Origin of the sequence: Roseibium limicola, from assembly GCF_017313085.1 — a bacterium.
In the GTDB taxonomy this organism is placed as follows: domain Bacteria; phylum Pseudomonadota; class Alphaproteobacteria; order Rhizobiales; family Stappiaceae; genus Roseibium; species Roseibium limicola.
The window spans coordinates 1-230,686 of the sequence record NZ_JAFLNF010000006.1 but is presented as its reverse complement, the minus strand read 5'-3'; the positions used below and the strand labels follow the sequence as shown (position 1 = coordinate 230,686).

198 protein-coding genes, 2 tRNA genes and 1 other RNA gene (1 of these 201 cut by a window edge) are annotated in these 230,686 nt (G+C 58.1%); 83 read left to right on the top strand and 118 right to left on the bottom strand.

The window, feature by feature from the left end; all coding sequences use genetic code 11:
• Both J0X15_RS14740 and J0X15_RS14735 read left to right on the top strand, forming a co-directional pair.
• Positions 1-1,170 carry the 3' portion of an NTP transferase domain-containing protein gene (locus J0X15_RS14740; protein WP_206942290.1) on the top strand. The gene continues 450 nt to the left of window position 1, outside the view, so the window shows 1,170 of its 1,620 coding nt (coding positions 451-1,620); the start codon falls outside the window, past its left edge; the stop codon is at positions 1,168-1,170.
• A gap of 803 nt (positions 1,171-1,973) precedes the next feature.
• Complete coding sequence (locus J0X15_RS14735) at positions 1,974-4,583, top strand: PAS-domain containing protein (RefSeq protein ID WP_206942288.1); 2,610 nt, start codon at positions 1,974-1,976, stop codon at positions 4,581-4,583.
• Positions 4,584-4,678: 95 nt separating this feature from the next.
• On the opposite strand, the gene J0X15_RS14730 is transcribed toward J0X15_RS14735, so the two are convergent.
• The 7 genes from J0X15_RS14730 to J0X15_RS14700 form a co-directional block, all read right to left on the bottom strand.
• Entirely contained in the window at positions 4,679-6,673 is a 1,995-nt protein-coding gene (locus tag J0X15_RS14730) for a methyl-accepting chemotaxis protein (protein ID WP_206942280.1), read from the bottom strand.
• A 188-nt stretch (positions 6,674-6,861) separates the two neighbouring features.
• Positions 6,862-7,272, bottom strand: coding sequence for a F0F1 ATP synthase subunit epsilon (locus J0X15_RS14725; protein WP_206942279.1), 411 nt, complete (start codon positions 7,270-7,272; stop codon positions 6,862-6,864).
• A gap of 99 nt (positions 7,273-7,371) precedes the next feature.
• Complete coding sequence (atpD, locus tag J0X15_RS14720) at positions 7,372-8,796, bottom strand: F0F1 ATP synthase subunit beta (protein WP_206942278.1); 1,425 nt, start codon at positions 8,794-8,796, stop codon at positions 7,372-7,374.
• A gap of 28 nt (positions 8,797-8,824) precedes the next feature.
• Entirely contained in the window at positions 8,825-9,712 is an 888-nt protein-coding gene (locus J0X15_RS14715) for a F0F1 ATP synthase subunit gamma (RefSeq protein ID WP_206942277.1), read from the bottom strand.
• A gap of 30 nt (positions 9,713-9,742) precedes the next feature.
• Entirely contained in the window at positions 9,743-11,272 is a 1,530-nt protein-coding gene (gene atpA / locus J0X15_RS14710; protein WP_206942276.1) for a F0F1 ATP synthase subunit alpha, read from the bottom strand.
• On the bottom strand, positions 11,272-11,874 hold the full coding sequence (locus tag J0X15_RS14705; RefSeq protein ID WP_206942275.1) for a F0F1 ATP synthase subunit delta: 603 nt from the start codon (positions 11,872-11,874) through the stop codon (positions 11,272-11,274). The genes atpA and J0X15_RS14705 overlap by 1 nt, the downstream gene beginning before the upstream one ends.
• A 328-nt stretch (positions 11,875-12,202) precedes the next feature.
• On the bottom strand, positions 12,203-14,410 hold the full coding sequence (locus J0X15_RS14700; RefSeq protein WP_331461925.1) for a primosomal protein N': 2,208 nt from the start codon (positions 14,408-14,410) through the stop codon (positions 12,203-12,205).
• 245 nt (positions 14,411-14,655) lie between these two features.
• Between J0X15_RS14700 and fsa the strand changes: the two genes are divergently transcribed.
• The 5 genes from fsa (at position 14,656) to J0X15_RS14675 (ending at position 19,155) form a co-directional block, all read left to right on the top strand.
• Complete coding sequence (gene fsa / locus J0X15_RS14695; RefSeq protein ID WP_206942274.1) at positions 14,656-15,309, top strand: fructose-6-phosphate aldolase; 654 nt, start codon at positions 14,656-14,658, stop codon at positions 15,307-15,309.
• Positions 15,310-15,626: 317 nt separating this feature from the next.
• On the top strand, positions 15,627-16,931 hold the full coding sequence (locus J0X15_RS14690) for a DUF1835 domain-containing protein (protein WP_206942273.1): 1,305 nt from the start codon (positions 15,627-15,629) through the stop codon (positions 16,929-16,931).
• A 51-nt stretch (positions 16,932-16,982) separates the two neighbouring features.
• Positions 16,983-17,951: a tyrosine recombinase XerC gene (locus J0X15_RS14685; protein WP_206942272.1), complete on the top strand. Its 969-nt coding sequence runs from the start codon at positions 16,983-16,985 to the stop codon at positions 17,949-17,951.
• Between the two features lie 186 nt (positions 17,952-18,137).
• Positions 18,138-18,362: a 30S ribosomal protein S21 gene (rpsU, locus tag J0X15_RS14680; protein WP_206942270.1), complete on the top strand. Its 225-nt coding sequence runs from the start codon at positions 18,138-18,140 to the stop codon at positions 18,360-18,362.
• Positions 18,363-18,723: 361 nt separating this feature from the next.
• Positions 18,724-19,155, top strand: a complete 432-nt coding sequence (locus J0X15_RS14675) for a hypothetical protein (RefSeq protein WP_209015356.1) — start codon at positions 18,724-18,726, stop codon at positions 19,153-19,155.
• A 6-nt stretch (positions 19,156-19,161) separates the two neighbouring features.
• Here J0X15_RS14675 and J0X15_RS14670 read toward each other — a convergent pair whose 3' ends face one another.
• Complete coding sequence (locus J0X15_RS14670; RefSeq protein ID WP_206942261.1) at positions 19,162-19,863, bottom strand: cation transporter; 702 nt, start codon at positions 19,861-19,863, stop codon at positions 19,162-19,164.
• Positions 19,864-19,942: 79 nt separating this feature from the next.
• Between J0X15_RS14670 and J0X15_RS14665 the strand changes: the two genes are divergently transcribed.
• Entirely contained in the window at positions 19,943-20,362 is a 420-nt protein-coding gene (locus tag J0X15_RS14665; protein WP_206942258.1) for a MerR family transcriptional regulator, read from the top strand.
• Positions 20,363-20,373: 11 nt separating this feature from the next.
• Here J0X15_RS14665 and J0X15_RS14660 read toward each other — a convergent pair whose 3' ends face one another.
• The 11 genes from J0X15_RS14660 to J0X15_RS14610 form a co-directional block, all read right to left on the bottom strand.
• Positions 20,374-21,006: a ferric reductase-like transmembrane domain-containing protein gene (locus J0X15_RS14660; RefSeq protein WP_231710429.1), complete on the bottom strand. Its 633-nt coding sequence runs from the start codon at positions 21,004-21,006 to the stop codon at positions 20,374-20,376.
• 5 nt (positions 21,007-21,011) lie between these two features.
• On the bottom strand, positions 21,012-21,500 hold the full coding sequence (locus J0X15_RS14655; protein ID WP_206942256.1) for a peptidase associated/transthyretin-like domain-containing protein: 489 nt from the start codon (positions 21,498-21,500) through the stop codon (positions 21,012-21,014).
• Positions 21,501-21,781: 281 nt separating this feature from the next.
• A complete protein-coding gene (gene lpdA / locus J0X15_RS14650; RefSeq protein WP_206942254.1) occupies positions 21,782-23,185 on the bottom strand; it encodes a dihydrolipoyl dehydrogenase in 1,404 nt (467 codons plus the stop codon).
• Positions 23,186-23,332: 147 nt separating this feature from the next.
• Positions 23,333-24,847 carry a 2-oxoglutarate dehydrogenase complex dihydrolipoyllysine-residue succinyltransferase gene (gene odhB / locus J0X15_RS14645; protein ID WP_206942252.1) on the bottom strand — a complete coding sequence of 505 codons (1,515 nt, stop codon included), beginning with the start codon at positions 24,845-24,847 and terminating at the stop codon, positions 23,333-23,335.
• Between the two features lie 70 nt (positions 24,848-24,917).
• Positions 24,918-27,899: a 2-oxoglutarate dehydrogenase E1 component gene (locus tag J0X15_RS14640; protein WP_206942250.1), complete on the bottom strand. Its 2,982-nt coding sequence runs from the start codon at positions 27,897-27,899 to the stop codon at positions 24,918-24,920.
• A 212-nt stretch (positions 27,900-28,111) separates the two neighbouring features.
• Positions 28,112-29,020 (bottom strand): succinate--CoA ligase subunit alpha, encoded by a 909-nt coding sequence (sucD, locus tag J0X15_RS14635; protein WP_206942248.1) that lies wholly within the window; start codon positions 29,018-29,020, stop codon positions 28,112-28,114.
• Positions 29,020-30,219, bottom strand: coding sequence for an ADP-forming succinate--CoA ligase subunit beta (sucC, locus tag J0X15_RS14630; protein WP_206942246.1), 1,200 nt, complete (start codon positions 30,217-30,219; stop codon positions 29,020-29,022). Before sucC ends, sucD begins: the two co-directional genes overlap by 1 nt.
• 79 nt (positions 30,220-30,298) lie before the next feature.
• Positions 30,299-31,261 (bottom strand): malate dehydrogenase, encoded by a 963-nt coding sequence (gene mdh / locus J0X15_RS14625; protein ID WP_206942238.1) that lies wholly within the window; start codon positions 31,259-31,261, stop codon positions 30,299-30,301.
• A 173-nt stretch (positions 31,262-31,434) separates the two neighbouring features.
• Positions 31,435-32,634, bottom strand: coding sequence for a cell division protein ZapE (zapE, locus tag J0X15_RS14620; protein WP_206942237.1), 1,200 nt, complete (start codon positions 32,632-32,634; stop codon positions 31,435-31,437).
• A 262-nt stretch (positions 32,635-32,896) separates the two neighbouring features.
• A complete protein-coding gene (locus tag J0X15_RS14615; RefSeq protein ID WP_206942235.1) occupies positions 32,897-33,664 on the bottom strand; it encodes a DUF7662 domain-containing protein in 768 nt (255 codons plus the stop codon).
• A 73-nt stretch (positions 33,665-33,737) separates the two neighbouring features.
• Positions 33,738-34,259: a protease inhibitor Inh/omp19 family protein gene (locus tag J0X15_RS14610; RefSeq protein ID WP_206942234.1), complete on the bottom strand. Its 522-nt coding sequence runs from the start codon at positions 34,257-34,259 to the stop codon at positions 33,738-33,740.
• Between the two features lie 181 nt (positions 34,260-34,440).
• On the opposite strand from J0X15_RS14610, the gene J0X15_RS14605 reads away from it, so the two are divergent.
• Positions 34,441-35,142, top strand: coding sequence for a GNAT family N-acetyltransferase (locus J0X15_RS14605; protein WP_206942233.1), 702 nt, complete (start codon positions 34,441-34,443; stop codon positions 35,140-35,142).
• A 45-nt stretch (positions 35,143-35,187) separates the two neighbouring features.
• Here the strand turns inward: J0X15_RS14605 and J0X15_RS14600 are convergent, their stop codons facing one another.
• Positions 35,188-35,640: an arsenate-mycothiol transferase ArsC gene (locus J0X15_RS14600; RefSeq protein WP_209015355.1), complete on the bottom strand. Its 453-nt coding sequence runs from the start codon at positions 35,638-35,640 to the stop codon at positions 35,188-35,190.
• A 291-nt stretch (positions 35,641-35,931) separates the two neighbouring features.
• Here J0X15_RS14600 and J0X15_RS14595 point away from each other — a divergent pair, with 291 nt between their 5' ends.
• From J0X15_RS14595 to recQ, 3 genes are all read left to right on the top strand, one after another.
• Positions 35,932-36,312, top strand: coding sequence for an MAPEG family protein (locus J0X15_RS14595; RefSeq protein WP_206942431.1), 381 nt, complete (start codon positions 35,932-35,934; stop codon positions 36,310-36,312).
• A gap of 148 nt (positions 36,313-36,460) precedes the next feature.
• The gene (locus J0X15_RS14590; protein ID WP_209015353.1) at positions 36,461-37,354 is read left to right on the top strand and encodes a 1-acyl-sn-glycerol-3-phosphate acyltransferase; all 894 of its coding nucleotides are present in this window, start codon (positions 36,461-36,463) and stop codon (positions 37,352-37,354) included.
• A 113-nt stretch (positions 37,355-37,467) separates the two neighbouring features.
• Positions 37,468-39,330: a DNA helicase RecQ gene (gene recQ, locus J0X15_RS14585; protein ID WP_206942232.1), complete on the top strand. Its 1,863-nt coding sequence runs from the start codon at positions 37,468-37,470 to the stop codon at positions 39,328-39,330.
• Positions 39,331-39,340: 10 nt separating this feature from the next.
• Here recQ and J0X15_RS14580 read toward each other — a convergent pair whose 3' ends face one another.
• Positions 39,341-39,862 carry a hypothetical protein gene (locus tag J0X15_RS14580; protein WP_206942231.1) on the bottom strand — a complete coding sequence of 174 codons (522 nt, stop codon included), beginning with the start codon at positions 39,860-39,862 and terminating at the stop codon, positions 39,341-39,343.
• 80 nt (positions 39,863-39,942) lie between these two features.
• Between J0X15_RS14580 and J0X15_RS14575 the strand changes: the two genes are divergently transcribed.
• Positions 39,943-40,773, top strand: a complete 831-nt coding sequence (locus J0X15_RS14575; RefSeq protein WP_206942230.1) for a LytTR family DNA-binding domain-containing protein — start codon at positions 39,943-39,945, stop codon at positions 40,771-40,773.
• A gap of 10 nt (positions 40,774-40,783) precedes the next feature.
• Here the strand turns inward: J0X15_RS14575 and msrA are convergent, their stop codons facing one another.
• A complete protein-coding gene (gene msrA, locus J0X15_RS14570; RefSeq protein ID WP_206942229.1) occupies positions 40,784-41,428 on the bottom strand; it encodes a peptide-methionine (S)-S-oxide reductase MsrA in 645 nt (214 codons plus the stop codon).
• 295 nt (positions 41,429-41,723) lie between these two features.
• Here msrA and J0X15_RS14565 point away from each other — a divergent pair, with 295 nt between their 5' ends.
• The gene (locus J0X15_RS14565; RefSeq protein WP_206942228.1) at positions 41,724-42,554 is read left to right on the top strand and encodes an aldo/keto reductase; all 831 of its coding nucleotides are present in this window, start codon (positions 41,724-41,726) and stop codon (positions 42,552-42,554) included.
• Between the two features lie 269 nt (positions 42,555-42,823).
• On the opposite strand, the gene J0X15_RS14560 is transcribed toward J0X15_RS14565, so the two are convergent.
• The 6 genes from J0X15_RS14560 to J0X15_RS14535 all read right to left on the bottom strand — a co-directional run bounded on the left by J0X15_RS14560 (position 42,824) and on the right by J0X15_RS14535 (position 48,373).
• Entirely contained in the window at positions 42,824-43,606 is a 783-nt protein-coding gene (locus J0X15_RS14560) for a succinate dehydrogenase iron-sulfur subunit (protein ID WP_206942227.1), read from the bottom strand.
• A gap of 60 nt (positions 43,607-43,666) precedes the next feature.
• The gene (locus J0X15_RS14555) at positions 43,667-44,524 is read right to left on the bottom strand and encodes an FkbM family methyltransferase (RefSeq protein WP_209015352.1); all 858 of its coding nucleotides are present in this window, start codon (positions 44,522-44,524) and stop codon (positions 43,667-43,669) included.
• 15 nt (positions 44,525-44,539) lie between these two features.
• Positions 44,540-46,366, bottom strand: coding sequence for a succinate dehydrogenase flavoprotein subunit (sdhA, locus tag J0X15_RS14550; protein WP_206942226.1), 1,827 nt, complete (start codon positions 46,364-46,366; stop codon positions 44,540-44,542).
• Between the two features lie 5 nt (positions 46,367-46,371).
• Positions 46,372-46,755 carry a succinate dehydrogenase, hydrophobic membrane anchor protein gene (gene sdhD / locus J0X15_RS14545; RefSeq protein ID WP_206942225.1) on the bottom strand — a complete coding sequence of 128 codons (384 nt, stop codon included), beginning with the start codon at positions 46,753-46,755 and terminating at the stop codon, positions 46,372-46,374.
• 11 nt (positions 46,756-46,766) lie between these two features.
• Positions 46,767-47,165 (bottom strand): succinate dehydrogenase, cytochrome b556 subunit, encoded by a 399-nt coding sequence (sdhC, locus tag J0X15_RS14540; RefSeq protein ID WP_206942222.1) that lies wholly within the window; start codon positions 47,163-47,165, stop codon positions 46,767-46,769.
• A 302-nt stretch (positions 47,166-47,467) separates the two neighbouring features.
• A complete protein-coding gene (locus J0X15_RS14535) occupies positions 47,468-48,373 on the bottom strand; it encodes a glutaminase (protein WP_206942220.1) in 906 nt (301 codons plus the stop codon).
• A gap of 141 nt (positions 48,374-48,514) precedes the next feature.
• On the opposite strand from J0X15_RS14535, the gene J0X15_RS14530 reads away from it, so the two are divergent.
• Positions 48,515-49,066, top strand: coding sequence for a hypothetical protein (locus J0X15_RS14530; protein ID WP_206942218.1), 552 nt, complete (start codon positions 48,515-48,517; stop codon positions 49,064-49,066).
• 24 nt (positions 49,067-49,090) lie between these two features.
• Here J0X15_RS14530 and J0X15_RS14525 read toward each other — a convergent pair whose 3' ends face one another.
• The 5 genes from J0X15_RS14525 to ffs form a co-directional block, all read right to left on the bottom strand.
• On the bottom strand, positions 49,091-49,759 hold the full coding sequence (locus J0X15_RS14525) for a sulfate transporter family protein (protein WP_206942216.1): 669 nt from the start codon (positions 49,757-49,759) through the stop codon (positions 49,091-49,093).
• A 188-nt stretch (positions 49,760-49,947) separates the two neighbouring features.
• Positions 49,948-50,556: a recombination mediator RecR gene (recR, locus tag J0X15_RS14520; protein ID WP_206942214.1), complete on the bottom strand. Its 609-nt coding sequence runs from the start codon at positions 50,554-50,556 to the stop codon at positions 49,948-49,950.
• Positions 50,557-50,580: 24 nt separating this feature from the next.
• Entirely contained in the window at positions 50,581-50,901 is a 321-nt protein-coding gene (locus J0X15_RS14515; RefSeq protein ID WP_206942212.1) for a YbaB/EbfC family nucleoid-associated protein, read from the bottom strand.
• A 118-nt stretch (positions 50,902-51,019) separates the two neighbouring features.
• Positions 51,020-52,948, bottom strand: coding sequence for a DNA polymerase III subunit gamma/tau (locus tag J0X15_RS14510; protein WP_206942210.1), 1,929 nt, complete (start codon positions 52,946-52,948; stop codon positions 51,020-51,022).
• A gap of 171 nt (positions 52,949-53,119) precedes the next feature.
• Positions 53,120-53,217: signal recognition particle sRNA small type (gene ffs, locus J0X15_RS14505), an RNA gene on the bottom strand.
• A gap of 132 nt (positions 53,218-53,349) precedes the next feature.
• Here ffs and J0X15_RS14500 point away from each other — a divergent pair.
• The 5 genes from J0X15_RS14500 to J0X15_RS14480 all read left to right on the top strand — a co-directional run bounded on the left by J0X15_RS14500 (position 53,350) and on the right by J0X15_RS14480 (position 57,651).
• On the top strand, positions 53,350-54,225 hold the full coding sequence (locus J0X15_RS14500; protein WP_206942207.1) for an ornithine carbamoyltransferase: 876 nt from the start codon (positions 53,350-53,352) through the stop codon (positions 54,223-54,225).
• 117 nt (positions 54,226-54,342) lie between these two features.
• Positions 54,343-54,756 carry an HIT domain-containing protein gene (locus J0X15_RS14495; RefSeq protein WP_206942205.1) on the top strand — a complete coding sequence of 138 codons (414 nt, stop codon included), beginning with the start codon at positions 54,343-54,345 and terminating at the stop codon, positions 54,754-54,756.
• Positions 54,757-54,846: 90 nt separating this feature from the next.
• The gene (gene nudC, locus J0X15_RS14490) at positions 54,847-55,791 is read left to right on the top strand and encodes an NAD(+) diphosphatase (protein ID WP_209015351.1); all 945 of its coding nucleotides are present in this window, start codon (positions 54,847-54,849) and stop codon (positions 55,789-55,791) included.
• Positions 55,788-56,366, top strand: coding sequence for a histidine phosphatase family protein (locus tag J0X15_RS14485; protein WP_206942203.1), 579 nt, complete (start codon positions 55,788-55,790; stop codon positions 56,364-56,366). The genes nudC and J0X15_RS14485 overlap by 4 nt, the downstream gene beginning before the upstream one ends.
• Before the next feature lie 82 nt (positions 56,367-56,448).
• Positions 56,449-57,651 (top strand): lytic murein transglycosylase, encoded by a 1,203-nt coding sequence (locus J0X15_RS14480; RefSeq protein WP_331461924.1) that lies wholly within the window; start codon positions 56,449-56,451, stop codon positions 57,649-57,651.
• Between the two features lie 49 nt (positions 57,652-57,700).
• Here the strand turns inward: J0X15_RS14480 and J0X15_RS14475 are convergent, their stop codons facing one another.
• The 8 genes from J0X15_RS14475 to J0X15_RS14440 form a co-directional block, all read right to left on the bottom strand.
• A complete protein-coding gene (locus tag J0X15_RS14475; protein WP_206942421.1) occupies positions 57,701-59,335 on the bottom strand; it encodes an ABC transporter ATP-binding protein in 1,635 nt (544 codons plus the stop codon).
• Between the two features lie 18 nt (positions 59,336-59,353).
• Entirely contained in the window at positions 59,354-60,511 is a 1,158-nt protein-coding gene (locus J0X15_RS14470) for an ABC transporter permease (protein WP_231710428.1), read from the bottom strand.
• Positions 60,511-61,626 carry a microcin C ABC transporter permease YejB gene (locus J0X15_RS14465; RefSeq protein ID WP_206942201.1) on the bottom strand — a complete coding sequence of 372 codons (1,116 nt, stop codon included), beginning with the start codon at positions 61,624-61,626 and terminating at the stop codon, positions 60,511-60,513. Before J0X15_RS14465 ends, J0X15_RS14470 begins: the two co-directional genes overlap by 1 nt.
• 31 nt (positions 61,627-61,657) lie before the next feature.
• The gene (locus J0X15_RS14460; protein WP_206942199.1) at positions 61,658-63,559 is read right to left on the bottom strand and encodes an extracellular solute-binding protein; all 1,902 of its coding nucleotides are present in this window, start codon (positions 63,557-63,559) and stop codon (positions 61,658-61,660) included.
• Positions 63,556-65,400, bottom strand: a complete 1,845-nt coding sequence (locus J0X15_RS14455; protein WP_206942197.1) for an extracellular solute-binding protein — start codon at positions 65,398-65,400, stop codon at positions 63,556-63,558. The genes J0X15_RS14460 and J0X15_RS14455 overlap by 4 nt, the downstream gene beginning before the upstream one ends.
• 208 nt (positions 65,401-65,608) lie before the next feature.
• On the bottom strand, positions 65,609-67,069 hold the full coding sequence (locus J0X15_RS14450; protein WP_206942195.1) for a sensor domain-containing diguanylate cyclase: 1,461 nt from the start codon (positions 67,067-67,069) through the stop codon (positions 65,609-65,611).
• Positions 67,070-67,480: 411 nt separating this feature from the next.
• Positions 67,481-68,920, bottom strand: a complete 1,440-nt coding sequence (locus tag J0X15_RS14445) for a diguanylate cyclase domain-containing protein (RefSeq protein ID WP_206942194.1) — start codon at positions 68,918-68,920, stop codon at positions 67,481-67,483.
• 145 nt (positions 68,921-69,065) lie between these two features.
• The gene (locus J0X15_RS14440; protein ID WP_206942193.1) at positions 69,066-69,767 is read right to left on the bottom strand and encodes a c-type cytochrome; all 702 of its coding nucleotides are present in this window, start codon (positions 69,765-69,767) and stop codon (positions 69,066-69,068) included.
• 188 nt (positions 69,768-69,955) lie between these two features.
• On the opposite strand from J0X15_RS14440, the gene J0X15_RS14435 reads away from it, so the two are divergent.
• Genes J0X15_RS14435 through J0X15_RS14425 form a run of 3 tightly spaced genes read left to right on the top strand, consistent with a single transcriptional unit; the run spans position 69,956 to position 72,665 of the window.
• Positions 69,956-70,690, top strand: coding sequence for a 3-deoxy-manno-octulosonate cytidylyltransferase (locus J0X15_RS14435; RefSeq protein WP_206942192.1), 735 nt, complete (start codon positions 69,956-69,958; stop codon positions 70,688-70,690).
• 54 nt (positions 70,691-70,744) lie between these two features.
• A complete protein-coding gene (locus tag J0X15_RS14430; RefSeq protein ID WP_206942191.1) occupies positions 70,745-71,635 on the top strand; it encodes a prephenate dehydratase in 891 nt (296 codons plus the stop codon).
• A gap of 28 nt (positions 71,636-71,663) precedes the next feature.
• On the top strand, positions 71,664-72,665 hold the full coding sequence (locus tag J0X15_RS14425) for an adenosine kinase (RefSeq protein WP_206942190.1): 1,002 nt from the start codon (positions 71,664-71,666) through the stop codon (positions 72,663-72,665).
• Positions 72,666-72,731: 66 nt separating this feature from the next.
• On the opposite strand, the gene J0X15_RS14420 is transcribed toward J0X15_RS14425, so the two are convergent.
• The 31 genes from J0X15_RS14420 to dnaK all read right to left on the bottom strand — a co-directional run bounded on the left by J0X15_RS14420 (position 72,732) and on the right by dnaK (position 105,486).
• A complete protein-coding gene (locus J0X15_RS14420; RefSeq protein WP_206942189.1) occupies positions 72,732-73,352 on the bottom strand; it encodes a 2,3-bisphosphoglycerate-dependent phosphoglycerate mutase in 621 nt (206 codons plus the stop codon).
• Positions 73,353-73,376: 24 nt separating this feature from the next.
• Complete coding sequence (gene dapB, locus J0X15_RS14415) at positions 73,377-74,189, bottom strand: 4-hydroxy-tetrahydrodipicolinate reductase (protein WP_206942188.1); 813 nt, start codon at positions 74,187-74,189, stop codon at positions 73,377-73,379.
• 146 nt (positions 74,190-74,335) lie between these two features.
• Positions 74,336-76,456 (bottom strand): polyribonucleotide nucleotidyltransferase, encoded by a 2,121-nt coding sequence (gene pnp / locus J0X15_RS14410; RefSeq protein WP_206942186.1) that lies wholly within the window; start codon positions 76,454-76,456, stop codon positions 74,336-74,338.
• A 254-nt stretch (positions 76,457-76,710) separates the two neighbouring features.
• Positions 76,711-76,980 carry a 30S ribosomal protein S15 gene (gene rpsO / locus J0X15_RS14405; protein ID WP_206942184.1) on the bottom strand — a complete coding sequence of 90 codons (270 nt, stop codon included), beginning with the start codon at positions 76,978-76,980 and terminating at the stop codon, positions 76,711-76,713.
• Between the two features lie 224 nt (positions 76,981-77,204).
• Positions 77,205-78,149 (bottom strand): tRNA pseudouridine(55) synthase TruB, encoded by a 945-nt coding sequence (truB, locus tag J0X15_RS14400; RefSeq protein ID WP_206942176.1) that lies wholly within the window; start codon positions 78,147-78,149, stop codon positions 77,205-77,207.
• A 57-nt stretch (positions 78,150-78,206) separates the two neighbouring features.
• A complete protein-coding gene (gene rbfA, locus J0X15_RS14395) occupies positions 78,207-78,626 on the bottom strand; it encodes a 30S ribosome-binding factor RbfA (protein ID WP_206942174.1) in 420 nt (139 codons plus the stop codon).
• Positions 78,627-78,749: 123 nt separating this feature from the next.
• Entirely contained in the window at positions 78,750-81,407 is a 2,658-nt protein-coding gene (gene infB / locus J0X15_RS14390) for a translation initiation factor IF-2 (RefSeq protein WP_206942172.1), read from the bottom strand.
• A 7-nt stretch (positions 81,408-81,414) separates the two neighbouring features.
• Positions 81,415-82,068 carry an RNA-binding protein gene (locus J0X15_RS14385; RefSeq protein ID WP_206942170.1) on the bottom strand — a complete coding sequence of 218 codons (654 nt, stop codon included), beginning with the start codon at positions 82,066-82,068 and terminating at the stop codon, positions 81,415-81,417.
• 59 nt (positions 82,069-82,127) lie between these two features.
• Positions 82,128-83,792, bottom strand: coding sequence for a transcription termination factor NusA (nusA, locus tag J0X15_RS14380; RefSeq protein WP_206942168.1), 1,665 nt, complete (start codon positions 83,790-83,792; stop codon positions 82,128-82,130).
• A 71-nt stretch (positions 83,793-83,863) separates the two neighbouring features.
• A complete protein-coding gene (gene rimP / locus J0X15_RS14375; RefSeq protein WP_206942166.1) occupies positions 83,864-84,451 on the bottom strand; it encodes a ribosome maturation factor RimP in 588 nt (195 codons plus the stop codon).
• A gap of 277 nt (positions 84,452-84,728) precedes the next feature.
• Complete coding sequence (gene trmB / locus J0X15_RS14370; RefSeq protein WP_206942164.1) at positions 84,729-85,415, bottom strand: tRNA (guanine(46)-N(7))-methyltransferase TrmB; 687 nt, start codon at positions 85,413-85,415, stop codon at positions 84,729-84,731.
• 81 nt (positions 85,416-85,496) lie between these two features.
• Positions 85,497-86,669: a methionine adenosyltransferase gene (metK, locus tag J0X15_RS14365; RefSeq protein ID WP_206942162.1), complete on the bottom strand. Its 1,173-nt coding sequence runs from the start codon at positions 86,667-86,669 to the stop codon at positions 85,497-85,499.
• Between the two features lie 120 nt (positions 86,670-86,789).
• Positions 86,790-87,194: a helix-turn-helix domain-containing protein gene (locus J0X15_RS14360; RefSeq protein WP_206942160.1), complete on the bottom strand. Its 405-nt coding sequence runs from the start codon at positions 87,192-87,194 to the stop codon at positions 86,790-86,792.
• A gap of 185 nt (positions 87,195-87,379) precedes the next feature.
• Positions 87,380-88,993: an apolipoprotein N-acyltransferase gene (lnt, locus tag J0X15_RS14355; protein WP_206942158.1), complete on the bottom strand. Its 1,614-nt coding sequence runs from the start codon at positions 88,991-88,993 to the stop codon at positions 87,380-87,382.
• 132 nt (positions 88,994-89,125) lie between these two features.
• On the bottom strand, positions 89,126-90,151 hold the full coding sequence (locus tag J0X15_RS14350; RefSeq protein WP_331461923.1) for a CBS domain-containing protein: 1,026 nt from the start codon (positions 90,149-90,151) through the stop codon (positions 89,126-89,128).
• Positions 90,152-90,325: 174 nt separating this feature from the next.
• On the bottom strand, positions 90,326-90,862 hold the full coding sequence (gene ybeY / locus J0X15_RS14345; protein ID WP_206942156.1) for an rRNA maturation RNase YbeY: 537 nt from the start codon (positions 90,860-90,862) through the stop codon (positions 90,326-90,328).
• A 4-nt stretch (positions 90,863-90,866) separates the two neighbouring features.
• Positions 90,867-91,946, bottom strand: coding sequence for a PhoH family protein (locus tag J0X15_RS14340; RefSeq protein WP_331461922.1), 1,080 nt, complete (start codon positions 91,944-91,946; stop codon positions 90,867-90,869).
• A 25-nt stretch (positions 91,947-91,971) separates the two neighbouring features.
• Positions 91,972-93,438: a tRNA (N6-isopentenyl adenosine(37)-C2)-methylthiotransferase MiaB gene (miaB, locus tag J0X15_RS14335; RefSeq protein ID WP_209015346.1), complete on the bottom strand. Its 1,467-nt coding sequence runs from the start codon at positions 93,436-93,438 to the stop codon at positions 91,972-91,974.
• Positions 93,439-93,605: 167 nt separating this feature from the next.
• Positions 93,606-94,481, bottom strand: coding sequence for a lysophospholipid acyltransferase family protein (locus J0X15_RS14330; RefSeq protein WP_206942145.1), 876 nt, complete (start codon positions 94,479-94,481; stop codon positions 93,606-93,608).
• Positions 94,468-94,962 carry a Fur family transcriptional regulator gene (locus tag J0X15_RS14325; protein ID WP_206942144.1) on the bottom strand — a complete coding sequence of 165 codons (495 nt, stop codon included), beginning with the start codon at positions 94,960-94,962 and terminating at the stop codon, positions 94,468-94,470. Before J0X15_RS14325 ends, J0X15_RS14330 begins: the two co-directional genes overlap by 14 nt.
• A gap of 60 nt (positions 94,963-95,022) precedes the next feature.
• Positions 95,023-95,511, bottom strand: a complete 489-nt coding sequence (gene rimI, locus J0X15_RS14320) for a ribosomal protein S18-alanine N-acetyltransferase (RefSeq protein WP_206942142.1) — start codon at positions 95,509-95,511, stop codon at positions 95,023-95,025.
• Positions 95,508-96,185: a tRNA (adenosine(37)-N6)-threonylcarbamoyltransferase complex dimerization subunit type 1 TsaB gene (gene tsaB, locus J0X15_RS14315; protein WP_206942133.1), complete on the bottom strand. Its 678-nt coding sequence runs from the start codon at positions 96,183-96,185 to the stop codon at positions 95,508-95,510. The genes rimI and tsaB overlap by 4 nt, the downstream gene beginning before the upstream one ends.
• A 151-nt stretch (positions 96,186-96,336) precedes the next feature.
• Complete coding sequence (locus J0X15_RS14310; RefSeq protein WP_206942124.1) at positions 96,337-96,894, bottom strand: NifU family protein; 558 nt, start codon at positions 96,892-96,894, stop codon at positions 96,337-96,339.
• 203 nt (positions 96,895-97,097) lie between these two features.
• On the bottom strand, positions 97,098-97,592 hold the full coding sequence (locus J0X15_RS14305; protein WP_206942122.1) for a universal stress protein: 495 nt from the start codon (positions 97,590-97,592) through the stop codon (positions 97,098-97,100).
• Between the two features lie 63 nt (positions 97,593-97,655).
• Entirely contained in the window at positions 97,656-98,960 is a 1,305-nt protein-coding gene (gene hslU, locus J0X15_RS14300) for an ATP-dependent protease ATPase subunit HslU (RefSeq protein WP_206942120.1), read from the bottom strand.
• Between the two features lie 41 nt (positions 98,961-99,001).
• Positions 99,002-100,108: a hypothetical protein gene (locus tag J0X15_RS14295; RefSeq protein WP_206942118.1), complete on the bottom strand. Its 1,107-nt coding sequence runs from the start codon at positions 100,106-100,108 to the stop codon at positions 99,002-99,004.
• The gene (hslV, locus tag J0X15_RS14290) at positions 100,105-100,665 is read right to left on the bottom strand and encodes an ATP-dependent protease subunit HslV (RefSeq protein ID WP_206942116.1); all 561 of its coding nucleotides are present in this window, start codon (positions 100,663-100,665) and stop codon (positions 100,105-100,107) included. The genes J0X15_RS14295 and hslV overlap by 4 nt, the downstream gene beginning before the upstream one ends.
• Before the next feature lie 113 nt (positions 100,666-100,778).
• The gene (locus J0X15_RS14285; RefSeq protein ID WP_206942114.1) at positions 100,779-101,366 is read right to left on the bottom strand and encodes an NADPH-dependent FMN reductase; all 588 of its coding nucleotides are present in this window, start codon (positions 101,364-101,366) and stop codon (positions 100,779-100,781) included.
• A gap of 83 nt (positions 101,367-101,449) precedes the next feature.
• Positions 101,450-102,088: a class I SAM-dependent methyltransferase gene (locus J0X15_RS14280; RefSeq protein ID WP_206942112.1), complete on the bottom strand. Its 639-nt coding sequence runs from the start codon at positions 102,086-102,088 to the stop codon at positions 101,450-101,452.
• 101 nt (positions 102,089-102,189) lie between these two features.
• Entirely contained in the window at positions 102,190-103,329 is a 1,140-nt protein-coding gene (gene dnaJ / locus J0X15_RS14275) for a molecular chaperone DnaJ (RefSeq protein WP_206942110.1), read from the bottom strand.
• 231 nt (positions 103,330-103,560) lie between these two features.
• Entirely contained in the window at positions 103,561-105,486 is a 1,926-nt protein-coding gene (gene dnaK, locus J0X15_RS14270; RefSeq protein ID WP_206942108.1) for a molecular chaperone DnaK, read from the bottom strand.
• A 244-nt stretch (positions 105,487-105,730) separates the two neighbouring features.
• Between dnaK and J0X15_RS14265 the strand changes: the two genes are divergently transcribed.
• Entirely contained in the window at positions 105,731-106,354 is a 624-nt protein-coding gene (locus tag J0X15_RS14265; RefSeq protein WP_206942098.1) for an alpha-ketoglutarate-dependent dioxygenase AlkB family protein, read from the top strand.
• Between the two features lie 23 nt (positions 106,355-106,377).
• Here J0X15_RS14265 and ubiB read toward each other — a convergent pair whose 3' ends face one another.
• Complete coding sequence (ubiB, locus tag J0X15_RS14260; protein WP_206942096.1) at positions 106,378-107,961, bottom strand: 2-polyprenylphenol 6-hydroxylase; 1,584 nt, start codon at positions 107,959-107,961, stop codon at positions 106,378-106,380.
• A gap of 3 nt (positions 107,962-107,964) precedes the next feature.
• The gene (ubiE, locus tag J0X15_RS14255) at positions 107,965-108,768 is read right to left on the bottom strand and encodes a bifunctional demethylmenaquinone methyltransferase/2-methoxy-6-polyprenyl-1,4-benzoquinol methylase UbiE (protein ID WP_206942085.1); all 804 of its coding nucleotides are present in this window, start codon (positions 108,766-108,768) and stop codon (positions 107,965-107,967) included.
• A gap of 216 nt (positions 108,769-108,984) precedes the next feature.
• On the opposite strand from ubiE, the gene mutM reads away from it, so the two are divergent.
• From mutM to gyrB, 7 genes are all read left to right on the top strand, one after another.
• On the top strand, positions 108,985-109,881 hold the full coding sequence (gene mutM, locus J0X15_RS14250; protein ID WP_206942083.1) for a bifunctional DNA-formamidopyrimidine glycosylase/DNA-(apurinic or apyrimidinic site) lyase: 897 nt from the start codon (positions 108,985-108,987) through the stop codon (positions 109,879-109,881).
• A gap of 95 nt (positions 109,882-109,976) precedes the next feature.
• The gene (locus J0X15_RS14245; RefSeq protein ID WP_206942081.1) at positions 109,977-110,750 is read left to right on the top strand and encodes an enoyl-CoA hydratase; all 774 of its coding nucleotides are present in this window, start codon (positions 109,977-109,979) and stop codon (positions 110,748-110,750) included.
• 182 nt (positions 110,751-110,932) lie between these two features.
• A complete protein-coding gene (gene rpsT / locus J0X15_RS14240) occupies positions 110,933-111,199 on the top strand; it encodes a 30S ribosomal protein S20 (RefSeq protein ID WP_206942079.1) in 267 nt (88 codons plus the stop codon).
• A gap of 1,261 nt (positions 111,200-112,460) precedes the next feature.
• Positions 112,461-113,945 carry a chromosomal replication initiator protein DnaA gene (gene dnaA / locus J0X15_RS14235; protein ID WP_206942077.1) on the top strand — a complete coding sequence of 495 codons (1,485 nt, stop codon included), beginning with the start codon at positions 112,461-112,463 and terminating at the stop codon, positions 113,943-113,945.
• 162 nt (positions 113,946-114,107) lie between these two features.
• Positions 114,108-115,226, top strand: coding sequence for a DNA polymerase III subunit beta (gene dnaN, locus J0X15_RS14230; RefSeq protein ID WP_206942075.1), 1,119 nt, complete (start codon positions 114,108-114,110; stop codon positions 115,224-115,226).
• Between the two features lie 73 nt (positions 115,227-115,299).
• On the top strand, positions 115,300-116,421 hold the full coding sequence (gene recF, locus J0X15_RS14225; protein WP_206942073.1) for a DNA replication/repair protein RecF: 1,122 nt from the start codon (positions 115,300-115,302) through the stop codon (positions 116,419-116,421).
• Positions 116,422-116,576: 155 nt separating this feature from the next.
• Entirely contained in the window at positions 116,577-119,030 is a 2,454-nt protein-coding gene (gyrB, locus tag J0X15_RS14220; protein ID WP_206942072.1) for a DNA topoisomerase (ATP-hydrolyzing) subunit B, read from the top strand.
• 85 nt (positions 119,031-119,115) lie between these two features.
• On the opposite strand, the gene J0X15_RS14215 is transcribed toward gyrB, so the two are convergent.
• Positions 119,116-121,125, bottom strand: coding sequence for a GGDEF domain-containing phosphodiesterase (locus J0X15_RS14215; protein ID WP_206942063.1), 2,010 nt, complete (start codon positions 121,123-121,125; stop codon positions 119,116-119,118).
• Between the two features lie 994 nt (positions 121,126-122,119).
• On the opposite strand from J0X15_RS14215, the gene J0X15_RS14210 reads away from it, so the two are divergent.
• The 4 genes from J0X15_RS14210 (at position 122,120) to J0X15_RS14195 (ending at position 124,741) form a co-directional block, all read left to right on the top strand.
• Positions 122,120-122,196: transfer RNA gene (locus J0X15_RS14210), tRNA-Arg, on the top strand.
• 164 nt (positions 122,197-122,360) lie between these two features.
• Positions 122,361-122,561 carry a hypothetical protein gene (locus J0X15_RS14205; protein WP_206942055.1) on the top strand — a complete coding sequence of 67 codons (201 nt, stop codon included), beginning with the start codon at positions 122,361-122,363 and terminating at the stop codon, positions 122,559-122,561.
• A gap of 98 nt (positions 122,562-122,659) precedes the next feature.
• Positions 122,660-123,745 (top strand): glycosyltransferase family 4 protein, encoded by a 1,086-nt coding sequence (locus J0X15_RS14200; RefSeq protein ID WP_206942051.1) that lies wholly within the window; start codon positions 122,660-122,662, stop codon positions 123,743-123,745.
• A 45-nt stretch (positions 123,746-123,790) separates the two neighbouring features.
• A complete protein-coding gene (locus J0X15_RS14195) occupies positions 123,791-124,741 on the top strand; it encodes a glycosyltransferase family 2 protein (protein ID WP_206942049.1) in 951 nt (316 codons plus the stop codon).
• A gap of 16 nt (positions 124,742-124,757) precedes the next feature.
• Here the strand turns inward: J0X15_RS14195 and J0X15_RS14190 are convergent, their stop codons facing one another.
• The 5 genes from J0X15_RS14190 to J0X15_RS14170 form a co-directional block, all read right to left on the bottom strand.
• The gene (locus J0X15_RS14190; protein ID WP_206942047.1) at positions 124,758-125,660 is read right to left on the bottom strand and encodes an alpha-1,2-fucosyltransferase; all 903 of its coding nucleotides are present in this window, start codon (positions 125,658-125,660) and stop codon (positions 124,758-124,760) included.
• Position 125,661: 1 nt separating this feature from the next.
• Positions 125,662-126,747, bottom strand: a complete 1,086-nt coding sequence (locus J0X15_RS14185; protein ID WP_209015344.1) for a glycosyltransferase family 61 protein — start codon at positions 126,745-126,747, stop codon at positions 125,662-125,664.
• A gap of 54 nt (positions 126,748-126,801) precedes the next feature.
• A complete protein-coding gene (locus J0X15_RS14180) occupies positions 126,802-128,550 on the bottom strand; it encodes a thiamine pyrophosphate-requiring protein (RefSeq protein ID WP_206942045.1) in 1,749 nt (582 codons plus the stop codon).
• 143 nt (positions 128,551-128,693) lie between these two features.
• On the bottom strand, positions 128,694-129,614 hold the full coding sequence (gene yegS, locus J0X15_RS14175) for a lipid kinase YegS (RefSeq protein ID WP_206942043.1): 921 nt from the start codon (positions 129,612-129,614) through the stop codon (positions 128,694-128,696).
• A 29-nt stretch (positions 129,615-129,643) separates the two neighbouring features.
• The gene (locus J0X15_RS14170; RefSeq protein ID WP_206942041.1) at positions 129,644-130,567 is read right to left on the bottom strand and encodes a LysR substrate-binding domain-containing protein; all 924 of its coding nucleotides are present in this window, start codon (positions 130,565-130,567) and stop codon (positions 129,644-129,646) included.
• A gap of 168 nt (positions 130,568-130,735) precedes the next feature.
• Here J0X15_RS14170 and J0X15_RS14165 point away from each other — a divergent pair, with 168 nt between their 5' ends.
• Together J0X15_RS14165 and J0X15_RS14160 are read left to right on the top strand one after the other, a co-directional pair.
• The gene (locus J0X15_RS14165; RefSeq protein ID WP_206942039.1) at positions 130,736-131,947 is read left to right on the top strand and encodes an acyl-CoA dehydrogenase; all 1,212 of its coding nucleotides are present in this window, start codon (positions 130,736-130,738) and stop codon (positions 131,945-131,947) included.
• Positions 131,948-132,024: 77 nt separating this feature from the next.
• Positions 132,025-133,215, top strand: coding sequence for an NAD(P)/FAD-dependent oxidoreductase (locus tag J0X15_RS14160; protein ID WP_206942037.1), 1,191 nt, complete (start codon positions 132,025-132,027; stop codon positions 133,213-133,215).
• A 30-nt stretch (positions 133,216-133,245) separates the two neighbouring features.
• Here the strand turns inward: J0X15_RS14160 and J0X15_RS14155 are convergent, their stop codons facing one another.
• On the bottom strand, positions 133,246-134,268 hold the full coding sequence (locus tag J0X15_RS14155) for an N-formylglutamate amidohydrolase (RefSeq protein ID WP_206942035.1): 1,023 nt from the start codon (positions 134,266-134,268) through the stop codon (positions 133,246-133,248).
• A 496-nt stretch (positions 134,269-134,764) separates the two neighbouring features.
• Here J0X15_RS14155 and J0X15_RS14150 point away from each other — a divergent pair, with 496 nt between their 5' ends.
• Positions 134,765-135,952 carry a pyridoxal-phosphate-dependent aminotransferase family protein gene (locus J0X15_RS14150; RefSeq protein WP_206942034.1) on the top strand — a complete coding sequence of 396 codons (1,188 nt, stop codon included), beginning with the start codon at positions 134,765-134,767 and terminating at the stop codon, positions 135,950-135,952.
• Positions 135,953-135,990: 38 nt separating this feature from the next.
• Here the strand turns inward: J0X15_RS14150 and pap are convergent, their stop codons facing one another.
• Complete coding sequence (gene pap, locus J0X15_RS14145; RefSeq protein ID WP_206942031.1) at positions 135,991-137,457, bottom strand: polyphosphate:AMP phosphotransferase; 1,467 nt, start codon at positions 137,455-137,457, stop codon at positions 135,991-135,993.
• A 336-nt stretch (positions 137,458-137,793) separates the two neighbouring features.
• On the opposite strand from pap, the gene J0X15_RS14140 reads away from it, so the two are divergent.
• The 4 genes from J0X15_RS14140 to J0X15_RS14125 all read left to right on the top strand — a co-directional run bounded on the left by J0X15_RS14140 (position 137,794) and on the right by J0X15_RS14125 (position 142,065).
• Positions 137,794-139,821, top strand: coding sequence for a bifunctional DedA family/phosphatase PAP2 family protein (locus J0X15_RS14140; protein WP_206942030.1), 2,028 nt, complete (start codon positions 137,794-137,796; stop codon positions 139,819-139,821).
• 116 nt (positions 139,822-139,937) lie between these two features.
• The gene (locus J0X15_RS14135) at positions 139,938-140,351 is read left to right on the top strand and encodes a TIGR01244 family sulfur transferase (protein ID WP_206942028.1); all 414 of its coding nucleotides are present in this window, start codon (positions 139,938-139,940) and stop codon (positions 140,349-140,351) included.
• A 30-nt stretch (positions 140,352-140,381) separates the two neighbouring features.
• Positions 140,382-141,428: an alpha/beta hydrolase gene (locus J0X15_RS14130; protein ID WP_206942018.1), complete on the top strand. Its 1,047-nt coding sequence runs from the start codon at positions 140,382-140,384 to the stop codon at positions 141,426-141,428.
• 127 nt (positions 141,429-141,555) lie between these two features.
• On the top strand, positions 141,556-142,065 hold the full coding sequence (locus tag J0X15_RS14125; protein ID WP_206942016.1) for an MmcB family DNA repair protein: 510 nt from the start codon (positions 141,556-141,558) through the stop codon (positions 142,063-142,065).
• Between the two features lie 25 nt (positions 142,066-142,090).
• Here the strand turns inward: J0X15_RS14125 and J0X15_RS14120 are convergent, their stop codons facing one another.
• From J0X15_RS14120 to xylF, 8 genes are all read right to left on the bottom strand, one after another.
• Positions 142,091-143,467, bottom strand: coding sequence for an alpha,alpha-trehalose-phosphate synthase (UDP-forming) (locus tag J0X15_RS14120; RefSeq protein WP_206942014.1), 1,377 nt, complete (start codon positions 143,465-143,467; stop codon positions 142,091-142,093).
• Between the two features lie 98 nt (positions 143,468-143,565).
• Entirely contained in the window at positions 143,566-145,374 is a 1,809-nt protein-coding gene (locus tag J0X15_RS14115) for a glycoside hydrolase family 15 protein (RefSeq protein ID WP_206942012.1), read from the bottom strand.
• Between the two features lie 20 nt (positions 145,375-145,394).
• On the bottom strand, positions 145,395-146,129 hold the full coding sequence (otsB, locus tag J0X15_RS14110) for a trehalose-phosphatase (protein ID WP_206942009.1): 735 nt from the start codon (positions 146,127-146,129) through the stop codon (positions 145,395-145,397).
• A gap of 155 nt (positions 146,130-146,284) precedes the next feature.
• Complete coding sequence (gene xylA / locus J0X15_RS14105) at positions 146,285-147,598, bottom strand: xylose isomerase (RefSeq protein ID WP_206942000.1); 1,314 nt, start codon at positions 147,596-147,598, stop codon at positions 146,285-146,287.
• Between the two features lie 12 nt (positions 147,599-147,610).
• Positions 147,611-149,062 carry a xylulokinase gene (gene xylB, locus J0X15_RS14100; protein WP_206941997.1) on the bottom strand — a complete coding sequence of 484 codons (1,452 nt, stop codon included), beginning with the start codon at positions 149,060-149,062 and terminating at the stop codon, positions 147,611-147,613.
• A gap of 120 nt (positions 149,063-149,182) precedes the next feature.
• Positions 149,183-149,947, bottom strand: a complete 765-nt coding sequence (locus J0X15_RS14095; protein WP_206942409.1) for an ATP-binding cassette domain-containing protein — start codon at positions 149,945-149,947, stop codon at positions 149,183-149,185.
• A 25-nt stretch (positions 149,948-149,972) separates the two neighbouring features.
• Complete coding sequence (locus J0X15_RS14090; protein ID WP_206941995.1) at positions 149,973-151,298, bottom strand: sugar ABC transporter permease; 1,326 nt, start codon at positions 151,296-151,298, stop codon at positions 149,973-149,975.
• A gap of 143 nt (positions 151,299-151,441) precedes the next feature.
• Positions 151,442-152,473 (bottom strand): D-xylose ABC transporter substrate-binding protein, encoded by a 1,032-nt coding sequence (xylF, locus tag J0X15_RS14085; protein WP_206941993.1) that lies wholly within the window; start codon positions 152,471-152,473, stop codon positions 151,442-151,444.
• A gap of 258 nt (positions 152,474-152,731) precedes the next feature.
• On the opposite strand from xylF, the gene J0X15_RS14080 reads away from it, so the two are divergent.
• From J0X15_RS14080 to preA, 5 genes are all read left to right on the top strand, one after another.
• Entirely contained in the window at positions 152,732-153,997 is a 1,266-nt protein-coding gene (locus tag J0X15_RS14080) for an ROK family transcriptional regulator (protein WP_206941991.1), read from the top strand.
• On the top strand, positions 153,997-155,427 hold the full coding sequence (locus J0X15_RS14075; RefSeq protein WP_206941988.1) for a di-heme oxidoredictase family protein: 1,431 nt from the start codon (positions 153,997-153,999) through the stop codon (positions 155,425-155,427). The genes J0X15_RS14080 and J0X15_RS14075 overlap by 1 nt, the downstream gene beginning before the upstream one ends.
• Entirely contained in the window at positions 155,424-157,106 is a 1,683-nt protein-coding gene (locus tag J0X15_RS14070) for a CRTAC1 family protein (protein ID WP_231710425.1), read from the top strand. Before J0X15_RS14075 ends, J0X15_RS14070 begins: the two co-directional genes overlap by 4 nt.
• Before the next feature lie 430 nt (positions 157,107-157,536).
• On the top strand, positions 157,537-158,895 hold the full coding sequence (locus J0X15_RS14065; protein WP_206941986.1) for an NAD(P)-dependent oxidoreductase: 1,359 nt from the start codon (positions 157,537-157,539) through the stop codon (positions 158,893-158,895).
• Between the two features lie 24 nt (positions 158,896-158,919).
• Positions 158,920-160,233, top strand: coding sequence for an NAD-dependent dihydropyrimidine dehydrogenase subunit PreA (preA, locus tag J0X15_RS14060; RefSeq protein WP_206941984.1), 1,314 nt, complete (start codon positions 158,920-158,922; stop codon positions 160,231-160,233).
• Positions 160,234-160,299: 66 nt separating this feature from the next.
• Here preA and J0X15_RS14055 read toward each other — a convergent pair whose 3' ends face one another.
• Both J0X15_RS14055 and J0X15_RS14050 read right to left on the bottom strand, forming a co-directional pair.
• The gene (locus tag J0X15_RS14055) at positions 160,300-162,513 is read right to left on the bottom strand and encodes a bifunctional diguanylate cyclase/phosphodiesterase (RefSeq protein WP_206941981.1); all 2,214 of its coding nucleotides are present in this window, start codon (positions 162,511-162,513) and stop codon (positions 160,300-160,302) included.
• Positions 162,514-162,771: 258 nt separating this feature from the next.
• Positions 162,772-163,725, bottom strand: a complete 954-nt coding sequence (locus tag J0X15_RS14050; RefSeq protein WP_408015348.1) for an ABC transporter substrate-binding protein — start codon at positions 163,723-163,725, stop codon at positions 162,772-162,774.
• Between the two features lie 230 nt (positions 163,726-163,955).
• Here J0X15_RS14050 and J0X15_RS14045 point away from each other — a divergent pair, with 230 nt between their 5' ends.
• Both J0X15_RS14045 and J0X15_RS14040 read left to right on the top strand, forming a co-directional pair.
• Complete coding sequence (locus tag J0X15_RS14045) at positions 163,956-164,174, top strand: hypothetical protein (RefSeq protein WP_206941977.1); 219 nt, start codon at positions 163,956-163,958, stop codon at positions 164,172-164,174.
• On the top strand, positions 164,175-164,552 hold the full coding sequence (locus J0X15_RS14040) for a response regulator (RefSeq protein WP_206941975.1): 378 nt from the start codon (positions 164,175-164,177) through the stop codon (positions 164,550-164,552). It abuts the gene before it with no gap.
• Between the two features lie 12 nt (positions 164,553-164,564).
• On the opposite strand, the gene J0X15_RS14035 is transcribed toward J0X15_RS14040, so the two are convergent.
• The 13 genes from J0X15_RS14035 to J0X15_RS13975 form a co-directional block, all read right to left on the bottom strand.
• Positions 164,565-167,270, bottom strand: a complete 2,706-nt coding sequence (locus tag J0X15_RS14035) for an ATP-binding response regulator (RefSeq protein ID WP_206941973.1) — start codon at positions 167,268-167,270, stop codon at positions 164,565-164,567.
• A gap of 138 nt (positions 167,271-167,408) precedes the next feature.
• The gene (gene fghA, locus J0X15_RS14030; RefSeq protein WP_206941971.1) at positions 167,409-168,248 is read right to left on the bottom strand and encodes an S-formylglutathione hydrolase; all 840 of its coding nucleotides are present in this window, start codon (positions 168,246-168,248) and stop codon (positions 167,409-167,411) included.
• The gene (locus J0X15_RS14025) at positions 168,248-169,357 is read right to left on the bottom strand and encodes an S-(hydroxymethyl)glutathione dehydrogenase/class III alcohol dehydrogenase (protein ID WP_206941969.1); all 1,110 of its coding nucleotides are present in this window, start codon (positions 169,355-169,357) and stop codon (positions 168,248-168,250) included. The genes fghA and J0X15_RS14025 overlap by 1 nt, the downstream gene beginning before the upstream one ends.
• Positions 169,358-169,639: 282 nt before the next feature.
• Complete coding sequence (locus tag J0X15_RS14020; RefSeq protein ID WP_206941967.1) at positions 169,640-170,392, bottom strand: ABC transporter ATP-binding protein; 753 nt, start codon at positions 170,390-170,392, stop codon at positions 169,640-169,642.
• 29 nt (positions 170,393-170,421) lie between these two features.
• Complete coding sequence (gene cysW / locus J0X15_RS14015) at positions 170,422-171,285, bottom strand: sulfate ABC transporter permease subunit CysW (RefSeq protein WP_206941957.1); 864 nt, start codon at positions 171,283-171,285, stop codon at positions 170,422-170,424.
• Position 171,286: 1 nt separating this feature from the next.
• Positions 171,287-172,162, bottom strand: coding sequence for a sulfate ABC transporter permease subunit CysT (cysT, locus tag J0X15_RS14010; RefSeq protein WP_206941955.1), 876 nt, complete (start codon positions 172,160-172,162; stop codon positions 171,287-171,289).
• An 80-nt stretch (positions 172,163-172,242) separates the two neighbouring features.
• Complete coding sequence (gene cysP, locus J0X15_RS14005) at positions 172,243-173,250, bottom strand: thiosulfate ABC transporter substrate-binding protein CysP (protein WP_206941953.1); 1,008 nt, start codon at positions 173,248-173,250, stop codon at positions 172,243-172,245.
• Positions 173,251-173,671: 421 nt separating this feature from the next.
• Positions 173,672-174,631 carry a dihydrodipicolinate synthase family protein gene (locus J0X15_RS14000; protein ID WP_206941951.1) on the bottom strand — a complete coding sequence of 320 codons (960 nt, stop codon included), beginning with the start codon at positions 174,629-174,631 and terminating at the stop codon, positions 173,672-173,674.
• 102 nt (positions 174,632-174,733) lie between these two features.
• Positions 174,734-176,047, bottom strand: coding sequence for a TRAP transporter large permease (locus tag J0X15_RS13995; RefSeq protein WP_206941949.1), 1,314 nt, complete (start codon positions 176,045-176,047; stop codon positions 174,734-174,736).
• Between the two features lie 4 nt (positions 176,048-176,051).
• Positions 176,052-176,567, bottom strand: a complete 516-nt coding sequence (locus tag J0X15_RS13990; RefSeq protein WP_206941946.1) for a TRAP transporter small permease subunit — start codon at positions 176,565-176,567, stop codon at positions 176,052-176,054.
• Positions 176,568-176,589: 22 nt separating this feature from the next.
• Positions 176,590-177,651 carry a TRAP transporter substrate-binding protein DctP gene (gene dctP / locus J0X15_RS13985; protein WP_206941944.1) on the bottom strand — a complete coding sequence of 354 codons (1,062 nt, stop codon included), beginning with the start codon at positions 177,649-177,651 and terminating at the stop codon, positions 176,590-176,592.
• A gap of 260 nt (positions 177,652-177,911) precedes the next feature.
• On the bottom strand, positions 177,912-178,631 hold the full coding sequence (locus J0X15_RS13980; RefSeq protein WP_206941942.1) for a GntR family transcriptional regulator: 720 nt from the start codon (positions 178,629-178,631) through the stop codon (positions 177,912-177,914).
• Positions 178,632-178,759: 128 nt separating this feature from the next.
• Positions 178,760-179,320 carry a tautomerase family protein gene (locus tag J0X15_RS13975; protein WP_206941940.1) on the bottom strand — a complete coding sequence of 187 codons (561 nt, stop codon included), beginning with the start codon at positions 179,318-179,320 and terminating at the stop codon, positions 178,760-178,762.
• Positions 179,321-179,407: 87 nt separating this feature from the next.
• Between J0X15_RS13975 and J0X15_RS13970 the strand changes: the two genes are divergently transcribed.
• The 15 genes from J0X15_RS13970 to J0X15_RS13900 all read left to right on the top strand — a co-directional run bounded on the left by J0X15_RS13970 (position 179,408) and on the right by J0X15_RS13900 (position 195,385).
• On the top strand, positions 179,408-180,253 hold the full coding sequence (locus J0X15_RS13970) for a GntR family transcriptional regulator (protein WP_206941938.1): 846 nt from the start codon (positions 179,408-179,410) through the stop codon (positions 180,251-180,253).
• A 66-nt stretch (positions 180,254-180,319) separates the two neighbouring features.
• Positions 180,320-181,555, top strand: a complete 1,236-nt coding sequence (locus J0X15_RS13965) for an ABC transporter substrate-binding protein (protein WP_206941936.1) — start codon at positions 180,320-180,322, stop codon at positions 181,553-181,555.
• Between the two features lie 70 nt (positions 181,556-181,625).
• The gene (locus J0X15_RS13960; protein ID WP_206941934.1) at positions 181,626-182,498 is read left to right on the top strand and encodes a branched-chain amino acid ABC transporter permease; all 873 of its coding nucleotides are present in this window, start codon (positions 181,626-181,628) and stop codon (positions 182,496-182,498) included.
• Between the two features lie 3 nt (positions 182,499-182,501).
• A complete protein-coding gene (locus tag J0X15_RS13955; RefSeq protein ID WP_206941932.1) occupies positions 182,502-183,479 on the top strand; it encodes a branched-chain amino acid ABC transporter permease in 978 nt (325 codons plus the stop codon).
• Positions 183,472-184,278, top strand: coding sequence for an ABC transporter ATP-binding protein (locus tag J0X15_RS13950; protein ID WP_231710424.1), 807 nt, complete (start codon positions 183,472-183,474; stop codon positions 184,276-184,278). The genes J0X15_RS13955 and J0X15_RS13950 overlap by 8 nt, the downstream gene beginning before the upstream one ends.
• Positions 184,271-184,975, top strand: coding sequence for an ABC transporter ATP-binding protein (locus J0X15_RS13945; protein ID WP_206941930.1), 705 nt, complete (start codon positions 184,271-184,273; stop codon positions 184,973-184,975). Before J0X15_RS13950 ends, J0X15_RS13945 begins: the two co-directional genes overlap by 8 nt.
• Complete coding sequence (locus J0X15_RS13940; protein ID WP_206941928.1) at positions 184,972-186,258, top strand: 3-isopropylmalate dehydratase large subunit; 1,287 nt, start codon at positions 184,972-184,974, stop codon at positions 186,256-186,258. Before J0X15_RS13945 ends, J0X15_RS13940 begins: the two co-directional genes overlap by 4 nt.
• Positions 186,255-186,767: a LeuD/DmdB family oxidoreductase small subunit gene (locus J0X15_RS13935; RefSeq protein WP_206941926.1), complete on the top strand. Its 513-nt coding sequence runs from the start codon at positions 186,255-186,257 to the stop codon at positions 186,765-186,767. The genes J0X15_RS13940 and J0X15_RS13935 overlap by 4 nt, the downstream gene beginning before the upstream one ends.
• Positions 186,758-187,624: an isocitrate lyase/PEP mutase family protein gene (locus J0X15_RS13930; RefSeq protein ID WP_206941924.1), complete on the top strand. Its 867-nt coding sequence runs from the start codon at positions 186,758-186,760 to the stop codon at positions 187,622-187,624. Before J0X15_RS13935 ends, J0X15_RS13930 begins: the two co-directional genes overlap by 10 nt.
• Complete coding sequence (locus J0X15_RS13925; RefSeq protein WP_209015366.1) at positions 187,621-189,360, top strand: hydantoinase B/oxoprolinase family protein; 1,740 nt, start codon at positions 187,621-187,623, stop codon at positions 189,358-189,360. Before J0X15_RS13930 ends, J0X15_RS13925 begins: the two co-directional genes overlap by 4 nt.
• A complete protein-coding gene (locus J0X15_RS13920; RefSeq protein WP_206941919.1) occupies positions 189,357-191,408 on the top strand; it encodes a hydantoinase/oxoprolinase family protein in 2,052 nt (683 codons plus the stop codon). Before J0X15_RS13925 ends, J0X15_RS13920 begins: the two co-directional genes overlap by 4 nt.
• A gap of 4 nt (positions 191,409-191,412) precedes the next feature.
• Positions 191,413-192,027, top strand: a complete 615-nt coding sequence (locus J0X15_RS13915) for a cysteine hydrolase family protein (protein ID WP_206941917.1) — start codon at positions 191,413-191,415, stop codon at positions 192,025-192,027.
• Between the two features lies 1 nt (position 192,028).
• The gene (locus J0X15_RS13910; RefSeq protein ID WP_206941915.1) at positions 192,029-193,453 is read left to right on the top strand and encodes an FAD-dependent oxidoreductase; all 1,425 of its coding nucleotides are present in this window, start codon (positions 192,029-192,031) and stop codon (positions 193,451-193,453) included.
• Between the two features lie 116 nt (positions 193,454-193,569).
• Positions 193,570-194,631 carry a four-carbon acid sugar kinase family protein gene (locus J0X15_RS13905; RefSeq protein ID WP_206941905.1) on the top strand — a complete coding sequence of 354 codons (1,062 nt, stop codon included), beginning with the start codon at positions 193,570-193,572 and terminating at the stop codon, positions 194,629-194,631.
• Positions 194,632-194,641: 10 nt separating this feature from the next.
• The gene (locus J0X15_RS13900) at positions 194,642-195,385 is read left to right on the top strand and encodes a FadR/GntR family transcriptional regulator (RefSeq protein ID WP_206941903.1); all 744 of its coding nucleotides are present in this window, start codon (positions 194,642-194,644) and stop codon (positions 195,383-195,385) included.
• 50 nt (positions 195,386-195,435) lie between these two features.
• Here J0X15_RS13900 and pdxA read toward each other — a convergent pair whose 3' ends face one another.
• The 6 genes from pdxA to J0X15_RS13870 all read right to left on the bottom strand — a co-directional run bounded on the left by pdxA (position 195,436) and on the right by J0X15_RS13870 (position 201,359).
• Entirely contained in the window at positions 195,436-196,416 is a 981-nt protein-coding gene (pdxA, locus tag J0X15_RS13895; RefSeq protein WP_206941901.1) for a 4-hydroxythreonine-4-phosphate dehydrogenase PdxA, read from the bottom strand.
• Positions 196,417-196,465: 49 nt separating this feature from the next.
• On the bottom strand, positions 196,466-197,440 hold the full coding sequence (locus J0X15_RS13890) for a phosphoglycerate dehydrogenase (protein WP_206941900.1): 975 nt from the start codon (positions 197,438-197,440) through the stop codon (positions 196,466-196,468).
• Positions 197,437-198,321, bottom strand: coding sequence for a dihydrodipicolinate synthase family protein (locus J0X15_RS13885; RefSeq protein WP_206941898.1), 885 nt, complete (start codon positions 198,319-198,321; stop codon positions 197,437-197,439). The genes J0X15_RS13890 and J0X15_RS13885 overlap by 4 nt, the downstream gene beginning before the upstream one ends.
• 3 nt (positions 198,322-198,324) lie before the next feature.
• Entirely contained in the window at positions 198,325-199,818 is a 1,494-nt protein-coding gene (locus J0X15_RS13880; RefSeq protein WP_206941895.1) for a tripartite tricarboxylate transporter permease, read from the bottom strand.
• A gap of 90 nt (positions 199,819-199,908) precedes the next feature.
• A complete protein-coding gene (locus J0X15_RS13875; protein WP_209015341.1) occupies positions 199,909-200,865 on the bottom strand; it encodes a Bug family tripartite tricarboxylate transporter substrate binding protein in 957 nt (318 codons plus the stop codon).
• A 29-nt stretch (positions 200,866-200,894) separates the two neighbouring features.
• Positions 200,895-201,359, bottom strand: a complete 465-nt coding sequence (locus J0X15_RS13870) for a tripartite tricarboxylate transporter TctB family protein (RefSeq protein ID WP_206941892.1) — start codon at positions 201,357-201,359, stop codon at positions 200,895-200,897.
• Positions 201,360-201,695: 336 nt separating this feature from the next.
• On the opposite strand from J0X15_RS13870, the gene J0X15_RS13865 reads away from it, so the two are divergent.
• Positions 201,696-202,814 carry an iron-containing alcohol dehydrogenase gene (locus tag J0X15_RS13865; protein WP_206941890.1) on the top strand — a complete coding sequence of 373 codons (1,119 nt, stop codon included), beginning with the start codon at positions 201,696-201,698 and terminating at the stop codon, positions 202,812-202,814.
• A gap of 92 nt (positions 202,815-202,906) precedes the next feature.
• On the opposite strand, the gene J0X15_RS13860 is transcribed toward J0X15_RS13865, so the two are convergent.
• Positions 202,907-203,914, bottom strand: a complete 1,008-nt coding sequence (locus J0X15_RS13860; RefSeq protein WP_206941888.1) for a LacI family DNA-binding transcriptional regulator — start codon at positions 203,912-203,914, stop codon at positions 202,907-202,909.
• A 168-nt stretch (positions 203,915-204,082) separates the two neighbouring features.
• On the opposite strand from J0X15_RS13860, the gene J0X15_RS13855 reads away from it, so the two are divergent.
• The 9 genes from J0X15_RS13855 to J0X15_RS13815 all read left to right on the top strand — a co-directional run bounded on the left by J0X15_RS13855 (position 204,083) and on the right by J0X15_RS13815 (position 213,256).
• The gene (locus J0X15_RS13855; protein WP_206941886.1) at positions 204,083-205,165 is read left to right on the top strand and encodes a sugar ABC transporter substrate-binding protein; all 1,083 of its coding nucleotides are present in this window, start codon (positions 204,083-204,085) and stop codon (positions 205,163-205,165) included.
• 137 nt (positions 205,166-205,302) lie between these two features.
• Positions 205,303-206,856 carry a sugar ABC transporter ATP-binding protein gene (locus J0X15_RS13850; protein WP_206941884.1) on the top strand — a complete coding sequence of 518 codons (1,554 nt, stop codon included), beginning with the start codon at positions 205,303-205,305 and terminating at the stop codon, positions 206,854-206,856.
• Positions 206,849-207,814, top strand: a complete 966-nt coding sequence (locus tag J0X15_RS13845) for an ABC transporter permease (protein WP_206941882.1) — start codon at positions 206,849-206,851, stop codon at positions 207,812-207,814. The genes J0X15_RS13850 and J0X15_RS13845 overlap by 8 nt, the downstream gene beginning before the upstream one ends.
• Positions 207,811-208,770 carry an ABC transporter permease gene (locus tag J0X15_RS13840; protein ID WP_206941880.1) on the top strand — a complete coding sequence of 320 codons (960 nt, stop codon included), beginning with the start codon at positions 207,811-207,813 and terminating at the stop codon, positions 208,768-208,770. Before J0X15_RS13845 ends, J0X15_RS13840 begins: the two co-directional genes overlap by 4 nt.
• Complete coding sequence (locus tag J0X15_RS13835) at positions 208,767-209,711, top strand: SMP-30/gluconolactonase/LRE family protein (protein ID WP_206941878.1); 945 nt, start codon at positions 208,767-208,769, stop codon at positions 209,709-209,711. Before J0X15_RS13840 ends, J0X15_RS13835 begins: the two co-directional genes overlap by 4 nt.
• Complete coding sequence (gene ltnD, locus J0X15_RS13830) at positions 209,708-210,628, top strand: L-threonate dehydrogenase (protein WP_206941876.1); 921 nt, start codon at positions 209,708-209,710, stop codon at positions 210,626-210,628. Before J0X15_RS13835 ends, ltnD begins: the two co-directional genes overlap by 4 nt.
• Positions 210,625-211,866, top strand: a complete 1,242-nt coding sequence (gene otnK / locus J0X15_RS13825) for a 3-oxo-tetronate kinase (protein WP_206941874.1) — start codon at positions 210,625-210,627, stop codon at positions 211,864-211,866. Before ltnD ends, otnK begins: the two co-directional genes overlap by 4 nt.
• Complete coding sequence (otnC, locus tag J0X15_RS13820; RefSeq protein WP_206941872.1) at positions 211,863-212,510, top strand: 3-oxo-tetronate 4-phosphate decarboxylase; 648 nt, start codon at positions 211,863-211,865, stop codon at positions 212,508-212,510. The genes otnK and otnC overlap by 4 nt, the downstream gene beginning before the upstream one ends.
• The gene (locus J0X15_RS13815) at positions 212,510-213,256 is read left to right on the top strand and encodes a TIM barrel protein (RefSeq protein ID WP_206941870.1); all 747 of its coding nucleotides are present in this window, start codon (positions 212,510-212,512) and stop codon (positions 213,254-213,256) included. The genes otnC and J0X15_RS13815 overlap by 1 nt, the downstream gene beginning before the upstream one ends.
• A gap of 73 nt (positions 213,257-213,329) precedes the next feature.
• Here the strand turns inward: J0X15_RS13815 and J0X15_RS13810 are convergent, their stop codons facing one another.
• The 5 genes from J0X15_RS13810 to J0X15_RS13790 all read right to left on the bottom strand — a co-directional run bounded on the left by J0X15_RS13810 (position 213,330) and on the right by J0X15_RS13790 (position 219,234).
• Positions 213,330-214,487 carry a Gfo/Idh/MocA family protein gene (locus J0X15_RS13810; protein WP_206941868.1) on the bottom strand — a complete coding sequence of 386 codons (1,158 nt, stop codon included), beginning with the start codon at positions 214,485-214,487 and terminating at the stop codon, positions 213,330-213,332.
• A 9-nt stretch (positions 214,488-214,496) separates the two neighbouring features.
• Positions 214,497-215,552: a sugar phosphate isomerase/epimerase family protein gene (locus J0X15_RS13805; RefSeq protein ID WP_206941866.1), complete on the bottom strand. Its 1,056-nt coding sequence runs from the start codon at positions 215,550-215,552 to the stop codon at positions 214,497-214,499.
• A 77-nt stretch (positions 215,553-215,629) separates the two neighbouring features.
• The gene (locus J0X15_RS13800; RefSeq protein ID WP_206941864.1) at positions 215,630-216,586 is read right to left on the bottom strand and encodes a substrate-binding domain-containing protein; all 957 of its coding nucleotides are present in this window, start codon (positions 216,584-216,586) and stop codon (positions 215,630-215,632) included.
• Between the two features lie 99 nt (positions 216,587-216,685).
• Positions 216,686-217,708, bottom strand: coding sequence for an ABC transporter permease (locus J0X15_RS13795; protein WP_206941863.1), 1,023 nt, complete (start codon positions 217,706-217,708; stop codon positions 216,686-216,688).
• 2 nt (positions 217,709-217,710) lie between these two features.
• Positions 217,711-219,234, bottom strand: a complete 1,524-nt coding sequence (locus J0X15_RS13790; RefSeq protein ID WP_206941861.1) for a sugar ABC transporter ATP-binding protein — start codon at positions 219,232-219,234, stop codon at positions 217,711-217,713.
• 201 nt (positions 219,235-219,435) lie between these two features.
• On the opposite strand from J0X15_RS13790, the gene J0X15_RS13785 reads away from it, so the two are divergent.
• The 9 genes from J0X15_RS13785 to J0X15_RS13745 all read left to right on the top strand — a co-directional run bounded on the left by J0X15_RS13785 (position 219,436) and on the right by J0X15_RS13745 (position 230,462).
• Positions 219,436-220,470: a LacI family DNA-binding transcriptional regulator gene (locus tag J0X15_RS13785; RefSeq protein WP_206941859.1), complete on the top strand. Its 1,035-nt coding sequence runs from the start codon at positions 219,436-219,438 to the stop codon at positions 220,468-220,470.
• Positions 220,471-220,714: 244 nt separating this feature from the next.
• A complete protein-coding gene (locus J0X15_RS13780) occupies positions 220,715-221,734 on the top strand; it encodes a substrate-binding domain-containing protein (protein WP_206941857.1) in 1,020 nt (339 codons plus the stop codon).
• Positions 221,735-221,816: 82 nt separating this feature from the next.
• Positions 221,817-223,337 (top strand): sugar ABC transporter ATP-binding protein, encoded by a 1,521-nt coding sequence (locus J0X15_RS13775; RefSeq protein WP_206941856.1) that lies wholly within the window; start codon positions 221,817-221,819, stop codon positions 223,335-223,337.
• A gap of 24 nt (positions 223,338-223,361) precedes the next feature.
• Entirely contained in the window at positions 223,362-224,348 is a 987-nt protein-coding gene (locus tag J0X15_RS13770; RefSeq protein ID WP_206941854.1) for an ABC transporter permease, read from the top strand.
• A gap of 15 nt (positions 224,349-224,363) precedes the next feature.
• The gene (locus tag J0X15_RS13765) at positions 224,364-225,344 is read left to right on the top strand and encodes a sugar-binding transcriptional regulator (protein ID WP_206941851.1); all 981 of its coding nucleotides are present in this window, start codon (positions 224,364-224,366) and stop codon (positions 225,342-225,344) included.
• Positions 225,334-226,329 (top strand): aldo/keto reductase, encoded by a 996-nt coding sequence (locus J0X15_RS13760; protein WP_206941849.1) that lies wholly within the window; start codon positions 225,334-225,336, stop codon positions 226,327-226,329. The genes J0X15_RS13765 and J0X15_RS13760 overlap by 11 nt, the downstream gene beginning before the upstream one ends.
• Before the next feature lie 59 nt (positions 226,330-226,388).
• A complete protein-coding gene (locus J0X15_RS13755) occupies positions 226,389-228,131 on the top strand; it encodes a glycerol-3-phosphate dehydrogenase/oxidase (RefSeq protein WP_206941847.1) in 1,743 nt (580 codons plus the stop codon).
• Entirely contained in the window at positions 228,122-228,964 is an 843-nt protein-coding gene (locus J0X15_RS13750; protein ID WP_206941846.1) for a class I fructose-bisphosphate aldolase, read from the top strand. The genes J0X15_RS13755 and J0X15_RS13750 overlap by 10 nt, the downstream gene beginning before the upstream one ends.
• Entirely contained in the window at positions 228,957-230,462 is a 1,506-nt protein-coding gene (locus J0X15_RS13745; protein WP_206941845.1) for an FGGY-family carbohydrate kinase, read from the top strand. The genes J0X15_RS13750 and J0X15_RS13745 overlap by 8 nt, the downstream gene beginning before the upstream one ends.
• Before the next feature lie 147 nt (positions 230,463-230,609).
• Here the strand turns inward: J0X15_RS13745 and J0X15_RS13740 are convergent.
• Positions 230,610-230,686 (bottom strand) — tRNA-Met (locus J0X15_RS13740).

The window sequence follows — 230,686 nt, the reverse complement described above, 5'->3', positions numbered from 1 at the left end:
GAAGCCGTTACGACCAGCCTGCAGGTTCACCCCTTCACCGCCCGTCGCATCGGCCTGATTGCCACGCGCCTGCCTCACCTTAAAGAAAGCACGATGGACAAGACCCGCCGGGTCCTGGATCAACGGCTGGACGGAACCGGCAGCAAGATCACTTCAGAAATTCGCATCCCGCATACGGTCGAGGACACCGCTGCCGCCTTGCGGCAGGCGCATCAGCATGGCTGCGAGATGTTCATCCTTTTCGGCGCCTCCGCTGTGGTCGACCGCGATGACGTCCTGCCCGCCGCCGTGCGCCATGCCGGAGGAGAAATCCAGCGTTTCGGTCTTCCGGTCGATCCCGGCAATCTGCTCTTGCTCGGAAGCTATGGCGGCTTCCCCCTCATCGGGGCGCCCGGCTGCGCCCGCAGCCCCAAGGAGAACGGCTTCGACTGGGTATTGGAACGCACCCTGGCAGGCGTTGCACCGTCCGTTGAGGAAACAACCGGTTGGGGCGTCGGTGGCCTGCTGATGGAGATCCACACCCGCCCTCACCCACGAGAACTAATGCCGCAAGCCCAACAGCCCCCGCAAAAGGTACCGGTTTCGGCGGTGGTTCTGGCGGCCGGTCTCTCCAGCCGAATGGGGCCGAACAACAAGCTTCTGGCAACGATCAACGGAGAACCGCTCATACGTCGAGTGGTGAAGGCGGCCATTGCCAGCCCCTGCGACCCCGTGATCGTTGTCAGCGGTCATCAGGCAGACGGTATCGCTGCAGCACTCGAGGGGCTCGACGTCATCCACGTCCACAATCCGGACTATGTCGAAGGCATGGGAACCTCGCTGCGCGCTGGCGTTCGCGCGCTGCCGGAAGACGCGGTGGGGGCATTGATCCTGCTGGGCGACATGCCAGAGATCGGGGCCTTGCAAATACAGCAGCTCGTCGACCGATTTGTGTCCTCACAGGCGCACAGCATCGTGGCCGCCGGCACAAATGGCCGCCGGGCTAACCCGGTCTTGTGGCCGAGTTGCTTTTTCCCCCGGCTCAGCGAGCTGTCCGGTGATATCGGCGCGCGCGCGGTTCTGGAAGACAATCGAGAGCTATTGGAAATCGTCGAGATCGGCGAAGCGGCCCGCCTTGACCTCGACACCCCTGAAACGCTGCGTTCTTACCTTGGGTCATCAAGTGATTAACAAGGATTAACTTTTTCGTCTACTAACGCGCATCTTCATCTTTCTGCATGTTTCTCCAGATCGACTTAACTAGAATTCCGGATATGCATGAAAAGCAATGCCGCCATGCAGCTTTATATATTGCAATCTTGTGACAGTCAGACTACCTAATTCTTCGCGTTCGCTGTCGAGCGGTTCCGCACGGCCCATTGGTTTGGTTGAACGCAACTCCATCAGCAAAACACCGTTTTCTGTTCGGATCCTCCTCCCTGGATGCTCGAACGAAGGATGTTTTGTTCAAAAAGACAAAAAGGAAACGACCAATGGATAAACTAAGCTTGCCCCGTCCGGGTTGCTGCAAGTGGGCTGAAGGTGATTCTGGAAGCTACACATTCCCGTGTGATGCTCGTATCGAACCGGGTGTCTCTTATTGTGACGACCACGCCGCAATCGTTTATATTCCGCCGGAAGAACGCCGCCGGAGCCGTTCGAGCGGAAGTGGCATGAGCCTGTCTTATCGTCGCGCCGCCTGATCAGAAGCCAATATGCAGTTGTTTTAAACCCGGCCTTCGAGCCGGGTTTTTCTTTATGCGCGGACCGTAGCATTCATTTCGCTCAAAAAATTGTGAGACACCATAGCACTACACAATCTCACTTACATAACTACTTAGTTTTGAGTAGAAAGGCCTCCATAATTGGTAATCTTACTTAGATAAAAGCAGAAATATTGGACAAATTACGAGTTGTTCATAACTTAAATCCTATTCTACCTATGTAATTTGTCAGCGTCCCTATCCGTTATCGCTTTGGAGAGTGCACCTGAAATGGCTGCGAGAATACCAAACAACGAGACTGAGCGACTACAGGCGTTGAGAGAACTCAACATTGTTGGATCCGATCCGACCCCGGAGTTCGAGGCAGTAATCGAGGCTGTGCGAGCAATTTTCCAGGCCCCAATCGCCCTCGTCAGCCTGGTTGAAGACGACTACCAGTGGTTCAAGGCAAAGTGCGGCCTGGACGCTGATTCGACACCCCGTGATGTCTCATTTTGCGCACATGCCATTCATGGTAACGACATCTTCCTGGTACCCGATGCGACGCTGGATGACCGCTTCAAAGACAACGCCCTGGTGGTTGGCGGCCCTCAAATCCGGTTTTATGCCGGCTACCCTTTGGCGGTCGACGGTGTCAATCGACTGGGCGCATTGTGCGTTATCGACACGGTACCGCGGCAGCCGACAGTTGAGCAGTTGGCACAGCTTCGACGACTTGGCGTTGTCGTCGAAGGCTTGATCAAAGCCCATCGGAGTCAAGAAGAGCTCTCCGCTTCGCTGGAACTCATCCGGACAGAGAAAAAGATAGCCGTTTCTAACGGTCAATTGCTGGAAAAGGTCGCCGATGTCTCAGGTGTCGGTGGGTGGGAGCTGGATCTCCAAACCAGCGAACTGACCTGGACCAGACGCACCCATGAAATTCACGACGTGCCCTATGATTTCATCCCAACCCTGGATGAAGCTCTGGAATTTTACCCTCCACGCGCCCGCCCAGTCATTACCGAAGCCGTCAGCAAGGCCATTGAAAGCGGCGGAAGCTGGGATCTTGAGCTTCCCTTTTTGACAGCCCAAGGCAGGCATATCTGGGTTCACGCCGTCGGTAGTACACTGTTGGAAGATGGTAAAGCGGTCCGGCTGGTTGGCGCGTTCGAGGACATTACCGACCGCAAGCTTGCTGAAGAGGGCCTGCGGAACGCTGAAGCCGTTCAGCGCACGACATTGGAGACCCTGAGTGAAGGGATCTTGCTGATTGATCACGATGGCCTGATTCAATCGTGCAATGCCTCCGCTGCGGAGATGTTCGGCCTCGACCGGCAAGCCCTCATAGGGTGTAATGTCGCGGAAATCGACGTTGATATCATGACGCTCAACGACGATGACGACTCAATATCCAATCCTCTGGTCATGGCCAGCATGTTCCCGGAAAAGGTGCAGCAACAAGAAGCGCGCCTGATAAAGGGACCTGAAGGTCATCGCACCTGGCTTCGCGTGAATGCATCTTCGGTAGATGATAATAACGAGCTTGGCCTTGAAGGCGTCGTTGTTTCGCTGATGGACATCACCGAGAGCCGGCGTCAGGCCAATACGGTCTCAGCCCTGTTCGACAATTTCCCAGGCGGCCTCGTCTACTGGGACGAGGACATGCACCTTCAGGTGTGCAATCAAGAGTTTTCGGATCTCATGAAGATTCCGCAGGAGATGATCGACCAGAAGCTTCATCTGCTGGAATACATGACCTACAACGCCGAGCGTGGGCAATATGGCGAGGGCGAACCCTCCAAGCTCGCCAAGGGCCGGTTTGACGCTCTGGAAGTCGACAAACCTTACATGTTCGAAAGGGAAACGCCGGAAGGTAGGGTGCACGAGGTTCGCGGATCGCCTCTGCCCGATGGCGGATTGATTGCCAGTTTCTTTGATGTCACAGATCGCAAAAAGCTTGAAGCAGAGATCCTGGCGAATGAGCGGATCGCGCGTCGACGTTCCAGCGAACTTGAGACAATTCTTGCCAACATGCGTCAGGGTGTCAGCGTTTTTGATGCTGATGGCAAATTGCAGCTGTGGAATGAGCTTTACGTCGAGATCTTCAACAAGCCGGAAGGCGAAGTGAAGGTTGGCGCAAGCCTTGAGGAGCTGCTTTTGGCCGAACAGGCCCGAGGAGAGTTCCAAGGGGATGTTGATGAACATGTCCGCGAACTCAAAGCCCAGCTTGCGAAAGCCGAAGTCGTTCGCTCCACCTTCAAGCACCCGTCAGGCCGGATCATCAGTGCTGTGCATGCTCCCATGCCGCAGGGCGGATGGATCGGCACGCATGAAGACGTCACCGTACGTGAGTTGGCTCAGGAAAAGATCACCTATGCCGCCTCTCATGACACGCTGACCGGCCTAGCCAATCGGCTGCTCTTCAACACCGAGCTGGAAAAAGCCCTTGAACGGGCCCAGAAGAACGGAACCGAGAGCACGCTTATTCTGGTCGATCTCGACCATTTCAAGCCGATCAACGACACTTATGGCCACGACGCTGGCGACGCAGTGCTCAAGGAAGTGAGCGTGCGCTTTCAAGACAGTGTGAGAAGCTCAGACATCGTGGCTCGGCTGGGCGGCGATGAGTTCGCCATCATTCTGTCGAATGCCAGCCCTACCCTTCCCGCAACAACGGAAGTCATCGAACGGTTGGTGAAGAAGATCGCCGCGCCAATTCGCATTCCAGGAAACTGCGTCACGGTTGGGGCAAGCATTGGGGTTGCGACAGTGTCGGACCAATGTGCCAGCATCAATACACCGATCAAACAGGCCGATCTAGCTCTGTATGAAGTCAAGCGTAGTGGCCGCAACGGCTACCGGTTCTACACTCAGGAAGTGAGCGACAAGCTGCACGCCTGAGCCAATATCTTACGTTGCAGACCCCAAAAACGCGGCCCTTTTTCAAGGAGCCGCGTTTTTTATCTTCAACCGTCTTGGCTTAAGCCTTTTGCACGTCAGGCCGCCTTCACCTCGCCAAGGAAGTCTTCCACAACGTGGCGCATGCGAGACGACTGGGCGCCTACGTCACGGGCAGCGTCCACAACGGATCTCGCAGCGGTATCAGTTTCGGCTGCCGCATTCGAGACCTTCACGATGTTCTCACTTACGTCCTGCGTCCCACGGGAAGCCTGCTCCACGCTTCCGGCAATCTCATTGGTCGCGGCAGACTGTTCTTCGACTGCCGAAGCGATTGCCGAAGCCACACGGTTCATCTCCTCGATGATTGAGGAGATCGAATGGATCCCTTCAACGGCTTCCTTGGTTTCCGACTGGATCGCACTGATCTTCTCCGAGATTTCCTCGGTTGCGCGTCCGGTCTGGCTTGCCAGCTCTTTCACTTCAGCCGCAACGACCGCAAAGCCCTTGCCCGCTTCACCGGCGCGCGCAGCTTCAATCGTCGCGTTCAATGCAAGCAGATTGGTTTGTTCTGCGATTGACTGAATGAGAGCGATCACCTGACCGATGTCATCGGCGACGGTTGCCAGATTGGAAATCTGGTCATTGGTCTTCTGGGCTTCGGTTGAAGCCCGGCCAGCAATACCAGCCGAATGCGAAACCTGAGTGCTCACTTCACGCAGCGAGGCAGAGAGTTCTTCCGCAGCGCTGGCAACCGTCTGAACATTGGTTGTCGCCTCCTCGGAGGCACTGGCAACATTGGTTGCCTGCATGCTAGTATCCTGGGCTGTCCGGGTCATGCGCGTCGCTGTGCCTTCCAGCTCACTTGCTGATGTTGAGACACTGGAGAGCATCGCATTGACCTCCTGGTCGAAGGTCGCCAGAGCCACTGCAATCCTCTGACTACGTCTCTCACGCTGCTCCTGTTCAGCCGCCTGTTCTGCCTCCAGACGCTGACGATCCAGCACGCCATCACGGAAGCCGGCGATCGAGCGGGCAACATCACCAAGCTCATCATTGCGTGAGGCTTCCTTGAACGCCACTGAGGTGTCGCCTGCGGCCAGATTTTCCGCATCGCGAACAAGGCGGGAGATGGGGCGGGAAATGCCGAGTGAGATAATGGAAGCGAGTGTAACAGCCAGCAAGAAGGCGATGGCGGTCGCCACACCCAATTCGATCTCGCTGCTGATCACATTCGAACGCGTCTCTTCACCAAGCCTCACAGCGTCTTTGGCTGCACTGTCCTTGAGGTTCCGCGCCGCGTCTGAGATCTGCTGGCCAAGGACGGACAGTTGCTCATCACGAATGCTGTTACGTTCGTTGATAAGCTGGCCCAGTTCACCAGCTGCCTTGACGTATTCATCAACAGCAAGCCCAACTTTTTCGGTCAGGCTGACGGCTTCCATATTGATGAGGCTTTCACTCAAGACCGCCAGGCGTTCGAGGAGGATCTTTTCCTCTTTCTTGATGATATCGAGCTCACTCTGGCTATTGGTATTCAGGAACTTCTGAAAGTTCAAACGAATGGCCAGAAAATGCTCCTGAACTTCCGCTGTCAGATTGGCAGACTGATAGTCAGCGTCAACCGTCGCCAGTTGATGGATCTTGGAAAGCTGCTCACGTGCCGTCGGCCCCAAGACATCGATGCTTTCTTGAACCATTTTATCCCGGCGCTGATACAGCGCGACCACCTCAGCCAGATAAGTCTCGAATTTGCCGATGTTGTCGGCGATCAGATCGCGCATCACCACACGGCTCGGCGCGTTTATTTCCCCTTTGGCGATTTCCACGCCCTCCTTGACTTCGCCAATATACTGGTGAGCCAAGGTAAGATCCGCAGTATCCCGTGAGCGCATGTAGCGGTTCGCATTCAGAAGCGCCTTGGCCATGTCGGCGTTGAGCTCCGACGCCAGGAGTGCGTCCCCATTCATATCCTCAAGAGCGAGGATATCCTTGCTTGTTGCGTTAAAGTTGTAGAGTGACCAAGCAGCTACTGCCAACATTAACAGTGCAAGTGATCCGAAACCCGCGATTATTTTAGTTTTTACGTTCATGGAAGCACTCCAAGGGCTTAATTGATCATGGAATACTTGATTTTAGTTAATTAGTCATAAATCGGAACTAAACCTGAGGACGAAATTTCCGCCGCGGTATGCGTCAAATAATTGATTAACAACAAAAAACGCGGCCCCCAAAGGGAACCGCGTTTTCGATACAGTCAGAGGCGTATGTCTCCTGGCAGTTATGCCGGGATGATAGCGTTCTGCACGTCATTGAGTTGGGAAAGAAGATCCGAAGCCTTCAGACGGCTGTCGTCGTCCTTGGCATCCTTCAGATCCTCTTCAGCATTCTTGATCTGCTGAGCAAGTTCGTCACGATCCAGATCGGCTACTGGAATGGCCTGCTCGGCCAAAACGGTAAGACCACCCGGAGCAACATCGGCAAACCCACCGCGCACGAAGTATTCCGTCAAAGCGCCACCGTCCTGAGCACGGACCTTCAACAGGCCGGGCTTGATGGTGGACATGAACGGGCTATGGTTCTTCAGAACGCCAAACTCGCCTTCGGTGCCCGGTACGATCACTTCCACGACCTGTTCGGACAGGAGCTGGCGCTCCGGCGAGACCAACTCAAACTGGAACAATTCAGCCATTTGGCGTCTTCCTTGTCAGTCGGGTTGAAGGCGGGGTACCCCGCCTTTCACGCCAGTACGGGTGCCCTTGTCTTGAAAGGCACCCGACTGAAGAGAGCTTTAAGCGGCTTCAGCAGCCAGCTTCTGAGCTTTTTCGATGGCTTCATCAATGGAGCCGACCATGTAGAAGGCCGCTTCCGGAAGATGATCGTATTCACCGTCGATCAGGCCCTTGAAGCCCTTGATGGTGTCTTCCAAAGGCACAAGCTTGCCTGGGGAACCGGTAAAGACTTCAGCCACGAAGAACGGCTGGGACAGGAAACGTTCGATCTTACGAGCGCGCGCAACACTGAGCTTATCTTCTTCAGACAGTTCGTCCATGCCGAGAATCGCGATGATGTCCTGAAGCGCCTTGTAGCGCTGCAGTGTTACCTGCACCGCACGGGCGGTTTCGTAATGTTCATCACCAATGATGTGAGCGCTCAGCATCCGCGATGTGGAATCCAGCGGATCCACAGCCGGGTAGATGCCCTTTTCCGCGATCGAGCGGTTCAGAACCGTCGTTGCATCCAAGTGAGCAAAAGTTGAAGCAGGTGCCGGATCGGTCAAATCATCGGCAGGCACGTAAACGGCCTGAACGGATGTGATCGAACCCTTGTGTGTCGTCGTGATCCGCTCCTGCATGGCGCCCATATCGGTTGCCAAGGTCGGCTGATAGCCCACAGCGGACGGAATACGACCCAGGAGGGCGGATACTTCGGAACCAGCCTGCGTAAAGCGGAAGATGTTGTCCACGAAGAACAGAACGTCCTGCCCCTTGTCGCGGAAATCTTCAGCGATGGTCAGACCGGTCAGCGCAACACGGGCACGGGCTCCGGGAGGCTCGTTCATCTGTCCGTAAACAAGCGCTGCTTTGGAGCCTTCTCCGCCGCCTTCCTTGTTCACGTTGGATTCGATCATTTCCCAGTAAAGATCGTTACCTTCACGGGTACGCTCGCCAACACCGGCGAATACGGAGTAACCACCGTGCGCCTTAGCGATGTTGTTGATCAGTTCCATGATCAGAACGGTCTTGCCAACGCCGGCGCCGCCGAACAGACCGATCTTACCACCCTTGGCATACGGTGCGAGAAGGTCAACGACCTTGATGCCCGTTACCAGGATTTCAGCTTCGGTGGACTGCTCGATGAAATCCGGTGCTTCCTGGTGGATCGCGCGCTTCTTGTCGTGCTGGATCGGGCCAGCTTCATCAACAGGCTCGCCAATCACGTTCATGATGCGGCCCAGAGTGCCTTCGCCCACCGGAACCTCAATCGCGGAACCCGTGTCGACAACTTCCTGACCGCGAACCAGACCCTCGGTGGCATCCATCGCGATTGTGCGCACTGTGTTTTCGCCCAGATGCTGAGCAACTTCGAGCACAAGACGTGTGCCGTGGTTGTCAGTTTCAAGAGCGTTCAGGATCAGCGGCAGGTGGTCATCGAACTTGACGTCGACAACGGCGCCGATGACCTGGGTGACCCGTCCGACTATTTTGTCAGCCATAATCCCTAAATCCTCGTCTCGATCCGGTTCAAAGCGCTTCCGCGCCCGAAATAATTTCAATCAGTTCCGTCGTGATCTGAGCCTGACGCTGGCGGTTGTACTTGATCGTCAACTTGTCGATCATGTCGCCTGCATTGCGCGTCGCATTGTCCATTGCGGACATACGAGCACCCTGTTCGGAGGCCGCGTTTTCCAGAAGAGCCCGGAAAACCTGGACGGAGATGTTGCGTGGCAAAAGATCTTCAAGGATCTCTGCTTCACCCGGCTCATATTCGTAGACAGCGCTCGCAGACGCGGCTTCCGAAGCTTCTTCCGCGACCGGAAGATCAGCAGGAATGAGCTGCTGCGCAGTCGGGATCTGTGCGATCACAGACTGGAAGCGTGAGTAGAAGAGCGTGCAGACATCGAACTCACCGGCGCCATACATGGAAAGGAGTTCCTCTCCAATGGTATGCGCGTCGCTGAATGCAAGTCGCTTGACGTTGCGAAGCTCGATCACCTTGACGACGTGGCTGCCAAACTCGCGCTTGATGACATCGTAGCCCTTCTTGCCGACGCAGATGATTTTCACCGTCTTGCCGTCTGCGAGCAGGCTGCGAGCATGGTCGCGCGCGAGCTTTGCAATGTTTGAGTTGAAGCCGCCACAAAGCCCACGTTCGGCGGTGGCGACGACCAGGAGATGGACCTGGTCGCTGCCCGTGCCGGACATCAGCTTCGGAGCGTCATCACGGCCATCAAAGGCGACCGCGAGGTTTGCCAACACCTCACCCATGCGCTCGGCATAGGGACGTGCGGCTTCCGCTGCTTCCTGAGCACGACGCAGTTTCGCCGCGGCCACCATTTGCATGGCCTTGGTGATTTTCTGCGTCGCTTTCACGGAAGCGATACGGTTTCGTAAGTCCTTCAGGCTCGGCATGGCCGCCCCTGCTCCTTATCCCGACTGCGTTTAGGCGAAGTTCTTGGCGAATGTGTCGAGCGCAGCTTTGAGCTTGCCCGTCAGATCCGCATCGAGAGCCTTCTTTTCCCAGATCGTGTCCAGGAGTTCCTTGTGCTCACCGCGCAAGAACAGAAGAAGACCTTCTTCAAATTCACGCACCTTGGAAACCGGCTGCGCATCAAGATAGCCGTTCACACCGGCATAAATGACTGCGACCTGCTCTTCGGTCTTCAGCGGAGAGAACTGCGGCTGCTTCAGAAGTTCCGTCAGACGTGCACCACGGTTCAGCAGACGCTGAGTGGTGGCATCCAGATCGGACCCGAACTGAGCAAACGCTGCCATTTCGCGATACTGAGCCAGCTCACCCTTAATCGGGCCCGCAACCTGCTTCATGGCCTTGATCTGCGCCGACGAACCCACACGGGACACGGACAGACCAACGTTCACGGCCGGGCGGATACCTTGATAGAACAGATCGGTTTCCAGGAAGATCTGACCATCAGTGATCGAAATCACGTTTGTCGGAATAAACGCGGAAACGTCGTTGCCCTGGGTTTCAATGACCGGAAGAGCAGTCAAAGAGCCGAGGCCATTTTCTTCATTCAGCTTGGCTGAGCGCTCCAGAAGACGGGAGTGCAGGTAGAAAACATCACCTGGGAAAGCTTCACGTCCTGGCGGGCGACGCAGAAGCAGAGACATCTGACGGTAGGACACGGCCTGCTTGGTCAAATCGTCATAGCCGATCACTGCGTGCATCGAGTTGTCACGGAAGTACTCGCCCATCGCACAACCGGCGAAAGGAGCCAGATACTGCAGCGGAGCCGCATCGGATGCGGTCGCGGCAACAACGATGGAATATTCCAACGCGCCGGCGTCTTCCAGTGTCTTCACAAACTGAGCGACTGTGGAACGCTTCTGGCCGATTGCAACATAGATGCAATACAGCTTGGCGTTTTCGTCGTCACCAGAGTGCAGAGCCTTCTGGTTGAGGAATGTGTCGAGGAGAATGGCGGTCTTACCGGTCTGACGGTCACCAATCACCAGCTCACGCTGACCACGACCAACCGGGATGAGGGCATCAATCGCCTTCAAGCCAGTGGACATCGGCTCATGAACAGACTTACGCGGCAGAATGCCCGGAGCCTTCACGTCAACGCGACGCTTTTCAGTGGCTTCGATCGGACCCTTGCCGTCCAGCGGGTTGCCGAGCGGATCGACAACACGACCGAGCAGGCCTTTCCCAACCGGCACTTCAACGATGGCGCCGGTCCGCTTGACCGTATCACCTTCCTTGATGGTGCGGTCGGACCCGAAAATAACGACACCAACGTTGTCGCTTTCCAGGTTCAAGGCCATGCCCTGGATACCACCAGGGAACTCGACCATTTCACCTGCCTGAACATTGTCCAGACCGTAAACACGGGCGATACCGTCACCGACGGACAGCACCTGACCAACTTCAGAAACCTCGGCTTCCTCGCCGAAGTTCTTGATCTGGTCCTTGAGGATGGCGGAAATTTCCGCGGCCCGAATATCCATCAGCCGACCTCTTTCATCGCGAACTTAAGTGAATTGAGCTTGGTACGCAGCGACGTGTCGATCATGCGCGATCCCATCTTGACCACAAGGCCACCGATGAGTGCAGGATCCACCTTAACTGCGAGATTTACGGTTTTGCCCCGGGAAGCTTCGAGCGCTTCCTTCAAGGCAGCGACTTGATCGTCGGACAGCTCAGCTGCCGCCGTGACTTCCGCCGTTTCCACACCACGCTTTTCAGCGAGCAGGGCACGGAAAGCCGTGATCATGCCGGGAAGAACGAAGAGGCGCCGATTTTTGGCGACCAACTTCACAAAGTTTGCTGCAAGGCCAGAAATCTGAGCCTTGTTGAGCAGCGCAGTGAGCGCATCAAGCTGCTCTTCCGCGCTGAACGCCGGGCTATAAACGAGACGCTTGAGATCCGCGCTTTCTTCGAGGAAGCCCTCGAAAGTAGCCAGATCCCGTTCCACGTCGGCAATCACACCAGTTTCCTCGGCAAGGCCGAGAAGGGCGGACGCGTACCGTTTAGCCACGCCGGATACAAGAGATACGTTGTCAGTCACCAGGTCCGAGCTTTCTGACGCATTCCAGCGCCCCGCGTACATAAGCGCAGCAAGGCGTTGAAAAAATTAATGAATTCAGGGTCATAAGGCAAGACGGCAGAACCGTTCCCCCAAAGCCGCGCCTCAATTAGCACAGGGTTTCACCATGTGCAACTTCGCCTAAAGGCGGTAAAGCGCCATTTCTTGCTGTTTTTTCTAACATTGGCACAAAAAAGCAGGGTCGACAGTCCTTGCCATTGCCCCAGATCACGCAGCGCTCAAGGGCGGAATCCCGTAGACTCGCCTAGGTTGCCGCCCTTCCCGCACCCTATGGATATCTAACCAGAAGAGCAATCTAGAAACACCGCGAAAAAAACTGCACCAAGCTGGCTTATAAAAAATGTTGCGGGTCAATATCGAGCTGCACCCGCAATCCCCGGTTCGGTTTCGGACCAACATCCAGCCAATGGCGCAAATACGCCTGCAGATCAAACTGACGCGGCGCGATCAGCAACAGTCGGTAGCGGTGTCGACCCCGGACCATGGCAAGGGCTGCCTCCGCCGGCCCCAGAACGGTGACAGCGCGATCCGGCGGCGCCACCCTGGCCAAAGCGCGAGCGAAGCCTTCTGCCGAAGGTTTATCCGGCCCCGAGATAATGAGAGCTGCCATCCGGCCGAAGGGCGGGAGCCCGGCAACCTGGCGCGCTTCGATCTCTGCCTTGTAGAAAGCATCCTGATCCTGATCCATCAACGCTTTTAGAACCGGGTGTTCCGGGGCGTATGTCTGCAGAAACCCAAGGCCTCCACCGGTAACACGGCCGGCACGACCGGTGACCTGCGCCAGAAGCTGGAAGGTTTTTTCCGAGGCGCGCGGATCGCCATGGGCCAGCCCCAGATCCGCATCAACGACACCGACGAGGCGCATCTTGGGAAAATTATGTCCCTTGGCGACAAGCTGTGTGCCGATGACGATATCTGCCTCGCCTTCCTCGACCAGCTTCATTTCCCGCTTCATCCGCTCGGCACCGCCGGGCAGATCAGACGAGAGAATCAGCGTGCGTGCCTCGGGAATCAGGCTCTGCACCTCTTCTGCAATGCGCTCGACGCCAGGCCCGCAAGCCACCAAAGACTGCGTGGATGAGCATGTCGGGCAGGTTTCGGGCATTTTTTCGAAGTGACCGCAGTGATGGCAGACCAACCGGCCCTGGAACCGGTGTTCAACCAGCCATGCACTGCAATGCCGGCACTGGAAGCGATGTCCGCAGGTGCGGCACAGGGTCAGTGGCGCATAACCGCGACGGTTGAGGAACAGCAACGACTGCGCCCCATCTGCCAGGGCTGTCTTCATCGCCTCCAGCAGACCAGGCGCCAGCCACCGCCCGCGCTCTGGCCCCTCACGACGCATGTCGATGGCGCGAATCTGCGGCATTTCCGCGCCGCTGGCCCGCTCGGGCAGCAGATACCGAGCGTAACGGCCGTATTCCGCGTTGACCCGGCTTTCCACTGAAGGTGTCGCGGAGGCAAGAATCACTGGAAACCGTGAAATATGTCCGCGCACGACCGCCATATCGCGAGCTGAGTAAGGTACGCGGTCATCTTGCTTGAAGGCCGCATCATGCTCTTCGTCAACGATGATCAGACCGAGGTCGTCGAAGGGAAGGAATAGCGCGGAGCGGGCGCCGATCACCACCCGCACGTCGCCGGAAGCCACGCCGCGCCAGACCCGCCCGCGCTTCTTGGGGGTGATTTCGGAATGCCATTCGGCCGGCAAAGTGCCGAAACGCTGCTCGAAGCGGCGCAAGAACTGCGCCGTCAGGGCAATCTCTGGCAAAAGAATCAAGGCTTGTTTGCCGCGTTCCAGAGCTTCGGCAATCGCCTCGAAATAGACTTCGGTCTTGCCAGAACCGGTCACCCCGTCGATCAACGATACGCTCGTTCCCTTGTCAAAGGCCGCCCGCAAACCATCAGAAACCTCTTTCTGGGTCAGGGTCAGTTGGACCTTGGCAAAATTCGGATCGGGTTTCGCTGCTGGCGGCACCGCTGGCAATTGTACCTGCTGCAGCACGTCCTGCTGCAGCAGGCCGTCGATCACCGAGACACTGACGCCAGCCGCCTGGGCAAGACCGGACTTGGGCCAAGCCATTCCGTCCTCGACCAGAGCCAGAACTTTCTTGCGGGCCGGCGTCTGACGATCAGGTTGACGCCCCTCTGCCCAGCGCACTCCGGTAATCGGCGGCTCGTCTTCCAGCGCCTCTTCAGAGCGCAGAACCATGCGCAGAACCATGCCGGGCGGCGCCAGCGTCCAATTGGCGACCCATTCGACAAAGCGCCGGAGATCCGGTTGAAGTGGACGCGCCTGCTCAAAAACGCGAGTGATGGTTTTCAGTTTTTTCGGGTTAATTGCAGCGTCCGGTTCGCCGTCCCATACAGCGCCCAACACCTGGCGTGGGCCAAGTGGAACCTGAACGATTGTGCCCGGTTCGACATGCAGACCTGCCGGAACCTTGTAAGTGTAGGCCATTGGCACGGCGACCGGCACAAGAACGCTGACAATGGTCTCACGCTGATTTTCCGAAGTTGGAAACAGGTCCTCAAACACCGAAACAGACTTTCTTTTCTTCAGGCACTTCTTCAAGCTTTTCCGCGGGGCGGAGAGATGCCGGGACGGCGAGCTGCTCGTGAGGTACGTACCCCAAAATACCAGCCTTGCACGAATCGGGGGTTCTTCTGCGGCGCATCCTACGGTAAAGAGACCTCGACTTGGAATTCAATCGGGTGCCCGTCCCCTGAGGATGGCCACCCGGATCGCGCCACATATCGGGTGCATATTAGGGAGCACAACCCATGAAGTTTTTCGTCGACACTGCCGACACCGCAGAAATCCGTGAGCTGGAAGACGCAGGTCTCCTCGACGGCGTGACCACCAACCCGTCGCTGATTGCCAAGTCGGGCCGTGATTTCAAGGAAGTCATCGCTGAAATCTGCGGCATCACCAAGGGCGATGTTTCCGCCGAAGTGGCCGCGACAGACTTCGACGGCATGATGAAAGAAGCTGCCGAACTGGCGAAGATCGCTGACAACGTCGTCATCAAGCTGCCGTTGACACTTGAAGGCCTGAAGGCTTGTAAAGCTCTGACCGACAAGGGCCACAAGACCAATGTGACGCTCTGCTTCTCGGCCAACCAGGCGCTTCTGGCTGCCAAGGCCGGCGCAACCTACATCTCGCCGTTCATCGGTCGTCTCGACGACATGAACATCGACGGCCTGGAGCTGATTCGTGAAATCCGCGTGATCTATGACAACTACGGTTTCGGCACCGAGATCCTGGCTGCGTCCATCCGAACCGCCAACCACGTCAGCGAATGTGCGCTGATCGGCGCTGATGTTGTCACCGTGCCGCCAGCAACCCTTAAGGGCCTGGTCAAGCACCCGCTGACAGACAAAGGCCTGGCCGCGTTCCTGGCAGACTGGGAAAAGACCGGTCAGAAGATCGTCTAAGGCACAGCGCCTTAGTGGTCTTGCCGGATCCGATCAGGGCATGACCATGGAAACCTGAAAGAATGAAGCCCGGCCTCTTCGAGCGCCGGGCTTTCTTTTTCAAGACCCATGTCTCCCTCATGCTTGCCACAGTTTCCTGTGTCACCTAGACTTGCTCGCAAGGCCCTGGGCGGGGCCTCCGGTCCGCGGAAAGACGTTTCACGCCTTTGATTGACTTGCCGGTGCCAGAGCAGCCTTCGCTGCAGGCACCAGGACATCCGATTCCCGCTCGATCCGGAGAGGCGGACACTGGACGACAACCGAGCCCGGGGGTCCCCATGACTGACAACTTGCGTTCGACGCAGGATATGCCGCTGCTTTCCGAAGCCGATCTGTCGCTTTCCCTGCACCGCCAGCGTAAACGTGCCAAGGAGCTGCGGGATGCCGTATGCTCCGGCGCACCAGAGGCCCTGGCACGCCTTAAGAAGCATCACCCACACCCCGACCGACCCGATCCAGCCCGTTTCAAGCTGTCGGATGCCCAGTGTATCGTGGCGCGGGAGGCCGGAGTGTCGAGCTGGCCGGCGCTGAAAACCCATGTCACCCAGTTGGAACAAGCAAAAGCCGCCATCGAATCGGGTGAAACGCTTCCCGACGATGACCTTCCCACTTTGCACATTCGCTGCGGCAACGACATCGAGCGCCCATTGCGCCGAGCGGGTTTTTCCGGCGACTTTCTGATGATTGCCGATCCGATTTGTCAGGGTCCTGTCTCCGCCGGATTGGGCGCATTGGAAACCCGCGCGCGTTTCCTCAGCAGCGATTATCCAGGCCAGGACTTCGACGATTCCCTGACCAAACTTCAAGCTTCAGAAGACAGGCTCAACCGAGCGCATGAATTCGCCCGCGTCGCGCTTTGGTTCGAGCATGATTGCTACGATCAGTTGCTGTTGTGCAAGGTGCTGACGAGCCTGCGCGCTTCCGGCGCCGATCGTCGGCGGGTGGAAATCATTACCCTCGACAAGTTCCCCGGCCATCGGAAGTTCATCGGTATCGGTCAACTCTCTCCAGCCGCCCTGCGGCATATGTACGCTCGTCGCATAGTCGTTCCCGAAGAGGCTTATGGCATCGCCAGTCGGGTCTGGGAGGCGCTTAGCGCGCCTTCGCCTGAATGGCTCGGTGCTTTGGCGCTGAGTGAAAACAAGACCCTGCCGTTTCTCGCGAGGGCGCTTCAACGTTATCTCGCCGACCTTCCCGGAGTGGGCGATGGGCTGTCCTTCACCGAGCGCGCAGCCTTAGGCGTCCTGACAGAGGGCCCCCTGCCGTGGGCCGAAATCTTCCGCAAGTTCATGCGCGAGCTTGATCCGCTTCCCTTCCACGGAGACCTGATGTTCTACGCTGATCTGCTTCGGCTAAGCGGCGCCGGCGACCCTCCCCTTCTCGCCGTGCCCGCCGACACCGACCTCGCTTGGGGAAAACAGGTTTTCCAACTCACAGACACTGGCCAGCAACTGCTTGCCGGACAGAAGGACTTCAAGAGTTGCAGGCCCCTGCCGCGTTATCAAGGCGGCGTCACCTGCTTTGCCGCGCCGGACTGGCGCTGGGATGCCAATCTGCAAAAACCTGTGGCCTTGCCGCTTTAGAGTTCGCAGCAATTAACGAAAAACTGGGAGATCTCGTGGCACGACAGAGGCATGGCATCTTCCGCTTCCACCTCCGCCGATACACTTCTGATCATCGCCCAACCGGACCTGAACCAGCGTCTTGGTCTGTGGCTCGATCATCTGGGTGACGAACGCCGCCTCGCCGACAAGACACTTGTCGCCTATGAGCGCGATATCCGCCAGTTTCTGCGGTTTTTGACCGATCATCTGGGTGGTGCGCCTGCGGTCAAGGATCTGGCAGATCTGAGGCCAGCGGACTTTCGTGCCTATATGGCCCGCCGCCGCCAAGGCGGTGCTCAGAGCCGGTCTCTTGCTCGTGGGTTGGCTGGAATACGCTCGTTCCTGTCGTTTCTGGAAAGGCGCGGTGAGGTAAATGCTGCCGCGTCCTCCGCTGTCCGTCCTCCGCGACAGGGGAAATCCCTGCCCAAACCCGTGTCAGCACCCGAAGCAATGGACCTCATCAGCGGCGATCTGGCGCTTGAGTCCGAGCCCTGGATCGAAACGCGGAATGCGGCCGTGATGACACTGCTTTATGGCTGCGGCTTGCGCATTTCCGAGGCACTGTCTCTTACTGTGGCTCAGGCCCCGACCCCAGATGCCAGAACTCTCAGAATCAAGGGTAAGGGCGGAAAAGAACGGCTGGTTCCTCTTTTACCCGCTGTCGGTGAGGCCGTGAGTACCTATCTCAAGCTTTGCCCGCATCCCTTGTCCGGCTCAGATCCGCTGTTCGTCGGCGTACGGGGTGGCCCCCTGAGCCCGCGCATTGTTCAGAAGGCGATGGAAAAACTGCGCAGCGCGATGGGCTTGCCGAAGTCGGCGACCCCTCACGCCTTGCGGCATTCCTTTGCCACGCACTTGCTGGCAGGGGGAGGAGATTTAAGGACCATTCAGGAACTGCTCGGACACGCCTCGCTTTCCAGCACGCAGATCTATACAGAGATTGATAGTACCCGCCTGCTTGAGGCATATGACAAGGCGCACCCTCGCCACCGTGGCTGACTCTGGACAACCCAGCGAGAAAGCAGACTGAAACCGCGAATTTTTGCGTTTTTCGCGGGAAAGGGGGTGCATTCTGAAAAAAAGCTGATAGGGTCGCGCGCTCATGGGCCGGCCCCGTTTCATGCTGTGTAAATGTGGTGTTCAGCGCCCCCCCGATTAACCCGAATTCATGCCAAAGGAGACAACTTGCAAGTTCTCGTCCGTGACAACAACGTCGACCAAGCCCTTCGCGTTCTCAAGAAGAAGCTGCAGCGTGAAGGCGTTTTCCGTGAAATGAAGACCCGCCGCGCCTACGAGAAGCCGTCTGAAAAGCGCGCTCGTGAAAAAGGTGAAGCTGTTCGTCGCGCCCGCAAGGCAGCGCGTAAGCTGGCTCAGCGCGAAGGTCTGATCGCAGGCGCTCGCAAGCGCTAAGTGGTTTGGGGCAGTCGTCCTGACTGCCCGTCTGGCCCCGATTTCGAGATCCCTGTTCAAGCTTTGAACCATCTCACTCCGGGCCCCGCGGGATATCCCGCCGCTTTCTAACAAAAGCGAAATGACAATGACGCCGCGGCTTTTTTTGCCGTCGCGGTGACTGGAGCTGATGCCAAGGCGTGGAATAAAGTCCCGCCTTGGCCTCCCCCTCCCCTTGCTGCCGAATGCCGCTCGCACGGCCGCCCAACGCTTTCCCCACATCGCCAAGATACTAACCCGGCCTCGCATCACTAAAATGCTTACCGGAGTGTTAACGCTTCCTTCACTGGAGGTTGGCACTGTTTACGCACGGAGCATCTCCATGCGAAATTTCTGCCTGCTTGTCCTATCTGCCCTGCTCACCATGTCCGTCCTTCCGGGCCTGACGCCCTCGTCTGCTGTGGCTCAAGGACGGATCTATTGCCCGCTGCCGGAAGATGGCACCTGGGTCAACAAAACCGCCGCCCCGAAGCAACTGACCCGGCTTGAAGTTGAAACCCGCTGTGAGAACGACAAGGTTCTCGCTCGCATTCGCGCCTTCACGTCCTGTGTGCCGCGTGACTGCAAGTGGGGATGGACGAAAGCGGAAATTCGTGAAGGCGGTGGATTCCGGGTGCTTCTGATCGGCTTTCTCAGCGCCAAGCTGATTGATATCCGGGCCATGGGAGACAGCCTCGATGCCTATGTCACCGAAATTTCCCACGACCCGGCCCTTCCCGACGACGTAAAAAGCTACACGCTGCAACGGCAGTAGATGCAGCTAGCGGATCGTGTCCGCCTCGGCGTGGTCTTCATGCTCCGTATGCCTCTCATCGTCATCACTGTGCTCATGCGGGGAATGCGCCGTTTGCTGACGCACCTCGACCAATGACTGCCGCAGAATCTGCCAGGCAGAGGACAGGAACAGTGACGCCATAAGGCCGGCGACGATCAGATCCGGCCAGCCGGTGCTGGTGCCCCAGACGCCCAGTGCTGCCAGCATCACCGCCACATTACCGATGGCATCATTGCGCGAGCACAGCCAGACGGAGCGCACATTGGCATCGCCGTCCTTGTAGCGCATCAGGATCAGCACGCTGGCCAGATTCGCCGCCAAGGCCATAGCCCCAACGATGCCCATCACCTGAGCCCCCGGCACGCCAACATAGAAGACCTGATACAGCGTGCTTCCTGCCACCCACAGCCCCATGGCGAGCAGGCTGACGCCTTTTGCCAACGCCGCAGTGGCCCGCACCTTCAGACTGGCACCGATAACCGCGAGCGAGATGCCATAGGTCAGCGCATCGCCAAAGAAATCGAGAGCATCTGCCTGCAGTGCCTTCGACCCAGCCGCCTGACCGGCGACCATCTCGACAACGAACATCGCCGCATTGATGACGATCACCGCCCACAGGCGGCGTTTGTAGTCCGCCGAAACACCTTCAAAAACTGCATTGTGATCATGGCCGCAACCCGCACCCATCTTCGCCTCCTTGAACATCTGAATTTATCACTTAAATGCAAGATAGGTGCTCTAGCCACTAGAGGTTCAAGGGGTTCGCATGCATTTTTCCATCGGAGAGTTGTCCAAAAAGACGGGCGTGAAGGTTCCCACCATCCGCTATTATGAGCAGGAGGGGCTAATCGCACCGCCGATCCGGACGGACGGCAACCAGCGGCGCTATCAGGACAGGGACCGGGAACGGCTGGCATTCATTCGCCATTCCCGCGACCTTGGCCTGACGATGGAAGCTATTCGCGATCTGCTCAACCTGTCTGCCCACCCGCAAGCCCCTTGCGAGAATGTCGACCGGATCGCCGCGGATCAGCTGGAGGCCGTACGGGAGCGAATTGCCCGACTGCAGCGTCTCGAAACGGAATTGGCGCGCATCGTCCGCAGCTGCGACGGCCATCATCCGATTGCCGAATGCAACGTCATGGCAGCGTTTTCAGATCATGGAAAATGCGATGGCGACCATTGAGCGCGATTGCGCTATCGCCGTCTGATCATGTGCGATTGACGTCCCCACCGCCGACGTTTGACCAGGATCACCAGCAATGCAATGACTACTGCGAGGCAAAGCAGGCTCTTGGTAATCATCTCCATGGTGCCGACGATCAGCAGGGCATGAACCACGCTGCCGATGACGATCACCACCGCAAGGCCGGTATGGATCTGTTGCCAGCCCCACAGCGCAAAGCTCAGGCGTGTGCGTAACGTCACCAGCAAGGCGGAGGCAAAGACAGCCCACATGGCGATGACGCCGAAATAGGAAAACACGGTTGGCGAGCGAAAGAGCAGCGCATCGACTACATCCGGCGGGCTGGTTACCCACAAACCGCCGACATGAACGATCACCAGGACGACCAGGCTGCAGCCAATCCAGCGATGCAGGCGACGTGCCTGCGCGCTGGACACGCCGGGCAAGTAGCCGCCGGCCAGGAGGGGCTGCAACAGCAAGAGCGACATGGCCGCGACACCACTGAACCCGGCCAGGATGTAGATGCCAACGCGCCATTGCAGCAGCGGGCTGCCGGCAGCGAATCCAATCGGCACCACAAGAAGAAGCGCGAGCACGGCCCAGATCGCGACGCACAGAAACGGATGTTTGGGCCAATCTGCCAAGTGGATCAGGCCGCCTGCAGAACGAATTGCGCTTCCAGACTGGTATCTCCGGGGCTCCGCATGACCGGCCTCAGAAAGACCGTTTCGAAGTCGCCGCTGTCATAGGCCAGATGGGCATGCGGCTGGCCGAAGGTGGGCACGATCTGCGGCATTTCCAACCGGAAGACACCATCGGCATCCGTGAGCGTCGCGCCATGTGAGCGCGCATCACGCTCGCGGCCTTCGGTGGTGTGTGCCCAGATCTGGATGCGCTGGCCTGCCAGCGGCGCTCCGTCCCCGGCCCTGCGAACCGTACCCGACATCCAGAAGCCGCCGTTGCCGATCCTCTGCACGATGGGCGCGCCAGGACGATAGTTGTTCGCCCCACCCCGCATGGAGCGCGTCGGCGCAACACCCGCCGCCTGTGCGGGCACCATCAACCCGGTCGCCGAGGTGACCAGAGCGGCAGCACCTGTGACAAGAAGATTTCGGCGGGTGATCAACTCGCGGGTCATGCTTTGTCTCCTGTCGGTCTCTTCGCCCTCTCACCCGCCTAATCTCCTGTTCCCTTCAGCGGAAAGCAGATACCCGGGGTATGGGCGGTTTTTCAGCATACACCTAAGCTAGGGTGGACAGTGCCTCTCTCAAAGGGACTTCACCGCTTCGTGATAGATGAGCCCCTCACCATGCCCATCCCTTCGATTTTCGGGTTCCAGTGGAGCCGGATGGTAGGTTCAAACAAAAAAGGCCGAAGCATCACTGCTCCGGCCTTTAAACTGCGATCCTGAAAAATCGATCAGGAGTGAATCGGCTTGCCTGCGGTCGCCATGGCGGCTTCCTTGACGGCTTCCGACATGGTCGGGTGCGCATGACAGGTGCGGCCGAGATCTTCCGAAGACCCGCCGAATTCCATCAGAACGGCTGCTTCGTGAATCATCTCGCCTGCACCGAAGCCGATGATGTGAACACCGAGGACCCGGTCGGTCTCGGCATCGGCCAGAACCTTGACGAAACCGTCGGTCTTGTTCATTGCACGAGCACGACCATTGGCGTTGAAGGTGAACTTGCCGGTCTTGTAGGAAACGCCGGCGCTCTTCAGCTCTTCTTCGGACTTGCCGACGGACGCAACTTCCGGCTGGGTGTAGACCACGCCCGGGATCACGTCGTAATTCACGTGTCCAGCCTGGCCTGATAGCATTTCGGCAAGTGCAACGCCTTCATCTTCAGCCTTGTGCGCCAGCATCGGGCCAACGATCACGTCGCCGATGGCGTAGATGCCGTCAACGCTGGTCTTGTAGTGACCATCGGTCTTGACGCGGCCACGCTCGTCCAGTGCCACGCCAGCCTCTTCCAGGCCTAGGCCTTCGGTGTAAGGCTTGCGACCGATCGCAACGAGTACGACATCGGCTTCGATTGTCTGCGCATCGCCGCCCTTGGCAGGCTCAATGGTGACTTCCAGGCCCTTGCCCTTCTTCTCGACGCCAGTGACCTTGGTCGACAGCTTGAAGTCCACGCCTTGCTTCTTCAGCATGCGCTGGAAGGTCTTGGACACGTCTGCGTCCATCGGACCAAGGATCTTGTCCATGAACTCGACCACGGTAACTTCCGATCCCAGGCGTCCCCAGACGGATCCAAGTTCCAAACCGATGACACCACCGCCAACGACCACCAGCTTGCCCGGAACCTTTTCCAGTTCCAGCGCGCCAGTGGAGGAGACGATCTGCTTTTCGTCGATCTCGACACCCGGAAGCGGCATCACGTCGGAGCCGGTGGCAATGACGATGTTCTTTGCTTCAACCGTGGACTTCGATCCGTCCTCGGCGGTGACTTCAACCTTGCCGGCAGAGAGGATCTTGCCGGTGCCGTGAATGGCTTCGATCTTGTTCTTCTTCAGCAGAAAACCGACGCCGTTCACGTTGGCATCGATCACGTCCTGCTTGTGCTTCATCATCGTTTCGAGATCGAGCTTCGGCTTGGAAACCTTGATGCCGAGCTGTTCAAAACCGTGCCCGGCTTCTTCGAACATTTCGGAGGCATGCAGCAGTGCCTTGGACGGGATACAGCCGACGTTCAGGCAGGTGCCACCATGGGTCTTGCGCTTTTCGATGACGGCAGTCTTCAGCCCGAGCTGCGCTGCCTTGATAGCGCACACATAGCCACCAGGGCCGGATCCGATGACGACAAGATCATATTGGGACATTTCGGTCGCCTTTTGCCTTTTTAATCAATGTGCCGAGCCGCCTTGACGAAACGGCCGGGGAACCCTGTCCCCCGCAAATACTCGCGGACATGTCCCGGAACGCGGAGAGATCGCTCTCCGCGTTCCGGGACATCAGTTTCACGTCACTCAGAGATCCAGAACCAGACGCTGCGGATCTTCCAGGCTTTCCTTGATGCGAACCAGGAAGGTTACGGCTTCCTTGCCGTCCACGACGCGGTGGTCGTAGGACAGAGCCAGATACATCATCGGACGGATGACAACCTGACCATTGACCGCCATCGGGCGTTCCTGGATCTTGTGCATGCCGAGAATGCCGGATTGCGGTGCGTTCAGGATCGGCGAGGACATCAGCGAGCCATAGACACCACCGTTGGAGATGGTGAAGGTGCCGCCGGTCATGTCGGCCATGCCGAGCTTGCCGTCACGCGCCTTGCGGCCGAGGTTGCCGATTTCCTGTTCGATTTCAGCAATCGACATCTGATCAGCATCGCGAACGACCGGTACGACAAGGCCCTTGTCTGTGCCGACGGCAACGCCGACATGACAGAAGTTCTTGTAGATCAGGTCCGTGCCGTCGATCTCGGAGTTGACTGCCGGGATTTCCTTCAGCGCATGGCAAACAGCCTTGGTGAAGAAGCCCATGAAGCCGAGTTTGACGCCGTGCTTCTTCTCGAACAGCTCCTTGTACTGCTTGCGCAACTCCATGATCGGGCCCATGTCCACCTCGTTGTAGGTGGTCAGCATGGCGGCCGTATTCTGGGCGTCCTTCAGGCGGCGCGCGATGGTCTGGCGCAGCTTGGTCATACGAACGCGTTCTTCACGGCTCTCGTCATCAGCGTTGATCGGGCCGCGTGGAGCGGCCTTGGACGCGGCCGGAGCGGAGGTCACGCCAGCCGCTGCGGCTGCGATAACATCGCCCTTGAGGACCTGTCCGCGCTTGCCGGAACCGGCAACCTGCTCGGCAGAGATGTTCTTTTCAGCCATCATCTTGGAAGCGCTAGGAGCAGGCGGCATGGAAGAGCCGCCTGCAGCTGGTGCTGCAGCCTTAGCCGGGGCAGAAGCTTCTGCAGCCGGAGCAGCTGCTGCGTTCCCCGATGGATCAATCTGACACAGAAGAACACCAGGCTCGACAGTGTCACCGGTCTGAACTGCAATCTTGATCACTGTACCAGCAACGGGCGCCGGAACTTCCTGGGCGGCCTTGTCGGTTTCCAGCTCAACGAGCGTATCGTCAGCCTTGACCACATCGCCAACCTTGACGCTCCACTCACCGACTTCGGCTTCCGTCACGCTTTCACCAGCGCTCGGGGTCACGACGTCGACCAGTTCGGCCTTCTTGTCGCCGGTCGTCTCAGACGCGGCTGCCGGAGCTGCTTCCTTCGCTGCAGGAGCTGCTGCGCCTGCACCTTCGGCGATCAGGCCGAGCAGAGCGCCAACTTCGACGGTATCGCCTTCGTTGACGACAATGCTTTCCAGCGTACCAGATGCCGGAGCAGGCACTTCCACAGTCACTTTGTCGGTTTCAAGCTCAACAATCGGCTCATCCACCTTGATGGCGTCACCGGGCTTCTTGAACCACTGTGCAATAGTGGCTTCGGATACGGATTCACCCAGCGTGGGGACGCGAATTTCGGTTGCCATGGTCGCCTTCTCTTAAGTTTTCCTGGCCATTTCCGGTCATGACGGTGGCCGCTAAGCAGCCCCCTCACACTTATTTACCAAACGCCTCGTCGAGGAACGCCTGAAGCTGCGCAAGGTGCGCGGACATCAAGCCCGTCGCCGTTGAGGCCATTGCGTTACGGCCCGCATAGACAGGGCGTTTCACCTTGGCACCAATCTGCTCCAGAACCCATTCGATGTAGGGCTCTACGAAGAACCAGGATCCCATGTTCTTGGGCTCTTCCTGACACCAGACCATATCGGCGTTCTTGAAGCGGTTCAGCTCATGCGCCAAAGCCTTCTTCGGGAACGGATAGAGCTGTTCAACACGCAGCAGGTAGACATCATCGATGCCGCGCTTTTCACGCTCATCCAGCAGGTCAAAGTAGACCTTGCCCGAGCACATGACGACGCGACGGATCTTGTCATCCGCCACCAGCTTGGTTTCGGATGATCCCATTTCGGCATCGTCCCACAGCAGGCGGTGGAAGGTGCTGTCCTGGTTCATCTCGCTCAGCTTGGAGACAGCTCGCTTGTGACGCAGAAGCGACTTCGGCGTCATCAGGATCAATGGCTTGCGGATATCACGGCGGATCTGACGGCGCAGGATATGGAAGTAGTTTGCCGGCGTCGTGCAGTTCGCGACCTGCATGTTGTCTTCTGCACACATCTGGAGGAAACGCTCCAGACGGGCTGATGAATGCTCTGGTCCCTGCCCTTCATAGCCATGCGGCAGAAGACAGACGAGACCGGACATGCGCAGCCACTTGCGCTCACCCGAGGAGATGAACTGATCGAACAGAACCTGGGCGCCGTTGGCAAAATCGCCGAACTGCGCTTCCCACAGGGTCAGTGCATTCGGTTCAGCCAGCGAATAGCCATACTCAAAACCAAGCACGGCTTCTTCGGAAAGCATCGAGTTGATGACTTCGTAGCGGGCCTGATCGCTGGTGATGTTGTTCAGCGGAATGAAGCGGCCTTCATTTTCCTGGTCATACAGAACCGAATGACGCTGGGAGAATGTTCCACGCTCACAATCCTGACCAGACAGGCGAACCGCATGGCCTTCTTTCAGGAGACCTGCAAAAGCCATGGCTTCTGCTGTCGCCCAATCAAAACCCTCACCGGTTTCGAACATCTTCTTCCGGTTATTTAGGAACCGGTTGATGGTGCGGTGGACGTTGAAGCCGTCTGGAACAGTGGTCAGGCCCTTGCCGATGACCTGAAGCTCATCATCAGTCAGACCGGTGGACCCACGGCGTGGATCTTCTTCATCAGCGGCACGCTTCATGCCAGACCATTTGCCGTCGAGCCAATCAGCCTTGTTCGGCTTGAAGGCATTACCAGCTTCGAACTCGCCGTCCAGATGCGTCCGCCAGGCGGCTTTCATCTTGTCGACTTCCTCGGCGCTGACGACGCCTTCTGCAACCATGCGATCCGAGTAGAGCTGCAGTGTCGTCGCGTGCTTGCGGATCTTTCGGTACATGATCGGCTGTGTGAACGCAGGCTCGTCGCCTTCGTTATGGCCGAAGCGACGGTAGCAGATCATGTCGATCACGACCGGACGTCCGAAGAGCTGGCGATATTCGATGGCGATCTTTGCAGCAAAGGTCACAGCTTCCGGATCATCCGCATTGACGTGGAAGATCGGTGCTTCGATAACCTTGGCCATATCGGATGGATACGGCGAGGACCGCGAAAAGCGCGGATTCGTCGTAAAGCCGATCTGGTTGTTGATGATGACATGCAGCGAGCCGCCTGTGCGGTGGCCACGCAGGGCCGACAGACCAAAACACTCGGCAACCACACCCTGTCCGGCAAACGCCGCATCGCCATGCAACAGCAGCGGTAAAACCTTGGAGCGATCGACTTCCGTCGTATCGACCCATTGGCCATCAACTGCCGACAGCTGGTCCTGCTTGGCGCGAGACTTGCCGAGAACGACCGGGTTGACGATTTCCAGGTGCGACGGGTTGGCGGTCAGCGACAAGTGAACATCATTGCCGTCGAATGTGCGGTCGGAGGAAGCCCCGAGGTGATACTTCACATCGCCAGACCCTTCGACGTCATCCGGGGCGGCAGAACCACCCTTGAATTCGTGGAAGATCGCCCGGTGTGGCTTGCCCATGACCTGGGAAAGCACGTTCAGGCGGCCACGGTGGGCCATGCCAAAGACGATTTCCTTCAGGCCCAGCTGTCCGCCGCGCTTGATGATCTGTTCCAGAGCCGGGATCAGCGATTCACCGCCATCCAGTCCGAAGCGCTTGGTGCCGGTGTACTTCACATCCAAGAACTTCTCGAAACCTTCGGCTTCGATCAGCTTGTTCAGGATGGCTTTCTTGCCTTCCTTCGTGAAGGCAACCTGCTTGTCCGGCCCTTCGATCCGCTCCTGCAGCCAGGATTTGGCCGCCGGGTCGGAAATATGCATGAACTCGACGCCGAGCGTCGAGCAATAGGTCCGCTTCAGGATGTCCATCATTTCGCGCAGGGTGGCGTATTCCAGACCCAACACGTTGTCGATGAAGATCTTGCGGTCCCAATCGGCATCTACGAAGCCGTAGGAAGAAGGGTGCAACTCTTCGTGATCACCCGGAGCTGACAGCTTCAGCGGATCAAGATCGGCATGAAGGTGACCACGCATGCGATAGGCGCGGATCATCATCAGCGCGCGAACGCTGTCGCGCGTCGCCTGGTGCACTTCAGCATCCGACAGCGAGGCGCCCGCGACGTCCGCTTTTTTCTTCAGCTTGTCGTTGAGCTTTTTCTCTACGGGTGCCCAATTGCCATCAAAGGCATTGATCAGATCGCCGTCAGCAGCAAGGGGCCAATCCTTGCGCTTCCACGGAGCTCCACGCGCCTCGCGCAGGACGTCTTCTTTCTCGTCCTGGAAAGCATTAAAGAAATCCTGCCACTCGGCGTCAACCGACGAGGGGTTCTCTTTGAACTGAGCATAGAGATCTTCGATATAGGCTGCGTTGGCGCCGTAAAGCAACGACGTCAGTGCGAATACGTTGTTCGCGTCCTGCCGTGCCATGTCCATCCAGCGGAGACAAATTCTCCGCCCTTGTTTTGAAGGCCGAACCCAAAAAGCCGGTTCGCCCTTTTCGGTTTGGTGTTTGAGACCGACGCTGTTGCCCGGTCCCTCGAAAAGCCGGTCGAGGCGCAATGACTGCGTCTCGACCTGATCGTGGCATCATGCCTAGCGAAACGTAAAGAAATTACGTCGCGCAAGTGGCATTAAATGCATTAGCCCTTGAGAACTTCAAGAAGCGTCTCGCCAAGCTTCGCAGGAGAAGGCGACACCTTGATGCCAGCTTCTTCCATGGCTGCGATCTTGTCTTCCGCGCCGCCCTTGCCGCCGGAGATCACAGCACCGGCGTGACCCATGGTGCGGCCAGGAGGAGCGGTACGTCCGGCAATGAAGCCAGCCATCGGCTTTTTACGGCCCTTCTTGGCTTCGTCCATCAGGAACTGAGCTGCTTCTTCTTCTGCAGAACCACCGATTTCACCGATCATGATGATCGACTTGGTTTCATCGTCGGCCAGGAACATTTCCAGGATGTCGATGAACTCCGTGCCCTTCACCGGATCGCCGCCGATGCCGACAGCCGTGGTCTGGCCGAGACCTGCGTTGGAGGTCTGGAAGACCGCCTCGTAGGTCAGCGTGCCGGAGCGCGAGACGACGCCAACGGAGCCCTTCTTGAAGATGGAGCCCGGCATGATGCCGATCTTGCATTCTTCAGGGGTCAGGATACCAGGGCAGTTGGGCCCAAGCAGACGAGACTTGGACTTCTCCAGCTTCGCCTTCACCTTGATCATGTCGGCGACCGGGATACCCTCGGTGATGCAGACGATGAACGGAACTTCCGCATCGATGGCTTCGATGATCGCAGCGCCAGCGCCTGCCGGCGGGACATAGATCACGGAAGCATCTGCGCCGGTGGCTTCCTTGGCTTCGCCAACGCTGGCAAAGATCGGAAGTTCAGCCGAAGCATCAACCCCACTGGACCAGGTGGATCCGCCCTTTTTAGGGTGTACACCACCGACCATCTTGGTGCCGTAGTACTGCAGAGCCTGTTCGGTGTGGAACGTGCCGGTTTTGCCGGTCAGGCCCTGAACGATGATTTTCGTGTCTTTATTGACGAGGATGGACATTATGCGCCCCCCTTCACGGCCTTGACAATCTTCTGGGCGGCGTCGTCGAGGTCATCGGCTGCGATCACGTTCATTCCGCTTTCAGAAATGATCTTCTTGCCGAGTTCAACGTTGGTGCCTTCGAGGCGGACAACCAGGGGCACCTGGAGACCGACTTCGGTGACAGCAGCCAGAACACCTTCCGCGATCACATCACAGCGCATGATGCCACCGAAGATGTTGACGAGGATGCCCTTAACGTTCGGATCGGAGGTGATGATCTTGAACGCTGCTGTGACCTTTTCCTTGGTGGCGCCGCCACCAACATCAAGGAAGTTCGCCGGCTCGGAGCCGTAGAGCTTGATGATGTCCATAGTGGCCATGGCGAGGCCGGCCCCATTGACCATGCAGCCGATGTCACCATCGAGTGCCACATAGGCCAGGTCGTACTTGGAAGCCTCGATTTCCTTGGCGTCTTCTTCGGACTCGTCGCGCAGGGCGAAGATGTCGTCATGACGGAACAGGGCGTTGCCATCGAAGGAGACCTTGGCGTCGAGAACGCGCAGGTGGCCATCTTTCATGACGATCAGCGGGTTCACTTCCAGCAGCGCCATGTCCTTTTCCACGAAGGCCGTGTAGAGGATCGGGAACAGCTTCATGCCGTCTTCGCGAGCAGCGCCGGTCAGTTCCAGCCAATCGCAAAGCTTGCCAGCATCTGCGTCCGTTACACCCGTATCCGGGCTGATCGGCAGATTGTGGATCTTTTCAGGTGTCTCTTCAGCAACAGCCTCAATGTCCATGCCGCCTTCTGTGGAGACCACGAAAGCAACCTGGCCGCAGGTACGGTCCACGAGGATGGAGAGATAAAGCTCGCGCTCAATGTCGGCACCGTCTTCAATATAGAGACGGTTGACGACTTTGCCGGCATCACCGGTCTGCGCGGTCACCAGGGTGTTTCCGAGCATGTCCTTGGCGTGTGCCGTCACTTCCTCAAGAGAGAAAGCAAGGCGAACACCGCCCTTGGCATCGGGGCCGAGTTCCTTGAACTTGCCCTTGCCGCGGCCACCCGCATGGATCTGGGACTTGACGACCCAGAGCGGTCCGGGAAGCTTCTTGGCAGCAGCTTCTGCCTCATCGGCTGAGTAGATGGCGATGCCTTCAGCAACCGGCGCGCCAAATTCCTTCAGAACCGCTTTGGCCTGATATTCATGGATATTCATAGGTTTCCCCCGTTGTCGGAGGACCGCCGCGAGGGGACGCGGCGATCACTTTTAAGTACGAGCGGACGCGTTAAAGCCGTTAGGCCAGCGCCGGCTGGATCTTTTTACAAGCCTCGACCAGCCCTGCGACGGATGCAATGGACTTGTCGAACATGGCTTTTTCATCGGCAGTCATGTCGATTTCGATGACACGCTCTACGCCGCCTGCACCAATAACCACAGGGACACCAACGTAGGTGTCTTTCAGGCCATACTGACCGTCAAGGGCAGCAGCGCAAGGAACAACCCGCTTCTTGTCCTTGAGGTAGCTTTCCGCCATCGAGATGGCAGCCGATGCAGGTGCATAGAATGCGGAGCCGGTCTTCAGCAGACCGACGATTTCAGCACCGCCGTCACGTGTGCGCTGGACGATTTCTTCCAGACGCTCAGCCGTGCACCAGCCCATCTTGACAAGATCGGTCAGCGGAATGCCCGCCACTGTTGAGTAACGGGTCAGCGGAACCATGGTGTCGCCGTGGCCGCCAAGAACGAAGGCCGTCACGTCTTCGACGGAGACCTTGAACTCATCCGCCAGGAAGTAGCGGAAGCGGGCACTGTCGAGCACACCAGCCATGCCGACCACCTTGTTCGCCGGCAGGCCGGAGAACTTCTGCAGCGCCCAAACCATGGCGTCGAGCGGGTTGGTGATGCAGATGACAAAAGCGTCGGGGGCATACTTGGCAATGCCAGACCCGACCTGCTCCATAACCTTCAGGTTGATTTCCAGCAGGTCGTCACGGCTCATGCCCGGCTTGCGCGGCACGCCGGCAGTCACGATGACAACGTCGGAGCCTGAAATGGCTTCGTAGTCGTTGGCACCTGCCAGTTTCGCGTCAAATCCGTCAACCGGGGATGATTCCGCCAGGTCGAGCGCTTTGCCCTGCGGGACACCTTCCGCGATGTCGAAGAGAACAATGTCTCCGAGTTCCTTGAGGCCAGCGAGATGAGCGAGTGTTCCGCCGATCTGTCCAGAGCCGATCAAAGCAATCTTGTTCCGCGCCATGTCCGAAAGTTTCCCTTTACGTAAGATGGAACCTTATGCCATCCGGTGATGACTGCGGATGGCACTACTCTCTTTAACGAACCCACGCAACCTTACCACAAGGATATTGCGCAGAATCCGCGTTTGCTTCGCCTTTATTCCATTTCCCATAGTTGACCTATTGGGAATGCAACTTAAGCGTTTTGCTGCCTGACATTACCTGCCAGGTAAGCTTCCGACCGCATTTCGATCAATCGAGAGATCGTGCGATCGAATTCGAATGACTCCGTTCCCCCTTCGCCAACATACAGGCTCGTGGGCTCCGCCTCAGCAGAAATGACGAGTTTGATACCATTGTCGTAGAGGGCGTCGATGAGATTGATAAAACGCTTCGCCTCATTGCGACGCGCCTTGGACATCACCGGGACATCCTCCAGAAACACAGTACCATAGGCATGGGCGATGCGCAGATAGTCGGCCGCACCCAACGGTCGGGCGCACAGTTCCTCGAAACTGAAGCGTGCCGCGCCGGCGGCCGCAACTGCCACCGGGATCTTGCGCCCCTTGGCTTCAAGCTCTTCCGGCCTGGCCTTCACGCCATGGGTAAGCTTGCGCCACAATTCGTTCATGCGCTCCTGAGCATCGCCACCAAGTGGGCTGATGTAGATCGGCGCGCCAGCCAGCTTCTCCAACCGGTAATCAGTCGGGCTGTCCAGCATCACCACATCAACGTTCTGCTGCAGAAGTTCGACGAAAGGAAGGAAGAGCTGTCGATTGAGGCCATCTCTATAAAGATCCTTCGGATCGACGTTGGATGTGGCCACGACCACCACCCCCAATGCAAACAGCTGAGTGAACAGACGCCCCAGGATCATGGCATCCGCAATATCGTTGACGGAGAATTCATCGAAGCAGAGAAGCCGTGTCTCTTCCGCCAGCTGGGCGGCGACAGGAGCAATCGGGTCATCGCCCTTGACCTCCCCGCGTTTCAAAGCCTGGCGATAGGCGTGGATACGCTCATGCACATCGGCCATGAACTCATGGAAATGCGCTCGGCGCTTGCGTCGCACAACAGCCACTTCCATGAACAAGTCCATGATCATGGTCTTGCCGCGACCGACACCGCCCCAGAGATAAAGCCCCTGGACGTGCTCCGGTGTCTGCCGGTTGCGCTTGAAAAGCCAGCCCAAGGAGCTTTTCTTCGTCGCCAGACGTAATTGGGAAAGGTCAGTGTTCAGCTGATCGAGGCGGCGGACAATGTCCAGCTGGATCGGATCCTCGGAGATTTCTCCCGCGGAAACGAGGGCCTCATACTTATGCTGCAGGGCCCGGCTGACCGGCAAATCGACTTTCAAAGCTGACGCTCCGTGGTTGAGCGGACGTCCGAGATCCATGGGGTCAGACTCAGGACAATCAATCGCTCATCGTGGGCGGCATAGGACTAATCGACACGTTATGCAAGGACTTGCCCGCCGAGACTGACCGGGAAAATCGCCGTGAACCCTTTTAAATTGGTTTAAAAGCTCACGACTTTCGTCAGATCACGGGTGACGGTGCCCAACGAAGCAGCCGACAGCAGCCCCACCGCCCTTCCAACGAACCTGACGGGTAGACACCCAAGCCATCCACCGGAACACATGCTTTCAGCAGAACCGTTCAGAGCGACAAGAGCTTCTGACCTCGGCCGCTCTGGCGTTCTTGCAGCAATAAAAGCTGGGCAACCATACGACGTTCCTCAGCGAGGGCGAGATCGGCCTTCCGGCTCTGGCCATCCGCCAGAAGCCAGGCATTGCCCGGTTGCAGCATATGCACTTCCATCGCACTGCCAGTTGCGGCAGGAATACCCGAGAACAGCTTCTTTTGCCCCGCCGTACTGGCAGCCAGACTGCGCAGCGCTCCGATCGCCTGCCGCAACCGACCACAGCTGATCAACACGGATGCCGGATCATTCTTTTGAAATGCCACCATCCGCAAAACGGTCGCCTCATCATTGATCCAGTCAGCCGCATCGGACAGCTCATCCAGAATGCCGACCATAGTCCATTGCGCCCGCAACGTGACAGTCACGGGCTGTTCGAGGAGTTCATGCTGTCTGGAAAGATCAGGTGCAGCTTTCGAACGTCTGGCGGTTGTATCCTGCGCGATGGGCTCAGGAGAACGGGAAGTCACCACCCCACGCACATGAGCTCGTCGAAACATGACGGCCCCGCGCGCAAGATCCGCTTTATCGACCCGCCAGCCAGCCTCCAGCCAGGCATTCTGATGGACCAGATTACCGCCCGAGTTTGCCCACCATGTGCGGTGACGAACTGCACTGTTGGGGAGCCTGGACCCCAAGATCGATTCAATCTCGACGAGCTTGGCTGTCCAGGTCAGTCCCTCCAATTGCACGAGGTGAGCGCGCAAAGGTTCATATTTTGCCATTGTAAGTACCCCCTAAGGCACAATAGCAATTCCCTCTTTGCGCGCAATACGTGCAATCATTTATTTAAAGTTGCTATCGGTTCAATGAAACCGGAGCGCCTGTGGCCGTCTGGCCGTTGAATTGAACATCCGATGCCGCATAGAGCGTCGCGACAGCCTGACCGTCGGCGTTCTTGAGAATCACCTGCTTGCCGGAAATGTTCCACGCCGAAATGCTCGACAATTCGACGCTATTGCAACCACGGGTGTTGGCGCGATAACCGCCCGACCAGGACGTCAGTGCCATGAAGGCCATGCAGCTGTCGTTGCTTGAGACCAGCTTCCAACCGCCTGCCATGTCGGACCGGCTGACATCCTTGGCGCCTGTCGGTTCAATCGCTGCCACCTGCGTTTCACCGGGCAACGGCTCCTGGCTGACCTGACCGACACCTGGGGTAGCGAGCGGATCAAGTGGTTGCAGTGCGCCCTGGCCAACCGGGGTCGTCGGCGTCGCCGGAAGAGGCGCCGCGTAATTCCGGTTTGAAGAGAAGCGCTGACAGGCTGTCACCGACAAGGCCAAGCCCAGCGCTACCGTCAACGTAATCATCTGTTTCATCTGTCGTCCCATCCCTATACCGCCGCAAAACTGTTTCAACTCATACCGCAGGCTTCACAGGAAAAGCAAAAGCCCAGGAACAGCGATACATAGTTATTGAATTAATTTGTCGAATTTGCGTATAGTTTCGCAGCTTGGAGGAGCAACGGGAGGATCTGTTCTAGAATCTGGAGCACGTCACGTGTCCTTGCCTCGTTTCCCTCTCCCGGATTTCTCGTCGGTGTACCGTCGATTGTCTTCCGTCGTGACCTTCCTGACCAACAAACTCGCAAAGAATTTGCCGCATGTTGACCTGTGCTGGTTGTCGCCCGACGCGTCTGGCCAGGTGCATCAGGATCTGCATACGGCTTTCCACGACGTCCGCATTCGAAGACTGACCAGCGCCGATAAATCCGAATTTCTTGGACATCTCCTCAGGCTCGACCCGGAAGCCCGCCGCAATCGCTTCGCCATGATCGCCAGCGATGCCTTTCTGCAAACTTATGCAGAAACAGCCTTCTCGCTCGACTCCGTGATCTTCGCCTATGAAGAAGAGGGAGCCATTCGCGCTGCCGGAGAACTGCGTGGTCTGCTGGCCCAGGACAACGGCTTGCATCAGTCAGAAGCCGCCTTTAGCGTCGAAGCCGATTGGCGGCGAAAGGGCATCGGCACCCGACTGATGGAACTGACCTTGCTGGAGGCCGAAGCCCTCAACGTGCGCCTGATGTATGTCAACTGCCTCTCGACCAACCGCAGAATGCAGGCGCTGGCGAAGAAATTCGGAGCCAATCTGAGTTTCGAGCGCGGCGATGTCATCGGATTGCTGAGCCCGAACGCATCTTCCGGATTTCGGCGTGTTAGAGACGAAACGCGTGAGGTCATTCGGATCTGTGCCGCCGTCTAGTCACAAACGAAGTCTACTGGCGCCAAACAGTATCCAGACCAAAGGTCAGGCGACGCGGGTGGACGGATAAGTCTCTCGCGGCCCGGGCTCCAGCACCCGATCTACTGCGTTGCGGATCCGGCGGAAATATTCTGCTGCAGCGGAATAGGAGCGGGGATATCCAACCCCTGCGGCCACGCACCAGTTATGAACCGGAACCTCCCCCTGCCACGGTTTTGGCAATTCCGGCAAAAAGCACCCGTCCAGCACGATCAACCGGTCCGGCAACGGAGCGTGGGCCATTGTAAAGACTTCAAAGCTTTTCGGCCCGAGCCCATCGACCGACATTCCACGCGCGCACAGGAGTCTTGTCACATTGCTGTCGAGTTCATCGACCGGATCAACGCCAGCTGAAAAGGAGCGGACGAGACCACCGCCCTGCCGATTAAAATAGGCCTCGGCGAGCGGACCCAACAACGCATTGTCCCTGCAAAGGAACAGGACCGTGGTTTTCGACACGTCGATTTCTCCAAGTGAGGATGCCGATCGATTCGACTGCGGGTTTTGTACCTGCAGGAGTCGGCACACATATGACAGGCAGGTCTCAAACGCAGCTCACATGCAAAAGATCCCAGGAGATGGGAAATTCAGCGGATGACGCATTGACCTCAGTTACTTGCGGGCCGCATCGCATTCAGACCGCCTCTCCCAAGCGGCTGCGACTTGTCTTTGACATGAAGGCAAGGCAGCCTTGTGGCAGACGCCTGAAGTCCCCTGTGAACAATGCCAACTCTGGATTACGCCGTGACCATGCCCATCGCCATCTGGTGCCTCCTCGCCGCTGCCATTCTGCCCATGGCCACCCTTTTTCCGGCAAAACTCAATCGGGAATTCAGCAACCGCACACCACGGGACCCCGACTATTGGAAATCCGGATTCCGATCCCGCGCCCTTGCAGCGCATGCCAATGGCTTTGAGGTTTTTCCATTTTTCGCCGTCTCGGTGATCGTAGGTCTGTGGCAAGGTGGTAATCCCGACTGGATCGATAAGCTTGCCATGCTGTTTCTATTGCTGCGGTTGATTTACATCGGCTGCTATTATGCTGACCGCCCGACACCGCGTTCACTTGCGTGGACCGCCGGATACATCAGTGCGGTGGCCATTTTCACATCGCCGCTCTGGAGCGTATAGAAGGGACGCGGGTGATCAAAAGACCAAGCACCGCCTGAGCCGATCAACCTGTAACTGTCCAGCTGTCCTCCTGGCGATAATTGCAAGTCTGCCCTGACTGGGCTAACGATCTGTCTGACGTGTGGCAGGCAAACATAAAGGACCTCGAGTGGCCCTCTCCACCTCTTCTGCGGCAAGCATCAGACACAAGGGCCGCACCAAACCGGCCACAAACGCGCAAGAGACCGTCGATACGCTAATCTATGAGCGTGGGCAGAACGTCATGCACCAGCCCTGGTGGCCGCTTTTGCGCCCGCTGGCGTTCAAGGTGCTGCGCTACCGGGAGGCCGTCGATATGGCCGGGGCGATTGAAGCGCTCCCCGCGCAGGAGGTGTTTGAATACCTTAGTGCCTTACTGCAACTTAACCTGACTGTGCGCGGACTGGAAAATGTCCCGGAGACCGGCCCAGTTGTTCTGGTTTGCAACCACCCCACAGGTATCGCCGACGGTATAGCCCTTTTCGATGCCATCAAAGCCCGCCGCAAGGATCTCTCCATCTTTGCCAATCGGGATGCCATCCGCATCAATCCGCGTCTCTCTGACATGATTGTTCCGGTCGAATGGCGCGACGAATTCAAGAGCCGGCAGAAAACCCGTGAGACCCTGTCGCTGACTGCCCGAGCTTTCACCGAGGAACGGGTCGTGGTGCTCTTCCCCTCTGGTCGTCTGGCCTATTGGAACGAAGGCAAACTCACAGAGCGCCCCTGGATGACATCGGCCATTGCGTTGGCGCGCAAAAATGGCGCGCCGATCATTCCAATGCATATGGGCGGGCGCAATTCCGGCCTGTTCTACTTTCTCTCTCGCCTTTCGACAGACCTGCGTGACATGACGGTTTTCAACGAGCTGTTAAACAAGAAGCAGGCGAAGTTCCTGGTGCACTTCGGCAGACCGATCGAAGCCACGGACCTTCAGGGCAACATCAACACGCTGGCGGACAGTCTGCGCGTCCATTGTGCCGAAACGCTGGGCAATGATGCAAATGCTGTCTACCGGCCCTGAAGCTGATAGATATCCCCGTTTGCATGGGGGCGAAGCTCTGACATCCATAGGCTAAGATTGCCCTTCTCGTGCAAATCATGAAAGGTGGCGAGAGCTCAAGGGATCAGCCACACATGCCAGCCTCGCAGCCGCTTGCCGCGGACGCCGTTTTCGATTCGACCTCTAAAGACCCGTGCGACGTGTTGCGCACCGTGTTCGGCTATCCTGAATTTCGAGGGCGCCAACGTGAAGTGATTGACACCCTGATTGGGGGTGGCGATGCCGTGGTGTTGTTTCCGACCGGCGCGGGCAAGTCTCTCTGCTTCCAGATCCCTGCGTTGTGTCGCCCGGGCATCGGCATCGTCATCTCGCCGCTGATTGCCTTGATGAAAGATCAGGTCGGCGCCCTGGAAGCGGCCGGCGTGGCTGCAGCAGCTCTGAACTCGAGCCTCACTCCCCAAGAGCAGGATGACGTGCGGGCCAGGGCGCAAGACGGAAGTCTGAAGCTGCTCTATGTGACACCCGAGCGGCTTTCCAATGAAGGTTTTCGCCGCTTCCTGGACACATTGAACATTGCCCTTTTCGCGATCGATGAGGCTCATTGCGTCAGCCAATGGGGCCACGACTTCCGCCCCGAATATCTCTCACTGGCCACACTGGGCGCGCGCTATCCCGGCGTTCCCCGCGTGGCTCTGACTGCGACCGCCGATCCGCACACCCGCGACGACCTGATCGAGCGTCTGCAGCTCAACACGGCCGACATCTACACCACAAGTTTCGACCGCCCGAACATCCGCTATGAGATCGTCGAACGGCAGAACCAGCGTCAGCAATTGCTCGATTTTCTGAAGCGGCACACGGACAAGAGCGGCATCGTCTATTGCCTGTCTCGCGCCAAGGTCGAGGACATTGCCGAATGGCTGAAGGCCAAGGGCTTCAAGGCCCTTCCCTATCATGCCGGCCTGCCGCCGGAAGTGCGCGCCGCCAATCAGGATGCCTTTCTGCTTGAAGAAGGCCTGTGTCTGGTGGCAACAGTGGCTTTCGGCATGGGTATCGACAAGCCTGATGTGCGCTTCGTAGCCCATCTGGATCTGCCGTCTTCCATTGAGGCATATTATCAGGAAACTGGCCGCGCGGGCCGCGACGGCGCGCCATCAGAGGCCTGGATGTCCTATGGCATGGCTGATGTGGTGCAGCGCCGACGAATGATTTCGGAAGGCGATGCCCCCGAGGAGGTCAAGCGAGCTGAGAACGGCAAGCTGAACGCTTTGTTGGGTATTTGCGAGACGGTCGGATGTCGTCGCCAGTCCCTCCTCGCCCATTTCGGCGAGACCTATCCGAAGCCCTGTGGCAACTGCGACACTTGCCTGTCACCGGTGGAGACCTGGGACGGAACGGAAGCTGCGCAGAAGTTCATGTCGGCTGTCTACCGCACCGGTCAGCGCTTCGGAACCGGACATGTCGTCGATGTTCTGCTCGGCAAAGAGACCGAAAAGATCGCTCGGTTCAGCCACTCAGACCTGAGTGTCTATGGCATCGGCAAGGAACGCTCTCCGAAGATGTGGCAGTCGGTGGCACGCCAGCTCGTCGCTGCCGGTCTGATGGATGTGGACCACGCCAACTTCGGCGCTCTGATCCTGACAGAGGGGGCCCGGGCTGTTTTACGCGGCGAGGAAACCGTGCGTCTTCGTAAGGACCGTGCAGCCTCCAGTCTCAAGCAATCCCGTGGCGAGCGCTCCGCCGGCCTGGCCGACGAACTCGATCAGGACGACCGGCTGTTGTTTGAGCGCCTGCGCCGGATGAGAACGCAGATTGCCCGCGAAAATGAAGTGCCGCCCTATGTGGTGTTCCCCGATGCCACGCTGGCCGGCATCGCCAAGGCCCGGCCGACCAACGACGACGCCCTGCTTGGAGTATCCGGCGTTGGCCAATCAAAGCTGGAGAAATACGGCCGCGAATTTATCGAACTGGTCGAGGCGTTCGAAGCCGGCGTCTGAGTATCCGCCTTCAACTCACGGCCGGTTCAATCGCGTCGGTCCTCACGACTGACTGAGCTTTGTTGCGCAGATATCCAGCCGCTCTCGTGCCCATATAGGTCGCAGGCAAGGTGATCAGAACTGCCATCATGAATTGCGCCTGCGAAGTCAGCAAGGCCCCCGGTTCCAGCGCCTGGAGCACACCAGTGATATAATGCCCGATGAATGTCATGGGGATCAAAAGGGCCGCAAAAAAGTCACGCCCTGTCTGTAGCCGCCCATTTCTCAAATGCTGAGACACCGGGCGGGTCATCAACAATGCACTCCACGCCAGCACGAGCCCGGTGAAACACCCAAGCCAGAATATCGGCGCGTGACTGCCCTGAAGTCCCCGAGCCACGGCAAGACAACCGAAGATGGCTGGGACTATCAGCACCGTCAGTGGCCGGACCTGCCGCACCCTCAGTTGCGATATTGCGGCATAGAGGCAATAGACCAGCAAGAGCCAGACACCTGAGGGGGTATGTCGGATAATTTCGACATAGAAAGTCATATTGCAATTCCAATGGCTGAGAATGTTACGCTATTTCTAGGCCAAGGAAGGCAGTCTTTGAGCAGACCGGGCAACGCGACATGAATGAAACACACCAGAACTTCGCAGATGGCAGACCATTGCAACTGGCGCTTCGTGAAATGCACGGGCTGCTGAGTGATCGGCGAACCTATGCCATTGTGGGAGGAGTCATCTGCATATTGACGCTGTCGGGCCCCTTCGGCACATCGGACGACATGACGCTGCTGCCCAGACTGCTGTTTTGGAGTTTGATCGTCGCAAGTGGTTTTGGGATCGGCAACTTGACGGGTTCAATGGTCGGGCACACGCTGAGGCTCGCCGGTCTCGCCCGACCGCTCTGCTACGCTCTTGCCGGGTTTGCTGCCGGGTTGGCGGTATTGCCTGCCATCCTCATTCTAAACCTGATCTTCTTTCAGGCGGACCTGACAAATACGGGCTACCTGCTCCGACAATTCCTGAACTGTCTCATCATTGGCGGAGTGGTGGCCCTCAATCTGGCCATTTTTTCTCGTAACTCGCGGACATCGCCTGACCCTCAGAACAGCTCTGCGGAGGCATCATCGGTGCTCGACAGGCTGCAACGAAGGTTGCCCGTGGAAAAGAGATCGCCGCTGCGTTGGCTTTCCGTCAGTGACCATTACGTCGAAGTTGCCACCGTGAAGGGACGGGAGCTTCTGCTGCTGCGATTGAAGGACGCGATCGAGGAAATCGATCAGACAGACGGGCTGCAAATCCACCGGTCTCACTGGGTTGCGAAAAATGCCATCGAAAAAGTAAGCCGCGAGAATGGCAAGACGCTCATTCACACAAGCGACGGCCCTATCCTTCCCGTCAGCCGGACCTATCTGCCTGAGCTGAAAGCGCGCGGACTGTTGCCTTCCAGCCGCTAAGGTCTGTTGATTAGGAGCCGTGTTTGGCAACGCCCTTGAAGGCTTCTTCACCCCAGACTTTCTTCACCCGCTCATCGCGTCCGCAGGCCTTGCGATAGCCCTTGTAGGCAGTGGCACGAGTGACATAACCAAAGCGGGTTAGGGTTCGCGCATCGGATTTGTAATAGCCTTGGTGATAGGCCTCCGCTGGCCAAAACAAAACGCTGCCTTCCACCGGCGTGATGATCTTGTCACCCAGCACCTTCTCAGCATCGGCTACCGCTGCCCGAGCAGTATTAGCCTGGGCATCGGTCAGAGGGTAAATCGCCGAGGAATAGGCATGCCCGCGATCGCAGAACTGGCCTTTGGCATCTGTGACATCAATGGTGCGCAGGAAAATATCAACCAGCTGACGGTAGCTCAGCTTGCCCTCGTCAAAGTCCACCTGAACCACTTCCCTATGGCCGCCGTCTTCATAAGTCTTGTAGGTCGGGTTCTGGCTCATCCCACCCGCGTAGCCCGAAACGACATCGCGAACCCCTGCGACCGTTTCAAGGTCAGATTCAACACACCAGAAACAGCCCCCCGCCAGGATCGCGGTTTCAGCCTGGGCCGCAGGTGTGACCGCCAGGGATGAGGTCAGCAAAAGCGCGGTTGCGACGACGTGTTTCAACATGAGTGCCTCCAAAGTTAGCTTGGAAACTAAGAGCCCCCCGCCGAAAGGCAACTCAAGTCGCTACACAAAATCGAGATTCCGGCGTCACGAGAGGTTTCTTGAACCGCAGTCAATGCTGAGAAGACCGAGAACTGGGCCTGGGCCTGAACCGAAGTGAAACACCCGGATACCCCTTCTCCTTGATTTTGTCGCTGTGGCGACCACGTAGAGGACAGCCGCGCAAGACAGTTCTCCCAGAACCCACCTTCAGGGCAGTACATTTGCCCGCTAAGATTTCCAGCAAGGAGCTTTGACAATGGTTGAGCAACCAATGATCACCTTTTCAGATGGCAACGCCATTCCTCAGGTTGGGCTCGGAGTCTATCAGACGCCGAATGACGGCGCTTCAGCTGCAGTGCAGGCCGCGCTGAATGCCGGATACCGACATATCGACACGGCTGCGATCTACGGCAACGAGGAGGGCGTCGGCAAGGGAGTTCAAACCTCGAACGTCGCGCGGGAAGATATCTTTCTGACCACCAAACTCTGGAATGACGCCCAGGGATATGAAGCGACGTTGATGGCCTTCGAGGAGAGCTTGAAGCGGTTGGGCACCGACTATGTCGACCTCTACCTGATCCATTGGCCCGCGCCGAAAATGGACCTCTACGTCGAGACATGGAAAGCCTTCATCCAGCTTCAGAAGGAAAAGCGGATCAAATCCATCGGTGTCTCGAATTTCAATCCGGACCATATCGACCGGCTGGTGTCGGAAACCGGCGTGAAGCCGGTCATCAATCAGATCGAGCTGCACCCGGACTTTCAGCAAACAGAGTTCCGTGCCTTTCACGACAGCCAGAACATTGTCACTGAAAGCTGGAGCCCGCTTGGGCAGGGCAAGCTGATGGACAATGGCGTGCTTGTCGAGATTGCCACGAAGCACGGTAAAACACCGGCTCAAGTGCTCATCCGCTGGCATATCGACATGGGGTTGGTGACCATCCCGAAGTCCTCCAACCCGGAGCGGATCAAGGCGAATTTCGACGTCTTCGATTTCAAGCTGGATCAGGACGACCTGGCGGCATTGGCCAAGCTCGACGATACCAAGAACCGACTCGGGCCAGATCCCCTGACGGCGGATTTCTGATTTTCGGTGTTTCCGACTTCGCGCGTCATACGAAGCGGTGTGCGTCATTGCCGGACTCGATCCGGCAATCCATGCCGTAAACCCACTTCATCGACACCTTAGGCTGTCGAGATGCAACAGCATGGATGCCATGGTCGAGCTATGGCATGACGCGGCAGGGTGATACTTTTTGTAACTTTGAACCAGCAAGCTGAGCCGAGACCAGACTTCAAACAAAAAAGCCGCCTTTTTGGGGCGGCTTTTCTAATTTCAATTTCCATCTCGAAAAATCAGACGCGACGTTCGACCAACATCTTCTTGATCTCGGCGATTGCCTTGGCAGGGTTCAGACCCTTCGGGCACGCCTGAGTACAGTTCATGATGGTGTGGCAGCGGTAGAGGCGGAATGGATCTTCAAGATCATCGAGACGCTCACCGGTTGCCTCATCGCGCGAGTCGATCAACCAACGGTAAGCCTGAAGCAAGATGGCCGGGCCGAGGTAGCGGTCGCCATTCCACCAGTAGCTCGGGCAGGAAGTCGAGCAGCAAGCGCAGAGAATGCACTCATAAAGGCCGTCGAGCTTCTGCCTGTCTTCGTGTGACTGGCGCCATTCCTTCTCAGGCTGTGGCGTCGTCGTCTTCAGCCATGGCTCGATGGAGCGGTGCTGAGCATAAAAGCGCGTCAAATCCGGGATCAGATCCTTCACCACCGGCATATGCGGCAGCGGATAGATCTTCACAACATCACCAGCAACCTCATCCGTACCTTTGGTACAAGCCAGGGTGTTGGTTCCGTCGATGTTCATCGCGCAGGAGCCACAGATGCCTTCGCGGCAGGACCGGCGGAAGGTCAGGGTCGGGTCGACCTTGTTCTTGATGTAGATCAGGCCGTCGAGAACCATCGGGCCGCAGTCATCCGTATCGACGAAGTAGGTGTCGACACGCGGATTGCGTCCATCATCCGGGTTCCAGCGGTAGATCCGGTATTCCCGCAAGTTGGTCGCACCGGCAGGTTTGTCCCAAACCTTGCCTTCCGTCACCTGAGAGTTCCGGGGAAGCGTCAGCTGAACCATTTTTCATCGCTCCGCGTTTGGGCCCTGGGTTCGCGTCCGGGCCGCTAAAATCACCGATCCCTAAGAGCCGAGCTCGAAGACGGTGTTGTCTGTTGTCGATCCGGCAGCGCGGTACCCGAGGATTTCCAGTTCGGAAGTACAATCCTCGACCCAATGCGGCCGGCAGTTGGTTTCAAGCATGATGACACGAGGCCACAAGACCCGGTCAGCGGTGCGCAAGAAAGGAAGAACCACACGATCCTCGAAGCCTTCCACGTCCACCTTCAAAACGTCGATACGCTTCAGCCCCTTGTCCGCCACCACATCGGCAAGCGGGCGGACAGTGACCTCTTTCGGTGTCCAGTCACCCGCCCATTCGCCGGTGGTCAGATCCTCAACCAGCGTGGCAAAGCCGCAATTCGACGGCTCTGTCCAAAGAGACAGCGTTCCTGCCTTGTCGCCAATCGCCACTTCCGCCAACTGCACCCTGCAGACGTCAGTGGCAAGACCGTTGGCCTGAAGGTTGAACCGCAGCTTGGCAGCCGTTTCCGGATTGGCCTCGACCGCCAGAACCTCAGCCCCGCAGCTGGCCGCAAAGAGCGTGTAGCTGCCGATATTGGCTCCGACATCGACGAAGACCGAACCAGAGATCAGAAAAGGCTTGAGAAGCTTGTGCTCCGCCCGTTCCGGCAGTCGACCTTTGGCCAGAATCTTGCGGTCATCATAGTTCTGGCCCGGATAAATCCGGAACCGGAGACCGTCGACTTCCGTGTCATACGGCCCCTTGAAGACCCGCGACACCAGAGCACGGATCCGCTTGCGCAGAGAAACGGACAGATCATGACGATCCGCCAGCTGCCAGGCATAGCGGACCAGTCCCTCGGCCTTGTAGGTGCCGAAGGGACTGACCGTGTCCATGAGGGTCGCAGATACGCTCAAGGGTCTTTCCGTTCCTTAGTAGACGCGCGCTTTTGGCGCGATCTTCTTCATGTCGATGCCGCCGTCCTCGAACTTGGTCAAAGGCTCGGTGACAACCGCACGGTAATCCAGCTTGACGTCGCCGGCGTCATTCACCCAGGCCAGGGTGTGCTTGCGCCATTCGTCATCATTCCGGCCACCGAGCGGGCCATCCTTGTAGTCCTCACGTGCATGGGCGCCACGGCTTTCCTTGCGGGCTTCCGCGCCATAAACCGTCGTGATGGCGTTGGCCATCAGGTTTTCCAGCTCGAGAGTTTCGACAAGGTCGGAGTTCCAGATCATTGAGCGGTCGGTGACCTTCAGATCCTTCATCTCTCCCCAGATCGCGCTCATGCGCTTGCAACCCTGCTCCAGGCTTTCCTGGGTCCGGAAGACGGCAGCGTCTTCCTGCATGGTGCGTTGCATCTTGTCGCGCAGATCTGCTGTCGGCGTGGAACCATTGGCGTTCCGCATATTGTCGAAACGATCCATGATCTTTTCGCAGGATGCGGCGTTGGCAGTCGGGACAGCGGTCTTCGGATCCACGACTTCACCGGCACGGATGGCTGCAGCACGCCCGAAGACCACAAGGTCGATCAGCGAGTTGGAACCAAGGCGGTTGGCACCATGCACGGAGGCACAGCCGGCTTCACCGACGGCCATCAGCCCCGGTACGATCCGGTTGGGATCATCCTTGGTCGGGCTGACGACTTCGCCCCAGTAGTTGGTCGGAATGCCGCCCATGTTGTAGTGAACCGTCGGCAGAACCGGGATCGGCTCCTTGGTCAGGTCGACACCGGCAAAGATCTTCGCCGATTCCGAAATGCCCGGAAGGCGCTCATGCAGCAAGGCTGGATCAAGGTGATCCAGATGCAGGAAGATATGATCCTTGTCCTTGCCGACGCCACGGCCTTCACGGATTTCCATGGTCATGCAGCGCGAGACAACGTCACGCGACGCCAGATCCTTGGCCGATGGCGCATAGCGCTCCATGAAGCGTTCGCCTTCGGAGTTGACCAGATAGCCACCTTCGCCGCGCGCGCCTTCGGTAATCAGACAGCCGGAGCCGTAGATGCCGGTCGGGTGGAACTGAACGAATTCCATATCCTGCAGAGGCAGCCCTGCGCGGGCAACCATGCCGCCGCCATCACCGGTACAGGTGTGAGCAGAGGTCGCAGAGAAGTAGGCACGGCCGTAACCGCCCGTCGCCAGAACCACGGACTTGGCCGTGAAGCGATGGATTGTTCCGTCGTCGAGGTTCCAGGCAATCACGCCCTGACACACGCCGTCGTCGGACATGATCAGATCAAGCGCGAAATACTCGATGTAAAACTCGGCGTTGTTGCGCAGGGACTGACCATAAAGCGTATGCAGAATGGCGTGGCCCGTCCGGTCGGCAGCGGCACAGGTACGCTGAACGGGGGGACCTTCACCGAAGTTCTGCATGTGGCCGCCGAAAGGACGCTGATAAATGCGCCCGTCTTCCGTCCGCGAGAAGGGCACACCATAGTGCTCCAGCTCGTAGACTGCTTTCGGGGCCTCACGGGCCAGATATTCCATGGCGTCGGTGTCTCCGAGCCAATCGGAGCCCTTCACCGTGTCATACATGTGCCATTCCCAGCTGTCGGGCGTCATGTTCTTCAAGGAGGCAGCGATGCCACCCTGAGCCGCGACGGTGTGGGAGCGGGTCGGAAATACCTTGGTGATGCAGGCGGTGCGCAGGCCCTGCTCGGCCATGCCGAGGGTCGCACGCAAACCTGCGCCACCAGCGCCAACCACCACTACATCGTAGTTGTGATCGACAAACTCATAAGTCTTGGCCATTCGGGTCAGCCTCCAAAGCCAATTTTCAGCACGGCAAAGATGCAGCCGAGCCCAACGCTAACGCAGAAGAATGTATTCGCCATCAAGGTCAAGAACTTGAGGCTTTCGCCGTGAACGTAATCCTCGATGATCACCTGCATGCCGAGCTTCATGTGGAAGATTCCGGAGAGGATCACCAGCAACAGCAAGATGGACACCAGCGGATTTTCAAGCGTCGCAAGGACGCCTTCATAGCTGTCGCCCTGCATGGAAATCACGAGGATCACGAAGAAGGAGATCAGGAACACGTTGGCAAATGCCGTGACGTGCTGTTTCCAGAAGTGATCTGTGCCTTCCTTCGCCGAACCAAGGCCGCGTACCCTGGAGAGCGGAGTGCGTAAATCGGACATGACGTTTCCCCTCAACGAACCAGATAGCCGATGATCCAAAGAAGGATCGTCAGTGAAACGGAGCTGATGATGGTGATGCGCGCCATCCACTCGGCGAACTTGAGTTCAAACCCCTTGCCCAGCGACCAGATCAGGTGGCGAACACCACTCAGCATGTGATGCACCAGGGCCCAGGTGAATCCAAACAGGATCAGTTGGCCGATGATCGAGCCGTAGATCGCGTTCACGAACTCAAAGTACTCCGGGCCAGCTGCGGCTGCGATCAGCCACCAGGCCAAAAGAATCGTTCCAAAGTAAAGGGCGGCACCGGTGATGCGGTGGACGATCGACACCACCATCGTGAGGATGGGCTTGTAGATCTGAAGATGGGGCGACAGGGGGCGATTGCCCCTCAGGTCGGCATTCGACATGGATTTCTCTCCCGTCCGACGCCAGTCTTACGTTAACGTAAGCGTAAGCAATACAAGGCGTTGTCTAGAAGCGTTCTAGCGCCAACGCTTCGGTTCGTCAAAGCATCCTAGTGGCGAAATCTAAACGAGTTCTCCGATTAGCAGTGAATTTTTGCCGCACTGCATCGTAAAATCCAGTCAATTGCGCCCTTTAATTCGATTAGATCGCAGCATGGCGCCTAGTGTCGCAAAATTTCAAGAAACCCACCCAAAGGCTAATCCTTGAAAAATTAACTGCCACGACTGCGGATCCAGTCTCGCCGTCAGGCAAAGACAGACCATCCGGTTTCCCGTACCAACAGTTCAATGGCCTCGGTTCCTAGTTTGGAATTGCCGTATTCATTTAAACCGGGAGACCAGACCGCAATCGATGCACGGCCAGGCGCAAACGCCAAGATACCGCCACCGACGCCGCTCTTGCCTGGTAAACCCGCCCGGAATGCAAAATCGCCGGACCCGTCGTAATGACCGCAAGTCATCATCAGAGCCGCCATACGCCGCCTTCGCTCACTGGAAATCAGGCGCGGCATTCCGGGCCCGTTGATCAGGAAACGCCCGGCCAGGGCAAGCTGCCTGCAATTCATTTCCACGGCACACTGATGCGAGTAGGTACCGATAACCTTCTCCACCTCGGCATGCAGATTTCCGAAGGAGGCCAGGTAATGCGCCAGTGCGCGGTTTCTGTGGCAGGTCGCCACCTCAGACGCGGCAACTTCATCATTGATATGAATAGTATCATCGTCTGCGGCGGAACGGATGAAGCGCAGTAACTGACCCAGCGCCTCCCGCGGTGACGACTCGCCCAGATAGGTATCTGTGGCGACCAGTGCCCCGGCATTGATGAAGGGATTGCGCGGGATGCCATTCTCCCGCTCCAGCAACAGCAACGAGTTGAAGGACAGCCCAGAAGGCTCCCGCCCCACCCGCTTCCACAAGGCGTCTCCGACCTTTCCAAGCGCAAGCGCGAGGGCGAAGACCTTGGAAACAGACTGAATGGAAAACAGCACATCCGCATGACCGGCGGTAAAGACCTGGCCATCCACGGTCGCCACGGCAATTCCGAAGTGCCCCGGATCAACCTTGGCCAATTCGGGAATGTAGGTCGCGACGTTGCCACGATCCGGAGATCCGCCAAGTGCTGTGTGAATTTGGTCGAGAAGGTCTTTCATAACTCCCTATGTGCCACATCTGGAGGCCTCGACGGAAGGGACACCTTCATGTCTCTGGTCTGCCGGCACTCAGATCCTCCTGCGAGACAAAACGGCATGACACTTGCTTAAATTTTCTCCCTGACCATTGAAGGAACCCAGATGATGGCGATCACCGGAACGGGCCTCGGGCGGTTTGCTTCACAAGCCCAGGAAAACAGCCAATCTTCTCCTACAAACGGTTCGTCCAGGAGCTGGATAGCTGAGTTGGAGAAGGCGGTAAAAACATTCGCACACCGGGAAAATGCTACCACCCCCGACGTAAGCTCATCATCCGCTTTGTCGGAGATCATGTCGCGATACGACCTCAACAACATTTCACCCAGGGAGATCGATCAGCTTGCTGATGAGCTTTCAGAGGCCGGCGGCGTCAGTTTTGATGGATTGGGCCTGCTTGTAACACGCGGTGAGAAATTCCGCATGCACATGATTGAGAGCCTTGGAGGAGATCCAAGCACCTTCGACCCGACGAGGCGGTCCGACCTTGCCGGATCCATGGCAGAACAAAGAGACTTCGCCGCAAAGCGGGGCGATCCCCTAGAATGGTACGACCAGACGCTTGCCCTGTTCGACAGACTGCAGGAAGCCAGACAAGAAAATGCCACGCGGCAGCCCGCCGACACGATGGCCCTTCTCGACCTTCAGTCGATCTAGACCTGACTGTCCGGGACGCTGTCTTTAGACGGCCTGCCCTGCCCGGACACGTTTGAACAGGTGGATCATGAAGATGGTGGCGAAGATCGGCGTGATCAGGTTGAGGATCGGCACCGCCAGCATACCGGCAATGACCAGTCCCCCCATGAAGACCGTTCCGTTGCGCGACTTGCGCAAGGCACGCGCCTCTTCGACCGGCATGAAGCGCGACGCCGCGAATTCAAAGAATTCCCGCCCCAGCAAGTAGCCATTGACCAGAAAAAAGGCGACCAGATTGATGCCTGGGATCAGCAAGAGAAGCAGTGCGAAGATGTTCCCCAGGATGACCACACCGGTGAACTTGATGGTCATCAGGATCGACGGGAAAAACGGTATCGCCCGTCCCTGCGCTTCGTGGGGGTAGTCCCGCGCCTCGACCAGTTCGGCGATCTGATCCTGAAACAACCCGGCCAGCAGCGCCGAAACCGGGGCAATCAAAAACCCGAGCACGAAGATGGCACCAACACCGGTGAGAATGGAAAGCGCTGTCTCCATCCATGGGTAGGGCAGTTCGAGAAATCCGGCCAGCACCGCCTGCAGCCCTACCCAGATTGCCAGCAATATGCCAAGTGTCAGCCCCAGCATCTTGAGAAAGATCGCCCGAAACGGCGGCTCGAAAGCTTCAGAGATGGCACGGGAGGCGGCAGAGAACATTCAGAGCCCTAGCGTTTCAGGTTTCATATGGTTTTGAGATAGGCGGCAGAGCCGTTCACTGCAAGGCCCCCGTCCTCCGCTCTCCGTCACCGCCTGACCTGATCCGCGCTCTCTTTGAGGCGAGGGATCGGCATGGATGCCATGATCAGGTCATGGCATGACGGCGGAGCTTGAGGTCACCGCAGAGCTTAAAACTGCGTCCGGGCCTTGAGGGCCTGGGCCAATGTGCCCTCATCGAGGTAATCGAGCTCGCCGCCAACGGGTACACCGTGGGCCAGGCGGGTGACGTTGACTTCGATACCGGCGAGGCGGTCCATGATGTAGTGCGCTGTTGTCTGGCCTTCGACTGTAGCGTTAATTGCCAGAATGACCTCGGAAATATCGCCAAGACGACAGCGCTCGATCAGGCTGTCGATGTTCAGGTCTTCCGGCCCGATCCCATCGAGCGGTGACAAGTTCCCGCCGAGAACGTGATAGCGTGCATTGACCGCAGCGGCCCGTTCCAGAGCCCAGAGATCGGCAACATCTTCGACCACGATCAGCATCGATTGGTCGCGCCTCGGGTCGGTGCAGATGGCACAGGGGTTGGTGGTATCCACCGTGCCACAGGTTTCGCAGACGCCGATTTTTTCCACGGCCACGCCCATGGCCTCGGCCAGCGGCACCAGCAACTGCTCTTTCTTCTTGATCATCTGCAGTGCTGCCCGACGCGCCGAGCGCGGACCCAAGCCCGGCAGACGCGCGAGCAGCTGGATCAAACGCTCAATCTCGGGACCGGCGACTTTCGAATTGGCCATGAAAAGGTAGCTATCCGGTTTGGCTCAGAAGGGCAACTTCATGCCGTCAGGCAGGCCCATGCCGCCCATCAATTCCTGAGTCTTTTCCTGCATCTGGGCTTCCGCCTTGGTGCGGGCCTCCGTATGAGCCGCGATGATCAGATCTTCGAGGATCTCGACATCGTCTTCCTTGAAGAGCGAGGGATCGATCTTGAGTGCACGCAGTTCACCCTTGCCTGCAATCGTCACCTTGACCAGACCACCGCCTGCGGCACCCTCGGTCTCGATATCGGCAAAGGCTTGCTGCAGGTCGCCCATCTTTTCCTGCATCTGCTTGGCCTGTTTCATCATCTTGAGGAAATCCATAGCCCACAACTCCATTTACGCCTGAGGCTTCGGCACTCCCGAAGCCTTTGTGTTCTGCCTTAGTGCAGAGCTGCACAGCTGACAATCCAATACTCGTCCGGCTTAATATCGGTACGATTTACAGATCTTCCAGATCGTCCTCGCCCAAAGCTTCCGCCAGCAGAGGATCAATGAGGCCTGCATCGTTGCCTTCGTCTTCCTGCACCCGGATATCAACGATCTTCGCGCCGGGAAATTGCGCCAGCAAGGCGGCAACAGTCGGGTGGGCCTTGGCATCGGAAAGAAGCTGTTGCTGATTGGCCTCTTCCTCTTCATGCAAGGTCGGGCGGCCGGGAGACTGGCTGACGACCACGACCCAGCGCGTGCCGGTCCATTCGGTCAGCTTGCGGCCAAATTCGCCGGCAATGTCAGGCTGAGCGTCTTCGGTGGTCTGGATCTCGATGCGACCCGGCTCGAACTTGACCAACCGCATCTGACGGTTGATGGCGACCTTCATCATGATGTCGCGCTTTTCAGACGCAAGCGCCGCGCAATCGCGCAGGCCGTTCAGCTGAAAGGCCGGCGCATGAGCTGGTTGAGGGGCCGGACGGCTCGCCGTTTGGGGAACGCCGCCCTGAATGGTGGAAAGCTGTGGTCTCGGCTCAGCCTGAGCGCCGACAGCCATCGCGCGGGGCCCGCCAGTTCCCCCGCCAGACGGAATGCCATGCGTGCCGTAGGCCTGAGCACCGCCAGACGGACCTGATGACCCGGAGCTGCCACCCTGCCCGGGTGCGCCAGGACCAGAAGCCCCACCTTGGCCTGAACTAGCAGGTGTCCCGCCGCCCATGGGCAGAGTGCCGTTTCGCAGTTGCGCCAGAACTTCACCGGGATCCGGCAAGTCAGCAGCATAAGACAAGCGCACCAGCACCATGTCGGCAGCAGCCAAAGGCTTTGGTGCCGACTGGACTTCCTGAATGCCCTTCAAAAGGATCTGCCAGGCGCGTGACAGCAGACGCATGGACAGCTTTTCGGCGAATTCCTTGCCGCGCACGCGCTCGGTCTCCGTGACGGAGACTTCATCACCGGCCTGAGGTACGACTTTCATGCGGGTGACCAGATGGGTAAATTCCGCCAGATCCGTGAGCACCACCGCCGGATCGGCACCGACGGCATATTGTGCCGCCAACTCATCCATCGCCCCAGCCAGATTGCCGGAGATCAAATGTTCGAAGAGATCGATGACCCTGGCGCGATCGGCAAGCCCGAGCATGAGACGCACATTTTCGGCCTCAATCGCACCCTGACCATGAGCCATGGCCTGGTCTAGCAATGAGAGGCTGTCACGTGCAGAGCCTTCACCGGCACGCGAAATGAGGGTCAATGCCTCATCGGTAATTTCAATGTTTTCCGCGTCAGAGATCCGGCGCAGTAGTCCGACCAGCTTGGGCTGATCGATCCGGCGCAGATCGAAACGCTGACAGCGCGAGAGCACCGTGACCGGCACCTTACGGATTTCCGTTGTGGCAAAGATGAACTTCACATGCTCCGGCGGCTCTTCCAGAGTCTTCAGAAGACCGTTGAAAGCCGCATTCGACAGCATGTGCACTTCATCGATGATGTAGACTTTGTAGCGTGCCGTCGCAGGGCGATACCTGGCAGCGTCGGTGATCTCGCGAATGTCGTTGATACCGGTGTGGGAGGCCGCATCCATCTCGATCACGTCGACATGGCGACCTTCCATGATGGCGCCACAATGAACGCCTTCCTGTTCCAGGCGAACCGTTGGCTTGTCGGCCACTCCGGGCACTTCATAATTCAGGCCACGCGCCAGGATACGAGCTGTCGTCGTCTTGCCGACGCCGCGCACCCCGGTCAACATCCAGGCCTGAGCTATCCGCCCCGTATCAAAGGCATTTTCCAGGGTCTGGACCATCGGCTCCTGGCCAACGAGGTCCACGAATGTCTGGGGGCGGTATTTGCGCGCAAGAACCCGATAGGCGCTGTCCGTCTTCGGCGTTTCAGCAGCACTTTGGGAGGGTTCATTCGGGCTGAAGGTCATCTCGTCCATAGCCGTACCTTACTTGCTTTTTCCCGACCATGCGCGCTTGGGACGCAAAAAAATCGGCTCATCCAAGGCGGAATCGCCGCTTGTCACAAACGATGATCGACCTGATGCAGAACATCATGACGAATGCCCCAGAAAGGGGATGCCAACAAGCGGGAAATGCAAGGAGAGTGGGTGGAAGGCTGGCACGATGACCCGTGCCGGATCTCGTTAGGGCTGCTTCCTTCCGGACCTGACCCGATTGGCGAGTGGCTCGTCCACCACCAACCTTCCGAGGCCCTTATATCAGCAAGAGGTGGGGTCTTGGCAAGAGGTAACCCGAAGAATGTTTGCCGGTTGGCAAGGAACGCCCGTGTATGAAGATTGTCCGACCTTCTCGACGCCCCGAAACCGACAGGACCAGCATGACGCGCCACCTCTTGAGCCTCGACCGCCTGACATCAGACGAATTGCTGCAACTTGCCGACCGGGCCAAAACCCTCTCCGATCTTTGGGCAGAAAACCGCTCACCGCAGTCTCTGACCTCAAAGAAGGTCGCATTGATCGAGGACGACAGTGGGTGGCGCAATCCCAGCGCCCTCGACCTGGGTGTCCATGCCCTCGGTGGACTGTGCACGCGTGTACCCGTGTCCCTGATGGGAGGCGAGGCAACCGAAGATCTGGCGGCCTATCTGGCCAACTGGTTCGATCTCATCGCGATCAGAACACCACAAATACGTCACCTGCAGAAACTGGCTGATCACTCTTCCATTCCCGTCTTGAACCTGAGGACCCGGACCAACCACCCTTGTGAAACGCTTGGTGATCTGAGCTATCTGCGAGGGGCTCGGGGATCTTGGGAGGGGCTGACCATTGTCGCCGTGGCCCCGGTCGGGAATATCCTCAACTCCTGGATTGAGGCCGCACGGGTGCTGCCGATCAAGGTCATCCAGGTCTATGATTATGATTATCTGTTGGAGCCGTCCTCGCTGATCGAGGACCAGATCGAGGCCACCGACAGCATGTCCGCCATCGCCGAAGCCGATGTGCTGATTACCGATTGCTGGCCGAAGGATGGAAACGCCGAGTTGCTGCGGCGCTATCAGGTCAGTGCAGCACGTCTGGACGAGGCAAAGCCTGGATGCACCTTCATCCCCTGCCCGCCTGTGACCCGCGGACAAGAGGTGAAGGCCGACGCAATGCTTCATCCAGCCTATCAAAGCCCGGCTGCAAAGGCCTATCTGCTGCACGCCCAGAATGCCTATCTGGAGTGGGCCTTGGGCGACCAGACGGCCGATTGAGAAGGCCCGACCTGAACACTTGTCTGACCGAGGAAACATTTTGGCCAGCGGCCGGGATGGAATTGACCTGAACTGGCTCTATAGTCTGGCACTCAGACTTTCGGTACAGGATATTCCATGTCTTCGTTTTCCATGACACCGCGGCTCGAGGGCGACAGCCTGGCGATCGCCGACCTGCCATTGTGCGCCCTGCGCCTGATGAAGGATGCCAATTATCCCTGGGTGATGATGGTGCCAAAACGCAACGACATGATCGAGATCACCGACCTCAGCGAGCCTGACCGACAGCAACTGATACGAGAAATCTGCCAGGTAAGCGACGCGCTGAAGGCCGTCACCACCTGTGACAAGCTGAATGTGGGCGCGCTCGGCAACATGGTTCCGCAACTGCATGTACATGTGATCGCCCGGTTTCAGAAGGACCCGGCCTGGCCAGGCCCTGTCTGGGGCGCTGTCCCGGCCAAACCCTACACCGATGAAGACGCTGACCGCCTGATCGGGCGTTTGCGCGAAGCCCTTGCCATCACATAATCAGGATTTCCCGGCCGCACGCCCCATGCGACGCGCCAAGCGAGCCTGCCCGCACCAACATACGCCCAGCCAAATGCCACGGATGTATTCATGACCGCCCAAGATTTCTCCCTGATGCCAACCATGCGTTTTTGCGACAACCTGCTGGACCGCTGCTCCGACAAGCGGAGTGATGATGCGTGGATCGAAAGCCGGATGGCTGCGGAAGATGCCGCTGTCGTCCTTTGCACCTCTTCGCAAATGTTGTTGCGCGGCCGGCAGACGCCCGGTGTTCGCCATACGTTCGCGCAAGCTGAAGACCTCGGAGCCCTGCGCCGGCAGATGGTCTTCCTCGGTCAAACGATGGATGGCAAGCAGCCGCTTTTCGCCGCCCCGCTGGAACTCACTGACGAAGAGACGGCGGAGCTGGATGATGTCACTGCCATCGATCTGCGGACGCTATCCATCCAGAACCTCGTCTCAGCGGCGGACCTGAGCGCCTTGTCGCAAGCTCGGGCAATGTTGCATTGGCACCGCAGCCACCTTTTCTGCGCCCGATGCGGAACCAAATCAGACATGCGAGAGGCCGGCTATCGACGCGAATGTCCATCGTGTGGCGGACAGCATTTTCCACGCACCGACCCGGTGGTGATCATGCTTGTGACCGACGGCGACCGCGCACTCCTTGGGCGCCCTCCGCGCCTCGCCGAAGGCATCTTCACAACGCTCGCCGGCTTCATGGAGCCGGGGGAAACGATTGAGCAAGCTGTTCGCCGCGAAACGATGGAAGAAGCCGGCATCTCCGTTGGAGAGGTCAGGCTTCTGGCCAATCAACCATGGCCTTTCCCCGCCAATCTGATGCTCGGTTGCCTAGGCTATGCGACCTCCGGCGAGATCGTCATGGACGACAAGGAACTTGAAGCCTGCCGTTGGTGTGATCGCGACGAAGTTCGCCAGATGATCGACGGGACACACCCGAACGGCGACAAGGTGCCCCCGTCCATCTCCATCGCCCACCATCTGATCACCGGCTGGATGGACGGACGCTATTCATGAGCTTCTGCATCTATTTGACCCACCCGCATGTCCAGATCGAGCCTTCCGTTCCAATTCCGCACTGGGGGTTGTCAGACAAGGGCCGAGCCCATGCCGAAACCGCTACAGACCAATCCTGGGCCGGGGCTATCCGGCACGTCATCTCCAGCCATGAGCGCAAGGCGATCGAGACCGCAGAGGTCTTTGCCGATGCCCAAGGCTTGAGCGTGCGGCAGGTGACTGCTCAGCACGAAAATGACCGCTCCGCCACAGGCTATCTCCCGATGGAGGAGTTCGAGGCTGTCGCCAATCAATTCTTTGCCTCGCCCGACACCAGCATTCGCGGGTGGGAGACGGCAAGAGCTGCCCAGCAGCGGATTGTTGCCAGCGTGAGCGACGTCCTGGGCACAATTCCAGCTGATGATGCGGTGCTTTTCTGTGGTCATGGCGCCGTCGGCACCCTGCTGAAGTGCCACCTGATGAACACACCTATCGACCGGTGCCATGATCAGAGTTGCGGCGGAAACTGGTATCGTTTCGAACGCAAGGACTTGGAGGAGCAGGCCAGCCCGCCTCTCCCTTGGACCCTTCTCTAGCAAAGGCTTCAAAGTTCAACGGCCGATGGCTTCGTGTTAGACTGAACAGATGATTTGCTTTCACGAACTCTGGATCTCTTCCTTGCCTAGACTTCTTCACCGCCTCGCTGTTTCCCTCCTTGCCGGCATGGTGTGCCTGCTTGCGCCTCTCTTGTCAGCGGCACAAGCTCGCGACTTTCAAAGCTTCCTTCAGAACGACATCATTCCCGCCGGAAAGGCGGCTGGCATCAGCGATCGCACCCTGCAAAGAGAGCTCTCCGGACTGACCCCGGACACCAAACTCCCGGGACTGACAGGCTCGAAAACCCCGCAGATCAACTTTCAGGCAGAGTTCCGCAAACCGGCTGGCTATTTTCGAGACAGCCAGTTCAATGGCTTGGTCGCAGCCGGTCGCCAACAGTCGCAAAAGCATGTTGTCGCCCTGCGCAAGATCGAAGCGCGGTTTGGTGTTCCGAGCCGCATATTGCTGGCGATCTGGGCGCGAGAATCCGGTTATGGCAAAGCAAAGATCCCGCATGATGCCATCAGGGTTCTGGCCACGCGCGCCTATATGGGGCAACGCCCGGATTTCTTCAAAGCCGAGCTGATAGCCGCCTTGAGAATCCTGCAAAATGGCGACATCAACCGGGCCGGGATGAAAAGCTCCTGGGGTGGCGCAATGGGGCAGCCCCAATTCATGCCATCAAGCTTTGAAAAATACGCCGTGGATTTTGACGGCGATGGACGGCGCAACATCTGGACTTCAGAAGTGGACACGCTCGCCTCGATCGCCAACTATCTGGACAAGCATGGCTGGAGGCCAGGGCGTGACTGGGGCTATGAGGTCTTCGTGCCCGACACAATTTCTTGCGCCCTCGAAGGCCCCGACAATCGGCAAGCCATCTCACAATGGGTTCAGGCCGGGATCAAACGAGTCAGCGCCCGCCCCTTTCCTTCCAATGAGCTGAGCCAACCGGGAAATATTCTGATGCCTGCAGGGCGCTACGGCCCTGCCTTCATTGCAACAGAAAACTTCTACGTCCTGAAAGAATACAACGAAAGCGACACCTACGCCCTGTTCGTTGGGCACCTCGCCGACCGCTACAACTCCAACAAGGGATTTGTCCAGGCCTGGAAGCCGACACGCGACACATCCCGGGGCGCTGTGAGGACACTACAGAAGCGGCTGGAGGCCGAAGGGCATGATGTGGGCGGCTCCGATGGACTGATTGGCTACAAGACCCGCCGGTCCATCGGCAAGGATCAGGAAGCCAACGGATATCACCCGACCTGCTGGGTGGGGTGATATCCTGCTCACTGAGCTTGCAGGTATCCTGGTGCCCGGGCCGACTGCCCTACTCTCCCACCACACCCACCGGCGCGGCTTCCATGTTGAATGCTGCGGCCATCAGGGCCTTGGTGTAATCGGTTCGGGGTGCATCGAAAATATCGACGGCACGGCCCTGCTCGACCACTTTGCCGGACTTCATCACCACGACATCATTCGCCAGAGCCCGAACGACCTTCAGATCATGCGAGATAAAGAGATAGGCCAGGCCGTGTTTCTTCTGCAGAGCCCGCAGCAGGTCAACCACCTGCGCCTGAACGCTCATGTCCAACGCTGACGTCGGCTCGTCGAGCATCACGAACTTCGGCTCCAGCACCATCGCGCGCGCAATAGAAATACGTTGACGCTGACCACCGGAGAACTCATGCGGATAGCGGAACCGTGTCGAGGCATCGAGGCCGACTTCCTCAAGCGCCGCTGCGACCTTGGCATCGCGTTGTTGAAGGGTGAGGTCGGGAAAATGCACTTCCAGGCCCTCACCGACGATGTCTGACACCGACATGCGCGGACTGAGAGATCCGAATGGATCTTGAAACACGACCTGCATGTCGCGGCGCAAGGGCCGCATGTCATGCCAGCGATGGTTCTGGATTTCCTTCCCCTCGAAACTGATTTTTCCGGTTGAGGAAATCATGCGCAGGATCGCCAAGCCAAGCGTCGTCTTGCCGGAACCGCTTTCCCCAACGATGCCAAGCGTCTGGCCTTGGCGAACCGTAATGTCGATGCCGTCGACGGCTTTAATGTGATCGACCGTCTTGCGCAGGAAACCGCGCTTGACGGGAAACCAGACCTTGAGATCGTCGGCGTGCAGCACAATCGGCGCGCTGTCGTCGTGTACCGGCGGCTGGCCTTTCGGTTCTGCAGCCAGAAGATGCTGGGTGTAGGAATGCTGCGGGTTGTCGAAAATTTCGGCAACTGGACCGGATTCGACGATTTCGCCCTTGGTCATCACACAGACCCGGTCGGCGAACTTGCGAACGATGCCAAGGTCGTGGGTAATGAAGAGCATCGCCATGCCCTCTTCTCTCTGAAGTTCCTTCAGCAGCTTAAGGATCTGTGCCTGCACGGTCACATCAAGAGCTGTTGTCGGCTCATCGGCAATCAGCAGGTCCGGTTCGTTGGCCAAAGCCATGGCGATCATCACGCGCTGACGTTGTCCACCGGACAGCTGGTGCGGATAGGATGCAAGGCGGGTTTCCGGCTCCGGAATGCCGACCTTCGTCAACAGGTCCAGGACGCGCTCTCGGGCCTGCCTCTCCCCCATGCCGCGGTGCAGTTTCAGCACCTCGGAAATCTGCCGTTCGACGCTGTGCAGCGGATTGAGCGACGTCATCGGCTCCTGGAAGATCATCGAGATCTTGTTGCCGCGCACCTTGCGGATCGTCTTGTCATCGGCTGCGAGCAGATCTTCGCCCTTAAACAAAATCCGGCCTGTTGGATGTGACGCTGGTGGATAAGGCAACAACTTGAGAACCGACATGGCGGAGACAGACTTGCCCGAGCCGCTTTCGCCCACCAGAGCCAGTGTCTCGCCCTTGCGGATAGCAAAGGAAATCCGGTCGACAGCCAGATTGGCCTTTTCGCCACTGCTGAAAGCAACGGACAGGTCCTGAACGTCGAGGAGGGGCTGATCTTGGGTCATGTCACTCATTGGTCAGCCTCACTGAAAGCTCTTGCGCGGATCAAAGGCATCGCGCACCGCTTCACCGACAAAAATCAGCAGCGACAGCATCAGGGAGATCACGATGAAACCGGTAATCCCCAGCCATGGCGCTTGAAGATTGTTTTTTCCCTGAGCCAGCAGCTCGCCAAGAGAGGCCGAGCCGGGCGGCAGACCGAAGCCAAGAAAATCCAGCGCCGTCAGGGTGGAAATCGAGCCATTCAGAATGAACGGCATGAAGGTCAGCGTCGCGACCATCGCATTGGGTAGCAGATGCCGCCACATGATCGTTCGGTTTGAAACGCCCAGCGCCCGTGCAGCCGAGATATATTCGAAATTTCGCCCGCGCAGGAATTCGGCCCGGACGACGCCGACGAGTGCCACCCAGGAGAATGCCAACAGAATGGTGAAAAGCGTCCAGAACCCGGGGATCAGCACCGACGATACGATGAGGATCAGGTAAAGCGTCGGAATGGCCGTCCAGATCTCGATAAAGCGCTGGAACAGAAGATCCACCCAACCGCCGTAGTAGCCCTGAACCGCCCCTGCCGCGATGCCGATGATTGAAGAAGCAAGTGTCAAAGCCAAGCCGAAGAGAACCGAAATGCGGAAGCCGTAGACAAGCCGCGCCAGCACATCGCGTCCCTGATCGTCCGTGCCGAGCCAGTTCCAGTTTCCGACAACGCAATTGAGATCATCCGCACCATCCGTGTATTGCGAGCAACGGGTTTCCTTGTCCAGCATCCAGGATGGCGGCGCCGGGGCCGGAACCGGGATCTCGTTGTTCACCGTGCGATAGGAATAGCGTACCGGCGGCCAGAGCATCCAGCCATTGGCATTGACCTCTTCCTGAATGAAGGGATCACGATAATCCGTGACAGCCAGAAAGCCGCCGAACTTCTCTTCCGGATAATCGACGAAAATCGGCGTCAGGATTTCGCCCTTGTAATTGACCAGGATCGGTTTGTCGCTGACAAGGAATTCCGCCAGCATGCTGAGGACGAAAAGCAGCAGAAAGATCCAGAGTGCCCAGAAGCCGCGCCGGTTCGCCTTGAAATTGGCAAGACGGCGCTGATTGATCGGCGACAATCGCCCTCTAGGCAGCGGGCTGGCCTGATAGGCGGTTTGGTCGGTGTGAGCGAGTGTGGTGTCCATCATCAGACCTCCCTGCTCTCGAAATCGATGCGAGGATCGATCCACGTGTAAGTCAGGTCGGACAGCAAGTTCACCAAGAGGCCCATCAGCGAGAAAATGTAGAGTGTCGCAAAGACCACTGCGTAGTCCCGGTTGATCACAGATTCAAAGCCCAGCAGACCCAGTCCGTCGAGAGAGAAGATTGTTTCAATCAACAGCGAGCCGGCAAAGAACGATGAGATGAACGCTCCGGGGAACCCGGCGACGACGATCAGCATGGCATTGCGGAAGACGTGGCTGTATAGAACCTTGCGTTCGCTCAGTCCTTTGGATCTTGCGGTGACCACATATTGCTTGCGGATCTCATCCAGGAAAGAATTCTTGGTCAGCAGAGTTGTGGTAGCAAAAGCCGACAGCACCATCGCAGCCAGTGGCAAGGCAAGATGCCAGAAGTAATCCAGGATACGCGCAGGCCAGGACAGGCTTTCCCAATTCTCTGAAGTCAGACCGCGCAGGGGGAAAAGATCGAGGAACGAACCGCCGGCAAACAACACGATGAGCAGGACAGCGAATAGAAAGCCGGGAATTGCATAGGCAATAACAATCACCCCGGACGTCCAGACATCAAATGTCGAGCCATCGGAGACCGCCTTGCGGATCCCCAGAGGGATCGAGACCGCATATGAAATCAGCGTCATCCAAAGCCCCAGCGAGATGGAGACCGGCATTTTTTCGGCGATCAGATCGATGATCCGGATGTCGCGAAAGTAACTCTCGCCGAAATCGAAACGGGCGTAGTCCCACAACATTCCGAGAAAGCGTTCCACGGGAGGTTTGTCGAAGCCGAACTGCGCCTCAAGCTCCTTGATGAATTCCGGGTCCAGGCCCTGCGCCCCACGATACTTGGAGCCGGCGCTGTCCATGCCGCCACCGGAGGCGTCATGGACAGCGCCGGGCGCCATGTCGCTACTGCCACCACTGATGCGCGCCGTCGCCGACACGTCGTTGCCCTGCAACTGCGCAATCACCCGTTCCACCGGACCACCGGGAGCGAACTGAATGATGAAGAAGTTGACAGCCATGATACCGACGAGCGTCGGGATCATCAGGAGAAGACGTCGAAGAATATAGGCGCCCATGGAGCTTCCGTTTTTGCCTCTTGTCGTGCGCTTAGCCGGCCATGCCGAGCTTTTTCGCCTTTTCCGCGTCGGACCACCAGGTGCTTTCCACCGGGAAGACATCATAAGACGCCTGCTTGTCGGGATACCCGAAGATATCCCAAAGCGCGACTGTATGAACCGACTTCGTCCACTGCGGAACCCAATAGTGCCCGGCTCTCAACACCCTATCGAGGGCGCGCGCAGCAATTGTCATGTCTTCTCGCGTTTCAGCGGCCAGGATCTTCGCAATCAGCTCATCCACCACCGGGTCTGCGATGCCAGCCAAATTGTTCGATCCCGGCACTGCCGCTGCTTCTGAGCCCCAGAGCTGCTTGATGTCGTCTCCCAATGTCGCAGAGAGCGCGAAACGTCTGCTACAGACGTCGAAGTCGAAATCATTCAGCCGCGCCTGATACTGCGTCGGATCCACAAGTCGAAAACTTGCAGAAATCCCCAGTCGTTCCAAATTCTTTATGTAGGGAAGGACAATGCGTTCAAATCCCGGAGAGTTGTTCAGAAACTCAATCGTCAACGGCGCACCGCTTGCATCGACCAACTTGCTTCCGAACCGCTCAAACCCGGCTTCGGTGAGAAGATCCAGCGCCTTGGCAAGAAGCTTCCGATCAAAGCCAGACCCGTCGGTGACCGGCTGCAGCTTTACCTCGCCAAAGACCTCTTCCGGCAGATCAGCTCGATGCGGCTCCAACAATGACAGTTCTGGTGCCGAAGGAGAACCTTTCGCCGCCATGTCAGAGTTTTGGAAAAACGACTGAGTTCTCTCGTACATGTCGAAGAACAACGACTTGTTCGCCCATTCGAAGTCAAAAGCCAGGCTGATCGCCTGACGCACCCTCGGATCCCGGAACTTCTCGCGACGAGAGTTGAAGAACCAGCCTTGCGCGCCGGCAGGCCGATCGTCAGGGAACTCCTTGCGCAAAACCTTGCCATCGCTCAGAGCTGGAAAATCATAGTCCGTCGCCCATATCTTGGAGCTGAACTCCTCGTGAAAGGTCACCGCACCTTTCTTGAAAGCCTCGAAGGCAACCTGATACTCGCGGAAAAAGTCGAGCCGGATCGTGTCGAAATTGTTGTGGCCTGCCATCACCGGCAGATCCTTGGCCCAATAGTCCTTCACACGTGCATATTCGATATAGCGCCCCACCGCATGATCACTGACCTTATAGGGACCGGACGACAGCGGCGCTGTCAGGGTGGTTTGCTGAAAGTCATAGGCGGTATAGTAGCGCTTCGACAGGATTGGCAGCACAACGGCTAACAGCGGTGCCTGTCGGGTCTGCTTGCCAGTGAAGACCAGCACCACGCGGGTTTCATTGAGCACCACTGCGTCTCGCAGCTCCGCCAGAATCTGGCGGATAAACGGATGGGCTTTTTCCTTGAGCAAAAGCATGGAAAAGGCGACGTCTTCGGCGGTCAGCTTCGAACCGTCGTGAAACCTGGCTTCATTGCGCAAATTGAAGGTGTAGTAGTTGCCATCCTCCGAGACTTCGACAGTCTCGGCCACCAACCCATAGACCGCATCAGGTTCGTCATAGGCGCGCACCATCAGGCTATCAAAACACATCTCCATACGCGGCGGCGCATCGCCCTTGAGGATCAACGTGTTGAGTGTGTTGAAGGTCTGCGGATTCTGATTGTAGTTCCAGCTTGGCGGTCGAAATTTCAGCGCGCCTCCCTTGGGAGCGCCTGCATTGGCATAGGAAAATCCACTGAAGTCCTTGGCGTGCTTCAATTCGCCGAAGACCGAAAGTCCATGAAGAGGGCCAGTCCCCCCCGCCAAGGCAGGTCCGGGCGCCAACCCGGGAACAAGCCCAGAGCACATCGCAGCCACGCCGGAAAGCTTCAAAACCATGCGGCGGCTCAGACCGAGTTTCGGCGTGCCAGAGCTGCTCATTCTGCTGCTCCAGTCTTTGCGGCCTTTGCTTCATCGTACCACCAGACCGTCGGGAAGCCGTGGGTGTACTCGGGAATGGTGTCTGGATGGCCGAAACGATCCCAGCGAGCCGTGCGGTCATAGTCCAGATACCACTGCGGGATAAGATAGTGATGATGGATCAAAACCCGGTCGAGGGCACGGGTTGCCGCCACCAGGGTTTCTCGATCTTCGGCAAATATGATCTTGTCGATCAAAGCATCGACGCCTGCATCAGCAATACCTGCATAGTTCTGCGACTGGGGCTGGTCGGCCGAGCCTGCCCCCCAATAATTACGCTGCTCGTTCCCCGGCGACAGGCTTTGCCCCCAGAGCAGAGTTGCCATATCGAAATCACGGGATCGAATGCGATTGACGTATTGCGGCGTATCGAGAATGCGCAGGTTCAACTCGATACCGATCAGTCGCAGGTTGTCGGCAAACGGCAGAACTGTCCGTTCAGCGCTCGGGTCGGATGCCAGATATTCGATCACAAATGGCTCGCCGGTCTTTTCGTTGACGAGCTTCTTGCCCTCCAGCTTCCATCCGGCTTCCCCCAGGAGCTTCAGCGCCTTGCGGAGATTGCTGCGAAGCTGCTTCGGTGATCCACCGACCGGATTTTCATATTCTTCCGTGAAGACGCTTGCAGGAACAAGATCCCGGACGCTTTCCAGGATCTCCAGTTCCTTGCCTGTCGGCAGACCCTTGTGCGCCAACTCCGTCCCGGCAAAAAAGGAGTTGATCCGCTTGTACTGCCCGAAGAACGCCGTGCGGTTCAGGCTTTCGAAATCGAAGGCATAGTTGAGAGCTTCGCGGACGCGTGGGTCCTGGAACTTTTCGCGACGCAAGTTCGGGATGTAGGCCTGCATGATGCCTGACCCGTGGTCCGGGAACGTCTCCAAAATGATCCGTTTGTCGGTTACTGCGGGGATGTCATAGGCCGTTGCCCAGTTCTTGGCGACGTTCTCCGTCCGCCAATCAAACTGGTCGCCCTTGAAGGCCTCCAGAACCACCGCCGCATCGCGATAAGAATCATAGCGCAGCTCGTCGAAATTGTCGGCGCCGACCTTTACCGGTAGATCGCGACCCCAATAGTCCTTGACCCGCTCATAGGTAATGCTGCGATTGAACTCGAAATTCTTAATCCGATATGGCCCGGATCCGAGGGGAATTTCCTGAAGTCCGGCGGAGATGTCGCGTTTCTCTCCCTTGGCATTGGTGCCTTCCCACCAATGCTTCGGCAGTATCATCAGCTGTCCCAGGATATGCGGCAGCTCACGATTGTTCTTGATGTCGAATTCGAAGCGAACAACCCCTTCCGTCGGCGACGTCGCCGCAGTGACATTCTGATAATAGAACTTGTCCCGTGGACTGATCTCGGTGGCCTTTTCGAAGGACCAGATCACATCTTCAGTCGTTATCGGCTCGCCATCATGCCAGCGCGCTTCAGGATTGAGGCGATACTCCACCCACGAGAAGTCCTCCGGGTATCTCATCTCTTTGGCAATCAGCCCGTACATGGCGCTGATGTCCAGCTCGTCCAAGGATGACTCCATCAACGTGTCGTAGATCAAGCTCAACCCCGGAACGACGTTGCCTTTTGGCAGGATCGGATTGAACGTGTCAAAGCCACCGGTCGTGGAAAGCCGGACCAGCCCGCCCTTCGGCGCATCCGGATTGACGTAGTCGAAGTGTTGGTCATCGGCTTCGTACTTCGGAGTTCCGGTTAAAGCCGTCGAAATATGCCACTCCGGCTCGTCAGCGGCTCGGGCTGGGGCGGGCACGGCCAAAGCTGCGGCAAAAACGACCGCGCAAGACGCCATGATGAGTTTCTGGCCCAAGCCCCCAATGCTTTTGGCTCGCCCAATAGAAAATGAGAAGCGATCGGTCAGGACTTGAACCATGCAAGAGCCTCCAGGCGTTGGCAATCAATAGACACCTCCCGCTTCACGACTCAAAGCGGGACTTACAGCTAAACACTATGGAGGAACTGGATGGCCGTCACCCCGCTGGCGACGATATGACAGAAATTTAACCTGCCGATGGTCTTTCAGTCGACCTTCTGTTGGCTTGACCGATGAGGGGCATGACCTTTTCAGCAGCCGACTTGGTGCGCTGAGGCACGGCCGTGCGTTTATGGCGCCCACCCTTCATTTCATACATTCGGCGGTCCGCCGAGCGCAGGACCTCCTGAGCGGTCTGACCGTCTTCAGGAAAGGTCGATACTCCGACGCTGACGTCAACGGAGATCGTACGGCTGGCCGCTGCGATGGGAGCGCGCACAGCGTTCCGCAGCCGTTCCATGAAAGCTTGGCGATGCGCATCGTCCATCGTGTTGCTTGTCAGGATGACAAATTCGTCGCCGCCCATCCGTGCTGCCGTATCAGCGGTCCGGATTTCCCCCTTCAATCGCCGGGCAACTTCTTTCAGCACCAGATCGCCAGTCTCGTGTCCATAGGTATCATTGATCGGTTTGAAGCCGTCGAGATCGAGCCAAAACAGGTGATAACCCCGGTCTTCACGCTCAGCGATACGGCTGAGATGATTGATGCGATCTTCCAGAAGGCGGCGGTTTGCCAATCCGGTCAAAGTGTCCTGAAGGGCCAACCCCCGCACCTGGAACACCTCGTGGATCAAAAAGAAGCTCAGCACCGAAATCACCAGGGTCGCAGCGATTCCAAAGATGTGGGAGAGCATCGCTCCAAGCGCGATCTGGCCTGGTTCCAGCTTGTTGCGGTAATATACGATTTCCCAAGCTTCAAGCGTTGGCAGGCTGACTGGCAGTCGGGCCTCTTCGACGATCCACCTCCTGTCCTCCAGAGGCTCACCTGCCACATACGCGTCTGACGAGGGCGCTGCGGAATGGGTCGCCATCTCCAGATGCAAGCTGTAATCCTTTGAGTCTTCTGAAAGGCCAGCTCCGTGAAACAGGGTGACCTTATCCAGGGCAAGGCTGGCCACGCCCCAATATTGCAATCTGGTATTATCCGGGCTGCCAATATTGCTCCCCCCTTCGGTCTCGGCGCGCGCCGCAGACTTCGTATAGATGGGGACCCTGACCACGAGTGCCTCGCGGCCTGAATTGAGGACAGCAGGTTCCGAGACGAGAATTTGCCGACTGCCCATCGCTTCTCGAACGGTTGGCCACTGCTTTGGATCGGCATCCAGCTTCTTGCCGAGGATGTCGCTATACTCGCGGTGTGGGTAAACGTATTTGATCTCGTTGTCCGGAGCGAGACTGACTGCGCGTATCTCGCCATGCCCTTCAATCAGTCGAGCGCTGAACGTGGCGAACTCTTCGTCTGAAAGGGCCGGGTGGAGAGCAACATAGGCCTGCAGACCCTTGCCAAGAGAAATCGCCTCACGGATCCGCCCCTGGAAGCGCGCCTCAACTTCCTTGACGCGCTGCTCTACGGAGTTCCGATCTCTGTCAGCCTCGGATTCCTCGACGAGGCTGCCGACATAGCTGGTGATCCAAAGCCCGCAAACCAAACAGAAAAAAGCCGCCAGGGTCGCAGGAAAGACCCCGTTGCTAATATCTCCTCGCCCTGGTCTGAAACGACCTTGCACTGTCGGAACCCTTTGCTGAATTGGCCTTGATACCGAACAGAATATCGACTTTTACTATTTAAAATCTGGTATAAATTTAATTCAACCAAATCGGTTATTTAAATATCGGAAAAATTGATTAAATAAAATTCCATACGCAATTGATGCATGGATAAATTTACTAAGTATTCTAGGATTAAATTAAAACCCGACCTTTCCGATACATGAGAAAACTGGTCTGCCTATACCTTCAACGATAACAACCTTGAAAAAGGAAAGACTGGAAAGCTGCAAGGTTGGCTGAAACAGCACCGCGTGTGGCCGCACAATTGGGCGCCGGCCAGTCGACGGGGATTACACGGCGATACCGAGCGTCCTCGTTTTTCTGTCAGGGGTTGCCAGATCACGCTTTCGGGTTTTTTCCATGTACATGCGCGTATCAGCAACACGTCGCAGCTCCGAAATTGTTTCCGCGTCGTCCGGATAGCTCGCGTGCCCCACGCTTGCCCGCACGACCAAGGAAATGCCAGATACCTCGATGACGTCATCCAGGTAAGCATCAAGGCTGGTGCAATAGGCCTTTCGCGCGTCCTCCGGCATGGTCTCAGAAACCATGATGATGAACTCATCGCCACCAATCCGGGCCACCGTGTCGCCAGGTTTGGCGAATTTACAAAGTCTGCGACCAACTTCAGACAGAAGGAGGTCACCAATGCCATGCCCATAGGTGTCATTGATTGGCTTGAATCCGTCCAGGTCAACAAAAACGATCTCGAAGCCTCCCCCGCCCCGCTCCTCCTGCGTGACAAGCTGCTCCATACGCTGATCCAGAAGCCGGCGATTGGGCAGGCCGGTGAGCGCATCATGCAGTGCAAGGGAGCGCACGCGAAAGAGTTGGTAAAGGACCAGAAAAACAACGCCGGCTCGCATCAGCGAGATGCCCACGCCCACAAGGCCATTCAACCAGACTTCCCGATTATAGCCCCCCAGACCAGTGACCTTCGGCCGTGCATTCAGCACCCATCCGTCGGCGCCCGGCACGTCGACTGGCAGCGAGAGCGCATCGGTAGAACCATCGAAACGTCGGCCAAAGATATGCGCTCCCGGCTGCAGCGCAGCGTCAGCAAACGTCAAGCCCACCGAAAAATCATCGTAGCTGTTAATCAGGCCGGCAGAGGCAAAAACGCGCGCCTCATCAAGCACCAATGTCGCCACGCCCCAATATGCCCATTCAGGGATCGGTTGACCGGAGTAGCGGGGGGAAAAAATCGGCACTCTCACCAGCAAGGCACGCCCGCCCTGCACCAGGTCTACCGGACCGGACACAATGGTCTTGCGCTCCAACATTGCACGCTCGATGTCGGGCCATTGATCCGGTACCTTGCGATAGTCCACACCGATGGCCGCCTCGTTTCCTTCAAGCGGATAGATGTGCTGCAGGACGTTGCCATGCGCCAGGCCGATCGAACGCAAGTTCTTGTTTGCATCAAGGAGGTTGGCGCCGAGAAACTCGAAATCATCTTCGGACAGGTCAACGTGTCGGCTGACATAACTTTTCAAGCCATCACCGAGGGCTGCGGTCTCCAGGAGGCGGCCTTCCAGGCGGGCCCGGATCTTGGAAAGTTCTGCCAAAACCTGCTGTTCCTGACGCCCTTTGGCGCCGTCGGCGACCAAGCCACTGACATGCGCGGTCAGAAGCAGAGAGGCAAACAAGACGACTCCGGCCGCAGCCAGCGAAATTCCGACGCTGACTCGCCTGCTGATTGTCCCCTGCATGATCTGCCGAAAACTCATTCCGTAATCCTCAAAGCCACACGTCGTGCTGCAACCTATCGTGTACAGCGTTAACAAGTGCTTCAAAGCGCAAAAGCCGCCCCTCGAAAAGGGCGGCTTTTACATTGTAAAATATACCTATTTGTCGCTATCGAAAACGACAGCTTCACTCCGGAGCGGCTTCGCCTTCAGGAACAGCTGCGGTTTCCGCAGCAGCCGGCTCTGCAGGAGCCTCTGCTTCAGCCGGAGTTTCTTCAGCAGCAGACTCACCTGCCGTGTCCTCAGCTGGTGCTTCGCCAGTCTCAGCGGCCGCCGTCGGCTCCGGCAGCGGAACAGGATCGCTGGCCTGCTCGCGCAGGTAAGCAATGATGTTCGACCGGTCGTCAGGCTTGCGCAGTCCGGCAAAGCCCATGGTGGTGCCCGGGATATGGTCCTTCGGCTTGGTCAGGAAATGATCAAGCTGCTCAAACGACCATTCCGGATGCTCTTCACCAAAAGCAACCATGGCAGTGGAATAGGCAAAGCCCTCGTGAGCGCCGGGCTTACGGCCGACGAGATCCCACAGCAGCGGGCCAACCTTGTTGGCGCCACCTTCGTTGAAGTCATGACAAGCGGCGCATTTCTTTGCCACCTTTTCGCCGTCCGCAGCGGAAGCCGAAGCCAGACGCACAGCGATCGGCTCAACAGCATCCTCTACGGCACCACCACCTGCCTCACCTGTGCCCTCGGTCGCAACCGCAATGGCATAGCCAGGGGTTTCAGGTTCCGATGGTTCAAAGATGATATCAGATACAATGCCGACACCCATGGTCAGGATCAAGACCATAAGAACCGCCCCTGCGGCCTTGTTCAGCGTGAAGGAATCCATTCTCTCCGGCTCCAAGCTATTGCGCGTCCAGGCCCGCAATCGCACAAACGGACCCCTAAAGCTTCTCAATATGTCGCGGACCCTACAAATTTTTTGACCTCTCTGTCCATAGGTATAAAAGGACGGGACCTACGACAAACAGCCGCATTAATTCCCGAGCAATCGGGTGCTTTTCTCCGGAGACACTTTTGACTTCCCCACTTGTCCTGATTCCGGCCCGTTTGAATGCCACCCGGCTGCCGCGCAAACCGCTTGCAGATATTTGCGGAAAACCAATGATCGTCCGGGTTTGGGAGCAGGCCCTGGCCGCTGAACTGGGGCGTGTGGTGGTTGCTTGTGACCATGAAGATATTGCCCAGGCTGCCCGCGCTCACGGTGCGGAAGCCGTACTGACCTCACCTGACCATGCGTCCGGTTCTGACCGTATTTTTGAGGCAGCAAACCTTGTGGATCCCGGTCGCGCACATGAAATTGTCCTCAATCTGCAAGGGGATGTGCCATTGATCGCTCCGAAAGCGATTCGTGCGGCCTTCGCGCCGCTCGACGACCCGAAGGTGGATATCGGCACTATCATGACCGAGATTCACGAGAGCCGTTTCCGGGATGACCCAGGTTTCGTCAAGACAGTTGGTACGCCAGTAAGTACCTCGCGCGTTCGCGCGCTCTATTTCACCCGTGCGACCGCCCCATCCGGCGACGGACCGCTTTTCCAGCACATTGGCGTCTACGCCTATCGACGCAAGGCCCTGGAGCAGTTTGTCGCTTTGCCGCCCTCTCCATTGGAGCTGCGCGAAAAACTCGAACAGCTGCGCGCACTGGAAGCCGGAATGCGGATCGATGTGGAAATCATCGACAGCGCCCCGATGGATGTGAACACTGCAGAGGACCTGGATCGGGCACGCGCCGCCATAGCCGCGCAATGACGTGCTGCCCCTCCCGCCAATCAACGCCCGCAATACAGGCCATAGAGACAAGATATGAGTGACCGAAAGAAGATCGTTTTCCAGGGTGAAGACGGCGCCAATTCCCATATGGCCTGCCAGAACGTTTATCCTGACTATGAGCCGATTCCTTGCGCAACCTTCGAGGACTGCTTTACGGCGATCGAAAATGGCGAAGCCGACCTCGGCATGATCCCGATCGAGAACTCGGTCGCCGGACGGGTCGCAGATATTCATCATCTGCTGCCGCATTCGAGCCTGCACATTCTCGGCGAATACTTCCTGCCAATCCGATTTCAGCTGATGGCGCCAAAGGGTGCCACCGTCGAGGGCTTGAAGACTGTGCAAAGCCACGTGCATGCACTGGGCCAATGCCGCAAGATTATTCGCGAGCTCGGGCTGAACGCTGTTGTCGGGGCCGACACAGCAGGTTCTGCGCGTCAGATTGCTGAATTGGGAGACCTGAGCGTTGCCGCTCTCGCCCCCGAGCTTGCGGCAGAGCTTTACGGTCTTGATATCCTTCGTCGAGACGTCGAAGACGCCGAGCATAACACGACCCGCTTTCTCATTCTTTCACCTGAAGACAAGAAGGCGGCATACACAGGTCAGATGACGGTCACATCGTTCATCTTCCGTGTTCGCAACGTGCCAGCTGCCCTTTACAAGGCGCTTGGCGGGTTCGCGACGAATGGGGTCAACATGACGAAGCTGGAGAGCTATCAACTCGAAGGCCAGTTCTTTGCCTCGATGTTCTACGCCGACATCGAAGGTCATCCGGACGACCCAAATGTCGCACTCGCCCTCGAAGAACTACGGTTTTACTGCGCAGAACTGAAGATGCTTGGCGTCTATTGCGCGAGCCCGTTCCGCGAAAAAATCCGCGAACCGGAAGCCAACCGCGCCTTGCGTCCGATGGCCACCTCCTGATCCTCCCAACGAGAGACTGCAGTATTCCATGACCGATATCCGTTTTGACGCCCTGTGCATTGGGAACGCCATCTGCGACGTCTTCGCCCATGTGGAGGAAGACTTTCTGCAATCCGAACAGCTGACCAAGGCGTCCATGCGCCTGATCGACACTGAAGAGGCTGTTCGCCTCTACGGCAAGATGGGACAGACAGTCCGTATCAGCGGCGGAAGTGCCGGCAATACCGCAGCCGGCATCGCATCTCTGGGTGGCAAACCGGCTTACTTCGGCAAGGTGGCTGATGATGAGCTGGGCGACAGCTATGCCCATGACATGAAAGGCACCGGCGTTCACTTCGACACGCCTCGTCTGGTTGGCGACGTCCCGACAGCGCGTTCCATGATCCTGATTACGCCGGACGGCGAGCGCACCATGAATACCTATCTCGGCGCCTGCACCAAGTTCGGGCCATCCGACGTGGATCCGGACGTTGTGGCCGCTGCAGCCGTGACCTACATGGAAGGCTATCTCTGGGACCCGGAAGAAGCCAAAAAGGCGTTTCTGGAAGCCGCGAAGATCGCTCATGCCAATGAACGACAGGTTGCCATCACCCTGTCTGACAGCTTCTGCGTCGACCGCTACCGCAGCGAGTTCATCGGAATGTTGAACGACAAGACCCTCGATCTGATGTTTGCCAATGAACACGAACTCAAGGCGCTCTACGAGACGTCTGATCTCGGCACTGCCGTCGCTGCAGCCAAGGCAAGTGGGGCGCTGACAGCCCTCACTCTTGGCGCCGATGGAGCGATGGTGATCTCTGCTGAGGGCGTAATAAAGGTTCCGGCAGTTGGCATCGACAGTGTCGTCGATCTGACCGGTGCGGGCGACCTTTTCGCCTCCGGCTTTCTTTTCGGCCTCGCACGTGGCTTCGATCACAAGACCTGTGCCGAACTTGGCTGCCTGTGTGCGTCAAACGTCATCACCCATGTCGGTGCACGCCCGGAAAAGCCACTGCTGCGATTGGCTCAACAGGCTGGTTTCAAGCTCTAAGGGGTATCCCCGGAACCAAAAAAAGGCGGCCAAATGGCCGCCTTTTTTATGCGTATCCACTCAATATCAGCCTGCGAGATCTTCAACACTGAGAACATTTCCGTCTTCATCCAGCCGGTAGATGATCGGAGTTCCTGTGCCCAATTCACGCTTGAGGATCTGCTCTGGTGTCAGTTTTTCCAGATCCATGATCAGGGAGCGCAGCGAGTTGCCATGAGCTGCAACGATGGTGCGCTTGCCTGATAGGACCTGCGGCAAGATTTCAGCCCGGTAGTACGGCAGAACCCGCTCAGACGTCATCTTCAGGCTTTCGCCACCAGGAGGCGGCACATCGTAGGAACGGCGCCAGATGTGAACCTGTTCTTCACCGAACTTCTCGCGTGCTTCATCCTTGTTCATACCTGTGATGTCACCGTAATCGCGCTCGTTCAGAGCCTGGTCCCGAATGGTTTCCAGATCCTGCTGACCAAGCTCTTCAAGGATCAGCCCAAGGGTCTTCTGCGCACGCTGCAGCACAGACGTGTAAGCCAGATCGAATTCCAGCTTCATGTCCTTCAGCTGCTCGCCGGCGGATTTGGCCTCGGCAACACCTTGCTCCGTCAGGTCCGGATCCTTCCAGCCTGTGAAGAGATTTTTCAAGTTCCATTCGCTCTGACCGTGACGGACAAGCACCAGAAGGCGTTCCATGGTCTTTCTCCCTAAAGTTTCAGATCAATCGTTCAGGCCAAGAACATCGGCCATTGAGTAAAAGCCTGGGGGCTGGCGATGGGCCCAGAGAGCCGCCTTCACTGCGCCATTGGCAAAAAGCTGGCGATCTTCAGCCCGGTGCGTCAGCTCGATGCGCTCGCCTTCGCCAGCGAAAATGACAGAGTGTTCACCAATCACCGAGCCACCGCGCAGCGTGGCGAACCCGATGTCACCGGCGTCGCGGGCTCCTGTGATGCCATCGCGAGAGCGCACAGAGCGCTCGCCAAGGTCGATGCCGCGCCCTTCGGCTGCGGCTTCACCGAGAAGCAGCGCGGTGCCTGAAGGCGCATCCACCTTGTGTTTGTGATGCATTTCAAGCACCTCGATGTCGAACTCTTCGTCCAACGCCTCGGCTGCCTTTTTCACCAGTGCAGCCAGCAGGTTGACGCCAAGGCTCATGTTGCCCGACTTGACCAGGGGGATGGAACTGGCAGCCACATGCAACGGCGCATCCTCCCCATCCGACCAACCTGTCGTCCCGATGATATGGGCAGCCCCTGCCTCAGCGGCGAGTTTTGCAAAACGGATCGTCGCCTGGGGAGCGGTAAAGTCGAGGACACCATCAGCGCCGGAAAAAGCTGCGGTAGCATCGTCCGTAATGACGACACCGAGAGGGCCTACACCGGCCAATTCGCCAGCATCCTTGCCCAGAGCCTCCGATTCCGATCGCTCAACCGCAGCAACAAGCGTCGCACCTTTCGCTTCCACCACGGCCCGCACCAGAGCCCGCCCCATACGGCCGGCTGCACCGACAACAACAAGACGCATTTCACTCATCTCAGTTTCCGTTTGCCTTGAACATCTCGCGTGGCACGAACGCCCATGCCACCTTGTCTGAAGGGCTTACACCGGGTTCCCCCCAAAAGAAAAGGGCAGAGACTGGTGTCTCTGCCCTTATGTTCATTTCGGTCCTCAGAAAGCGATTACGCTTCGTCTTTCTCGAGTTCCTTGCCAGTTTCCTGATCAACGACCTTCATGGACAGGCGAACCTTGCCACGCTCGTCGAAGCCCATCAGCTTGACCCAGACCTTGTCGCCTTCTTTGATCACGTCAGTGACCTTGGCAACTTTCTTGGGAGCGAGCTGGGAAATGTGGACCAGGCCGTCCTTGGCGCCGAAGAAGTTCACGAATGCACCGAAATCGACGCATTTCACGACTGTACCTTCGTAGATCACACCAACTTCTGGCTCAGCAGCAATGGAGTTGATCCAGTTGATGGCTGCCTTGATGGCCTTGCCGTCGGAAGATGCAATCTTGACGGTGCCATCGTCTTCGATGTTGACCTTGGCGCCTGTCTTTTCGACGATCTCGCGGATGACCTTGCCGCCCGAACCGATGACTTCACGGATCTTGTCGACCGGGATCTTCATCACTTCGATGCGCGGAGCATGTTCACCCAGCTCGGCACGGCCTTCGGTGATGGCATTGGCCATCTCGCCGAGGATATGAACACGGCCGTCCTTGGCCTGTGCCAGAGCGACCTTCATGATCTCCTCGGTGATGCCCTGGATCTTGATGTCCATCTGCAGCGCGGTGATGCCGTTTTCGGAACCCGCAACCTTGAAGTCCATATCGCCCAGGTGATCTTCATCGCCGAGAATGTCGGATAGGACTGCGAAACGGTCGCCTTCCTTGATCAGACCCATGGCAATGCCGGCCACCGGAGACTTGAGCGGTACACCAGCATCCATCAGGGACAGAGATGTACCACACACAGTCGCCATGGAGGACGAACCATTGGATTCAGTCACTTCCGAAACAACGCGGAGCGTGTAAGGAAACTCGTGGTGCGGCGGCAACATCGGACGAATAGCGCGCCATGCCAGCTTGCCGTGGCCGATTTCGCGGCGTCCCGGGGAGCCCATACGGCCGGTCTCACCGACTGAGTAAGGAGGGAAGTTGTAATGCAGCATGAAATGCGCCTTGTAGGTGCCTTCCAGTGCATCGACGAACTGCTCGTCTTCGCCGGTTCCCAGCGTTGCAACAGCAAGCGCCTGCGTTTCACCACGAGTGAAGAGCGAGGAGCCGTGTGCGCGGGACAGAATGCCGACTTCGGAGTTGATTGCGCGAACCGTGGACAGATCGCGCCCATCGATGCGCGAACCGGTGTCCAGGATGCCGCCACGAACGATTTCAGCTTCGAGCTTCTTGAACTCGCCGCCCAGAACCGTTGCTTCCGGAGCGTCTTCACCACCGTTGGTGATCAGCGCTTCGACAACTTTCGCCTTGGCCGCATCAACAGCTGCCTTGCGCTCAGTCTTAGCAGTGATTGCATAAGCCGCCTTGAGGTCGTCGGATGCGATACCCTTGACCTGCTCATAAAGAGCGGAGTGATCAGGCATGCTAAATTCGCGCGGCTCTTTGGCTGCGGTTTCGGCCAGCTTGATGATCGCGTCAATCACTGGTTGGAAACCGGCATGACCAAACATGACAGCGCCGAGCATCGTGTCTTCGTCGAGTTCCTTGGCTTCGGACTCAACCATCAGGACGGCATCACTGGTACCGGCAACGATCAGGTCGAGCGCGGATTCAGCCATGTCGTCGACTGGCGGGTTCAGGACGTATTCACCGTCGATCATGCCGACGCGTGCGCCGCCAATCGGGCCCATGAAGGGAACACCCGAAATGGTCAGGGCAGCAGAAGCTGCAACCATTGCCAGAATGTCCGGTGCGTTTTCCATGTCGTGGGACAGAACCGTGATCACGATCTGAGTGTCGTTCTTGTAGCCATCGGCAAAGAGCGGACGGATCGGACGGTCAATCAGGCGAGACGTGAGGGTTTCATGCTCACTCGGGCGACCTTCACGCTTGAAGTAGCCACCCGGGATCTTACCAGCGGCGAAGGCCTTTTCCTGGTAGTTCACGGTGAGCGGAAAGAAATCCTGTCCCGGCTTCGGGGACTTTGCAGAAACCACAGTGGCAAGCACTTTGGTTTCGCCGTAGGTCGCCATAACGGCACCGTCGGCCTGACGGGCAACCTTGCCCGTTTCGAGGACGAGAGGACGACCGCCCCACTCAACTTCTACACGATGGATATCAAACATCATATGTCCTTACAGCTTGGTCCCGTGGCGCGACGCACGAACGCATATGTACGGCGCACCTCAAGATCAGTTCCGGTCGGCCCCGTATGGGCCGGTTGCCGGACGGACGAGCCACGGGCAAGACGACGAGCGACTTTCTAACAGCCGGAAAAGGCGCGAAAGTGGCCGGCAATCCTGCCCCATGACAGGTCACATGCTTCCTATAGTAAAACGCGGCGGGCAAATCCACCCACCGCGTTCACTTGAATTTTGTCTTAGCGACGGATGCCGCAACGCTTGATCAGGTCCTGATAGCGCGCTTCGCTCTTGCCCTTGACGTAGTCAAGAAGGGAGCGGCGCTGCGCGACCATCTTCAGAAGACCGCGACGCGAATGGTTGTCCTTGTCGTGAGACTTGAAGTGCTCGGTCAGGTTGGTGATCCGCTCTGTCAGAACTGCGACCTGGACTTCCGGAGAACCGGTGTCGCCTTCCTTGATTGCGTATTCCTTGATCAGCTCGGCTTTACGCTCAGCAGTAATCGACATCGTGTATCCTTTCAGAGATATAGAGACCTTTGAGGTCTATTGTTTTTATGACCGGTTGCCCGGTCCCCTTTTTCGTCACCAGAACCAAGATGTCGTCCAGCAAAGGTTCAGCAAAAAGGGATCAGGCCGGGTCCCCGACCTAATGGGCGCGAGTTATGACGGAAAACGCCAGCCAAAGCCAGCATTTTTAATGACAGCCCGGTTTGCCGGTCCATCACAGGTTATTAGAGATTAAACACCCGGGTTGGCTGGAAGCGGCCTTTTTCAATCGCGCCAATCGCAACCGGGACACCAGCATAACTGGCGAAGACTTCATCCGCCTGCAGCGGAGCGTCTCTCCCAAGCAGAAGAATTGCCATTCCACGACGAATTTTACCGGCATCATCTTGGCTGACCGGCAGCTCGACGAGACTTTCCAGTGCTTCCCGGACCGGAAGGATGAACTCCTCGACGAGGCCCTCAACACCGGTCCCCTCTTCGTGAGCATCCGCGGATTCCTGAAGTTCTTCGAGCGTTACCATGTCCTCTTCGCCGAAAGGACCAACGAGCAGGCGACGCAGCTCAGTCACGTGACCGCAGGTGCCAAGCCGACGCCCAAGATCGCGCGCCAGTGAGCGCACATAAGTGCCTTTGCCGCATTCTGCTTCAAAGACTGCTTTTTCCGGATCGGAAGCCTCCACGAGGTCGAGCCGATGCACATCAATCGGACGGGCCTCCAACTCGACTTCTTCGCCGCCACGCGCGAGGTCGTAAGCGCGTTCGCCGTCGACCTTGATGGCCGAAAATTTCGGTGGGATCTGCATGATGGTGCCGACGAATTCACTCAGCACCGCCTGGATATCCGACGCTGCGGGACGCACGTCTGAGGTAGCGATCACCTCGCCCTCGGTATCGTCTGTATTGGTTTCCAAACCCCAGGTCACTTCGAACCGGTAGATCTTGCGACCATCCATCATCAGCGAAACGGTCTTGGTCGCTTCGCCAAATGCCAACGGAAGGCAACCGGAGGCGCGCGGGTCCAAAGTTCCGGCATGGCCGACTTTTGCCGGAGACAGGATACGCTTGACCCGACTTAGGGCGTCATTGGACGTCAGCCCGTAAGGCTTGTCGAGGACCAACCACCCGTTGATCGTGTTGCGGGGACGTTTTTTCTGCTGCTGACGCGCCATGGTTTTTATCCGTTTATCAGGCGTTCTCAAAACTGCGACGACGAGGTCGTTCCAGGCTCAGTCGTCGGTTTTCTGATCGTCTTCCGTCTCCAGATCGCGTGCAACTTCCGAGGCATCCAGCAGCTGATCGATGCGCGAGGCGTCGTCAAAGCGGGTGTCGTGAACAAAGCGCAATTCGGGCATGTATTTCATGGTCAGACGGCGGGAGATCATGCCCCGCACGAACTTGGCCGTGCGGTTCAGCGCCTTGGTGATCTTTTCGCCTTCGCCGCCGCCAAGCGGCATCACGAAACATGTCGCCAGTTTCAGATCGGAGCTCATCCGGACTTCCGGGATCGTGACGATCACGCCGCCCAATTCCGGGTCGGCCAATTCGCCACGGGTCAAGATGTCCGACAATTCCTTGCGGACCAGTTCCCCGACGCGGAGCTGGCGCTGCGTTGGCGCTCTGGCGCCTGATCCTGAAGTACGTGCCATTTTCGATTGTCCTTCTCGGCGGGCGAAACCTCGATCGGTTTCTGCCGCGCGCCAAATGCAAACCGCCGGCGCTGCTAGGTGTCAGCAGCGCCGGCGACTGTATTGCTTAAACGAATGCTACCCTTAGAGGGTACGCGTGATCTTCTCGACGCGGAAACACTCGATGATGTCGCCAGCACGCATGTCCTGGTAATTGGTGAAGTTCATGCCGCATTCCTGACCGGAATTAACGGATTTGACTTCATCCTTGAAGCGCTTGAGCGTGCCCAGTTCGCCTTCGTGGATAACCACGTCGTCGCGAATAAGGCGAACATTTGCGCCACGTTCCACAACACCTTCGGTGACGAGACACCCGGCGACCTTGCCGACCTTGGAGATATGGAAAACCTCCCGGATCTCGGCGTTGCCGAGGAATGTTTCGCGCAGCTCCGGAGAAAGCAGACCAGACATTGCAGACTTCACGTCATCCACGAGATCGTAGATGACATTGTAGTAGCGCAGTTCGATGCCTTCTCTCTGGGCAGCTTCACGGGCCTGCTTGTTGGCACGCACATTGAAACCGATGATCGGAGCCTTGGAGGCCGCCGCCAGAGTGATGTCGCTCTCGGTGATACCACCAACGCCGGACATCAGGATGCGGGCGCTGACTTCGTCCGTGCCCAGCTCATTGAGGGCATGCACAATTGCTTCCGCAGACCCCTGAACGTCGGCCTTGAGGACCATCGGGAATTCCTTGCGGCCCGTTTCCTGCAACCGGTTCATCATCTGCTCGAGCGAGCCACGAGCGCCGGATGCAACGACAGATGCCTTTTCGCGGATCTGACGCTGACGGTAGTCAACGATCTCACGAGCGCGCGCTTCGTTCTCAACCACTGCGACCATATCGCCGGCTTCAGGCGTGCCCTGGAAGCCAAGAACTTCGACCGGCTTGGACGGGCCGGCTTCCTTAACCTGCTTGCCGTCTTCATCGAGCATTGCACGAACACGGCCCCACTCGGCGCCGGCCACCAGGATATCGCCAGTCTTCAGCGTACCCTTCTGGACCAGGACGGTGGCGACTGGGCCACGACCGCGATCAAGCTGGGCTTCGACAACGATACCTTCAGCGGTCCGCTCCGGGTTGGCTTGAAGTTCGAGAACCTCAGCCTGAAGCAGGATCATTTCCAGCAACTTGTCGAGGCCTTCACCAGCCTTGGCAGAGACTTCAACATCAATGACGTCACCGCCCATGGCTTCCACGACGATCGAGTCGTTCAGCAGTTCGGTGCGAACCCGGCTTGGGTCGGCGCCCTGCTTATCCATCTTGTTGATGGCGACGATAATCGGCACTTCCGCCGCCTGGGCGTGCGCAATGGCTTCTTTCGTCTGCGGCATGACACCATCGTCGGCAGCCACAACCAGAACCACGATATCCGTCGATTTTGCACCACGGGCACGCATCTTGCTGAATGCAGCATGGCCAGGAGTATCGATGAACGTGATCTTGTTGTCGTTGTGCTCGATCTGATAGGCGCCGATATGCTGCGTGATACCGCCGGCTTCACCGGTGACAACCTTGGCATTACGGAGCGCATCGAGAAGCGATGTCTTACCGTGATCGACGTGACCCATGATCGTTACGACCGGAGGACGCGGGCTCAGATCGGTGTCTTCATCCTTTGCGGAGAAGAGACCCTCTTCAACATCGGCCTCGGAAACACGCTTGACGGTATGACCCATCTCAACAGCGATCAGCTCAGCCGTATCGGCATCGATCACGTCGTTGATCTTCAGCATCTGACCTTGCTTCATGAGAAGCTTGATCACATCCACAGCACGCTCGGCCATACGGTTGCCGAGCTCCTGAATGGTGATGGCTTCCGGAAGGATCACTTCACGAATGACTTTTTCACGAACAACCGGCTGCTGGCCGCGTTTTGCCTTTTCCTGGCGACGACGCATGGAAGCCAGCGAACGGGACCGCGGATCTTCACTGCCTGTTGCAGCAGAGATCGTCAGCTTGGAACGACGACGGTTGTCATCCGCACCACGTGTACGTGCCGGGGTCGGAGCTGCCTTAGGCCGCTTGACCGCCCGAAGGCTCTTGTTACGGTCATCGGCTTCCGCATCACCTGCAGGAGCCGCATCCTTACCGCCACGGGCGGCGTTCGACTTGCGTGACGCAGCACCCTTGTCGTCCTGACCTGCCCCGGCCGCAGCCTGAACATCAGCTACGGAAGCAACAGGCTGTGGCTTCGGCTTCGGTTTTGGCTTCGCAGCTTCTTCTGCCGCAAGCTTAGCCTCTTCAGCCTCGCGAATTTTACGCTCGGCTTCTTCACGCTGCAGGCGCTCAGCTTCTTCTGCTGCGCGCTTGGCATCTTCCTCGGCGCGACGCTTGGCATCGATTTCACGCTGTTTGCGTTCCTCGACCTCACGGACCTGAGCCATCTTCAGCGCAGCCGCGCGGGCCGCTGCTTCTTCCTTGGTCAGGGTGCGCAGCACATTGCCGCCCTTTTGGCGGGGGCCGCCACGACGGTTCTGATCAGGCTGGGGCTTGCGCGGAGCAACCTCGGTCGGCTTGTCAAGCCGCTGGGTCTGAAGAGCCGGCTGCTGCTCTGGCTTCGACTCTTGGCCGGGCACCACAACACGACGCTTCTTTTTCTCCACGACGACAGCCTTCGACCGGCCATGCGAGAAGGATTGGCGCACCGTCCCCTGGTCGCCACCGCCACCCCGCTTGAGGCCAAGCGTCTTACGCTCAACACTGATAGTTTTGTCGCCTGGATTTTTTGTATCGCTCATATTGCCTTCAGTCCTGCGCAACTGCACTGTCTGCGTTGCTTGTCATTTCAAGGGCGGAGTTGGAGCGAAACATCTCCAGTTCACGCACCCGCGAAAGGAAGTTTCTGCTCGCCGGCCCCGCCAGCAGTGCAGCATGTATCACATTTGACCGACCCAATGCCAAATCCATTTGAGTCGAATCGAACAAACGAACGGTTTGAAGCTCGTTTGCAGTTTCATTTCGAGCCGCGGCCACAGCCGACAACTTACGAATGCCATCCGGAGCGGCATCCGCCGCGTGGATCAGCCCCTCGAGCGGCTCCCGTTTCAAAGCCGCTTCGACCTTGGTAAAGCCTGTTACAAGCTCTCCCGCCTTGCGAACTATCGACAGGGCGTTCAGGGCTGCTGTTTCCAGCAGGTTGTCAACCTGATCAGCCAGTCCGGCTTCAACCTGAGCTTCACCCTTGAAGCCCCGACCAAATACTTTGCGCCGATCCTTTACAGCGCTTTCTACCACGGAACGGGAGGCCAGAAGCCATACACCACGTCCCGGCAGATTTCGTTTCAGATCCGGGACCACCTGGTCTTCCGGACCTAATACAAAACGGATCAGGCAGTCCACCGGATAAACGTTCCGGGAAACGGCACAGAGCCGCTCCGTTGGCTCGTTTTTCTTTGGCACCAGCGGACCTCCAAACCAGTGAGCTACGCCATTCTTGTAGATGGCGTAGCTGTATTTCTTCAGCCGTTCAAAATTGCACCGGACGGGGTTTCTTCCGTCGGCTCTGCTGCAACTTCGGCTTCAACTTCTTCGTCGACGTCGCCATCAGCATCGACCTCTTCGGCAACAGCCAAATCGGCTTCACTTATCCAGCCTGCCGCTACACGGGCAGCCATAACCATGGCCTCCGCATCAGTGCGGGAAATGTCGAAGCCAGACAGCGCACCGTCGAACCGCTTGACTTCGCCGTCCTTGCGTTCGGTCCAGCCGATGAGGTCGTCTGCAGCACAGCCGGCCAGATCTTCCATCGACTTCACATCATCCTTGCCGAGGGCAACAAGCATACCAGTGGTCAGGCCGTCAATGGCCTTTAGATCATCAGAGACACCCAACTGCCGACGTTCTTCGTCCAGCTTGGCTTCCTCTTCTTCAAGGAAGTCTTGCGCCCGAGCTTGAATTTCTTCAGCCGTATCGGCGTCAAAACCTTCAATCATCGAGATTTCGCCGCGATCGACGTAGGCCACTTCCTCAACCGAAGAGAAGCCTTCCGTCGCAAGTAGCTGACCAACCATCTCGTCGACATTCAGCGAATCCATGAACAGGTTGGAGCGTTCCTGGAATTCCTTCTGGCGACGCTCGCTTTCTTCCTGTTCGGTCATGATGTCAATCGCCCAGCCAGTCAGCTGAGACGCCAAACGCACATTCTGACCGCGACGGCCGATGGCCAGCGACAGCTGTTCGTCTGGAACGACAACCTCAATCCGCTCAGCATCTTCATCAAGCACGACCTTGGCGACTTCCGCCGGCTGAAGTGCGTTGACGATGAAGGTCGCGGGATCTTCATTCCACGGAATGATGTCGATCTTCTCGCCCTGCAACTCACCAACGACGGCCTGAACACGCGAACCGCGCATACCGACACAGGCGCCGACCGGATCGATCGAGCTGTCTTTGGAGATCACGGCGATCTTGGCGCGCGAACCCGGGTCACGGGCCACTGCGCGAAGTTCGATCACACCGTCGTAAATTTCCGGTACTTCCTGAGCAAACAGCTTCGCCATGAACTGCGGATGGGTCCGCGACAGGAAAATCTGCGGGCCACGCTGTTCGCGACGCACATCGTATATATAGGCGCGAATTCGATCGCCGGTACGAAAAATTTCGCGAGGGATCAATTCGTCGCGGCGGACAATGCCCTCACCACGTCCCAGATCGATAATGACGTTGCCATACTCGGCACGCTTGACCACGCCGTTGATGACTTCACCGACACGATCCTTGTATTCGTCATACTGATGGTCGCGCTCAGCTTCGCGGACCTTCTGCACAATAACCTGCTTGGCGGACTGCGCAGCGATACGACCGAAATCCAGCGGCGGCAGCGGCTCGGCAATGAAATCGCCAAAGTTTGCTTCCGGGTTTCTGGTCCGCGCATCTTGCAAGGCAATCTCAGTGGAGACGTTCTCGACCTGCTCGACCACCTGCAGAAGGCGCTGCAAACGAATTTCGCCCGTCTTCGCGTTGATCTCAGCGCGGACTTCAGTCTCCGTACCGTAACGGGACCGGGCCGCTTTCTGGATCGCATCTTCCATGGCACCGATCACGATGGTGCGGTCAATCGACTTCTCCCGAGCAACCGCGTCAGCGATCTGAAGCAGTTCCAGCCGGTTCGCACTGATAGCCATTCAATCCACTCCTCTCGCGCGGCTTTTCGTTCGGTTTGCCTGCGCGTTGTCACATCCTAGCCGAGCTTGCCTCAGTTAGGCTTGTCGTCCCCGTCATCCAATTGGTCGCGCACTTCAAGCGCGGCTTTCTCAGCCTGCAAAGCTGCGGTAATCAGATCATCGGTCAGCACCAGCTTGGCTTCGCCAATATCGGCGATCGGCAGGGCAACCGTATCTTCTTCACCTTCCCGGACATCCGGCAGGCGCAGCATCGCCGCATCTCCCTTGACGCCGAGCAGAATACCACGAAAACGCTTGCGTCCGTTCTGTGGGACGCTCATTTCCGCTTTTAGCTCATGACCGGCCCAGCGCTCGAAATCACCGACGCGCACCAGCGGACGATCGATGCCCGGCGATGAAACTTCCAGATGATAAGCGCGGTTGATCGGATCATCCACGTCCAGCGCCGGGGAAACCCCACGACTGACCGCTTCACAATCTTCGACTGTCATTGTGCCGTCGGGCCGCTCAGCCATGATCTGCAGCGTGCACCCATTGGCCGCGCTGATCTTGATACGCACCAGACGACAACCCAGGTCCTCGATGACCGGCTCGACGATAGCTGCGACACGGGCCTCAAGCCCTTGCTCCACGACGATGCGTGCTTCGTATTGGCTCACGCTAAAACTCCTTACTGACAGCACTGACGTCTGTCCGCATTCTCTCCGCGACCGGTATGTTGAAGCAAAAAAGAGCGGGTCCCTTCGGGGCCCACTCTCAAACCGCCAACCAGCCGATGAGATGAAACACGGGCTGTATACAGCCAAACCCCCAAAGAACGCAAGCGCAAAGCCGAATGCGGACTCCATTGCTGCTAAAACCAGTCGATCAACAGCCTTTCTAAGCCCGGCTTTTCAGCCGCTTCTCAACATCCTGCGAAGGGCGACTGCGCTCTGCTCAACGCCGCAGGAAAGTAAGATATCGAGGCACCCGGTTCTCGCGAAAGGCCTTGGCTTCGTACCGTGTGCCCGGCCAGTTGGCCCAGGGCTGTTTCCAGTCATCGGCAACTTCCGCGGTCCACTCAAAGTCAGGATGCGAGCGGATATGACGCAAGGTCCAATCCACATAGGTGTCAATGTCGCTGGCGAAGCGAAACTCACTGCCGGTTTTCAACACCCGCGCATAGCGATCCAGGTTCTGCTCGTTGATGAACCGCCGTTTCCAGTGCTTCTTCTTCGGCCACGGGTCCGGGTACAGTTGATAAGCCAGATCGAGCGAGTTTTCCGGAAGCCAGTCGAGCACTTTCACCGCATCATCATCATACAGACGAATGTTGCGTATTCCCTGATCAATGACAGAGGAAATCACCTTGGCCATGCTCCCAACAAAGGGCTCAATGCCAATGAACCCGATCTTCGGATTTTCGAGCGCCCGGTGCAGCAGGTGCCCGCCGCTGCCGAAACCAACCTCCAGACACACAGCGCCAACCGGAACCGGAAAAAGCTCTTTCAGGTCATCCGGCGGAGCTGTCGCCAGATCAAGGGCGAAGTCGGGCAGCACGTTCTCCATCAGATCCGTGCGGCGCGGGCTGAGCGGCTTGCCTTTTCGGCGGCCGAAGAATGAACCTTCGTAACGTTCAGTCATGGTTTTCAATGAACAGCGCCGGCTCTCCTGGGGTCAGGGGCCGGCGCCACTTTCTCTTATCTGGTGTCCGGTTTGCGGGCCTTATCCCGCAATCGACCGCAGTGCGTCAACCAGATCTGTCTTCTCCCAGCTGAAACCACCATCATCTTCCGGCTCACGACCGAAATGACCATAGGCTGCGGTGCGTTCGTAGATCGGATTGTTCAGCTGAAGATGACTGCGAATACCGCGCGGGCTCAAAGACATGACATCCCGCAGCGCTTTTTCAAGCTTGGCTTCGTCACAGACGCCTGTGCCATGAAGGTCGACATAGACCGATAGGGGCTCGGCCACGCCGATGGCATAAGACAGCTGGATCGTGCAACGCTCCGCAAGCTCGGCTGCAACAACATTCTTCGCCAGATAGCGCGCCGCATAGGCTGCCGACCGATCGACCTTGGTCGGATCCTTTCCGGAGAAGGCACCGCCGCCATGCGGGGCTGCACCGCCGTAAGTATCAACGATGATCTTACGTCCTGTCAGACCAGCATCGCCATCCGGACCACCGATAACGAAGGTTCCTGTCGGATTGACGTGCCAGACGGTCTCCTTGGTGATCCAGCCTTCCGGCAGGCTTTCCAGAATATACGGTTCAACGATGGCGCGAACATCGCGGGAGGTCAGGCTGGCATCGATATGCTGTGTGGACAGGACGATAGAGGTCACACCAACCGGCTTGCCGCCAGCATAGCGCACCGTCACCTGGCTCTTGGCATCCGGCCCGAGAACCGGCACTTCACCCGACTTCCGGACTTCAGCCAGACGCTTCAGGATCTTGTGCGAAAAGAGAATCGGAGCTGGCATCAGCTCTGCGGTTTCGCGGCAGGCATAGCCGAACATGATACCCTGATCGCCAGCGCCCTCATCCTTGTTGTCGCCAGCATCAACGCCTTGCGCAATGTGGGCTGACTGTGCATGCAGATGCACAGCAATATCGCAGGTTTCCCAATGGAAGCCGTCCTGCTCATAGCCGATGTCCTTGATCGCCATCCGGGCGATATGGGAGATGTAATCCTTGGTGATCTCTGCAGGCCCGCGTGTCTCGCCGGCGATCACGACGCGGTTCGTCGTCGCCAGAGTTTCGCAGGCAACGCGGGCTTCCGGCATTTTGGTAAGATAAGCATCGACGACGGCATCAGAGATGCGGTCACATACCTTGTCTGGATGCCCCTCGGAAACGGACTCGGAGGTGAACAGGTAATCTTGACGGGCCATTGGCTATCGTCCTTCTGGGAAAGAATATGACTGGAGCGGCGAATGTGCCGCCGCTCCAACCCCATCAATCTAAGAAGAACCGGAAGACGTCAACCATTTAAGGTGCGTCAGGACAGCCTATCAGTCGTCACCAGCCAGAGCGCGGACGAGATCCACCACCCGACGGCGGACCTTTGGATCCTCAATACGGACAAAAGCCTTGTTGAGCGACAGTCCTTCGGAAGAGGACAGGAAGTCCACCACGTAGGAGGTCGGCTGCATTTCACTGAAACCTTCACCGGCGTCCGGGCTGCCTGGAGCATCTTCAAAAAAGAAGGCAACCGGCACCTTCAAGATTGTGGCAATGTGCTGCAAACGGCTGGCGCCAATACGGTTGGTGCCTTTTTCGTACTTCTGAATTTGCTGAAAAGTGATACCAAGACCTTCGCCCAGCTTCTCCTGGGACATACCAAGCATCATCCGACGCAACCGTACACGGCTGCCGACGTGGATATCGATGGGATTGGGAGCCTTTTTACTGGGCATAGGATGCGAACTCTCTTCGTTATTGCGCTTTTCGCGCTTGGGTTGGCCTTTTGAACGGCCAGCCAGCCGGTTGCAAACCGGCTCTGCTCGGGCAGCCCCATCCCCTGAGCCGTTCCTTCTAAGACGCTATCCTCAGCGACTTCGCTGGTTGTAACATAGAGAGCAAACAAACCCAAGGCGAAATATCAATTATAACGCGAACCGCGGTTGTATTGGCAGTACACTGAAAATATTGACAGTAAAAACAGCATTAGAGCGTAAGCATAACCACCGATACGGGAGAAAATTGTCGAACTCAACGCTCGGCTGAGAGCAACGTCTTCTATACCCTTTTCCTCAAGCTCTACTCTTGCAAGATACCGCCCTTTTGCATCAAAGACAGCCGACACTCCGGTGTTGGCGGCTCTGACCAGCGGCAATCCCTGCTCGATCGCCCGCATGCGCGCCTGCGCCAAATGCTGGAAGGGTCCTGCCGTGCGCCCGAACCAGGCGTCATTGGTGAGGTTCAGCAGAAAGTCCGGGCGCCTGGATTGTACGTTGGAGTAATTGGAAAAGATCACTTCGTAGCAAATCAAGGGCAAGAACGTTTCGCCGCCTTGCAATTGCAGACTGCGGCGGCCATAGCCTGATGAAAACGCCCCTGGACCCTCGACCAGCTTGCTCAAACCCAACGCATCCAGCCAGTCAGCCAGCGGCAAATACTCTCCGAAGGGCACAAGATGCACCTTGTCGTAGCTGCCGACGATGGTGCCGTCCGGACCAAAGAGGAAAAGACTGTTGTAATACTGCGTCTGCGCCTCAGTCGCTTCCGCTCGGATGGCTCCCGTGACCAACTGGTGCTGATCATTGAGCAACGCAGAAATTGCCACCAAGGCCGAAGGGGTCTGAGTCAACAGAAACGGCAAGGCGCTTTCCGGCCAGACAATCAGCCGGCGAGCCCCGACCCGACCACCTTCGGTTTGCGGGCGCGAGCTCAGATCCAGGTAGTCGGAGAAAATGCGGTCCCGGTTCTCGGGCTTCCACTTCTCGCTCTGGGCAATGGCAGGTTGAACCAGACGAATATCAAGCTCCGAGAGGCCCGGATCCGGCATGACTTCAAGTCGCCAGACACCGAAGCCCACAACACCGAGGGTCGTCGCCAGTGCTACAGCACCGATCCGCCACTTCTGTCGTCCAGGTTCCGTCAGTACGGCAGGTGCTGCAGCGATCAGCAAGACTAGCAGCCCCAAACCATCCGCGCCGGCGACACTGACAAATTGCGAGATTTCCAGACTGCCAGACACCGCCGCCCCGAAGGTGTTCCAAGGAAACCCTGTCAGCACATGGCCCCTCAGCCAGTCAGAAGTGGATAGGAAAATGGCCAGAACGGCAATTCGATGGGCGCCGTTGCTCCAAAGCAGCGCCGCACAGCCACAGGCAAGACCATGGAAAAGAGCCAACCCCATCGGCATCGCCAGCACGGCCACCGGCAAAAGCCACGCATAGCGCTCACCGTCCACGAGGAAGGCCGCGCCAATCCACCACAGTCCGGCGAGAAAATAACCAAGCCCGAAAAGCCATCCCAGACCGAAGCCCAGCCGCAGTCGCCTGAGCGCACTCGCCTCGCCGCTTCCGACGGCTCCATCGAGCAACCAGACCAGACACGGCAAGGCGAAAGCCAAACTGAGAATAAAATTCACCGGTGGAAGCGCCAGCGCAGCGATTGCGCCAACAATCAAGGCATACAGGCCCCGTCGCCATCCCCAGGCCAGCAGGCAAGCGTTCGGAACCGCGTTGAGGGCGGCAATCACAGTGTCCATGTACCGGAAATCCCGTGCGAATCGGTCTCGTCGAACAGTGCCAACGACAGCCGAGCGCGGTCAAGGCTTTCGCAAAACACGAGCCTTGTCCACTTGCATGCCAGTGCCGATCAGCAGGCCCGGCCTGAACGCCTACTGCTCTGCGTGGCTTTCGTCGGTCGACTGAGCGCTCTCGGGACGTTTCACTCGCCGCCGCTGGTCCGCAATGCGCGCATCCAGCCGCTTGCGACGAATCCTCAGCCGCTTGATGCGACGTGGGTCAGCATCCATGACTTCAAATTCGAAACCAGGAACGTCGGGCACTAGAAGCAGCTCGCCTCTTACCGGTACCCGACCGACAGACACATACAAAAGTCCGCCAAGCGTATCCACGTCCTCGCTTGCTTCAGATCCCGACAGATCTGCTCCGAGACCTGCAGTCAATTCTTCGAGAGGCAGACGCGGATCCGCAGTCCATATCCCGTCAGAGACAAGCTGCAGCATCGCCTCTTCGTCTTCGTCGTGTTCGTCTTCGATGTCGCCAACAACAGTTTCGACCAGATCTTCGAGCGAGATCAGACCGTCCGTACCGCCGTATTCGTCAATCACCAACGCCATCTGGATCCGGTCGGCTTGCATTTTGGCCATCAGATCAGTCGCAGGCATGGAAGGTGGGACGAACAACAACTGACGGATCAACCCGACGTCCTTGAGGGAAATCGAAAGATCGACAACCCCGAGATCCAGCTCCTGGGAATTGCCACCGGATTTCGTCAGATCGGAATCGTCGGGAACAGCAGTAGAGCCGTCGGCTTCAGGGCGACCCGTCCTCGAACCGTTCTCAGCGATGAAAACCATCAAGTCCTTGATGTGAACCATGCCACGCGGATCATCAAGAGTCTCCACGTAGACGGGCATTCGCGAATGCCCCGACTCCTGAAACAACTCCATCAGGCGACCGAGTGTCGTGCCGGCTTCCACTGACTCAATGTCGGCGCGCGGGATCATCACGTCATCAACGCGCAGCTCGCGCAAGCGCAAGATGTTGCCGAGCAGCATGCGCTCTTCCGTGGAAAAGACCGTATCGCCTTCACCGTCGCGCGCCAGCTCGTTCTGCAGATTTTCTCTCAGGGTTGCCGTGCCGTGCCGCGGGAACAGGAAACTCTTGAACCGCTCCATGAGGGCTCGTTTCTCCCGCGGCCTACTCGGCTGCGGTTCTTCGTCCGGCGCGTTCTCTGCAGGCGCGCTCTGCGAGGCACTTGCCTCGTTCCGCCTGGTCTCTGGAACCATCATCATCATGCGCTACAAACAGACTTTCTCGATTTATCGTGCAGCCCCGGACGGCCAAATGACCTAGTCGGCATCCGCCTCAAGTGGCCTATCCGCATAGGGGTCCGCAATATCCAGGGAGGCCAGAATGCAACGTTCCAGCTCTTCCATCACTTCAGCTTCTTCGTCATCCTGATGATCGTAGTCAAAAAGATGAAGAATTCCATGAATCACCAGATGGGTGAGATGCGCGTGGAAGTCAATCTCCAGCTCCACGGACTCGCGCTTTACTGTCTCCAAAGCGATAACAATGTCGCCGAGGAGCGGCCCATACAGCTCTCCATCGGGGTCGCTTCCGGGAAATGACAAGACATTTGTCGGCTTGTCCTTCTGCCTCCACGTCCGGTTCAGCTCGCGGATCGCTTCGTCATCGGTGAAAACCAGAGAGACTTCCGAGCCAGGAACAGCTTCCAGTCCCGCCTGCCGAAATGCGGCTGTCAGCGCGGAAACACATTGCGACCGCAGATCAGCTTCCGTAGGCCAACCTTCGGTCGCAATGGTAATGTCGATGGCAAAGTCTTTCGGCAAGCTGACCTCACCAGCAGCCTCGCGCCAAGTCATTCGATCAACTTTCTTCCGTTTCCAGCGTCGGGCGGCGCGACTTCTCCGACCGTTCGGCATACCGCCGCTCGCGGGCTTGCGAGGCTTCGCGCGAAGCATTGTCATAGGCCGTCACGATCCTTGCAACCAACTCGTGGCGCACCACATCAGTTTCGGTGAAACGCACCGTGGAGACGGATTCCACACCGTCGAGCAGCCCCAGAGCTTCCCGTAGGCCAGAGATCTGCCCAAGCGGCAAGTCGACCTGGCTCGGATCGCCTGTGACGATCATCTTGGAGTTCTCGCCCAGACGGGTCAGGAACATCTTCATTTGCATGGAGGTGGTGTTCTGGGCCTCATCCAGCAGGATGACGGCATCAGAGAGGGTTCGGCCACGCATAAAGGCAAGTGGCGCGACTTCGATCATGCCGGAGGTGAGCCCCCGGTCCACCTTTTCCGGCGGCATCATTTCATAAAGTGCGTCGTAAAGTGGACGCAGGTAAGGATCGACCTTTTCCTTCAGGTCCCCAGGCAGGAATCCAAGACGCTCACCCGCTTCGACAGCCGGACGCGAGAGGATCAGCCGGCTTGCATCGCCGCGCTCGATGAGTGCGGCCGCATAGGCGACCGCGAGATAAGTCTTGCCCGTTCCGGCCGGCCCTGTTCCGAAGGTCAGATCGGAGCGATCCATAGCCCGAATGTAAGCATCCTGCGTCGCCGTGCGGGCCACGATGGTCTTGCGTCGGGTCGAGATTTTGGCAAAGGCAAGGCGCGACCGTGGTTCCAGGGTCGGCAAGGGCAACTGAGCTTCCGCTGAAGCCGCCAGACGCAAGGCTCCATCCACATCACCGGGATGGATTTCGTGACCTTGTTGCAGTCTTTGATAAAGCGTTTCCAAAGCCGTCCGCGCCTGGGAACACCCGGCAGGAGAGCCTTTGAGGGTAACCTGATTGCCACGCGCAATCGCATCGATACCCAATTTCTGTTCGATAAGCGCGAGGTTCTGGTCGAATTGACCAAACAAATCGCCGATCAGCCTGTTGTCTTCAAACGCCAAAACAATGTGCGTCAGATCAGATGCCGCAGCCTGGGCTTCACGCGTCAAATGCCGCCTCCTATATGGCGCCGGGTCACTGCCCGACCACATCATGATGCCCCGGCTTCAATTGCCCGAACAGTGAATTTCTGCCGATCTCAAGGATTTCCACCGGTTGTATCGTTCCGATGAGATCTTCAGAAGCATCAACCTGCACTGGCTGCAGCCAAGGAGATTTACCGACGATCTGCCCTGGCATGCGACCCTTGCGTTCAAAAAGGACGCCGAAGGTCATGTTGATGCGCGAGGCATTGAAGGCCGTCTGCTGCTGAGCAACCAGCTCCTGCAACTCTGCCAGACGAGCGCTTTTGATATCTTCATCAACCTGATTGTCCATCAAGGCTCCAGGAGTGCCTGGGCGCTGGCTGTATTTGAACGAGAAAGCCGAACCGAATTCCACCCGACGAATAAGATTCATGGTGTCCTGAAAATCCTGATCCGTCTCGCCTGGAAACCCAACGATAAAATCACAGGACAGAGCAATATCGGGAGCGGCCTCGCGAATCCGGTCGATCAGACGAAAATACTCGTCCCGTGTATGTTTACGGTTCATCGACGCGAGAATGCTGTCGGACCCGGACTGAACCGGCAGATGCAGGTAAGGCATCAACGTCTTGAGATCTCGGTGCGCCTGGATCAGTTCATCATCCATGTCGCGGGGATGGCTTGTGGTGTAACGCAAACGATCCAGCCCGTCGATTTCCGACAGCCGGTACAACAGTCTGCCCAGCCCCCAGGAATTGCCGTCTGGTCCGGCACCATGCCAACCGTTGACGTTCTGGCCCAGAAGCGTGATTTCGCGAACACCGGCAACTGCCATCTGTTCAGCCTCCGTCACGATCTGTTCGACAGAACGCGAGACTTCCGCTCCGCGTGTGTATGGCACCACACAAAAAGTGCAGAACTTGTCGCAGCCTTCCTGAACGGTCAGGAAAGCCGACGGCGCGCGCTTCAAAGGAGGTCGGGCCGCCCGCTCGGAGAGATGCTTGAACTTGGCATCGATGTCGAACTCGGTTTCAACAACCTTGGTGCCATCCCGCGCCGTCTTCAAAAGTTTCGGCAACTGGTGATAACTTTGTGGACCAATCACCAGATCGACAATCGGGGCGCGGCGTGAAATTTCCTCGCCTTCAGCCTGAGCAACGCAACCGGCCACGCCGATCATCATTTCCTTGCCCTGGCGGGCACGCTCTTCTTTGACCTTACGAATACGGCCTAGCTCCGAATAAACCTTTTCGGCAGCCTTTTCGCGGATGTGACAGGTATTGAGGATGACGAGATCGGCGTCCTCCATGTTCTCTGTGGTGGTGAAGCCTTCCGGCCCCAGCACATCGGTCATCCGGTCGCTGTCGTAGACGTTCATCTGACAGCCATAGGTGCGCATAAACACCTTCTTCGGCTGCAGGGCCGCGGAAGCGCTCGTATCGGTCTTGGAAGTCGTGTTGTCCAAGGTTGCCTCGACGGGCTCGCCAACAACTGCCATATCCTGGTGTTGCGTCATTCCGGTCCTCATTGCCGCTGGTGGTCTTCGGCATCCTTCAAGGTGCGCCCTCGGCAGGCTGCAGCCTTTTCATGTCTGTCTAATCAGGGCCGCCATCGCCGGCCAAGTTTGCCCGGCCCTACATCGCATTGCGGAACGCGTCAATTGCACAGTGCCGCTTCGCCTGATCAGGCGCCAGCTTTACCTGCTTTTTGTGTGCTTGAGAAGAACGCTGCGTCGGCTTCTTCAGCAACCTCCGGAGTGACCTCTTCGAGAAGCTGCCCTTCACCACCGCGCAACGCTATTCCCGTCATTTTGCGAACGCTGTCTTCCATCTGGCGGGTCAGGGCTTTTCTGTCGGTCTTGGCATTGACCAGGACCGGCTCCCCCCAGGTAATCTGCACATCCATGGGACCACGGGTCAGTACGCCCCAGAGATGGTCCGCCATTTCCATATCGCCATACCATGCCACATGCGGCCGGAGCTGACGTCCCATCGGGACACCATGCAACGCCAGATAGGCGACAGACATCGGCTGAACCCAAACTTCCTCGCCCTCGCCGACGGCGCGGGTCGCAGCCCCCAAAAGGGCCGAGCGGAACGGAAGCACGGAGTTCCCATCGTTGGAGGTGCCTTCAGCGAAGAGCACCATGGCGTCCCCCTGACTCATGCGTTTGGCAATCTCGCCTGCGACTTGTCCGGTCTCGGACCGTTTGGTGCGATTGACGAAAACCGTTCTCTGCAACCTGGCGAACAGTCCAAAAACCGGCCAGCCGGCAACTTCGGACTTGGCAATGAAAGAGAGCGGCTTCAAGGAGCCAATGACCGTGATATCCACCCAGGATGCGTGATTGGCAACAATCAGCAAAGGGCGGCGCATCTCCGGTTTACCCTGCTGACTGATACGGATGCCAAGCAACGAGGTTGCTGCACGGTGCCAGAGATAAGGAAGCTTGCGCTGGACCTTCCAGCCGAATTTCATCGCCAGCCACTGCGGCGGGATCAACGCAAAGGTAATCAGCGACAATAGAAAAATCGTCCAGAACGCCTTAAGTCGGGTCATCATCTGACCCCTGCGGTCGATCTCCGGCATAGGTCGGCGTAGCCTGTTTCTGGTCCTTATCGGACAGCGGAACGGCGTAAAGCTCAAGGCGATGGTCGACCAGCTGATATCCGAGTGTGCGAGCAATTGCTTCCTGAAGGGCTTCAATTTCCTCGCTGCGAAACTCGATCACCTGACCGCTGCGCAAATCGATCAGATGATCATGATGCTCGTCCGGCACGGTTTCGTAGCGGGAGCGACCATCACGAAAATCATGGCGGGCGATCATCCCCGCATCTTCGAACAGCTTGACGGTCCGATACACGGTCGAGATTGAAATGCGTGCATCGACTTTCACGGCACGACGGTACAGCTCCTCCACATCCGGGTGTTCCTCGGATGCCTCTTCCAGAACGGCTGCAATCACCCGGCGTTGTTCGGTCATGCGCAGACCTTTCGCCGCGCAGAGTTCTTCAAGCGCCGTTTGCCGTTCGTCCGTCATCAGTAATCGCCAGCCTTTTCGATCCATTCCGACGCGTTGTCGCGTGCAGTCACCGTGCGATTAGCGAAGATCAACCCGCATGACAAGCGCCGTTCCATCGCCATCACCGGAGCTGTAGTAGCTCTTCCGTTCCCCCACTTTGCGGAAACCAAGCGCCTTGTAAAGGTGCAGTGCCGGCGCATTTGCGGCATCAACCTCCAAAAAGAGGCAGTCGCAGCGATCCGAATACAGCTGAAAAAGAGCATGCTGCATCAGGGCTCTCGCCAATCCTCTGCCACGATGCTCTGGATGGACGGCCAGGGTCAACACTTCTGCCTCGCCTGCAACTGTGCGGATCAGCACAAATCCTCGCAGACTGGCCGAACGATCCTGGCCGGGCGAGCGTGCAACCAGCATCAGTGCGCCGCTTTCCTGCATCATGCGGTGCAGCTCATCGCCGTTCCATGCATGCGCAAACGACTTGGCATGGATGTCAGAGAGAACCGCCAGGTCCTCAGATAGCGCTGCTTCGACTTGAAAAGGCACTGATTTGGGGCGGGAGAAAATCATAGGCGGGCGATCTTTCCCTTTTTCTGCGGCGCAGCGTCAGGCGGGCGCAAATAAAGCGGTACAGGCCTCGCCTGCTTTGGGTCAGCCAGAACGCCCAGGCGCGCAACATCAGCCACATCCGGGCAAGCAGCCTCACTCAAGATCCTGTCCGTTGATGCGCCGACGGCTTCCACAACCCGCCTCGAAGAAGCTCCCACAAAGCGGGTCTCGGGCGGCAGCGTTTCAGACAGCTCCGACAGGCGACGAACTTCTGCCGGGCTCCTGGGCACTCCCTCAGCACCAAACAACTGGCAATAGATTTCCTCGCCCTTACCTTCCATCGAGACGAAAACCGGATGGGTCTGCACCTCACCCAGAAACGGCTTTGCCATCGCCGCCAGAGTCGTGATGCCGACCACAGGCTTGCCGAGAACCAATCCGAAACCGCGCGCCACCGACAAGCCGACACGCATCCCGGTAAAACTGCCCGGACCGGTCGTGACAGCAATGCGGTCAAGGTCGGAGAAGGCACAGGAGGCTTCTGCCATGGCCTCCCCCAGCATGCCGGTCAGACGTTCCGCATGTCCTCGTCCAATGGTCTCGCAGAAGAGAACCGGAGGCACGCCAACGCCGTCGCTGTCCCAGACGGCGACGGCGCAATTCACCAAAGCTGTATCAATTGCCAGAATTCGCATGGCTTAGGGAATTACCCGGCCTTTTCATTTCTGTCGAGATAAGCTTTGGACTTACCCCGAAGTTCAACCTGCTCTGCCGCGCAGACACTATGGCAATAAAAAAGCCCGGACAGAGCCGGGCTTTTTTATTGGTTTCCGAGCAACGCTGCGATCAGATCGGGCGAACTTCTTCAACCTCTGGTACGAAGTGACGCAACAGGTTCTGAATGCCGTGCTGCAAGGTCGCTGTCGACGACGGGCAACCGGCACAGGCGCCGCGCATGGACAGATAGACCACGCCTTCCTTGAACCCCTTGAAGGTGATGTCACCACCATCCTGGGCAACGGCAGGGCGCACGCGCGTCTCGATCAGGTCCTTGATCACAGTGACTGTTTCCGCATCACCTTCGTCAAAGAACTCGCCCTCCTCGATGTCTTCGGCCTGCGATGTCGCCATGACAGGCTGACCGGACATGAATTGCTCCATGACCGCGCCAAGGATAGCCGGCTTCATGTGCTGCCAGTCGGTATCGTCCTTGGTCACCGTGATGAAGTCATGGCCGTAGAAAATCGCAACCACACCTGGAATGGTGAACAACTTTTCGGCAAGCGGCGAAGCGCCAGCTTCCGATGCGGAGCGGAAATCATAAGTGCCTTCCGGCAGCACAACCCGGCCTGGCAGGAACTTCAGGGTCGCCGGATTCGGCGTCGCCTCTGTCTGAATAAACATGGGTCGATCTTTCGTTGCTTACGGCGCTGCTTCGCGCCTTTCATCGTCGCTTGGCGATAGATGTAGCTCAGGACTGGGTTTTTTTAAACCACCGCCCTCAATCTTTACATTCTCAATATATGGGAAGTCCGGACCGAGAAGGAAAGGGTTACAAGACTTCTGATCTTATCGGTCTGCCCGCGACACAAACTTCGAAGTGCCCTTCAGGCAAGTGCCGCGATGGATTCATCATCCAGATTTCCTGGAACGATCGTCACCGGGATCGGAAAGTTTCCGGACGACTTGCCTGCGATGGACGCCACTAGAGGGCCTGGGCCCTCATTGCTGAGCCCCGCAGCCAGAACCAGAATAGCAACGTCCGGATCCGAGTCGATGATGTCGAGAATGACTTCGGAGGTATTGCCCTCTCCCACGATGCACTCCGGCTCGGTTCGGGCGACGGACCGCCCACGGTCGGCGGCTTTTGCCAAGGTTTGATCGGCCTTTTCCTTCGCCTCGGCGCGCATGATCTCTTCGACGCCGAGCCAATGTTGAAAATCACCTTGGGCAATCACATACAGCAGGAGCAGAACGCCGCCCGTACGCGCGGCACGTTTGGCGGCGTAAACAATTGCCCGATCGCATTCCGGCGTATCATCAACGATAACCAGGAATTTGCGGCGATGGCCTTCCTCGTTGCTTTTTCTGATCGCTACCATGAGTGCACTCTGCCTTGAATTCAGCGGCGGGTGACCAGCCGCAGGTAAAGGGTGGTTCGAAGACTAGAGAATGAAGCGGGAGAGATCCACGTTCTTCGCCAATTCCCCGACGTTCGAGCGAACATATTCCGCATCGATGGTCACGACTTCTCCTGGCTGATCCGGCGCCACGAACGAGATCTCGTCGAGAATCCGCTCCATCACCGTCTGCAGCCTGCGCGCGCCGATATTCTCCACCGTGGAATTGAGATCGACCGCCACCGAGGCAATTTCTTCAATGGCATCATCGGTGAAGATCAAATCGACCTGCTCGGTTTTCATCAGGGCGACATACTGCTTGATGAGACTGGCTTCCGGCTCCGTGAGGATCGCCTTGAAATCATCGCGGGTCAGGGCCTTCAGTTCGACACGGATCGGCAACCGTCCCTGCAGTTCAGGCAGCAAGTCAGATGGCTTGGCAACGTGGAAAGCACCAGACGCGATGAACAGGATGTGGTCGGTCTTGACCGGACCGTGCTTGGTGGAGACCACAGTGCCTTCGATCAAAGGCAACAGGTCGCGCTGAACGCCTTCTCGCGAGACGTCGCCACCACTACGCCCTTCGCGAGCACAAATCTTGTCGATTTCATCAAGGAAAACGATCCCGGCATTCTCAACACGTGAGATGGCTTCCTGAGTGATTTTCTCCTCGTCGAGAAGCTTGTCGGATTCTTCCTCGATCAATAGGCCATAGGACTCGCTCACCTTGACCCTCTTGGTCTTGGTCTGGCCACCGAAGGCCTTGCCAAGAAGGTCGGAGACATTCATCACGCCGACGCTGCCACCCGGCATTCCCGGCATGTCGAAACTCGGCATCTGCGCCTGAGCGCGAACTTCGATCTCGATTTCCTTCTCATCCATATCGCCCTCGCGCAGCTTCTTGCGAAAGCTGTCGCGGGTCGCGGGGCTGGCGTTTTTCCCCACCAGCGCATCAAGAACACGTTCCTCGGCTTGCAGATGAGCCTTGGCCTTCACCTCATCGCGTTGCTGGGTGCGCACCATGGAGATGCCGGATTCGACCAGATCACGAATGATCTGTTCCACGTCGCGGCCAACGTAGCCGACTTCCGTGAATTTGGTCGCCTCGACCTTGGAAAAGGGCGCATTCGCCAGTCTGGCTAATCGGCGGGCGATTTCCGTCTTGCCGACACCGGTCGGGCCAATCATCAGGATGTTCTTCGGCAGAACTTCCTCGCGCATCGGGCCTTCCAGTTTTTGCCGGCGCCAGCGATTGCGCAAGGCAATGGCGACGGCGCGCTTGGCGTCATTCTGGCCAACGATGAAACGATCGAGTTCGGATACGATTTCGCGGGGCGAAAAGTCGGTCATTTAAGGTCTTTCACTCGGACATAACAGTTTGACGTACAGGTCTAGTTGGGTGCGGGGACAAAGCGCAGCAAGGGTGTGTCAGCAAAAGGCTTCAGCAAACCACGGCGCAGGACCTGCCATGCAGAGCCAATCAGCAGGATGAAACACCCCAGCACGAGCATGGTCACCGCAATCGCGGTTTCCTCGGAGACATCAGCCTGAATGATCAGATACCCGATGGCAAACCCGAGGTAACTCATGGCGGACACAAGCAAGGCCCGGCGGTCGACGATGAGGGCAACTGTTGCGAGGATCAGAAACAAGGCGATAACCACTGTGGAGTAACTGGTGGATTCCGTTCCTGACGCTTCGCTGACCATCGACAGGATAGAGTGCACGATCAGCGGTGACGCCATCAAATGCAGCCAGAAAGCCTTGTCCGAGTTCAACGTGACCCGCTTCGGATCCCGACTATCGAACCCCATCGCCAGCGCGAAAATTGACAGGCCGACAACCAGGAAAAACGCAGCCAGATTGCTTTCGATGATACCTGGAACAGCCAGATCAAACAGAAGCGCCCCGAGAAAGAGACATCCGGCACTGATGGACGCCACCCCAACGGGCACCCGAAAGCGCAGGTAAAACAGAACGGCTCCGATGATTACCAGAACGGTTGCCGGAATCACGTCCAACAAATCGCCGGCTGGAAGCCACTTGTTCGAGTCCAAGGACGGCATATCGCCCTCGAGAAACCAACCAACGCAAGCGATAAAAAAGAAGGGCGTGAAGGCAATGCTGAGCAGAAAGGAGGGAAGTGCCAGGCGTTTCCGCCGCGCAAAGAGTTCCGCCAGCCCCCAGATCACGACTGCAGAAATGCCGGCAACCAGCCAGTCGTCCACCCATCCATGCAGGCCGAAGACCAGACCAAACATCAAAACCACCAGCCCGATGCTGATGAAGATGTCATGAAATCCGCGCACAAAGCGCACTTCTTCCCGGTCGGCATGGGTCAGTCCGGAGGCTCCGCTCCCCTGAGGCATCACCCAGAACTCTGTCAGTTGATCGGCCTGATGTTCACTCAGGATTCCGGCCTCAACAGCAGCGGCCAGCCGATCCGGCGACAGCGCTTGCGGATCTGGTACCCCATCCGACGTCGTCGTGGTCGTCACGCGCTGCTCTCCAGAGTTTCGACCAGGACATTACCATTTGTGTAGACACAGATGTCGGCTGCAATCGCCATGGCCTTGCGCGCGACCGTTTCGGCGTCCGCCTCGGTATCGACCAGAGCGCGCGCTGCCGCCAGTGCATAATTGCCGCCAGAACCGATACCCATGACCCCGCCCTCCGGCTCAAGCACGTCGCCATTGCCGGTGAGCACCAGCGACACATCCTTGTCGGCGACGATCATCATTGCTTCGAGTCGACGCAGATAACGATCGGTTCGCCAGTCCTTCGCCAGTTCGACACAGGCTCGCATCAACTGGCCAGGGTATTGCTCAAGCTTGGCCTCCAGGCGTTCAAACAGCGTGAAGGCATCTGCCGTGGCTCCGGCAAATCCAGCAATCACATCGCCTTGCCCAAGCGGCCGGACCTTACGGGCGGTGCTCTTGATCACGGTATCGCCCAGCGACACCTGGCCATCACCGGCGACAACCACCTTTCCGCCCTTGCGGATCGTCAGGATCGTCGTGCCGTGCCAGCTAACGGGTGCATGGGTGTCGCTCATGAAAACCTCTCTCGCGAAGATAATGGGAATGGACAGAAAGCCACTCCGTTTCGAGACTTATGTAAGCCGCCCCATCGCCAATTCCAAGCCGAAGGCCGACGAGACCGGCAGTCTCAACCGACAATCCGCATTCTGGCAAAGTTCATCAGAGCATCCATAGTTTTTTGAAGCTGCTCAGCGGAGCGCTCATTGACCAATTCGCCTTTTTCATCGAACGCCTGACCAGCATTTGAGACGCTGACCATCTGCGGCAGCACGTGAGCTCCGAGGCCAACCTCCAGAATGGTTCGGATACCAATCAGCCCGCGCATGCCACCGAAAGCGCCTGGAGAAGCTGCCCCCAGCGAAAATATAGGCTGTTTGAACGCCAGCACACCCGGCCCATCCGACGTTGTCGCACGGCTGATCCAATCGAGTGTGTTCTTCAGCAAAGGGGTAATGCCGGCATTATACTCGGGGCAAGCGATGAATATCGCATCCTGAGCCAGGAACAGCTTCTTCAGCTTCACCGCGTTATCAGGCGCTCCTTTGTCTTTCTCCAGATCCCCATCGTAAAGGGGAAGTGGGTATTCCTTCAGGGAAATGCGGGTGACTTTCGCATCGGCCAGAGCCAGTTTTTTGGCCGCGAGCGCAGCCAGACTGGCGTTGTAGGATCCCGATCGAGTGGAGCCCGAAAACAGAAGTACCTTCGGCTGACGCATGAAACCTCACAATCTGACAAGACGAACTGGCGCCAGCATACCGACCCAACCGAACCAGAACCAACTGGGCCGTTGCTCATTTCTCAGGAAACTGTCCGGCGGTAAACGAAGACCCTCGCAGGCGGAAAGTTTCGCCAGATCCAGCCCGACGTGCTCATCGTCACGCCTTTCGGCAACATTCGTATGGGTGGGGCGAGACCATAGGAAAACTGGATGAAGGGCGCACCGGGAGCAAGGAACTCCAACGCCGATTTCAGAAGTTCCAGACGCGCCTCTTCCGGTCGATTGAGCATGGGTAAACTGGAAACAATGCCATTGAGGCCGAGGGGTAGAATGCCCTCTTGCGCCATGACGCCCTGAAGATCATAGGCATCGCCACGCCGGATGCCGACGCCTGGAAACCGCTTCTGCAGGAGATCGCAGAATTCCGGACAGAATTCGACCAACTTCAAATCGGCCGGGGCGACACCGCGTTGCAGAATGGCAGCCGTAACGGCTCCCGTCCCGGGGCCCAATTCGACGACCCGCTTGCCCGGCTCTGGGGAGAGGTAAGACGCCATACAGGCGGCCAGCTCAGGTCCTGAGGGACTGACCGCCCCGGTCTTGAGCGGGCTCTCCAGCCAGGTGCGCAGGAACCTCAGTTCATCCACCGCCTTGGCGCGGACGGCAGAAATGCGTTCTGCTTTACACGTTTTGATGCCCGGGTCCCGAATATGCTTCATCCTTATCGTCCTCTCCCTCTTCAATAAGGAGAGACCAATCCGGATAACAAGGGCGCCTATGCAAAGATCAGACTTCAGACTGTCTCAGGCTTGCATATGTCCTAGCTGCCGTGACTGGCTATAAAGTCTTTCAGCTTTGAGAAGAAACCTTCCGATTCCGGGTGGTTTCCACCGCTGCCTTCCTGGTCAAACTCAGCCAGAATTTCGCGCTGTCTTTTGCTCAAATTTGTCGGTGTTTCGACTGTTACCTGCACATACATATCGCCATGCTGGGTCGAGCGCATGACCGGCATGCCTTTGCCACGGAGGCGGAACTGCTTGCCGGTCTGGGTGCCCTCCGGCACTTTGACACGACTGGTCGCGCCATCCAGGATCGGCACGTCAAAGGCGCCGCCGAGTGTCGCCGTCGTCATCGAAATCGGAACACGGCAGTAAAGGTCGGCACCGTCGCGTTGAAACAGGCTATGCGGTTTCAGTGAGAGGAAAATATAGAGATCCCCCGAAGGCCCGCCGCGCAAGCCTGCTTCTCCCTCGCCAGCAAGACGGATGCGTGTTCCGTCTTCGATGCCGGCAGGGATGTTGACGGAAAGCGTGCGTTCCTGGGTTACCCGACCCCCTCCACCGCATCTGTCGCATGGGTCAGAGATGACCTGTCCCTTGCCCTGACATGTAGGGCAAGCACGCTCTAGAGTGAAGAAGCCCTGCGCCGCCCGCACACGACCTGCTCCGCCACAGGTGCGGCAGGTGGTCGGGCTGGTTCCCGGCTTTGCGCCGGAGCCGCTGCAGAGTTCACAGGTGATGCTGGTGGGCACCTCGATTTCGACGGTCTTTCCGTCGTAGGCTTCTTCCAACGAGATATCGAGATTGTAGCGCAAATCCGCGCCGCGCTCACGGCCACCCGAGCGGCGCCCGCCGCCACCGCCGCCCATTCCGAAGAACTCCTCGAAAATGTCCGACATTGTGGATGAGAAGTCAGGGCCATGCTGGCCGCCGCCACCACCGCCGAAACCGCCATTTTCAAAAGCAGCGTGACCAAAGCGGTCATAGGCAGCCCGCTTTTGCGGATCCTTCAGAGTGTCGTAGGCTTCGTTGGCTTCCTTGAAGCTGGCTTCCGCAGCGGCGTCCCCCGGATTGCGGTCCGGGTGATACTTCATCGCCATCTTTCGATAGGCGCTTTTCAGCATCTTCTCATCCGCGTCGCGGGCGACGCCCAGAACTTCGTAGAAATCAGGCTTGGACATTCTCGGTTACTCGTCTTGGGTACCGGAGATCGAAAGGAAACTTGCGGTCTGTCCGGTATGACAACCGCTCCATGTCGTGCCCTGCACTTGATCTGGTGGGAGTGCTCCTGAGCCATGCAGCTCAACGTCAGCCAATACACCAGAAAGAAACGGGGCAGGAGATGCCGCGGTCGGAACGATCCGGCCTCACACCCTTGAAAGGATGCAAGGCCGGGTCTCATTCAACTGATGTTAGGCGGACTTCTTGTCGTCGTCTTTGACTTCTTCGAAGTCAGCGTCGACGACATCGTCTTCCTGCGCCGTGCCTTCAGCAGTGCCTTCATCGGCACCTTCATCAGCTTCAGCTTCAGCCTGAGCCGCCTGATACATGGCTTCGCCCAGCTTCATGGAAGCTTCCATCAAGGTCTGCGTCTTGGTCTTGATGTCTTCCAGGTCTTCGCCTTCCAGCGCAGACTTCAGGCTTTCGAGAGCAGTCTCGATTGCGCCCTTTTCATCGGCAGACACCTTATCACCAAAGTCCTTCAAGGACTTTTCGGTGGAGTGGACCAAAGACTCACCCTGGTTCTTGGCTTCCACGAGCTCCTTGCGGGTCTTGTCGGATTCGGCATTGGCTTCCGCATCCTTGACCATCTGCTCGATGTCAGCGTCGGACAGACCACCAGACGCCTGAATGCGGATCTGCTGTTCCTTGCCAGTGCCCTTGTCCTTCGCGGAGACATTAACGATGCCGTTGGCATCAATGTCGAAGGTCACTTCGATCTGCGGAACGCCACGCGGTGCGGGCGGCAGCCCGGTCAGATCGAAACGGCCAAGAGACTTGTTGTCCGCTGCCATCTCGCGCTCGCCCTGGAACACGTTGATGGTCACAGCCGTCTGATTGTCTTCCGCTGTCGAGAATACCTGACCCTTTTTGGTTGGGATCGTCGTGTTGCGGTCGATCAGACGGGTGAAGACACCACCAAGAGTTTCGATGCCGAGAGACAGCGGGGTCACGTCAAGCAGCAATACGTCCTTGACGTCGCCCTGCAGAACGCCAGCCTGAATGGCGGCACCCATGGCGACCACTTCGTCCGGGTTCACGCCCTTGTGAGGCTCCTTGCCGAAGAAGTTCTTCACGGTTTCCTGGATCTTGGGCATGCGCGTCATGCCACCGACCAGTACAACCTCATCAATCTGACCAGCAACAAGGCCGGCATCTTTCAAAGCAGCCTTCATCGGCTCGATGGTGCGCTTGACGAGATCATCCACGAGGGATTCAAACTTGGCGCGGGTCAGCTTCAGTGTCAGGTGCTTCGGACCAGAGGCGTCCGCCGTGATGAACGGCAGGTTAATTTCGGTCTGGGAAGACGAAGACAGTTCGATCTTGGCTTTTTCCGCGCCTTCCTTCAGGCGCTGCAAGGCAAGCTTGTCTTTCGTCAGATCGATGCCCTGATCTTTTTTGAATTCCTTGGCAAGATAATCGACAAGAACCATGTCGAAATCTTCACCGCCCAGGAATGTATCGCCGTTGGTGGACTTCACTTCGAAGACACCATCGCCGATTTCCAGAACGGACACATCGAACGTACCGCCACCAAGGTCATAGACAGCGATGGTCTTGCCATCGTTTTTGTCCAGACCGTAAGCCAGAGCAGCTGCGGTCGGCTCATTGATAATACGCAAGACTTCAAGGCCGGCGATCTTGCCTGCATCCTTGGTTGCCTGACGCTGAGCATCGTTGAAGTAGGCCGGAACGGTGATAACCGCCTGGGTCACTGTCTCGCCGAGATAACTCTCAGCGGTCTCCTTCATCTTCTGCAGAATAAAGGCAGACACCTGGGACGGAGAATATTTTTCACCGCTGGACTCAACCCATGCATCCCCATTGTCGGCCTTGACGATCTCGAAGGGAACGAGCTTCTTGTCTTTGGCGACAGTCGGGTCGTCGTACCGGCGACCAATCAGGCGCTTGACGGCGAACAGGGTGTTGGTCGGGTTGGTGACAGCCTGGCGTTTGGCCGGCTGACCAACGAGGCGTTCGCCATCGTCGGAAAACGCCACCATTGACGGCGTGGTGCGAGCACCTTCCGCGTTTTCGATTACCTTGGAATCTTTACCGTCCATGACGGCGACGCACGAATTGGTCGTGCCGAGGTCGATACCAATGACCTTTGCCATTTTAAGCCTCTCTTAGCTAGCAAACCGGAACGACCCTTGATGGCATCCTTCCGGCTCCTCTTCATGAAATGTTCAAACCAACGGCTCAAACGTCGCGACGAGCGCGTTGATCGCTATATAGGTGGATGATCCTGCCGCTGCAAGACAGGTTTGCAGCCACTTCCTTGATTACCCGGTTTGGTTTCCAACTCGTTACCAGGCGGAAGGGTCCACTTGAGAATTCGAAACCCATGGAGCTCTGGTCTTGACCGACGGCAACTCTCCCATCCCGAACGGCCTAAAGATACTGCCCGGATATTTCGACAAGGCAGCTCAGTCTGAGCTGGTTGAGGCGCTCCGAGGCATCCTGAAAGACGCGCCACTGTTCCGCCCCGTGATGCCGCGCACGGGCAAAGCGTTTTCCGTCAGAATGAGCAACTGTGGCCCGCTGGGTTGGGTCTCCGACATCAAGGGATATCGCTACCAAGCAATCCATCCGGAGACCGGCACCCCTTGGCCCGCCATGCCAAAAGCATTGATGGATCTATGGCACGATGTAGCGCCCGAGGCACCTGAGACGGAAGCGTGCCTGATCAATTTCTATGAGACCAACGCAAAGATGGGGCTCCATCAGGACAAGGATGAGGAAACCTTCGACGCACCGGTTGTCTCCGTCTCGCTGGGAGACACCGCGACTTTTCGCGTCGGAGGAACAACGCGCGGCGGCAAGACATCGTCCTTTCGCCTCGCGTCGGGCGATGTCGTCGTGCTCGGCGGCGCGGCACGCCTCGCCTATCACGGCATCGACCGGATTTTTTCCGGCTCGTCCACGCTCCTGAAAAACGGTGGACGGATCAACCTGACTTTAAGGCGGGTGACGAAGTGCTAGGCTTCAGGCCCGCAATCACTGCATTACAGAACATATTTTATCGCGATTGCGGCAAACGACAGTGCCAAAATCCAGAGAGCAATTCGCCCGGATCTGGCGAGACGTGACTGCTCGCGTGCGATTTCCTTCGCCGTGTCGATGTCAAACCGCAGGCCCTTTTGGACCATGGACTCCATTTCCGCCGACATTCGCCCAATGCGGTCGGCGAAAATTGGCAGGTCATTGGCGATCCGCAACATGGAGCCAAGCGCACTTCCTGCATCCCGCATCTTTCCAACCGGACCCAGGTTGTCCTTGATCCAGTCGCCGACAACCGGCTCTGCAGTCTTCCACATGTCCAGATGCGGGTTCAGCGTCCGCGCGACACCTTCCACCACAACCATCGTCTTCTGCAACATAATCAGCTGGGTCTGGGTCCGCATCTCGAAGATCTCGGTGACTTCGAACAGCTGGGTCAGCAGCCTGGCCATGGAAATTTCGCTGGCATCATGGCCGTGGATCGGCTCTCCGATGGCGCGGATGGCCTGCGCGAACATGTCAACATCCTGATGAGCGGGCACATAGCCTGCTTCGAAATGCACTTCGGCGACGCGACGATAGTTGCGAGTGATGAAGCCGAACAGAATTTCTGCCAGGAACCGCCGCTCGCGCGGGCTCAGACGTCCGGTTATTCCGAAATCAACCGCGACCAAAGTACCGTCAGTTTCGGCAAACAGGTTACCCTGGTGCATATCCGCATGGAAAAAACCGTCCCTTAGCGTGTGACGGAGGAAGCTCTGGATGACGAGATCCCCGAGTTTGACGAGATCATGCCCGTCTTCGCTCAGGCCTTCGACATCGGACAGCTTGCGACCGGCAATCCATTCCATGGTCAGAACGCTTTTCGCCGTTCTTATCCAGTCGACTTCCGGTACCCGGAAGCCTGGATCCTCAACGGTGTTCTCGCCCATTTCCGACAGCGCTGCCGCTTCGAGGCGGAAATCCATCTCCATGGCGACAGATTGCGCCAGCGTATCAACGATGGCGACCGGGCGCAGACGCCGGGATGGCGGATGGAAGCGCTCGACCAGTCGGGCCACCATATAGAAACTTTGAAGATCACGCTGAAAGCGGCGCTGCACATTGGGACGCAGTACCTTGACGGCCACATCGCGCAGCGTTCCGTCCTTGTCTCTCACCTTGGCCGGATGAACCTGCGCAATGGACGCTGCCGCAACGGACTCACCGAACTCCGCATAAAGGGCCTCGATAGGTTGCCCAAACTGATCCTCGACAACCTTTCGAGCAGCCTGATGATCAAACGCCGGCAATTGATCTTGAAGGGCAGAGAGTTCCTTCGCCGCTTCCTTGCCCACGACGTCCGCTCGCGTTGCCAGAAACTGGCCGAGTTTCACATAGGAGGGACCCAAGCGGTTCAAGGCGTCAGACAAGCGTCGATCAGCACTCTTGGATTTGACAGACCCGCGTTCAAACAGCCGGGCGAACCGAATGGCCAGTCGTGGACCAGTCGGCAGATCCGGCAAGTTGGCCAGACCGAACACGCCCTCGCGGGCCATAACGAACCCCGCCCGAGCCAGACGAAGTAACGGCGTCACGGCAAACCCCATGGATCAGTATTTCCAGCCCGTATGCAAAGCGGCAATGCCACCTGAATAATTGCGGTAAGTGACGCGCTCGAAGCCCGCCTCACGGATCATCCGTGCGAATTGTTCCTGATGCGGGAACTTGCGGATGCTCTCCACCAGATAGCGATAAGGCTCACCGTCACCGGTGACCATCTTGCCCATCGCCGGGATGGCATTGAATGAAAACGCATCATAGACCTTGTCGAGCATTGGCACATCGACCTCGGAAAATTCGAGGCACAAAAACCGTCCGCCGCGCTTCAGGACACGATGGGCCTCACGCAAGGCCTTGGGAATGTCCGGTACATTGCGGATCCCGAAGGCGATTGTGTAGGCATCGAAGCTTTTGTCGGGAAAAGGCAGATCCTCGGCATTACCCTGGGAGAAACGGACCAACTCGGACAAGCCAGCCTTGGTGGCACGATCCTGACCGACATTCAGCATCGAGTTATTGATGTCGCAGACAACGGCCTTCACGCTCTCATTGGAGCGCCGCACCACCTTGGTCGCAACATCGCCGGTGCCGCCTGCCACATCGAGCAGCGTCCACTCACTGGCCGGGGTTTTCGGCGGAGCGAGGACGGACACCATGGCGTCCTTCCAGACCCGGTGGAGCCCACCCGACATCAGGTCGTTCATGATGTCGTAGCGTTCCGCAACCTTATGGAAGACGTCGTTGACCAGCCCCTGCTTTTCGCCCTCCCCAACGGTGGAGAAGCCGAAGCTTGTTGGCATGTCATCAGGCGAGCGGCCAGATGAAGGTCGGACGGAAGCCGCGTCTTGCGCCATGGTCACTAGATCTCCTTGGGTGCGGACATTTCCGCGAGACTGCCGGCAGCGTATGCCCGCAGAAGCTTCGGACAGAACATCCTTCTTGGCCGCTTTTCACACCGGGTGGAGGCAAAATGCAAGCCAGAGGAACGACAATTCCGCCGGGCGACCATAGAACAACCGCTTCAGCGTGGCTATGTTCCCCATAACACGAACAGAAGTGGACCAATGCGAATGCCCGAGTTGCCTGAGGTGGAGACCGTCCGCCGCGGCCTTTTGTCCAGTTTTGAAGGGGCCACGATCACCGAGGTGGAGCAAAGACGTCCGAATCTCCGCTTTCCCTTTCCTGATGATTTCATCGCCGGTCTCGCCGATCGCAAGATCATCTCGCTCTCCAGACGTGCCAAATATTTATTGGCGGATCTCGACAGCGGCGCGGTGCTGATCATGCACCTTGGCATGTCCGGCTCCTTTCGGATCGAAGCCGGCAGCACCGACCCGCTGATGCCCGGTGCATTCGCTCTCGACCGCTCCAAGGACGACAAACACGATCACGTCGTCTTTCATCTGAAGACCGCCAGCGGTGCCCCGACCCGGGTGATCTACAACGATCCGCGCCGTTTCGGTTTCATGTTGCTGGCAGCGCGAGCCGAGCTCGACAGTCATCCGCTTTTCGCCGCCATCGGGCTTGAGCCTCTGGGCAATGCACTGGACGGCGCGACGATCTCCCGACTTTTCGCAGGCAAGGCCGCGCCGTTGAAGGCTGCTTTGCTCGACCAGAAGCTGATCGCCGGACTGGGCAACATTTATGTCTGCGAAGCACTGTGGCGCTCCGGACTCAGCCCGAAACGCCAGGCTGGATCGATTAGCGGAAAGTCAGGCAGAACAACCCAGCGAACAGAAAACCTCGCCCGGCACATCCGCGAGACGCTGGAGGAAGCCATCGAGGCAGGCGGTTCGAGCCTGCGCGATCACCGGCAAGCCGACGGCACGCTGGGCTACTTCCAGCATCGCTTCAAGGTCTACGACCGAGAAGGCGAGCCTTGCCAGAAGACGGAGTGCAATGGAATCATCACCCGAATTGTCCAGTCCGGGCGCTCGACTTTCTATTGTCCGACCTGCCAACGCTAGGCCGTTGCAAGCCAACAGTCCTTCAGCTACGGCTTGTAACAGCCTCAGACGGCGCCACGCCGCGTCATCGGCACCCAAGACAGATGGAGCAAGCCATGGGTTATGAGCATATCCGGGTGGAAACCAAAGGCCATGTAGGGGTCATCACCCTGGACCGACCGCAAGCGTTGAACGCATTGTGCGCAGCGCTAATCGACGAAGTGAACCAGGCGCTCACCCAGTTCGAGACCGACGACAAGATCGGCTGCATGGTGCTGACCGGGTCGGAGAAGGCCTTCGCGGCAGGGGCTGACATCAAGGAGATGGCCGAGCTCAACTTCATCGATGCCTACCTCAGTGACTTCATCGCCAGTTGGGAACAGGTTTCTCGCACCCGCAAGCCGATCATCGCCGGCGTCGCCGGGTATGCCCTCGGCGGTGGCTGCGAGCTGGCCATGATGTGTGATTTCATCATCGCCGCCGACACCGCCAAGTTCGGACAGCCGGAAATTTCCCTGGGCGTGATGCCTGGTGCCGGCGGCACGCAACGCCTGACCCGATTGATCGGCAAGTCCAAGGCGATGGATCTGTGCCTCACCGGCCGGATGATGGACGCCGAGGAAGCAGAACGCAGCGGTCTTGTGGCACGTGTCGTTGCGGCATCTGATTTGATGAACGAAGTGTTGAAAGCGGCCGACAAAATCGCCGGTTTCTCGTTGCCGATCGCGATGATGACCAAGGAAAGTGTCAACCGCGCCTATGAGACCACCCTGACTGAGGGCCTGAGATTCGAGCGGCGGCTGTTTCACAGCATGTTTGCGACGGAAGACCAGAAAGAGGGGATGACAGCCTTTATCGACAAGCGGAAACCGCAGTTTGCCAACAAATGACTCTTTCCTGCGCGCTTTGGCGTTGACGGAGGCAAAATCCACGACTATAAGCGGCGCCCAACCGGTGGCGGAAAATCTGCCGCCGTTGTTTTTTAATCGGAGCCGTATCTTTCCTCCGGATTGATGTCAGTTTCGACCTATAACTGGACTTACAGTTCCACCTTTGGATCAGGATTGAGCCCATGGCCAACACACCCTCGGCCAAGAAGGCGGCCCGCAAGATTGCCCGCCAGACGGCCACGAACAGAGCTCGTCGGAGCCGCGTGCGGACATACCTGCGTCAAGTCGAAGAAGCTATTGCTTCCGGCGACCAGGCTTCCGCGAGCGAGGCACTGAAGGCTGCTCAGCCGGAAATCATGCGTGCCGCGTCGAAAGGCGTACTTCACGCAAATACCGCTTCCCGCAAGGTGTCTCGCTTGAGCGCCCGCGTAAAGGCGATCAGCGCCTAATTCAGCGCTGCATTGACGGTTAAAGAACCCGGCTGAGAAGCCGGGTTTTTTGTTAGCCGGGCATTAATGACTAGGTAGAAACCTGATCTTTCGCATTCCTGCTACGGAGTTTTGCCTAACCTCCAGAATGGCAGAATTTTAACCTATTTTTCAAATACTTACACCTATGTGCCAAAGCACATAGGCGCAGATGCAGGATTCGAATTGAGTCAAGAAAAATCAGATAGATTTTTTTTCATCCTCACAGCTTAACGCTTGAGCAGATGCGTGAAGCCGAAAATCCGTTGCGAGCAAAAGGATTTGCCGCGTTCTGATCGAATTTCAGCGCCGACCTTCCCCTACGTCCGTTTTCGACATGCCACGGATTTGTTCATCAGGGCTGCTTGCTGCGTTTAGCCAGCCTGTATATGTTTAATGGACCCGGTTGGAAGTGATCGCGGCAACAAATAAACAAGCAAGAACACTTGGGCTAGATATGATAAATTTGCAAAAGAATTATTTAATGTATCCACCCAGGACTCTCTGGAGCGAATACAGTTCTGTATTCTCACTCCAGCCCGTTTGACTTTAGACTGACGTAGAACCCCCAACAAATTTGCTCGAATTTTTCACCGGATCTAGCATAGCGCTATTTCCAGGAGGTCTTTCTTTGTGCCATCGCCGGAACATATTGGGCAGCTATACAAGCTTCACCACTCCAGCACTGGCCGGAATGGCTCGCTCTCTGAGCATGACACGTCCGACGGGTGGTGGCGCGAAGGCTGAAAGCAAAAATGAGCAGGTCATCAACTCAAACGGGGTTCGTGCGGTCGAAATTTCGGTCGGCAAAAATAAAAAATTCAGGCCCAGTGAGCTGGGAGTCTTGCGGAATTTTACGACACGCGAAATTTTCCTCAAGAAAGGACTTGACCTAGAGCCCCAGATCGACGTTTTGTGCCGCTCCAACCGGCGGGTTCCGAGGTCCAAAGACGGAGCCAAAATCGCCTGGTCAGCTACCTTGAGCGGCAGCGACGCAACCACACGGGTTGCGCCCCGAGAAGGTGCCAAGTCTGCAGACTTTACCCGGCTAACCCGGACAGAACCGGCCCAGTCCATTGGGCGGGATCAGGCTGCGGTATGTGAGAACATATCCAATCAGCTCCCCAAGTGGAGCAAAACAAGAATGGCCCCAACTCATGGGGCCGCATAACAGTCACATAAGTGGCTAGGGCAAAGCGGAGCGGCTGTGGCGGATCGCTCCAACAAACAGGAGGCGGAAGATATGCAGGTTCAGGAGGCAGTAGGCTCTGAACACTGGAACCGTGTGAAAAAACGGCTCCGCGCTGAACTGGGAGAAGATGTCTTCTCCAGCTGGTTTGCACGTGTAGACCTGGAAGACCACAGCGACGGCACCATCCGTCTGTCGGTTCCCACTCGCTTTCTCAAGCAGTGGATCCAGTCCCATTATAACGATCAACTCGTCGGTCTCTGGAAAGGCGAGTGCGAAAGCGTCCATCGGATAGAACTGACAGTGCGTGGCGCGATGCGCCCCCGTCCGACGGCAACACCGGCTACCAAGAGCCTTTCTGCTCCCAAGCGCCCGAAAATTCCAGGATCAGAGAACCGCATGGACGGCTATACGCCGATCAATCCGGTTGTCGATGCGCAGGCTGCGACTGCGGCTGTCGGCGTCGGCCGGATCGATGCCAGCAGCGACGCCGCACGCGACGTTTTGCAGGGCGCTGCTCTTGATCCGAAGTACACGTTCGAAACCTTTGTCGAAGGGGACTCCAACGGCCTTGCGCTTGCCGCTGCCCGACAGGTTGCCTCTGGCAGCCCCGTCACCTTCAATCCGCTTTATCTGCATGCGTCCGTCGGACTAGGCAAAACCCATCTCATGCAGGCCGTTGCCGCCAAGGTTCGAGCATCTGGTCGCAAGGTGCTCTATCTGACTGCCGAGCACTTCATGTATCGGTTTGTTGCGGCTCTAAAGGCTCAGTCCGCCCTGGCATTCAAGGAAACCCTGCGCACTATCGATCTCCTCTTGATCGATGACATGCAGTTCCTGCACGGCAAGCAGGTACAACAGGAATTCTGCCACACGCTGAATGCGCTCATCGATGGTGCACGCCAAGTCATCGTTGCTGCCGACCGCACCCCATCCGAACTCGATACCCTTGACGACCGGGTACGCTCACGCCTCTCCGGTGGTCTGGTCGTCGGCATCCAGGAACCTGACTTCTCGCTTCGCCGAAACATTCTCACGACGCGCGTTTCGCAGACCCAGCGGACTTATGCCAATTTCGAAGTACCGGAGAACGTACTCGATTACGTGGCCCGCCACGTCGTGTCCTCTGGTCGGGATCTCGAAGGCGCCCTGAACCGTCTGATCGCCCATAATCAGCTCACCAATCATCCTATTACCCAGGATATGGCCGAACTGACCTTACGGGACCTTATTCGCTCCAGCGAACCACGTCGGGTAAAAATCGAAGACATTCAGCGCGTCGTTTCCAAGCACTACAATGTGACCAAAGCCGACCTGCTGTCGGCCCGTCGGACCCGCACCATCGTGCGTCCGCGCCAAATCGCAATGTATCTGGCCAAAGTAATGACCCCGCGTTCGCTGCCGGAAATCGGCCGTCGCTTCGGCAACCGGGATCACACAACGGTTCTACATGCAGTTCGCAAGATCGAAGAGCTGGCTCGTACAGACACCGGACTGTCGCAGGAGCTTGAGCTGCTGAAGCGCATGCTGGATGCGTAAAATAATCCGGAATTATTAGAAAAATCAGAGGGCGTCTCCTGGGACGCCCTCTTGCATTTGACCGGACTACGGGGCAGTGTCTTCCCCCTCGTTCCCCTTCCGGAACATCGTTAAATTCACGTGGCCGGGCTTCCCCGGCCCCCCTGAGTACGGACCATGCGTATGAAAGCGACCCTCGAGCGGACCGACCTCCTCAAGTCCCTGACCCACGTGCATCGGGTTGTCGAGCGCCGTAACACAATCCCGATCCTGTCCAACGTTCTTCTGCGGGCAGAGTCTGGCGCGCTCAAGCTGAAAGCCACGGACCTGGATCTGGAGATTCAGGAAACCATTCCGGCGATGGTCGAGCAGCCGGGAGCGACGACCGTTCCCGCCCACATGATCTATGACATCGTCCGCAAACTGCCGGACGGGTCCCAGGTGGTACTTGAGACGACCAGCGACGATGCCACGCTTGAAATTCGGGCCGGTCGCTCAAGGTTCCAGCTGCAGATGCTGCCGGAAACCGACTTTCCGGACCTGACTGCCGCGGAGTTCACCCATACATTCCCGCTGACAGCCGGCGATATCCGCAAGCTCATCGACACAACCCAATTCGCCATTTCCACTGAAGAGACCCGCTATTACCTAAACGGGATCTACATGCACACGGTGGACACGGAAACCGGCAGTCGCTTCCGGGCCGTTGCAACAGACGGACACCGCCTGGCGCAGGCTGAAGTGCCCGCACCATCAGGCGCTGCCGGCATGCCGGGCATCATCGTGCCGCGCAAGACGGTCGGCGAAATCCAGAAGCTTCTGGAGACGCCCGACGCCGAAGTACAAATTGAGCTGTCGGAAACCAAGATCCGCATTGTCACAGCCTCTATCGTTTTGACCTCAAAGTTGATTGATGGAACGTTCCCAGACTATGGTCGGGTCATTCCTCAGGGCAACGACAAGGAACTGCGCGTAGACCGGGACGAGTTCAAGGAAGCCGTCGACCGCGTGTCGACCATTTCCTCCGAGCGTGGTCGGGCTGTGAAGCTGTCTCTCTCTGAAGGACGCATGGTCCTGACCGTGAACAACCCGGATTCAGGCAGCGCGACGGAAGAACTCTCCGTCGAGTATGACTCTGACAGCATGGAAATCGGCTTCAACTCCCGCTACCTCCTCGACATCGCCAATCAACTGAACAGCGACACAGCCCTGTTCCGTCTGGCGGATTCCGGCTCTCCGACGCTCATTCAGGACAGCACCGTCGATGAGTGCCTGTTCGTTCTGATGCCGATGCGCGTCTAGTCACAAATGATTGCCATGTTGCTGCCATCGGCTGCGGCATGGCCTTCTACTTCCTTTCAAAAACCGGAGGTGGGTGGTGTTAACCCGCCTGACACTGACCGATTTCCGAAATTACGAGCAGCTGGACCTTGCGTTTCATCAGCCTCTGGTCGCCTTTGTCGGCAACAATGGGATCGGCAAGACCAACATCCTGGAAGCCATCTCCTTTCTTACAGCTGGACGCGGCCTGCGCCGGGCCACGCTCGCAAGCGTCGCCCGCATGTCTGGACCGGGCGGGTGGAGCCTTGCTGCGCGGGTCGACCGGGATGGCTACGAACACCGTGTCGGCACTGGCCTGGCGAGCGGCGAAAGTGGTCGCCGCGTCCGCATTGACGGTGAGGATGCCAAGTCTTCCGAAGCGCTGCTGGATTACCTGCGCGTGCTTTGGCTCGTGCCTTCCATGGACGGTCTGTTCACGGGCCCCGGCGGCGATCGCCGGAGATTTCTTGACCGCCTGACGCTGTCGTTGGACCCAGCTCACGGGCGACGGGTCACCGACTTCGACAAGGCTTTGCGCCAACGCAACAGGCTGCTGGAACAGGGCGGCCGAGCTGACGTTTTAAGTGCCATCGAGCGACAAGTCTCCAGTCTCGGCATGGCGGTTTCTTCTGCCCGTAACGAGACCGTTCGACTTTTGAGTGCGACCCTGGCCGAGCAGGAACGGCCGCAAATTGCCTTTCCACGCGCATCGCTCTCGCTGGAGGGACAATTCGAGGCTCAGTTTACAGCGATGCCCGCGGTAGACGCGGAAGACCTGTATATGCAGGCGCTGAGTGATGCCCGCCCGCGTGACAGAGCTGCGGGACGAACGCTTTTGGGTCCACACCTGAGCGATCTCGCCGTACACCATGCGGCCAAAGACATGCCTGCCGCTCAATCGTCGACCGGCGAGCAAAAAGCGCTGCTCATCGGACTCATCCTGGCCCACGCCGACCTGACGGAGCGCATGACCGGGCAAACTCCCGTTCTCCTGCTCGATGAAGTGGCCGCGCACCTCGATCCGGAGCGTCGAAAATCCCTGTTCGACACCCTGTTGAAATTGGGCGGACAGGTGTTCATGACAGGCACGGATGCCAGCCTTTTCGAGGCGCTGCCGCCGCAGAGTTCAATCTTTCGGATCGATGATGAGGGTGCAACCGCGCTAACCTGGTCCTGACGAAGCTGAGACAGGTCAAAAATAACGGCTATATCGCTGGGTTTTCCACGATTTTAAGGCCGCTCTTACCACCGCCACTTTTGCGTGGTTGAACACCCTGACCAACCCCTTATAACGGGTGTTTAATTCCAAAGACCCATGAGTGACCGATTCGCATGAGCGACACCTCCACGCCCGACACCACCCCGTCCGCAGACGCACAGGTTCCCGCCGAATACGGTGCGGACTCGATCAAGGTCCTAAAAGGTCTTGATGCCGTCCGCAAACGCCCGGGGATGTATATTGGCGATACGGACGATGGCTCCGGCCTGCATCACATGGTCTATGAGGTGGTCGACAACGCCATCGACGAAGCACTTGCAGGTCACGCAGATCGGGTGACTGTTGCCTTGAACGCAGATGGCTCTGTCACCGTCAACGATAATGGTCGTGGTATTCCGACCGACATGCACACCGAGGAAGGTGTGTCGGCAGCGGAAGTCATCATGACTCAGCTGCATGCCGGCGGAAAATTCGATCAAAATTCCTATAAGGTCTCAGGCGGCCTGCACGGTGTTGGGGTCTCCGTGGTGAACGCCTTGTCCGTTCGGCTCGACCTGCGCATCTGGCGCAAGGACAAAGAGCATTTCATGCGTTTTTCTCACGGCGACGCCGTGGGACCGCTTGAGGTCGTCGGACCGGCGAATGGCAAGCAGGGGACGGAAGTCACGTTCCTGCCGTCCTCCGACACATTCACCAAGACTGATTTCGACTTCAACACCCTGGAGCACCGCTTGCGCGAGCTGGCGTTCCTCAACTCCGGCGTTCGCATCCTGTTGACCGACAAGCGGGGCGTCGAGGAGCGCGTGGAAGAGCTCTACTACGAGGGCGGACTGGAAGCCTTTGTACGCTATCTTGACCGCGCCAAGCACCCGCTGATCGAGACACCCGTGACACTGCAGGTCGAACGCGACGGCATCACGGTTGAAGTCGCCATGTGGTGGAATGACAGCTATCACGAGCATGTCCTTTGTTTCACCAACAATATCCCCCAACGCGATGGCGGAACACACCTCGCCGGCTTCCGTGGGGCACTCACCCGTCAGCTGACGGGATATGCCGAGACCTCCGGCGTGTTGAAACGGGAAAAGGTCTCCCCCACGGGCGAAGATTGCCGAGAAGGCCTGACCTGCGTTCTGTCGGTCAAAGTGCCGGATCCGAAATTCTCGTCTCAGACCAAAGACAAGCTGGTGTCGTCCGAAGTTCGCCCGGTTGTCGAAAACGCCGTTTCTCAGGCACTGGGAGAGTGGCTCGAAGAAAACCCGGCTCCAGCCAAAGCGATCATCGCCAAGGTTGTTGAAGCTGCCAGCGCGCGCGAAGCCGCCCGCAAGGCACGTGAACTGACCCGCCGCAAAGGCGCACTGGATATTGCATCCCTGCCCGGCAAGCTGGCCGATTGCCAGGAGCGGGACGCTTCCAAAGCCGAACTGTTCCTGGTGGAGGGTGATTCCGCTGGTGGCTCTGCAAAGCAGGGTCGTCACCGTGAGAACCAGGCCGTTCTGCCGCTACGAGGCAAGATTCTCAATGTCGAGCGTGCGCGCTTCGACAAGATGCTGTCTTCCAACGAAATCGGCACGCTGATCACAGCGCTCGGCACGGGGATCGGCAAGGAAGAGTTCAACGTCGAGAAGCTGCGCTATCACAAGATCATCATCATGACGGATGCCGACGTCGACGGCGCCCATATCCGGACACTGCTGCTGACCTTCTTCTTCCGACAGATGCGCGAATTGGTCGAAAACGGCTACATCTACATCGCCCAGCCACCGCTCTACAAAGTGAAGCGTGGCCAGTCCGAGCAGTATCTGAAAGACCAGAACGCCCTGGAGAACTACCTGATTGACACCGGCCTGGATGACACGTCCCTGACCCTTGCCAACGGCGAAGTGCGCAATGGTCAGGACCTGCGTCAGGTGGTTGAACGGGCTCGCACAATCTCCGGCATCTTCGACGGCCTGCACTCTCGCTATAATCGGGATGTGGTGGAACAGGCAGCCATCGCCGGTGCCATGAACGAAGATGTGCTGAACGACACCGAGAAAGCCAAGGAAGCTGCCGACTACATCGCGCGGCGCCTCGACATTCTAGCAGAAGAATTTGAAAAAGGCTGGGAAGGCGAGGCCCGTGAAGACGGCAGCCTGGTGTTCAAGCGCACCGTGCGTGGCGTCGACGAAGTGGCCATCATTGACCCTGCCCTTCTGGCCTCGACCGACGCACGACGGCTCGATGCCCATGCGCCGCATCTGCAGGAAATCTACGGCAAGGCTGCGAACCTTCGCCGCAAGGATACCTACCAGGATATTCGTGGGCCCCGCGCCATGCTGTCCGAAGTTTACAAGTTCGGCCAGAAAGGCATCGCGCTGCAGCGCTACAAAGGCCTGGGCGAAATGAACCCGGATCAGCTTTGGGAAACAACACTCGATCCGAATGTCCGCTCTCTGCTGCAGGTGAAAATCCGTGAAGCCGATGATGCCGACAGCATCTTCACCAAGCTGATGGGCGATGAAGTCGAGCCGCGTCGCGAGTTCATTCAGGACAATGCCCTGAACGTCGCAAATCTGGACATCTGATACAACTCAGGCTTCACTCCACCGAATTGCAAAAGCCGGCCCTGTTAAGGAGCCGGCTTTTTCGTGCGCCGTCGGCGAAATCGGGTTACCCCTGGCGCAGCTCGAAGCCGCCGGTCCATGGGCTTGGATGTCCAATATGATAGCCTTGGCCACCCCACACGCCAATCTCCTTCAGGGCTTCCAACTCCTGCAGTGTTTCCACATGCTTGGCGACAACCTTGACGCCCAGCTCGTGTAATGCGCCGACCATGCAGCGCAAAAGCACCAGCTTGCGGCGCTGACCAAGTGCTGCCTTGGTCAGGCTCGGGTTCAGCTTTACCCATGAAAACCGAAGTCCGATCAGCCGGTCCATGCTCGACCAATGACCGCTGAAATCATCCAGCGCCGTCTGGAACCCCAACTCGGTTACCTGCTGGAGAAAAGACACCATCAAGTCCGGCTCGCGCAGAAGGTCACGTTCTGAGACCTCAATGCAAAGGCGCCCTGCGAGGAGCGGGTTTCCCTGCAGTCTGGCTTGCAACAGATCCCGCAGACCCTCGCTGCTAGCCGCCGCGGCGGAAACATTCACTCCAACCATACTACGTTCACCACCCGCCGTTGCCGTGTCGATCACCTGATCCATGATCCAGGTATCCACCTGAGCAAGCCACCCCCGACGATCCGCCATTGCGAGCAAACGTCTGGGAGAGGTCTGCCCCAGATCCTCTTCCCGTCGCCTCAGGAGAACTTCCAGTCCGACCGGCCTCAGGTCTGCGAGACGCACGATGGGCATGGCGTGAAGCTCAAGGTCTTCCAACTTCAGGTCGATGAAGTCCGGAACCATCGCCAGATCGCTCAGCTGCGGAGGCACAGCAGCAGGCGCCCCGTCCATCGACGGCAACTGCGGAACCTTCCTGAACCACTCCAGCGCAGTATTGCCGCCGCCATTGTGTTTGCCACGCAAGCATATGGAATCCGCATGATGCAGCAAGTCGGGCACTTCTACGCTGGCTGCTTCCGTATTTTCTCCAAGAAGCGAAACGCCGACCGAGCCGCCCACGGTGAAAATGCGCTCACCCCGTGTCAAAGCGATCTCAGACAAGCCTTCACAGATCGATTGAGCCAACTCGATTGCATCGGCTTCCGTCTCCACCCACGCATAAGCGGCAAACTCATCGCCTCCGATGCGCGCAGCCTGTCCACATTTGACCACCAGTCGGTCGAGACAGCGGGCCACGAGCTGGAGCATCTCATCCCCGGCGGCGTGACCGCCCAGGTCATTGACCTTTTTGAACTCGTCCAGATCAATGCAGAGCACCGCAAGAAGCGAGTTTCCCTCAAGTGCCTTTTCATCCAGCTGCTGCTCGAGCCCGGACAGAAAAGCGCGTCTGTTGGCCAATCCGGTCAGGCCATCCTGATAGGCGAGACGGCGATTTTCCTCAATCTCTTGCGGGCAAGGCACATCCGGGCGAACGGCCGCCCAGACCGGACAGCGCCCGCCCCCTTCGCCGGGGAACAGGCGGACTTCCGTGCATAAGCAGCCTCTGTCCGGGGCATGGTCCACACCATCCTGACGCAGATAGAATGTCCGGGTATCGCCTTGGCGAATGCTTTCCATGACCTGTTCAAGCTGATCCTGCGGAACCTGCTGCCCCGTGACACTCACCAGCTTCCGGCAACACAGCGCTGGCGTCTCATCGCGCGAGAACGAAATCAGTTGATCCGGAAACCCTTTGCTGGAGAACGCGAACTGCGTCTCCGCATAATCGTCCGCCGCAGCATCGCGCAATTGCATCAGCACAAACGCTTCGTCCACGCCGGGCAATGGCAAGGGATTGAACGTTGCCTCCCCAGCCACTGGCACGCCATCGAGAGAGGAAAAGACCCCGATACATTCCGAAGGCTGCCCGCCGACGGCCAGGAGCACACCATGCAGCAATTTTTCATGGGAGGCGGCATCAAACAGGTCGGCCATCGCCGAAGGCGCACCGAGGGACAACGGTCGCTTGAACCGATCCAAAAGGGCATGGTTCGTCGCAATGATCTTGCCCTTCTGAGTAAATATACCCGCAGCGATCGGCAGCCCCTCCAGGAGAGAAGTGTAGATGGCAGGCAATAACTCATGATTTGAACGAGCGCTTTTTGACGACTCGTCAAAAGTAGATTGTTGCCTGACTTTCATCAGACCACCCCCTTTTGAAGACTTACCGCATCAAATAGCGCTCAATACAAAAATACCATCAACGCCATTAACTATTGGGGGAAGTACTAACATATTTACAGGCGCTTTTTGCATCACATGATTTCTTCCCACAAGCCTATGATTTTGTATGGTTAACAAATATTAAACACTCCAATATTGCAAAATGCAGGTCACATGAAAGATCAGATACTTGCCCGAAATCGAGCGATAAGCCCTATCTTATACCTTAGGATAAGGCGTGGATTATTCCGTCTGAGACGCGGCAAATTCTCGTCGCCCCAACGTCCTTAACGTCATGACAGAATGCGGAAAACTGCACCCGAGGCACCGTTCATAGACGCACGCAGGCAGACGGAGATAACTTTTGCGGTCTGATAATGACATAGGGGTAATATCCGGTTACACTTGCGCCGTGGTCGATGGGGCCACGTGCACTTTTACTTAGCGCGCGGGGTTCAGCCCCCGCGCCTTATTTTTTTGTTCCTCAAATTTTTACATCTCCCTGCTCTTTCTCCATCGATCTGCTGGGCAGCGAGATTACATTCCCCAGGGTTTGCGCGAGCTCTCCGCTCATTCTGATCAAGCCACACATCGCTTTCTGCAGTGCATCCCAAAAATGCCCGGCTCCTCTGCACGACGTGTACGTTCGACATGAGCGGATGGATTGTATGCGTCGCCGTTCATGTGCTCCAGACCGTGGCCCGTCTTCTGCCTTTCGTCCGGATAATCATTGGCATCCGCTGTGTGCAAGCCGCAGTTTCTTCAACGGACAGACTGGCCGGCGTCGCTTAGGTTCGCCTCCGCCCAGCATTGCTGTCCAAAAGAGAAAGAAAGCAATTGATGCCGATCGGTCTTTGCGCTATCAGGTCGGAACATTGCGCCGGGAATATCCCGAAACGCACGGCAAGCACCCGTAGCTCAGCTGGATAGAGCGCTGCCCTCCGAAGGCAGAGGCCACAGGTTCGAATCCTGTCGGGTGCACCAAATTCTCTCAGAGATATAATTGCGCCTGACGACATGAACTGTGCTGTGGTTCTCATTCCGTGCCAGTTCTGCGCAGCAGTCAGAATCTGAGGCCGGCAATCGTCATTGTTTGCAAAGGAATTACGGTTAAGGCTGAGGTCTCTTTAAAGACTTTCGGATGTTGCATGCGCCCTTTTCTGTCTTCAGTTCTGCTTTTGATCCTTGCCTTCTCCCTGCCGGGGTGTGCCGTCGTTGCCGTGACCGGTGCCGTGGTCGGCACCACGGCGAGCGTCGTCGGCACAACCGTCTCCACCAGCACCAAGGTCGTCGGCGGGGCCGTCTCCATGGCAATCCCCGACGGGGAGGATGACGACGACCAACAGTGAGCAACGCCACAGGCTTGCTGGACGGGCTGATCTGCCCACGCTAGAACCCGTTGTATGAGCTCAAATATGACCTGCCCTGTGCGCGTAGGCTGCGCGCCATGAAAGTTGCCATTGTTCTGCCGCGCGGCATGCACTTCGGCCCCAACGGCGCGACTTCCATCGACATCGTGGCACATGACTTGTGGCAGACCAGTCGGTTTCGCGACCAGACCTATGTGCTCGGCGAAAACCTGGATGCACCCTTTGAAGGCGTGGATTTTCGCGCTGTCGAAGGCCGCTCACAACGACAGCTGACCTCCGGTTTCGTCAAGGCTCTGAAGGCCGACAGGCCGGACGTGATCATCGTGCACCAACATCCGGAGACGGCCGCCAGGATCGCCAAGGCAATGGCCCCGATGCCTGTCATTTTGCACCGCCATGGGCTGCTGAAACAACAGAGATCCGCCTTCTCACGCTGGCTCAAAGAGCTTCAATTTCAAAGGTTTCGCCGGATCATCTTCGTTTCGGATTTCATCCGGGATCAATTCCTGCTGCAGTTTCCTCAATTCGAAGCCAGCTCGCAGGTCATTTATAACGGCGTCGATACGCGTCATTGGTGCCCCTTGGAGAAATCCCTCCATCTGATCTACGTGGGCCGCGCCCGCGAGGACAAGGGGCTGCTGCCGCTGATCAACGCCTTCGCTGACCTGTCAAAGCACCCTGATGCCATGGGCTGGCGGCTAAAACTGGTTCTTGGGGTACAAACCGAGGCGGAGCAGGTGTTCGCGCGGCATCTGACAGGCGTGACGAAACGCATCAACGGCATTGATATCCTGCAGAACCTCACATCCGAGCAGGTACGGTTCGAGCTCGGCACTGCGTCCATCGCTGCCCTGCCCTCGATCGTCAAGGAAGGTTTCCCCCGCGCTGTGGTCGAGGCCATGGCTTGCGGCTGTGCAACCATCGCCACGGCGCAAGGCGGAACCCAGCAAGCGGCGGGGAATGGAGCTCTGCTTCTCGAGAACCCAGACGCAGACGATTTCAAGGATCGGCTACGACAGGCCATCCTGCAGCTAATGAGCGATGATGAGGCTCGGGCTTCCCTGGCTGCCGCAGGGCGAAAACGAGCTCTCGATGCGCTTCAGATCGCAGTGGTGTCCGGTGAAACCGACGACCTGCTGGTAAAGCTCGCCGGCGGCCAGTAGAACGCATACAAGATCTCCCGACCCGACTTCCAGGCAAGCAATCCGATGACAACTTCCCCCTCTCGTATCGGCATTATGGTTTGCACGGCAGGCAGGCCCCAAATGCTGGTCCGCTGCCTGCGTTCTCTCATCGCCCAGCCAATCCAGACAGGCTGGAGCGTTGAAATCTGCGTGGTGGAGAATGATACCGAGCCGCGATCCCTACCGGCAATTGAGGCCCTTCAAGTAGAGACGCAGATCCCTATTCATCACGTTCTGGAACCCAAACGCGGCATTCCCTTTGCTCGCAACCGCAGTTTGCGAGAAGCCAAAAACCATGGCTTCGACTGGATTGCGCTGATCGATGATGATGAAGTGGCTGATGAGGCTTGGCTGGGCAGCCATATGGCATCAGTTACACGTCATTCCGCAGATGTCAGCTATGGTGCAGTCACCAAGGACTATGAAGCCCCTCAACCCGATTGGTGGCCGCGTGACACGGGCTCAAGCGACCCGGACGGCACCGTTCTGTCGCGGGCATCGACCAACAATGTGCTGTTCTCCCGAGAGCTAATCTCAGGTTCTGCGCCGCTGCGGTTCGACGAAGACTTGCGACACGGCTACGAGGATCTCGACTTTTTCGAGCGCGCCAGCGGGCGCGGCCACAAGATTGTCTGGACCCCAGCAGCCAGTGTCGAGGAGACCGTCTCAGCCAATCGCGTTCGGCCGGAGCGCTTGATCCAGATGGTTCATTCTCAGGCAGCAGCCCACGCGCAAGTTGCCTGCAAGCGATCGGGCTTTGCCAGGGCATGCCTGAAGTTCGGCCTCAAGGGGCTGCGCCGTATCGTTGGCGGAAGCCTTCTGTCGGGATTTCACTGGCTCGCCTGGAAAGTCGGCAATGAGAACGCGCAGGGCCGCTATTTTCGCGCGCGACTGCGCCTGGCTCGTGGGGCTGGCAACTGGTATGGGCTCACCCGTGGCCAGAAGGGCTTCTACGACCAACTCGATGGTCATTGATTCCGAACAATACGCCTCAAAGCAGAACCCAGTCATCCGGTATCAAATCGAGGACATAATTCTTGCGCAGGGCCTGGGGTGTAAACCAGTAGCGCGGGGCAACAACTGTCTGCGAAGTGTGAGATGCCAGTGCCGCACCCCACCAGCTGAAGCTGCTGTTTGCAATGATGTGATGTCGGCACCGGCTCATCAGGGCGAGATCCTGTTCCTGCCTGCGCCGGTCCATGAATGTGGTGTTGGGCCAATGACCCAAAGCCTCGCGCGCAAGCGCCGTGTCATCTGAAAACACCAGGTAGCGCGTTGGCGCTTGCGCCGCGTCCATCAGAGTGCGGGCCCGTTCGTAATACTCAGGCCCAATGATGCCGTGGACCGCCAATGCAGAAGGCTCCTTCAGGTAGTCACCCCGGCGGATATGAACACAAACCGTATTGCCCTCCTCGACAAGAGCCTGGGCTTCGGGCGCGACTGTCTGCAAGATGCCGTTGATGTCGATCAGCTCATTCACCGGGCAGGTCAGCTTCTCCAAATATTTATGGCTCTGCCAATAGCCCGTCAGAAGACAGCCGGCTTGCTGATCAAACAGGCCATCCCAGTAGTGAAAGTGAGGCTCGCGCACCGGGGTCACAGGCCACAGTTTCAGAGTGCTGCGGACAAAATCCATCGGCAAACTGTCACGACGTTTGCGGCCACGCCGGATCATGTAGTCTGGGAGGGAAACATAGGCGGGGGTAAGGCCCACCAGCTCCAGCTGTGACGCATGCACATTGCCCTCGTCGACAAGACAATAGAGCGGCGCGGCGCGAAGATCGGAAAGGGCACGGCCCGCCATGTACTGGAAGATCTGGTTTCCCAAGCCGCCCTGCAGCTTGACGATGATGGCCTTGCGCAAATTGGGCGATGCTACGGTCTGATCGGTCATCTCAATTCAGCCTTCTGAAGGCTTCTTCCAATGCTGCCAGGTCCACCTGCGTGCTGGCGGTAAAATCGCGGCCACGCGGATCTTCGGTCATGAGACTCTGATACGTAAAGCCCAGCTCTTTGGCGAGCATGTAGTAATGCGGCGACCCCATGGAAGGGCTGAAAAGCTCGATGATATGGCATTGGGTACCAGTACGAAAAATCAGGTTGGTTAGTCCTGCCCCATGGGCGCCTGCAATCACGACGGCCTCGGAAAAAATATCAGCCTGCTCACGCAGGCTCAGATGACCAGGGTCGATCAGCTCAAAGCCATGTTGGACTGCAAGCGTATTGACCTCTTGCTGATTGCGAAACTGACGTCCATTAGCCGCCGACTCACCGCGCAAAACGAAGATCCGGCGACGCGCCTCCGGTCGTCCGCCGGCCCGGAGACCCTGGCATATCCAGTCGTAGTAGGGCCGATGATTGAAGAAAGCCCGCACCACATAGGCCGTCTCGACTTCGACAACCTCCTGTTTGCCCTGCACGATAACCTTCCGGTCTCCAAAGACGCCAAGTTCCTGAGCCTGATGAAAAAAAGCCGTCTGCGCCGTTCGAGCAGGCACCAGCAGGGGAACATTCCCTGGCACGTCGTGAAGATCGGCAACGGCCGCCTTGCTCAACACATAGAGAAAGAAATGAAAGTAATTGTCGCCGTGCACATGATGCAGAAGGATGGCCGCGGGGAAGCGCCGCGCCGGGGCCTTCACATGAGAGAAGAAGCGCGGGTTGCGCTCGCGCTCGGGCTGGTCGCTGGATCCCCAGAGCACGCGGCCTTGAGAAAAGAGGATCCCCATCTTCGGGTCGACCGTGCACGGCCGAACCATTCGATAGACAGCCTCTGTATCCTCTCGGGTCGCCCACTCGCGCAGGAACGTTTTCGCCTGATCGGGCAGGATAGCCGGCCCTGCATCGGAAGCAATGGGTTTGCGAAGCTCCTGCAGCGGATGGGCCAGCCGGGCAAAATCATTGCGCGGCCAAAGGCCGTTCAAGACTCCGCCCAGCGCTTTGCGGGTGCGATGGTAGTGATCCCGAAAGGGGTAACTCATCGTGGAAAAGCCTCACTGCGCCGGTCAGTCCGGCATCCGCTCTGGCCTCAAGACCTACCCGCCAATCTTGATTTCGACCAGTGCCTGGGTGCGATTTTCCTCAATGTGACGGATGGCATCGGCCAGAACTTTCGGCAACTCTAACGGATCCGTCACAGAGGCTGTCCATGCTCGGCTTGCTGCCGCCACTTTGGTGAAGTCCGGGCTCGGGCTCAGATCGACCAGTGGCATATCGTTGGATTTGGCTGCATAGCCATCGGGATAGATGCCCGTAACTGAATGGCGTACCGCACCCCACTCTGCATTGTTCAGCACCAGCAGAAGAAGCGGCAGCCCGAGGCTCTCCGCAATCTGATGACAGGCCACGGGATTGGCGAACATGTAGGACCCGTCACCCAGCGTCGCGACCACAAGGCGCTTCTTGTCGGCCAGCTGATAGCCCAGCGCACAGGGGAATGACCAGCCAAGGCCGCCAGAATGAGGCTCCTGGAACCAGGCTCCATGCTCTTTCAGATCGAGCTGCGCCATGGGGCAGCCAAGCTCCGACAGTACCGTCGTCGGTTTGCCCTGGATCGCATCGGACAGACATTTGGCGACATAGGCCTTGGACATCGGATCACGCCCGCCTGCTTCTGCAGCCGCATCAACCTTTACCAGCAGCTTCGCCGTGTGCGCAGCAACAGAACTGCGCCGCTGAGCCCGCACATCACTCGTTCCCTCCACATATGGGCTGAGGGCCTCGCTCAGAGCGAGGACCGCGTCGGCGGTCTCTGCCATGATCGTCAGATCACTGCGGAAGTTACGAACCGGGGAGCGAGAATAGAGGGGGTTCTGACCGATCTGAATGACCTTGGTACCCGGCTTAAGCTTGTGCGAGTCCGGAGCCCAGGGCGCGAGACAATCCAGTACCACGATGACGTCTGCTTCCGAGATGTAGGGCTCAAGATCGGCACCCAGATTCATCGGGTGGCGAGTTGGCAGGGCAAGCTGGACCGCCCAATATTGCGAAACGGCAATCCCCCAATCATCGACCAACTTGGAAAAGACGTCGAAAGCCTCCGCAGAGCCAGTGCCGCGTTGCGCGATGATCAGCGGCTTTTCCGCATTTGCAATCAGCTTTGCCGCTTCGGCAATCGCTCCGGCATGGACGCCGACCTGCGCGCTGGCCATGGCAGGCGCGCCAGCCAGCTCAGACACCGGGCAAGGCTCGCAAAGAACCTCACGCGGCAGGCTCATGTAAACGGGGCCCTTGGGCGCGGACGTGGAAATCGCATAGGCACGGTCGGTCATCTCGGCGACCTGCTCCGGGAACCGCAATTCGTAGTCCCACTTCGAGGCTTCCCGCACGAGCGCTGCCTGGTCGCGCATTTCCTGGCCCCAGCCGATAGGTACAGTACGGGCGCCAAGGCGGTCACGCTCGACAACAGGTGTGCGGCCCGAAAACAACAGCATCGGCACGTGGTCGGTCGCAGCATTGATTGCACCGATGGCACAATTGGCCAAGCCAACATTGGTATGCGCCATCACCGCTTGCGCTTTGCCAGTAGCGAAATAATAGCCGTGCGCCATGCCCATCGCAGCATGTTCATGCGGCATGATCAGTGCTTCCGGCAGGTCAATCTGCTTGGCGCGGGCTTCGGCCAGACCTTCGATGATCGGCGGAAAATCGGTGCCGGAGTTAGCGAAGATGTAGTCGACGCCCAATGTCTTGAGCCGCGCCAGAAGGGCGCCCCCGGCGGTCATGGTCTCTACGCCCGTCGCCGAACCTTGAGCTTGAAGCGTATCCTGCGGAGTGGTCGACATGAAAAATCTCCTGAAGGCACGCCATGGCAGCGCGCGAACCTGTAACTGTTGGCTCAGCCCATACAGGAGAGAAATGATTCCACGAAGGCCTCGGAACAACTCGTGCCGCCAAGTGGCACAGCATTCCCGCTTCTGAACCTCTCCTAAGGTCGGCGAAAATTCAGCGCGCCGGGCAATACGGCGATCTCAAAGCGATTGGCCTTCAAGGGCTCGCCATCCAGGTTAAGCTGCAAATCTTCGTCGCCTTCCATGAGAAAGCTGGCCGCCCTGTGGGTGATCATTCGCCGACGCAAGCCTTCTGGTCCGCCCTCAACCAACTCGCCGAAAAGCTCAGAGACTTCGCCACTTTCCGGAACAGGAAGCAGTGCGAGGTCAATCAGGCCATCATCGAATTTCGCATTCGGGCAGAGTTGAACCCCTCCACCCGCCTGGCGGCCATTGCCCAATGCCAGGGCGACAAAGTTTCCCTGCCAGTCAAAACCGTCAGCGGTGATGCGACCGGAACAGGCCGACATCTCCCCCACCCTCTGCAGGCCAGCGAAGAGATAGGAAACCCCTCCGAACAGCTTCTTAAGTCGCGGATCTGTCTCGGCCGTCACCCGGGCACCAAAGCCCCCCGTCGCCATGTTGACGAAGTACGAAGAGTTCACGCGGCCAATGTCTAATGGGCATGCCGTACCTTCGGCCGCATACCTCAGGCAGCCATCGATATCAGCCGGATCAATGCCGATGCTGCGGGCAAAATCATTCGCCGTTCCGAGCGGTAGAACCGCAAGGTCAAACGGTGGTGCGCCATCGGTGACCGCACACACGGCGCCTGCGACCTCGTTCAGCGTGCCATCGCCGCCTCCCGCCACCAGCACATCAATGGCTTCGATCTCAGCCTCCTGCACGGCCTCACGAGCCAAACGTGCTGTGTCTCCGGCTTCATAGGTCACCCTGACGGAAACATGATGCCCCTGCTCGCGCAGCTTAGCGATCGACAGGCGGATATCCTCTCGGGCAGATGCCTTGCCATGCAAGATGATACGAATGTTACTTGTAGACGCTGTTTCAGACGCCATCCGGTCAGACTCCCAAGGTTGCGCTGGCGTCAGCTGGGAAGCATGGTCTCCGGATCGGTTCGCTCCGTTCGTGCTTCTTCCAACAACCAGTTTCTAAAGGTGGAAACGACCGGACGTAGCGTCCGGTTCTCCGGATAGACAAAATAATATGCGGAGCGCTGCGCGATGGATATGTCAAACAGCCGGATCAGACGGCCTGCGGCCAATTCGTGCCGAACAAAAAACTTAGGCAACAGCGCAGCCCCGAGGTGATTGATCGCGGCCTCCGACATCATTCCAAACTGGTCGAATCGCGAGCCCTGAAACGCTGTATCGGCTGCAACTCCCGCCTGATCGAACCACTGCCGCCAAGCCAAGGGCCGGGTCGACAGCTGCAGACGCGGCGCCTTGACCAAATCCGCTGGTGTCGCAATATCATGGCGGTCGCGAAACACCTTAGAGGCGACAGGGATCATTTCCTCGTCGAACAAAGGCTCGGCAATGGCGCCCGCCCATACCGGGTCGCCATGATGGATTGCCCCATCAAAGGGCTCTGCCCCGAAGTCGAAGGGCTGAAGGCGCACGCTGATGTTCAAGCCCGCCTTGGGAAAACGTTTCTGGAAGTCGCCGAGGCGTGGCGCCAGCCAACGGGTTCCGAATGTCGGCAGAACCGCAAGATTCAGCACATCTTCGCTGCCAGCGTAAGACATCACCTGACGGGTCGCCGCCGTCAGGTCCAGCAGCGGACCGCGAATTTCGTGCAGGTACAGCCGTCCCGCATCGGTCAGCACAATCCTCTGCCGCACCCGGCGGAACAGCTCGACACCTAGACGATCCTCAAGCTGACGAACCTGTTTGGAGATCGCGCCCTGGGTCAGATGCAATTCTTCCGCAGCTCGGGTGAAGCTGCCGTGTCGGGCTGCAGTCTCAAAAGCGATCAGGGCGTCGGCGGGCGGGACAAATGCGCGTTTCATGGGAATCTTGCGGAGGTCTCATGTTGGAGGGCAGGAAGAGTCCGTGAGACCAACCACCCTTTCATTCCAGTTAGGCATGAATAGAGGATCATTTTTCTCTTTTTTGCAAGGTATGAACGAGACAATATGACGATAAGTAATCATTGAAGTGCCCCGGGGAAGACAATTATGACCGCTAAATCTGCATCCTCACCCTCTGGTGGTGGAACCTTCAACTGGGAAGATCCCTTCAATCTGCGCGATCAGCTGAACGAAGATGAGCAGCTGATCCAGGACAGCGCCCACGCCTATGCTCAGGACAAACTGCTGCCGCGCGTCATTGAAGCCTACCGAGAAGAGAAGACCGACCGGGAAATCTTCAACGAGATGGGCGAACTCGGCCTGCTCGGCGTCACACTTCCGGAAGAATACGGCTGTGCCGGTGCGTCTTATGTTTCTTACGGGCTGGTGGCGCGGGCTGTCGAACGAGTTGACAGCGGCTATCGCTCGATGATGAGCGTGCAGTCGTCTCTGGTGATGTATCCGATCTACGCGTTCGGCTCCGAAGAGCAGCGCCAGAAGTATCTGCCGAAACTTGCCAGTGGTGAGTTCGTCGGCTGTTTTGGTCTAACCGAGCCGGATGCAGGATCCGACCCGGCTGGAATGCGCACCCGCGCCGAAAAGATCGACGGTGGTTACCGTCTGACCGGATCCAAAATGTGGATCTCCAACTCTCCCATCGCCGACGTTTTTGTCGTCTGGTGCAAGTCGACAGCTCATGACGGAGCCATTCGCGGCTTTATTCTGGAAAAAGGCATGAAAGGCCTGTCAGCACCGAAAATCGGTGGCAAGCTTTCCCTGCGCGCTTCGATCACCGGCGAAATCGTGATGGACAACGTGGAAGTCGGCGAAGACGCGCTACTACCGAATGTCTCCGGCCTGAAGGGACCGTTCGGCTGCCTCAACCGCGCCCGCTACGGCATCTCCTGGGGCTCCCTCGGCGCCGCAGAAGACTGCTGGATGCGTGCCCGCTCCTATGGCCTTGAGCGCGAGCAATTTGGTCGCCCGCTGGCCCAGACCCAGCTTTTCCAGAAAAAGCTGGCCGACATGCAGACCGAAATCGCCCTCGGCCTCCAGGCTTCCTTGCGCGTCGGCCGCTTGTTCGATGCCGGCAAGGTGGCCCCGGAGATGATCTCCATCGTCAAGCGCAACAATTGCGGCAAGGCATTGGATATCGCCCGTCAGGCCCGCGACATGCACGGCGGCAACGGCATCCAGGAAGAATATCACGTGATGCGGCATGCCCAGAACCTGGAAACGGTCAACACTTACGAAGGCACGCATGATGTTCATGCGCTGATCCTTGGCCGGGCCCAGACCGGGCTGCAGGCTTTCTTTTAAAGACATACCCCCCTGGCGGAGGGATCTTCGGATCTCTTCGCCCTTTTTCTTTCGGTTTGCGTTGGGGATCATCAAACGTGGGCAGTCGGAATGCAGATGTCGTCATCATCGGAGGGGCCGCGATTGGCTCTTCCGTCGCCTATCATCTCGCCGCTGCACGCTCCGGCCCAATGCGCATATTGGTCATTGAAGCCGACCCGACCTACCAGACCTGCGCCTCCGCGCGCTCCGCAGCCTCCATCCGACAGCAGTTTTCAAGTGCGATTAACATCGAGATTTCACTGCATGGCATCGACTTTCTAAGACGTGCTGACGAGTTTCTTTCTGTTGATGGCCAAGGCCCGCTGATCGAGCTGAAGGAAGCTGGCTACCTGTTTCTGGCGACGCCGGACAAACAGTCGATCCTGCAGACGAACCACGCGCTGCAAACAAAGCTTGGCGCCGATACCCGGCTGCTGGATCAAAGCGATCTTTCAAAGAAATATCCCTGGCTGACGACGCAAGACATCGCCTTCGGATGCCATGGCACGACAGGCGAAGGCTGGTTCGATGGCTACGGTCTGATGCAAGGTTTCCGACGCAAGGCTCGCTCGCTTGGCGTGGGGTATGTCTCCGCAAAAGCCCAGACCATTCGCCCGGAAGGCAACGGCTGGTGCATCGAACTGTCGAACGGCGACGTCCTCAGCGCCGGTGCTCTGATAAATTGTGCGGGTGCATCAGGCGGCGCGTCTCTTTGCCGTCAAGTTGGCCTCGACCTGCCCATACACACACGCAAACGCTGCGTCTTCACTTTTGAATGCCGCGAACCTCTGCCCGATTTTCCGATGCTGATCGACACGACAGGCACCTACGTGCGGCCAGAAGGGCCGAATGGCTTCATCTGCGGTTCGGCGCCTGCTGCAGGCGATGATCCCGATGTGGCAACCGATGATTTTGACGTCAATCACACCCTGTTCGAAGAGCATATCTGGCCAACATTGGCGGAACGCGTTCCTGCCTTTGAGGCCATCCGTCCGGGTCGGGCCTGGGCAGGGCATTACGACATGAACCTGTTTGACTACAATGCCTTCATTGGCGCGGCCCCCGGCCTCGATAACTTCTACCTGGCGTTGGGATTTTCAGGCCATGGGCTTCAGCAAAGCCCCGCCGTAGGGCGCGGGTTGGCAGAGCTGGTAAGCACGGGAGGCTATCAGTCCATGGATCTTTCATCTCTTGGTCTTCAGCGCTACTTCGACAAACAGCCGTTGATAGAACGTAACGTCGTCTGAAGCGCTTCCAAATCTAGCCCAAAAAGACCGTCAGACGCCTGCCTTGTGTAAGACCGCCTGGCTTTCGACCTTTGCATGATCTTCGCCGTCCGAGGGGGCTTGCCCTGTATTGGACTGAGTGCGCAGCCGAATGCGTGTGGAAGCGCCAGCCGGGATACTCGAAAGGGAGGTCAGACCGGACAGGCCAGCAAGCTCATCCAGCGCCTGACCAAAGCCCGTGCCAAGAGCGGATTCGGACTGGCTGGCAGCCTGCATCATATCGCGCGTCCTGGCCCAGTCACTGCAAGCAGACATCACTTCGAGCAAGACCTGGCGCAGCCGCGACACCAAACCACGATCCGGTTCGAAGGGCGGGCTTTCGTGACGCAAGTAGGCCGCCTGGGAGACCTGCATGGTCATGGCGTTAATGCCGCGTTCAGGCTGACCATAGCGGCTAGCAATATAGCCGCCGGTCACAAAGCGGTTTGCATCCAGGCTGAGCTCGCTGGTTTCCTTCAACGACCGCTCAAATCGACGACGCAAGCTCACATCGCAGCTGGTGTCCTGTCGCGTGCCGAGACAAACGGTCGGCAAAGGCTCATCGCGGATGCCGCGCAGTCTCGAGCGCGTCGACTGACAATCGAACACGACAACCGTATTATGCAAGTCGCGCAGTCTCGCGACCTGCTCGGCAAGAGCCTGATGGAACGGCGCATGATAGAGAAGCCGGCGCTCTTCCATTTCCACAGGACCAGGCTCTTCACCTTCCTTGTAGATACGGCGCTGATCCAGTGTCATTGCCGGGCAGAGTGCTTCACCAACCCGAATGGCGTTGACGGCCTCAGGCTTGCCAGGGTCGACGTCGACGTCGATCACCAGCCGCGACGTCGGCTGACGCACGATGGTGGCATCCAGTTGCGTTGCAATGTCGAGCACCTGCTCCAGACGCCAGGACAGATCCGTCTGCAAACGGCCTGTCGCGCTGAAGCGCCCCCCCACAGCGGCATGCATCTGCTCACCGGAGTGAGGCAGACATAAAAGCAAAGGACTTCGTCCCATGTGGGTAACGATCATGCCGGGGTCCGCTCGTCGTGCCGTTGTGATCTCAAGGGGCTTTTGCCCTCATAGTTTTGCTGCTTACCGTTGCATCGACAAGACGCACCAGCATCATGGTCAGCCACTTTGTGACTTGAACTGCTCCAGGCCGACTTCCAACGCATGAGAAAGTGACATCAAAGCAGTCCGATGGGCAGACTGTCGAAAGCCAAAAGCCGGTGAACCCAAGCTCATCGGGACAGGTCAGGCCGGATACTTAACGGTTGCTTAACCACAGTCCTTAGGCTGATTTGCCCTGATGCCAAACCGCTTTCTGGGCCCAACGCACAAATTAATCTTGTGACTTGGCATTACTACCAATCCCAATTATCAGGCATGCTCAACAATCCATCAACAGAACCGACGCGACGTATCAGGATTTGTGATTTTTTCGTCCCGATGAATTCGCCTAGATTGAGCTTCACTCCTTTGCTTCCCCGCGTGCGAAGCGTTTTCCACCCCAAGAGGTCTGTTCATGACACTTCGCAACGGCAAAGAATTCTTGATGATCCCGGGTCCGACAAACGTCCCCGATGAAGTTTTGCGCGCCATGCATCGCCCCGCCGTCGATATCTACGAAGGTCCGCTGGTCGAAACCACCGAGGTCTGCCTTCAGGGCCTGAAGACCCTCTTCCGCACATCCGGAACACCCTACATCTACGCCGCCAACGGTCATGGCGCCTGGGATGCGGCGTTGACCAACACGCTGTCGCGCGGCGACAAGGTGCTGGTTCTGGAGTCCGGTCGATTTGCCCTAGGTTGGGGTGAAGCTGCCTGCATCTCAGGACTGGAGATGGAAGTATTCCCTGGAGATTGGCGCAAGCCTGTCGACGTAGCAGCGCTCGAAGAACACCTGCGTGCCGACAAGGGCCATTCGATCAAGGCCATCCTGGTCGTGCAGGTCGACACCGCCTCTGGTGCTCTCAATGATATTTCAGGTATCCGCCGCGCCATGGATGCGGCCTGGCACCCGGCTCTGCTGATGGTCGACACCATTGCTTCACTCGGATGTGTTCCCTTTGAGATGGATGCCTGGGGCGTCGACATTGCCCTAACCGGATCGCAGAAGGGACTGATGACGCCCCCCGGCCTGTCCTTTGTCGCTGCTGGACCGCGCGCTATTGAGGCTCACAAGACCGCCGACATGCGCGTAAACTACTTCGACTGGACCTTCCGTAACGGGCCCGAGCACTATCAAAAATACTGCGGCACGCCGCCGGAACATCTGCTGTTCGGCTTCCGTGAAGCCTTGAGGATGATCGAAGCGGAAGGCCTGGACGCCGTCTGGCAGCGTCACAGGTTGTTGGCGGAGGCCACCCGTCGTGCGGTCGCGGTCTGGGGCGGCAAGGGCGCGCTGGAGATGAACATCCTCGACCCAGCCTCCCGTTCCGACAGCGTTTCGGTCATTCGTTTCAACGATGCGGATCCCGCACCGGTCCGGGCTTTCGCCCGCGAGACCTGCGGCGTGACGGTCGGCGGCACGATCGGTGAACTGGCCGGCAAGGGCCTGCGCATAGGACATATGGGGCACGTCAACGCGGTCATGCTGCTCGGTACGCTCTCCTCTCTGGAGTTGGGCCTGCTGCAAAGCCGCGTTGCCTGTGATCGCGGTGGCGTTCAAGCGGCCATCGACTATCTGAACGATGCGCTGACGCCTGTCTGATCCCTCCCGAGCCCTTGCCATCGCCCTGGAGGGAGAGCTTAAAGCTCTTCCTTCAGACGGTCGCAGATCGTTTGTAGAACCTCCACCCGAGCGTGGCGCTTGTCTTCGGATGAGACCAGTTTCCATGGTGCGTCCCGCGTCGAGGTGCGGTCGATCATGTCACCGGCTGCGATGGCATATTGGTCCCACTTCAACCGGTTGCGCCAGTCGTCATCAGTGATCTTGTGCTGCTTGTAGGATGTCTCCTCGCGCGCCTTGAACCGCCGCAGCTGCTCCTCGGCGCTGATCGACAGCCAGAATTTGCAGACGAGGTAGCCGTGTCCGACCAGCTCAGCTTCGAAACTGTTGATCTCATCATAGGCGCGCAGCCACTCTTCATGGCTGGCATAGCCTTCAACCCGCTCCACCAGCACGCGCTCGTACCAGGAGCGATCGAAAATCGCGACATGCCCACGCCGGGGTAGTCTGCGCCAGAACCGCCAAAGGTAAGGCCGGGCCTTCTCTTCATCGCTGGGCGCGGAAATGGGATGCACCTGATAGATCCGTGGATCCAGCGGGCGGATGACCCGGCGAATGGTCCCGCCCTTGCCGGCTGCATCATTGCCCTGAAACACCAGGACCATGCCACGTTTGGCAAACTTCTTGGTATCGGAAATCTCGGAGAGCATTTCCTGCAGGTCGTCGCGCCGTTTTTCGTAAGTCTTCTTGTCGAGGGAAGCACTGAGGTCGATGGCATCCAGCGCGCTGCGCTTTTCCAGACCGCCGACCACCGGGGGCGCTGCCACCTGCTTTGCGGTGCCATCGGCCAGCTTCAGGTTGATCGATCGGGTGATCGTCTGCGCCAGAGCTGCATCCCGATATTCCGCATCTTCTGACGGGATCACGAACCACGGCGCATAGCCCTTGCTCGTCGCCAAAATGATTTCTTCCCCGGTTTGGCTCGCCTTGTCACGGTTTTTCAGTGTCGACCAGTCAGCCAGCACATGCCGAGCTGCCTTTTTCTTCTCGATTGCCTTGAGGCGCTGTTTCTGCACATCGGCTGGCAGAACGTACCAGAACTTGAGGATCAGCACGCCTTCGTTGGCCAGCATTTCCTCAAAGCGCCGGACCTTCATCATCTCGCGCTGGAAACCATCGTCATCTAGCTCGCCGTAGATCCGTGCCCGCAAAATTGGCTGATACCAGCTGCCGAAAACCACGGCAGTTTCGCCCTTCGCCGGCAGATCGCGCCAGTAGCGCCAGAATGGCGGATGCTGGCGTGCTTCCTTGCTCGGCTCACTGTAGGCATTGCAGACCAGATGCCGGGCTTCCATCCAGCCGTAGAGCCGGGCAATGGATTCGCCCTTCCCCGCGCCGTCCAGGCCATCCACCAGGATAATCACCGAAAAGTCCTTCCGTTCGATCATCTCGAGTTGCGCCTTCAAGAGATCGTCGCGCAGCTGCGGCTCCAGCTCCTTGAAATCCGACTTGTCGAGTGTTTGCGGCAATTGGGCGGAAGCGAACATCAATGAATTTCCTTTAAAGGCCGACGATCCCCGTCGCGAAATGTGAGATCCCTTAACCCGGAACTTTGCCGGTAGCTTATGTCAAAAGCGAGTGCGGATGAGAATAGTTCCGCAACATTAGCCATTCGTTCACCATAACCGGGCACAGAGTGTTGCATAAAGTGGTCGCAAGTCGGGTCCCCGCTGCGCCCTTTCAGGTCGGCGGAACAATCCGCCTCGCTTCCTCTGTTGAGGCGGAAGATTTCTGCCTATATGAAGCTCACTTCATAGTCCTCAGGACCCGCCCGCTTTCTCATCGTCCGAGAGATCCGGCCAGCGACGCGAGCTTAGATTTCCTTGACTGCGATTCTCGAAAATCTCGTGAATTTCATCGGCGACAATCCCGGTCTCGCCGGGATCATCTGTTTTGCCGCCGCCATGGGCGAAGCGCTCTTCATCATCGGACTGGTGGTTCCCAGCACCGTGGTACTGGTCGGAGCGGGAACACTGATCGGATTGGGCAAGCTCGACCCGCTGTCGATCTTCATCTGGACCACTGTTGGCGCCACCCTCGGCGACGCAGTCTCCTATTGGTTCGGGTATTTCTACAAGGATCACGTTCGCAAGATCTGGCCGTTGTCACGCTATGGCAGCCTTCTGGATCGGGGCGAAGAGTTCTTCAAGCTCCATGGTGGCAAGAGCGTCTTCATCGGCCGCTTCGTTCCCGGCGTGAAATCCGTGGTGCCGGGGATCGCCGGCATGGTCGGCATGAATGCCACCCGCTTCACGCTCATCAATATTGCTTCGGCGTTGGCATGGACATTGGCGCATCTCGGGCCGGGAATTCTGGCGGGATCGGCTCTCGATGCAATTGGCCAGGTCAGCGGCCGACTGGCCTTCGTCGTTGGTGGCCTCTGTGTCGTGACGTTCCTGGTCATCATGCTGGGCCGCTGGCTGATCCTGATCATCATGCCGCTGTTCCCCAACGCACATGCGGCGATTGTCGGCTATTTCTCTCGACGTTCTGACCGCCTGTCTCAATGGATCGCAGAGGTTTTCGATCCTCAAAACCCACGCTCCGCCGGCATGCTCATCTCCGCGGCCTTTCTGCTGGCGTCAATGCCGCTGTTCTTCTGGTTTATCGGAGAGATAGCACCGGGCGAACCGATGGTGCGTGCCGATGTCGCCATCCTGAACATGTTCGACAGCCTGCGCTCTCCCATCGGCGACAAGCTGATGGTGACCATCACCCAGTTCGGCGACGGCATCGTGGTCACCCTCGTGGCCGCCGTGATCACCGCCTATCTGTTTGCCCGCAAGGCCTGGCGGCGCGGCACTGGTTTCCTGATTGCCATGGCCGGAACCGCCCTGTTCGTTCCTGTGGTCAAGGTGCTTTTGCAAAGATCCCGACCGATGGACCTTTATGCCGGGGCGGAAATGCTTTCCGTTCCGAGCGGACACGCCACATTAAACACGGTTCTCTTCGGTATCTGCGCCGTCCTCATCGCCCATGAACGGAGCCGCTGGGCCAAGGCCGGTATTTTCTCGCTAACGGCGATCTACATCATCGCCATCGGGTTTTCCCGGGTCTATCTGGGCGCGCACTGGCTGTCGGACGTCCTCGCGGGATTGTTGTTCGGCACGGCGATGGTTGCGGCCTTTGCTTTTGTCTTCTCGCCCATTCACAACGAAAAGGTAGGGCGGCTGACGCTGACCGGACTGATTGTCGTTTCGGTCGCTGCAATCGGCACCTGGCATGCGATGGCGACGCTGCCCAGCGCGCTTGAGACCTACGCCCCGCGCAGCGAGCGAACCTTGATGACAGCAAGTACCTGGCGCTCCTTCGCCTGGGCACAGCTGCCTGCCAAACGAATTGAGCTAAGCGGTGACACCCAGGAACCGCTGGTCATTCAATACGCCGGCGATCCGCAACGACTTTCCGCAGTGCTGCAGCGCAAGGGATGGCGTGAAGCACCCGAGTGGTCGCTGACAAGTGCGTCAGGCTTCGTCGTCGGGCAAACGCCCGCCGAAGACCTCCCCGCACTGCCCCGCACTCAGAACGGCCGCCAGCCGGAATTGACACTGATCCGCAAGGATGACGATGGCGTGCCCAATGACAGCCGGTGGGTCCTGCGGCTTTGGCCGAGCCGCTATGCGGTGCTTGATGGCCCACGGCTTCTGCCCCTGTTCACCGGCTCCGTGCTGCATGAAGAGATCGTGCGGCCGATGGGGGAATTCTCCGGACCGAAGATCGACCGGCAGGCGCCCGACCTGAAGGACAACCCTGTTGCCGATCTTGACGGCGCATTGACCCGTGAAAGAGAAAACGGAACCGACGTGGTCCTGGCAGTGGAACCGCCAAACAACACTCTGCCTGCTCAGTAAGATATTTTACGAAAAAAGTACTCCACACACGACATTCGCCGTTCGTGCTTGTTTGCCGAACCAAACATGTGTCACTAACAAAAGCGACAAAGCAGAATTAAGGGAAGGACACGAGCATGGATCCTAGAAAGATCAACGAGGACTTGACCGTCAGCCCGCAGATCACGCTGGCGGATGTCGCCCAGATCGCGGCCCTTGGCTACAAGTCCCTGATCTGCAATCGTCCGGACGACGAGGACCCAGGCCAGCTTTCCTTCGACGAGGTCGCAGCTGCGGCCAAGAGCGCCGGTCTTGAAGTCCGGCATCAGCCGGTCGCCTCAGGCATGGTGCTCGATGAGGACGGCAGCGCGTTTCAGGACCTGATGGCCGAACTGCCGAAACCCGTCTTCGCCTATTGCCGCTCGGGCACCCGCTGTACGATACTCTGGTCCCTGAGCCAGAGCGGACAGAAGCCTGTAAATGAAATCCTCGAAGCTGCGGGACGGGCTGGCTACAACATGGCTGGCATCGCGCATCGGCTGGAAGAGTAAGTCCTCCTGACGGCCCGTCTTGATCATCGAATGCACCCGGGCACAAGCGGCATTCTCGTCGTTGTGTTTTCCCAGGTCAGAATTCCTGTAGGTAAGTTCGGGCTAGAACGGCTGTTTGGGCGCACCCGCCATAGCTGTCTCTTCCTCAATGATGCGCAGGGCACCTGGTACGTCGGGCTGGATGCCGAAATCGATCAGGCGATCGATGAAGCCATACGGCTTTTCGCCCCTGACCGTATTGTTTTTTATGGCTCATCCATGGGCGGGTATGCTGCCTTGAGAACCGGATTGCGCCGAAAAGATGGTACCGTGCATGCCTACGGCACGGAACTGCGGCTCGGACAACCGGGCTCGCGCAGCCTGGAAGCAGGCGTTACCCCGCAAACTTCTTTGGAAATCTCAGGGCGTTTTGCCGGGACGGGAATCGACCTTCCCGTTCCAGACAAGGGTTCTGCCCCGACACTGCCATTTCACCTGTACTGGGGATGCCTGGACCCGGTGGATGCAGGCAATGCGGCTTTGGCGCAAAAGCACCTGCCATTTGCCCAGATACACCTACTCTCATCCTCCCACGGTAGCCATGACCACCTCTTCAGCCTCAATCTCATTCGCCGTATCATCATGACCTTCGAGAGAGACCCGGCACATGAGCTGACGTCCAAGGGGATCCTTCGCCAAGACGGTCGCGCGGATCTCGCGGGTTTTGGCGCGCTGTTTGTTGCTTTCACCAATTCAGAACCTCTGACCGCCGAGGCGGTAACATCGCTTGCCGGATTTGATGAAAATCCGGGCATGCAGAGACTGGCGGCGGAGGTTCTTGCGCGAGATGGCCAGCTGGAAGAGGCTGTGGCCATGCTGGAGCGCGCGGAAGCTCAGGTCACTGCCGACCCTGTTCTTGTCACCGTGCCTAAGCGCTGGCGCAAGCAACTGCCATTTCGACGCGCCACCTGGCTGGCTGCCTCCGGGCGAACTGCGGAAGCCCGAGAACTGCTTCTCGCCAGCAGTGAGATTTTCGCGATTGATCCGAGCATGAATGCATTGGCCGAGGAACTTGGATGTTCTCTTAACAGATCCTGATTTTAGGTTCGCGACGGTCAAAACCCCTGCCACAATCACTTACGTAATCTCCTCAGTTTTAGGCTATCTCGTTAAAACTTTTCCGGAACATCTTGCCAAAAACGAACAAATAGAGAACCAATAGGGAATGAACTCGACGTTTCCGCCGCCTTCGAATCGTTTGACCCTGGACGACCCGTTAACAGACGGGCGGCAGTCCGAGATGGCGCTGAAAATCTGGCGCGGAACCGCGCGGCTCTTGCGCAGTCTCGACTTTGCCAGCCTGTCTGAATTGACACTTGCCTCAGGCCGCCGCGCCGATCTCATCGCCTTGGGGCCAAAGCACGAACTCTGGATTGTGGAAGTGAAATCGTCCGTGGCAGATTTTCGAGCCGACACCAAGTGGCGCGAGTACCGTCACCATTGCGACAGACTGTTCTTTGCCACACACCCGGATATGCCGATGGATATCTTTCCGCCCGACGCAGGTCTGATTGTCGCCGATGGGTTCGGGGCGGAGATCCTGCGGGATGCGCCCGAGCACAAGTTGCCAGCTGCCACACGCAAGTCAGTCACACACCGTTTTTCACGCCTCGCCGCCACACGTCTGCAGGATCTCGCCGATCCGGACGGGCGAACCTTCTACCGAGGCCTCTAGGCGCAGGTAGAAAGTCTCTCATCGGCTAGCGGCGCACGGCTTCCAGATCGCTCATGATGGATTCCGACCAGGCGATTGCATCTTCGCGGCACAGCCGCTCAAACATGATCTGCCAGCGGTCCCGGCGCTCTTCCAGTGGCATGGTGATCGCCGTCTGCAGCCCGGATGCGACTTCCTCTGCCGAATGCGGATTGACCACGATGGCTTCCTTCATCCCCTCCGCCGCCCCGGCAAAGCGGGACAGCACCAGGACACCCGGATCTTCGGACCGCTGGGCAGCGATGTATTCCTTTGCCACCAGGTTCATGCCGTCACGCAAGGGCGTGACGAGGCAAACGCGGCTGGCGCGATAGATACCGGCAAGCGCCCGCCGCGGGAATGACCGGGTGAGAAAGCGGATCGGTGTCCAGTCGAGGTCGGCGAACCGCCCGTTGACATGTCCGGTCAATTCATCCAGCTCGCGACGGATGTCGATATAGGCATCAAGCTCGGCGCGCGATGGCGGAGCAATCTGCATCAGAGCCACCTGCCCACGATTCTCCGGATAGTCTTCCAGCAGCCGCTCAAACGCCCGGAAGCGCTCTGGAAGCCCCTTAGAATAGTCAATACGGTCAACACCGATAATCTGCTGACGACCGCCCAAAAGCTTTTCCAGGCGCGCCATGTTGCGGCGTGCTTCCGGGGTCATGGCGAACTTGGAGAAGGCTTCCGCGTCAATGCCAATGGGATAGGAGCGCGCGGTGACCTGACGGCCATTCACTTCCAGCTTGCCGTCACCAAGATCAATTGCCCCCAGTTCCTCAATGGCAAAGCGACGGAAGTTATCTGCGTCGCGCACTGTCTGAAAGCCCAGAAGATCATAGGCCAGCATTGAGCGCACGACAGATCCGGCATTGGGGAGTGCGGCCAGGATTTCAGGCGCAGGAAACGGAATATGCAGGAAAAAGGCGATCGGGTTGTTCACTTCCATCGCCCGCATCTGGGCGGCGAAGGTGAGGAAGTGATAGTCATGCACCCAGACCACATCGTCCGGCTCCAGCAGGGAGCGCAAGCGAATGGCAAAGCGCTCATTCACATGGCGGTAGCCCTGCTCGTAGCGCCGGTCGAACACCGCCAGATCGAGTCGGTAGTGTAGAACCGGCCAAAGGGTTCGATTAGCATATCCGGCATAAAAGTCGTCATAGTCGGCCTGCGTCAGATCAAGCTGAGCCATCTGCACTTTGCGACTTTTCGTGGTTTTGAGCTGGCCGAACGTGCCCTCTTCAGAGATCTCTCCCGACCAGCCGAACCAGAGGCCTCCGCTTTTGGTGAGTGCGTCGACGAGGGCCACCGCCAATCCCCCTGCCCGGCCCGTGTCCTTGAGTGGTCCGACACGATTCGATACGACGACAAGGCGTCCCATGGTGGCTCCCTTTTCAAATCTGGTGTGAACGCAGGATGCGCTCTGATTTTTCACTGTGGCGTGCGGGCTATTGCGCCCGCCGCCCACCTCGTGACGCGTTAGATAACGCTCTCCCAACCCTTGCTGAGCCGTACTGCTCCGTTGATGATCCCGACCATCGAGTAGGTCTGAGGGAAGTTGCCCCAAAGCTCACCGGTCGCAGGCGTGGTGTCTTCCGACAGAAGCCCCACGTGATTTCGACACGACAGCATGGTCTCGTAGATCTCTCGGGCCTCGTCTGTGCGTCCGATCCGGGCAAGCGCGTCAATGTACCAGAAGGTACAGATATTGAAGGCGTTTTCTGGCGCGCCAAAATCATCAGCAGCATGGTAGCGGAACAGGTGATTGCCGCGCCGGAGCGTTTCGCCGATCTTGTCGACGGTAGCGATGAACCGCGGATCGTTGGGCGGAAGAAACCCGACTTCCGCCATCAGCAACAGGCTGGCATCAAGGTCGTTGCCCTCGAAGCTCTCGACGAAGGCATTCTTCTTTGCGTTCCAACTGCGCTCGCAGATGGTTGCGTGAATCTGGATGGCCCGATCGTTCCAGTAGTTGGCGCGGTCATTCAGACCGAACTGCCCGGCGATCTTGGCCAGCCTGTCGCAGGCAGCCCAGCACATCAACGATGATGACGTATGGACGCGGGCACGAGTCCGTAATTCCCAAATGCCGGCATCTGGCTGATCGTGCATAGCGTAAGCGCGCTCGCCCACCAGCTCCAGGCGTTGGAAGTCATCGAGCCCCGGCTGATGCAGCAGGCGTTTGTCAAAGAATGCCTGCGACGCAGCCAGGACGATCTGGCCGTAGACATCGTGCTGGAAATGCTCATAAGCCTGATTGCCGACGCGGACAGGACCGTTACCCCGATAACCCGGCAAATCGACGAATTCCTCGACGATTTTTTCTTCCAGGCCGATGCCGAACAACGGCTGAACGTGGTCGCCACCGGTCACCGCCACAACATTGTTGAGGTAGCGCAGGTAGTTCTCCATCGTCTCCATTTCGGAGAGCGAGTTTAGCGCCCGAACCACGAAAAACGCATCCCGGATCCAGCAATAGCGGTAATCCCAATTGCGCTGGCTGCCGGCAGCCTCCGGTATGGAGGTGGTTGCGGCAGCGATGATCGCGCCGGTCTCCTCATAGGTGCAGAGCTTCAGCGTAATTGCTGCCCGGATTACAGCTTCCTGATATTCCAATGGCAGTCCGAGACGGCGAGTCCAGTGGCGCCAGTGGACGTCTGTGTTTTCCTCGAAATCTCGGCACAACTTTTCAGGGTGGTCCGTCAGGCTTTCGTCAGGGCCGAGATAAAACGACAGGGGTCCATCAAGCAAAAACGGCGTTTCCTCACGCACGTAGGTGATCGATGCATTCGTTGTCAGCCGCAAGATGGAACCGTTTCCGACCCAACGCACATGGTTGGAGCCGAAGGTCACATCCGGGTCACGTTTGCCCCAGGCAAATTTAGGGCGGCAACGCACTCGAATCCGCGGATGGCCCGATAGGGTGCGAACCCGGCGGACAATCGCATTGGGGCGGAACATCCGGCCCTTTGTCGTGAATCTGGGGGCGAAATCGGTCAGCTCGATGCCGTTTCCGGCGCCGTCGAAGATGCGGGTTTTCACAATGGCCGTGTTCGGAACATACTCCTGTTCGGAGCGCACTGCGCCGTCCAACTCAATGGAAAACTGGCCATCGCCCTCTTCACCCCGAGTACCAAGCAACGAGTGGAAAACCGGGTCACCGTCGAACCGCGGCAGGCAACACCAGACAAGGCCGCCCATTTTGTCGATCAAGCCTGCGTAAGAGCAGTTGCCGATCATCGCGAGGTCCAGGGATGCCTCAAGCTTTATCGGTGGTGTCCAACCCATATTTCTACTCTCCGACTTGTTCAGATGCCTATCAATGACTTGCCGGCCAACCAGGCAAGAACGGCTGTTACATCCTTCAGCCGATAGCGAGCGCAGCTGGCGCTGTCTCCAACCTTGATGCCAAAACCACCAAGTGTCTGGGCTGCGGCGATGCCGTCCTCATCGGTCACGTCATCCCCGACGAAAACGGGGCGACGCCCGGAGAATGGCGGGTGCTCCATGAAATGGCGCAAGGCCACGCCTTTATCAGACGCATCCGGCTTGGCTTCGATCACCATTTTACCGCTGACTTTGTGCAACAGGGGAAGATCCTGCAGAGCTTCTTCGACAAACTTTGCGAGATCGCCTTCCAGCTCCGGGTGCGACCGATAGTGCAGGGCAAGGGTCGGGCCCTTGTCTTCAAAGAAAACACCGCGCTCCAGCAGACCGCTCGCCAGGGTGCGCTTCTTTAAGGTCTGGATCTCGTCGGTCTCGCCTGCCTTGATGATGTCGGAGCCGAGGGTCTCGCGATGCTCCAACCCATGCAGTCCCGCCGCCGGCAATTGCAGCGGCGCCAGAAATTCGTCGAGCTGGTCAATCGGACGGCCAGAGACCACGGCAAGCGCCCCGCCGAGTTCGCCTTGAAGACGTCTCAGGGTCGAAATTACATCCGGGCCCACGCTGACGTCCCCAGGACGAGCAGCCAGTTCAGCAAGTGTGCCATCGAAGTCAAGGAAGAGAGCCATGTTCGGCTCAAGAAGCGGCGCGTCGATCATAGCGTTCACCCTAGAAATTATAGGTCGAAAAAGAAAGGCTTACAGGGACGCGAAGAAAGCCAGGTGCTGCAAAAATAAGTGGCAACTCCAAACAAAAAAGAAACCGCGCGGCGAAAATTCCACCGCGCGGTTCTGATTGTTAAGCCCTTGCCGGATCAGACGTAGCGATTGACGACGTTTTCAAGGTATTCCTGACGACCCGATACCGGCTCCGGGTTGAGGTCGTCGGCCAGAACACGGGCTTCGATCTCTTCCAGACTAACCTTGCCGTCCAGCATCAACTTGGCGCTGTCTTCAGACCAGCCCTTGTACCGGTCGTCGATAAACGACGTGATGACGCCGTCTTCCAGCATCTTGGCAGCAGCCTTCAGTCCACGCGCACAGCAATCCATGCCGCCGATGTGAGCAATCAGCAGATCCTGCGGATCGAGCGACTGACGACGCAGTTTGGCGTCGAAGTTGGTGCCGCCCGTGGAGAAGCCGCCGCCCTTCAGGATCTCGTAGTAAGCGAGGGTCATTTCCGGAACGTTGTTCGGGAAATGATCGGTATCCCAGCCAGACTGGTAGTCGTTGCGGTTCATGTCGATGGAACCGAAGATGCCGAGAGCGTTGGCAAGATGCAGCTCATGCTCGAAGGAGTGACCGGCAAGGATTGCATGACCCTGCTCGATGTTGACCTTCACTTCGTTTTCCAGGCCATGACGCTTCAAGAAGCCATAAACCGTTGCGACGTCATAATCGTACTGGTGCTTGGTCGGCTCCTGCGGCTTCGGTTCGATCAGGATTGTGCCCTTGTAGCCAATCTTGTGCTTGTACTCGACGACCATGTTGAGGAAGCGGCCAAGTTGCTGATCTTCGCGCTTCATGTCTGTATTCAGAAGCGTTTCGTAACCTTCACGACCACCCCAGAGCACATAGTTTTCACCGCCCAGTTTCATGGTGGCGTCCATGCAGGTCTTCACGGTTGCTGCACCGAAGGCGAAGACATCCGGGTTCGGGTTGGTAGCCGCACCAGCCATGTAGCGGCGGTGAGAGAAGAGGTTCGCCGTTCCCCAAAGCAGCTTGATGCCAGTGGCAGCCTGCTTCTCGGCGAAGTAGTCGACGATCTCGTTCAGGTTGCGGGTGTTCTCCGCAAAATTTGCGCCTTCGGGACGCACGTCGGCGTCGTGGAAGCAGTAGTAGGGAACGCCGAGGGCGGTGAACATTTCGAAGGCTACGTCGGCCTTGAGCTTTGCCAGTTCCATGGAATCGGCCGGGAACCAGGGGCGCTCAAAAGTCTGCCCACCGAAGGGATCGCCACCCGGCCAGGCAAAGCTGTGCCAATAGGCAACAGCGAAACGCATGTGGTCTTCCAGGCGCTTGCCCATGACGATTTCGTCCGGGTCGTAAAAGCGGAAGGCCAGTGGGTTGGTGCTGTCCGGGCCCTCGAAAGGGATATTGGTAATGTCGCCGAAATATCCGGTGCTCATGATTGTCTCTCCTTAGAAACCAGCCTGTTTCAGGGCTGGGTAGAGGTTTTTCCAGCGGGCATAGGCGTCCGCATATTTTTTCTTCAATTCCTCGCGGGGGGCGACGCTGACCTTGATCGGTGGAGGCGTGAAAATGCCTTCGGTTGTCCCCATAGCTGCTGCCTGCCCAAGACGGGCTGCGCCCAGGGATGCGCCGAAGTCGCCGTCGGCGGGCACATCAATGGTCACATCCAGTAGGCTGGCGATGATTTCCAGCCAGGCATTGGAACGCGATCCACCGCCGACAGCAGTCAGCCGTGCGGCCGATGAACCGCCAGCCTTGAGCGCTTCCATGCAGTCCATCAGCGCGAAAGCCACGCCGTCCATGACCGCATGGGTCATGGCCTTGCGGTCCGTGCCGTGTGAGATGCCGTAGAACCCGGCTCGAATGCCGACGTCATTGTGCGGCGTACGCTCTCCTCCGAGATACGGCATGAACAGAACCTCAGATGGTCCCGAGACGGACCCCAGCTCCGCGGTCAGCTCCGCCGGGGAAGCATCGAGCGTCTTGGCCAGCCAGTTGAGACTGTCTGTCGCCGACAGGATCACGCCCATCTGATGCCAGGTGTCGGGCACCGCATGACAGAAGGCATGGACTGCGCTTTCAACGTTCGGCGAGAACTTGTCATTGGTGACGAACACCACGCCGGACGTGCCGAGAGACACAAAGCCGGAGCCAGGTTCCACCGCACCAACACCACAGGCTGACGCTGCATTGTCACCGCCACCGCCGGCTATCACCGGAGCCGACTTCATTCCCCAACGCTGGCAAAGCTCCGGCAGCAGGGAACCAGAGACTTCTGACCCTTCGACCAAACGTGGCATGTGCTCCCGGGTGAGGCCGGTTGCGGCCAGAAGTTCGTCCGACCAGTCGCGCTTGGCGACGTCGAGCCACAGCGTTCCGGCACAATCCGACATCTCACCGACGTAGTCGCCAATCAGGCAAAGGCGGACGTAATCCTTTGGCAACAGAACCTTCGCAACCTTGGCAAAGATCTCCGGCTCATTCTCGCGAACCCATTGCAGCTTCGGCGCGGTGAACCCCGGCATGACCCGATTTCCGCCCAACGACAGGAACTTCGGCTCCCGCGCTTCCAGGTCCACACATTGGCTGGCGGAACGGCCGTCGTTCCACAGAATACACGGACGCAAAGGCTTGTCGTTTGCATCGATCAGAGTGGCGCCGTGCATGTGGCCGGACAGACCAATGCCCTGGACTTCAGCCATGGCCTGTGGAACCTGCGCCGCAATCTCGTCCATAGTTTTCAAGCAGCCATCCCACCAACTTCGGGGATCTTGCTCCGACCAGGAGGAATGCGGACGTTCGACGGTCAACTCTGCGGTCGCCTGGGCCACCAGTTGCTGGTCTGCCGACAATAGAATGGCCTTGACCGAGCTGGTGCCTATATCGAGACCGATATACATGAGGTGCGTTCCTCAAAAAGAATGGAAAAAAATGCCGGACGGGATCCAGCACTCGAAACGGACGCTGTTGCCGTAACGCAAAGACCGGGGAGCGGTCAACCACTCCCCGGCTTCAGATCATCAGGCAGCGTCGGCGCTGCTCAGCGCACCAGGTCCGGGGATGGCGCCCTTCGGACACTTGCCGAGAATGATCATGCCAAGCACGTCATCATCGGTGACATCCGTGGTCTTCGCCGTGCCGACAACCTGACCGTTTTTCATCACCGCCAGACGATCGCAAAGCGAAAAGACGTCATGGATGTCATGACTGATCAGGAAGATACCGAGGCCTTGCGCCTTCAGCTCCTGGATCAGTTCCGACACCATCTGGGTCTCATGCGGACCCAGAGCTGCCGTCGGCTCATCCATGATCAGTATGCGGGCATTGAAGTAGACCGCACGCGCAATCGCGACAGACTGGCGCTGCCCACCAGACAGAGCCTTTACCGGCGAATGGAACTTCTGGAAGTTCGGATTCAGCTTGGCCATGATCTTGCGGGTTTCCGCTTCCATGGCATGCTCGTCAACGAAGCCGAACGGCGTCGTCAATTCGCGACCAAGGAAGAGGTTGGACGAAGCGTCCAGATTGTCTGCCAGGGCAAGTGTCTGGTAGATGGTCTCGATGTTATGGCGGCGCGCGTCACGCGGACTTTCAATCTCAACCTTCTTGCCGTCGACGAAAACTTCTCCGCTGTCTGCCTTATAGGCACCGGAAAGGATCTTGATCAGCGTCGATTTGCCCGCGCCGTTGTGGCCCAGGAGACCAACAACTTCACCCGGATACAAATCGACCGATACGTTGTCCACGGCACGCACCCCCCCAAAGGAGATGCTCATGTCTTTCATTTCGACGAGAGGAGTAGCCATCGGATCAGTCTCCCGTCCGCTTGCGATAAATGATGTCGACGAAGACGGCGAGCACGAGCACGATGCCAACGACGATGTTCTGAAGCGGTGCATCCACACCGACCATGGCCATGCCTGACTGCAGTGACTGCATGATCAACGCACCGAGAATGGCACCGTAGATCGTGCCGACGCCACCTGCCAGTGCAGTTCCACCGATCACGGCAGCAGCAATGACGCGAAGTTCGTCAAGCGTGCCAATGTCGTTGGTGGAGAAGCCGAGACGGGCAGAGCCGACCACGGCGCCCAGCGCACAGAGGCCGCCCATAATGGCGAAAACCTTGACCGTCAGGAATCGGGTGTTGATGCCCGAAAGTTCAGCAGCATCAGGGTTGCCACCGGTTGCGAAGATATAGCGTCCCAGACGGGTGCGTTGAGCCACGATTGTCATGACCACTGCAACAGCGATCAACAATAGGACGGAATAGGGAATTCCATAGCCCGCGACGAGGCCGTCCGGCATGATCTCGCCACGCGTTTCAAACATGCGTTCAAGGCGGCGGGTCGGAATTTCATAAGCATTCAAAGTGGCGACGAAACCGAGAATCATGGCGACCATCAGGCCCGATATAACACCTTCAGCCCAAAGCGGCTTGGTCGGGAAATCATGCGCCTGCGCGCGTTTGCGCCCATTGTACTGCATCGCCAGAACGGCGATCGCGGCCAGAATACCGACCACCCACGACCAGGTCGTTCCCAGGGTGCCGCCGATACCACCAATTTTCTTGAAGGTCTCATCCAGCGGGCCAATGGTCTGACCGGACGTGATGAACCAGGCAACGTTGCGCCAGACAAGCAGGCCGCCCAAAGTCACGATAAACGCCGGAATGCCGAGATAGCCGACCATCCACCCCTGAAACGCGCCAATGAGGACGCCAGCCAGCAGGCCGACCGCAATGGCGGCAATCCAGATCAGCGGGTTGCCAAGCTCGAAGCCGAGCCATTGCGGCATGAACTGGGTCTGGGTCACGGCCATGATGGCCGAACAGGTTGCGAGCAGTGCCCCAACAGACAGATCAATGTGCCGGGTGACAATGATGAACACCATCCCGGTTGCCATGATCGCAACGGATACCGTCTGAATCGTCAGGTTGAAGATGTTGCGCGGCGTCAGAAAGTTGCCATTCACAAGCGCCTTGAAGATGTTTCCGTCGCCGGTGAACACTTGGAACGTCAGGCAGATAAAAACAAACGCGCCAATCATGCCGAGAAGGCGCGTGTCCAGCTGCAATGCATTGAAGAGATTGCGTGCTGTCGGGGATTTCGCCCCGGACAGGGTGTCATCAGACATTAGGAAACTCCTGTTTGGAGACCAGCCACATGTTGTTATTTTTTGGTCAGGACTTTCGCATGCCGCCAGCTCTGTCACGGGGGCGCGAAGAACTGCCCCGGCCCACTTGGGGGCCGAGGCAGAAGCTTAATGCAAGGGTCCGATTAGTTACACGGAGCCGGGCCGTTGGAAACGCCCTGGCAAAGTTCTTCCTTGGAGATCCAGCCAGCATCAACCACGACGGACAGGTTGTCCTTGGTGATCGGAACCGGCTCCAGGAAGCGAGCCGTCAGCTCGGTGCCTGCAGGAGATGTCCAGGTTGCGGAACCTTCAACGTCCGACAGCTCATTGCCATCAGCCAGGGACACAGCGATTTCAGCAGCAGAAGCGCCGAGGTCGCGGGAGTCTTTCCAGACGGAAACAGTCTGGGAGCCCTTGGCAATACGGTTCAGAGCCGCGAAGTCAGCGTCCTGGCCGGAGACTGGAATGCCGTCCATGCCCTGAGCTGTCAGTGCTGCAACGGAACCGCCGGCAGTGCCATCGTTGGACGCCACAACTGCATCCACTTCGTTGTTGTTGGCAGTCAGGATCTGTTCCATGTTGCGCTGTGCGTTGGCCGGGAGCCAGCCATCGGTGTAGGCTTCTGCAACGATCTTGATCTTGCCGGCATCAATAGCTTCCTGCAGGATTTCCTGCTGACCACCGCGCAGGAAGTCTGCGTTCGGATCAGTCGGGGAGCCCTTGATCATAACGTAGTTGCCTTCCGGCTGCAGCTTCAGCACTTCACGTGCCTGCATGCGGCCGACTTCAACGTTGTCGAAGGTCAGGTAGAATGCGCGCGGATCTTCGATCAGACGGTCGTAGCCGACAACCGGGATACCTTCATCAGCAGCAGCTTGAACTGCCGGGCCAATTGCCTGTGCGTCCTGCGCCAGAATGATCAGTGCATCGGCGCCCTGTGCAATCAGAGCTTCAATGTCGGAGATCTGCTTGGCAGAAGAGCTCTGCGCATCAGCGGAAATGTAAGTAGCACCAAGCTCCTCCAGCTTGGCCTTGATCGCCGCTTCATCTGTTTTCCAGCGCTCTTCCTGGAAGTTGGACCAGCTTACGCCAACTGTGATGTCAGCAGCAGCTGCTGCGGTGATAGCGGTGGCAGACAGCAGAGCGCCGGCCAGAATAGTTGCAACAAAACGCATAATGTTTCCTCCTGAGAATACCAGCACAGCAACGCCGGTAACCGTTCTCGTTGTTGTGAGAGCAACGAAATCGCCCTCCCGCGGCCTCTATATCATTATTTTTTTCGAAGCCCGAAAAAAAGTTGCTCAAAACGGGCCCGCCTGTCAACATAGTTTTATAAAACAGTTTCCGACAGGGAGCATAACCTGGATGGAAAAGTATAAGTTCGAGAAAAATCGGACGTTTGAGGAAACACCTTTGAGGATGCGCGGAGAGGGATGAGTAAAAAGGCGGACAGGGATCATATAAGGCGTCAAAATCGAAGTAATATTCTAGAAGCGCTGCGCCGAAGCGGGCCAATGGCTCGCATCGACCTTGGGCATATTACTGGCCTTAGCCCCGCAACAGTCACAGCAATTACATCCGACTTACTTGAGCAAGGGTTGATCGAGGGGCTTGAGGCAGCGGAGCCCAAGGTCCCGCAGACCCGTGGGCGGCCGCGCTCATTGCTGAGGATCAATCCGCAGTCGGCCTGCGTTATCGTGCTTCGAATTACGGTCAACAAGATCGATCTCGCGCTGGCCGATTTCGCCGGCGAATGTTTTTTATCTGACCAATTGCGTTTCGACAGCGCCACCGCTGATGCCACCAGCTTTCCAGCTCTGCTGATTGAAGGCATTCGCTCCTTCATCTTGCGTGCAGGCATCGCCCCGGAGCTGGTTCGGGAGATCGGCATCGCTGCGCAGGGCGTCGTCGAACTCGACCGCGGACGCGTGGCCTGGAGCCCAGCCTTTGCCTCCGGTGCCATTCCGATCGTCGAACCCCTAAGCCAGGCTTTCGGTGTCCATTGTCGCTTGTCCAACGACACCAACATGATTACCTCGGCGCTGAACTGGATGGATCCGGCGAAATACAACGGAACGTTTGCCGTCGTGATGCTCGACTACGGCGTCGGGATGGGGCTTTACATCGACAATCAGCTGTTTTCCGGTGCCAGCGGCACCGCAGCCGAGTTTGGTCATGCCAACCACATGCCGAACGGTGCCCTTTGCCGCTGTGGCAAACGCGGCTGTATGGAAGCCTATCTCTCCGACTATGCGTTGATGCGCTCTGCCACCGGCCTGCCGGACACCACTGATCCGCGCGATATCGTTGCCGGGGTCGCGGGATTGGCAAGCCTCATCGAGAAAGCCAATGATGGCGACCGGCGTGCCCTGGAAGCCTTTGCCAATGCAGGCGAAGTGCTCGGCTACGGACTTGCCCGCCTGATTGCCATTCTCGATCCCAGCCGCATCGTGCTCACTGGTGCCGCCGTACGCGGCTACCGCTTCATGGAAAAGGCCATGGGCGATGCGCTCGAAAAGGCGCTGGTCCGTAATCTCCGGCAGAATTTCGTCATCGATGTGATGCCATGGGAAGAGGACTTCATCCGTCGCGGATTGATTGCCCTGGCGATGGAGCGTCTCGACCAGACCTATTCCGGCCAGGATCAGAACATCATCCGACCCATCCGGACCACCACTGCCCAGGAGTTGACCCGCTGATGGCCCGCCCCTTCACACTGACTGTCGGAAGTTTTCTCAGCGCCCTTGTTCTGGGCAGCTCCGCATTCGCCGGTGGAACTGGCTTCAACCCCTGGGATGAACGGGTCATTCGCGAAGGTATCGATTATGATGCCTTGGCCAACGATCCAGAGTTCTCCCTTGAAGCTCTGCGCGACAAGGGTAAGGAGCTGTTTGAGGGGCGTTTCATCAAGGACGAGGGTGCCGGTCGCCCGAACGCGACGCAAGCCATTGTTCCGACCAAACGCCGACGACCGGCGGGGCACATGTTCCTGCGGCTCTCCGGCCTGGATGCCAACTCCTGCCAGAGCTGCCACGCCATGCCGGTGAGCGGTGGGGCGGGGGATTTCACGGCCAATGTCTTCGTCTCCGAAGGCTTTGAGAGTGCCGACTTCGACACAACGGATCCGCAGTTTTCCAACGAGCGTGGCACCAATCATTTGATGGGTGCAGGGCTGATCGAATTGCTGGCCCGCGAAATGACAGCCGATCTGCGCGCCCAACGCAGCAAGGCAGTGGTGGCTGCACGCGAAAACGGTCAAGCGGTTACTCTACAGCTTGAGACAAAAGGCGTTTCCTTTGGGGTTCTAACTGCACAACCCGATGGACTGGTCGAGACGTCTGGACTGGAGGGGATCGACAGCGACCTGACCTTGCGGCCCTTTGGGCAGAAAGGCGTTTTCGGGTCTCTCCGCCAATTCACGGTAAACGCCCTGAACCAGCACAGCGGGATGCAGCCAGCTGAACGCTACGGTGTTGCCTGGACCGGAACGGCCGATTTCGACGGCGACGGCGTCGATAATGAAATTTCGATCGGGCAGGTCTCTGCTATGGTCGCCTATCAAGCCACCTTGCCTGCGCCTGGACGGAAAACGCCGCTGCCCGACATCTGGGTTGAGGCTGCCAAGCATGGCGAACACCTGTTCTCTGAAGCAGGCTGCGCCAGCTGCCACCGACCTTCCCTGCCCCTTGAAAGCCTGGTGTTTCAGGACCCCAACCCGTTTGAAACCGCCGGAACCCTACGCCCGAGTGATGTGACGACAGCCCTCAAGCTGGATCTCGGTACGCTCGACTGGGTCAAGGCCCTGCCGAAAGATGATCAGGGCCGCACTCTCGTGCCACTGTTTGGCGACCTCAAGCGACATCGCATTGCCGATGCGGCACGCGATACTTTGGGCAACGAGCTGCTGAGCCAACGCTTCGTGGCGCGCGACGTCTTCCTGACTGCTGAACTCTGGGGCGTCGGCAATACGGCGCCTTATGGCCACAGGGGCGATCTGACCACCTTGCATGAGGTGATCGATGCCCATGGTGGCGAAGCAACGGAAGCACGTAAAGCCTACACGGCACTGCCTGAAAACGACCGGCAAGCAATCCTTGCCTTTCTGAAAAGCCTGGAGATTGCAGAATGAGCCGGCGGATTGAGTTCTCTCGGGCGTTCCTGATTGCCCCCATGCTGGCCTTTGCCGCAAGCGCGCTGACGAATACACCAAGCCAGGCGCAGGACGAAACCTTACGGCAATCTTCACTGGCACCGGTGCCACATTTTGTCGAGGAGGCCCATGCGGCGGGCCTTGATCACAAATACGAAGGCCCGTGGGAGTATTTTGTCGGAGGCGGTGTCGCCATCTTCGACTGTAATGGCGACCGACGCCCCGATCTCTTCGTCGCCGGCGGTCAGAATGAAGCTGCTCTCTATCGCAACGACAGCTCGCCCGGTGGCGCACTGGCTTTCTCCAAAACCGCAACCGGCATCAGCGACCAGCGGCTGACCAAGGTCCTCGGCGCTTACCCGATCGATTTCGACAATGACAGCATTCAGGACCTCGTGGTTCTGCGACTGGGCGAGAACCTGCTGCTGAAGGGCAAGGGCGCGTGTCAGTTCGAGCTGGCCAACCGGTCGCTCGCCTTTGAGGGCGGGCGAGAGTGGTCGACTGCCTTCTCGGCAATCTGGGAGCAAGGGGCGACTTACCCAACGTTGGCCTTCGGCAATTACGTCGACCGCTCTGCCCCGGGCGCGCCTTGGGGGGCCTGTCACGACAACTTCGTTTTCCGGCCTGATGAGGGCGATGCTTTGAAATACGCGCAAGTGCTGCGGCTCAGCCCCGGCTATTGCACGCTGTCGATGCTGTTCACCGACTGGAACCGCTCCGGCGAGCCGGCGCTTCGGGTTTCCAACGACCGTCACTACTACCGTGGCGGCGAAGAACAACTGTGGGCTCTGTCGCCCGGCCGCCCTCCCCGGCCCTACCGCCGCTCGGATGGATGGCGACACCTGAAGATCTGGGGAATGGGCATTGCCTCGATCGATCTGAACGTCGACGGCTTTCCCGAATACGCTTTGACGAGCATGGGCGACACGAAGCTGCAGATGCTGGACGACGAAGCCGACGAAAGCGTGCCGGTCTATCGGGACATCGCCTTTGAGCGTGGCGTCACCGCCCATCGTCCCTACACCGGCGAAGACTTGCGGCCGTCCACTGGCTGGCATTCGGAATTCCAGGACGTCAATAACGACGGCTTGTGGGATCTCTACATTGCAAAGGGCAACGTCGAGGCAATGCCCGATTTCGCAGCTTTCGATCCAGACAACCTGCTGATCGGCCAATGGGACGAGAGTTTCGTGGAAACCGGCGACATTGCAGGCATCGACCTGGATCGCCGCGGACGCGGTGCAGGTCTTGCCGACTTCAACATGGACGGTCTGCTGGACCTGGTCGTGATCAACCGTAGCGCACCCGTCAGCCTGTTCCGCAATGTGGGCTCGGGCACAGCCGACGCGCCACAGCCGCTTGGCAACTGGCTCGGTGTCGAGATTCGCCAACCTGGTGTGCCCAATCCGTTTGCGGTGGGGGCCAAGGTCAGTGTGAAGATCGGTAACCGCACCATCGTGCGCGATGTGCAGGTCGGCGCAGGCCATGCCTCCGGACAGGCTGGGTTCCTGCATTTCGGCCTCGGTGTGTCTGAGCGGGCGCAAGTGCGTGTTCGTTGGCCAGATGGCAGCTGGAGCCACGGCTACCGGGTGTTTGCCAACCATCACGTCATCATCGACCGTGGCGACGAGGCAGCCAAGCTCTGGTTTGCCAACTAAAAAACAGGATGGGTCGCGGGCTTTGTTCCAAAAGGCGCGAGCCATCCCGCCCGCCTCTTTTTGCTGCCCCAAAGCCCGCTCCAACGCCCCTGCCAAAGGCACCCTGCATTAAAATCGGATGCGGTTGCAGCTGCCGTTTCTACCAGACGTTCTGCCTGGTTTCGTGCGACTAGCCTCGCCTTCAGCTCAAAAATTACCCGCTTTTGGCTGAAAATTGCCTCTGGTGATATTTTCATCAGACTGCCTATTTCTAGTATAAATCCATGAAATCTCTTGCCTTTTAAAACTGATATTTTTTCTCATGTTTTTAAAGGCTTATAAAATAATTTGACTAATTGGTCAGTTTTTTCTCCACTCTATTCTGCAGCCTCTTCAAATCAAGAAAAGAGGCGCGACAGATAATAATCGCCATTCCTTCCGGAGGTCTGAAATGACCGAGTTGAACGCCACTCCTGACGTTGCAGCCGGACGTCTGAAGACAGAAGAATACGCTGATAACTTCAGCGACCTGCATCCTTTGCTTGAGCCGCATGAAGCCTATGTCGAGGCAGATCGCTGCTACTTCTGTTACGACGCTCCCTGCGTGCAGGCCTGCCCGACCAGCATCGATATCCCGCTGTTTATTCGCCAGATCTCGACAGGCAATGAGATCGGCTCTGCCCGTACGATCTTTGATCAAAACATTCTGGGCGGCATGTGCGCCCGCGTCTGTCCAACCGAAACCCTGTGTGAACAGGTTTGCGTACGCGAAGTGGCCGAGGGCAAGCCGGTCAAGATCGGCCAGCTTCAGCGCTACGCGACCGATCACTTCATGAATGCCCGTGACAAGACGCCATTTGAACGCGCCCCTTCTACCGGCAAAAAGGTTGCTGTCGTCGGCGCCGGTCCTGCCGGCCTTTCCTGTGCGCACCGTGTTGCCGTTCACGGCCACGACGTCACGTTGTTCGATGCACGACCCAAGCTGGGCGGCCTGAACGAGTACGGCATCGCCTCCTACAAGTCGGTCGATGACTTTGCCGCCCGTGAAGTCGATTTCATTCTCTCAATTGGCGGCATCACCGTCGAAACCGGTAAACGGCTGGGCGAAGGCCTCGACCTGGCAGAGCTTCGCGCCACCTATGACGCGGTTTTCCTTGGCATTGGTCTTTCCGGTGTCAACAGCCTCGGGCTGGAAGGCGAAGACAAGGACAATGTGATCGACGCGGTCGATTATATTTCCGACCTCCGCCAGTCACAGGATCTCGGCACGCTGCCGGTCGGGCGCAACATCGTCGTGATCGGCGGCGGCATGACAGCTGTCGACATTGCCGTGCAGACGAAGCTGCTTGGAGCGGATGAGGTGACCATCGCCTATCGCCGTGGGCAGGAGCGGATGAACGCCAGCGAGTACGAACAGCACCTGGCGCAGACCAGCGGCGTGCGGATTCTCACCTGGGCACAGCCCCATGCCATCAAGGGTGAAAATGGCCACGTCAGTGCCATCGAGCTGGAGCGCACGGCAGAAACGGAAGATGGCAAACTCGCTGGAACCGGTGAAATCGTCACACTGCCTGCAGACATGGTGTTCAAAGCCGTTGGTCAGACACTCGTGCAATCCGACCTGAACGGCACCGTGGCTCCGATCACCGTTGAGCGTGGACGCATTGTGGTGAGCGACGAGCGACAGACCTCCCTGCCTGACGTGTGGGCCGGTGGGGACTGTGTATTGGGCGGCGAGGACCTGACGGTTGCCGCAGTCGAAGACGGCAAGGTCGCGGCAGAAAGTATCAACCGCGCCCTCTCGGCCTAACCCCTTTCGTCTGGAGATCCCGCTATGGCTGATCTGAGAAACACATTTGTCGGCATCAAATCGCCGAACCCGTTCTGGCTGGCCTCAGCGCCGCCAACTGACAAGGCCTATAATGTCGTCCGCGCCTTCGAGGCTGGATGGGGCGGCGTTGTCTGGAAAACCCTGGGCGACGGCGACCCGGTCGTCAACGTCAATGGCCCCCGCTACGGCGCCATTCACGGCAAGGACCGGCAATTGCTCGGCCTCAACAACATCGAGCTGATCACTGACCGTCCGCTGGAAGTGAACCTGCGCGAAATCAAGCAGGTCAAGCGCGACTGGAAAGACCGCGCGCTTGTCGTCTCCCTCATGGTTCCTTGCGAGGAAGAGAACTGGAAGACGATCTTGAAGCAGGTGGAAGACACCGAGGCCGATGGCGTCGAGCTGAACTTCGGCTGTCCCCACGGCATGTCAGAGCGCGGCATGGGCTCGGCCGTCGGCCAGGTGCCGGAATACATCGAGATGGTCACCCGCTGGTGCAAGCAGCACAGCCGCATGCCGGTGATCGTCAAGCTGACGCCCAACATCACCGACATTCGCAAGCCGGCCCAGGCCGCCCACGCCGGTGGAGCTGACGCCGTCTCCCTGATCAACACCATCAACTCCATTGTCGGTGTTGACCTGGACGCGATGGCCCCGACCCCGACGATTGACGGCAAGGGTGCGCATGGGGGCTATTGCGGCCCGGCCGTCAAGCCGATCGCCCTCAACATGGTGGCTGAAATTGCCCGGGATCCGGCCACGCATGGTCTTCCGATCTCGGCGATTGGCGGCATCACCACCTGGCGCGACGCGGCAGAGTTCATGGCACTGGGTGCCGGCAACGCTCAGGTCTGTACGGCTGCAATGACCTACGGCTTCAAGATCGTAGAAGAGATGATCGAAGGTCTCAGCGACTGGATGGACAAGTCCGGCTACAGCTCCATCGACGAGTTTGTCGGTCGTGCGGTGCCCAACTGTTCAGATTGGCAGCATCTCAACCTGAACTACATCGCCAAGGCGAAGATTGATCAGGATCTCTGTATTAAGTGTGGTCGTTGTCACATCGCCTGTGAGGACACATCGCACCAAGCCATCACCAACATGGTGGATGGGGCGCGCCATTTCGAGGTCATCGACGAGGAATGCGTGGGCTGCAACCTGTGCGTCAACGTCTGCCCGGTCGAGGATTGCATCACCATGGAAGCAATGAACCCCGGCACGATCGATCCCCGCACCAAGAAGGTCGTGGAGCCGACTTACGCCAACTGGACCACTCATCCCAACAATCCGATGTCTGTCCGCGAGGCAGCTGAATAAGCGGTCGGCAACCAGTCATGCAGTAAAAAGCCCCGGTCATCGGCCGGGGCTTTTTTATGATCATTTTCAGGCAGAAGTCGCAAGCACCTGCTTCTGGCGCCCTTCATCGGGAAACGGCTCAGGCTTGCCGAAGTAATAGCCTTGCAGGTAGTCGCATTGCGCTCTGACGAGGAATTTACGCTGCTCGTCGGTCTCGACCCCCTCGGCCACGACGCGCATGCCCAGCACCTTGGCCAGGCCGATCATCGTCCGGATGATGGAATCGGCTTCTCGATCGACACCGATACGCGCCACGAAACTGCGGTCAATCTTCAACTTCTGAAACTGATACTCATGCAGGGAACTCAAGCTTGAGAAGCCCGTGCCGAAATCATCAATGGCGACGGCAACACCGGATTCAGCCAGCCCAACGAACAGATCCCGGATCTGATCGGAGCGGTCCATCATCATGGATTCCGTGATCTCCAGGATCAACCGCTCGTGTGCGAAGTTGTACTTGGTCAAAAGCTCCTCGACCCGATGGGAGAAATTCTCATCCCCCAACTGGCACGCACAGACGTTGACCGACACGCCGGTACCCGGCCGCCGCGACATTTCCGAGATTGCGCGCTCCAGCACCCAATCTCCAATTTCGTTCATCATGCCTTCCTGCTCGGCAACAGAGAGGAACATGCCCGGCGGAATAAGCCCCCGCTCAGGATGACGCCAGCGGATCAGCGCTTCCATGAAGACCATTCGGCAATCACTTGCCGCAACGATCGGCTGATAAAACAGCTCAAATTCATTGTTAGACAGAGCGCGCTTCAACCCATCACGGATATAGCGCCGCTCTTCCAGAACCTGATCCATGACCGGATCGTAGAAGCGATATTGCCGTCGCCCCTCCGACTTGCAACGCTGCAGAGCCAGATCGGCGCGCCGGGTCAAAGTTGCCAGATCATAACAGCTGGTTCCATTCACCGGGTCACTCACCGAGACACCAAGGCTGCAGCCAACCTCCAGACGCATACCTTCCAGCTCGATAGGCTTGTTCAGCTCTGCGGAAATCTGGGCAATTTCTGCCTGGGTCGTCTGGTCATCTCCACGGTGCTCCAGAAGCACCAGAAACTCATCCCCGCCGATCCGGCCGACAACGTCGTTCGGGCGCAAGAAGGTTTTCAACTTTCGGGCCATGCATTCCAGCACTTTGTCGCCTACCACATGCCCGTATTGGTCATTCATCTCCTTGAGGAGGTCCAGATCAATGTAGGCAAGCGTCACTGGCGTCTGCACCCGCCCGGACTCGGCCAACTGCTTGTCCGCGAGACTGGCAAATTGCGCCCGACGGCAAAAGCCCGTCAGCATGTCGTGATTGGCGGCATAAACCGCCTGCTGTTCACGCAATTTCAGATCCTGTGCCGCGCGCAGATTTTGATAAAGCACATAAAGGATGGCTCCCGCGATCAGAGACAGTGACGCCAGAAGCAACGGCAGATTGGCCAAGATGGCCTTAGATGCACGGTCGATCGGTTCCCAAGCGAAATACGCCAACGTCTCCTCGCGACCATCTTTGATCGGCGTCCCGACATAACCATCCGGAATGGCCGGCACGACCTTCAGTTCGTCCATCGCCAGAGAGCGCCCCATCATTGCCAGATGCAGCTCGTCCAGAATGTGAACGACCACCAGGACGTGCGGTGGCTTGTTCTCCATCGGGATCCCGCCGGGATCTGGAACAATCGCATTGACTGCCACCATCCCCACCGTGTCGCCAAGCTGTGCCATCACAACGCCGGACAAGTCGCTCAGCTGACCCGTGAAGGCGAGGTTGCTCTCGTCAGTTGCCAGCAGCCCAGCCAGAAACCTGGACCGCACTTTCTCGATCAGCTGAATAACGTCATCGTTCATCAGTTCACCCAGCAAGACCTCGGCCGAGAGCTTGCCATTGCTGGTGATGAAGGAAGTTCGATTGGCCTTGTCCAGAAGCAGAATCGCATCATGCGTGTAGTCGCCGGCCATATCGTCGCCGAACCGCTGAGCGACCCAGTCCTCATCGAAAGCGGCTTCAATCTTCTGATAGGCAGTGTTGGATGCTGAGTAGCGTTCGATCTCGGAGAGAATGATCCCCTGATAGGTATCAAAGACCCGATCGACCGACCTGGCATCGCGCTGCTCGGCACCGCGCTCAAACTCGAAAATAGCCGACATGACAAGGATGAAGGAGCCAGCGACAAGCACGACCATAGCAGCCACGAGCGCGGCTGATGTGATGGGACTATGGATTTTTTTCCTCGCTGCCATAAGGCAAGCTCCAGTATGCACGATGCTGTTTTTGTCTCCGCAACAACAACACTCCCGTCGTCATCGAGGACACAGCCTGTTCGCATTGTTGAACAGGAAATCTTAAGATTCCCCAGCTTGCAGCATGAGGAAAGGGACATTGGGCAAAAGCACCTCACCAAAAAATAAAAGGCGCCGCAAGCGACGCCTTTTAAGTGATTTTAATCAAATAGTTAAGTCGGTTCTCGCGAGCTATGAATTTCGCGCACGTAAGAATACTTACATACCGTCAGTCACGACTGTGGTGGTCGCCCCAGACGGTTCTTTCGTGATCACCGGATCAGATCCACCAGCCAGAAGCGTGTCGACTGTGCGCTGATAGGCGTCCATGTCCAGAGTTCCATCGGAGCCGTCCACCAGCTTGGCGATTTCTTTCACCATACGGATTTGGTGCTCTTCGGTCTGAGCGCCTGTCGCATCGTTCTCAAGAACGATATCGGCAGCTTCTTCCGGGTTTTCAGCTGCATAGGACCAGCCCTTCATGGAAGCGCGCACGAAGCGAGCGTATTTATCGACCATCGCTGCATCACTAAGGCTGTCTTCCAGCACATAGAGACCATCTTCCAGCGTCGCGACGCCCTGGTCTTCATATTTGAAGACAACCAGATCGTCTTCCGAAATGCCTGCATCGATGACCTGCCAATACTCGTTGTAGGTCATGGTCGAGATGCAGTCCGCCTGCTTTTGCAGAAGCGGATCGACGTTGAAGCCCTGCTTCAACACAGTCACACCGTCACCGCCGTCAGTGGAGATGCCGAGATGGCTCATCCACGACAGGAACGGATATTCATTTCCGAAGAACCAGACGCCGAGGGTCTTTCCGTTGAAGTCGTCCGGCGAGGTGATACCGGTTTCCTTGCGGCAGGTCAGCATCATCCCGGATTTCTTGAACGGTTGGGCAATGTTGACGAGTGGAACGCCCTTCTCTCGAGATGCCAGCGCCGACGGCATCCAGTCGATGATGATATCGGCACCACCGCCAACGATGACCTGCGGCGGAGCAATGTCCGGGCCACCTGGCTTGATCGTCACATCAAGGTCTTCCTCATCGTAGAAGCCTTTGTCCTTGGCAACATAATATCCGGCGAACTGGCCTTGCGTTACCCATTTCAGCTGAAGCGTCAGCTCGTCTGCCGCCTGGGCCGAGGCGCTGGCAAAGCCGGCGACAAGCATGCCCGATACGGCGAGAGCCTTTACTGTATTAAGTACCATTCCCCTACTCCTTCGGTCGGCTCCGCGCGAAACGGCGGGCCTCTGGATTGGTGACCAATTGACGTCGATAGCCTGACCCGCAAAGCATGTGGCAGGTCGAAGGACTTCGCATCAGGGGTCGGCGCCGGACGGGGGATTCTGGTCCCTCTTTGCACGTTTCTAAACGCCTGACCATTTGGTCAAGAAAGCGTATGAAACTGCCAATGGAATGGTCAAGGCGTTTTTTTAGTCAGCACGCTTCTGACTGGATAAAAAATCCGATCACCGTTTTGTCTCAAGTGCTTCCTGCTGATACAGATGAACGTGAAACACTTCGTTTTCGTGCTGCTGCAGAAACTGATAAACTGCGTCTTGATCAGTTGTCTCTAGCCTCCGCCAAAGACGACCTGTCGTGCTTTAAGGAAGATTGAATGCCGCCGAAAGCCTTATACGTCGATGACGAACAAGACATCTGCGAAATCGCGAAAATGTGCCTCGAGATGAACGGCGACTTCGAAACGCGCTATGTCTGCTCAGGCGCAGAAGCGCTGACCGTCGCAAAGGAATGGCGACCTGACGTGATTCTGTTGGACGTTATGATGCCTGGAATGGATGGGCTAACCACTTGTTCGCGTCTGAAGGGCATGCCGGAGACAACCTCCGTTCCGGTGATTTTCATCACTGCCAAAGCCCTGGATACCGAACTTGCAGATCTGAATTTCCACGACGTACTCGGAGTTCTGGCCAAGCCATTCCAGGCCATGACGTTGGCATCAGACGTCAAGAAGCTGATGGACAGCGAACGCTGAGCCAGTGTTCGTTTAGTCCGGTACGGCGTCGATTTCTTTGCCTTTCGCAAGACGCTCGCGGTATTGGGAGACCTGCGCATTGATGTTTCGAACCAGAGCTTCCTGAGAGTACTTCGACTTGACGATGATGATGTCGACCCGATCATCTTCAATGGGCTGATCAATCGCCGTCACGACAATGACCGGCTTATCGCCACGGTCCGGTATTTCCGACAGGATCTCCAACCCATTACCGTCGGTCAGACCGATGTCGACAATGAAGACATCGAAGTCCTCCTCTATCAGCAATTGCCGCGCTTCGGCCAGGCTCTCGACATTGCGCAATGCAACCGAGTCCTGGAGCAAAGCGGAGAGGACGCTGGCAAAATCGTTGTCGTCCTCCAGATGCAAGCCGCGCAAGCGGTCCCCCAGCCCCTCACTGTCCAAGGCACCAGGCTTATGCGGTCGCTGCGCTTGCGGAAACTCAACCCAGAAATGGCTGCCCTTGCCGGACACACTGCTAAAGCCGACACTTCCCCCCATACCCTCCGCCAGCCGCTTGACGATGGCGAGGCCAAGGCCGGTGCCGCCGCGCTGACGGCTGATGGTGGCATCCGCCTGGGTGAAGGGCGTGAAGACAAATCGCTTGAAGCTCTCCGGGACGCCGGTTCCCTCGTCGGTGACAACCACCCTCAGATTGCTTCCATGACGTTTGGCAGAAACAGTGACCCGTCCACCCGAATTAGAAAACTTGATCGCGTTTGAAAGATAGTTTGCGGCGATCTGCTGAAACCGGTCCGGGTCAACTTCGATGCGACAGTCGAGATTCTCGCCCCCCAAAAGCAATGTGACCGAGCGCTCGAGGGCCAGACTCTCGTGCAGATCAATTGCCGGCTGCAACAGATCCCCGACGCTGCAGAGCACCGGTTTGAAGACTGTCTTCTTGACTTGCAGCTTCTCGAAATCGAGGATGTCATTCACCAAAAGGATCAAACGCTCGGTGTTCTTGCTGGCGAGCTGCAGCATATGCTCCAGGTTTGCCGGAAAGCCTGCCGGCAACAAACCCGTGACCAGGTCAAGCGAGCCACGAATGGAGGTCAATGGCGTCCTCAGCTCGTGAGACACTGTTGAAACAAACTCTGCTTTCAGTCTTTCGACCTCGCGCCGCTCCCGGATATCCCGGAACACGCAGGAATATTTTATCCGGTCCATCACCTGCACCGCATTCACCGAAATCTCAACCGGCAAATGCTCGCCGTTCTTCATCAGGAGGTCCATTTCCCGGGAGCGGCCGACCATGCTGTTTTGATCAGGGTCATACAAAAAACCATTATATTGGCCCTGTAGCCGGTCATCCAGTAGCGCGCTCACATTCGTCCCGACAATCTCTTCAGCACTGTAGCCAAGGATCTTCGTTGCCGATTGATTGAACTGCTCGATAACACCCATGGAATCGAAAAGGATCGTGCCTTCCAGCATATTGGCCAGGATCAGCTCGGCACGAGTTTCGCTTTCCATCAACTGCCGGGTGCGGTTATCAAGCGCTCGGGCCAGATCCCCGACTTCATCCTGTCGGGTAACCGGCAGATTGCGCAGAAGTTGCGACGGAGACGTGGTTCGGATGGTATCCATCAAGTGCTTCAGCGGCGCCATAAGACTACGGGCCACCAGAGCCGCCAACAGAATGCAGATGAACGTGAGCAGGCCGCCGGCGAGCAACACATCGCGTCGCATCGTGCGCGAGGGCTCCGTGAACGTTGATTTCGGCAGCTGCAGAATGATGCCGAGGCGCGGAAGGACGATGCCCGGCCTGCCGCTCACATGAATTAGATAGTCGACGTCATCGGCAAACTCAAAGAACCCTTCAGGCCGCTTTTCACTTCCCACCAGACCAATAATTGCAGGTGGCTCAACAGTGTATTCCTCATGCATCTCCAACGGGCTGGTTTTCATGTTCTCGTTAGAGGGGTCGTGAATAATGTAATCGCCATTTTGCGTGGTCACGATGGTCTTGTACTGCGGTGCCACGACCTCAAAATTGGTGTTCAACATCTTTTCGTAGTCGATGTTGATGATCAGGAAGCGCGATGGTTTTCCATTCATTCCGGCGAACGGAAGAATAGCTCTCAACGTCGGAATTTCATTAGGGTCTCGGCGCCCAAGCTCCCGATTGAACGTCAGCTCGGAAAAGAACACTTCTCCTGGGGCGGCATCCATCGCATCGATGAAATAATCCTCGGTCGACTTGTCCTGAAGATCGCTCGGCTTAACCGAACTGATTTCCCCATTCCGGCTTTCAACCCGCACAAGCTCCCGGCCGGAGTTCTCAATGCTGATCAGCCGGATCTGGAAATAGCTTCTCTCGCTCATCATCAGAGCGGCGAAAATCTTTTCCAGGCGTTCGCGCCAGTCTTCCGTCGTGGACCGGTCCAATGGATCGAGGCCGCCCGCTGCCATGGCCCGGCCAATACCATCAATCGGCGGGGTTCCGGCAAGGGTCCGGAGGTCCTTTTCTATGGAATAGAAAGCGCGCTGGAAACGAACCGATACGAGCCGTGTCTCACTCTCCAGAACGGCTTCACCCTGGGTTCGTACGACCGACGAAATGCGATAATAGGCAACGCCTCCCACCACCAACGTGCTGAGAAGCACGCTGATGCTGACAAGCAGAATGATCCGCACCCGCATCGAAGTGCGGCGTCCGGGCGGCGGAGCGGGCATTGTCGGCGTCTGGTTCATGAGCATCCGCCCTTTTTACCGTCGGGGCCCCTTGTGGGGTAGCCGTCATACTACGCAGGTGCTGCATATTCGGCGTGCACAACCACCGCAGTGAGTGCCGACCCCCGAACGCAACGGGGGATCGGCGAAGCAATTTCGCTACTGAGCCAATCGCTCGGCATGCCAGGCCAGCTGGTCCGGCATGAAGGAGGAGATGAAGTAATAGCTGTGGTCGTAGCCTTCCTGCATCCGAAGGGTCAGAGACTGGCCAACCTTTGCACAAGCAGCCTGCAACAGCTCCGGCTTCAACTGACCTTCCAGAAAATTATCCGCAGTTCCCTGATCCACCAGGATATCAGGCACCCGTGCACCGTCCTCAATCAGAGCGCAGGCGTCATATTCGCGCCAGGCTGACTGATCGTTGCCGATGTAACTGCCCAACGCCTTGTGACCCCAGGGACAATTCAACGGCGAAACGATCGGCGAAAAGGCGGAGATGGCCTTGAACCGCTCGGGATTGCGCAGGCCCATGGTCAACGCGCCATGACCACCCATGGAGTGTCCCATGATCGACTGGCGGCTGATGTCGGCCGGAAAGTGATCACCGATCAATGCGGGCAGTTCTTCTTCCAAGTAGGACCGCATGCGGTAATTCTTGTCGAAAGGCGCCTGAGTGGCATCCACGTAGAAGCCGGCGCCAAGACCAAAGTCATAAGCGCCTTCGGCATCGTCAGGCACCCCTTCACCGCGCGGACTGGTGTCCGGCGCGACAAAGATCAGACCGAAGTCTGCGCAGGCTTCGCGAAACTCGCCCTTTTCAGTGACATTGGCATGGGTGCACGTCAGGCCTGAAAGATACCAGACGACAGGCAGCTTCTCGCCATCACCGTGATCGGGAACAAAAACCGAGAACGTCATCTCCGTTCCCGTTTCGGCAGAGCGATGAGTGTAAACGCCCTGAGTTCCGCCGTGGCTTCGGACTTCCGAAACAGTCTTCATCAGAAGACCACCACAGAGCGGATCGACTTGCCTTCGTGCATCAGATCAAAGCCCTTGTTGATCTCTTCCAGAGACAAAACATGCGTGATCATCGGATCAATCTCGATCTTGCCGTCCATGTACCAATCAACGATCTTCGGCACATCCGTGCGGCCACGTGCCCCACCGAAGGCAGAGCCCTGCCAGACTCGGCCGGTCACCAACTGGAACGGACGGGTAGCAATTTCCTTGCCGGCTTCCGCAACACCGATAACCGTGGAGACACCCCACCCGCGGTGACAGGCTTCAAGCGCCTGGCGCATGACTGTGGTGTTGCCTGTACAATCGAAAGTGTAGTCCGCGCCGCCATCGGTCAGGCCAACGAGGTGCTGGACGATATCACCGTCGATTTCTGTCGGATTGACGAAGTCGGTCATGCCGAAGCGCTCGCCCCAGCTCTTCTTGTCGTTATTGATGTCGACGCCGATGATCTTGTCCGCGCCAACCATTCTGGCGCCCTGAATGACGTTCAGGCCGATGCCACCGAGGCCGAAGACGACCACATTAGAGCCCGGCTCAACCTTGGCTGAGTTGGTTACGGCACCAACACCAGTGGTGACACCGCAACCGATGTAACAAGCCTTTTCAAACGGAGCGTCCTGACGGATCTTGGCCAAAGCGATCTCTGGCAACACCGTGAAGTTGGAAAAGGTCGAACAGCCCATGTAATGGAAGACCGGCTGGCCCTTGTAAGAAAAGCGGGAAGATCCGTCAGGCATCACGCCCTTGCCCTGGGTCGAACGGATCGACGTACACAGGTTGGTCTTGCGCGACAGGCAGCTCTTACACTCACGGCATTCAGGAGTGTAAAGCGGAATGACATGATCGCCCGGCTTCAGGCTGGTAACGCCCTTGCCGACTTCGCGCACGATGCCTGCACCTTCATGTCCCAGAATGCTCGGGAAAATCCCTTCGCTATCAAGCCCGTCGAGCGTGTAGGCATCCGTGTGGCAAATGCCTGTTGCCATGATTTCAACGAGAACCTCAAAGGCCTTCGGGCCTTCCAGATCCAGCTCCACGATCTCAAGCGGCTTTTTCGCCTCGAAAGCGACAGCGGCACGGGTTTTCATTCAGTATTGCTCCCAGTCCGGACCATTTTACAAATCTCGTGACCCGTTTACCGCAGCGTTCCGCGATTTCTCGATTGGACCGCCAGCGCCGGGTTGATTCACCTGTGCAGACTAACAAAAACGCCGGGCAAAGCGACCTTTTTTCCAAGGGGAGACAGCATGGTGAGACAGCCTGGTCCAGGCACATTTGTCTTGCCTTTGCAAAAAAACCGCCGAGGTGATGCGACGGGTCTCCAGAAAGAAACATCTCTCTCAGCACTTTCTACAATGTAATAATCCTGATCAGATTCCGGCGCCAGCGGCATGATAAGATCCCATGCCTTCCAGAAACTCGGACACGAATGGCGTTGCCGGTGAACGCAGCAGATTGTTCGGCGTGTCGAACTGCTGGATCTTGCCATCGGCCATGATGGCGATCCGATCGGCAATCTCGAAAGCTTCTTCCTGATCGTGAGTAACCAGAATGGCACCTATGCCGACCTTCTTCTGCAGGTCGCGCAGCGCCCCGCGCAGCCCTTTGCGTACTTTGGTGTCCAACGCGCTGAATGGCTCGTCCAGCAGAAGCAGACGCGGCTCAATGGCCAGGGCGCGGGTCAAGGCAACGCGCTGGCGTTGACCGCCGGACAGCTGGCTCGGAAAGCGTTCGCCCAGTTCGGAGATTTCCGCCATGTCCAGAAGTTTCCGGACCCGATCGCTGATCTCGCCCTTGTTCGGACGGTTCGCACGTGGCCGCATTTTCAGGCCGAAAGCAACGTTGTCAACGACACTCATGTGTTCAAACAAGGCATAGGACTGAAACACCATGCCGAAGCGCCGAAGCCGGGCGTCTACACCGGTGATGTCCTCACCGTCAAATGACAGTCGCCCGCCATCGGCAAACTGCAGCCCGGCGATGATCCGCAAAAGGCTTGTCTTGCCGGATCCCGAGGGCCCGAGAAGCGCGATAAACTCGCCATCTTGCATTGACAGGTTGACCTGGTCGAGCACCTGGTTAGTGCCGTAGAACTTCGTGATGTCTTCTATATGCAGCGCCATGGTCATGGGCTCCAGTTTTTGCTTGAACGTCAATGCCGGTGCGGATGACGCGCTTCGATGAGAGAGCGCAGCACCAGCGTGATGACCGCAATCAGGGTGAGAACCGTCGCCGCTGCGAAGGCGCCGGTGGCGTTGTAGTCGTCGTAAAGCAGTTGAACCTGCAGGGGCAGCGTCATGGTCTCGCCGCGAATATTGCCGGAGACAACGCTGACAGCTCCGAATTCACCCATCACACGGGCATTGGCGAGGATCGCTCCATAGAGCAACGCCCAACGGATGTTCGGCAGGGTTACATGGCGGAACGTCTGCCAACCGGTGGCGCCCAGGGTCAGAGCTGCCTCTTCCTGATCCTTGCCGGAGACCTGCATCAGCGGGATCAACTCCCGCGCGACAAAGGGACAGGTGACAAAGAGCGACACCAGCACGATCCCCGTCAGATTGAACATGAGCTGGATGTTCCATTCATCCGCCCAGGAGCCGATGACGCTCGTGCCGCCGTAGATCAGCAGGTAACAAAGGCCCGCGACAATCGGCGAGATGGAGAACGGCAGCTCAATGATCGTGAGTAAAACCCGGCGGCCGGGAAACCTGTACCGGGTGATCAGCCAGGCCACGGCGACGCCATAGACAATGTTGATCGGCAGCACGATGAGTGCGGTCAGCACCGTAAGCCAGATGGCATAAAGGGTGTCAGGCTCAACGATGTTGGTCCAATAGACAGCCACCCCTTCCTGAAAAGCCCGCGCGAAGATCGCCGCGACAGGCACGCCCATGACCAGCGCCGAGAAGGCCAGGGCGATCAGAACCAGCGCCCCGCGCTTGACCTTCTGCCGGCGTTTGAAGGCGGTGACCTGCGGGTGCTCAGCAACCGATGGCAGAGTTCCGGACGCCATATCACGCCCCTCCGTTCAAGTGGCGGGAGGCACGCCCCTGCGCCAGGTTGGCCAGGATCAGCACGAACAGGGCAATGGCCAGAACAGTTCCCGCGATGGCACTCGCTGCCGGAAAATCGTATTCTTCAAGTCGGATCATGATCAGCAGCGAGGCGATCTCCGTTTCAAACGGCATGTTGCCGGCGATGAAGATCACCGCGCCAAATTCCCCCAGCGAGCGGGCAAAGGCCAGAGACGCCCCGGTGATGAAACTTGGCCAAAGTTGCGGGAAGACAATGTGGCGGAACACCTGCCAGTCGCGAGCACCAAGTGTACGGGCCGCTTCCTCAATATCGTGAGAAAGACTCTCCATCACCGGCTGCACGGTTCGAACGCCGAAAGGCACGGAGGTGAACACCATGGCCAGGGCAATGCCCCACCAGGTGTAAGCCACCTTCAGACCCATGCCGTCGAGCAATGTGCCCATCCAGCCGCTCTTGTCGTATAGCGCCACGAGCGAAATACCGGCGACGGCCGTCGGCAAGGCGAAGGGCAAATCGACGAGTGCGTCGAGCAGGCGTTTTCCGGGAAACTCATAGCGCACCAGCACCCAGGCCAACAGCAAACCGAAGCAGGCATTGAAGATGGTTGCCAGCGCCGCAGCTGACAGCGTTACCCGAAAGGCCGCCAGTGTGCGCTCAGAGCTGATAATGCGCAGATAGTCTGAAAAGCCGAGTTGCGACATCTGCCAAGCCAGTCCGGAAAGCGGCAGCAGAATGATCAGAGCCACAAACAACAGGCTGATGCCGAGGGTCAGCCCGAAACCGGGCAGCACGCGCGCAGCGCCGCGCCGTGTTGGCCCGCTCGGCACGGGACCGCTGGACAGGACTGTCGTCATGGCATGTGCTCCGGTCTCAAAACGAACAAATGGCCCGGCGATCGTCAACCGCCGGGCCGTTTTCTTCAATCACATCGCTCTTAGCGTGCGTTGAACACCTGGTCCAGAACGCCACCGTCGGAAAAATGTGTTTCCTTGGCCTCAGCCCAGCTGCCGAATACGTCTTCGACAGTCACAAGGCGCACATCGGGGAAGCGATCGGCATTGGCGGCCTTCACTTCTTCGTTGTGAACCCGGTTGTTGAAGGACACGATGATTTCCTGACCTTCCTTGGAATACAGGTAGTCAAGGTAGGCTTTGGACACGTCAAGGGAACCGCGCTGCTTGGCGACCTTTTCGACGACGGCAACCGGGAACTCCGCCAGCAGAGAGACTGACGGAACCACGCGCTGATAGTCGTCTTTGCCATATTGCGTGCGGATGTTCTCGACTTCAGCCTCAAAGGTAATCAGCACATCGCCGATTTCACGTTCGACAAAGGTCGTCGTCGAGCCACGTCCGCCTGTGTCAAAGACAGCAACGTTCTTCAACAGTTTGCCGACGAATTCACGAGCGGCTTCGTCGTCGCCACCGTTCTTTTCCAGAGCATAGGCATAAGCCGCCAGATATGTGTAACGCGCGTTGCCGGAGGTCTTCGGGTTCGGGAAAACCAGCTTGACGTCTTCGCGAACCAGGTCATCCCAATCCTTGATGTCCTTCGGATTGTCTTTGCGCACCAGGAATGCCGGCAGCGAGTAGTAGGGTGACGCGTTGTTCGGCAGATCCTTCTGCCAGTTTTCCGAGACAAAGCCCTTGTCAGCCAGGATCTGCACATCGAGAACCTGATTGAAAGTCACCAAATCGGCCTTCAGACCCTGCATGATCGCACGAGCCTGCTTGGAGGAGCCGGCGTGGGACTGCTTGATGTCGATCTCCTTGCCGGAGGTTTCTTTCCAATGCTCGATGAACTTCGGATTGATGGTGGCATAGAGTTCGCGCGCAATATCGTAGGAGACATTGAGAATTTCAGTCGGCTCTTCTGCGCGCGCAGGTGCGCCTGCACCAAGGAGAAGGGCTGCGCCGAATGCGGCGAGAACGATCTTTTTCATTGGGTATCCAATCGATCCAGTTTTAATCGTGGGATCTGATTTGCATATCTTGAGTATTATATTCAAGAATTATTCTTCTGAATTCCTGAACTCTTTCAAACAAATCATTCCAGCGGATTTCGGTGCGGGCCAGAGAAATCAGGCCCGACATTCCACCTGACTCTATTGGAATGCTCAGCCGGAACGAGGTCGCATTTTCCATTTCACCGGCATGCCGGGGGAATATTCATCTTTCGAAGCTGGCCGATCGGAGAACGGAAAATCAGCGAGATGCGGCATAACCTCTTGGGCTCACAAACCGTCTTCGGAGCGCTCGCACGTAAAAAAAGCCGTGACCTTTCTGGTGTTAAGGCAACACCAGAAAGGTCACGGCTGGGGCGTCATTATCTGACCTTCAGCAGTCGATGGGGCTGGGCTGAAGTCAAACTGTCTGGGAGACGACGCCCGACTGTTTGCTCCATGTGCTGTACCAGGTCTGGAACAGGGAGAACTGTGCTTCAAGATAGTTCCGCTGTGCGTCGGTGAGGAAATCTTCCTCGTTGAAATGCAGCGCATATTCGGCATCGCCGGTCAGAACCATCAGGTGCTTGTAAAACAGTACCAGATCCGGGCCTTCATCAAAGGTCGAGAGCACATGCAGGGCTTCGTCCAGTTCCTTGGCCTTGATCCGGGCTTCTGCGTTGCCTGCGGCTGCCAGTTTGCACAGCGCCGTCAGGTGCAGCACCTCTTTTGGCAACGCGTTGCCGATGCCGGTGATCGCACCCGTCGCGCCACAATTGACGAACCCATGGAAGACGTTGGTGTCGACCCCAATCATCAGGGTCACGTCGTCGCTCTGGGAGGTGATGTTTTCAGCCGCGTAGCGCAGATCTGAAGCGCCGCCGAACTCCTTGAAACCAATCAGGTTCGGATGGGCCGCACGCAGTTCAAAAAACAGGTCTGCGCGGGTGGCGAAGCCATAGTAAGGACTGTTGTAGATGACCGCTGGCAGGTCCGGAGCAGCCGAAAGAACTGCCTTGAAATGGGCTTTCTGTGCAGTTGCGGACGAGCCACGCGACAGAACCCGCGGGATCACCATCAGGCCATTGGCGCCGACTTCGGCAGCATGAGTGGCCAGGCTGACAGCGCTCTTGGTGTTGATGGCACCGGTGCCGACGATGGTCGGAACGCCGGCAGCAACCAGACGCGCAACGCCTTCCTTGCGCTCATCGTCCGTCAAAAGCGGCCAGTCACCCATGGAGCCGCAATAGATCACTGCAGACATGCCGCTCGCGATGAGCGCCTTGCCCTTCTTCACGAGAGCGTCGAAGTCCGGGGTCCGGTCAGCCTTGCACGGGGTCATAAGAGCCGGCATGCAGCCGGTAAAAGTCGTATCAGCCATGGGTATTTCCTTAAAACAAGTGCCGGCTTTTGTGGTTGAGGCATTCTAGTGAGCCTGACGTCCGGCAATCCATTTGAGTCCGATGGGGAATGTTCGTCGACGCTAGAAGCCGACAATCTGATCCGGCAGCCAGGTCGACAGAGGCGGATAGAAAGCCACCAGTGCCAGGGTTAAAATCTGCAGGATGATGAAAGGCACCACGCCCCGGCACATCTGACCGTAGGTCATGTCAGGCGGTGCGATGGATTTGAGATAGAAGATCGAGGAGGCCATCGGCGGGGTCAGATAACTTGTCTGGATCACAATGATGACCATCGTTCCGAACCACACCGGATCAATGCCGGTCTGGCGAATGATCGGTGTGAACAGCGGCACGCAGATCAGCACGTTGGCTGTCCAGTCCAACACGAAGCCGAGCAGGAAGACAATCAGCAGGAAGAAGATGATGATCCCTGCATCCCCCATGCCGACCGCTTCGACAGAGGAACGAATGAGGCGTGACCCGCCATTGGCGGCGAAAGTGCCCATGAACATGGTTCCAGCCGCGACGATCAGCAGGATCATCGCCGAGATCCGCACGGTAATCTGCAGAGATTCCCGCAGCATCGTGACTGAAAACCTGCCGTAGGCAACACAGAGAAGCAGAGCGCCAACGGCCCCTACGGAGGCAGCCTCGGTCGGTGAGGCAACTCCTGCCAGCAACGAACCGAGCACAGCGAAAATCAGCGCGACGATCGGCACCAGCGACGTGATGGTCAGCCGGAGCTTCTCAGCCAGCGAAATATCTTCAATTTCGTCCTGCAGTTCCGTGCGCTCGGGCGGCCACAGCGTACCGTGGACCATCAGGTAGGCAATGAAGAGCAGGACCATCACCAGACCCGGCAGCATCATGCCGGCCAGCAACTCGCCAACAGACATTTGCGCCAACGAGGCATACATCACCGCAATGACGGAAGGCGGGATCATCGTGCCCAGCGAGCCGCCAGCGCAGATGGTGCCCGAGATCAGGCTGTTGGAATAGCGAAACCGCTGCATCGCCGGAATGGCCATCATCCCGATCATGACCTCCACGGCCCCCACCACGCCGGCAGCAGCCGCAAAAACCGCGCCCATGGCAATGGTCGCGACGGCCAGGCCGCCAGGCAGTCGACCAAGCCAGATCTGCATCACCTTGAACAGACGCTCGGCAATGCCCGAGCGCTCAAGGACCGCGCCCATCAGTACGAACATCGGGATGGCAGCAAGAATGAAGTTGGTCGCAGCCGAATAAAACGAGCCATAGAGCTGGCCGAAGACGTTCGGCCCGAAAGCCAGAAGCCCAGCGCCGGCCGACACGATAGTCAGCGAAAGAGCAATGGGAATACCGGCCAGAACAAACAGAAACAGCAGCGGAAACATAAGGGCGGCAACAGACATCGGATCAGGCCTTCAGCTCGAAATCGGCTTTTTGGTTGCCGGCAAAGATGCGCAGGCCGTGAACGAAGATTTGCAGCGTGAAGGCGATCAGACCGAGCGCCAGAAGCCCATAGAAGGGCCACATCAAGGGCGCCCAGGGACTGACCATTTCAACTTCCGCCGTCGTGAAGGCACGCCAGGCGCGCTTTACCGCAAACCAAGACAGGCCGCCGTAGATCGGTGCGAGCAGCGCAACGAAAACTGTCCCCTCCATGACCTGGCGGAACCGCACCGGCAGCTTCTGCGCCAGGAAGTCGATGCGCACATGAGCATCTTCTCGCAGAGCGTAGGCCGCCCCCAGCACGAAGAGAGTGCCGGTGCACATGTAAGAGATGTCGAAGGCCCAGATTGTCGGCGCGCTAAAGACATAGCGCGCCGCAACTTCGTAGATCATCGAGGCGACCAAAATGAGAGCCACAGCCTCTGCGACCCTCGAAAGGATCCTTGAGAACGTATCAACCGCGGTGAAAATGCCGGTCATGATGGCCACCTCCCTTCCAGGATCAGTTCTGGTTCCGGATCAGATAGCTGCTTTCGGCAGACCAGCGATCCATGAAGGTGTTGTAATCGGCGAGAAGGGCTGCCATTTCCGGCTTTCCAGCTTCCTTTTCCGCTTCCGACTTCTTGGAGATCCAGTCTTTACCGGCTGCTGAAAGCTCGTCGATAAACGCCGCATCCAACGTGATGATCTCGTTCTTGCCTTTGCTGTAGGTTTCCAGCGCCTTCACATCTTCAGCGTAGAAGTGCAGCAGGCCTTGCATGGTGGTCAGCTCTGCAGCCGTCTCGATCAATGGCTTCAGATCATCTGCGACTGCATCCCAGGTCTCCTGCTTCAGAACGACTTCCCACAGGAAGGTCGGCTGGTGAACGCCGGGCACGATGATGTACTTTGCTGCCTCATGGAAACCCTCCGGGAGATTGCCTGACGGCGGACCCCATTCGATCAGGTCCACGCCCTTCCGCTGCAGAAGCGTGTAGATTTCTCCTGGCGGAACAACCGTCGGCACAGCGCCGAAATATTCGCGCATGACTTCGGCCCACGGGCCAGATGTGCGGTACTTCAGACCCTTCAGATCTGCAGCGGTTTTTACCGGAACATTGGAGTGCGCCATGATTTCGGACGATCCGATGCCGACAACGAGGCTCTTGAAGCCTTCCTTGGCGCGCAGGTCGTAAAGCGCTTCCTTGCCGCCTTCTTCGTAGATCCAGGTGATATAGGCTTCAGGACCCATACCGCCCGGGAAGCCGGCGAAAATGGCGTTGATCGGGTCCTGATTAACCCGGTAGCTCGGGGTGGAATGTCCGGCCTGAATGATACCGTCCTTCACGCCGTCATAAACCTGTAGGGCCGGCACAAGCACACCGGCGCCAAACGGCTCAATTTCAACTCGACCCTGAGTCAAAACATCGACATTGTCCGCGAACCGCTCAAGGAAGTTAATGTAAAATGGCGACCCTTCAGGCACGGAAGTCGGGACCTGCCAGGTCACTTCCTGTGCCACGGCGGGCATCGCCGCGGTGAGCAGTGAGGCGGCAAGCCCCCATGCCTTCAACCGATCAAACATGGCTTTCTCCTGTCATTGGCGCTGGTTTTATGCGCTCGCTTTCCGGAAGGCCCGCATGCCGGAAAGCGACAGGCGGGAAACTTTTGACCTGATAAAGCTAGCTCATAATATTTTTGTTGTCGACAAAGAAAATACAAGAATCGATTAGCCGGATTTTCTGGCAGATTTGACCATTCAGCCATAAAAAAGCCCGGAAGATCCGGGCTTTGCTCCATCGGAGACGGCGACAGCTCAAATGCCCTGCCTGATGGAAGAGGCTTTCAGAGTTGAATATCGGCATTCAAGCGACGGTCATCGACAATGTAACTCTGAATCTGCCGCACGATCTGATCCGCGTGCTGCTTGGAGATCCGGTCGGCGGCGTCCACATCCCCCACCTCGATGGCACGGATCATCTGTTCATGTTCATCGAGAAAGGCTTTCGGCAACTCGTCATTGAAGGAGGAGTAGTAGAAACGCAGCAGGCGGCGCCCCTCGTCGAGCAGCCGCTCGAACAGATCGCTATAATATTTGTTGCGGCCCGCCCGGGCAATCTGGGAGTGAAAATGCCGATTCACCTCGATCATCTCTGCCACATCCTTGGCTGCGACCGCTTCGGCATATCGATCTTGAAGCTGGCGGATGACCACGACATTTTCCGCCGTGCGATGGCGAGCGGCGAGGCGTGTAGTCACCCGGTACATCAGAGTCAGCGCATCATAGAAACTCGGCAGCTCCAGCAAATCCAGAGGCGCGACAATGGTCGACCGGTTCGGTAGCGTCACGACCAGACCGTCATTCGCCAGCTTGATCAATGCCTCGCGGATCGGGGTCCGGGACATGCCGAAGCGTTGGGATAGGTCGGACTCGTCAATGGGCGCGCCCGGCGCGAGTTTCAGTTCGAGGATTTCACTGCGCAGGATTTCCAGGACGGTAGAGGCGCCCTGCCCTCTGCGTGGCTTCGACACGACGGTTTCAGGCTCCGGACCCTTAGTCACCATTTGAATAACTCGCTGTTCCTGCATTTTGCTTGCTGAAGTCCCGTCAAGACACAACGTGTCGACAGATAGCGATACCTAGTCCATCTGCATCCCCCGGTCCACTCAGCTCTCCTATCCGCCAGAAAGCATCAACCGCGGAGGCATTCCGACAAGTCGTTCCAGACGGACTGGCGGCAGATGAGATTATGGGAGAGTTCGAAGCGATCGACGAAGCGAATGCCCGAGAAGGCTTGACCGTCGACCCAGCCGCCGGAGAGAAAGCCGCGACAAAAGACAACAGGCCCGTTCTCTCCCATGCAGACATCGAAACCCTCGAACGTCTTGGTGATCGTGCTGTAGCGGGTCCTGCTCCAGGCAACCATTTCATTGAGGTTTTCAAACCGGACGCCGCCCGGAAAGCTCATCTCCATGTCGTCAGATAAAAAGTGCCGAGCTCGCGCAAGATCGCGGTTTTCCATTGCCGACAGAAAACTGCGAACAATCTCCACCGGATCCGCCACCGCAGCGCCAGGCTGTTTGGTGAGACCCCCGCGCATGTAGTTGTCCGGCTTCACTTCTTCCGTCGCGACGATGATCACGTCTTTCGGCGCATCGATTACCAGACGAACCGCATCTGTCAGGACTCGCCCTAATCTGCGCCGTACTTCGGCACCATATCCCTCGATCAACAACACTCGAACCACCGGCATGACATCCCTCCGATTTTTCTCAAACCGCCTTAATTGACATAATGGCATATTGATATACTATTTAATTTGAATAAGGAGACATTTCCAATGGTTGAGCCCACCAATCTGGAGAAAGCCCGCAGCGAGCGCCCTCAAAGCGCCCGACTGACCTCCTCCGGTCCGGTGCCGCTTTATCACCAGATCTTCCTGATCCTGCGCAACCGGATCTACGGTGGCGACCTCAGCGAAGGTCATCTCGTGCCAAGCGAGCTGGATCTCTCTACCGAGTTCGGCGTCTCCCGCATCACCGCCAAACGCGCCCTCAACGAGCTGGCAGACGCTGGTCTGGTGATCCGTGAGCGCGGCCGAGGAACACGCGTTCTGAAGCGCCCGCCTTCCCCCGCTGTGACATCTTCGATTGAAGGCTGGCTGGAAAATGTCTCACTCATGGGCCTGGCAACCGAGGCATCGGTTCTGGACTTCAGCTATGTGCCGGCCAGCGATGACATCGCCCACGCACTGGAAGTCAATCCGGGCGATGAAGTGCAGCGCGCTGTGCGCGTCCGCCGCCTCAACGGCGAGCCCATGTCCTACCTGATCACCTATGTACCGGCCGACATCGGCCGACAATATGATCATGATGAGCTGAACCGCATCCCGCTTTTGCGCCTTTTGGAGCGCGCTGGGGTTGCCGTCGACGCCGCACAGCAGACAATCACCGCAACACTGGCCGATGGCGAAATCGCCGCGGCGCTGGAGACCCATCCGGGCAACCCGCTGATTGAGGTACGCCGCGTTGTGCGCGACCGGTCGGAGCGTCCAGTGGAGTACATCCGCGCCCTCTACCGGCCAGATCTCTACCATTTCGAATTGTCCATGCGTCGAGTCACGGAAGATGGCGATGCGCGATGGACAACAACAAGCTCCGCTCCGATCCCGGCCGGCGGCGGATAAAAGCTAGGGGAACACCGGGTCAATCCGATGCCGTCGGCAGACGGCCAAATCGGGAGGTTTTGCATAATGACAGATACTATGAAATCCGGCGGCCTCGGTCGTCGTCAATTCCTGAAAAACTCCGGCGTCGCGGCTCTTGGCCTTGGCGTCACGGGCTTTCCCTCCGTCCTGCGGGCGCAGGCAGCTCCGGTAAAGATCGGTCTGGTTCATCCAGTATCCGGCTTTATCGCCTTCTCCGGCAGCCAATGCCGTGAAGGTGCCTTGATGGCCATTGCCGACATCAACGCAGCCGGCGGCATCAAGTCGCTGGGTGGCGCTCAGGTTGAAGCGGTTCTTGCCGACAGCCAGGGCAAGCCTGAAATCGGCGCCAGTGAAGTTGGCAAGATGGCGGAAGAAGGCGTCGCAGGCATCGTCGCCGGCTACTCCTCTGCCATCTCTCTGGCGACATCGCAGGAAGCCGCCAAGACCAACACGCCGCATGTGGTGGATGTAGGTGTATCCGACAGCATTATGTCTCGCGGACTGGAAAACACTTTCCGCTTCGGTCCCGGCTACGGAAACATCGCGAATTTCGCGGTCGACAACCTGAATGCCATCAATCAGGCGTCTTCCTCTCCGGCCAAAACGGCCATGATCATCCACGAGGAATCCGTTTTCGGCACCGGCACAGCCAACCTGCTGTCCGAACGCCTGCCGTCCATCGGCATCGATGTGGTCGACGTGATCAAACACGCCAACCCGACACGCGACTTCACCAACATCGTGCTGCAGTTGAAGTCCAAGCAACCCGACCTCATCATTCCAGCCAATTACTACAACGAATATGTGCTTCTGGCCCGCACCATGCGCCAACAGCGTATCGAGGCCAAAGGCATCTACTCCGTGCTTGGCGGGGCAGCGTCGAACTACAAGTTCGTCAACGAATTTCCGGAAGCTGCCGACCTGATCATGGATTGTAACCATTGGTTCAACCCGAAGTCGGAAGTTGCCATGCAGCGCAAGACGGCAGCCGAAGCCAAGGGACTGATTTACACCTACGAGGTGTTCCTGGCCTACAACGCCGTCCTCGGGCTGGTCGACGCCATCGAACGTGCCGGCACCACCGACAAGGCGGCCGTGAACGAAGCGCTGGCCGGGTCCAATCTGGACATGTCCTACATGCCTTATGCGGCTACAAAGATGGAAAACGGCCAGAACATGGGGGCCGCTCCGGTCAACACCCAGGTTCAGAACGGCGATATCGAAGTGATCTTCCCTTCGGAGTTCGCTTCCGCCGAAACCGTCTTCCCGATGAACGGCTAACCGTCTGAAACCATAATAACGACCGCCGGGTGAACTCCGCCCGGCGGCGCCTTCCAGGGTGCGGTCCAAAATGCCAGATCTCGCGATTGTTCTGCCGTCCGTTCTCAACGGACTAACCACAGGTGCGCTCTACGCCCTGGTCGCCCTAGGGCTGACCCTGATCTACGGCGTACTCCACATCATCAATTTCGCCCATGGCGCTCTGCTCATGCTGGCGCTCTACGGCGTCTATTTCCTGAACACCGTGCTGGGGGTAGATCCCTATGTGGCGCTGTTCATCGTGCCACCGGTGATGTTTGCTATCGGCTACACGTTGCAGCGCCTCGTCATCACCAAGGCCAGCCATGGTCGGGATGAAAACATTCTTCTGGTGACGCTTGGTCTGGCAATCATCATCGAGAACCTGGCGTTAATGGGCTTCAGGTCCGACACACGGATCATCGATACGCCCTACTCATTCGAGGTTTTCGAAATCCTCGGCACCTTCATTCCCCAGCCCAAGGTCTACGCCTTCATTGGCGCCGTGGTCACGGCCGGGCTTTTCTGGCTGGTGATCAACAAGACGGACCTGGGCCGCGCCATCCGGGCGCTGGCCAAGGAACCCAAGGGGGCACGGCTGGTCGGCATCAACACCAACCATGTCTTCGCCATGAGCTTCGGTCTCGGCGTCGCCTGCCTTGGCGTTGCCGCCTGTCTGCTGCTCCCCACCTATTACGTCAGTCCACATGTCGGACAAGGCTTCGTGCTGGTGGCCTTCACCATCGTGGTTCTCGGAGGCATGGGCTCCTTCGTCGGCGCTCTTCTTGGCGGACTGATCATCGGAGTCGTCGAGGCACTTGGGGGGCTGTTCCTCGGCGAAAGCCTCGGCCAGATCGGCATCTTCGTCATCTTCATCGTGGTGCTCATCTTCCGGCCCACCGGCCTGCTCGGACACAAGGTGTAAGCCATGAGACAACTCGCTCTTCTTGTGGCGCTTTTCGCAGCTCTCGCCGTTGCGCCCATCTTTATCCACTCTGCCGTGTGGATGAACCTCATCATCATGGTGCTTTATGCCGCCCTACTGGGGCAGGCCTGGAACATCCTCGGCGGCTATGGTGGCCAGTTTTCCTTTGGCCATGCCGCCTTCTTCGGAACGGGCGCCTACACCATCGCCGTGCTGCAGGTTCAGCTGGGCATCAACCCCTGGGTCGGCCTGGTCGCCGGAGGCATGCTGGCCATGCTCGTCGCCGCGTTCATCGGTTTCTCGACATTCCGCTATGGGCTGAAGGGGTCATACTTTGCCCTGATCACACTGGCATTTGCCGAGGTACTGCGGATCCTGTCCAACTCCGTCCCCTTCACCGGCGCCGGTGTAGGTCTCTTGATCGAGCTGAACCCGTCTGCGGCCAACATGCAGTTTGTCGACAAGGCCAGCTACTTCTGGCTGCTTCTGGCAATCACTTTTATTGCATTCCTCACCGTCTGGTGGATTGGCAACTCCCGCTTCGGCGCCCAGTTGATGGCGGTGCGTGACAATGAAGATGCCGCGCGGGCCCTCGGCGTGGATCCGTTCAAGGTCAAGATGAGCGCGATCCTGCTCTCCGGCCTGTTTTCCGGCCTCGCCGGGTGCTTTTATGCCCAGTACTTCCTCTACCTCGACCCGTCGATTGCCTATGGATCCTCTGTCTCGGTGGAGAGCTTGCTGGTGCCGATCGTTGGCGGTCTGGGCACATTGTTTGGCCCGCTATTCGGAGCCATTGCCCTTCACACTCTGTCCGAAGTGACACGCAGCGTTATCGGCGATCTGCCGGGGGCCAGTCTTGTGCTCTACGGCATCCTCCTGGTGTTGGTGATCCTCTTCTCGCCACGCGGCCTTTCTGGCCTCATCAACTCCCTGACAGGCCGTGTCCCAGCGTCCAAGAAGAAGGAGGAAAACAATGGCTGATGCTGCCAATACGCAACAACCAATAACGCAAACTCCGATGCTGGAAGTCAAAGGCATCTCCAAGAGCTTTGGCGGACTGAAGGCCTCCAACGACATCCGTCTGGATGTTCCGGCTGGCAAGATCACCTCGCTTATCGGCCCGAATGGCGCCGGTAAGACAACGCTGTTTGCACTGATCACCGGTTTTCACACACCTGACAGCGGCAGCGTGTCGTTTCTGGGTCAGACAATCACCGGCCTCGCCCCGCAGGATATCGCCAGACGCGGCATGATCCGCACCTTTCAGATCGTGCAGCCATTCCGTGGCCAGACCGTGCGCGAAAACATCGCCGTCGGTGCTCATCTGAACATCCGTTCCCGCAGGCAAGCCCTGGAAAAGGCCGAGGCTGTTGCCATCAAGGTCGGTCTTGGGGATCGGTTGGACCGGGATGCCGCAGCGCTGACCGTGGCCGGACGCAAACGACTGGAAGTGGCGAGAGCGCTAGCGACCGAGCCGAAGTTGATCCTGTTTGACGAGGTGCTTGCCGGACTTAACCCTTCGGAGATCCGCGACATCATCCCGGTGATCCTGTCCCTCAAGGACGACGGCATCACGATCTTGCTCATCGAGCATGTGATGCAGGCGGTGATGAGCCTGTCGGAATACACCTGGGTGCTCAATCAGGGCACGCTGATCGCAGAGGGTGTCCCGCGCGATGTGGTCCAAGACCCGCAGGTCATCGAAGCCTATCTCGGCAAGGGCATGGCGGCTCGTATGGCCGCGCAATCAGCCGCCGAAGAGGAGGCGCACAATGCTTGAGATCCAGAACCTCAAAGGGGGATACGGCGCTGTCGAAGTGCTGCGCGGGGTTTCTTTTGACATAGAAGCAGGCGAGATCGTTGCTCTGCTCGGCTCCAATGGTGTCGGCAAGACCACGGTCAGCTCCATCCTCTCCGGACTGATGAAGCCCTGGTCCGGAGAAATCCGCTTTCAGGGTGAGCTGCTGAACGGCCAATCCTCGGAAGCCATTGTCGAACGCGGGCTCATCCATGTTCCCGAAGGGCGCCATATCTTCCCGAACCTCACCATCCGGGAAAACCTGGAACTGGGCGCCTATCGTCGGGCCAAGAAAAATCGGGCGCGCAACATCGAGAAGGTCACCGCGATTTTTCCGCGTCTCAAGGAGCGCTTCGATCAAAAAGCCGGCACCCTGTCTGGAGGCGAACAGCAGATGCTCGCCATCGGACGCGGCATGATGGCCGAACCGGAACTTCTGATCCTGGACGAACCGTCCATCGGGCTGTCTCCGCTGCTGGTGGAGGAGATGTTCACACTGATCGGACAGCTGAATGCCGATGGCTTGCCCGTGCTTCTGGTGGAGCAGAATGTGCTGCAGTCGATGGAAATCGCCAGCCGCGCCTTCGTCATGGAAAACGGCGAGATCTCACTATCCGGTCCAACCAAAGACCTGATGAATGATCCGGAGCTGAAACGCTCCTACCTGGGGCTGTCATGATGGCCACAACACTCGCACAAAAGATTGTCGCCCGAGCAGCTGGACTGGATCATGTGACGCCCGGTGACGTGATCACCTGCCAGGTCGATCTGGCGATGATCCACGATAGCGGCGGCCCGCGTCGGGTCGAGCCGATCCTGCAGGATCTGGGCGTTGGTCTCTTCGACAAGGACAAGGTCGTGCTGATCTCCGATCACTTCGTCCCCGGAGATACGGATGAAGGCGCGCGCATTCTTGAACTCACCCGACAATGGGCCAAACAGCGGCAGGTCACATTTCATGACGGCGAAGGAATCTGCCACGTCGTTCTACCGGAAAAAGGTCATCTGAAGCCGGGCATGCTTGTCGTCGGGGGCGATAGTCACTCACCGACAGGCGGGGCTTTTGGTGCTTACATGTTCGGTGTCGGCGCGACTGAAATGGCCGGCGTTCTGGCAACCGGCGAGATCTGGTTGAAAGTGCCGCAAACCATTCTGATCGAATGGCAGAACCAACTCTCTCGCGGCGTCACCGCAAAGGACATCATGCTGGCTCTCTGCGGCAAGCTGGGCATGGACGGCGGCCAGTATCAGGCGGTCGAATATACCGGCGAAGCCATTGCAGCGCTGTCGATGCAAGAGCGCATGACGCTTTCCAACATGGCCGCGGAACTGGGCGGACAGGCAGGTCTGATAGGCCCGGACGAAACGACACTGGCGTTCCTCAAACAGGCCGGAGCCGCACTGGATGACGTTGACTGGAGGTCTCTGAAGACCGACGCCGATGCCCCCCTGATGGCCCGTCATGTGTTTGACGCGGCAACCCTGACGCCACAGGTCGCAGCGCCGCACTCTCCGGCCAACTCGGGTCCGGTCAATGAGGCCCCCAAAACCAACATTCAGGTTGCCTATCTGGGCGCTTGTACCGGAGCGAAATACGAAGACCTGAGAAACGCCGCCGCCATCATCAAGGGCAATCGGATTGCCTCCGGGGTCGAGCTTCTGGTGGCACCATCTTCCGTTCAGGACCAAACCCGCGCCGCCAACGACGGTATCATCGGCATACTGGAAGACGCCGGCGCCAAGATCCTGCCGAATGCCTGCGGTATCTGCGCCGGCTATGGCACCCATCGGCTGGGCGAGGACGTTACCTGCATTTCGTCCACGGCACGCAATTTCAAGGGACGAATGGGAGCTGCCTCATCACAGGTCTGGCTCGGTTCGCCGTTCACAGTCGCTGCTTCGGCGGTTGCCGGATACATCACCGATCCGCGCCCCTTCCTGAAAGAGGAGATCGCCGCATGAGCTCACGGCTTTTCCTATTTGGCGACGATATCGACACGGATCAACTCGCCCCTGGACAATACATGAAAGGCGGCATTGAAGAGCTTGCCGCCCACTGTCTGGAAGGCATTCGCCCCGCGTTCGCCAGCTCTGTTTCCGCCGGAGACGTCCTGGTTGCGGGCAAGAATTTCGGCATGGGTTCCTCTCGCGAACAGGCGGCTGAGGCCCTGAAACGCCTCGGTCTTGCCGCAGTGATCGCCCGATCTTTCGCAGGTATCTTCTATCGCAACGCCATCAATCTGGGACTTCCCGTTCTGATCGCCCCTGATCTTCCAGAACTGAGTGACGGCGACATCGTCAGCCTCGATCTGGATCAGGGCACGCTGACCCTCACCGAAACAGGCCGAGTGATCCAGCTGGAACCCCTTCCTGACAATTTGAAGGTGCTGCTCGCCGATGGCGGGCTGGTGCCGCATCTCAAAAAACGCTTCTCCAAGGAGCGCAACAAGGAGCACGGACAATGTGCCTGAAAAAACGCCTGGGGGAGAAAGCCATTCTGTTGGCTCCCGGTATTTACGACCCGCTGACCGGGCTGATTGCCGAACAATCCGGTGCCGAGGCTGTGTATCTTTCCGGTGCGTCCATCGCCTACACGCGGTTTGGCCGACCAGACATCGGTCTGGTATCCATGTCGGAAGTTGCCGACACCATTGCCACTGTGCGGGATCGCATCAAGCTGCCGATCATCGTCGATGCGGACAATGGCTTCGGCAATGCGCTGAATGTTCAGCGCACCGTGCGGACGTTCGAGCGCATGGGCGCCAATGCCCTGCAGCTGGAAGACCAGACGATGCCCAAACGTTGCGGGCACCTGGACGGAAAGTCTCTGATCGCGCTTGAGGAAATGGCAGGGAAAATCCGTGCCGCCTGTGATGCACGCGCCAATGATGAGACGATGATTATCGGTCGCACCGACGCCATCGCCGTCGAGGGATTTGAGGCTGCAGTCGCGCGTGCGGAAGCCTATATCGAGGCCGGAGCCGACATGCTGTTCATCGAGGCGCCGCAATCACTGGAGCAGATGAAGGAAGTCGTCGCGCGCTTCGCCGGTCGGGTGCCGCTGATGGCCAACATGGTCGAAGGCGGCAAGACGCCCATCGTCAATGCCGCCGAGCTGGAGGCCCTCGGCTTCAGCTTTGTCATTTTCCCTGGCGGCGTCGTTCGGGCATTGGCCTGCACTGCCCGCGATTATTACGCCAACCTTCTGGCCGCAGGTTCCAACGAGGCCTTCCGCGACCGGATGCTGGATTTCGCCGGACTGAACGACCTGATCGGCACACCGGCGCTGCTCGAAAAAGGCCGCCAATACGACAAGGGGGCCAACTGATGGCGATTGATCCTGTAACCCTTGCGATCCTCAAAGGCCGTCTGGAGCAGATCGCCGACGAGATGGACGCGACGCTTTTCCGCTCCGCCTTCAATCCGATCATCGCCGAGGCGCATGACGCCTCCCATGGCATCTATGACGCGCAAACCGGCGACACATTGGTGCAAGGCAAGTCTGGCCTGCCTATTTTCGTCGGCGTCATGGCCTTTGCCGTAAAAGCCGTCATCGACAAGGCAACGGCTCAAGGTGGACTGAATGAAGGCGACGTCTGGATCTTCAATGATCCGTATGTCGGCGGCACCCATCTGTCGGACTTCCGGCTGGTCAAACCGATCTTCCGCGATGGCAAGGTGTTCTGCTTCCTTGCCTCCGTGGGCCACTGGCACGACGTCGGCGGCAACGTTCCGGGCAACTACAACCCGGCCGCCACCGAATGCTTCCAGGAAGGCATGCTGATCCCGCCGGTAAAGCTCTACGACAAGGGCGTGTACCGCTCCGACGTGGTCGATATTCTCTCGGCGAACTCGCGTCTGCCGTTGTCGCTGTATGGTGACCTCAACGGCCAGATCAACGCACTCGACCTGGGCGAAAAGCGCATGAAAGCGCTGCTCGATGAATATGGTGACGCGGTACTGGCGGACTCCCTCGGCGAATTGAAATCACGCGCTGCGGACATGATGCGCGCCCAGATTTCCGGCTTGCCGGAGGGCACTGTCTCTGCCGAAGATTTCCTCGACAATGACGGCATCAAGGACGAACCGCTGAAGATCGCCCTTGATCTGACCATCGAAAACGGCCGCATGGTGATGGATTTCACCCGCTCCTCCCCGGCCTGCGCTGGACCGGTGAACATCTCTCGCGCCACGACAATTGCCGCCTGCTATGTGGCTCTAAAGCACATCTTTGGCGATGTGCCGGCCAATGCGGGCGTACTGGAGCCAGTCGACTTCAAGATTGATGACGACAGCCTTCTGTCGGTCAAGGCACCCAAGCCGGTCGGTGGCTACACCGAGACGATCATGCGGTTGATCGACGTTGTCTTTCAGGCGATTTCCCAGCTGGCTCCCAAAGACGCCATGGCGCCTGCCTATGGCACTATCAACGCCTTGTCGCTCGCCGGGCACCGGGCCGATGGCAAGCGCTGGGTGATGTTCTCCTTCTTCGGCGGTGGCCACGGCGCTCATGCGGGCGGCGACGGCCTCAACCACGGCAATGCACCGATTTCCACCGCGACGATCCCGCCGCTGGAAATCCTCGAAAGCGCCTATCCGGTCCGCTTCACGCAATGGGCTTTGCGTCCCGACAGTGGCGGTCCGGGCACCACCCGTGGCGGCCTCGGCGCAACCTATGAGATCGAACTGTTGGAGCAGGACGCCGACGTATTCCTGTTTGGCGAGCGCGGCAAATATGCCCCGAAAGGAATTCTCGGTGGCGGCGACGCGGCCCTCAACCGCTTCACCTATGAGCAGGCCGACGGCGATCACACTCCGCCCATGACCTCCAAGATGATCGGCATCCACATCGAGCGGGGCCAAAAGCTGAAGCTTGAAACCCCCGGTGGTGGCGGCTACGGTGACCCGCGCCTGCGCGACCCGGAAGCGGTCGCCCGTGACCTCGCCCTTGGCTACATCACGCCCGAGGCCGCAACGCGCGACTTCAGCGTGGCGCTCACGGCAGATGGCTCCATCGACATGACAAAAACTGCAGACTTGCGCCGCCAGGAGGCAGCAGAATGAAAAAACCCGCATATGTGACCGGCGTCGACGTCGGCGGAACCTTCACCGACGTCTTCATCCTGGACGAGGCCAACGGCACCATCACCACCACCAAGGTTCCCTCCACCCGCGGCGATCAGTCAAAGGGCTTTATTGAGGGCATCAGCTCCAAGGTCGACAACTTCGCCGAAATTTCCACCGTCGTGCATGGCACCACGGTCGGCACCAACGCCCTGCTGGAGCGCAAGGGTGCCCGCACCGGCATCATCACCACCGAAGGCTTCAAGGACGTTCTGGAAATGCGGCGGCGCGACCGGCCGACCACATGGGGCCTGAAGGGCAGCTTTTCTCCCGTCGTGGAACGCCCCGACCGGGTTGAGGTCGGCGAACGGGTGCTGGCCGACGGCTCCGTTTTGCAGGTGGTGGACGAGGCAGAGGTCAAGGCTCAGGCCGATTTTCTGATGAAAAGCGGCTGCGAAGCGGTCTGCATCTTCTTCATCAACGGCTATGCCAACAACGACAATGAGCGCCGCGCCGTCGAAGCCGTGCGCTCGGTCTGGCCCAACCCCTATGTGACGGCTGCAACGGAAATCCTGCCGGAAATCCGCGAATTCGAACGCCTGTCCACGGCAACCCTGAATGCTTATCTCCAGCCCTCCGTCGCGTCCTACCTGGACCGGCTGGAGAATGGCCTGAAGGCACAAGGCTTCCTCGGCGACATTCTGATCGTTCAGTCGAACGGCGGGGTGATGTCCATTGACACCGCCAAACGCTATCCCGTGCGCACCGCGCTCTCCGGTCCGGCTGCCGGCGTCATCGCGGCAACGGCGATTGCAGACGCCGCCGGGTTCCCCAACATCATCACCTGCGACATGGGCGGCACCTCCTTCGACGTGTCGCTGGTCGCCGGCGGCCAGGCAGCGCTCACGGCACAAACCTCAATCGACTTCGGCATGGTCGTGCGCACGCCGATGATCGAGATCACGACGATTGGCGCAGGTGGCGGCTCGATTGCCGGGGTGGACAAGTCCGGTCTGCTGCAGGTCGGCCCTGAATCGGCCGGGTCCGATCCCGGACCGGTCTGCTACGGCCTCGGTAACACCCGCCCGACCGTGACCGATGCCAATCTCGTCCTCGGCCGCATCAACCCGGACAGGCCCATCGGCGGCAAGCTCGACCGGCTCGACATCGACGCTTCCCGTAAAGCCATCGAGGCGCATATCGCCACGCCGCTAGGACTGACCATCGAAGATGCGGCGGAAGCCATCCTCAAGCTCGCCAATGCCAAGATGGCTGGCGCCATTCGTCTGGTGTCCATCGAAAAAGGCCATGACCCGGCGCAATTCGCCGCCATGCCCTTCGGCGGTGGCGGGTCGCTGCACACAGGTGCGCTGATCAAGGAAGTCGGCCTTGGCTCCGCTCTCGTCCCGCGGTTTCCCGGCGTCACCTCGGCGCTTGGCTGCGTTGTTGCCGACATGCGTCACGACAAGGTCCAGACCGTCAACAAACTGCTCGACCAGATCGACACTGGTGCTCTGGGTACCGAGATGGAAAAGGTTGCCGGCGAAACGGAAGCCCTGCTGGAAACCGCCGGGGTCTCCTTTGCCGGTGTCGACCGGGTGTTTGAACTGGACATGCTGTATCTCGGCCAGACCCATACGGTCACGGTGTCCCTGACCATGCCCGAAGGCGACTTGACGGAGACTGCCATTCGCGGTGCTTTTGAAAAAGCCTATCAGGCTCAGTTCGGGCGCCTGCTCGACGGTATCCCCATGCGCGTGATGAACTACCGCATCGCCGTCATCGGTCGTCGCCCAGGCCTCGATATGACCCTCTTCGCTCCCACTGACGGAAAGTCAGCCGCCGAGTGCGTTCTCGGCAAGCGCATGGTCTATGTCGACGGGCAGTCACATGAGGCGACCGTCTATGAACGGCTGTCGCTAGAAATTGGCGCCCGCATCGATGGTCCGGCTCTCTTGGAACAGTCCGATACCACTATCTTTGTCGATCCCGGCCTGGCTGGTGAAGTGGACCATTTCGGCAACCTGATCATCAAGCCAGTGAGGTGACCCAATGGATCTTGCTCAAATTGATCTGTCCCGGACAGGCCTGCTGATTGTCGATCTGCAGAACGACTTTCTCGACCCGAAGGGCGCCTACGGCCGCGCCGGACAGGCCAGTACAGACATTACGGCCCTGCCGGAACGGGTTCTGCCCGTCGCCAATGCCTTGCGCGCCAAAGGAGGTTGGGTGATCTCCACCCAATTCACCCTGGTGCCCGGAAAGGCCGGTGCCCCTTTCATATCTCCCCACCTGAAGGAGCTTCGCCCGTTTCTCTCCAAGGGGGACTTCTGCCCCGGCGCCTGGGGCCACCAGCTGGTCGATCTGTTGCAGCCCGCTGACCTGACGGTGGAGAAAGTGGCCTATTCAGCCTTTTTCATGACGCGGCTGGAATGGGTCCTGAAAAAGGCAGGCATCGACACGCTGATCGTCTGCGGCATCGTTACAAACGGCGGTGTTGCCTCGACCGTGCGCGACGCCCATGTGCGCGACTTCCAGACCATCGTTCTTTCTGATGGATGTGCGGCCTTCTCCAAGGAGACCCATGACCGGGCGATCGGTGATCTGAGAACAGTCTCCAAGGTGATGAGCTGTGCGGATGCGACTGCCTTCGTGAACGGAGCGTAAAATGAGTGCGGGCGAGATTTGCAGCGACGTGCCACCGCGAATCGATGCGTCTGCGGACGTCGTCGTCATTGGTGCCGGAGCCTGCGGGCTGACTGCCGCCCTCAGGGCCAAAGCCGCCGGGGCCGATGTCCTGGTGCTTGAGCGTGACGCTTCGCCGTCGGGCTCCACCTCAATGTCGTCCGGGTTCATTCCAGCGCCCGCCACACGCTTCCAGCAGGCTGTTGGTGTCAACGACGATACGCCCGAGCTGTTTGAGGCCGATCTTCTGGCCAAATCCAAGGGCAAGTCCGAGCCGACCCTCACCTGTCTGGCCAGTCAGACCATTGGTCCGGCGCTGGAATGGCTGGCGGATGCCCATGGTCTGGAGTGGGTCGTCCTCGACGACTTTCTTTACCCCGGCCACAGCCGCCACCGCATGCATGCGGTTCCGGAAAAAACCGGCGCAGCCCTGCTGACCCGGCTGCTCTCCGCTGCAGAAAATGCTGATATTCCGATTGTCACGGAAGCTCGGGTTACCCGGCTTTATGTCGCACCAGACAGCAACGACGCCAACGACAGCACCCGCATCACAGCGGTTGAAATTACGAGGCCCGATGGACAGGTTGAAATCCTCGGCTGTTCCGCGTTGATCCTTGCCTGCAACGGCTATGGCGGCAACCGGGCTCTGGTTGCCGAGCACATCCCGGAGATCGCCGGTGGCTTGTACTACGGTCACGAAGGCAACACCGGCGACGCCCTTTTGTGGGGCGTGTCCCTCGGCGCCGACTTACGCCATCTCAGTGGCTATCAGGGACACGGCTCCCTGGCCCACCCGCACGGCATCCTGATTTCCTGGGCCCTGATGATGGAAGGCGGCATTCAGGTGAATGGGTCTGGCCAACGATTTTCCAATGAACACGGCGGCTATTCGGAACAGGCGGTGCACGTGCTGCAGCAGCCCGGTGGCATTGCCTGGAACATCTTCGATCGCACCCGTCACGACTTTGCCCTCAGCTTCCCGGATTATCAGGACGCCGTTGGCGCGGGGGCCATCCGCCAGGCAGAGAGCCTCACCAGCCTGGCACAGGTCACCAGTCTGCCGGAGGAGCCCTTGCGTGATACGCTGACACAGGTCGAGGCCTGTCAGCGCGGAGCCTCAGCGGATCCTTATGGCCGGGACTTCAGCACCAAGACCGGGCTGACCCCTCCTTATTACGCCGTCAAAGTAACGGGTGCGCTGTTTCACACTCAGGGCGGCATGATGATTGACAGAACCGCGCGTGTGCTGGATGCAACCGGCAAGCCCTTCGCTAACCTGTTTGCCGGGGGCGGGGCCGCCTGCGGCGTTTCCGGCCCGGATGTCAGCGGCTACCTCTCCGGCAACGGCCTCCTCACCGCCATCGCCTTCGGCTATCTCGCCGGAACGTTCAGTGCGAAGGTGGCGTGAGGGGCGAGAGCAGCGACTAAAAGTCCTAGAAGCAGGCAAATCAGCTGATCATAGAATTTGTTTTACAAGTTGATTTCTTGTAAGCTGCAACACCCTGATGTCTGAACGGCAGCCGCATGAAAATTCTGATTATCGCTGACGATGTCACCGGAGCTCTCGACAGTTCCGTGGCGTTCGCCGGGCGCGGCTTGTCCGTTCTCTGCGCCCTGACGCCCGACCACGTGACTGAGGCGCTCGCACGTAGCCCAGATGTATTGGCTATCTCGACAAACACTCGGGAAGGCTCTGAGCAATCAGCACAAAATGCAGTTGGCGCCGTTTGGGCCGCATGCCAAAAACTTGCGCCCTGGAGCCAGGCACTGCTTTTCAAGAAAGTCGACAGCCGCCTGAAAGGTCATGTAGCCGCAGAGCTGTCAGGGCTTGGTCCTGCACGTTCCTCCTGGCTCGTTTCGCCTGCCATCCCGCGCTTCGCACGACTTGTAAAATCCGGAACGCTCTTCGGGGCAGGCATCGCCGAGCCGATCTCCGTGGCAGAGCGCACCCAATGCCCACTGTCAGCAATCGTCGATGTGACCGAAGATGCCGATCTGGATGCTGCCGTTCAAGACCACGGAGCCGAAACGCTTTTCGTCGGAGCTGCGGGCCTTGCCGAAGCTTTGGCGCGACGCTTTGCACCGGCGCGCGTCAAAGAATTCGACTGCGATCTGCAAGGCCCCGCCCTGTTCGCCATCGGATCGCGTGACCCGATCACCCTCGCCCAGATTGAAACGCTGAAGGTTGCAGGCATCGTTCCAATGCCATTACCCAATGGACATGCCGATACTGCCGCCGCATTACCCGCTGCCTTGCAGGTTCTGCAGTTGACGCAAGGGCCTGAAACCCTTGATGGTCAGACTGTCGCTCAACAATTTGCAGACACCTGCAGCCAATTCATCGCGCGGTTCGAACCGCAAACCCTGGTTGCCAGCGGCGGCGAGACTGCCGCAGAAATTGCCAGACAGCTTGGCTGCGGGGTTCTGCAAGTCTTGGGAGAAAGACTGCCTGGCCTGCCGGTATCCACTATGGTGGACGGACGACCCGGCATGACCGTCATTACCAAATCAGGCGGTTTCGGCACACCCGAAACCCTTGTAAAACTTGCCCAGAATTTTATAGCCTTGCCCGACGCTCCGATTTGAAAAGGCCTTGATGTTGAAAAACGCGCAGACCAAAGAAACTCGCGAAAGGCCAAAGCTCACTCTGGCTGACCGGGTCTATCATTCGCTTTATAGCCGTATCACCAATGGCGAATATCCGCTGAACCAGAAGCTGCCGTCAGAACACACGTTGTCTGATGAATTCGGCGTTTCCCGTCCGGTACTGCGGTTGGCGTTGGAAAAGCTGCGGACCGAAGGGGTGATTTACTCACGCCAGGGAGCCGGCAACTACGTGCGGGCGGCGACCGCCAACCCGGTCGGCTTCGCCAAGGTGCAGAATCTGGCCGACGTGCAGCGGTGTTACGAATTCCGTATCACCATCGAAACCGCCGCCACGCGCTTTGCAGCGGAACGCCGCGACACGGCCTCCCTCGAAGAAATTCGCGAGGCGCTGGATTTGATGCGAGCCGCAACCGGCAGCCACGAGCATCGGGAAGATGCGGATTTCACCTTCCACCTGTCCATCACCAAAGCCTCGAACAATCATTATTACGAGGCGGCGGTTCGCGCCCTTCGCGAGCATATTTATGTCGGCATGAAGATGCATGGCCAGTCGCTGATGACCGACGGGTCAAAGGCCCTGGAAACCGTCCTCGAAGAACATACCGGGATCTACGAGGCCATTCGGGACCAGAAACCTGCGGAAGCCGAGGCTCTGATGCTGGCGCATCTGGAGCATTCGCGCGACAGGCTCTTCGGCAGCGGGCTGCTGGATCTGCGCATCAGAGAGAAATGAAAAAGGCGCCTCATGGGACGCCTTTTTGAGACCCGTATCTCAGGCCCAGATCAGAATCTCCCGATGGCGAGCTTTCCAGCATAATCCAGAGCAGCAAGCATATTGACGTGATTTGCCTTGCCTGTTCCGGCAATATCAAACGCGGTTCCATGATCGACCGAGCAACGGTCAATCGGTAGCCCAAGCGAAACATTGACTGCCGTATCGAAGGCAATCAGCTTGATCGGGATATGGCCCTGATCATGATACTGCGCGATAACCAGATCAAAAGCGCCTGTATTTGCGCGGTGATAGACCGTATCGGCCGAAATCGGCCCCTGAACATTGATCCCTTCGTCCTGAGCCTGCTTGACACCCGGCGCAATCTGCACGTCGTCTTCGCGCCCGAACAATCCGTTCTCGCCGCAGTGCGGATTGATACCGGCAACCGCGATACGTGGATTTTCAACGCCCATCCGCTTCAGGTGCTTGTGGCCAGTGCGAATGGTTTCCAGAACCCGCTCCGGGGTCGCCCGTCCGATGGCATCCTTCAAGGACACATGGGTCGAGACATGCAGGACGTTCAGGGTTGGCGACGCCAGAAGCATCCAGCTCGACTTGGACTTCGTCAGATGTGCCAGCATGCCGGTATGACCATCGTAGTGGTGACCGGCGGCATTCAGGGCTTCCTTGTTGATCGGCGCCGTGACGATGCCGACAGCCTGATCCGAAAGGGTCAGCTCAACCGCCTTCTCGATATAACGGAAGGAGGCTTCGCCGCAGGCCGAAGACAGCACACCGAACTTGCCCGGCAAGCCGTCCACATCGATATGGATGACCGCAAGATCACCTTCAGCGACCTTGCCCCCGTAGGGCACAAGCTTCAACTCAAGAGCGCAAGCCTTGATAGCCCGTTCGAGGGTCGGCATATCGCCGATCACCGCATAGCGTCCACGCTCCTGCGCCGGCAAGGAAGCCATAGCCTTCACCGTCACCTCGGCGCCAACACCTGACGGGTCGCCCATGGTGATGACGATCGGTTTCTGGGTCATGTCATTCTCCGGTTCGAGGATCCTGCAAGCTCATGGTTGCAGTCCTCATTCAAACGTCCCTGGCGCAAAGATCCTTGGCGTTCAGGCAGCGAACAGGCATCTCGCCTGCAATCAGCGTTTTGATATCCTCGATCACCATCAGACCGACATTTTCCAGCGCTTCCAGTGTATCGGCGCCGGAATGCGGGGTGAAGATCGCGTTGGGATGCGAAAAGACGGGATGATCAATCGCGGGCGGCTCCTGAACATAGGCGTCTATCGCCACGCCGCCTAGGTGGCCGCTTGCCAGAGCCTCCGCCACTGCGTCAAGATCCACCACTTCGCCGCGCGCCAGATTGATCAGCCTTGCGCCAGGCTTCATGCTGGTCAGGCTGTCCCGGTTGATCAGGGCAGCATTGCCCTTGCCGCCAAAAACGTGAAGCGACACATAGTCTGCCGTGGCCAGAAGCTCCTGCAAGGACAGGAACTCGAGCCCGTATTCCGCCGCGAAAGCCTTGTCCGGATACATGTCACTGGCGACAACATGCATCCCCAGACCGCGCGCGAGTTTGGCCAGGCGCTTGCCGATATTGCCAAGCCCGACGATGCCCAGCGTCTTGCCGCCCAGCTGACTTCCAACCCGACGCTCCCAGCCGCCAGACGTCACACTCCCATGGCCCTGCGGGATGAAGCGGGCCATCGAGAACATCAGTCCGACAGCCAATTCCGCGACAGCGTCCGCATTGGCCGCCGGGGTGTTGCACACCGGAAGTCCACTCGTCGTGCAGGCCGGAATGTCAATGTTATCAACACCAACCCCATGCTTGATGACGCCTTTCAGATTGCTCGCGGCAGTCAGAGTGTCCGCAGTGACAGGAACCAGCCCAACCACCAGATAGTCTGCGCGGGCAATGTGTTCGGACAATCCACCATCAGCGCGATCCTTGTCGGTACAGCGGATGAATTCCCAGCCAGCGTCCTTGATCAGGCCCGGCACCTTGCCATGTTTACCGAAGCCCGGCGACGTGGTGACAACAACCGTCATTTCAACAAGTTCCGATTCGTCAGGATTTCGGCAATCTTGGCATCCTGATCCGCATCGGGCAGCAGGGCAGGTTGGCGTGACAGCCCGACAGACCTGTCATTCATGTACAGTGCACGCTTGACCAGAGCTGGCGGGAAGCCGAGGGCGTAAAGGTCCACACGCAGACCAGCAAAATTCTCCTGAGCCGCCTTGGCGCTGTCGATGTCGCCTTCGTTGAAACCCTTGATGATCTGCGCGAGCAGCTCCGGAGCCACGTTGCCAAGACCGGATACGACACCGGCGCAGCCTTGCTCAAGGCCCCAGAGAACCAGATGGTCCGGGGCGCAATAAACTTCAAAACTGCCGACCTCCTTGGCAACTTCAAGATATTCCAGAACCGTTTCGGAGGACCCGCCGGAATCCTTGATGCCGGCGATATTCGGGTGCTTTGCCAGAACCTTTGCCGTTGCCGGCTCGATATGGTTCTGGGTGCGTGCCGGAATGTCGTAGAGATAGACCGGGGTCTTCACTGCATCCGCGATTGTGGTGAAGTGCCGGATCAATCCATCCTGCGTACATGCGATAAAATAAGGGGTGATCACCGCAATGCCATGCAGTCCGAGCCCATCAACAGCCTTGGCAAGCTGCAGGGTCTCAAACGTCGCAGGACAGCCCAAATTGGCGATAACTTTCACCCGCCCCTGAACTTCGTCCATGACCTCTTGGGTCAACCGGATTTTCTCATCGTGGGTCAGGGCGGAAAAATCGCCATTCGTACCGCAGACCATCAGATCATTGCCTGCAGCGACCTGACGGCGCACCTGCGCACGGGTCGCCTCATAGTTGATCGTCTCGTCTTCATTAAAACAGGTAACGAGGGCGACGTGGGCATTGCGGGTCATGGCTTACTCCGTGAGTTCAGGGCGCGGCCCACTCTTGCGAGCGAGCAGCTTCGCGATCAACGGCCAGCCGAGCGACAGGACCGTCAATCCGAGGAAAAGAAGTGTGATCGGACCGGACAGGAATTCGACGACATTGTCGCCTGCCTGCAGCAGTCCCCGACGCAGATTGGCCTCCAGCATTGGCCCCAGGATCAGGGCAATACATAGAGCGGCCTGCGAAAATCCGAATTTCTGCATCCCCCAGCCGAGAACACCGAAACCCACCATGGTATAGAGATCCACAGGGTTCAGATTGATCGAAAAGGAGCCGATAAAGCAGAAGATCACGATGGACATGGTCAGCAGGCGGCGCGGGATCATCAGGATTCTTGAAAAGACCGGGATCAGCGCCATGCCGAAAATGAACATGAAGATCGTCGCGATAAAGGTGCCACCGAAGATGCCAACGACGACGTCCGGGTTGGTCTGGAACAGCATGGGGCCGGGCGCCAACCCCTGGATCATCAGGCCACCCATCAACACGGCAGTCACAACATCGCCGGGGATACCAAGCGCTAGCAACGGGATCAGAGCGGCCGCACAAACCGCGTTATTGGCGCTTTCAGTTGCGGCAATGCCGGGCATGTGGCCAGTGCCGAATTTTTCAGGAGTCTTCGAGGACCGGCGCGCCTCATTGTAAGAAATCCAGGATGCCGTTCCAGAACCGGTGCCGGGGATGATCCCGATCAGAGTTCCGATCAGCGAGCCCCGAACGAGCGCGCTGCGGCTTTCCTTCATTTCAGCCATGCTGGGCCAGCGGTTTTTCACCAGGGAAACCGGGGTTTCCTTGCTGGCCATACGCTCGATCTGGGTAAAGACCTCCGAGAGCGCAAAGAGCCCGATCAGAGCCGGCGTAAAGGCAAAACCCGACGCAAACCCCTGAATGCCGAAGGTGAAGCGCGAAATGCCGGAAATCGGGTCTGCCCCAACACAGGCAATGAGAATGCCAAGCAGACCGGAAATTGCGCCCTTCAACAGGTCACCAGACAGCGAAGCAATGATTGTCAGGCCAAACAGGGCCAGTGCGAAATATTCCGGCGCGCCGAACTCAAGCGCAATGCCGGCCAGCTGAGGTGCAAGTGACGCCAGCACCACAGCGGCAATAAGCCCGCCAATGGTGGAGGCAATCGTCGCCATGCCAAGCGCCTTGCCCGCCTGCCCCTGTTGCGCCAGCGGATAGCCGTCGAGCACAGTGGCAGCAGAGGCTGGTGTGCCTGGTGTCCGCAGAAGGATGGAAGAGACACAGCCGCCGTAAATGCCGCCGATGTAGATGCCAATCAGCATGTTCAGGCCCATGACCGGTGTCATGCCGAAGGTCAACGGGATCAGCAAGGCGACGCCCATGGTCGCCGTCAGGCCAGGCAAGGCGCCAATCACGAGGCCACCTAGGGTGCCCAGGGCAATGGTCCAGAGAACATCAACCTGGAACAACGGAACGAGGTACGACAGTGTTTCCATAATGAACCGACGTGTCAGGGCGTCGCCCTTTGAGAGAAGCAGAGACCGGAGCGGCAAACCGCTCCGGTCCAGAGTTACTCAGCCCGAGGCTTAGTTGTTCATGCCCAGAAGACCGAGTTCTTCCAGAACCGTCTTGGCCATCTCGCTGTCTTTCTTGACGCGCGCTTCGAAGGCAGGACCGTCTTCATAGGTCACGAACTCACCCATTTCTGTCATCTTGGCGATGAAGGCCGGATCCGTTGCCACTTCTTTCACTGCATTGCGCAGCCAGGCAAGATCGGTGTCGGGAATACCCTTGGGCGCAACGAACCCCTTGTAGGACGACCAGGTGAAATCGACACCCTTTTCAACAGCCGTCGGAGTATCGGGGAAGAGATCGATACGCGCATTTTCCATGACGAAAAGCGGCGTCATCTGACCAGCTTCAGACGAGGCCTTGGCTTCGGCCGGTGACGCCACCATGGCATCGATATGACCGCCGATACACGCGGTGCGCGCTTCGGAAGACCCGCCAAAAGGGATGGATTCGATCTTGATCCCGGCAGCCTTTGCGAAAGCTTCAGCGGAGATGTGGTTTGCGCCACCGGCCCCGGAATTGCCAATCTGAGGCGCCTTGTCTGCCGCAGAGGCGATGAAACTGTCATAGTCGGAGAATGGCGCATCCTTGCAGGCGACCAGCACCTGAAGCGAACGGGCGAACAGGCCAACGAACTCGAAATCATCAACAGTGTAATCCGCGCCGCCAACATGCGGCAAGATCGCGATCGGTCCCTGCGCACCAGCACCCAAGGTGTAGCCATCTGCACGGGCATGAACTGCGGCCGATGTGCCGATGCCACCACCGCCACCCGGCTGATTGCGGACAACAACACGCAGTCCGTCAAACTTGGTCTCAAGCGCATCGGCGACGACGCGCATACCCAGATCCGTAGACCCGCCGGCAGAGTAAGGAACGATGACCTGAAGCGGGCGCTCCGGGAACTCTGCCAAAGCAGGTGTTGCCACTCCCAGAACCATCGCGATGGCAGCTACATTTGTCTTGAACATGATATTTCCTCCCTAGAAATACGAAATCTTCACGGCAACCAGACAGACAGCAGTTCCGTGAAACCGAAGTAGACCGCACAGGTCATCACAACCGGGAACCCGACGAGGACCCAGATTTTCCGCTCGCCGATCAGCCAAAGGCCGATCACAAAAGCAACCAAAGTCGAGGGGATGTACCCAACCGGGTAAAACGCACCCGCATAGCCAACCAGCAGGACAACAAACGCTGCAATCCTCAAAAGTGAACGCCGATCAGGCAGCGACATGGAGCGCCCCGCCCCCGCCATTTGCGCCCGTCGCAGTCCGCGAAAGATCAGACAAAGAGCCAGAACGGCGATGACGACAACCATCAACCAGGGCACGAATGAAGGCCCCGCCATAGTTGGCGAAACCACCTGCTTGATATTGAGAGTGCGCCAGGCAGCGAACGCGCAAAAAGCGCAAAGCCCGCCGCCGATCCACAAGTCAGCCTTGTATTGCCGGACCACAGTCATCGTTCCTCCCAAAAGGACCAGACATCTTTGGAGTGAACATGTCGAGCGCATGCAAACTTGTCAACTGAATTTCTGAAATATGTTCATGTATCGCGACCAGCCTTACTTCATCATAATAACCAGAGAGTGTTCAGTCCCTGCATATCTCATTCATAAACGCCAGAAAACTGCGTATTTCCTCCTGATTCGGCGAGACATCTGGGGCAAAAAAGCACGCCTCAATCAAGGCAACATCTCAAGATTACAATTGACAAATAAATTTACAAGTGACTTCATAACATCGAATTTCAGTGATCCGAAAAGCGGATTGCGTCCCCATTTCCCAGCGGAGGAACCATGCACTCACTCGACACAGCCTTGGTCATGCAGCGCCCTGCAGAGGTGCACTTTGGCGCAGGAACACTGGCAAAACTTCCCGAGTGGGTCCGCGCCAAGGGCTTCAAGGCGCCCTTCGTCGTGGCAGATCCGATCAACGCTGCCCGTCTGGAGGTGCTCGGCCTCGACGGCTTGTCCGTATTCGGCAATGTTGTCCCCGAACCCGATGTAACTAATCTAATGGACGCCGTGCAGGCAGCAGGGTCCGCCGACCTCATCATCGGCTTTGGTGGCGGCTCGGCCATGGATCTTGCGAAACTTGTTGCGGTTCTGGTCGGTTCGGACCTCACCATCGCTGATGTGTCAGGTCCGAATCGGGCGCCACAGCGCAAGGTCGGTCTGGTTCAGATCCCGACCACCGCAGGAACCGGCTCTGAAGTCGGCACGCGGGCTCTGGTTACAGATCCGGACACTCTGGCGAAGGTCGCGACCGAGAGCCTTCACATGCTCGCCGACCTCGCAATCATCGACCCGGCCCTGACCATGTCGGTTCCGCCGTTTGTCACCGCTGCGACCGGTGTGGACGCCATGGCGCATTGCGTCGAGGCCTTCACATCGAAGCGGGCGCATCCACTGATCGATGCCTATGCGCTGCAGGGCATTCAACTGGTTGGCAAATATCTGAAGCGTGCGGTGGAAGACGGAACCGATGTTGAAGCGCGCGCGGGTCTGTGCCTAGCGGCCTTTTATGGTGGAGTCTGCCTTGGTCCGGTGAATACGACAAGCGGTCACGCCGTCGCCTATCCGCTCGGCACACGCCACAAGTTGCCGCATGGCATCGCCAATGCGCTGATCTTCCCGCACACGCTGGCATTCAATGCCGACGCCTGCCCGGACAAGACGGCCGCCATCTGCGAAGCACTTGGTGTTCCTGCCAGCGGCCAGGAGAACGTCCGCGCTGCAGCCAAAAGCTTCTGCGAAAGCTTGGGCCTGGACATGCGCCTCTCCACTCACGGTGTACCGGAGGACGACCTGCCCGCAATGGCTCAGGACGCCCACAAGATCCGACGGCTTCTTGACTGGAACCCGGTCGACCTGAGCGAAGCAGACATCCTGCAAATCTACAAAGCTGCTTTTTGAACCAAAGCCTCCAGGCTGCTCCTTGGTGACCAGCCTGGACAAGGCAATTCATGCAACCCCGGGCAACTGACACAAGGGCGCTGTCGAGCGGCTTAACTGGTTTGTCCCGAAATCAGTTCGGCAGATAGTTCCACTTTATCCAGAGCGTCCTTGCCATCGTTGCGGAGTGCCAGATAATGGCCGGCAAGCAGGCCGATTTTGCGGCGAGGAGATCGGGATGTGGTGATCTGCAGGGGCAAGGCTTCGAGGAACTCCAGGCCATTGAAACTTGCAAGCGCGATGTCGTCGGGCACGCGCAGACCATTCGCCAGGCAATACATCAGACCACCTGCCGCCATATCGTCGTTGGAAAAATAGATTGCCTCAGGGCGCTCTGCAGCGGCCATCAGGCGGTCAGTCAAGACACGTCCATGCAGCATCGAAGATGGCGCGTCATCGCAGGCTTCACCCACGAACTCTCCGCCTCCGGCCACCACCGTCTCGACAAAGGCCTTGCGGCGCTTTCCGGCACGCAGATCCCGCTCGAGATTACAGCCGACATAGCCGAAGCGCCGATAGCCCTTCGTCAGAAGATGCTGCGCCATATCGGTCGCGGCCTTGGCATGGGACAGGCCGAAACACGCTGCGATCGGCTCTCCGTCAACGTCAATCACCTCCGCAACAGCGGTTGAATGCGAAGCCAGCATGGCCCGCGTGGCGGCTGTGTGCTCAAGTCCGGTCAACACCAGACCCGAGACCTGCCAGGACAGCATGTCCCGAACCAGCCGCTCCTCCTCCTGCTGATCATATCCGCTGACGCCAAAGACCGGTTTCAACCCACTCTCAGCCAGCCCCTCATTGAGACCCTGAAGGACTTCCGCAAACACAACGTTTGAGACCGCAGGCAGGATAACCCCCACCAAAGCCGCCTTCTTGCCGGCCAGAGCACCGGCAATGCGGTTGGGTACATAGCCCAGTTTTCCGGCGGCCTCCTGGACACGGGCGACTACATTCTCCGAGGCGTAACCTTTTCCGCTCATCACACGCGATACGGTCATCTGACTGACGCCAGCCAGCTTGGCCACGTCATAAGTTGATGGTCCTCCAGTCTTTTTCGTCAATTTCCCATCCCTTGGCGACACATGATTTTTTTGTATCGGAAATATTAGTTTACATATCAGACAACCACATCCCCCTAAAAAACACTTGACGAATGTTTGCGCAAACATATTGTGGCTTTCGCCGGTATGTTTGCGCAAACACACATACTGCGCCTTTGGGAGGAAAACATGAAACAAGCATTTTTCGCAGGAGCCATCATGGCCCTGCTGTCCACTACTGCCTTTGCAGCCGACACATATCGCCCCGAGTGCTATGCACCGGCTCCAGACACCACCAGCATCAGCTATCCAGCCAAGGACGGCCCCTACAAGGTGGCGTTTGTAAATGGCTTTGCCGGCAACGACTGGCGCATCGCCGCGATCCAGTCTGCCAAGGCCTGGGCCGCTCGCCCTGAAAACGCCGAGCAGCTCGCCGAGTTCAAGGTAATTTCGGTTGGCAATGATAGTGCTGCCCAGATCGCGGCAATCGACAATTTCATTGCAGCTGGCTACGACGCCATCACCTTCACCGCTGTGAACCCTTCTGCCTTCACAGGTGTGATCCGCCGGGCAGCCCGCGCAGGCACCGTTCTTGTGCCTTTCGACAATGTTCTCGACACGGACAAGATCGTTCAGGTCAACGAAGACCAGAAGGCGCTCGGCCGCCTGAAGGCACAAACCGTGATGGATCTGCTCGATGGCAAGGCCAAGAAGATCCTCATGGTCAACGGCCTGCCTGGAAATTCCACCGACCGTGATCGCCGCGTTGGCATGATGTCCGTTCTGGACAAGGTCGATGGACTGGAAATCGTCGAAGTCGTCGGCAACTGGGATACAGGTACCAGCCAGAAAGTTGTGGCCGATGCGCTGGCAACACATGGCACCGTTGAAGGTGTCGTCTCTCAGCACGGTACGGCCGGCACCATCAATGCCATGCTGGCCGCCAACCACCCGATTGTTCCAGTCGGTGGCGATGCGGAAAACGGTGTGCGGATACTGATGGCAGAAAACAAGATCCCCGGCGTCTCTGCTTCTCAGGCTCCGGCCATGTCGGCCATCGCCCTGGCAGCTGCCATCGATCTCCTCAAGGGACATCCCCTGCCGCAGACCATCTACCTGCCGATCCCCTATGTTTATGCGGATCAGCTGGCAGCCGGCGAGAACTTCTTTCCCGACCTGCCGAAGTCCTTCAACACCGGCACCGGTTACGAAGAGTGCTTCAAGCCCTTCACTCCTGAAGAGCTGATGGGCCAGTCTCCGGACAACAACTAAGTCCGGCAGTTGCCTAATCGCTCCGTCTTCGACCTGGCCACACTGGTCGAAGACGGAGGCCTGTGACCAAACCGCCATCCGGGTGGTTTGGTCACAGGCAACGACGCTCGCGCAAGGTGAACAAGGAATAATCGAAAATGAGTGACGGGAAGCGCGAACTGATCCGCTTTGAGGAGGTGACCAAGGCCTACGGGGCAACACTGGCCCTGAAGAAGGTCTCCTTCACCTGTCAGGCCGGTGAAGTCAGGGCGGTCCTTGGCGAAAACGGCGCTGGAAAGTCCACCCTCATGAAACTCATGTCCGGGGTCATTCAACCGACACTCGGCAAGATCTACGTGGACGGCCAGCCGGTCCGCCTCGAAAGCCCAGGGGCTGCCCGCGATCTCGGCATCGTCTGCATGTTTCAGGAGTTGTCGCTGGTACCCGACCTCTCGGTCCGCGACAACATCCTGCTCGGCGCCAAGGAAGTCGGAATGGGCAGGCTGAGCAAGGGCAATCTGACACGCGCCCGCGCAATCCTCGACCGCATCGAAGGCGCCCATATTCCGATGAAGCGCAAGGTCGCCGATCTCAGCTTGCCAGAACGCCAGCAGGTGGAAATCGCCAAAGCGATCTGCCGCGCACCAAGGCTGTTGATCCTCGACGAGGCGACCTCGGCTCTCAATGCATCCGTTGTGCAGAAAGTCTTTGGTCTGGTTCGCGATCTGCGCGACCAGGGCACCGGCATTCTTTTCATCTCCCACCGGTTTCACGAGGTGGATGATCTGGCCGATAGCATTTCCGTTTTCCGCAATGGCGAGCATGTCGACACGTTCCAAAAGGGCAAGCACAGCTATTCCGAGATCATCGCCAAGATGATCGGTCAGTCGCTAACGGAACTTTTCCCGCCACGTCTGTCGCCCATTCCCGACGGCGCCCCCCTGCTGAAGGTTGATGACCTCAGCTTCGGCGACACCTTGCGCGGTGTCTCGTTGGAAGTGCGGCCGGGTGAAGTTCTTGGGCTTGGCGGTCTCGACGGACAGGGACAGATGGTGCTGGTTCAGGCGCTGTTCGGCCTTTTGAAGAAAACCGGCGGGCAAATTTCAGAAAACGGACACCCTTTACAGCTAAAAAGCCCACGAGCGGCAAAGGCACCGCCCACCGGCATTGCCTTGGTCCCTGAGGACCGCAAGACGGAAGGTCTCATTCCGGAACTGTCGATCCGGGAAAACATGGAACTGGCCGCACTTGGCCGCCATCCCTTTGGATTGACGGATCTGGACAACGGCATCGATCCTGACCTTTTCACCCGCTTCACCAGTGAGATGGAGCTCGTGTGCCGGAACTTCGACCAGCCGGTCTCCGATCTTTCCGGCGGCAACCAGCAAAAAGTGGCGCTGACCAAATGGCTGGCCCTGCAACCACGCTGCTTGCTGCTTGCCGACCCGACACGCGGCATCGACGTAAAAACCAAGACCCAGATTTATCGCCTGATCCGGCAACTCGCGGCAGAAGGTGTAGCCATCATCCTGCTCTCCACAGACTACGAAGAGCTCATCCACCTCTGCGACAGCGTGCATGTCTTTTATGACGGCGCAGTGCGCCAGGTTCTGGAAGGGCCGGAGTTGACGGCTGAAAACATCATCGCGGCCAGCCTGAACGTGAATTCCGTGCCCGTGCAGGCCGCTCAAGGACACCCCGCCCATGCTTGACGATATCCGTACCAACAAGCGTGAAGTCATCGCGCTCGCCTTTCTGGTGGTGCTGGTGAGCGTCTATCTGACCACCCACCCCAGCGGCCCAACAACCTATGTTCTGACCATCTGGGCCAATCAGTGCACCGTGTTGGCGCTGGTCGCCATTGCCCAGTTCTTCGCCGTCCTGGTGCGTGGCCTCGATTTGTCGGTGGGTGCCGTCATGGCACTAACCAACACACTCGCATCGCATCTGCTGATCGGATCCTCGACGTCCATCGGCCTCGGGCTACTGGCCGTACTGGCTGTCGGTTCCCTGTGCGGTCTGGCAAATGGCCTGGCTATTGTCTATGGCCGGATCCAGCCGATTGTTGCGACGCTCGCCAGCGCATCAGTCTTTGTCGGCCTGGCACTCCTACTGCGCCCGACGCCCGGTGGCGAAATCGACTTTGACCTTGCCGACGCCCTGACCCTCGATATCTGGGGCTTGCCGACCGCGCTTGTCATTCTGACTGTCATCGTCGTCGTCTTCTGGATCCCGCTGCGGCGCACCGGCTTCGGTCTTGCGCTTTATGCCATCGGATCATCTCAACAGGCGGCTTTTCAATCCGGCACGCCTGTAGCCCGGGTCCGGCTCGCCGCTTTCGTTCTGGCCGGGTTGTTTGCCGGCGTGGCCGGGCTCTTCGTCAGCTTCATCACCACGACTGGCGATGCCAGCATCGCTCCCAACTACACATTGAACTCCATTGCAGCCGTGGTGCTTGGCGGCATCGCCCTGCGCGGCGGCGTCGGCAGTCTGTTCGGCGCCCTGATCGGTGCCTTCATCCTGAAGACAATCTCCGCCCTCATGTTCTTCTCCGGTCTGCCGCCTCTCGCCCAACCCTTCGTCGAAGGCTTGATCCTTGCCGTCGCCATTGCCATCGGCAGCGCAGACATTCTGCGCCTGCGCAACCGCCTGGAGGTTTTCGACCGATGACCGCTCGTCTTTTCAATCGCGTGCAGCTGGATGCCGATGCGCTCGTTCCCTGGATCGCTTCCCTCATCGTGATCCTCGTCGGCGCCACCGTATTCCCGAAATTCCTCTCCGCAGGCTATCTGCTGCAACAACTGCAAATCGCGTCATTCCTGGGGGTGCTCGCGACGGGCGCCATGGTCGTCATCCTCCTCGGACATATCGACCTTTCGATCCCCTGGGTCCTCGGCGGGGCGGCCATCCTGTCAACCTCCCTGGCAGGAACCGGCAACCCCGCCCTGGTGGCTCTCGCCATTCCGGCCGCTCTGGCTTTTGGCGCTCTCGTCGGGGTCATCAACGGCATCGGGGTTTCGATCTTCCGGATACCATCAATGGTGTGGACACTCGCGGTCAATGCAATGCTGCTCGGCGTTGCCGTTCTGAACACCGGCGGCTTCAACCCGAAGGGCGAGGCCAGCGCGCTGATGAGTTCCCTCTCCACCGGTTCGACCATCGGCCTCCCTCATGCGTTGATCGTCTGGCTCTGCCTGTGCCTTCTGGTATTCGCCATCCTGAAGCGCACAACCTTTGGTCGCTATCTGATAGCCATCGGAAACTCCGAAAAGGCGACCTATCTCTCCGGTGTTGAAACGCCGCGCATCGTTTTCGGCGCCTTTATGCTGGCCGGAGCTTGCTCTGCCCTCGGCGGCGTTCTTCTGGCCGGCTATGCCAACCAGGCCTATCAGTCCATGGGCGATCCGTACCTGATGCCAACCATCGCCGCCGTGGTGATCGGGGGCACCTCCATTCTCGGCGGCAAGGGGTCTTTTGTCGGCACGATCGGCGGTGCAATCTTCATTACATTGCTAACCTCAGTCCTGTCGGTCATGCAGATTTCTGAAGCCTGGCGCCAGATCATTTTCGGCTCCATCGTACTGTCCATGTTGTTGGCGCAGAACCTGCGGAGGCGGAAAGCATGACAAACCCCAGATACGCCCCCCACGACCCGCGATTTGCGCAATTCGTTGACCTAGACCAAGCGCCGAGGATCATCTCCTCCGGTCACATATGGGCCGAAGGTCCGGTTTGGGCCGGCACGCACCTCTACTTCAATGACGTCCCCAGCAAGCGGATGTGGCGTTGGAATGAGACGGATGGTTCGATCGTGGCATTGCAGAACAGTGAATTCGCCAATGGCAACACAACCGATCTCGACGGGTACATGATCTCCTGCGAACACGGCGGACGGCGGGTGGTTCGTCGCCTCGACCCGACAGACCCGGACTCGGTCCAGGTGTTGGCAGAGAACTTTGACGGCAAACGGCTTAACTCGCCGAATGACGTGGTGGTTGCCTCCGACGGCTCGGTCTGGTTCACCGACCCGCCCTACGGCATCAACTCTGATGTGGAAGGTTATCCGGCAGAGAGCGAAATCGGCGGAAACTACGTCTTCCGTCTTTCGCCAGATGGCGCATTGACGGCGGTTGCGACCGACTTCGACAAGCCCAACGGCCTCGCCTTCTCACCGGATGAATCCCTGCTTTATATCGCCGACAGTGGCGCTATCAAAGGCGCCAGCTTTCCGGGTTTCGACTACAAACTGCCGCATCACATCCGTGTCTTTGACGTTAAGGATGGGACGCTCACCAACTCGCGGATTTTTGCGGTGATCGAACCCGGCGTGCCGGACGGCTTTCGCGTCGATACGGAAGGCTATGTCTGGACCTCGGCCCTCGACGGCATTCGTTGTCTCGACAGGGCTGGAGAGCTCATCGGCAAAATCCTGTTACCGGAGCCAACCTCCAACTGCTGTTTCGGCGGGCCGGATGGAACCGATCTTTTCATTACCTCATCAAGCCATGTCTATCGCGTGAAGACCACGCGCAGAGGCGCAGAAAGCCTTAGGAGTAAAGCCAAGTGACTAAGAACATTGGCGTCATCGGTCTCGGGTCCATGGGTCTTGGCATCGCGCAATCGTTGCTGCGGGCAGGTCACTCTGTGTGGGGCACCGATCTCAATTCTGAACAGGTGGCGAAGTTCGTCGCCAGCGGCGGCCAGGCGTCTCCCCTCGCTGACGCCGCCGCATCTCTCGACATTCTGGTTTTGGTGGTTCTTAACGCTGAACAGACTGAAGCGGTCCTCTTCGGCGAAACCGGCCTGGCGAACAGCCTTTCCAAGGGTGCCAGCGTAATTTCCTGTGCCACGGTCGCACCCGACTTTGCGCGCCAGCTTGCTGATCGCGTTGAAGACCTTGGCCTGGCCTATCTCGATGCGCCGATCTCCGGTGGCTCGGCCAAGGCCGCAGCCGGCAAACTCTCTGTGATGGCATCGGGCTCCCAAGCAGCCTTTGACGCAGCAAAACCTGCGCTTGATGGCATGGCGGAAACGGTTTTTGATCTCGGCAGAGAGGTCGGCGCAGGTTCTGCCATGAAGGCGGTAAACCAGCTGCTTGCCGGGGTTCACATCGCTGCCATGGCCGAGGCGATCACTTTCGGCATGACTCAAGGTGTGACACCACAGCAGATCCTTGATGTGATCCCGCAGTGCGCTGGTACGTCATGGATGTTTGAGAACCGGGCGCCACATATCGTCGAGGGCGACTACACGCCTCATTCCTCAATCAACATCTGGCCGAAAGATCTGGGCATCATTCTGGACATCGCCCGCACGGCGAAGTTTCCTGCCCCGTTGACGGCGACGGCCTTGCAGCAGTTTCTCGCTGCCGCCGGATCGAACCTCGGGCATGAGGACGATGCAGCCGTCGCCAAGATCTATGCGCGTAATGCCGGGCTGGAATTGCCGAAGGCGAAGGCAGAAAATCTCGAGGCCGCATCATGAAGCTGGGCGCCATTGGAGACGACTTTACCGGGTCATCGGATCTCGGGCTGACATTGGCCCGTGGCGGGCTGAAGACCGTCCAATATGTCGGCGTGCCCTCGCAGCCTGCTGCTGCGGATGTGGAAGCTGGCATTGTCGCATTGAAGTCCCGCTCCCTGCCGGCGGACGAGGCCATTGCCCAGTCTTTGTCGGCGCTCAACTGGCTTAAGGAACAGGGCTGTACCCAGTTCCTGTTCAAGTACTGCTCCACCTTCGACAGCACACCAGACGGCAATATCGGCCCCGTCACTGAAGCCTTGATCAACGCGCTTGAAACAAGTGATCCGGTCATTGTCTGTCCGGCATTCCCAACAACCGGTCGCACGGTCTATCAAGGTCATCTCTTCGTCATGGACAGGCTCCTGTCGGAATCCGGCATGGAGAATCATCCGCTCACCCCGATGACCGATCCGGACCTGCGTCGGTTCCTGGGCCTTCAGACCCAATCCCCCATCGGCCACCTCTCCCATGCGGAAATCACCGCAGGAAACGCCCGCGATGGCCTGTTGCGGGAAGCCGCCGGCGGGCGTCAGATCGTTGTGTGTGACGCCATCGCCGACCAGGACCTGGTGCAATTGGGCAAGGCAGCGAAAGACTTCGCCCTGATCACTGGTGGCTCCGGCATTGCCCTGGGACTGCCGGACGTTCATGGAGCCCAACCAGGCGATCAGGACAAGTGGCCTGGCGTCAAAGGCCCGGTTCTGGCAATTTCCGGCTCCTGCTCGACTGCGACGCGCGATCAGATCGCCGCGCATAAAGTCACTGGTGGCTCGCAGTGCAAGGTGTTGGTCGATGACATCCTCTCTGGTGCTGTCACGGTCGAGACCACCCTCGACTGGGCGCAAGGTGCCGCGTCAATGCCGCTGGTCTATTCTTCCGACGATCCAGCGGCAGTAAAAGTCGCTCAGGCGCGCTTCGGACGGGAGAAGAGTGCGACCGCGATCGAGGGCTTCTTTGCCGAGCTTGCCCGGGGGGCCATCAAGCGCGGCTTTACCCGGATCATTTCCGCCGGTGGCGAAACATCCGGAGCAGTGGTCGAGGCCGTCGGAGCCGAAGCCTTGCGCATCGGCCCGATGATTGATCCGGGCGTACCTGCTGTGCAGGTTGAAGGCCGTGACTTGGCGTTGGCGCTCAAATCGGGCAACTTTGGCGCGGAAGACTTCTTTTTCAAGGCAGCTGCCATTCTGGAGGGCGCATGACCGCTGAGGCCCACCTGCGCGAACAAGTCTGTACTCTTGCCAAATCCATGTTCGACCGAGGTCTGACGGGCGGTGCGTCAGGCAATATTTCGGCCCGGCTGGAAGATGGAACCCTTCTGGTCACGCCAACAGGATCATCGTTCGGCAGTCTCGACCCCGCTCGCCTCAGCCACTTCTCGAAAGACGGTCAGCTGATCGGAGGCGACAAGCCCACCAAGGAGATGCCACTGCATTCGGCCTTTTATGAGACCCGCATGCACACTGGCGCCGTGGTTCATCTCCACTCCTGCCATTCGGTTGCACTGTCCATGTTGCCGGAGACCGATCCGGACAACGTCCTGCCGCCGCTCACGCCTTACGCAATCATGAGGCTGGGCAAGGTCAAGCTGCTGCCTGTCTTCCTGCCCGGCGATCCGGCCATGGGCGACGCCGTGCGGGGGCTTGCCGGGAAACGCTCCGCAGTTCTGCTGGCAAATCATGGACCGGTCGTGGCAGGCAAGGATCTGCAAGCCGCCGTCTATGCCGTCGAAGAACTGGAAGAGACAGCCAAGCTCGCACTGCTGACGAGAGGCCTGCAGCCACGTCTTCTGACGCCGGAGCAGATCTCCGCCCTGGTGACCAAATACAAGATTGAATGGGACTGATGAGCACGATCTACAGCTACTCCGCCAACACCGGCTTTCTCTGGAAGGACCGACCGTTTCTGCAGCGGATCCGCGCGGCAAAAGCCGCAGGTTTTCAGGCGCTCGAATTTCACGATGAAGCGCAAAGAGAGGCGCTGACTGATGTGCGTGCCGTCCTTGAGGAAACCTCACTACCCGTCTGCGGGTTGAACGTTCGAATGGGCGACACAGCGGGCTGTGCTGCCATCGCCGGCCAAGCGGATCAGGCGCATCGCGATTTCGACGAGGCACTTGTCGTCGCGGAGGCCATTGGCGCCGGCGCCATTCACGTGCTGGCCGGCCAGGCAGGGGGCGAAGCCGCTCGCGCGCAATATCTCTGTGTGCTGGACTATGCCTGCCGCCAGACCGACAAGACGGTGCTGATCGAGCCGATTTGCCGCTCCAAGATGCCGCTCTACTTCCTGCATGATGTGGATCAAGCCGCCGCAATCGTTCACGACGCCGGGCACTCCAATCTCAAGATCATGTTCGACTGGTTTCACGTACGTGATGAAAGCGGCGACGTGCTGGAGGCTTTCCAGCGGGTCAAGTCAATGGTCGGCCACGTCCAGATCGCTTCCTGGCCGGAGCGGAGCGAACCCAGTCACGGCGAACTGCGCTACACAGAGCTGCTCAAAGCCTTCGCGCAAGAAGGCTATGCCAGCCCCTTCGGCTGCGAGTACACCCCCGCAGGAGAGACAGACGCTGGGCTCGCCTGGCGGCTGTAAATCACCCCTGTGGTCTCCGCTCAACCAGGAGACGTTTCAGTGAGACGCCTCCCTTCCTCCCGAGCCCCCGCCTTCACTCCAATTGCATCCAGGCGGCGTTTTTTGCGGAGGAGCGGACGCAGGCGTCGATGAAGCGGACGCCGGAGAGGCCTTCTTCGATGCCGGGGACCAGAGAAGCGACTTGTTTGCCGGCCTGATGGGCACGGATCTGATCGGCTGCCTCGGTGTAGAGATTGGCGAAGCCTTCCAGATACCCTTCCGGGTGCCCCGGTGGAATGCGCGTCGTCGATGCGAGGCTCGCCGACATGCCGGCGCCACCACGTGTGATGATGCGAGCGGCTTCACCGAAGGGGGTAAAGATCAAGCTATTGGGGTTTTCCTGATGCCACTCGAGACCACCCTTTTCTCCGTAAACCCGGAGCTTGAGATTGTTCTCATTGCCCGGTGCCACCTGGGAACACCATAAAAGCCCCCTTGCGCCGCTGTCGAACCGCAACATCACGTGGCCGTTGTCGTCCACCTGCCGCCCCGGCACGAAGCACTGAAGGTCCGCTGCGAGACTGCTGGCGGTCAGTCCAGTGACAAAGCATGCAAGATTATAGGCATGAGTGCCGATATCGCCGACCGATCCGCCCAGACCGGAGCGAGCCGGATCGGTGCGCCATTCGGCCTGCTTGTTGTGCTGCTCAACCGTCAGCCAGTCCTGCGGATATTCCACCTGGATGACCCGGATCTTACCGAGCGCCCCCTCTTCGACCAGCTGGCGCGCCTGACGGATCATCGGGTAGCCGGTATAATTGTGTGTCAGGAAGAACAGCGCCTCGGAGGCCTCTGCAGCCTTGGCCAGTTTCTTGGCATCGGCCAGCGTCGACGTCAGCGGCTTGTCGCAGATCACATGAATGTTGCGCTTCAGGAAGGCCTTGGCCGCCGGATAGTGCACATGGTTCGGCGTGACGATCGCGACGGCCTCAATGCCGCCCTTCAACCGTGCCTCGCGCTTGGCCATTTCTTCAAAGGAATCGTAAATCCGATCGTCTTTCAGGCCAAGGGCCCGGCCGGATTCCTGCGCCTTTTCCGGTGAAGACGACAGGGCACCGGCCACCAGCTCATAGCGTCCATCAAGACGCGCGGCGATCCGGTGAACGGCACCGATGAAGGCGTCCTTGCCGCCGCCCACCATGCCAAGGCGGATCGGTCGATCGACCCTGGCTTCTGTTGCATCAGTCGTCATGGTACGCCCTCATCCAATTCCAAGCATTTTACGATTGGCAGCGTCGTCTGTGCCACCGCTGGCGAAGTCATCGAAGGCCTTTTCCGTCACGCGGATGATGTGGTCCTTGACGAATTGCGCGCCTTCGCGAGCGCCGTCTTCCGGATGCTTCAAACAGCATTCCCACTCGACAACGGCCCAGCCATCAAAGTCGTTTGCCGTCATCTTGGAGAAAACAGCGCCGAAATCGACCTGGCCGTCACCAAGAGACCGGAACCGGCCTGCCCGGTCGACCCAGGGCTGATAGCCGCCATAGATGCCCTGTCGCCCAGTCGGATTGAACTCCGCGTCCTTGACGTGGAACATGCCGATCCGGTCCTTGTAGATGTCGATGTTGTCGAGATAGTCGAGGCACTGCAGCACATAGTGCGACGGATCGTAGAGCATCTTGCAGCGGGCGTGATTGTTGAGCCGCTCGAGGAACATCTCGAAGGTGATGCCGTCATGGAGATCTTCGCCCGGATGGATTTCGTAACAGACATCGACGCCCATATCGTCGGCATAATCGAGAATCGGGCGCCAGCGCTTGGCCAGCTCATCAAAGGCTGTCTCCACAAGCCCGGCCGGCCGTTGTGGCCAAGGGTAAAGGAACGGCCAGGCCAGCGCACCCGAGAAGGTCGCATGAGCCGAAATGCCGAGATTGTGGCTTGCCGCCAGCGCCAGCTTGACCTGATCAACAGCCCAGGCCTGGCGGGCTGCCGGATTGCCACGCACATGGGGGGCTGCAAAGCCCTCGAAGGCATCGTCATAAGCGGGGTGAACCGCCACCAACTGGCCTTGCAAATGAGTAGAAAGCTCGGTGATTTCAACGCCGTTTTCACGCGCTGTGCCGGACAATTCATCGCAATAGGTTTTGGAACTGGCCGCCTTTTCAAGGTCGATCAACCGGCTGTCCCAGGTCGGCACCTGAACGCCGCGATACCCGCAATCAGCAGCCCACTTGGTAATGGATTTCCAGGAATTGAATGGTGCTTCGTCTCCGGCAAATTGCGCCAGAAACAATGCAGGCCCTTGAATCGTTTTCATGACTATTCTCGTATTTGGAGACAGGAAGGGCCGGAATTCAGATGGTCAAATCCCGGCCCCCGAATGTCCTGGACTGATTAGAAAGGAGAGTCCGGGAAGTAGTAGTTTTCAGCGTTTTCCTTGGTCACAAGCGTCGCACCAAGAATGTAGCGGCCGGCAACCGGACCGTTGGACTTGAGCGCGTTGACGGTCGCGTCCATCGCTGTCGCAATCATCGCCGGCGGGTAAAGAACATCGACGGGCATAAGCTCGTCGCCATCCATGACGCCCTTGATGATTTCCTTCATGCCGGCTCCGCCGACAACAAACATGCCGTCGCCATCACGGCCAGCCTGCTTGAGGGCAGCGACCACACCGATTGCGATGTCATCATCCTGCGCCCAGACCGCATCGATGTCGGGGAAGCGCGACAGGAAGTCCTGCATCACCTCGAAGCCGTCATCGCGGTTCCAGTTTGCATGTTTGTCATCCAAAACGTTGATGCCGGAGCCTTCGATTTCGGCCATGAAGGCATCGAAACGCTCATTGTCGATAACCGTCGGAATGCCACGCAGGATGACGATGTTGTCGCCTTCCTTCAGGCGGCCCTTCATGTAGGTGGCGGAGACCTTGCCGAGTTCCGGGTTGTTCCCGGCGACATACAGGTCCTCGATGCCAGGCTGGCTGAGGCCACGGTCAACCACCGTGATCCAGGCGCCCGACTTCTTGACGTTCAGAACCGGATCGGTGAGCGGCTCGGATTCAAACGGCAGAACCACCAAAGCGTCGATGGCATGAACAGAGACGAGATCCTCCAAAGCGCTCGCCTGAGCTCCCGGATCAGGTGAGTTCACCAGGATCAGGTCGACATCGGGATAAAGCGCTTCAAGGCGCTTTTCGGCCTGCTCTGCGTGCCAGTTCATGCCCGACGCCCAGGCATGGGTCGGTGTCGGATAGCTGACGCCGATCTTGATCTTTTCCTGGGCCACCGCAGTGCCTGCAAATGCCAGCAAACCTGTTACGGCCACTGCTTGCAATGCTCTCCTCATAAGCATTAATTCCTCCTCCACATTGTCATTTGAGCGCACCTCTCCCGTCCGGTGCGACCGGTTTAAAATTGGGGGACGGGTCCCGATGCCTTTGAACGCTTAGGTTTATGCGTCTTTTTTCTTGCCGAACGTCCAGTCGCTGCGCTGCAGCAAAACCGCAACGATGATGATCAAGCCCTGCATGGTTCCATTCAGGTAGTTCGAGATCATGTCGGTAAAATTCAAAATATTGCCGATGGTCGTCAGGATGAGTGCGCCGAGTATGGTGCCTCCAATCCGGCCATAGCCCCCCTTCAAAACGGTACCCCCGATGATGACGGCGGCAATGGCCTCCAGCTCCCACAAGACACCGGTCGTGGCCGATGCCGAGCCGAGGCGCGGCACATAGATGATGGTCGCAAAAGACACGCACAGACCCTGAATGATGTAGGTCATGGTCTTGATCCGGTCGACCTTGATCGCCGAGTAGCGCGCCACGGCCTCATTCGAGCCAATCGCCGTGCAATAGCGCCCGAATGCGGTGCGATTCAGCAAGAGCCAGCCGCAGATCGCCACCGCGATGAACACCCAGACCGGGAACGGTAGCCCGAGAAAGCCTTCGTAATAGACCGGGCGATAGGTGCCGCGGATTTCAAAGTCCAGCGACAACGTCCCGCCGTCGGCAAAGTAGGTCACGAGCGAGCGATAGATACCCATTGTGCCAAGTGTGACAATAAAGGCTTCGATCTTGCCCTTTGTGGTCAGTGCACCATTGATCCAGCCGGCGCCAATGCCCAGGAGGATTGCCAGGCCGCAGCCTGTCAAAACGGTCAGAACGCCTGTGCCGAGCGTATCGACCAGACCATCCATCACGATGATCATCACACCGGCGATAGCTGCGGCCATCGACCCGACGGACAGATCAATGCCGCCTGCGGTGATGACGAAGGTCGCGCCGACGGCAATGATGCCGATGAATGCCGACCGTGTGAGCAGATTGGTGATATTGCCCTCACTGATGAAGGCAGGGTTCAGCAAGAACCCGACAAGGCACAGGATCAACAGCGCCACTGCCGGACCGAGTGTCTTGAAGTCGGCGCTGAACCGTCTGGATTTCTTGGTTGCGGCCTCCTGCGATGCAGTCATCATGGTCACTGAATATCCCCTCGTTTCAGTCCCGCGGCATAGCGCATTATTTCGTTTTCGTTGATGTGATCGCCGGTCAGAACTCCGGTGATCTGCCCTTCACGCATCACGGCCACTCTGTGGCACAGGCCGATGATCTCCGGCATTTCGGACGAGATCACCACGACGGAGACGCCCTCTGCGGCGAGTGCTGCAATGAAATGATAGATCTGCTGCTTGGTGCCGACATCGATGCCGCGCGTCGGCTCGTCGATGATGACAATGCGTGGATCGCATTCCATCACCTTGGCCAGAAGCAGCTTTTGCTGATTGCCTCCTGACAGCTTTCCGACCACCACGGATGTATCACGTGCCCGCACATCAAATCGGCGCACCGCCCGCTCCAGCGCGTCACCTTCGGCTGACTGGTCAATCATGAAGTTGCGAATGAATTTCGGCAGGGCCAGAAGGGTCAGGTTCGGCTGCATCTGCTTTTGCAGCAGCAAGCCTTTTTCCTTTCGGTCCTTGGTCAGATAGACAAGGCCTGCATCGCGCGCATCGGCAACGCTCATTGCCCCGACGTCCTTGCCGAAGAGTTTCACACTGCCGCCTTGAATGGGCAGAATTCCGCACAATGCCTCGAACACAGCCGTCCGCCCGGCACCGATCAACCCGGAAAAGCCGAGAATCTCGCCCTTGCGCAAGTCGAAACTGACGTTGCTGATCCCGGGTGCGCTCAGGTTTTGAACCTCAAGCACACGCTCCGCATCGACATCTGCCTCGTTCATCGGCGGGTAGAGGTCGGAGAGCTCGCGCCCGACCATCATCTGGGCCATCGCGTCCGGCGTCAGATCGGCGGCCGGGCGCGTGTCAATCCACTGGCCGTCACGCAGAATGGTGACCCGATCTGCAATCTCCTGGATTTCGCGCAGTTTGTGGGAAACGAAGACGATGCCGACGCCGCTTTGCTTCAGCTTTTCGACCTGTTTGAAGAACAAGGCGGTTTCGTCTTCCGTCAGGACCGCCGTCGGCTCATCCATGATCAAGATGCGTGCATTGCGGCTGACCGCCTTAACGATCTCGACCATTTGCTTTTGGGCAATTGTCAGGTCGGAAATGCGATCCGTCGGAGAGATCGTCAGGCCGATCTCATCCAGCGCGGCCTGCACCTTGGCGCGCATCTCGGTCCGGCTCAAAAAGCCCTTGCTGACCAGCTCACGCCCGAGAAACACATTCTCCTCGACCGTCATCTGCTCTGCGAGATTGAGCTCCTGATGGATCAACACGATCCCAAGATCTTCAGCCGCACCATTGGGCGGCAGAACGACGTTGGCTCCATCAATCTGGATCTGGCCCGACGTCGGCTCATGAAAGCCCGACAGAATCTTGATGAAGGTGGATTTGCCCGCCCCATTCTCCCCAATGAGGGCATGAACCTCGCCAGGGCGAACATTCATGCTGACACTAAACAACACCGGCACGGGCCCGAAGGATTTGCTGATGTTCACAGCTTCCAGGACCGACGCAGACGGATGCGTCGCAATATTCATTTTTTCCCTCCCAAGCGCTGTCTTTCTCCCGAAGACTGCACCTCATCTGGATTTTGTGTAAACGTTTTCACGAAAGATGTAAACCTTTACATTTTGGCTTGTAATCCTTTTCATAAGGACGAAATCGGCCTATACAGGCGCACCCCTGCGAGGGCGACCGACCCGAGAATCCAAAATCGCAGAGCGCATAAGGTTTTAGGAATGAGCGAACCGATCGACCGGCCAGCAACCATTGAAGATGTGGCTAAGCTGGCGGGCGTCTCGATTGCCACGGTGAGCCGCGCATTGCGATCCCCCTCTAAAGTCGCAGAAAGCACGCGCAAAAAAGTGACGGCGGCAATTGCCCGCACCGGCTATCAGGCGAACGCCATGGCGCAGAACCTGCGCATGCAACGATCGCAGATGGTCCTTGTCCTCGCCTCTTCAATTGCCGACCCGAATTTCGCCGGCATTCTGACCGGTCTGGAAAAAGCTGCCAACGACAGGGGCTATGGCGTCCTGATCGGTAACACCGAAGGCACCATCGGCCTGGAGCAAACCTATCTGCGGTTTCTCTCCACCGGCATGGCAGACGGACTGGTGCTGCTGACCGGCCATATCCCGGTTGCCGGTGAACCGCGCACCCCGATGTCGTCCCTGCCGCCGATTGTTGCCACCGAGCGCGCCGTGAACCTGCCCGACCTCAGCTATGTCGGTGTGGACGACGTAGCTGCATCAAAAATGGCAACAGAATATCTCATATCGCTTGGCCATCGCCGCATCGTGTTCATCTCCGGCGGGACGGCGGATATCAGAAGCGATCTGCGCCACTCCGGTTATCAAATGGGCCTGCGGGAATCCTCGCGGGACCTGCGCGACTGGCGCGTTGAAGGAGACGGCACCAGCGAGAGTGGGCGTGCCGCAATCGAGCGGCTGTTCATCAAGGACGACTTGCCGACCGCCTTCTTCTGCTTCAACGACAACACGGCCATCGGCGTGATCTCTGCCCTGCAGATCCGTGGCTACCGGGTGCCGGAGGATTTCTCCGTCCTAGGCTTCGACGACATCCCCTTTGCCAACAACTTCACGCCGAGCCTGACAACCATCCGTCAGCCCCGCCAGCATATCGGTGAACTGGCGATGAACCTGCTGCTGGACCGTCTCGCCAACCGTGAGAAATCGCCCGAAACCCATCTGCTGCATGGCGACCTGATCGTCCGCGAAAGCTGCTCCGGTGTTCAACGTCCAACACCCTGACGCCACTCCCCTGCCAAACCTTCTGATCTGATAAAGTGCCTTTTCCAGTTTTCAGGCCGGCAACTGTGCCCAAATACGAGTCCGCATTGAAATATATTTCAACAAATAAGAAATATATCAAAAAATATTGACCCCTCACTCCCTCCCAGATTTACTTCACCCTACGCAATAAATTGCGTTGAGTGGGATAAATTTCTAATGGCACTTTCTGTGCCTCTAGTTCATGCGCTCTTGGGAGGAGTAAATGAGGAAATTTGCAATAGCGGGTGCTGTGGCATCCCTGGCGATTACAGCAGTTGCGGCCAATACAACGTCGACATCTGCCGCCGAAACGATCCAGTGCGAACCGGGTGAGACCTACGTCATGAACGTGATGGTCTCGTCGCATCCGTATTGGGTCCCAGTCTATCAGGGCTTCAAGCAAGCTGCAGCGGCCTTCGGATGTGAGACAATTTTTTCTGGAACGCCTGACTACGACATCACCAAGCAGATCGCGTCTTTCGAGCAGGACTTGGTGAAAAGCCCTGCCGGGATCCTTCTGCATCCAATGCAGGCCGATCCGTTTATCCAGCCGATCGATCAGGCAGTGGATGGCGGCACTCCGGTTGTGACATTTGCAGCGGATTCACCGAATTCCAAACGATCCTCGTACATCACATCCGACAACCTGGCCGAAGCCAAGTTTGCGGCTGAGGAAATCGTCAAGCAGCTTGGCGACAGCGCAGAATACGCTGTTCTGGAGAATCCGGGGCAGTCCAACCATGATCTCCGTGTCACGGCGTTCATTTCCTACATGGAAGACAACTACCCCGACATGAAGCTGGTGGGTCGTCAGGCGACAAACCAGGATAGCAACGCCGCCTACCGTGCGACCGCTTCCATCCTGCAAGCCAACCCCAACCTGGGTGCACTGTGGATACCGGAAGCCGGCTCTGCGGAAGGCGCCGTCTCTGCGGTGATCGAAGCAGGTGCAAGCCCTCTGGTCATCCATGCGGATATCACGCCGACCACCCTTGAACACATCAAGGCCGGCAACATCCACATGGCCCTCAGTCCGAACCAGGGCATGCAGGGGTTCCTGGGGTTTCTGGCGACATTCTTCGCCGTGCACTCCGAGGTGTTTGACCCGTTTAACGACTACAAGGTTTCGGGCTACACCCCGTTCCAGCTGCCGTTTGCAGACAATGGCTTTGCGGTCATCACCAAGGCCAACGCAGAGAGCTTTGACCTGAACAAGTACATGGAAGGTCGCGATCCGAACTAGGATCCAGCCTTTCTGCAGTACCTCTGGCGGCAGCGCGACATGCTGTCGCCAGATTCCGAGTTTCCGACCGCAGGCCTGAGCCATGACTGACGATGTAATCCTGAAGATCTCGCATGTGAGCAAGTCCTTCGGCGCAGTGCAAGCGCTGAATGGCGTCGACTTCGAACTGCGCAAAGGCGAGATCCATGCCCTGGCTGGTGAAAACGGCGCAGGCAAGTCAACACTGATGAACATCATCGACGGCATTCTGCAGCCCGACAGCGGTGAGATTCTTCTCGACGGACAGGTGGTGCGGATTTCCTCGCCGGCGGAGGCGCAGAAACTCGGCATCGGCTTTGTTCATCAAGAGATTTCGCTTTGCCCGGACGTCTCGGTTGCGGAAAATATCTTCATGGCCGCGACGAATGTCAGTCGCGCCTTTCTGACCGATTATCAGGCGCTGCAGCGCGACGCCGGCGTCATTCTTTCCCAGCTTGCAGATATCGACCCGTCCTGGCCTGTCCGGGAGCTGTCGATTTCCAATCAGCAGCTGGTGGAGATCGCCAAAGCGCTTACACTGGATTGCCGGGTTCTGATCCTTGATGAGCCAACCGCCGCGCTGACCGAGAAAGAAGCGCAGGTGCTGTTCCAGATCATGCGACGGCTCGCAGATCGTGGCATTTCCATCATCTACATCTCACATCGCATGGCGGAGATCTTCGACAATTGCGACCGTGTGTCGGTGTTCCGTGATGGGCGATACATCGTGACCCACAAGGTCAGAGACATACAACCCGGCACCATCGTCAATGCCATGGTCGGGCGGATGATCGATAATCTTTATCCGGCCAAAATGACAGCGGCGCAAACGTCCGACGAGATCATTTTGAAGGTTTCCAACCTTAGCGAGGCCGTTCGGTTCAACGGTATTTCCTTTGAGCTGAAGAAAGGCGAGATCCTCGGGTTTGCCGGACTGATTGGCTCCGGCAGAAGCGAGATCGTCAAAGGCATCTGCCAACTGGAAGGCACCGTCACGGGCGACACCTGGCTCAACGGGCAAAAGCTCGCCCTCAAACACTACAGCGACAGCATTGCCGCCGGGATGGTCTATCTGTCGGAAGACCGCAAGGGCGACGGCGTGTTCCTGGACATGTCGATTTCCGCCAACGTGTCAGCCCTGAAACTTGGACAAGTGTCCGGACCGCTCGGCATCATCAACACCGACAAGGAAGACGGCCAGGCAGAAAAGCTCGGCCACATGCTCAATCTGAAGCACGGCCAGCTGTCGGATCCAGTGTCGTCACTTTCCGGCGGCAACCAGCAAAAAGTCGCCATTGCCAAGATGCTCTCCGTCGACCCGAAGCTGATTTTTCTGGATGAGCCGACACGGGGTGTCGATATCGGGGCGAAAAGTGAGATCCATCGCATTCTGCGCGATCTGGCCCGGTCGGGCGTTGGCATCATCGTTATTTCATCGGAATTGCCGGAGTTGATCGGCGTCTGTGATCGCGTCCTTGTGGTTCGGGAAGGAAGCATCAGTGGCGAAGTCGCGGGCGATGCAATGACGGAAGAAAACATCATGCATCTGGCATCAGTGCTGGAAACGCAAAAGAAGACTGCCTGAGGGAGGAACAAGGTGGAAACTGCTATGGAAGTAGCTGCGCCGGAGCCGGCACGCGGCGGGGGCAACCCCTTGAAGAATATGTTTCGCATGCGCGAGACCGGACTGATCGCCATTATCGTTCTGCTTTTCGCAGTCATGTCCTTTGCATCGCCTTACTTCCTGACTTGGGTGAATATGCGCGCCATGGCCATGGCTTTTGCCGTGGAAGGTGTCGTCGTCGTTGGCATGACGATCCTGCTGATTTCAGGCGGTATTGATCTGTCCGTCGGCTCGGTAACAGCACTGGCTATGGTGATCGCCGGCTGGCTGTTCCTGCAGGGCGTTGATCCCTGGGTCGCCTCGGGGATCTCGATCGCATCCTGCACGGCCATCGGCGCCTTCATGGGGTTCTTCGTCACCCGGATCGGCCTGCATCACTTCATCGTTTCACTGGCCGTCATGGTGATTGCCCGGGGGATCTGCCTGCTGGCGACAGGTGGACGGCCACTCGGCCTCTATACGCTACCGCCAGAGTTCAAATTCATAGGGCAAGGGTCGATCGGGCCTCTCCCGTTGGTGATCATCATCTTCCTGGTTGTAGTACTAGCCTTTGATTTCATGCTGCGACGGACCACCATGTTCCGGAAGGTCTTCTACACCGGTAGCAATGAGAAGGCGGCCGCCTACTCCGGCATCAAAACCAAGAAGGTCATCTTCCTAACCACGACGCTTTGTTCGGCGCTGTGTGGATTTGCCGGCATCATCTACATGGCGCGATTCGGCTCCGCCCAGCCGACTTTCGGTATCGGGATGGAGCTGAACGTGATCGCAGCAGCCGTCATCGGCGGCGCAAGCCTGAGCGGTGGCTCCGGAACGATTTTCGGCGCGATCCTCGGGACAATCCTGTTGTCGGTGGTTTCGAGCTCGCTCGCCCTGCTTGATGTCTCCGTCTACTGGCAGGACATCATTCGCGGATCCATCCTGCTGTCTGCCGTCTCGATTGACCACTATCTCCACAAGATCAGAGCCTAGGCGAAAGGCCGGCACATGCTTGACCACAACCTCGATTTCGAAACTGCCAGGCAGATGCACACGGTGCTCGTGCTGCATTTCCTGGAAGGCCAGAAGCAGTCGGAGATCGCCCAAAAGCTCAATCTCTCGCACTCCAAGGTCAACCGGCTGATCGCGCAAGGGCGCAAGCTCGGCATGATCAAGATCCACATCGAGACGCCATTCCAGCGCTTGATGGAGCGCGAGAGAGAGCTGGTGGAAACCACATCGCTCAGCACGGCGGTGGTGACACCGACGGTTTCGGGCAATGCCGACACCAACCTCCAGCAAGTCGGAAAGGCTGCCGCCAATCTGATCCTGGAGAACGTGCGCGACGGAGATGTGATCGCGATCACCGGCGGAAAGGCCGTCAGTGCCACGGTCGACCATCTCTTCGCCGACCGAAGCTTCAATGTGACGGTGGTCCCCCTGACCGGCGGCGTGCAGGGCAAATTCTACACCGACGTCAACCATCTGGCCTCGCGAATGGCAGAACGTCTGGGGGGCAAGTCGATGCTGATCCACGCTCCGCTGTTTGCCGAAAGCAAAGCCCAGCGCGACATGCTGAAGGAAATGACCACGGTCAAGGAAGTGTTCGACTTGGCTCGGGGCGCCGATCTGGCGCTGACCGGCATCGGCTCGATCGAACCGAGCGGGTCGAGTTACTACGACCTCAACCCGGTGCCGGAAGCCGACCGCAAGATGATGGTCGGCCTCGGGGTGTCGGCCGAGTTCCTTGCACACCTCATTCTCGAAAAGGGCGGGCTGGCGAATTTCGAGTTGAATTCACGTCTGGTCGCCCTCGCGCCCTCGGAAATCACCGGCTGCCGAAATGTCATCGGCGTTGCCGCCGGACCGCAGAAAGTGCAGCCGGTTCAAGCCGTTCTCAACGGCAATTATCTGAATTCATTGATTGTAGACGAGAGCACCGTGAATGCCGTGCTCGAAGGAATGGGAAAGTCACAACATGTTGCATGAGATGCTGAAGCGTCCAATTGGCAAGTCCGGGGTAGAAGCTTCAGTCGTCGGATTGGGCACCTGGGCCATCGGCGGCTGGATGTGGGGCGGCACCGACGAAGCACAGTCCATCGACGCGATTCAGGCTGCCGTCGATGAGGGCATTACCCTGATCGACACGGCACCGGCCTATGGCCAGGGACTGGCGGAAGAGATCGTCGGCAAGGCCTTGCAGGGGCGCCGGGACAGGGTGGTTCTGGCGACCAAATGTGGTCTGGTCTGGCATACCCAGAAGGGCAACCATTTCTTCGACTATGACGGATATCCAGTGCATCGTTATCTCGGCAAGGACGGGATCATCCACGAGATCGAGCAGAGCCTGAAGCGTCTGAAGACCGACTATATCGATCACTACATCACCCACTGGCAGGATCCGACGACACCTGTCGAGGAAACGATGGAAGCGCTTGAGCTGCTGAAGGTCCAGGGCAAGATCCGCTCGATTGGTGCCAGCAACACGTCGGTTGAAGATATCGTCGCCTATGCCAAGGCCGGGCAGCTCGACGCTGTGCAGGAAGAATACAGCATGGTCAAACGCGATATCGAAGACACTCTGCTGCCGGTCTGCGCCAAGCATCGCATCTCCGCCTTGAGCTATTCGTCCCTGGCGCTGGGTCTGCTAAGCGGCAAGATCGGTCCTGACCGGGAGTTCTCCGGCGATGACCAGCGCAAGGACAACCCGCGCTTTTCGATGAGAAACCGCCAGAAGGTTGCTGCTCTGATGACCGCTATCACGCCTGTGGCGGAAGCCCATGAAGCGACGCTGGCGCAGACAGTCATCGCCTGGACCGTCCAACAACCCGGGATCACCTTCTCGCTGTGCGGAGCGCGCAACCCAAAGCAGGCACGTGAGAACGCGGCCGCCGGCCGCATCCGATTGCAGGAGAGTGACATTGCAACAATCAACGAGGCTGCAGCCAAGCATCTGACAAACCTCGACAGCTAACACATCGACCCATCTGGACATCAGCAACGCCGGGGACCGCTCCGGCGAACGGAGACCCCATGTCTGCTCAAAGACAAACAAGCTTCCAGAAGATCACGGAGAACGGCGCGTTCGACGTCGTTGTGATCGGTGGCGGCATCAATGGTCTGGGCGTTTACCGCGAGCTCTCGCTACAGGGTCTTCGTGTGCTGCTGGTGGAGCGCAACGATTTCTGTTCTGGGTGCAGTGCGGCGCCTTCGCGCATGATCCACGGCGGATTGAGGTATCTCGAAAACGGCGAAGTCGATCTGGTGCGGGAATCCCTGGCAGAACGCGATGCCCTACTGGCGAATGCGCCCCACATGGTGCGGCCACTTCCAACCACGATTCCGATCACGTCCTGGTTTTCGGGCCTGTTCAATTCGGCTGCGACGTTCATCGGCAAGACCGGCAAGCCGTCGAACAGAGGCGTTTTGCCGGTGAAAATCGGCCTGGCGCTTTATGACCGGATCACCGGCAAGCGAAGCGCATTGCCAAGGCACCAGTTCCGCGGCGCCTCTGCGACGCTCAAGACCTGGCCCCGCCTGACGCGCAAGCTGCTGTGCTCGGCCACCTATCATGACGCCTGGATCTCCTATCCGGAGCGGTTGGGCGTGGAACTCATTCTGGATACGGCACAGGAGGTTCCGACATCTGTTGCGCTCAACTATGCCGAGCTGCTGCCAGCCAACACCGATGTAGCTGACGCGTTTGAGGTCGAGGACAGGGAAACCGGTGCCCGCTATGCGGTCTCAACCCGTGTTCTGGTCAACGCGTCAGGCGCCTGGCTGGACCAAGTGAACGCCCAGATCGCCCCAACAAAGGAAGCTGTAAAGCCTCTGGTGTCAGGAACAAAGGGTTCGCATCTGATCATCAACAATGGCGACCTGTTCGAGGCGCTGAACGGCCACATGCTCTATTTTGAGAATACCGACGGGCGGGTTTGCATCGTCTTTCCATACCTCGGAAACGTGCTTGCTGGCTCGACAGACATTCGGGTGCAGCATGTGGCGAGAACACGCTGCAGCAAAGATGAAAGAGATTACATACTCGGATCCTTGCAACTGATCTTTCCGGACATTCTTATCAATCGGGACAACATCGTTTTCAGCTTCAGCGGCATTCGCCCGCTCCCGATCAGCGATCACGACTTTACTGGGCGGATCTCGCGCAATCACAAAGTGCACCGTATTGACGGCCCTGTGCCGCAGTTCTGCATGATCGGCGGTAAATGGACTACCTTCCGGGCGTTTTCCGAGCAGACGACCGATGCGGTGCTGCAGGAGCTTGGTCTTGCCCGCCTGAAAGACACAAAGCAATTACCGATCGGCGGCGGGAAAGACTTCCCAAATGAAGCCGACGTGCTTGCGACCCGCCTGATGGAAGACTTCGGAATTTCGCGGCAGCGAGCCGACTATCTGACGGATGTCTACGGCACCCGCGCCAGACTGGTAATCGCCGCGTGCCAACAGGGTTCAAACGACGAGCCGCTGGTATCGGGCCTGAACCTGACTGCGGCCGAGATCATCTGGCTGGTCGAAAACGAGCATGTCGAGCACCTCTCCGACCTCATCTTCCGCAGAACGTCCCTGGCCATCGCCGGCCACGTCACCACCACCGTGATCGAGGAGATCGCGGCGATCATGGCGACCCATCTGAACTGGAGTCCGCAACGGTTGGAGCAGGAAGGCCAGTCCGTTTTGGATGACCTTCGAGACTACCATGGGGTTTCGCTTGAAGACCTGAGACACCGAGCAATTACAAGGAGTAAAGAATGCGCGTGAGCCCGAAAGCCCGCATGAACCGGCTGTTCACCAACGGGGGCTGCCTCGATGTCGCTCTCGATCACGGAGTGTGCAACGAACCCAGCTTTCTCGTTGGTCTGGAAAACATGCCACAGGTGGTCGACACGCTGATCAAGGCAAAACCGGATGCCATCCAGATGGCCTATGGTCAAGCAGATCTGTTGCAGGTCCGCCCGGAGAAGGACAAGCCCGCGCTGGTCATGCGCATCGACATGGGCAATCCCTATAACGACCAGCGCCACAAGACCATGTGGTCAATGCTGCAAAACGCCGAAGAGCCGCTTATCGGCGCGCTGGAGATGGACGCAGCCGCCGTGGTGGTCAATCTCTTCATGCTGCCCGAGGAACCCGAGCTTTTCCGCCAGTGCGTCGAGAATATCTCCCGCATTCGCGCCGCGTGCCAAGCTTACGGCATGCCGCTGATGATCGAGCCGCTGGTCATGCTGCCGAATGAGGTACGTGGCGGATACCAGGTCGATGGTGATGCGGATAAGATCGTCACACTGGTACGACTCGCAAGCGAGATGGGTGCCGACATAATCAAGGCAGACCCGACGAGTGATCCCAATGACTTTCACCGGGTGATCGAAGCTGCCCGGGTTCCCGTGCTGGTGCGCGGTGGCGGCAAGGAGGACCTGAAGACCGTTCTGAAAAAATCCGCCACACTGATGGCGCAAGGTGCCAACGGGATGGTCTATGGACGCAATATCTATCAGCATGACAACCCGAAAGCGGTCGTCGCTGCCCTGATGGCGATGATACACGACAAGGTGGATGGAGACGAAGCGTGGGACATCTATAGCCGTGGCTGACAATAAGACGTATCTACTTGGGCTTGATGCAGGCAACACCGTGATCAAGGCGGTGTTGTTTGATCTGGAAGGTAAGGTCGTCGCGATGCATGCCCTCGACGGGCAATCGTCGTCGCCGTCTCCCGGCTACGTGGAGCGCGACCTCAACGAGCTCTGGGCGAATGCTGAGGTCGCAATCCGAACCTGTCTACAGGAAGCCGGTGTCGCTCCGTCTGACATCGCGGCAATCGGCTGTGCCGGGCATGGCAACGGTCTCTATCTGATCGATGCTGACGGCATCCCGCTGATCGGAATTCAATCGCTAGATTCCCGTGCTGCAGACCTTGCAGATGAGCTGGCAAAGCGCCACGGCGCGGCCTTCCATTCCATCTGCTTGCAAAAACCCTGGCCATCACAAACGCCAGTACTTCTCGCCTGGGTCAAGCAACATCAGCCCGAGCTTTATGCCAGGACCGCTACGGTGATGCTGTGCAAGGATTTCATCAATTTCAAACTGACCGGCGCGCGCACCAGTGACCTGTCCGACATGTCAGGTTGCGGTCTGCTGCGCATGCCGGAGTGTGACTATGATGATGACTTGCTGTCGCTCTACGGTCTGGCTGATGCCCGCGATCTGATGCCGGAGCTGATCAACCCAACAGATCTGTGCGGACACGTCAACGCGGCGGCGGCGAGAACAACCGGTCTGGCCGAGGGAACGCCGGTGATCGGCGGCTATTTCGATGTGGTCGCCAGCGCCATGGGGTCAGGTGTCGTCTCCCCTGGGGAGGCCTCGATCATCGTTGGCACCTGGAGCATCAACCAAGTGTTTTCCGAAAGGCCGGTCGAAAATCAGGATGTCTTTATGGCCGCAGGCTTCGGCCCAGGCCGCTTCGTCAACATTGAATCCAGCGCGACATCGGCGGGCAATCTGGAGTGGTACGTCCGGGAGTTTATAGAACGTGGCGGCCATCACGAAGACCCGTTCGGCTATTGCAACGACCAGGTCGCGACCGTCACCCCTGCCCTGGATGATCCGATGTTCCACCCCTTTCTCTATGGGTCCCGTCAAGGCTCCGAGTTTCGGGCCGGATATTACGGCGTCGCAGGATGGCACGGCGAAGGGCATTTGCTCCGCGCGTTGTTCGAGGGAGTGATGTTTGAGCATCGGCGACACGTCGAAGTCCTGCGCAATACCGGCGTGCGGTTTGAAACTGCAGCGCTTTCTGGTGGTGGCTCACGAAGTCCAATCTGGCCGCAAATGTTTGCCGATGGGCTAAATGTTCCTATGCGGGTTGCCGATGCTCATGAGACTGGTGCGCTGGGGGCTGCCATTGGAGCCGGTGTCGGAGCCGGGCTTTTCGACAGCTATGAGACAGGCATTCAAGTCATGACACGGGTTCGCGCGCAGTTTGTACCCGACATCCAGATGATTGACTACTACAACACCCGATACGCCCACTACCTGGCACTGCGCGACGCCATGCGTTTCCTCTGGTCAGCGAGTTGCGAATTTTGATATTTACATAATCCGCCCCAAGTCGACATCCGTTCACTGATTACTAAAAGACGTGCCTCCCCTGCTTTTTTTCCCGTCCCATTCGTCCCGTCAAACGTCAAAAAGCCCGCAGGATTTCTCCGTGCGGGCTTTTTTGTGTTTTGTATTTGGTTGCGGGAGCAGGATTTGAACCTGCGACCTTCAGGTTATGAGCCTGACGAGCTACCGGACTGCTCCATCCCGCG

Excerpts from the sequence above, each read along its gene's own strand:
- J0X15_RS14735 (WP_206942288.1), top strand. The coding sequence starts at position 1,974 with ATGGCTGCGAGAATACCAAACAACGAGACTGAGCGACTACAGGCGTTG.
- J0X15_RS14730 (WP_206942280.1), bottom strand. The coding sequence starts at position 6,673 with ATGAACGTAAAAACTAAAATAATCGCGGGTTTCGGATCACTTGCACTG.
- J0X15_RS14725 (WP_206942279.1), bottom strand. The coding sequence starts at position 7,272 with ATGGCTGAATTGTTCCAGTTTGAGTTGGTCTCGCCGGAGCGCCAGCTC.
- atpD (WP_206942278.1), bottom strand. The coding sequence starts at position 8,796 with ATGGCTGACAAAATAGTCGGACGGGTCACCCAGGTCATCGGCGCCGTT.
- J0X15_RS14715 (WP_206942277.1), bottom strand. The coding sequence starts at position 9,712 with ATGCCGAGCCTGAAGGACTTACGAAACCGTATCGCTTCCGTGAAAGCG.
- atpA (WP_206942276.1), bottom strand. The coding sequence starts at position 11,272 with ATGGATATTCGGGCCGCGGAAATTTCCGCCATCCTCAAGGACCAGATC.
- J0X15_RS14705 (WP_206942275.1), bottom strand. The coding sequence starts at position 11,874 with ATGTACGCGGGGCGCTGGAATGCGTCAGAAAGCTCGGACCTGGTGACT.
- fsa (WP_206942274.1), top strand. The coding sequence starts at position 14,656 with ATGAAGTTTTTCGTCGACACTGCCGACACCGCAGAAATCCGTGAGCTG.
- J0X15_RS14690 (WP_206942273.1), top strand. The coding sequence starts at position 15,627 with ATGACTGACAACTTGCGTTCGACGCAGGATATGCCGCTGCTTTCCGAA.
- J0X15_RS14685 (WP_206942272.1), top strand. The coding sequence starts at position 16,983 with ATGGCATCTTCCGCTTCCACCTCCGCCGATACACTTCTGATCATCGCC.
- J0X15_RS14675 (WP_209015356.1), top strand. The coding sequence starts at position 18,724 with ATGCGAAATTTCTGCCTGCTTGTCCTATCTGCCCTGCTCACCATGTCC.
- J0X15_RS14670 (WP_206942261.1), bottom strand. The coding sequence starts at position 19,863 with ATGGGTGCGGGTTGCGGCCATGATCACAATGCAGTTTTTGAAGGTGTT.
- J0X15_RS14665 (WP_206942258.1), top strand. The coding sequence starts at position 19,943 with ATGCATTTTTCCATCGGAGAGTTGTCCAAAAAGACGGGCGTGAAGGTT.
- J0X15_RS14655 (WP_206942256.1), bottom strand. The coding sequence starts at position 21,500 with ATGACCCGCGAGTTGATCACCCGCCGAAATCTTCTTGTCACAGGTGCT.
- lpdA (WP_206942254.1), bottom strand. The coding sequence starts at position 23,185 with ATGTCCCAATATGATCTTGTCGTCATCGGATCCGGCCCTGGTGGCTAT.
- odhB (WP_206942252.1), bottom strand. The coding sequence starts at position 24,847 with ATGGCAACCGAAATTCGCGTCCCCACGCTGGGTGAATCCGTATCCGAA.
- J0X15_RS14640 (WP_206942250.1), bottom strand. The coding sequence starts at position 27,899 with ATGGCACGGCAGGACGCGAACAACGTATTCGCACTGACGTCGTTGCTT.
- sucD (WP_206942248.1), bottom strand. The coding sequence starts at position 29,020 with ATGTCCATCCTCGTCAATAAAGACACGAAAATCATCGTTCAGGGCCTG.
- sucC (WP_206942246.1), bottom strand. The coding sequence starts at position 30,219 with ATGAATATCCATGAATATCAGGCCAAAGCGGTTCTGAAGGAATTTGGC.
- mdh (WP_206942238.1), bottom strand. The coding sequence starts at position 31,261 with ATGGCGCGGAACAAGATTGCTTTGATCGGCTCTGGACAGATCGGCGGA.
- zapE (WP_206942237.1), bottom strand. The coding sequence starts at position 32,634 with ATGGATCTCGGACGTCCGCTCAACCACGGAGCGTCAGCTTTGAAAGTC.
- J0X15_RS14615 (WP_206942235.1), bottom strand. The coding sequence starts at position 33,664 with ATGGCAAAATATGAACCTTTGCGCGCTCACCTCGTGCAATTGGAGGGA.
- J0X15_RS14610 (WP_206942234.1), bottom strand. The coding sequence starts at position 34,259 with ATGAAACAGATGATTACGTTGACGGTAGCGCTGGGCTTGGCCTTGTCG.
- J0X15_RS14595 (WP_206942431.1), top strand. The coding sequence starts at position 35,932 with ATGCCCATCGCCATCTGGTGCCTCCTCGCCGCTGCCATTCTGCCCATG.
- recQ (WP_206942232.1), top strand. The coding sequence starts at position 37,468 with ATGCCAGCCTCGCAGCCGCTTGCCGCGGACGCCGTTTTCGATTCGACC.
- J0X15_RS14580 (WP_206942231.1), bottom strand. The coding sequence starts at position 39,862 with ATGACTTTCTATGTCGAAATTATCCGACATACCCCCTCAGGTGTCTGG.
- J0X15_RS14575 (WP_206942230.1), top strand. The coding sequence starts at position 39,943 with ATGAATGAAACACACCAGAACTTCGCAGATGGCAGACCATTGCAACTG.
- msrA (WP_206942229.1), bottom strand. The coding sequence starts at position 41,428 with ATGTTGAAACACGTCGTCGCAACCGCGCTTTTGCTGACCTCATCCCTG.
- J0X15_RS14565 (WP_206942228.1), top strand. The coding sequence starts at position 41,724 with ATGGTTGAGCAACCAATGATCACCTTTTCAGATGGCAACGCCATTCCT.
- J0X15_RS14560 (WP_206942227.1), bottom strand. The coding sequence starts at position 43,606 with ATGGTTCAGCTGACGCTTCCCCGGAACTCTCAGGTGACGGAAGGCAAG.
- sdhA (WP_206942226.1), bottom strand. The coding sequence starts at position 46,366 with ATGGCCAAGACTTATGAGTTTGTCGATCACAACTACGATGTAGTGGTG.
- sdhD (WP_206942225.1), bottom strand. The coding sequence starts at position 46,755 with ATGTCCGATTTACGCACTCCGCTCTCCAGGGTACGCGGCCTTGGTTCG.
- sdhC (WP_206942222.1), bottom strand. The coding sequence starts at position 47,165 with ATGTCGAATGCCGACCTGAGGGGCAATCGCCCCCTGTCGCCCCATCTT.
- J0X15_RS14535 (WP_206942220.1), bottom strand. The coding sequence starts at position 48,373 with ATGAAAGACCTTCTCGACCAAATTCACACAGCACTTGGCGGATCTCCG.
- J0X15_RS14530 (WP_206942218.1), top strand. The coding sequence starts at position 48,515 with ATGATGGCGATCACCGGAACGGGCCTCGGGCGGTTTGCTTCACAAGCC.
- J0X15_RS14525 (WP_206942216.1), bottom strand. The coding sequence starts at position 49,759 with ATGTTCTCTGCCGCCTCCCGTGCCATCTCTGAAGCTTTCGAGCCGCCG.
- recR (WP_206942214.1), bottom strand. The coding sequence starts at position 50,556 with ATGGCCAATTCGAAAGTCGCCGGTCCCGAGATTGAGCGTTTGATCCAG.
- J0X15_RS14515 (WP_206942212.1), bottom strand. The coding sequence starts at position 50,901 with ATGGATTTCCTCAAGATGATGAAACAGGCCAAGCAGATGCAGGAAAAG.
- J0X15_RS14510 (WP_206942210.1), bottom strand. The coding sequence starts at position 52,948 with ATGGACGAGATGACCTTCAGCCCGAATGAACCCTCCCAAAGTGCTGCT.
- J0X15_RS14500 (WP_206942207.1), top strand. The coding sequence starts at position 53,350 with ATGACGCGCCACCTCTTGAGCCTCGACCGCCTGACATCAGACGAATTG.
- J0X15_RS14495 (WP_206942205.1), top strand. The coding sequence starts at position 54,343 with ATGTCTTCGTTTTCCATGACACCGCGGCTCGAGGGCGACAGCCTGGCG.
- nudC (WP_209015351.1), top strand. The coding sequence starts at position 54,847 with ATGACCGCCCAAGATTTCTCCCTGATGCCAACCATGCGTTTTTGCGAC.
- J0X15_RS14485 (WP_206942203.1), top strand. The coding sequence starts at position 55,788 with ATGAGCTTCTGCATCTATTTGACCCACCCGCATGTCCAGATCGAGCCT.
- J0X15_RS14475 (WP_206942421.1), bottom strand. The coding sequence starts at position 59,335 with ATGACCCAAGATCAGCCCCTCCTCGACGTTCAGGACCTGTCCGTTGCT.
- J0X15_RS14470 (WP_231710428.1), bottom strand. The coding sequence starts at position 60,511 with ATGATGGACACCACACTCGCTCACACCGACCAAACCGCCTATCAGGCC.
- J0X15_RS14465 (WP_206942201.1), bottom strand. The coding sequence starts at position 61,626 with ATGGGCGCCTATATTCTTCGACGTCTTCTCCTGATGATCCCGACGCTC.
- J0X15_RS14460 (WP_206942199.1), bottom strand. The coding sequence starts at position 63,559 with ATGAGCAGCTCTGGCACGCCGAAACTCGGTCTGAGCCGCCGCATGGTT.
- J0X15_RS14455 (WP_206942197.1), bottom strand. The coding sequence starts at position 65,400 with ATGGCGTCTTGCGCGGTCGTTTTTGCCGCAGCTTTGGCCGTGCCCGCC.
- J0X15_RS14445 (WP_206942194.1), bottom strand. The coding sequence starts at position 68,920 with ATGAGTTTTCGGCAGATCATGCAGGGGACAATCAGCAGGCGAGTCAGC.
- J0X15_RS14440 (WP_206942193.1), bottom strand. The coding sequence starts at position 69,767 with ATGGATTCCTTCACGCTGAACAAGGCCGCAGGGGCGGTTCTTATGGTC.
- J0X15_RS14430 (WP_206942191.1), top strand. The coding sequence starts at position 70,745 with ATGAGTGACCGAAAGAAGATCGTTTTCCAGGGTGAAGACGGCGCCAAT.
- J0X15_RS14425 (WP_206942190.1), top strand. The coding sequence starts at position 71,664 with ATGACCGATATCCGTTTTGACGCCCTGTGCATTGGGAACGCCATCTGC.
- J0X15_RS14420 (WP_206942189.1), bottom strand. The coding sequence starts at position 73,352 with ATGGAACGCCTTCTGGTGCTTGTCCGTCACGGTCAGAGCGAATGGAAC.
- dapB (WP_206942188.1), bottom strand. The coding sequence starts at position 74,189 with ATGAGTGAAATGCGTCTTGTTGTTGTCGGTGCAGCCGGCCGTATGGGG.
- pnp (WP_206942186.1), bottom strand. The coding sequence starts at position 76,456 with ATGTTTGATATCCATCGTGTAGAAGTTGAGTGGGGCGGTCGTCCTCTC.
- rpsO (WP_206942184.1), bottom strand. The coding sequence starts at position 76,980 with ATGTCGATTACTGCTGAGCGTAAAGCCGAGCTGATCAAGGAATACGCA.
- truB (WP_206942176.1), bottom strand. The coding sequence starts at position 78,149 with ATGGCGCGTCAGCAGCAGAAAAAACGTCCCCGCAACACGATCAACGGG.
- rbfA (WP_206942174.1), bottom strand. The coding sequence starts at position 78,626 with ATGGCACGTACTTCAGGATCAGGCGCCAGAGCGCCAACGCAGCGCCAG.
- infB (WP_206942172.1), bottom strand. The coding sequence starts at position 81,407 with ATGAGCGATACAAAAAATCCAGGCGACAAAACTATCAGTGTTGAGCGT.
- nusA (WP_206942168.1), bottom strand. The coding sequence starts at position 83,792 with ATGGCTATCAGTGCGAACCGGCTGGAACTGCTTCAGATCGCTGACGCG.
- trmB (WP_206942164.1), bottom strand. The coding sequence starts at position 85,415 with ATGACTGAACGTTACGAAGGTTCATTCTTCGGCCGCCGAAAAGGCAAG.
- metK (WP_206942162.1), bottom strand. The coding sequence starts at position 86,669 with ATGGCCCGTCAAGATTACCTGTTCACCTCCGAGTCCGTTTCCGAGGGG.
- J0X15_RS14360 (WP_206942160.1), bottom strand. The coding sequence starts at position 87,194 with ATGCCCAGTAAAAAGGCTCCCAATCCCATCGATATCCACGTCGGCAGC.
- lnt (WP_206942158.1), bottom strand. The coding sequence starts at position 88,993 with ATGGACACTGTGATTGCCGCCCTCAACGCGGTTCCGAACGCTTGCCTG.
- J0X15_RS14350 (WP_331461923.1), bottom strand. The coding sequence starts at position 90,151 with ATGGAGCGGTTCAAGAGTTTCCTGTTCCCGCGGCACGGCACGGCAACC.
- ybeY (WP_206942156.1), bottom strand. The coding sequence starts at position 90,862 with ATGACTTGGCGCGAGGCTGCTGGTGAGGTCAGCTTGCCGAAAGACTTT.
- miaB (WP_209015346.1), bottom strand. The coding sequence starts at position 93,438 with ATGACGCAACACCAGGATATGGCAGTTGTTGGCGAGCCCGTCGAGGCA.
- J0X15_RS14330 (WP_206942145.1), bottom strand. The coding sequence starts at position 94,481 with ATGACCCGACTTAAGGCGTTCTGGACGATTTTTCTATTGTCGCTGATT.
- J0X15_RS14325 (WP_206942144.1), bottom strand. The coding sequence starts at position 94,962 with ATGACGGACGAACGGCAAACGGCGCTTGAAGAACTCTGCGCGGCGAAA.
- rimI (WP_206942142.1), bottom strand. The coding sequence starts at position 95,511 with ATGATTTTCTCCCGCCCCAAATCAGTGCCTTTTCAAGTCGAAGCAGCG.
- tsaB (WP_206942133.1), bottom strand. The coding sequence starts at position 96,185 with ATGCGAATTCTGGCAATTGATACAGCTTTGGTGAATTGCGCCGTCGCC.
- J0X15_RS14310 (WP_206942124.1), bottom strand. The coding sequence starts at position 96,894 with ATGTTTATTCAGACAGAGGCGACGCCGAATCCGGCGACCCTGAAGTTC.
- J0X15_RS14305 (WP_206942122.1), bottom strand. The coding sequence starts at position 97,592 with ATGGTAGCGATCAGAAAAAGCAACGAGGAAGGCCATCGCCGCAAATTC.
- hslU (WP_206942120.1), bottom strand. The coding sequence starts at position 98,960 with ATGACCGACTTTTCGCCCCGCGAAATCGTATCCGAACTCGATCGTTTC.
- hslV (WP_206942116.1), bottom strand. The coding sequence starts at position 100,665 with ATGAGCGACACCCATGCACCCGTTAGCTGGCACGGCACGACGATCCTG.
- J0X15_RS14285 (WP_206942114.1), bottom strand. The coding sequence starts at position 101,366 with ATGCGTCAGCCGAAGGTACTTCTGTTTTCGGGCTCCACTCGATCGGGA.
- J0X15_RS14280 (WP_206942112.1), bottom strand. The coding sequence starts at position 102,088 with ATGAAGCATATTCGGGACCCGGGCATCAAAACGTGTAAAGCAGAACGC.
- dnaJ (WP_206942110.1), bottom strand. The coding sequence starts at position 103,329 with ATGTCCAAGCCTGATTTCTACGAAGTTCTGGGCGTCGCCCGCGACGCG.
- dnaK (WP_206942108.1), bottom strand. The coding sequence starts at position 105,486 with ATGGCAAAGGTCATTGGTATCGACCTCGGCACGACCAATTCGTGCGTC.
- ubiB (WP_206942096.1), bottom strand. The coding sequence starts at position 107,961 with ATGGGGTTTGCCGTGACGCCGTTACTTCGTCTGGCTCGGGCGGGGTTC.
- ubiE (WP_206942085.1), bottom strand. The coding sequence starts at position 108,768 with ATGGCGCAAGACGCGGCTTCCGTCCGACCTTCATCTGGCCGCTCGCCT.
- mutM (WP_206942083.1), top strand. The coding sequence starts at position 108,985 with ATGCCCGAGTTGCCTGAGGTGGAGACCGTCCGCCGCGGCCTTTTGTCC.
- J0X15_RS14245 (WP_206942081.1), top strand. The coding sequence starts at position 109,977 with ATGGGTTATGAGCATATCCGGGTGGAAACCAAAGGCCATGTAGGGGTC.
- rpsT (WP_206942079.1), top strand. The coding sequence starts at position 110,933 with ATGGCCAACACACCCTCGGCCAAGAAGGCGGCCCGCAAGATTGCCCGC.
- dnaA (WP_206942077.1), top strand. The coding sequence starts at position 112,461 with ATGCAGGTTCAGGAGGCAGTAGGCTCTGAACACTGGAACCGTGTGAAA.
- dnaN (WP_206942075.1), top strand. The coding sequence starts at position 114,108 with ATGAAAGCGACCCTCGAGCGGACCGACCTCCTCAAGTCCCTGACCCAC.
- gyrB (WP_206942072.1), top strand. The coding sequence starts at position 116,577 with ATGAGCGACACCTCCACGCCCGACACCACCCCGTCCGCAGACGCACAG.
- J0X15_RS14205 (WP_206942055.1), top strand. The coding sequence starts at position 122,361 with ATGCGCCCTTTTCTGTCTTCAGTTCTGCTTTTGATCCTTGCCTTCTCC.
- J0X15_RS14200 (WP_206942051.1), top strand. The coding sequence starts at position 122,660 with ATGAAAGTTGCCATTGTTCTGCCGCGCGGCATGCACTTCGGCCCCAAC.
- J0X15_RS14195 (WP_206942049.1), top strand. The coding sequence starts at position 123,791 with ATGACAACTTCCCCCTCTCGTATCGGCATTATGGTTTGCACGGCAGGC.
- J0X15_RS14190 (WP_206942047.1), bottom strand. The coding sequence starts at position 125,660 with ATGACCGATCAGACCGTAGCATCGCCCAATTTGCGCAAGGCCATCATC.
- J0X15_RS14185 (WP_209015344.1), bottom strand. The coding sequence starts at position 126,747 with ATGAGTTACCCCTTTCGGGATCACTACCATCGCACCCGCAAAGCGCTG.
- J0X15_RS14180 (WP_206942045.1), bottom strand. The coding sequence starts at position 128,550 with ATGTCGACCACTCCGCAGGATACGCTTCAAGCTCAAGGTTCGGCGACG.
- yegS (WP_206942043.1), bottom strand. The coding sequence starts at position 129,614 with ATGGCGTCTGAAACAGCGTCTACAAGTAACATTCGTATCATCTTGCAT.
- J0X15_RS14170 (WP_206942041.1), bottom strand. The coding sequence starts at position 130,567 with ATGAAACGCGCATTTGTCCCGCCCGCCGACGCCCTGATCGCTTTTGAG.
- J0X15_RS14165 (WP_206942039.1), top strand. The coding sequence starts at position 130,736 with ATGACCGCTAAATCTGCATCCTCACCCTCTGGTGGTGGAACCTTCAAC.
- J0X15_RS14155 (WP_206942035.1), bottom strand. The coding sequence starts at position 134,268 with ATGATCGTTACCCACATGGGACGAAGTCCTTTGCTTTTATGTCTGCCT.
- J0X15_RS14150 (WP_206942034.1), top strand. The coding sequence starts at position 134,765 with ATGACACTTCGCAACGGCAAAGAATTCTTGATGATCCCGGGTCCGACA.
- pap (WP_206942031.1), bottom strand. The coding sequence starts at position 137,457 with ATGTTCGCTTCCGCCCAATTGCCGCAAACACTCGACAAGTCGGATTTC.
- J0X15_RS14135 (WP_206942028.1), top strand. The coding sequence starts at position 139,938 with ATGGATCCTAGAAAGATCAACGAGGACTTGACCGTCAGCCCGCAGATC.
- J0X15_RS14130 (WP_206942018.1), top strand. The coding sequence starts at position 140,382 with ATGCACCCGGGCACAAGCGGCATTCTCGTCGTTGTGTTTTCCCAGGTC.
- J0X15_RS14125 (WP_206942016.1), top strand. The coding sequence starts at position 141,556 with ATGAACTCGACGTTTCCGCCGCCTTCGAATCGTTTGACCCTGGACGAC.
- J0X15_RS14120 (WP_206942014.1), bottom strand. The coding sequence starts at position 143,467 with ATGGGACGCCTTGTCGTCGTATCGAATCGTGTCGGACCACTCAAGGAC.
- J0X15_RS14115 (WP_206942012.1), bottom strand. The coding sequence starts at position 145,374 with ATGGGTTGGACACCACCGATAAAGCTTGAGGCATCCCTGGACCTCGCG.
- otsB (WP_206942009.1), bottom strand. The coding sequence starts at position 146,129 with ATGATCGACGCGCCGCTTCTTGAGCCGAACATGGCTCTCTTCCTTGAC.
- xylA (WP_206942000.1), bottom strand. The coding sequence starts at position 147,598 with ATGAGCACCGGATATTTCGGCGACATTACCAATATCCCTTTCGAGGGC.
- xylB (WP_206941997.1), bottom strand. The coding sequence starts at position 149,062 with ATGTATATCGGTCTCGATATAGGCACCAGCTCGGTCAAGGCCATTCTA.
- J0X15_RS14095 (WP_206942409.1), bottom strand. The coding sequence starts at position 149,947 with ATGAAAGACATGAGCATCTCCTTTGGGGGGGTGCGTGCCGTGGACAAC.
- J0X15_RS14090 (WP_206941995.1), bottom strand. The coding sequence starts at position 151,298 with ATGTCTGATGACACCCTGTCCGGGGCGAAATCCCCGACAGCACGCAAT.
- xylF (WP_206941993.1), bottom strand. The coding sequence starts at position 152,473 with ATGCGTTTTGTTGCAACTATTCTGGCCGGCGCTCTGCTGTCTGCCACC.
- J0X15_RS14080 (WP_206941991.1), top strand. The coding sequence starts at position 152,732 with ATGAGTAAAAAGGCGGACAGGGATCATATAAGGCGTCAAAATCGAAGT.
- J0X15_RS14075 (WP_206941988.1), top strand. The coding sequence starts at position 153,997 with ATGGCCCGCCCCTTCACACTGACTGTCGGAAGTTTTCTCAGCGCCCTT.
- J0X15_RS14070 (WP_231710425.1), top strand. The coding sequence starts at position 155,424 with ATGAGCCGGCGGATTGAGTTCTCTCGGGCGTTCCTGATTGCCCCCATG.
- J0X15_RS14065 (WP_206941986.1), top strand. The coding sequence starts at position 157,537 with ATGACCGAGTTGAACGCCACTCCTGACGTTGCAGCCGGACGTCTGAAG.
- preA (WP_206941984.1), top strand. The coding sequence starts at position 158,920 with ATGGCTGATCTGAGAAACACATTTGTCGGCATCAAATCGCCGAACCCG.
- J0X15_RS14055 (WP_206941981.1), bottom strand. The coding sequence starts at position 162,513 with ATGGCAGCGAGGAAAAAAATCCATAGTCCCATCACATCAGCCGCGCTC.
- J0X15_RS14050 (WP_408015348.1), bottom strand. The coding sequence starts at position 163,725 with ATGCTTGTCGCCGGCTTTGCCAGCGCCTCGGCCCAGGCGGCAGACGAG.
- J0X15_RS14045 (WP_206941977.1), top strand. The coding sequence starts at position 163,956 with ATGAAACTGCCAATGGAATGGTCAAGGCGTTTTTTTAGTCAGCACGCT.
- J0X15_RS14040 (WP_206941975.1), top strand. The coding sequence starts at position 164,175 with ATGCCGCCGAAAGCCTTATACGTCGATGACGAACAAGACATCTGCGAA.
- J0X15_RS14035 (WP_206941973.1), bottom strand. The coding sequence starts at position 167,270 with ATGAACCAGACGCCGACAATGCCCGCTCCGCCGCCCGGACGCCGCACT.
- fghA (WP_206941971.1), bottom strand. The coding sequence starts at position 168,248 with ATGAAGACTGTTTCGGAAGTCCGAAGCCACGGCGGAACTCAGGGCGTT.
- J0X15_RS14025 (WP_206941969.1), bottom strand. The coding sequence starts at position 169,357 with ATGAAAACCCGTGCCGCTGTCGCTTTCGAGGCGAAAAAGCCGCTTGAG.
- J0X15_RS14020 (WP_206941967.1), bottom strand. The coding sequence starts at position 170,392 with ATGGCGCTGCATATAGAAGACATCACGAAGTTCTACGGCACTAACCAG.
- cysW (WP_206941957.1), bottom strand. The coding sequence starts at position 171,285 with ATGGCGTCCGGAACTCTGCCATCGGTTGCTGAGCACCCGCAGGTCACC.
- cysT (WP_206941955.1), bottom strand. The coding sequence starts at position 172,162 with ATGACGACAGTCCTGTCCAGCGGTCCCGTGCCGAGCGGGCCAACACGG.
- cysP (WP_206941953.1), bottom strand. The coding sequence starts at position 173,250 with ATGAAAAAGATCGTTCTCGCCGCATTCGGCGCAGCCCTTCTCCTTGGT.
- J0X15_RS14000 (WP_206941951.1), bottom strand. The coding sequence starts at position 174,631 with ATGGCTGATACGACTTTTACCGGCTGCATGCCGGCTCTTATGACCCCG.
- J0X15_RS13995 (WP_206941949.1), bottom strand. The coding sequence starts at position 176,047 with ATGTCTGTTGCCGCCCTTATGTTTCCGCTGCTGTTTCTGTTTGTTCTG.
- J0X15_RS13990 (WP_206941946.1), bottom strand. The coding sequence starts at position 176,567 with ATGACCGGCATTTTCACCGCGGTTGATACGTTCTCAAGGATCCTTTCG.
- dctP (WP_206941944.1), bottom strand. The coding sequence starts at position 177,651 with ATGTTTGATCGGTTGAAGGCATGGGGGCTTGCCGCCTCACTGCTCACC.
- J0X15_RS13980 (WP_206941942.1), bottom strand. The coding sequence starts at position 178,631 with ATGGTGACTAAGGGTCCGGAGCCTGAAACCGTCGTGTCGAAGCCACGC.
- J0X15_RS13975 (WP_206941940.1), bottom strand. The coding sequence starts at position 179,320 with ATGCCGGTGGTTCGAGTGTTGTTGATCGAGGGATATGGTGCCGAAGTA.
- J0X15_RS13970 (WP_206941938.1), top strand. The coding sequence starts at position 179,408 with ATGGTTGAGCCCACCAATCTGGAGAAAGCCCGCAGCGAGCGCCCTCAA.
- J0X15_RS13965 (WP_206941936.1), top strand. The coding sequence starts at position 180,320 with ATGACAGATACTATGAAATCCGGCGGCCTCGGTCGTCGTCAATTCCTG.
- J0X15_RS13960 (WP_206941934.1), top strand. The coding sequence starts at position 181,626 with ATGCCAGATCTCGCGATTGTTCTGCCGTCCGTTCTCAACGGACTAACC.
- J0X15_RS13955 (WP_206941932.1), top strand. The coding sequence starts at position 182,502 with ATGAGACAACTCGCTCTTCTTGTGGCGCTTTTCGCAGCTCTCGCCGTT.
- J0X15_RS13950 (WP_231710424.1), top strand. The coding sequence starts at position 183,472 with ATGGCTGATGCTGCCAATACGCAACAACCAATAACGCAAACTCCGATG.
- J0X15_RS13945 (WP_206941930.1), top strand. The coding sequence starts at position 184,271 with ATGCTTGAGATCCAGAACCTCAAAGGGGGATACGGCGCTGTCGAAGTG.
- J0X15_RS13940 (WP_206941928.1), top strand. The coding sequence starts at position 184,972 with ATGATGGCCACAACACTCGCACAAAAGATTGTCGCCCGAGCAGCTGGA.
- J0X15_RS13935 (WP_206941926.1), top strand. The coding sequence starts at position 186,255 with ATGAGCTCACGGCTTTTCCTATTTGGCGACGATATCGACACGGATCAA.
- J0X15_RS13930 (WP_206941924.1), top strand. The coding sequence starts at position 186,758 with ATGTGCCTGAAAAAACGCCTGGGGGAGAAAGCCATTCTGTTGGCTCCC.
- J0X15_RS13920 (WP_206941919.1), top strand. The coding sequence starts at position 189,357 with ATGAAAAAACCCGCATATGTGACCGGCGTCGACGTCGGCGGAACCTTC.
- J0X15_RS13915 (WP_206941917.1), top strand. The coding sequence starts at position 191,413 with ATGGATCTTGCTCAAATTGATCTGTCCCGGACAGGCCTGCTGATTGTC.
- J0X15_RS13910 (WP_206941915.1), top strand. The coding sequence starts at position 192,029 with ATGAGTGCGGGCGAGATTTGCAGCGACGTGCCACCGCGAATCGATGCG.
- J0X15_RS13905 (WP_206941905.1), top strand. The coding sequence starts at position 193,570 with ATGAAAATTCTGATTATCGCTGACGATGTCACCGGAGCTCTCGACAGT.
- J0X15_RS13900 (WP_206941903.1), top strand. The coding sequence starts at position 194,642 with ATGTTGAAAAACGCGCAGACCAAAGAAACTCGCGAAAGGCCAAAGCTC.
- pdxA (WP_206941901.1), bottom strand. The coding sequence starts at position 196,416 with ATGACCCAGAAACCGATCGTCATCACCATGGGCGACCCGTCAGGTGTT.
- J0X15_RS13890 (WP_206941900.1), bottom strand. The coding sequence starts at position 197,440 with ATGACGGTTGTTGTCACCACGTCGCCGGGCTTCGGTAAACATGGCAAG.
- J0X15_RS13885 (WP_206941898.1), bottom strand. The coding sequence starts at position 198,321 with ATGACCCGCAATGCCCACGTCGCCCTCGTTACCTGTTTTAATGAAGAC.
- J0X15_RS13880 (WP_206941895.1), bottom strand. The coding sequence starts at position 199,818 with ATGGAAACACTGTCGTACCTCGTTCCGTTGTTCCAGGTTGATGTTCTC.
- J0X15_RS13875 (WP_209015341.1), bottom strand. The coding sequence starts at position 200,865 with ATGTTCAAGACAAATGTAGCTGCCATCGCGATGGTTCTGGGAGTGGCA.
- J0X15_RS13870 (WP_206941892.1), bottom strand. The coding sequence starts at position 201,359 with ATGACTGTGGTCCGGCAATACAAGGCTGACTTGTGGATCGGCGGCGGG.
- J0X15_RS13865 (WP_206941890.1), top strand. The coding sequence starts at position 201,696 with ATGCACTCACTCGACACAGCCTTGGTCATGCAGCGCCCTGCAGAGGTG.
- J0X15_RS13855 (WP_206941886.1), top strand. The coding sequence starts at position 204,083 with ATGAAACAAGCATTTTTCGCAGGAGCCATCATGGCCCTGCTGTCCACT.
- J0X15_RS13850 (WP_206941884.1), top strand. The coding sequence starts at position 205,303 with ATGAGTGACGGGAAGCGCGAACTGATCCGCTTTGAGGAGGTGACCAAG.
- J0X15_RS13845 (WP_206941882.1), top strand. The coding sequence starts at position 206,849 with ATGCTTGACGATATCCGTACCAACAAGCGTGAAGTCATCGCGCTCGCC.
- J0X15_RS13840 (WP_206941880.1), top strand. The coding sequence starts at position 207,811 with ATGACCGCTCGTCTTTTCAATCGCGTGCAGCTGGATGCCGATGCGCTC.
- J0X15_RS13835 (WP_206941878.1), top strand. The coding sequence starts at position 208,767 with ATGACAAACCCCAGATACGCCCCCCACGACCCGCGATTTGCGCAATTC.
- otnK (WP_206941874.1), top strand. The coding sequence starts at position 210,625 with ATGAAGCTGGGCGCCATTGGAGACGACTTTACCGGGTCATCGGATCTC.
- otnC (WP_206941872.1), top strand. The coding sequence starts at position 211,863 with ATGACCGCTGAGGCCCACCTGCGCGAACAAGTCTGTACTCTTGCCAAA.
- J0X15_RS13815 (WP_206941870.1), top strand. The coding sequence starts at position 212,510 with ATGAGCACGATCTACAGCTACTCCGCCAACACCGGCTTTCTCTGGAAG.
- J0X15_RS13810 (WP_206941868.1), bottom strand. The coding sequence starts at position 214,487 with ATGACGACTGATGCAACAGAAGCCAGGGTCGATCGACCGATCCGCCTT.
- J0X15_RS13805 (WP_206941866.1), bottom strand. The coding sequence starts at position 215,552 with ATGAAAACGATTCAAGGGCCTGCATTGTTTCTGGCGCAATTTGCCGGA.
- J0X15_RS13800 (WP_206941864.1), bottom strand. The coding sequence starts at position 216,586 with ATGCTTATGAGGAGAGCATTGCAAGCAGTGGCCGTAACAGGTTTGCTG.
- J0X15_RS13795 (WP_206941863.1), bottom strand. The coding sequence starts at position 217,708 with ATGATGACTGCATCGCAGGAGGCCGCAACCAAGAAATCCAGACGGTTC.
- J0X15_RS13790 (WP_206941861.1), bottom strand. The coding sequence starts at position 219,234 with ATGAATATTGCGACGCATCCGTCTGCGTCGGTCCTGGAAGCTGTGAAC.
- J0X15_RS13785 (WP_206941859.1), top strand. The coding sequence starts at position 219,436 with ATGAGCGAACCGATCGACCGGCCAGCAACCATTGAAGATGTGGCTAAG.
- J0X15_RS13780 (WP_206941857.1), top strand. The coding sequence starts at position 220,715 with ATGAGGAAATTTGCAATAGCGGGTGCTGTGGCATCCCTGGCGATTACA.
- J0X15_RS13775 (WP_206941856.1), top strand. The coding sequence starts at position 221,817 with ATGACTGACGATGTAATCCTGAAGATCTCGCATGTGAGCAAGTCCTTC.
- J0X15_RS13770 (WP_206941854.1), top strand. The coding sequence starts at position 223,362 with ATGGAAGTAGCTGCGCCGGAGCCGGCACGCGGCGGGGGCAACCCCTTG.
- J0X15_RS13765 (WP_206941851.1), top strand. The coding sequence starts at position 224,364 with ATGCTTGACCACAACCTCGATTTCGAAACTGCCAGGCAGATGCACACG.
- J0X15_RS13760 (WP_206941849.1), top strand. The coding sequence starts at position 225,334 with ATGTTGCATGAGATGCTGAAGCGTCCAATTGGCAAGTCCGGGGTAGAA.
- J0X15_RS13755 (WP_206941847.1), top strand. The coding sequence starts at position 226,389 with ATGTCTGCTCAAAGACAAACAAGCTTCCAGAAGATCACGGAGAACGGC.
- J0X15_RS13750 (WP_206941846.1), top strand. The coding sequence starts at position 228,122 with ATGCGCGTGAGCCCGAAAGCCCGCATGAACCGGCTGTTCACCAACGGG.